Source organism: Cellulosimicrobium sp. 22598 (assembly GCF_052044445.1).
Lineage (GTDB): Bacteria > Actinomycetota > Actinomycetes > Actinomycetales > Cellulomonadaceae > Cellulosimicrobium > Cellulosimicrobium cellulans_G.
In genome coordinates this window covers 113,333-342,873 of record NZ_JBQEMZ010000002.1, presented here as the reverse complement: position 1 = coordinate 342,873, position 229,541 = coordinate 113,333, and the positions used below count along the sequence as shown (strand labels likewise).

Here is a 229,541-nt window from a genome sequence, read left to right as displayed (position 1 = left end):
AACCTCGCGGGGCTGACCTTCACGTTCCCCGAGGGCACCGTGCTCGAGGTCGACCAGACGTACACGATCACCGTGCTCGTGCAGTTCCGCGTCACGCTCGACGCCGGCGCGGTGGTCCACAACACCGCCGGCGTGACCGGTGACCGCCCGTGGGACGAGTGCGTGACCCGGCTGAACGAGGAGAACGGCGCGTGCGAGGCCGACTCCGACGTGACCACGATCCCGGGCGCGGCGATCGCGCAGTCGAAGCTCGTCAAGGCGACGGACGACGACCAGCTCGACGTCATGGTCGATCCGGCCTACGCCGACCCGGCCTACGCGTGCACGCCCGACGCGTCGGGCTTCTACGCGTACCCCTGCACGCCCGTCATCGTGCCCGGGCACGACGAGACCTGGCACATCCGCGTGAACAACGTCGGCAACCTGCCGCTCGACAAGGTCGTGGTCTACGACCGGCTGCCCACACCGGGCGACACCGGCTCCTACGCCACCAGCGAGCCGCGCGACTCCGCGTGGTCCCCGCTGCTCACCAAGGAGTCGCCGCCCTCGGTGGTCAACGCGCCGGCGGGCAGCACGACGACGTTCTACTACACGACCGTCGACGACTACTGCATGGACGACATCGACGACCCGCTGAACGAGCCGCTCTGCCCGACGGACGACCCGACGACCGGCTGGGTCGAGCTCACCGCGGACACGAGCGAGGACACGTACGCGCAGATCACGGCGATCAAGGCCGTGGTCGAGATGGACCCCGACAACCTCTTCCGACCCGGGCAGTTCCTCGCCGTCGAGGGGACGACGACCACGCCGCCCGAGGCCCCCGAGGCCGGGGACCGGTCGATCGCGTGGAACTCCGCCGGCGCGTCCGGCGTCGGGATCGCCCAGAACGGGACGGAGTTCAACATGCTGCCCACCGAGGGCACCAAGGTCGGCGTCGCGACGGCGTCGGGCCCGCTCGCGGTGAACAAGGTCGTCACGGGCGAGGGCGCCGAGAACGCGCCCGACTCGTTCGTGCTGAACGTGCAGTGCACGTCGGCGGTCGGGAGCTGGGTGGAGACGGTGCTCGATCCCATCCCCGTCACGGTCGTGCCGGGAACCCCGACCGTCGTGCCCAACCTGCCGTACGGGGCCGAGTGCACCATCACGGAGGACGGGACGAACGGGCAGACCGAGCTGATCGTGGACACGGTGACGATCGACAGCGAGGACCCCGAGAACCCGACGACGATCACGGCGACCAACCGGTACGACCTGTCGAGCATCGAGATCTCCAAGGAGGTCGTCACCGACGCGGTGGACCAGGAAGGGAACCCGGTGCCGTTCGGCCCGTTCGCGGTCGACGTCGCGTGCACGTTCCTCGGCGAGGACGTCTACGCCGAGGGCTACGACGCCGAGAACCCGATGACCGGCCTCCCGATCGAGGACGGCCAGACGATCGAGCTCACGGACCTGCCCGTCGGCTCGGTCTGCACCGTCACCGAGTCGGGCACGGGCAACGCGTCGTCGGTGACGATCACCGTCGACCAGGGCCTGCCGGGACACCCCGTGACGACCGACGGCCCGGCGACGGACGTCACGCTCACCCCCGACGTGCTCGGGCAGAGCACGAACGACGTCACGCTGACCAACACGTACGACGTCGGGGCGATCGGGCTGCAGAAGGTCGTCGAGGGCGCCGGCGGCCCCGCGTACGGGAGCGGACCGTTCACCGTCACCGTCGTCTGCACGTACGACGACGACGGTGACGGCCCGCTCGCGCCGCGCACCGTCTACGACAGCCAGGTCGTGCTCGGTGGCGCCGGCCCGCTCACCGCACAGATCGCGAACCTGCCGACGGGTGCCGTGTGCGCGATCGAGGAGATCGACGACGGTGGGGCCACCGGCTCCGTCGTCGTCCCCGACACGGTCACGGTCGGCAGCGGTGACGTCGCGAACGTCGTCATCACCAACACGTTCGACCTCGGGACCGTCCAGGTGGACAAGGAGCTCGACGGGCTCGGGGCGCTCTACGGGCCCGGGCCGTTCGAGGTCACGCTGGCCTGCACCTACGGGGTGGACTCGGAGGGCGATCCCGTCACCATCGTCGTCCCCGGCGGTGCCGCGCGGACCTTCGTGCCCGGCCAGCCGGCCGTGTACGAGGACCTGCCCGTCGGGTCCGAGTGCGTGCTCACCGAGACGGACGACTTCGGTGCCACCCACGTGACGATGAGCGTGGACGGCGGCGAGCCCGTGGACGGCACGTCCGTGGACGTCGTCGTGCCGCCTGCCGCCGAGGACGGGTCACCGACCACCACGACCGTCACGGTGACCAACGTGTTCGACACCGCCCCGCTCCTCGTGGAGAAGGTCGTGGACGGCGACGCCGCGGGCTTCGCGCCGTCGATGCCGGACATCCCGCCGCTGCCCGAGCTGCCCGACGAGCCGGTCACGCCCGAGGAGCTCGCCGCCCTCATCGCGCAGCTCGAGGACTTCTACGCGCAGTTCCCGCTCGAGGGCATCCCGTACCGGGCGTCCGTCTCCTGCACGTTCCAGGGCGCCGAGGTCCCGGTCCCGGGAGGCCCCGTGCGGCCGTTCGGGCCGGGCCTGCCGGGCGTCTACTTCGGTCTCCCCGTCGGTGCGGTGTGCACCGTCACCGAGACCGAGACCGGCGGGGCGACGGCGGTCACGGTCGAGCCGAACCCGGTCCAGGTCGAGGAGCGCGTGCTCCCCGGCCCCGCGCAGGTGGTCACCGTGACCAACACCTACGACGCCGGGTCGATCGAGGTCACCAAGGTCGTCGACGGCGACGGCGCCGAGGCGTTCGGTGCCGGGCCGTTCACCGTGAGCGCGGCCTGCACGTTCCTGGGTGAGGCCATCGAGGTGCCCGGCGGTGCCGAGCGCACGATCTCCGGGGGCGAGGTCGCCGTCTACGACGGCCTGCCCGTCGGCGCGGAGTGCGTCGTCACGGAGACGGCGAGCGGCGGCGCCGCCTCGACCACGATCTCCGCGACGGTCGAGGGCGGCGAGCCCGGGGCCGCCACCATCGGTCCGGACCCCGCCCAGGTGATGGTGACGAACACGTTCGACGTCGGCCAGGTCGTCGTCACCAAGGCCCTCGCCGGGCCGGGCGCGTCACAGCACCGGGGCGACGAGTTCGTCGTCTCGCTCGCGTGCACGTGGGACGTCGACGGCGTCGAGACGGACGTCGTGATCCCGGGCGGCGCCGAGCGCACGCTCTCGGCCGACGACGACTGGACCGCCGTCTACGCGCTGGTCCCCCAGGGGGCCGAGTGCACGCTCGCGGAGACCGACGCGGGCGACGCCGAGGCCGTGACGCTCGCCGTCGCGGGGACCGACGTGACGGTCGACCCCGACGACGCGACGCCGACGTCGGACGCGTTCACCGTCCCGACGGGCGACGCCGCCGAGGTCGACGCGACCGTGACCAACGCGTTCCGTGCCACCGGCGGGGGCAGCCTCCCGCCGACCGGCGCGAGCGTCGGCGCGGCCGCGGTGCTCGCGATCCTGCTCACGGGGACCGGCGCGCTGCTGGCCGACGCCCGGCGGCGCGGAACCCGGACCGTGGGCCGCGTCTGACACGCCCCCTGGTCAGGCCGCGCCAGCGGTTGCGGAACCTGACCAGGGGCGGGACCGTTACCGCATGATCCGCTTCCTGCTGAGCTTCGCGATCAACGTGGTCCTCGCCGCCGTGGGCCTCCTCGTCGCCTCGAGCCTGTTCGACGGCGTCACCGTGCACGCCTCGGGCTTCGTCGTCGCGGTGCTGATCTTCGCGGTGGCCCAGGCGATCCTCGCGCCGTTCGTGTTCAACGTGGCGCGCAAGTACGCGTCGGCGATCCTGGGCGGGATCGGCCTCGTGTCGACGTTCCTCGCCCTGTGGGTCGCGACGCTCGTCGGGGACGGCCTGGAGATCTCGGGCGCGTCCACGTGGATCGGCGTGACGGTCGTCGTCTGGCTGATCGGCGCGCTCGGCGGCTGGTTCCTCGGGTGGCTCGTCCTCACGCGCTGGTGGGACCGTCGCCAGGAGCAGAAGCGGATCCGCGAGGCGACGAGCAAGGGCTGACGACGACGGCGCCGCCCGAGGGCGGCGCCGTCGTCCGTGCCGTCAGTGCAGGAGCGCGGCGACGCCGTCCGTGCCGCCCTGCGCCCCCTCGTGCACGACGAGCCGGGCGAGCTCGCGCAGCGGGACGTTGCGGTCGTTGGACGCGCGCCGGAGGCGGGCGAACGCCTCGTCCGGGTGCACGCCGTACGCGAGCGTCACGATGCCCTTGGCCTGCTCGATCGCACCCCGTGTCTCCGCGGCGGCGGCGATGTCGTGCCGGGCGCGCTCCTGGGCCGCGTCCGTGACGGTCCGCGTCACGTCCACGAAGTAGCCGACGAGCTCGGTCACCTCGCCGGTCGCGCGGTCGCGCCGGCCCTGGCCGACCACGACGAGGAAGCGCTCGCCGCCGTGGGCGTCCATGATCCGGTGCACGCTCGAGAACGGCTCGCCGGTGAGCCGTGCCTCGTCGAGGACCTGCCGGACGCGCTCGCGGTCGTCGGGGTGCTTGTGGGCGAGCACGAGGGCCGTCGTCGGGACGACGTCGCCCGGCTCGAAGCCGTGGAGGCGGTACGTCTCGGGGGACCACCACCACACGCCCGTGCTCAGGTCCAGGCGGTACTGGCCGATCTGCTGGTGCGCTCCGCGCGCGAGGGCTTGCTCGATGGCATGGTCGTCCACGGACATGCTGGCCTCCGGGTCTCCGGTGGGTGAGGAGCCAGGTCCAGACTCGACCCTCCGAGCCTACCCCGGTTCTCCCGCCGTGCAGTGGCGGGCGTCGTGGCACCGTCAGGACTGGAGCGCGGAGAGGCCCTTCTGGATCTGGAGCAGCGCGATGACGAGGATCAGCGCCGCGTCGAGAGCGGCCGTGTGCCCGGCGATCCAGTGGCGCACGCGCTCGAGGGACGCCTGGGCGCGGGCGATAGACGAGCACCGCCGCCCAGAGCCCGGCCCGACGAGCAGCCGCAGGACGGGCACCCGCAGGGGCGGGTCGTGGCGCTCGTGGACCGGCAGCGCGTCGAGGACGCTGCCCCACGGCGCTACCTCGCGGCGGCCGAACCGGCGTCGGGGCCCGCGCCGTCGGCGCCCGACGCCCCGGCGCTCTCGGCGGCGATGGCGGCGTCGACGTCGGTGTAGACCCGCGGCCGCTCGGCACGCTCGACGGCGGCGCGCAGCTCGTCGCGGACCTGCCCGACGTTGCGCGCGAGGACGAGCGTCGCCCCGTGGCGGTCGAGGTCGGTCCGCAGCGTGGCGAGCATCTCGGCGGCGTCCACGTCGATGAACGGGACGGTCTCCGTGTCCAGGACGACGAGCCGCGGGGAGGTCGCGGCGGCGAGGTCGCGGACGTGGTTGCGGACGGCGTCGGCGTTGGCGAAGAACAGCCCCGACTCGGGCCGGACCACCAGCACGCCGGGGACGGACGTGCCGCCGTCCTTCTGGAGCACCGCGCGCCGGTCGGCGTCCACCCACACCCCGTGCGCCGAGCGCACGAGGACCGCGACGTGCGGGCGCGACGCGCGCGCGAGGAGCAGGAGCAGCGACAGCACGACGCCGATGACGAGGCCGGGCAGGGTGTCGAAGACGAGCACGCCGGCCGTGGCCGCGGCGGCGGCGTAGAAGTCGTCGCGTGCCGCGTTGCCGTACAGACGCCGCATGGTCGGGGTGCGCAGGCCGTAGAGCCGGCGCAGCGCGCGGACGTCGACGAGCTCGATCACCGCCGCGATGACGACCGCGGCGAGAGTCGCCTCCGGCAGCGACTCGAAGACGGGTGTGAGGAAGAGCAGGGTGAGGACGACGAGGACCGCGGCGGTGAGCCCCGAGACCTGGCTCTTGGCACCCGCCCCGCCGTTGACCGCCGTCTTGGACAGGCTGCCGTTGACGACCATCCCCGACGCGAGGCCCGACCCGAGGTTGGCCGCGCCCATGCCGATCAGCTCGCGGTTGGCGTCGATGTCGTAGCCCTCGCGCGCGGCGTACGTCTTCGCGGCGCCGAGCGCCTCGGCGAAGCCCACGAGCATGACCCCGGCGCACGGCCCGATCAGCGCGGTGTAGTCGGACCAGTCCATGTCCGGGAAACCGAGCGCGGGGAGCCCGGCGTCGATCGGGCCGACGATCTCCACGCCGTCGTCGTCGAGCGAGAACGTGAGGATCGCGACGATCCCGATGAGGACCGCGACGAGCGAGCCGGGGACACGGGGCGCCCATCGCTTGATCGCGAGGAGCGCGGCGAGCGTCCCCAGCCCCAGCACCACGGTCGGGCCGTTCGCGGTGCCGAGCTCGGTGAGGATCGTCCACGCCTTCTCGAAGAAGTTGCCCTCCCCCTTCTCGACCCCGAGCAGGGCCGGGACCTGGCCGATGATGATGATCAGCGCCATGCCGACGATGAACCCCTTGAGCACGGGCTCGGAGATGAACGACGCGACGAACCCGAGCCGGGCGATCCCCGCGACGAGGCACAGCAGGCCGGTGACGAGCGCGACCCCCGTCGTCAGCGCGGCGTAGAACGCGGCGTCGCCCGGCGCGAACACCGCCACGACCCCGGCCGAGAGCGCGGCCGTCGCGGACATGGGCCCGACGACGAGGTGCCGTGAGCTGCCGAACGCCGCGTAGAGGATCAGCGACGGCGCGGCCGCGTAGAGGCCGACCACGGGCGAGACGCCCGCGATCGTCGCGTAGGCGAGGGACTCCGGGACGAGGACCGCCCACACCGTGAGCCCGGCGACGAGGTCGCCCTGGAGCCACGCCTTCTGGTAGCCGCGCAGCGAGCCGAAGAGGAGCGGGGTCCGCGCCCGCGCCCGTCCCCCCGTCGGCACCGAGGGTGCCTGCGAACCCGTCATCGACCGTCCTCCGTCCGTCCGGCGTGCTCCGCGAACGATCATCCCGGGATCGGGACGAACCGCCACCGGGAGCCGGGGGCGTCCGCGCTCCGCGCGCGGAACCCGAGCCCCGGGGATACGTTCGACGCGTCCCGGGGCGCAGCGCCGCGCTCCCGTCGTCGGTACGAACGGAACGAGAGGTCTGACGTGGCAACGCTCACCGTGTGGAAGTTCGACACCCCCGAGGGCGCGCAGCGCGCCGAGGACGCGCTGCTCGCGCTCCAGAAGCAGGAGCTCATCCAGGTCCAGGACGCGGCGATCGTGTCCTGGGAGGAGGGCAAGAAGAAGCCGAAGACGCGGCAGGGCAACAGCACGACGGCGGTCGGGGCGCTCGGCGGCACGTTCTGGGGCCTGCTGTTCGGCCTCCTCTTCTTCGTCCCGCTGCTCGGGGCCGCGATCGGCGCGGCCTCCGGCGCGATCGCCGGCGCGCTGACCGACGTGGGTATCGACGACGACTTCATCGACTCGGTGCGCAGCAAGGTCACGCCGGGCACGTCGGCCCTGTTCGTGCTCACGTCGGGCGCCGTGATCGACCGCGTGCACGACGCGCTCCAGGCCGAGGGCGTGCACGGCGAGCTCATCCAGACGAACCTCTCCGCGGACGAGGAGGCCAAGCTCCGCGCCGCCTTCGACGAGAACGCCTGAGCGGTCCTCCCGGGTGAGGTGCCCGACGGCGGTGCGCGCCGCCGTCGGGCACCTCACCCGCCCGTACGCCTCGGCACCCGTGCCGTAGCCCGCGCAGTCCCCGCCGTCCCGACCCGGGACCGGACCACGAAGGAGGCCGCCCATGGGCGCGGCGATCGGTCAGTCCCTCCCCGTCGCGGTGGGCGTGCTCATCAGCCCGCTGCCGATCGTCGCGGTCGTGCTCATGCTCGTGAGCGGCCGGGCGAAGGCGAACGCGTTCGCGTTCCTCGTCGGGTGGTTCGTCGCGGTCGGCGCGGTGACGCTGCTCGTCGCGACGCTCGCCGGGGCCGCCGCGCCGGACGACGACGGCCCGCCGCTGCGGGCCGCGATCCTCAAGATCGTCCTGGGCGTCCTGCTGCTCCTCCTCGCGGTGAAGCAGTGGCGCGGACGTCCGCGCGCCGGGGTCGAGCCGCCGGCCCCTCGGTGGATGGCGGCGATCGACGCGTTCACGCCCGTGAAGGCCGCCGGCCTCGCGATCCTGCTGGGCGCGGTCAACCCCAAGAACCTGCTGCTCGTCGTCTCCGGCGGCGCAGCCATCGCGTCGGCCGCACCCGACGACACGAACGCGCAGGTCGTCGCCGCGGTCGTGTTCGCCCTCGTCGCGAGCGTCGGCGTCGCGACGCCGGTCTTCATCTACCTGTTCATGGGCTCCCGGGCCGCGTCGATGCTCGACGAGCTCAAGGCCTGGATGATCCACAACAACGCGGTCATCATGGCCGTCCTCCTGCTCGTCCTGGGCGCCAAGATGCTCGGCGACGGCATCGCGGCGCTCTGAGAGTCCCCGACCAGCACGCACCCGGTGCCTGGCGCCGGCTTCCCGAGGAGAGTGAGCATGGCCAAGCAGTTCCAGGGAAAGATCGAGCTCGACGTCCGCGACTCCGTGGCGGACTGGGACGCGTTCCTGCCGGACAAGGCGCCCGCGGGCGCCCCGAACGTGCTCGTGGTCCTGTACGACGACACGGGCATGGCGTCGTGGTCGCCGTACGGCGGCAGGATCAACATGCCGACCATGGACCGGCTCGCGCAGAACGGGCTGACGTACTCGCAGTGGCACACCACCGCGCTGTGCTCCCCGACCCGGTCGACGTTCCTCACCGGGCGCAACCACCACCTCAACGGCTTCGCGACGATCTCGGAGTCGTCGACGGGGTTCCCCGGGTACAACTCCCACATCCCCGACTCGAACGCGACGATGGCGACGGTCCTGCGCGACGCCGGGTGGGCGACCTTCTGGGTCGGGAAGAACCACAACGTGCCGATCGACGAGTGGACCGCCGGGGCCTCGAAGAAGCACTGGCCGCTCGCGCAGGGCTACGACCGCTTCTACGGCTTCATCGGCGGCGAGACCAACAACTGGTACCCGTCGCTCGCGGAGGACAACCACTACATCGACCAGCCCTACCTGCCCGAGGACGGCTACCACCTCTCGCGCGACCTGGCCGACCAGGCGCTGCGGATGATCCGGGACGTCAAGCAGACCGAGCCCGACAAGCCCTGGTACCTCTGGTTCTGCCCCGGTGCGAACCACGCGCCGCACCACGCGCCGCAGGAGTACATCGACCGGTACAAGGGGAAGTTCGACGACGGCTACGAGGCCTACCGCGAGTGGGTGCTCGCGCGCATGATCGAGCGCGGCATCCTCCCCGAGGGCACCGAGCTGCCCCCGCTCAACCCCATGCCCGACGGCACGTTCTCCGAGACGGACCGCGTGCGGCCCTGGGACGAGCTGAGCGACGACGAGAAGCACATGTTCAGCCGCATGGCGGAGGTGTTCGCGGGCTTCAGCGAGTACACCGACGCGCAGGTCGGGCGGATCGTCGACTACCTCGAGGAGTCGGGACAGCTCGAGAACACGCTCATCATCTACTGCGCCGACAACGGCGCGTCCGGCGAGGGCAGCCCGAACGGGTCCGTCAACGAGGGCAAGATCTTCGGCGGCTACCCGGACGACGAGGCGGAGAACCTGCGGCTCGTGGACAAGCTCGGCAGCCCGGACACGTACAACCACTACCCGACGGGCTGGGCGGCCGCGTTCTCGACCCCGTACAAGATGTTCAAGCGCTACACCTACCAGGGTGGCGTCGCCGACCCGCTCGTCATCCACTGGCCCGCCGGCATCGCGGCTCGCGGCGAGGTCCGCCACCAGTACCACCACTCGACCGACATCGTGCCGACGATCCTCGAGGCCTGTGGCGTCACGTTCCCGGACACGTACAACGGCGTGGAGCAGACCCCGCTGTCCGGGGTGTCCATGGTGCCGTCGTTCGACGCCGCGCCCGACGCCCCGACGAACAAGGAGACGCAGTACTACGAGATGTTCGGGCAGCGTGGCCTCTGGCACCGTGGGTGGAAGGCCGTCACCGTGCACGGACCGGTGAGCGGCAAGGGCCACTTCGACGAGGACGTGTGGGAGCTGTACCACACCGAGGTCGACCGGTCCGAGGCGCACGACCTGGCCGCCGAGCACCCCGAGAAGCTCGAGGAGCTCAAGGCGCTGTGGATGGAGGAGGCTCAGAAGAACGCCGTCCTCCCGCTCAACGACCTCCAGATCATCGGCAACCCGAAGGACTTCGAGACGTTCGTCGGCATGGAGTTCCACCAGCCCGCGCCGCCGTCGGGGCGGTTCGTGTACTACCCGGGGACGAGCGAGGTGCCCGAGCGCTCCGCGGCGAACACGCACGGGGTCTCGTACAAGATCGCCGCCGAGGTCGAGCTCACGCCGGAGAGCCAGGGCGTGATCTTCGCCCACGGCTCGCGGTTCGGCGGCCACGCGCTCGTCGTGAAGGACGGGCAGGTGCACTACGTCTACAACTTCCTCGGCATCCCGCCCGAGGACCGGATCTCCGCGCCGGTCCCGACGAGCGGCCGGCACATCATCGGCGTCGAGTTCACCAAGGAGGGCATGGGCAAGTACCGCGAGGGCGAGGGCCCGCTGAAGCTCTTCATCGACGACCAGCAGGTCGGCGAGCAGCGGATCCGCACCGTCCTCGGGCACTTCTCGCTCTGCGGCGAAGGGCTGACGATCGGCCGCGACAGCGCGGACCCGGTCTCGTCGTTGTACGGGTACGGGTTCGACTTCACGGGCGGCGAGATCGCCCAGGTCGTGTTCGACGTCGCGGACGACGCGTACCTCGACCTCGAGGCGCACCTGGCCGCGGCGATGGCGCGCGACTGACCGTCGCGATGACCCGACCCCTGCCGTCCTGGGCCGACGGCCCCGCCCGCGACGCGATCCTCGCGTTCGTCGAGGCGGTGGCCGTCGGCCCGGACGCGCTGCGCCCGGAGGAGCGGGTCGCCGTCTTCGACAACGACGGCACGCTCTGGACGGAGAAGCCCATGCCCACGCAGCTCCACTTCATCGTGGAGCAGTGGAAGGCGGCGGCGGAGGCCGACCCGACGCTCGCCGACCGCCAGCCGTACCGCGCGGCCGTCAGCGGGGACCTGGCGTGGCTCGGTGCGGCCGTGGACAAGCACTACGCAGGGGACGACACCGACCTGAAGGTCATGGTCGGCGCGATCCTCGCGTCCACGGCGCACGAGAGCGTGGAGGACTACCACGCGGCCGTCGCGTCGTTCTACGCCCGCGCGAAGCACCTCACGCTCGGTCGCCCCTACGCCGACGCCGTCTACCAGCCGATGGTGGAGCTGCTGCGCCATCTCGAGGCGCACGGCTTCGCGTGCTACGTCGTGTCCGGGGGAGACCGCGACTTCATGCGGCCCATGACGCTCGACTACTACGGCATCCCGCCGGAGCGCGTCGTGGGGTCGGCGCTCGGTCTCACGTACGACGCGGGCACGAACCAGGTGCGCTACGGCACCGCGTTCGACTACCTCGACGACGGCCCCCTCAAGCCGGTCCGCATCTGGTCGCGTGTCGGCCGCCGCCCCGTCCTGGCCGCCGGGAACTCGAACGGCGACGTGGACATGCTCCGGTTCGTCCAGGGCAACCCGCGCAGCCTCAGCCTCCTCGTGCACCACGACGACGACACCGGTCGGGGCGACGTGCCGTACGACGCCGGCGCCGAGCAGGCGCTGTCCGCCGCGGCCGACCACGGCTTCACGGTCGTGAGCGTCCGGGACGACTGGACCCGCGTCTTCCCGACCGAGGACGCGTGAGCGACGGCGCCCCGGCGCGCGACCGGGCGAGCCAGGGGCCGACCCTGCTGCCCACGCTGCGCGGGTACCGGCGCGCGTGGGCGCGCCGCGACGCCGTCGCGGGGCTGTCGGCGGGAGCCGTCGTCGTGCCGCAGGCCATGGCGTACGCGACGATCGCCGGCCTGCCCGTGGAGTTCGGCCTGTACACGTGCATGGTCCCGACGGTCGTGTACGCGCTGCTCGGCGGGTCGCGCGCCCTGAGCATGAGCACGACGTCGACCATCGCCACCCTGTCCGCGTCCACGCTGCTCGCGGCCGGGGTCGCGGCGGGCAGCGACGACCCGGCGCGCGCGGTCTGCACGCTCGCCCTGCTCGTGGGGGCGCTCCTCGTCCTCGCGCGCGTGCTGCGCCTCGGTTCCCTCGTCGAGAACATCTCGCGGGCCGTCCTCGTCGGGATCAAGGCCGGCGTCGGGGCGACGGTGGCCGTCGGCCAGCTCCCGAAGCTGCTGGGCGTGCCCGCCGACCCCGACGCGACGGGGTTCTTCGGGGTCCTGACGTCCGCGCTCTCCCAGGTCGGCGACGCCAACCTGCCGACCGTCCTGCTCGCCCTCGGCAGCATCGCGGTGCTCGTCGTGCTCGGGCGGGTCGCGCCGCGGGTCCCCGCGCCGCTCGTCGTCGTCGCGGCGGGGATCCTGCTCGTCGCGGTCGCCGGGATCGACCGGTCCGGGGTCGCCGTCATCGACCCCGTGCCGTCGGGCCTGCCGCTGCCCGTCCTGCCGGACCTGTCGCTCGTGGGCGCGATGCTCCCCGGGGCGGCGGCCATCGCCGTCATGGCGTTCCTCGAGACCGTGTCCGTGGGTCGCGGCGTCCGTCGCCCGGACGAGCCCCAGATCGACCCCGACACGGAGCTCCTCGCGAACGGCCTCGCCGCCGTGGCCGGCGCGTTCTTCCGCGCGATGCCGCCCGCGGGCGGGTTCTCCCAGACCGCGGTGAGCCTGCGCGCCGGGGCGCGCACGCAGGCGTCGGGCCTCGTGACGGCGGCGCTCGCGGTGCTGGTCGCGCTCTTCCTCGCGCCCGTCCTCGACGACCTGCCGCAGGCGACGCTCGGCGCGATGGTCGTGGTGGCGACGGTGAGCCTCATCCAGGTGGGCGAGTTCGTCGAGCTGTGGCGCATCAACCGGGTCGAGCTCGCGTGCGCGGTGGTGACGGCCGCGATCGGGCTCGTGGCTGGCCTGCTGCCCGCGGTGGGGGTCGGGGTCGTGATGACGCTGGTCCTGGTGCTCCGTGAGGCGGACCGGCCACGCGCCGTCGAGCTGGCGCGCTCGCCCGACGGCGGGTGGACGTACGCGGACCGGGCCGGGTCGTCGCGGGCGCCGGGCGCGCTGGTCCTGCACCTCGAGGGCGGCCTGTACACCGCGAACACGCGCGCCACGGTCGAGGCCGTCCTCGCCCGGGCGCGGTCCGAGGACCCGACCCCGCGCGTCGTGGCGCTGGAGATGGAGTCGCAGCGGCTCGTGACGTCGACCGTGCTCGACGGCCTCGCGGACCTGGACCGCCAGCTCGCGGGCATGGGCGCGGCGCTGTACCTGGTCCGGGTCCCGGCCGCGGCGCGCGAGGGGGCGGGCGCGTCGGGCTGGTTCCGGGGACTGGTGGACGACGGGCGCGTCGTCCCCAGCGTCGACGCCGCCCTGACCGACGCCGGGGTGCCGGTCCCCTGACCCGGGTCCCGCGAGCCGAGCGGACGATGTCGAGACCCTACTACCTTGCGACGCAAGGTATCTGGTAGCGTGCAACGCATGGTACCGACGCCCGACATGGTCCTCACCCAGCTCCGCAAGGGCGTGGTGGAGTACTGCGTCCTGGCCTGCCTGCGCGAGGCGCCGGCGTACGGTCTCGAGCTCGTCGAACGGCTCGGGGCGCGGGGAGTGCTGCTGACGAGCGACGGCACGCTCTACCCGCTCCTGTCACGCATGCGCCAGCAGGGCTGGGTCACGACCGAGCTGGCCGCCTCGCCGCTGGGGCCACCACGGCGGTACTACGTGCTCACACCAGAGGGAAGTGCCGCGCTCGGGGTCTTCGCCGACACCTGGGCCCGCTTCTCCGCCGACGTCGACGCCACCCTGGAGGCACGATGACCCACCCGTTCCCCCCGCTGGTCGAGGCCTATCTCGCCGATCTCGACCGTGCGCTCGAAGGCGCCGATCCGCGTGAACGGTCCGAGACGCTGGCCGCCGTGCGCGAGCACACCCGCGAGGCGCTCGCCCTCCGCGGGAGCGACGACGACGCCGTGCGCCACCTGCTCGAGGAGCTCGGACCGGTCGACTCCATCGCGGCCGCGGCCGGCACGCCTGCACCGGCCCCGGCGTCGGGCCCGCCGCTCGCCGACACGCTGCTGGTCGTCCTGAGCGTCGTGAGCCTGGTGCTGTTCATCGTGCCGCTGTTCGCCGTCGGCACCGTCGTGTGGGCGGGCACCCGGCTCCGCGCCGGCGCCGGCGACCGCTCGCGGCAGAAGACCGCGCTCGTGATCGGAGTCGTCGCGCTCGTCGCGTTCCTCGCGGTCCTCGTCTCCCACTACGTGGCGACGGCCTAGCACCCCGTGCGTGGGGGCGGCCGGGACCGCGCGGGACGGCCGTCCTCAGTCGATGCCCTCGGCGTGGCGCTCGTCGACCGTGCGCTCGGCCTCCAGGGCGGCCTCGCGGTTCTTGCGACGACGCCGCGCGGTGCCGCCCTCCCCGTCGCGGCCCTTCCCCTTGTGCGGGTGGTGGCCCTCGGCGTCGGGGTCGTGCAGCATGTGCGACTCGATGAGCTCGTGCCGCTGGAGGTAGGTGTTCGCGACCGCCTGGATCGTCGCGGCGATCGGCAGCGCGAGGAACGCGCCCAGCGCCCCGAACACCGCACCGAACGCGAGCACGACGACGAAGCTCACCGCCGGGTTCATCTCGAGCGCGCGGGCGGAGACCTTGGGGGAGAAGTAGAGGTTCTCGAGCTGCTGGTAGCCGATGATGAAGGCGAGCACGCCGAGCGCCTGCGGCAGGCCCTGGGACGTGAGCGCGACCGCGACGGGCAGGGCGCCGCCGATGTACGTGCCGATCGTGGGCACGAACTGCGAGACGACGCCCGTGAACACCGCGAGGGGGAGCGCGTACGGGGTCTGGAGGATCAGCAGGAACACGAACGTGAAGACGCTCGACAGCGCGGCGAGGACGATGCGCGAGTTGATGAAGTCGGAGACCTTGACCTGGGTGATCTCCCAGAGCCGCAGCACCTCCTCCTGGCGGTTGGGGGTGAGCCAGCGGCACACGGCCGCGCGGAACTTGGGCCCGGCCGCGAGCAGGTAGTAGGTGACGAGCATGATCGTCAGCGAGGCGAAGATCCCGCCGACGATCGTCGTGGTGACGACGAGCGCGCCGGAGGCGACGTCGTCGCCGAAGTCGTTGATGACCTGCTTGATGAGGTCGTCCGAGTCCGGGATGACCACGTCGAAGCGCTCCGCGACGAGGTCCTGGATGCTCGCGTACAGGTCCGGGAGCGACTGGACGAGCTGGACGAGCTGCTGGACGAACAGGTTCCCGAAGAGCGCGAGCACCACGAGGATCGTCAGGAGCGAGCCGATCAGGGCCACCGCGGCCGCCGCGCCGCGGCGCCAGCCGTGGCGGACCAGCCACACCACGATCGGCTCCAGGGCGAGCGCGACGAAGAACGCGATGAGGATGTTGACGCCCAGCGCCTTGAGCTGGCCCAGCGCGTACCACGCGAAGATCCCGACGAAGACGGCGACGACGGCCATCGCGAGCGCGCGCGGGACCCACCGCGGCGGGCGCCGGGAGTCGTGCTGGACGGGGCGCGTGCCGGCGTCGGGCACGCCCGACCACGGGTCCTCGGCGGGCGTCGGCGTCGTCATGTCCCGAACCTAGTGGCGGCGGTGGGGGCGGGCCCGGCGGGCGCGCCGTCGCTTCCGGATGCCGAACCTCCCGACCGGTGCCACGATCGACGCGCACGCTCGTCCGCTCGTCTCGCTCCGACCACGGTCGGCACCTCAGGAGGACTCGCATGGCACGCTCGTCGCAGGTGACGGCCTGGGTCGGTTGGGTCTGGTTCGCCGGGATCGTCCTCGTGACGATCGGTTTCTTCAACGCGATCAGCGGTCTGGTCGCCGTGTTCTCCCCGAACAGCCTCGTCGGCGTGACCGACGCCGGGATCGTCGTCCTCGACGTGTCCACGTGGGGCTGGATCCACCTCGTCATCGGGGTGCTGCTCGTCCTCACCGGCTTCGCCCTGCTCTCGGGCAAGGGCTGGGCGCGCATGGTCGCCATCGTCCTGGTGGTGCTCAACGCGATCGCCCAGTTCACGACGCTGCAGGTGACGCCGTGGTGGTCGCTGATCACGATCGTGCTCGACGTCTTCGTCCTGTGGGCGCTCGTCGTCCACGGCGACGAGGCCGAGCGCGCCGCGCGCTGAGCCGCCCCGCCCGGGGCCTCCGGGCCTCCCGCGTCCGCACCGTCGTCCTCGCCCACCGACAGACTCAGGAGTCCCGTCCATGGCAACGTTCACCTTCGGCCCCGTCGAGATCGTCGCGATCGCCTTCCCGTCGGACCGCATCCCCGCGGGGGTGCAGGCCTCCGTCCTCGAGGTGCTCGCGGAGGGCACCGTCACGCTCCTCGACCTCGCGGTCGTCCGGCGCTCCGAGGCCGGCGACGTCGAGGTCGTCGAGGTGACCGACCTCGGCGACGAGCTGGAGATCACCGACGTCGAGCTCACGGGCGCCGGCCTCGCCGGCGAGGAGGACCTCGACGCGGTCGCCGCCGGGCTCGCGCCGGGCACGTCGGCCCTCGTCCTCGTCGTCGAGCACACGTGGGCCCGCGGCGTGATCGCCGCGACCGGCGCGGCCGACGGCGTCGTGCTGCTCAGCGAGCGCATCCCGGCCGAGGTCGTCAACGAGGTCGCCGACCTCGCGCTCGTCGAGGACTGAGCCGCCCGCCCGGCGCCCGCTCCGTGGCGCCTCCGCCCACAGAACCAGGAGAACCACATGCCCATCCGTCGCTTCGGCCGCCCCGGGCTCATCGGGACCGCCGCTCGCACCGCCGTCATCGCCGGGACTGCCTCCGCGACCGCGGGCGCCGTCCAGCGCCACCAGGCGAACCGTGCCCAGCAGTCGTGGGAGGCCCAGCAGGCCGAGGCCGCGCAGGAGCAGGCACGCATCGAGGCCGCGGCCCAGCAGGCTGCGGCCCAGTACGCCCAGCCCGCGCCGGCCGCGCCCGCCGCGGCCCCGGCGCAGGACGACCTGCTCGGCCAGCTCGAGCGGCTCGGTCAGCTCCACGCCTCCGGCGTGCTGAGCGACGCCGAGTTCGCCGCGGCCAAGGCCAAGCTGCTCGGCTGACGAGGAGAATCGCCATGGCCACGTTCACCGTCTGGAAGTTCGACTCTCCCGAGGGCGCGGACACCGCGTCCCGGATCCTGCACGACTCGGCCTCCGAGCACGCGATCCGCATCATCGACACCGCGGTCGTCGCGTGGCCGGAGGGCGCAGCCAAGCCGACGACGCGTCACGGTCACCAGGACGAGTGGCGCGGCACCGGCTGGGGCGCGTTCTGGGGCCTGCTGCTCGGCTCGCTCTTCTTCGCGCCCGTGCTGGGCGCGGCGGCCGGCGCCGCGATCGGCGCGTCGACCAAGGCGATGGCCGCCGTGGGGATCGACAAGGACCAGCTCGACCGCATCCGGGAGGGCGTCACGCCTGGGTCGTCCGCGCTGTTCGTCGTCACCGAGGACGGCGACCTCGACCGCGTGGGCGAGCGGTTCCACGGGGTCCACGGCAAGCTCGTCGCCACGAACCTCACGGACGCCGAGCGGAGCACCCTCCTCGAGACGTTCGACTGACGGACCGGCCCCGCGCGTGCTCAGTCGTCGAGGCGCGCGGGGAGGCCGAACAGCGGAAACCACGAGGCCGTGTCGAGGAACGCGTTGATGGCCGTCACCCGCCCGTCCTCGGTCTCGATCACCTGCAGCGCCCACGGCTCGTGCCCGCCGTCCGCGGCCCGACGGTACTGGCCGAACCCGAACGTGCCGTTCACCGCGACCGGCACCATGCGGGACCCCTCGCACTCGTGGCCGGGCCCGGTCATCCAGGTCACGATGTCCGCCGTGCCCTTCATCCACAGCGGGTACGGCGGCATGGACAGCGTCGCGTCCTCGTGGAGGATCGCGACGAGCGCGTCCATGTCGTAGCGCTCGAACGCGTCGAGGTAGCGCTCCAGCAGCAGCCGCTCCTCGTCGCCGAGCCCGGCGTTCGACGCGACCGGCGCGGGCGCGGGCTCGGCGTCCTCGCCGAGGCCCGAGCTGTCCCAGTGGGCCCGTGCCGCCAGCGTCGCCCGCGCCCGCTGCAGCGCGCTGTTCACCGACGCGACCGACGTGTCGAGCAGCTCCGCGACCTCGCTCGCCTGCCACCGCAGCACCTCGCGCAGCAGGAGCACGGCGCGCTGCTTGGGCGGCAGGAACTGCAGCGCGGCCACGAACGCGAGCCGGATGGTCTCACGGCCCACCGCGACCTGCGCCGGGTCGCCGTCGTGCGGCAGCACGCGATCGTCGGGCACCGGCTCGACCCACGTCTCCTCGGGGAGCACCTGGCCCAGGTTCTCGGCCTCCGGCGCCTGCGGACCGCCGAGGCCCATGGGGCGCTCACGCCGCTTGCGCGCGCCCAGCGCGTCGAAGCACACGTTCGTCGCGATGCGGTAGAGCCAGGAGCGCAGCGACGAGCGGCCCTCGAACCGGTCGTAGGAGCGCCACGCGCGCAGGAACGTCTCCTGCACGGCGTCCTCCGCCTCGAACGAGGAGCCGAGCATGCGGTAGCAGTAGCCCGTGATCTCCCGGCGGTGGCCCGCGAGGACCGCGTCGAGGTCGTCGCGCTCGGGCAGGGGAGCGGGGCCGGTCGCGGTGGCTTCCGGGCGGACGCTCGTGGGGGTGGCGAGGTCGGTCATGGTGCTGCCTCTCAGGACTCGAGGTCTCGACGTTCGCGGGGGGTGCCTACGGTGGGTGCGCGCTGCCGCGACCGCCCGCGCGGGACCAGGGGAGTGGCCCACCTCACACACGCTACCTCTGCCCTCCGACACGGCACAGCCCGCGCCGACCCCGGGGTCGCTCCCCGGGGTCGCGTCGGGGTGGGGCGGAACCCCGGGCTCGACGACCGGGCTCAGTCGTCCAGGTCGAGCTCGAACCACACGGCCTTGCCCGGGACGCCGTCGATGGCGTCGACCCCCCAGCGCGATGCGCAGCGCTCGAGGAACTGCACGCCCCGTCCGCCCGTCTCGTCCGGGCGCGGGGACCGGAGCCGAGGGAGCGCCGGCGAGCCGTCCCGGACCGCGACGCGCAGGACACGGTGCCCGACCTCGAGCTCCGCCTCGACCGGGGCCGCGCCGTGCTGGACCGCGTTCGTCAGGATCTCGCTCGTGAGGAGCATCGCGATGCGGCGGACCGACGGGGAGACGTCACAGCTCTCGAGGACGTCGTCCACCCAGCGCCGGGCCGGTCCGATCGCCGACGACGCGTGCTCGACCTGCCGCGTCAGGACGGACGGCCGTCCCGGTCCGGGCGGTCGGGCGACGGCGTGCCGCACCCGCAGCGCGAGGACGGCGACGTCGTCGCGCTGGTCGGACACGAGCCGGCGCACGAGCGCGTCGGGCAGGGCGGACGTCGCGGTGGCCGTGAGCTCGGCGAGGACGGCCCGCACGGCGCCGAGGCGCTCGGCGTAGGACGCGCCGCGCCGCTCGACGAGACCGTCGGTGTACAGGAGGAGCGTGTCGCCGTGCGCGAGGTGCGCGCGGTGGTCGTGCCGCGTGGTGCCGGGGACGACGCCCAGCATGAGGTCCGGGGGCGCGTCGAGCGTCTCGACGGTGCCGTCGGCGCGCAGCACGAGCGGGGACGGGTGCCCGGCGTTCGACCACGTGAGGTCGAACCCGTGCGGGGTGCGGTCGAGCCGGACGACGGCGGCCGTGCCGCTCGAGTGCAGCGCGAGGCCGCGGTTGGCCCGGTCCAGGAGCCGCAGCAGGACCGCGGGGGGCTCGTCCTGGCACCACGCGAACGTGCGCAGCATGGAGCGCAGCTGGCCCATCTGCGCGGCCGCGCGCATGTCGTGGCCGGTGACGTCGCCGATCATGAGGACGCACGCGTCGTCGTCGAGCACCACCGCGTCGTACCAGTCGCCGCCGACCTGGTCGGTGCGGGTCGCGGACGCGTAGGTGGCGGCGAGCTCCGCGCTGCGGACCGACGGGAGCTCGGTGAGCATCGCCGCCTGGAGCGTCGTCGCGACGCGGTGCCGCTCCTCCAGGAGCCGGACGCGGTCGAGCGCGTGCGCGACGTACGACGCGACCGTCGTCTCCGTCTTCACCGCGTCCTCGTCGAAGTCCCGGACCGCGTCCCACGCCAGCGCGACGACGCCGAGCAGCCGCTCCCCGGCGAGGACCGGGAGGAAGGAGCGCGCCTCGACGTCGTCGGACGTGATGAGGGCCGCCGCCTCGGGCAGCCGCGCCGTGTAGTGGGCGTGGTCGCGGAAGAACAGCGGCTCGCGCGTGCGGGCGGCGATCGCGGCGCCGCGCTCGTCGTCGATCCGCATCCGGCGGAACGACACGGGGACGCCCGGCTCCAGGTGGTCGAGCGTCGTGTACTCGAGGCGCGTTCCGCTCGCGTCGAGCATCGCGAGGCCCGCGTAGCGGGCGCCGATCGCGGCGCCGACCGCGGAGAGCCGCTCGGCGACGTCGCGCACGGACGTCGCGGCGGCGAACGACTCGGAGAGCTCCAGCAGGAGGCGGGACCGCCGGTTGGCCGCGAGCGCGACCCGCTGCATGCGCTTCGCCCGCGCCCGGGCGAGCCGCAGCCGCAGCTCGGACGTGCACGCGGACGCGAGGTCGGCGAGGGTCGCGAGGTCCTCGTCGGACCACGGCCTCGGGCGTCCGTCGAACGCGCACAGCGACCCGACGGCGCGCCCGTGCGGGTCGAAGATCGGGAAGCCGGCGTAGGACACGACGCCGATGTCGTCGACCGCGCGGAGCGAGGCGAGGTGCGGGACGACCCGGGCGTCCTCGACCACGAGCGGTCGTGCGTCGCTCGTGACGAACTGGCAGAACGTGTGGCTCAGGGGTGTGCGGCGCTCCGACTGGTACGGCTCGGGCAGGCCGAGCGCGCCGGGCAGCACCGCCTCGTCGTCGAGGACGAGCGTGACCAGCGCCGACGGCACCCCGAGCTGCCGCCGCACGAGACGCGCGAACCGGTCGAACGACTCGTCCGCCACCGGCTCGGCGAGCCCCGCCTGCGCGAGCTCGTGGATCGCCTGGGCGTCGGTCATGGTGCCAGTATCACCAGGACGAGGCCGGTCAAACAGTGCAAGCGGTGCCAGCCGGGCACGCGGACGGGGTGAAATCGGGAAGAAGGGAACCTCGGGCGGGGACGCTGCGTGTACCGCTCGTGAGACCACGACACGACGGCGGGCGCGGCCCGCGAGGGGTGAGGACGTGACCGCGACGGGTGCGGCCGGACCGGTCGGGGGGACCGGCAGGCTCCAGCTGCTGCTCGACGTCGCAGGTGACGACGATCGGGACGACGATCGGGACGATCATCGGGACGGCGAGCTGGACGGCGCGCCGGCGGTCGAGGTCGACCTCGTCGCCCGGCGCACGCGCGACGAGGAGTTCTCGGCGTTCATGCGGGACGCCCGCGACCCCCTGCACCGCATGGCGTACCTGCTCTGCGGGGACCGGCACCGGGCGGAGGAGCTCACGCAGCACGCGCTGGAGCGCACGTACCGCGCGTGGTCGCGGGCCCGTGAGCGCGACCCGCTCGCCTACGCCCGCCGCGTGCTGGCCAACCTGCGCGTCGACACGTGGCGCCGCACGCGGCGCGAGGTGCTCGCCGGGCCGGACGAGCTCACGCGGGCGGAGGGCGTCGGCCGGCCCGGCCGCCCCGGTGCCGGGGAGCCGACGGGCTCCGTCGACGATCGCGACGCCGTCGTGCGCGCGCTCCTGACGCTCCCGGTCAAGCAGCGCCGCGTCGTCGTCATGCGGCACCTGCTCGACCTCAGCGAGAGCGAGGTCGCCGCCGAGCTCGGCATGCCCATCGGCACCGTGAAGTCCACGGCCTCCCGGGGCCTCGCCCGCCTGCGGGCGCTCCTCGGCGCACCCGACGGCACCGCTCCCGCCCCGACGACCACCACCCTGACCTCCCCGACCACCCCGACCTCCGGAAGGACACCCCGATGAGCCCCGTGACCGGACGCCCGGTGCCCACCCCGCCCGAGGACGACTTCCTCGCCCGGCTGCGCCGCACGGCCGACGACGCCGTCCCGCCCTCCGAGCTCGACCTCGACCTGGTTCTCCGGTCGAGCCGTCGCGGCGTGCAGCGGCGCCGGTCGCTCGCCGGCGTCGCGGGCGTCGTCGCGCTGGGGCTCGTCGGGACGGGCGTCGTGACGGCGGGCGGCCCGGACGGGCTCCGCGACCTCGCGCGCGAGGTCGTCACCGGGTCGCCCGGGTACGAGGTCGTCACGGCCGAGGCCACGGCTGTCGACCTCGCGCACGGCGTCGTCGCGGTCGAGGAGCCCGCGACGTACCTGCGCGAGGACGGCACGTACGTCCTCGACCTCGGCCTCGGGGCGTGGCGCGACGGCGAGCGGTTCCTCGTCGAGTACGCACCGGGCTCCGAGGCAGAGGGGGTCGCGCCGACCGTCCGCGTGGTGGCCGGCGACGACGCCGATCTCCGGGGCCTCCTGCGCGGTGAGGCAGCCGGAACCGTCCTGCGCTCCGGGTCGCTCGGGATGTCCGTCGTGGAGCATGTCGGCGGTCATGAGCGGCTCGTCGTCGGGCTCTCGCTCGCCCATGTCCGCGAGGGCGACCTGTGGGCCGTGCTCGCGGGCGAGGTGTCGGGGGCGTCGGGGGCGACGGTGTCGACCCTTGCGGTGCCGACCACGGCCCTCGACGGAGGGACCCTCTACGCGATGCTCCTGGGCACTCCGTCGGCGGAGGCCCCGGACGTCCGCGGCATGACGTCGTACGACGCCCGGACCTGGAGCAACGAGACGTGCGACGGTCCGATGGACGCTCACGAAGGCGGGTTCTCGACCTGTCGATCCGACTACGATCCCGTGACCGGGAGGGCCGGGGCGCTCCTGCGGACGTCGCCGCCCGCGGACCCGGCCGTGCTGAGCGTCCTGCGCTCGGTCCGGGACGAGCGCTCGGAGAACGCCGCCGACGTCTACGTGCTCCTGGAAGCGTGCCTCGACGTGCGAGGCGAACCTGTGCCCGGGCCTGGCCCCTTGGCGTCCTTCGACGTCCCGCCGGGTGTGGACGGTGACACGTGGCGGCAGTGCCTCATGGACACCGCGCTCGTCGACGACGAGTACTGGCGGGACTATCGCGCAGCTCACCGCCCGGAGTGAGGATCCCTCAGGTGCCGCCGCGGGACCTGAGATCGGTGAGCGCGTGCTCGGCGCCGTGCGCGTCGAGGTAGGTGCCGCCGCGGACCTCGGGGACGAGCGCGGCGTCGGGCCCCGCCGTGAAGCGGTGGACGAGCGGGTGGCCGGTGGGCACGTCGAGGTCCTGGACCTCCTCGGGCGTGAGGTCGTCCACGAGCACGGACAGCGCGCGCAGCGAGTTGCCGTGCCCGACGACGAGGACCGCCTCGCCCCGGGCGAGCGCCGCGCGCGTCTCCGCCCAGAAGGGACGCAGCCGTTCGACGACGTCCGCGAGCGACTCGGCGTCGGGGCGCAGGGCGGCGCGCGCGGCGTCGGGCAGGCGCAGCAGGGTGTCGTCGACGAGCGGGCGCGCGGGGTCGTCCGCCGCGAGCGGCGGTGGTCGGTGCAGGTAGGAGCGGCGGTAGCGCCAGTACGCGGCCTCGCCGTAGTCGCGCCGGACGACGTCGCGCGGCTTGTCCGTGAACGCGCCGTAGTGGCGCTCGACGAGGCGCCACTCGACCGCGAGCGGCGGCGGGCCGGGCAGCGCGTCGGCGACGATCGCGGCCGTCGTCGCGGCGCGCACGAGCGGAGACGTGACGACGCGGCGCGGCGCCAGGGCGGGCTCGCGCCCGACGGCGTCGGCGAGCAGGCGGGCCGCGCGCCCGGCCTCGGCGACCCCGACGTCCGAGAGCGGCACGTCGAGGAGGCCGGTGAAACGGTCGCCCGCGTTGAACGTGCTCTGCCCGTGGCGCACGAGGACGAGGGTGCCGACCGACCCACCGTCCGGCGGTCCGGGTGACGCCCCCGGCGCCGGGTCGGACGACGAGCCCATCGCGTCAGACCTCGAGCAGCCCGCGCTGGTGCGCGAGCGAGACGGCCTCGGCGCGACCGGACGCGCCGAGCTTGGCCAGGACGTTGGACACGTGGACGCTCACCGTCTTCGCCGAGATGAACAGGCGCTCGCCGATCTGCCGGTTGGTCAGGCCCTGCGCGACGAGCAGGAGGACCTCCTCCTCGCGCTCGGTGAGGACCGCCGTGGTGGACCGCCGGACGCCGGGCAGGTCGAGCCGGCCGCGGCGCCCGAGCGCGCGCACCGCCTCGGCGAGGGGGGCCGCGCCCATCGACTCGGCCTCCTCGAGAGCCTGCGCCGCCTCGATCTCGGCCGCGTTGCGGTCGCCCGCGCCGAGCAGCGCCTGGGCCCACCGGAAGCGCGAGCGTGCGACCTCGTACCGGTAGCCGTAGTCGAAGAGGCGCGTCGTCTCCTCCCACAGCGCCGGGTCGTCCTCGCCCGTGAGGCGCGAGTGCTCCGCCGCGGCGCGCGCGAGCCAGGCGCGTCCCTCGGGCCCGAGGCGACCGCCGCGCGGTCGGCCGCGCTCCGCCGTCGTGCGCGCCGCCTCCAGCAGCTCGTCGCCGCGCGCGACGAGCGCCGCGACCTGCCCGGCCCCGGCCGCGCCCTGGAGACGCGCCGCGTCCGCGGCGTCGGCGAGCGCGGCGAGCGCGAGCGCCGAGATCCAGATGCGGCCCAGGAAGTAGTCGCTCCACGTGCGGCCCAGGTGGTCCACGAGCTCGACGGCCAGCGCGACCGCCTCCTCGTCCCGCCCCGCCCACGTGAGCGCGTCGATCGAGCAGCCGCCGGAGATGAGCGCGATCTGCCCGTCCCGGAACCAGTCCCGCCGCAGGGCCGCGCCGCGGGCGAGCGCGTCGTCGTCGCCGCGCGCCACCGCCGCGTAGAGCTGGACGCACGAGAGCTGCGGGGCGGACCCCTCGGGCATCGTCTCGCCCGTGGTCTCGGTGGGCGTGAGGTCGCCGAGCACGTAGCGCACGAGGTCGCGGAACAGGCGCAGCTCGACGCCGTACGCGCTCCAGCCGAGCCCGGTCGCGCGTGCGCGGTCGAGGCCGTCGGCCGTCACCTGGAGCGCCTCGTCGATGCGGCCCGCGTAGTAGCGGTTGGCCGCGATGTTGTACCAGCAGCGCAGCTCGGTGAGGATGTCGCCCGCCTCGACGGCGCGCTCTCGGGCCTGGGCGAGCAGCACCGCGGCCCGGTCGTCGTCCGCGACCTCGAGGATCGCCATCGTCGTGAGCACGTCGGCCTCGACGTCGGGCGCGTCGAGCCGGTGCGCGACGTCCAGGGCCTGCGCCGCGACCTCCGCGGCGAGCTCGTCGAGGTCGGCGTTCATCGCGGCGCGCGCCCGCATCGCGAGCGTCCACGCGCGGTCGAGCGACGGCGGCTCTTCCGGGAGCACGGCGAGCGCGGCCTCGGTGTGGGCGAGGGTCTCCTCGACCTCCTCCGTCCCGAGCAGGTACCGCGACAGGACGTGCCGCAGCGACGCCTGGCGCATCGGGTCGCCCGCGGTGCCCTCGACGACCTTGCGCGCGAGCGCGACCGCGCGGTCCGGCTCGCCGGCACGGCTCGCCGCCCCGGCCGCGGCGAGCGCGACGGTGACGCGGTCCTCGCCGAGGAGGTCCGCGGCGTCGGGCACCGCCTGCCAGAGCGCGAGCACCTGCTCGAGGTGCCGCAGCTCCTCCGCGGGCGCGAGCACGCGCGCGGCCTTGCGCGCGGCGGCGCGCGACGCCGTGAGCGCGGCCGGGAGGTCGTGCGCGGCGAGCGCGTGGTGCGCGCGCAGCGCGGGCGACCCGAGCCCCGGGTCGTCGTCGAGCGCGGCGAGGTAGGCGCGGTGCACGCCGACGCGCTCGCCCGGCAGCAGGTCGGACGCGACGGCCTCGGCGAGCAGCGCGTGACGGAACACGACCGTGTCGCGTGCGCCGTCCCCCTCGACCGCGAGCACGTGGTGGGCGATCGCCTCGCGCAGCGCGGCGTCGAACGAGCGCCCGGTGGCCGCCTCGCCGTCCGCGGCGTCGCGCGCGAGGGCGGCGCGCAGGAGCGGCTCGCTCACCTGGCGCCCGGACACCGACGCGACGCGCACGAGGTGCTGCACGGCGGGGTCGAGCACCTCGAGGCGGGCGCGCAGGACGTCCGCGAGGGACCAGGGCAGCTCGTCGTCGAGGCCCGACTCGACGAGCTCCTCGGCGAAGTAGGCGTTGCCCTCGGAGCGCGTCCGGACGGACTCGAACGCGTCGGGCAGCAGGGGAGCGCCCGCGAGCGCGGTGGTGAACTCGCGCAGCTCGCCCTCGGTGAACGGGGAGAGCTGCACGTGCTCGACGCGCGGGTGGCGCAGGAGCTCCGCGAGGACGGGGCGCAGGGGGTGGCGACGGTGCAGGTCGTCCGCGCGGTAGCTCGCGACGACGAGGACGTGCTCCGCGCGCAGGCGCGCGACGACGAAGCGCAGGACGTCGCGGCTCGACGGGTCCGCCCAGTGCAGGTCCTCGACGACGAGCACGAGCGGCGCCTCGGCGGTCCCCGACGCGGCGAGCGCGGCCGCGACGCTCTCGAAGAGCTGGAGGCGCTCGCCCTGGCTCTGCTCGTCGTCCGCGGGCGTCCCGGCGTCGAGCAGGCGCGCGAGCGCGGGCCGCGCCGCGACGGTCTCGTCGACCGCGGGGTGCTGCGCGCGCAGCGTCGTCAGGGCTTCGGAGAAGGGCAGGTACGGAAGACCGACCTCGCCGAGGTCCACGCAGTGGCTCCAGACGACGGTCGCGCCGCTCCCGGCGGCGAGCTCCGCCGCACGCGTGAGGAGGCGCGTCTTGCCGACCCCGGCGTCGGCGCCCACGAGCACCACGCCGGGTTCGCCCCGGCGCGCGCGCTCGACCGCCGCGGAGAGCGCGTCGAGCTCGGCGGCGCGGGCCACGAAGGGCGCGCGCGAGGAGGGGCGTGGCACGGCTCCCATCCTCGCAGCGTGCACCGACACGTGACCAGCGCTTACCTCGCCGGAGCCCGCGCCGGACACGACGACGCCGCCGACGAGAGAGTCCTCGTCGACGGCGTCGGGCGGCGCGGTCACCGCGCCGCGTGGTCGTGGCGCTGACGGCGCCCGCGCCACCAGTGCAGCAGCGAGGGCTCGTCGTGCCGGAACTCCTCGCGGAGCCGCTGCGTGCGGTACGCGAGATCCGCCTCGAAGGTCGGATCGAACTGTGCGCTCATGGTCGTCCCCGTCTCTGCAGGCACCCTGCCTGTCCGACGCTCACGTTCGTCCTGAGCACCGGGCCGTCGCATCGGACGACCGCGCAGCGTTCGGGGGAGGGTGCCTTAGGCGGTCCCCGCCCCCGACCCTGAGGCGCCTGAGGTGGGCCGTCGCGCCTAAGGCGCCCGGCCCGCACGGGCCGCCCCGCGCGGGCGCCACCAGGAGATGCGTGCCCACGGCGGCGCGCGAGCATGGGACGAGCGGCCGGCGGAGAAGGAGGTGGCGCGGTGGCACGGATCGACCGGATCGCGGAGCCGTGGGGGACGCGGACGCCGTACGGGCCGGGCGACGAGTGGCCCGTCCGGGTCGACTCGCACCTCGCCGAGGGCGTCACCGAGGACGGCGTCGAGCGGTGGGTCCCGTCGGCGTCGATCCTGCACTCGAACGGGGACGGGCTCGACGTCGCGGTCGCGGACGGCCGGATCGTCGGGGTGCGGGGCCGGGCCGAGGACCGCGTGAACCACGGGCGGCTCGGTCCCAAGGACCTGTACGGCTGGCAGGCGAACGCCTCGCCGGACCGGCTCACCCGACCGCTCGTCCGTGAGGACGGGCGGCTCGTCCCGACCTCGTGGGACGACGCGATGCGCCGGGTGGTCGACAGGGCCCGGGACCTGCTCGACGAGCAGGGCGCGAGCGCCCTGGGCTTCTGCACCAGCGGCCAGCTCTTCCTCGAGGAGTACTACACGCTCGGCGTGGTCGCCCACGCCGGGATCGGGACCAACCACGTCGACGGGAACACCCGGCTGTGCACGGCGACGGCCGCCGCGGCGCTCAAGGAGTCGTTCGGGTGCGACGGGCAGCCCGGCTCGTACACCGACGTCGACCACGCGGACGTCGTCGCGCTCTTCGGCCACAACATGGCCGAGACGCAGTCCGTGCTGTGGACCCGGGTGCTGGACCGGCTCGCGGGGCCGAACCCGCCCGCCGTCGTGTGCGTCGACCCGCGCCCCACGCCGGTGGCGCGTGCCGCGACCGTGCACCTCGCGCCCCGGCCGGGGACGAACGTGGCGCTCATGAACGGGATCCTGCACGAGATCCTCGAGCGCGGCTGGGTCGACCACGACTACGTCGACCGGCACACCGTCGGGCTCGAGGAGCTGACCCGCGGGCTCGCCGACTACCCCGTCGACGCGGTGGCCCGGATCTGCGACGTCCGTGCGGACGACCTGCGCGAGGCCGCGCGGGTCCTCGGCACGGCGGAGCGGCTGCTGTCGACGGTGCTCCAGGGCTTCTACCAGTCCCACCAGGCGACGGCGGCGGCCGTGCAGGTCAACAACCTGCACCTGCTGCGGGGCATGCTCGGCCGGCCGGGCTGCGGCGTCCTGCAGATGAACGGCCAGCCGACGGCGGAGAACACGCGCGAGTGCGGCGCCGACGGGGACCTCGCGGGGTTCCGCAACTGGTCGAACCCGGCTCACGTGGAGGAGCTCGCGCGCGTCTGGAACGTCGACCCGATGCGGATCCCGCACTACTCGCCGCCGACCCACGCGATGCAGATGTTCCGGTACGCCGAGGAGGGCTCGCTCCGACTGCTGTGGGTGCAGGCGACCAACCCCGCGGTGTCGTTGCCGGAGCTCGCCCGGATCCGGTCGGTCCTCACCCAGGACCGGCTCTTCCTCGTGGTGCAGGACCTCTTCCTCACCGAGACGGCGCAGCTCGCCGACGTCGTGCTGCCCGCGGCGACGTGGGCCGAGAAGACGGGCACGTTCACCAACGCGGACCGCACGGTGCACCTGTCCGAGAAGGCGGTCGAGCCGCCCGGCGAGGCGCGGGCGGACCTCGACGTGTTCCTCGACTTCGCGGAGCGCATGGACCTCCGGGACGAGGACGGCGGCCCGCTCGTCACGTGGCACGACGCCGAGTCCGCGTTCGAGGCGTGGAAGGAGTGCAGCCGGGGCCGCCCGTGCGACTACTCCGGGCTCACGTACGACCTGCTGCGGGGTGCGGGCGGCATCCAGTGGCCGTGCGACGCCGAGCACCCGGACGGGACCGAGCGCCTGTACGCGGACGGGCGGTTCTTCGCCCACCCCGACGTGTGCGAGAGCTACGGGCGCGACCTCGTCACCGGGGCGCCGTTCGACCGCACCGACTACGCGGCGGCCAACCCCGAGGGGCGCGCGCTCCTGCGGGCGGCCGAGTACGTCCCGCCGCACGACCTGCCGACCGAGGAGCACCCGCTCCAGCTCGTCACGGGCCGCACGCTCTACCACTTCCACACGCGCACCAAGACGGGGCGCGCGCCGCAGCTCCAGGAGGCCGCGCCGGAGGTGTGGGTCGAGGTCTCCGAGCACGACGCCGTCGTGCACGGGCTGGTCGAGGGCGACGTCGCGGAGGTGCGCACCCGGAGCGGGAGCGTCCGGGCGCGGGTGCGCGTCAGCGGCATCCGGCCGGGCGTCGTCTTCGTCCCGTTCCACTACGGCTACTGGGACACCCCCGGCGGCCACGAGCCGGAGGAGCACGGGCGCGCCGCGAACGAGCTGACCCCCACGGACTGGGACCCGGTGTCCAAGCAGCCGATCTTCAAGACGGCGACGGCCGCGCTGCGCAAGGTCGCCGACGGCGGCGGCACGGCCTCGCCCGCCCCCACGACGACCGCCTCGGCGCCCCTCGCCCCCGGCGTGCCGCCGACGCGCGGGGCGCGCGGCGCGACCGCGGACGAGACGGTCCCCGCGACCGGAGACAGGGGCGCACCATGAAGATCGGCCTCGTCCTGCGCGAGCTCCACCGCTCCGAGGCCGACCTCGCCCACGAGCTGCTCCAGGCCAGGGAACGGCACCGCGCGGACCACGAGCTGCACCACGTGGCGCAGGACCTCGCGGAGTGGTCGTCGCGCCACGTGCGCGAGATCGCGGAGGTGGCCGGCCCGTACGGCGAGGAGCTCGACCCGGAGGCCGGGCGCGACACGGGGCTCGCCCGCGCGGTCCGCGACCGCGCGAGCGAGCTCCTGGGCCGGTCCTCGGCGCCGGGCCTGCTCCTGCTGCGCGACCTGCGGACCATCTACACGAAGGCCTCCGGCGTCACCGTCGACTGGGACATGCTCGGCCAGGCGGCGCAAGCCGTCCGGCACACCGACCTGCTCGACGTCGTGCAGCGGTGCTTCCCCGAGACCCGGCGCCAGGCGCGCTGGGCCGAGGCCAAGCTCAAGGAGTCCTCCACGCAGGTCCTCGTGAGCTGACCGTCGACGGCGCGCGCTCAGCCGGCGTCGAAGCGGTCGTCGGCGTCGCGCTCCGGGTCGTCGGCGGGCACCTCGCCCGGGATCGCCTCCGTGGCGGCCGCACCGGCGCGGTCGGTGCGCGCCCGGCCGGGGGCGTGCCCGTCCTCAGGAGGTGCCTCGGTCGAGCGCTCCTCCGCGCCGTGACGTGCGGTGCCCTCGTCGTTCTCGCTCATGTCTGCCCGTCCCTGGGTCGTCGGTCTCGTCCTCGACGCTAGGGCGGCTCCGCGGGGCTCGCAGTCGGTGACCGTGGCACCGGGCCCGAAAACGGGTGGACGGCGCCGGCCGACGGGGGCTATCACCAGGGCATGACGATCCTCGCGACCTCCCCGTTCGACGTCCGACCGCTGGAGCACGAGGACCGCGAGCCGGCCCTGGACGTGGTGTGGCGGGCGTTCGGGTGGGGGTACCGGCAGGACTCCGCCGACGACGTCTTCGCGGGCCGCTCCATCGAGGCCGACCGCACGCTCGTCGCCGTCGACGGCGCGGGCGGCGACGTCGTCGGGACCGCGAGCGCGTACTCGCTGCGGATGACGATGCCCGGCGGGGACCTGCTGCCCGTCGCCGGGGTGTGGATGGTGACCGTCGCGCCCACCCACCGCCGACGCGGCGTCATGACGGCGATGATGCGCCGTCAGCTCGCCGACCTCGCGGCCGGGGGCGAGGCCGTGGCCGCGCTCTGGGCGACGGAGGCCGGCGTCTACGGGCGGTACGGCTACGGGATCGCGTCGTGGCGCCAGCCGATCGAGGTCGACCTCGCACGTGCCGCGTTCACGCCGCGCGCGCGGGACCTCGCAGCACGGTCGTCGGCCCGTCTGCACCTGATGTCCCTGGACGACGCCCTGCCGCACCTGACCGCGATCCACGACGACCTCCTGGGCTCGCGGCCCGGGACCCTCGCGCGCGACGCGGACCGCTGGCAGTTCCTCCTCGGCGGCGGCGACGGCCGTCCGCCGGCCGAGATCGTCGTCGCCCTCGGTCCCGAGGGCCCGAGCGGGTACGCGGCGTACCGGGTCCGCGAGGGGAAGCCCGGGCTGGTGCCGGCGGGCGTGGTCGCCGTCCAGGAGGTGAGCGCCACGGACCCGGCCACGCACGCCCGGCTCTGGCGCTACCTGCTCGACCTCGACCTCATGAGCACGCTGACGTGCGAGTCGCGGCCCGTGCCGGACCCGCTGGCCCACCTGCTCGCCGACCACCGACGGATGCACGCGCGCCTCGACGAGGCGCTGTGGGTCCGCGTCGTCGACGTCGAGCGGGCGCTCGCCGCGCGGGCCTTCTCCGCCCCCGTCGACCTCGTCCTCGACGTGACCGACGACGTGGTCCCCGCCAACGCCGGGCGGTGGCACGTCGTCGTCGGCGCGGCGGGCGGCACGGCCACGGTGCGCCGGACCGACGCGCGCGCCGACCTGTCGCTGGACGTCGGCGACCTCGGCGCGGCCCACCTGGGCGCCACCCCGCTGCACGTCCTCGCGCTGGCGGGACGCGTCGTCGAGCACACGCCCGGCGCGGTCGCCGCCGCGTCGGCGGCCTGGTCCTGGTCGCCCACGGCGCACGCCGCGGAGATCTTCTGAGCCCTCGCCGTCGACCCGGCGTGACCGGGGTCACTCCTCCCGTTGCCAACGACCCGGCCCCGGCGCAGACTGGACGAAGGACCGGACCCGCTGTGGGGGTGACCTCGTGACCGACACCTACGACATGCTGCCGATGCTGGGCCGTGGCAAGCACCGCAACCCGAAGAAGGGCGCGTGCTTCATGGAGCTCGCGTCCTATCTCGCGGGGGAGCGGTGGAGCGACCATCCACGGTGCACGCACCCGCTGCTCGCGATGCTCGCGCGCGCCGTGAACGACCTCACGGTCGACCCGGAGCGCCCCAAGCTCGCGCCGCTCATCCCGTCCGTCATCGGGCTGACGAGCGACGACCCGCACTGGGACGTGCGCATCGCGCTGCGGGCAGCGGTGACGGCGCTGCCGATCGCCCCGGCGGACCGGCAGCAGACGCTCGCCGTCGCGATCATCGGGGCGGAGAAGATGCTCGACGTCCTCGACGACCGCCCCGCGGGCACGCTCAGCGCCGAGTCCGCGGACGCGCTCGCGAGCTGCCCGCGCACGGCGCGCTGGGCGCAGCGGTTCTGCGAGGGCGCGCGGCTGCGGCCGAACCGGTTCGTGCGCGACGCCGCGCCGAGCATCATCTCCGCGGCGGTGCAGGGCATCGCCGAGGCGTGCGTGCCGGACCCGGACGAGCGCCTGCGCGCGCTGCTCGCCGCGACGATCGACGACTGCCGGGCCTGGGACGACGCCGAGCCCGCACCGGCGCTCGACCCCGAGTCGTGGGCACCCGTCGTGCGGCCCTCCGCCGTCGGGACCCGGTGAGCCGCCGGTGAGCGTCACGGGGGACGGGCTCGACGAGAGCCTGGGCGCGCAGCTCTGGGCCGCCGTCGACCCGGCCGTCCCGCCCAGCGGCACCGGCTGCGCCGAGTGCGACGCGGCCGGCGGGTGGTGGGTCCACCTGCGCCGCTGCGCGACGTGCGGGCACGTGGGGTGCTGCGACACGTCGCCGGCCCAGCACGCGACGGCGCACTTCCAGCAGACCGGTCACCGCCTCATGCGCTCCTTCGAGCCGGGGGAGGACTGGTACTGGGACTACGAGACCGAGCAGGTCCTCGAGGGCCCGCACCTCGCCGCGCCGCTCTCGCGCCCGCCGGAGCAGGGCTCGCCCGCCCCGGCCGACCGCGTGCCCTCCGACTGGACGTCCCTCATCCACCGCTGACCACCGCACCCGTCGCCGAACCCGGGGTCGCTCCTCACCTGAGCCGTCAGGTGAGGAGCGACCCCGGGTTCGGCGTCTTCCGAGGGTCCCTGGGGCTGCCGCGTCATGTCCTGTGCTGTGAGGTGTTGTCTTTTTCTGGTGGAAGTTGTTTGATTCTGGGGAGACGTCGTGCGGTGCGCCAAGGAGGGCGACCGCCGGACACGGGAGCCCGGTACGCCGCCGCGTCGAAGCAGTCCCTGGATTCACTCGACGAGGAGGAAGCACGGATGCAGTCCATGACAGCGGTAGCGCCCCCACGGGGCAGACCCGCGAGGATCGTCGCGGCGGCGTTGGCCGCGGCGCTGACGGTCCCCCTGGCCGTGGCGACGGCGGTCGGTGCGACCGCGACGCCGGCGGCCACGACCACGGACGAGGCGGGCGCGCAGGACGTCGCGGCCCAGGACCTCGCCCTCGACAACGGCCTCAAGGGCGAGTACTTCCTGTCCGGCGGCCCCGGCTGGCCGCTCACCGACCTCAAGGCCACGATCCCCGACCAGCGGATCGAGTTCCCCAACCTGGTCCCGACGTTCGCCGAGCTCACGGGCCGCGGCGAGCGCACGTCCGCGCGCTGGACGGGCAAGATCACGCCCGACTACAGCGAGGCGTACACGTTCTCCGCGATCGGCGACAACGGCTTCCGGCTGTGGATCGACGACCGGCTCGTCATCGACCACTGGGTCGACGACTGGGACGTCGAGCAGACCTCCGCCCCGGTCCAGCTCCAGGCGGGCCAGGAGTACTCGTTCCGCATGGAGATGTTCCAGAACACCGGCGGTGCGCACCTCCGGTTGCGGTGGCAGAGCCCCTCGCAGGAACGTGAGATCGTGCCGACCGACGCGTTCACGTACCCCGACGACTTCGTCGTCTTCCCCGCGCAGGCCGCGCTCGAGAGCGACGGCACGAGCCTCAACGTGACGTTCCAGGGCGCCGCGGGCGGCGTCGACGAGAGCCTCGTCGACCACCTCAAGGTCCAGGTGGACCAGCTCGCGTGGCCCGTCGCGCAGGTCGCGGCGCAGGGCGACGTCCTCGGCATCACGCTCGCCGAGCCCGTCGACCGCGCGTCGACCGCCCGCCTGGTCTACGACGGCGAGGGCGACCTCACCGTCGGCGGCGAGAAGGTCGGCTCGCTCAACCTGCCGGTCACCAACGGGTCCGAGTTCCGGATCCAGACCCCGTGGGCCGACGACTTCGACCCCACCAACCCCCTGCCGGAGTACCCGCGCCCGCAGCTCACGCGCGACGCGTGGCAGAACCTCAACGGCGTCTGGCAGTTCGAGGCGGCGGAGTCCGACGACGCCGTGCCGAGCGGTCGCGACCTCGACGAGGAGATCGTCGTCCCGTACGCGGTCGAGTCCGCGCTGTCGGGCATCGAGCGCCGCGAGGACGACATGTTCTACCGCCGCACCTTCGAGGTGCCGCAGGACTGGGCCGTGGGGAGCGACAACCGGCTGCGCATCAACTTCGGCGCCGTCGACTACGTCGCCACCGTGTACGTCAACGGCCAGCAGGTCGGCACCCACCGCGGCGGCTACGAGGCGTTCTCCGTGGACGTCACCGACGCGCTCGTCGAGGGCGCCGAGCAGGAGCTCGTGGTGCGCGCCGTCGACACGACGGACGGCAGCAACCAGGCCGTCGGCAAGCAGACGCTCAACCCGGGCGGCATCTTCTACACCCCGACGTCGGGCATCTGGCAGACGGTGTGGATGGAGCCGGTCCCCGCGGCGGCGATCGACGCCGTCGTCACGACCCCCGACGTCGAGGCGGGCGTGCTCGCGGTGACCGCGCAGTCGTCCTCCGCGTCGGACGACGCCGAGGTGACCGCCGTCGTGCGGGACGCCGAGGGCACCGAGGTCGGCACCGTCACCGGCGCCGCGAACGAGCTGCTCACGGTCGAGATCCCGGACGCGCACCTGTGGTCGCCCGAGGACCCGTACCTCTACGACGTCGACGTCACGCTCACCGACGGAGGCTCCACCGACACGGTGGCCTCCTACGCGGGCATGCGCTCGATCGAGGTCTCCGAGGTGGACGGCGTCCAGCGCATCCTGCTCAACGGCGAGAAGACGTTCCTCATGTCGACGCTCGACCAGGGCTACTGGCCGGACGGCATCTACACGCCCGCGTCCGACGAGGCGTACGTGTTCGACATCCAGGCCCACAAGGACCTGGGCTTCAACACGCTGCGCAAGCACATCAAGGTCGAGCCCGCGCGGTTCTACTACCACGCCGACACGCTCGGCCTGATGATCTGGCAGGACATCCCGAGCGGCTGGTTCAACAACGGCGACACCAACCCGGCGTCCCGCGTCTTCTGGGAGCAGGAGATGAAGGACATCATCGACCAGCACCGCTCGGTGCCGTCGATCGTGGGCTGGGTGACGTTCAACGAGGGCTGGGGCGAGTGGAACCTCGCCGACACGGCGCGGATCGGCAACACGATCGACGAGTACGACCCGAGCCGCATCCTCAACACGCACTCGGGCTACAACTGCTGCGCGTCCAAGGGCGACTCCAAGACGGGCGACATCATCGACTGGCACATGTACACCGGCCCGGCGCTGCCGAAGCCGGACGCCACGCGCGCCGCGATCGACGGCGAGCACGGCGGCTTCTCGATGAGCGTCCCGGGCCACATGTGGCCGGGCGTGTCCGCCAACCCGTACGGCGGCGTCGCGAACAGCGAGGCGCTGACGGACGCGTACGTGCAGAACACGGAGAAGCTCGTGCGGCCGGCGCAGTGCTACCTGTCCGGCTCGGTGTACACGGAGATCTCCGACGTCGAGAACGAGCTCAACGGCTTCTACACGTACGACCGTCGCGTGCTCAAGATGGACGCGGCGCGCGTCAAGGACGTCAACGAGCGGGTCGTCGCGGCGGCGAAGCAGGGCTCCGCGCCCGTCGACCCGGGCACCCCGGGCCTGACCGGCACGGGCCGCTGGTCGTTCGACGAGGGCCAGGGCACGACGGCGGCCGACGGCGTGGGCGACCACGCGGCGTCGGGCACGGGCGAGTGGGTGGCCGGGCGCGACGGAACCGGGTCCGCCATCCACCTCGACGGCGTCGACGACCACTTCACGACCGAAGGGCCCGTCGTCGACACGACCGGCTCCTACACGGTCTCGGCATGGGTCCAGCTCGACAAGAAGCCGAGCAACTGGTCGACCATCGTGGGCCAGGACTCCACCGTGGGCGCGAGCGCGTTCTACCTCCAGTACGGCGGGGGCGGCCGGTGGGCCTTCTCCTACGAGGGCGAGCCGCGGGCCGAGTACGTCGTCGAGCCGGTGATCGGCGACTGGTACCACGTCGTGGGCGTCCGCGACGCGGCCGACCAGAAGCTCAAGCTCTACGTCAACGGCGAGCTCGTCGGCCAGTCCGACGTGTGCGGCGGCACCACGCCGTCCGGGCCGCTCACGATCGGTCGCGGGCAGTGGAGCGGCAACCCCGTCGACTACTGGCCGGGCACGATCGACGACGTGCGCGTCTTCGACCGGGCGCTGTCCGACGCCGAGGTCGCCCAGGTCTACGCCGGTGACGACGACGAGGAGCCGGAGCTCGACGTGACGGTCACCGCGCAGACGCGCTGCCTGGCGGGCAAGGCCTACGTGGCCGTGCGCGCGACGAACGGCGAGGACGTCCCCGTGGACGTCACGCTCGACACGCCGTTCGGGACCAAGGCGTTCAGCGCCGTGGCCCCGGGTGCGAACGCGTACCAGTCGTTCGCGGTGCGCGGCACGTCCGTCGAGGCGGGCGAGGCGACCGTCACGGCCTCGGCCACGGTCGACGGCGAGCAGGTCACCGCGGAGGTCGTCGCGCCGTACGACGCGACCACCTGCGGCTGACCGGCAGGCGCCGACAGACGCCAGGCCCGTCCCGTCCGGTTCTCCGGGCGGGGCGGGCCTGGCGTCGTGTCGTGCGGGGAGCCGCCGGTCAGGTGGTGACCGTCCCGGTGCGGGACGTCGTAGGTCGGGGTCCGTCAGGCGTTGCGACGGTTCCCCCGGGTCACCGCGCCGTAGATCCCGAGCGTGATCAGCGAGCCGAGGATCGCCAGGAGCCAGGTCCGGAAGTCGCCCAGGTCACCGAGCGACGTACCGAACAGGACGGAGCCGAGCCACCCACCGAGCAGCGCCCCGAGGATGCCCAGCAGGATCGTGACGATCAGCGAGCCCGTCTGCTTTCCCGGCAGCACCGCACGCGCGACGAGACCGGCGACGAGGCCGAGGACGATGTACGCGAGCCAACCCATGGATTTCTCCTTTTCGTCTGCTGTGCGAGGTTTTGCCCCCAGCCGCGCCAGCATCGCAGCGACCGTGTGGACTCGCACGCGGACGGAGGGGCCGACGCCGTCCGGCCCGCCGCGTCAGGCCGTGGTGGGCCCGGAGACGTTCACCAGCCACCCGACGCCGAACCGGTCGGTGAGCATGCCGAACTCGTCTCCCCACGGCGCGGTCTCCATCGCCATGACCTCCCGCGCGCCGTCGGAGAGCGCGGCGAACCACGCACGGAGGCGCTCGCGGTCGTCGGGGCCGCCGAACAGCGCGACCGACGCGTGGTCCGTGAGCGTCGTCCCCGGCGGCACGTCGGACGCCATGAGCGTCCCGACGCCCTCGATGGGGAGCTGGGAGTGCATGACCTTCGTGGCCTGCGCGGGGTCGTCGACGGGCCCGATCGAGTCGTAGGTGCTGATGTCCGGCGTGACGCCGAAGACGGTGCCGTAGAACTCGACGGCCTCGCGGGCGTCGCCGTCGAAGTTCAGGTAGGGGCTGAGCTGAGCGGCCATGATGACCTCCACGTCGTGGGTGCGGACCTGACTCCTGTAGGGACCGGTGGCGACGCCCGGACTGAGCGGACCGCAGCTCCGCCGGTCGGCTAGGGTGTGCGCGGCCCGACGGCGCGGCCACCGGACCGCGGGCCGCTCACCCGCGTGCGGCCCACGGACCGAGGAGCGCGACAGGGGGAGCGGGCGTGCAGCGCAACCTCGTCCACGTCTTCGACGTGACGGGCGCGGACCCGGCGCTGCTCGACGACGACCCGACCGTCCGCCGGTGCCTCGACGCGATCGTCCGCCACGCGGGGATGACGCCGCTCGGGGAGGCGTCCCACCGCTTCGAGCCGCAGGGCTCGAGCGTCGTGATCCTCCTCGCCGAGTCCCACCTCGCCGTGCACACGTGGCCCGAGCACGGCACCGCCTACGTGACGCTCACGACCTGCCGCGCCCCGGCGTCCGCCACGTTCACCGACGACGTGCGCGCCCTGCTCGCCGACGCGCTGGGCGCGGCCGACGTCGCCGTGCGGAGCCTCGTGTGAGCCGGACCCGACCGCGGCTCGCGATGCGGGTCGGCGAGGACCTCGTCGGCACGCCGCCCCAGCGCGCCACGCCGCGCGCCGTCGCCGTCCTGTCGACCGTGCACGGCGGCACCACCTTCACGTGGGAGGAGTGGCAGCTCCTCGGCCACGACGGCTCGGACGTCTGGGTCGAGTACGACCACGACACCCGCGACGTCACGCTGCTGCACCCGACCGAGGCGTGGCCGCCCGTGGTCGACCTCTCCGCGCTGCACACCGGGCGCACGCTCGCCCTGCGCCTCGACGGCCGGCAGCACTCGCTCGTCGTGCGCGAGCGCGGCACGGGTCGTGTCGAGCACGTCGAGGGGCAGTTCGCCGAGCCGTTCGTCGTGGGGCAGCAGGTCGAGTACGTCGACCTCTCGGCCCACGGGACGATCGTCTCGATCGAGCGCACGACCGGCCCGCTCGGTCCCGTGACCGCCGTCTACCGCGGCCGGCGCCTCGACGCCGCCGAGCAGCGCCGGCTCTTCGGCCGTCGCGTCGCGCCGCGCACGCTCCCCGGGGGACGGTTCGTGGCCCTCGCGGTCGCCGGCGTCGTGCTCGTCGGGCTCTTCGCGTCGTGCACGGCGCGGGCCGCGTCCGGCGACGGGGCGTGCACGCCCCGCACCGTCGAGACCGTCGCGCCCTCCGGCCAGGTGACCACCACCGAGCAGGGCGGCACGTGCGTGCGCCGCACCGTGTACGGCGGCGGTGGCGGGGGTCTCGGCAAGTGACCCGCCCGACCGTCGGACGCCCCTGCGGGCGGGACGCCGTGCCCGGCCGCCGACCGCCGTTCCAGCCCGACGCACCCGACCGCCCCACGACCTGACTCCGGGAGACACCGTGATCGCAACCGCCGCCGCCCCGCTGGCGTTCCTCTGGTCCTTCTTCTCGACCATCCTGTACTCGGCGCTCGGCATCGTCCTGCTGCTCGTCACGCTCGTGGTCGCCAACAAGGTGTTCCGGCTCAACCTGCACCGCGAGCTCGTCGACGAGCACAACGTCGCGTTCGGCGTGATGATCGCGGGCCTCGCCGTCGCGATCGGCCTCATCATCGCGGGGACGATCAGCTCCTGACCGTGCTCGACCAGGAACAGCTCCCGCCCGGCGCGCCCGCGGCCCCCGAGGACGGCGTCGCCCCCGCGGCAGGCCGCGCCGGGCGCGCGCGCCGCATGGACCGACCGACGGTGTTCGCCGCCGCGCTGCTCGTCGCCGTCGGCGGCCTCGTCTACGAGCTCATCCTCGGGACGGCGGCGTCGTACCTGTTCGGCGACTCCGTCGTCGCGTTCTCCGTCGCGACCGGGCTCACGCTGTTCGGCATGGGCCTCGGCTCGCTCCTCGCGCCCCGGCTGCAGCGCGCCGCGGGCCTGAGCTTCGTCCGCAACGAGCTCGTGCTCTCGCTCCTCGGCGGCACGTCGGTGCTCGCGCTGTTCTGGGCGTACGCGTCGACCGAGCTCGCGTGGGTCGTGTTCGTGATCCTGTCGCTCGCGATCGGCACGGCGATCGGCGTCGAGATCCCGCTGCTCGTCGCGGTGCTCAAGGAGCGGGGGAGCGAGGGGTCCGTCTCGCTCCTGTCGAAGGTGCTCGCGCTCGACTACTTCGGGGCGCTCGCGGCGTCGCTGCTGTTCCCGTTCCTCCTGCTGCCGTACCTCGGGCTCGTCCGCACCGCGTTCGCCGTCGCCGTGCTCAACGTCGCGGTCGCGGCCTTCATGCTCGCGCGCATGGGCCACCCGCCGCGCTGGACCGTCCTCGCCGGCGTGACGCTCGCCGTCCTCCTCGCCGGGTTCGCCGCGTCCACGTGGCTCGAGACGCGCATCAGCGCGGGCATGTACCAGGACCCCGTCGTGGCGCAGGAGCGCAGCGCGTACCAGCAGGTCGTCGTCACCGAGTACCGCGGCGACACGCGCCTCTACCTGGACAACCAGCTCCAGTTCTCCTCCGTCGACGAGGCCCGGTACCACGAGACCCTCGCGCACGCGGCGATGACGTCCGTGGCCGCGCCCGCGTCCGTCGCGATCCTCGGCGGCGGCGACGGACTCCTCGCACGTGAGGTGCTGCGGTACGACTCGGTGCAGGAGGTCACCCTCGTCGACCTCGACCCCGCGGTCACCGACCTCGCGCGCGAGAACCGGCTCCTCACCGACCTCAACGAGCACGCGCTCGACGACCCGCGCGTCACGGTCGTCAACGCCGACGCCTTCCGCTGGGTCGAGGACTCCCCGCAGGCGTTCGACGTCGTGCTCGTCGACCTCGTGGACCCGTCCACCGAACGCGTCGCCAAGCTGTACTCGCAGGAGTTCTACGGCATGGTCGCCGCGCACCTGCGCCACGGCGGCGCGTTCGCGACCCAGGCGACGTCCACCTACTTCACGCCGGACGCGTTCTGGCAGGTCGTGTCCACCGTCCGCGCCGCGGCGCCCGACCGGGCGGTCGTGCCGCTCACGATCAACGTCCCGTCGTTCGGCGAGTGGGGCTTCGCGCTCTCCCTCCCCGGGGGCCGGGTAGCAGGCGGGGAGCCCGACGACGTCCCCGGCCTCTTCGCGCGCACGCCGCTCCCCGAGGGCCTGCGGTTCCACGACGCGGCGTCGCTCGCCGCGACCACGCGCCTGCCCGCCGACAACCCGCCGCGCGACCTGCCGTCGTCGACCCTGCTGTCCCCGACCGTGCAGCGCACGTACCAGGAGGACATGCGCGCCTGGCGCTACTGAGCCGCGTGCGCCACTGCCTCCAGCGCGTCGAGCGCCGCGAAGGGGTCGTCCGGGCGGGCCGGGTCCGGGCTCGTCGCGACGAGCACGACGCTCGACACCCCGCCCGCGCCGAGCTCGGCGAGCCGGGCGCGGAAGGCGTCGGGCGGACCGACGACGGCGAGCGCGTCGACCCACGCGTCCGGCATCGCGGCGGCGAAGGCCTCGGGGGTGTCGCTCGCGGCGCGCAGGGCGCGGAAGTCGTCGGCGAACGGCAGCGGGTCGATCTGCGCCGACCAGTCCGCCTCGCCCAGGACGGCGAGGCTCGGCCGGACGATCGCGCGGGCGGTCGCGACGTCGTCGTGCACCGCGCCGAGCGAGAACGCGACGACGCGGTGCTCGGGCGGGGCCGCGTCGCCCGCGCTCGCCCGCCCGGCGTCGATCGCGGCGCGCGCGACGGCCAGGTACTCGGGCGTCACGGGCATGTCGAGGATCGTCCCGTCGGCGACGCGGCCGGAGACCTCGAGGGAGCGCGGGCCGCGCACCCCGGCGAGCACGGGCGGCGGCGAGGCGGGCGGGGCGTGCAGCGCGACGTCGTCGACCGTCACGTACCGGCCCGAGACCGTGACGCGCTCGCCGTGCAGGAGCGCGCGCACGGCCGACGTCGTCTCCTCGAGCATCGCGAGCGGGCTCGCGGGCCAGACGCCGATCTGCTGCATCCACGCGGGCATGCCGTGCCCGATCCCCAGGTGCAGGCGGCCCGGGTGCAGGGCGGCGAGCGTCGCGGCCTCCATCGCGGCGGTCGACGGCGCGCGCGTCGCGGCGGGGAGGATCCCGATGCCCACGGTGAGGCGCTGCGTCGTCGCCAGGACGGTCGCCGCCTGCGCGATCCCGCCGTGGAACGTGAGGTCCTCGACGACCCACACCTCGTCGAGACCCACCTCCTCGGCGCGGCGCGCGAACGGCACGATCTGGTCGGCGGGCAGCTCGCGCGGCAGGATCACGCCGAGCGCAGGAGTCGTCGTCGAGGTCGCCATGCCGCGACCGTACCCTGACAGCGCTCCCAGGGGCTGCGCCCGCCACCGGCGACCGCAAAGACCTGGCCGCCCCGGGTGCAGCCCGCCTACGGTCGAGGCATGACCGTGCTCGACGACGACGCCCTGGCCGCCCTCGACACCCACCTGCGGGCGGCGGCCGACGCCGACGCGTTCTCCGGCGTCGTGCGGATCGAGCGCGACGGCGACGTGCTCTTCGAGCGCGCGTACGGCGTCGCCTCCCGCCGCTGGGGCGTCCCGGTCCGCACGAGCACGCGGTTCGACGTCGCGTCCGTGACCAAGCTGTTCACCGCCGTCGCGGTGCTCCAGCAGGTCGGGGAAGGGCGGCTCGGGCTCGACGACCGCATCCACGACCACGTCGACCTCGCGGGCACGACGATCCCGCGCGAGGTGACGCTCCGGCACCTGCTCACGCACACCTCGGGCATCGCCGACGACGCCGACGAGGAGGCGGGCGAGTCGTACGAGGCGCTGTGGGTCGACCGGCCGAACTACTCCGTGACGCGCACGGCCGACTTCCTGCCCGGCTTCGTCCACAAGGAGCCGAACTTCCCGCCGGGGGAGGGGTGCCGGTACTGCAACGTCGGGTTCGTCCTCGCGGGGCTCGCGCTGGAGAAGGTCACCGGGACGACCTACCGCGAGTACGTCCGCGAGCACGTCCTCGCGCGCGCCGGCATGGACCGCTCCGGGTTCTTCCGCATGGACGAGGCCGAACCCGACGTCGCGGAGGGCTGGGAGCCCGTCCGCGAGGGTCCGGACGACGAGGGGCCCGTCACCGGCTGGCGGCAGAACATCTACTCCTACCCGCCCGTCGGCTCGCCCGACGGCGGCGCGCACGTCACCGCGCGCGACCTCGCCCGGTTCTGGGCGGCGGTCCGCGGCGGCGAGCTCCTGCCGCCCGACCTCACGCGCGCGTTCCTCACGCCGCAGGTCAAGCACGACGACGGCGACACGGACGAGACGGACGACAAGGACGCCGAGGGCGTCGAGCGCGCGGCGAGCGTGCACTACGGGTTCGGGCTCGAGTTCGAGCTGCTCGCCGACGGGTCCGTGCGCTCCGCGTACAAGGAGGGGATCAACACCGGGTCGAGCGCGATGCTGCGTCACTACCCGGACGCGGGCGGATCCGTCCCGGACGGTCTCCCGCCGGCCGGAGCGCCGGGCGTGACGGTCGTCGTCGTCTCCAACGGCGAGGCGGGCGCCGGGGACCCGGTCCGGAGGATCGACGCGCTGGTGCGCGGCTGACGCGGGCCGGGCAGGGTCCGTCCGGGCGGCTTCGCACGAGACCTCCACACGGTCTCGCCCGCATCGGCCCAGCGGGGTCCCGACGCTCGCCTAGGCTCGGGGACCATGCCCTCCGGACTCTCGACCGCCCTCTCGGCCGCCCTGCCCGCCGCGTCGACGGCGGAGCCCGCGCTCGACGGCGTCGCCGGCTGGGCCGTGAACCTCATGGAGACGCTGGGGCCCGTCGGCGCGGCGATCGCGATCGCGCTCGAGAACCTGTTCCCGCCCCTGCCGAGCGAGATCATCCTGCCGCTCGCCGGCTTCACCGCGAGCCAGGGCAGCTTCGGGCTCGTGGAGGCGATCGTGTGGACGACGGCCGGGTCGGTCGTCGGTGCGCTGGCGCTCTACCTCGTCGGGGCGCTCGTCGGGCGCGAGCGCACGCGCTGGGTCGCGGAGCGCCTGCCGCTCGTCAAGGTCACGGACGTCGACCGCACCGAGCAGTTCTTCCTCAAGCACGGCGGCGCGACCGTCTTCTTCGGTCGCTTCATCCCGATCTTCCGCAGCCTCATCTCGATCCCGGCCGGGGTCGAGCGCATGCCGCTGTGGAAGTTCCTCGGCCTGTCCGCGGCGGGCAGCCTCGTGTGGAACACGATCTTCGTCTACGCCGGGTACGCGCTCGGCGAGCAGTGGCACGTCGTGGAGGAGTACGCCGGCGTGCTCCAGAAGATCGTGATCGTGGTCGTCGCGGCCGCGGTCGTGTGGTTCGTCGTGACGCGCGTCTGGCGCTGGGTGAACGACGACGAGCGCCCCGCCCACGCGCGCGGCGCGCGGTCGTCGTCGCCCGCCCGGGACGAGGCCTGACCGCTCCCGACGCCTGACGGTCCGGACTCGGAGCGTTCCGACGCCGGGTGTCCCCGCGCTCGTATCGCGGCCGCGCCCCGTGGCCGCCCGCCCGCGCGGTCGGGACGGGCCTGGCGGATGATCGGAGCGTGCCCGACGAGACCCACCGACCGAGCGCGTCGCCGAGCCCGTCAGCGAGCCCGTCACCGAGCGCGTCGTCCGGCGCGTCGCGAGCCGCGCAGGCCGTCGGCGCCGACGGGGCGCTCGTCGCGACGGGGCGGCACTCCCCGCTCGCGGCCCAGCGGCACCGGGTCCGCGTGCGCCGGGTCGCCGCGACCGTCGTCGTGGTGCTCGCGGTGCTCTCGCTCGCGGGCCTCGTCGCGCGGCGGCTCTGGGAGCGGCTGACCGTCTTCCAGGACTTCCTGCCGGGCGTCGAGGCGAGCAGCCGCGCGTCGAGCATCCTGCTCGCCGCCGTCGTGCTGCTCCTCACGGCGCGAGGCCTGCGCAACGGCCACCGGCTCTCGTGGGTCGTCACGTGCGCGGTGCTGGGCCTGACGGCGGTCGCGCACCTGGTGCACCACCGGCACGCGCTGCCCGCGGTCGTCGTGCTGCTCGCCGTCGGGTGGCTGCTCACGCAGTGGCGCGCGTTCCCCGTCCTGCCCACGCGGCGCGCGGTGCGCCGGGCGGTGCTGCTCCTCGTCGCGATCGGCGTCGCGCTCGTCCTCGTCGTGGTCGCGGTCGCCGTGGTGCTCGCGGCGCGCGACGCGGGCGACGCCGAGCTCGAGAGCGCGGCCCGCGGGATCGCCGCCGTCGCGACGGTGCTGAACCTCGTGCTCGTGGTGCTCGTGCTCTGGTGGCTGCTCTCGCCGCGGTCGCCCAGGCCCGCGACGCCCGCGGAGCACCTCGCCGAGCGGGAGAAGGCGCGCGCCGTCGTGGCGGCGCACGGGGGCGGCACGCTCGACTACTTCGCCCTGCGCGACGACAAGGACTGGTTCTTCGTCGGCCACGGGGTCGTGGCCCACTCGGTGCGCAACGGCGTGTGCCTCGTCTCGCCCGACCCGGTCTGCCCGCCGGCCGAGCGCGAGCTCGTCTGGGCCGAGTTCCTCGACCACGTCGCGCGCAACGGCTGGAAGGTCGCGGTCGTCGCGGCGGGGGAGCCGTGGCTGCCCGTCTACGAGGCGTCGGGCCTGCTCCCGGCCTACCTCGGCGACGAGGCGACCGTCGACTGCCCGTCGTTCACGCTCGAGGGCAAGGCCCACAAGTCGCTGCGCCAGGCCGTGAACCGCGTCGCACGCGCCGGCTACACGACGACCTTCCACGACCCCACGACCCTCGACCCCGCGCTGCGCGACGAGATCGCCGCGATGAGCGACGAGTCGCGGCGCGGCGAGGACGAGCGGGGGTTCTCCATGACGCTCTCGCGCCTGTTCGACCCGCACGACACCGGGCTCATGCTCTCCGTCACCCGGTCCGCCGAGGGGCGCGTGGACGCGTTCTGCCAGTGGGTGCCCGCGAGCGACATCGACGGCTGGTCGCTCGACGTCATGCGGCGCCGCCTCGACGTCCCCGACCTGCCGAACGGCCTCGTCGACGCGACGATCGTCGCGACGATCGCGGAGCTCGTCGCGCGGGGTCAGCGCGGTCTGGGCCTCAACTTCGCCGTCCTGCGCGAGCTCATGGAGGGCGAGCGCGACTCGCGGCTCGACCAGCTCGTGCGGCCCGTCGTCAAGCGGTTCTCCGAGGGCACGCAGGTGGAGACGCTCGCGACGTTCAACGACAAGTTCGACCCCGGCTGGACGCGCCGCTACGTCGTCCTCGACTCGGCGGAGCAGGCCGCCGCGCAGGCGCTCGTCATGGCCGGCGCGGAGGGGGTCACGGAGATCCCCGTGATCGGCCGGTTCCTGCGTGGGGTGGGCACCGCGCCGGCGGAGCCCGCTCCGGGCGTCGCGCCGTCCCGACCCGACACCGCGGCCGAGGACGAGACCTCGTGATCCTGTCGCTCCTCGCCGCCGTCGCCGCCAGCGTCCTGTACGCGGTGAGCACCATCATGCAGGCGGTCGCGACGCGCCGGGCGCACGGCCTCGCGGTCGTGGCGCAGCCGCTCGTCATCGGCGGGCTCGTGGTCGACGGCGTCGCGTGGCTCCTCTCGCTCCTCGCCCTCGACCACCTGCCGCTGTTCGTCGTGCAGGCCGTCGTCGCGGCGTCGCTGGTCGTCGTCGTGCTGCTCGCGCGGCTCGTGCTCGGCGCGACGCTGCGCCGCACGGACCTCGTGGCGATGGGCGTCGTCGTGCTGGGCCTCGTCGTGCTCGCGCTCGCGGCGGGGGAGCAGCCCGCGACGCACCCGCCGGCGGGCTTCGTGACGTGGGTGAACGTCGCCGGGGCCGCCGTCGCGGTGGGCACGGCCGCCGCGTACCGGCGCGGGCACCCCGTGCTCCTCGCCGTGCTCGGCGGCCTCGGGTACTCGGTGGCGGCGGTGGCCGCGCGCGGGGCCCACGCGTCCGGCGACCTGCTCGACACGGTGTTCCAGCCGCTGGCGATCGCGATCGTCCTCGGCGGCGTCGCGGGCGCGCTCGCGTACCTGCGCGCGCTCGAGCGCGGCGCCGTCGGCACCGTCGCCGCGACGGTGTCCGTCCTCGAGGTGCTCGTGCCCGGGATCGTGGGGCTCGCGGTGCTGGGCGACGTCGTGCGGTCGGGCTGGGCCGTGCCCGCAGGGCTCGCGACGCTCGCCGCGGTGGGCGGCTGCGTCGTCCTCGCGATGAGCCCGGCGAACGCCGCGGCGGAGGAACCGGTCCCGACGCCCGCGGCCCCGGACACGACCTAGGGTGGGCCGAATCGACCCGCCGAGCCCGGGGTCGCTCCCCACGCGCACGGCTTCCTGAGGAGACGTCCCGGGTTCGGCACCGAGGGAGGAGAACGATGCGCACACCCCTGGACGTCCTCACGCTCGACGAGCTGCGCCGTCGGACGTCGGTGAAGTGGCGCGCGTTCGACCCCGACGTGCTGCCGCTGTTCGTCGCGGAGATGGACGTCGCGCCGTGCGAGGCCGTGGTCGACGCCGTCACCGCGGCCCTGCGCGCGGGCGACACCGGGTACGACGTCGGCACCGCCTACGGCGAGGCGTACGCGCGGTTCGCGGAGCGCCGGTGGGGCTGGTCGTTCGACGCGTCGACGTCGCGCACCCTGCCCGACGTCATGCTCGCGATCGTCGAGGTGCTGCGCGTGCTCACGGCACCGGGCGACGCGGTCGTCGTGAACCCACCCGTCTACCCGCCGTTCTACGGGTTCACCGCGAACGAGGGGCGGCGGGTGGTCGATGCGCCGCTGGGCACCGACGGGCGGCTCGACCTCGGCGCGCTCGAGCGCGCGTTCGCCGACGCGACGGGCGTCGCCGCGAACGGGCGCGGCCCCGGGAGCGGGCGTCGCGCCGTCTGGCTCGTGTGCAACCCGCAGAATCCCACCGGGACGATCCACACCCCCGCGGAGCTGGAGGCGGGGCTCGCGCTCGCCGCCCGGTACGGGGTGCGCGTCGTCGCGGACGAGATCCACGCGCCGCTCACCCGCCCGGGCCTCGACGGCCGCCCGGCGACGACCCACACCCCGCTCCTCGCCGTCCCGGGCTCCGAGCGGGCCGTCGCGATCGTCTCCGCGTCCAAGGCCTGGAACCTGCCGGGGATCAAGGCGGCGGCGGCCGTCGCCGGACCGGACGCCGCCGACGACCTGCGCCGGATCCCCGAGGAGGCGAGCCACGGCGTGCAGCACGTGTCGGTGCTCGCGCACGTGGCCGCGCTCGACCACGGGGAGGCGTGGCTCGACGACGTGCTCGCGGGCGTCGAGCGCAACGCGTGGCTCCTCGCCGACCTTCTCGCGGAGCACCTGCCCGGGGTCCGGTATCGGCCGGGCGAGGCGACCTACCTCGCGTGGCTCGACTGTCGGGGGGTCGACGGCGTCCCCTCCTCCGACGGCGTCCCGGCACCGGCGCGGGACCCGCGCGCCTGGTTCCTCGCCCGGGCGCGCGTCGCGCTGGAGGACGGGCGCCGGTTCGGCCCCGGGGGCGAGGGCCACGTGCGCCTCAACCTCGCGACCGGCGTCGACGTGCTCTCCGAGGCCGTGGAGCGCATGGGCGCCTCCCTCAGGCGATCCTGACCCCCGGCCGCCCCGGCCGCCCCGGCCGCCCCGGCGCCCCGGCGACCGACGACTTCGCGCCGCGCGCACGGTCATCACCTCGACCGACAGCCCGACCAGCACCCCGACCCCCGGAGGCATCATGCCGTTCGATCCCGTCCCCCTCGACCGCACGTTCACCGCGCCCGTCGGCGTCGACGTCAAGGGCGACACCTGGCCCTGCGTCGAGGTGCCGGAGGCGCGCGAGATCTTCGGGTCCCTGCGGTCGGTGCGGGTCGACGCGACCGTCGACGACGTCCCCCTGCGGAACGTCGGGCTGATGCCGACCGGCGCGGGCGGTCTGATGCTGTCGCTCAACGCGGCCGTGCGCAAGCGCCTCGGCAAGGACGTGGGCGACACCGTCACCGTGCGCCTCGAGCGACGTCTGAGCTGAGGTCCGCGGGCCCGCGACCCGTCCCGCGCGACGACGCCTGTCGCGTCGGGCGGGATGGGCAGCGCTCCCCATCGCGGCGGACGTGCGCGCCGCGTAGCGTCGGCGTGCGACTGTCGAGACGAGGCTGTCGACACGTGCGCGTGAGGGGACACGCGCAGGTGCGGGGAGGAGACGGCATGAGCGGCTTGTGGGGCGCCGACGTCCGGGCGCTGCGCGCGCTCGCGTCGACCCTGCGCGGGGGTGCGGACGCGCTGCGCGCCCACCGGGCGCAGGTGACGTCCGTCGTCGACGCCGCGACCCGCTGGGAGGGCCCCGACGCCGCGGAGTTCCGCGGCGACTGGGCCGCGAGCCTCGGACCCTCGCTCGCCGCCGCCGCGACCCTCCTCGACACCGCGGCCGACCAGCTCGCCGCCGACGCCGACCAGCAGGAGTCCGCGAGCAGCGACGGCGGCGGCACCCTGGGCGGCCCCGGCGGCGGCCCCACGTCGGGACCCGGCGGCCCCCGGCAGAGCGTCCCCACGCCCACCCCCGCCGAGTACGCCGCGATGGACGCGAGCGAGCGCGCGGACTGGCTCGCGAACGCGACCGACGCCCAGGTCGCCGCGCTCTACGCGCAGCTCGTGCGGCTCGGCGTCGACCCGGACTCGCCCGGCTTCTCGGACCTCGTCGTCGCGCACTGGACGCGCGTCGCCGCGGCCGAGGCGGGCTTCGACTTCGCCGACTGGGACCCGTCGGCCGGGGCGTCCGCGAACCGCGAGATCATCGAGGGCGTCTACACGTACTACGGCGAGCTCTACCTCGACCAGCCGTGGATGCAGTGGGCCGGCATGGCGGCGATGATCGGGCCGTCGTTCGCCGCCGGGTTCTTCGACCTCGACATGATGCGGCAGCTCGCGCAGGACGTCGCGACCGGTGCGCGGGCCCTCCCGCCCGGCGTGGACCGCGCGGCCCTCGAGGCGATCGCGACCATGACCGACGCCGAGCTCGGGTTCTACGAGAACCAGTTCCTGTCGATGCAACGCGAGATCTTCGTCGACCAGGCCGTCATGCACGAGGCGTACCTGAACGGCGGCATGGAGGAGATGGAGCGGCTGCTCGAGGCCGGCGTCATCGACGACGCCGCGTACCAGGCGTGGGCGGACATCGAGGCCGGACGGGCGGGTGACGCGCAGGCGCTCGCGGACGGCAACACCGCGCTGCTGTGGCGCGAGCAGAACCAGATCATCGCCGACGACTGGCAGACCATGCGCGGCCACCCCGTCACGGGCGAGGCGTTCACGTACCTCATGACGCTCGTCGGCGAGCCGTCGATCCCGGGCGCGGGCACGTACGCGCAGTACGACCCCTTCACGGTGAGCGTCGAGACGCCCGGCCCGGAGAACATCGGCATCCCGTTCACGGGCATCTCGTTCGACAACCCCGTGCAGGGGACCGTGACGGTGGAGACCCCGCTCCCGGGCGGCAACATCGCCGACCAGGCGACGCGCTGGGAGTACATCGCGAACGACACGCTGCCCGCCTACCAGCAGCTCGTCACCCAGCACCCGGACCAGGCGGCGCAGATCATCGGCACCGACGTCTCCGACCGGATCGACGACTACCGGCTCACGAACCCCGCACGCATCGGCCGCATCCTTGACAGACTGACCGAGTGGGACGTGGACGTGGACCAGTGAGCCGGCTCGGCCTGGCCGGGCGGCGGCGGACGGCGGCTCGGGCCGCGGTCGTCGTGCTCGCCGGCTCGCTCGTCCTGACGGCGTGCACCGTGACGTTCGGCGGTCCGGACGACGCGACCGCGAGCCCGGGCGGGACGAGCGCGGCGACCGGAGGGACGGCGTCGGGCGACGAGGCCGGGACGACGATCGAGGACATCGAGAGGGGCGAGCCCATGCGCTGGGACGTGAGCAGGCCGATCACCGCGGAGTCCGTGGGGCTGGGCGAGTCGCAGGCCGTCGTGCGGGTGCCCGACGGCGCGGCGCAGGTCGAGCTGACCCTCCCGGACGGGACGTGGTCCACGACGGCCGAGGAGCTGACGATCCAGCCCCGACGGGGGTACGTGAGCGCGATCAACGTGTTCCGCACCCTGTCCGGCGGCCAGGCGGTCCACGACCAGCTCGTCGCCGACGCCGAGGTCCTCGGCTTCCCCCGGTCGCAGGTGGACCGCTGGCTCGACGAGCTCCCGGCGTCGCTCGACGCGTCGCGCACGGGCGGGACGCGCGAGCGCACGGGCATCAACGGCTCGAACGGCGACGTCGTCACGTCCGTGCAGATCAGCCACGAGCCCGGGCCGGGCGGCGACGAGAGCATCCGGCTCTGGTACGCGATCAGCCCGGTCACCCCGGACTGACGGCTCGGCCGGCCTCCTCCGCGTGCCCGGCGTGAAGAACCGGGGGACGAACCGGGCCGGTTCGTCCCGAGCGCCCGGGACGTCCGGGGCGTGAGGTAGCGTCCCTCCCGTCCCGAACGGCACGGAGCAGGGGAGCAGCGAGTGAGCAGCGTCGCGCACGACCACGGCCGGACGATCACGCAGGGCCGGCCGCGCGTCCGGCACCGGGCCGTGCGCTGGGCGAGCGCCGCGGTGCTCGCGCCCGTCCTGGCCCTCCCGCTCGCCGCGTGCACGCCCGACCGGCCGGAGGCGCAGGACGCGGCGGACGCGCTCGCGCAGGCGATCCAGGCGGGCGACGTGAGCGGTCTGGAGTTCCGCAACGGCGCCGCGAAGGACGTCCAGGCCCACCTCGAGGCGGTGCTCGAGCCGCTCGCGCCGTACGAGCGCACGGTCGAGGTCTCGACGGTGGACGTCGTGGAGGAGGGCGACGACGCGGGCGACCGTGCGACGGCGACGCTCGCCTACCGCTGGGAGGTCGCCGGGGAGCAGGCCTGGGAGTACACGACGACGGCGGAGCTGACGTTCGCGGAGGCGGCCGACGGCGAGGACGGACCCGGGGCGTGGGACGTCGTGTGGGAGCCGGACGTGCTCGTCCCCGAGCTCGGCCAGGGCGACCGGCTCGCGGTGAAGCGCGTGCCCGCCGTGCGTGCGGGCATCCTCGGCGCGGACGACGTCCCGATCGTCCAGGACCGGCCGGTCTACCGGATCGGCGTCGACAAGACCCTCGTCGCCTCGGGAGCGTGGGACCGCGCCGCGCGCGAGCTCGCCGCGATCGTCGGGCTCGACCCCGAGGAGTACGCGCAGCGCGTCGCCGGGGCGGGGGAGAAGGCGTTCGTCGAGGCGATCACGGTCCGCACCGAGGACACGGCGGGGGTCGACGTCGACGCGGCGCGCGGGGTCGACGGCGTCCGCGTGCTCGACGACGAGCTCCCGCTCGCGCCGACGCGCGAGTTCGCGCGCCCCATCCTCGGGCGCGTGGGGGACGCGACGGCGGAGATCGTCGAGGAGTCCGAGGGGGCGATCGCCGCCGGCGACCAGGTCGGTCTCTCCGGCCTCCAGCGCCAGTACGACGAGCAGCTCCGGGGCGTCCCGGGCCTGTCGATCGAGGTCGTGCCGGGCGAGGGCGACGCCGACGGCGAGGTGACCGAGGTCTTCTCGGTGGACCCGGTGGACGGCGTCCCCCTCAGCACGACCCTCCGGCCGGACATGCAGGTCGCCGCCGAGGCGGTGCTGGCGGGGCAGGGGCCGAGCGCGATCGTCGCGATCCAGCCCTCCACCGGAGCCGTGCTGGCCGCGGCGAGCTCGACGGCGGGCGAGGGCCTCTCGACCGCGACGACCGGCCAGTACGCGCCCGGCTCGACCTTCAAGGTCGCGACGACGCTCGCGATGCTGCGCGCGGGGCTCACGCCCGACACGACCGTCGCGTGCCCGCCCACGATCTCCGTGGACGGCCGCGAGTTCCAGAACGTCCCGGGCTACCCGACGGCGGCGCTCGGCGACGTGCCGCTGCGCACCGCCTTCGCCAACTCGTGCAACACCGCGATGATCGGGCAGCGGGACACGGTGACGCAGCAGGCGCTGCACGACGCCGCCGCGTCGCTCGGGCTGGGCGTCGAGTCCGACCTGGGCGCCCCCGCGTTCTTCGGCGACGTCCCGACCGACTCGCAGGGCACCGAGCACGCCGCGTCGATGATCGGGCAGGGCAAGGTCCAGGCCTCCCCGCTGGCGATGGCGACCGTCGCGGCGAGCGTCGCCGCCGGGCACACGGTGGCGCCCGTGCTGGTCCACCCGGACGTGCAGACCGTCGCCGACGAGCAGCCCGCGAGCACCCTCACCGAGGAGGAGGCGGCGACGCTGCGGGACCTCATGCGCGCCGTCGTCACCGAGGGGTCGGCGTCGATCCTCCAGGACCTGCCGGGGGAGCCCGGCGCCAAGACCGGCACCGCGCAGTACGGCGACGGCAGCCAGTCCCACGCCTGGATGATCGCGACCCAGGGGGACCTCGCGGTGGCCGTGTTCGTCGAGACGGGCGACGGCGGCGCCGTCACCGCGGGCCCGCTGATGCACGCGTTCCTCGACGCGCCCAACGCCTGACCTCGCGAGTAGCGACGCCCGGCCCGGACCCTGGAAGAACGGTGCCGGGCGTCGCTCTCTCGGCGGGGGATCGCTATCTCGCGGAGGTGGGGAATAGGGTCCCCGGTCGGGTCGTTGTGCACCAGCGGGTATGATCGGTTGCCGCGGGCGTCCGTCTGCCCGCTTTCCAGCGAGAACCCACCGTTCCGGGAGAACCTTCGTGTTCGTCAGCGTGCCTGCCTGGCAGCTCACCCAGCGCCGCGACGTCGACCTCCGTCGAGTCGCCAGCGCGCTGTGTCGCTGACCCCCCCGTCGCCGCTGACGCCTCTCCGCCTCCGCACACCCGTCAGGACCCCGGGTCGCCTCGCGACCCGAGCCGCTGACGTGCGTGGCGCGCCCCGCACCGTCAGGACCTCACGCCGTCCGGCCTGATGCCCTGCCCGGGCCGTGCTGCTGCCGGCGCCCCGCGACGACGTCCCGAGCCCCTCTCCCGAGAGCGGGCGCTCGTGCGCCCGCGACACCCGAAAGGTCCCCTGTGTCCTCGACCCCCTCACCGGCCTCCTCGAAGGCCGGCTCGCAGCAGGTGAGCCAGGCCCCGGCCGCCGCACCCGCGACGAAGAAGCGCCGGTTCCCCTCGTTCAGCGTCCAGATCCTGCTGGGCCTCGCGGTCGGCGTCGGCCTCGGTGCCCTCGCCCTCGCCATGGGCCCGCAGGACGCGGCCGGCGAGGTTCCCAACGGCCTGACCACGACGCTCGACACCGTCGGCTCCTCGTTCGTCACGCTGCTCAAGGCCATCGTCCCGCCGCTCATCTTCACCGCGATCGTCGCGTCGATCGCGAACCTGCGCACCGTCACCAACGCGGCGCGCCTCGCCGGCCAGACGCTCCTGTGGTTCGCCATCACCGCGGCGATCTCCGTGGCCGTCGGCATCGGCCTGGGCCTGCTGTTCAACCCGGGCCAGAACGCCTCGGTGTCCGTCGACGACGCCTACGAGGCCGGGCGCACCGGCACGTGGCTCGACTTCCTCACCGGCCTCATCCCGGGCAACGTCCTGGGCCTCGGGGCGTCGACCCGCCTGACGACGGGGGACGACGGCGCGCTCACGGGTGCCGCCGAGACCTCGGTGAACTTCAACGTCCTGCAGATCCTCGTCGTCGCGCTGGTGATCGGCATCGCCGCGCTCAAGTCGGGCAAGAAGGCGGACCCGTTCCTCGCGTTCAACCGCTCCGCGCTCGCGATCGTGCAGAAGGTGCTGTGGTGGATCATCCGCCTCGCGCCGATCGGCACCGCCGGCCTCATCGGCTACGCCATCGCGGCCTACGGCTGGACGTCGCTCGCGTCGCTCGCGTGGTTCGCCGTCGCGATCTACGTCGGCCTCGCGGTCGTGCTGTTCGTCGTCTACCCGATCCTGCTGCGCACCAACGGCCTGAAGATCTCGAGCTACTTCCGGGGCGCATGGCCCGCGATCCAGCTCGCGTTCGTCTCGCGCTCCTCGATCGGCACGCTGCCCGTGACGCAGCGCGTCACCGAGCGCAACCTCGGCGTGCCGAGCGAGTACGCGTCGTTCGCGGTGCCGCTGGCCGCGACCACCAAGATGGACGGTTGCGCCTCGATCTACCCGGCCATCTCGGCGATCTTCGTCGCGCAGATCTTCGGCATCGACCTGTCGATCACCGACTACCTGCTCATCGCGTTCGTCTCCGTCGTCGGCTCCGCCGCGACCGCGGGCCTCACCGGCGCGATCGTCATGCTGACCCTCACGCTCTCGACCGTCGGTCTGCCGCTCGCGGGCGTCGGCCTGCTGCTGGCGATCGACCCGATCCTCGACATGGGCCGCACCGCGGTCAACGTCGCGGGCCAGGCGCTCGTCCCGACGATCGTCGCCAAGCGCGAGGGCATCCTCGACCTCGAGAAGTACGAGTCCGCCAGCGCGGAGGACCTCTTCGTGGACGAGGACGACGCGTCCGAGACGACCGCCACCGAGACGACCGCCACCGAGACCTCGGCGACGACCGAGACCGAGGAGGCCACGCCGTCGGCCACCAAGGAGCCGGCAGGCGCCTCCGCCTGACGCGCCCACGCGCCGTCGAACACGACATGGGTGCCGTTATCCACGGGATAACGGCACCCATGTCGTTCTCGGCGTCAGGGCTGGGGGCGACCCTCGCGCAGGACCGCGAGGCGAGAGCGGTACTCCTGCTCGTCGATCTCGCCGCGCGCGTAGCGCTCGCCGAGGATCGCGACGGGGTCCGGGCCGGTGGCGCGCCAGCCGTTCGGGCCGCCCGGGCCCCAGCCGCGGCGTGCGCGGCGGGCGACCAGGAAGATCACGGACGCGAACAGCAGGAACCACAGCAGCGGGAAGACGAACCACCACGGTCCGGGTCCCCAGCCGGCGTGCGCCACGGACGCGACGGCCTCCGTGGGGACCACGGCCCCAATGAGTGCGGTGAGCATGACGACCTCCGGTGTCGGTGCGCCCCGCCGGGCGGCGGGGGCGGCCGTGATCCGGCCGCACCTCCAGGCTTCCCGGTGCCCGACGCCGCGTCGTCCCCCGTGCGTGCCGACCTCGCTCGTCCCGTGGTGCCGGTCCGGGCGGCTCCTCGCCCCCGGCGGTCAGCCCACCCAGCCGGGCCGGACGAGCCCGGACTCGTAGGCCGCGACGACGAGCTGCGCGCGGTCGCGCGCCCCTACCTTGGCCATGACGCGCGACACGTGCGTCTTCACGGTCGACTCCGACAGGTAGAGCGTGCCCGCGATCTCGTCGTTCGAGAGCCCGCCCGCGACCTCGACGAGCACCTCGCGCTCGCGCGGCGTGAGCTCCTCGACACCGGGGACCGGCCCGACGGTCCGCGTCGCGTCCGCGACGCGGGAGAGCAGGCGTCGGGTCACCGTGGGCGAGAGCAGGGCGTCGCCGCGCGCCGCGACCCGCACCGCCCGGACGAGGTCGACGGGCTCGGTGTCCTTGACGAGGAACCCGCTCGCGCCGCCGCGGATCGCGTCCGTCACGTACTCGTCGAGCTCGAACGTGGTGACCACCACGACGTGCACGTGCGACGCCGCACGGTCGGCGACGATCCGCCGGGTCGCCTCGAGCCCGTCGAGGCCGGGCATCCGGATGTCCATGAGCACGACGTCGGGCAGGTGCTCCAGCGCGAGCCGGACGGCGTCGTCCCCGGTCGCGGCCTCGGCGACGACACGCATGTCGTCCTCGGAGTCGATGAGCGCACGGAAGCCACCGCGCACGAGCGCCTGGTCGTCGGCCAGCACGACGTCGATCATGGTGCCTCCTCGTGCCGCGGGGGTCCCTCGTCGGACCGCCCGGTGCTGCCCGACCGGGGCGTGGTGCCCGGCCAGGGAAAGACTGCCCGCACCCGGAAGCCGCGTCCAGCGGTACCTTCCTCCCGCTCCGACCCCAGCCCCGGTGTCGGACCGGGCACCGACCCCGCCGCGAGCGACCCGCCGACGCTCTCCACGCGCTCGCGCATGCCCCGCAGGCCGTAGCCCGGCTCGGCGTCGGAGGGTGCGCCCGCGCCGTCGTCGGTGACGGTCACCGTCACGCGGCGCGAGGTGCCGTCCCCGTCCGCCCGGGTGTCGCTCCGGTCGGACCCGGACCCGTCACTCGCATCGACGACGACGCGGACGTCGACGTGCGTCGCGCCGTGCGCGTGCCGCCGCACGTTGGTCAGGGCCTCCTGCACCACGCGGTAGACGACCCCGGCGAGCCGGTCGGGCAGCCCGGCGGTGGTGGGATCCACGGCGAGGGCGACCGCGAGCCCGCCTCCCTCCGCCCGCTGCACGAGCCGGGGGAGCGCGGCGAGGTCCCACGTCGGGGCGAGCGGGGCGTCGGCTGCGACCAGGTCGTGCGCCGCGGCCGCCTCCGCGCGCGGCTCCCCCCGGACGACGCCGAGCACCGCACGGACCTCGTCGAGGGCCTCCGTGCTGGTGGTGCGGATCGCCGTCAGCGCGCTGCGGGCCCGGTCGGGGTCGCGGTCCAGCAGGTGCAGCCCGACGCCCGCCTGCACGGTGATCGCGGAGAGCGAGTGCGCGAGCACGTCGTGGACCTCGCGCGCGATGCGCAGCCGCTCGTCCGCGACGGCCGTGCGCTCCCGCTCGACCCGCGCGACCTGCTCGGCCTGCCGTGCGGCGGCGATCCGGGCCGACCGGTCGCGGATCGAGCCCGCGACGAGCAGCACGACGACGGTCCACGCCGCCCCGCCGAGGAGCGTCGCCCGCGGCGGGGCGTCGGGGCGGAGGGCCGCCGCCGCGACGACGGCCCCTGCGAGCAGCACGGCCCCGCCCCACGCCACGCGCCGCGCGCGCTCCGCGGGGCCGCTGAGGAGCACCCCGACCAGCACGCCGACGGGCCCCGCGAGAACCGGACCCCACGCGTACCCGGCGACGAGGAAGACCCCGGCGGCCGCGACCGACACCGCGACCGCGGCGACCGGACGCGGCACGAGGAGCACGAGAGCGAGCGGGGAGACGAGGAGGAGGGCGACGGCGGCGAGGTCGAGCGGGCGCGCGCCCGGCTGCCCGTGCGTCGCACCCACCGACCCGGCGACCGAGAGCACCGCGAGCACCACGGCGAGGAACGCCCGGGGGCGGCGACGGTCGAGCGGGCCCATGCGTCGCACGCTACGCCGCGCTCGGCCGGACCGCGTCCGACCGGGGTGCCGGGCGCCGTCGTCCCGGGGTGCCGTGCGGGCGAACCTGCACCCCCGGCGATCCTGTCCGAGGTGTCACACCCGAAGCCCCGCCGGTGAGGGCGATCCTGCTTCGCGCTCTGAGCGCCGGTAGCCTGCGACCCATGGCAGCGCACGATCCGCACGCGGACCCCGGGCTCGTCGAGGACGAGGACCGCGCGGCCGACAGCGGCGGGCCAGCACCGGCGCGCCCGGCCCGGACCGCGGAGCGCGTCGTCCTCGGGCTCTACGTCCTGGTGCTCGTGTGGGTCGTGCTGCTCAAGATCCACACCGGCGACCTCGGCGACCTCGTCGGTCGCCGGTCGGTCAACCTGGTCCCGATGGGCGGCACGGCCAGCGGCGGCCTCGGCTCCCGAGAGCTGGCCGTCAACGTCCTCGTGTTCGTCCCGCTCGGCGTGCTCGTCCTCCTGGCGGCCCGGCAGCGGCGCTTCGCCAGGATGCTCCTCCTCGTCGTCGGGGTGTCCGTCGTCTTCGAGGTCGTCCAGTACGTCGCCGGCATCGGGGCCAGCGACGTCACCGACGTCCTCACCAACACGGCCGGCGGGCTCGTGGGCATGGGCCTCGCCTGGCTCGGCCTGCGCGTGCTCGGCGACCACGCCCGGCGCCGCGTCCTCGTCGCCCTCGTCGTCGTTCTGGTCGCGCTGGCGGCGGGGTTCTTCACCTGGCTCGGGGTGACGGGCGTCCGGTTCCGGCTGTAGCGCCGCCGTCCGTCTAGCCGGTCGGCTCGCGCACCGCGGCGAGCACGACGGGGTCGGCGCAGCCGCGCGCGAACCCGGCGATGCGCCGGTCGATGTCGCGCCCGAGCACCCACGAGCCGACGCGTTCGGCGAGCGGGGCGAGCCAGCGGGGGCGGCACCGGAAGGAGTAGCGCCAGGTGGCGCGCGTGCCGCCGGACGGGTCGGGCGCGAACCGCCACCCGCCCGCGAGGTTCTCGAAGAACCAGGACCCGCGGACCATGCGCATCCCGACGTTCGTCGGCGGGTTGTAGGAGACGTACTCGCTCACCATGGACAGCCCGCTGCGGTGCCGGGTGAAGGTGCGCCCGCCCTTCGCGGGCGCCGTGGCGCCGTCGAGGAAGTGCTGTCGCCGGACGAACGGGTCCCAGCGGAGGCGGACGTCACCGGTCGTCTGGGAGACGGCGAACGCCGTCGCGGGGTCGACGGGGACCACGAGGGAGGACTCGACCACGGGCATGGTCGGATGCTCCCACGGGCGCCGCCGTCACGCCCCGCGCTCGGGGGCCGCGCCGCGTCCGGGTCCGGACGCGCGGACGGCCCGCCCCGGTGAGGGACGGGCCGCCCGGACCGCGGCGCGGGGGTGTGCGAGGGTCAGGACGCGAACGCGTACCCGGCCTCCGTGCACTGCGCGCGGAAGGCGTCGAGAGACTCCTGGAGCGACGACGTGTCGATCGTGGCCTCCTGCACGGCGGCCTCGAACGGGGCCTTGATCCCGTTGAGGTTCTCCTGGAGGTCGGGGTCCGCGAAGTTCTGGACCGCGATGAGGCGCTCGCGCGTGGTGTAGATCGCGGCGGCGGCGGCCTCGTCCTCGGGCGTCTCGAGCAGCGGCGTCGTCTCGGTGACGAGGCGCTCGGCGGAGTACTCGCCGCCGTAGAACATGTTGCACGTCGTGGTCACGGACACGACGGCCGGCGTGACCTCGGGGGCCGCCTCGGTCGTGGTCGTGGTCTCGGGGGTCGCGGTGTCGTCGCTCGCCGGGTCGGTCGGCGAGGCGCAGGACGCCAGCAGGAGGGCACAGGAGAGCGCCGCGGTAGCGGCAAGAAACTTACGCATGCTAACGATTTCACACTCTCGCGCACGCGGGGCGCAAGAAGATTCGCGGGCCGCACGCTCAGGAACGGCGGAATCCTGCGGTTCCCGGGGCAACCTTGTGCCCAGCGTCACAACCGTCCGGGACCGAGGTCCCGGTCACGGGACGTCGAGGACGACCTTGCCGCGGACGTGCCCGTCGGCGACGAGCCGCAGCGCCGCCGCCGCCTCCGCGAGGGGGAACCGTGCCGAGACCTCCGCCCGGAGCCGCCCGTCCTCCGCGAGCGCGAGGACCTCGTCGAGCGCGCCCTTCGCGTCGACCTTGTCCACGACGCCCGCGGCGCGCGACGCGTCGGACCCGACGATCGTCACCGCGCTCGGCGGGTCGTCCGGGGTGGCGGGCGCCAGGTCCTCGCCCAGCAGCGCGACGGTCGCGGCGAGCGCGTCCGCGGTGCCGACGAGGTCGACGACGACGCTCACGGCGTCCAAGCCGTCCGGCAGCGCCCGCACCGCGTCGACGAGACCGGGCCCGTACGCGACCGGGGTCGCGCCGAGACCGCGCAGGTAGTCGTGGTTCGCGGGCGACGCCGTCCCGACGACGCGCGCGCCGAGCGCGGTCGCGATCTGCACCGCCGCCGATCCGACGCCCCCGCTCGCGCCGTGCACCAGGACCACGTCGCCCTCGCCGACGTCGGCCTGGACGAGCGCGGAGAACGCGGTCGCGGCCGCGACGGGCAGCACGGCCGCCTGCTCGACGGGGACGGACGCGGGCTTGCGGCGCACGTGGTCGGCGCGGACGAGCGAGAGCTCGCGCTGCGCGCCGGTCCCGTGCCAGACGACCTCGTCGCCGGGAGCGAGGTCGGGCACGTCGGGCCCCACGGCGTCGACCACGCCGGCGGCCTCGAACCCGAGCACGCCGGGCACGCGGCCCCCGAACGCGCCGGCGAGCCGCTTGAGGTCCGCGGGGTTGACCCCGACGACGCGGTTCGCGACGCGTACCTGGCCGGGCCCGGGCTCGCCGACGTGCTCGTCGTCGACCCGCAACGTCTCCGGCCCGCCGAAGGACTCGAAGACGACGACCGTGCTCATGCAGACCCCCTGTGGTCTCGCCGTCGGACGTCGGTCGCGCGCCGCGGGGGCGAGACCGCGCGGCGGGCCCGGGGGGAGCCCGGCGGTTCCACTCTTCCACCCGTCGACCGCCGCTGTCATGCGCCCACCACGGGCAGGACTCCCCGTCCGGGACGGTTTCACCCCCTCCGCGACGTTGAGGGGACGAGATGACGACACCACGAGACCGCCGAGCGCCCGCCCGGGACGACGCCGCGCGCGTGCGCCTGCTCGCCGTGCGGGCCGACGCCGCGGCACGGCTCCGCGCGCTGCGCGCCGAGGTCGCGGGGATCGTCGAGGCGTCGCGCGACTCGAACGCGGACGACGAGCACGACCCGGACGGCGCGACCATCGCGTTCGAGCGCGCCCAGGTGGACGCGCTCGCGCGCGACGCGGCGGCGCGGGTGGAGGAGGCCGACGCCGCCCTGGCCCGGCTCGACGCGGGCTCCTACGGCGTGTGCGAGGCGTGCGGGCAGCAGATCGCCGCCGGGCGCCTGGAGGCGCGCCCGACGGCGAGGACCTGCGTCGCGTGCGCGGCCCGCTGAACCCTGACCGCCTGAACCGGCCCGCGTGACCGGTCAGAGCTGGCCGTGGCCCTTCTTCGAGGGCACGCCCGCGATGAGGCCGCCGTCCACGACGAACTCCGACCCCGTGGAGTAGGACGACTCGTCGCTCGCGAGGAAGAGGATCAGCCGGGAGACCTCCTCGGGCGCGGCCGGCCTGCCGAGGGGGATGAGCAGGTCGTCGGGGTTGAGCGAGGCCGTCATGGGCGTCGAGATGAACCCGGGGTGCACCGAGTTGACGCGGACGCCGTACGGGCCGAGGTCGAGCGCGACCGACTTGGTGAGCCCGCGGACGCCGAACTTCGACGCGACGTAGCCGTGCAGCCCGGCGCTGCCGCGCATGCCCTCGACGGACGAGACGTTGATGATCGACCCTGCGCCGGCCTTCGCCATGACGGGCGAGACCGCACGGATCCCGAGGAACGTGCCCGTGAGGTTGACGTCGATGATCGTGCGCCACGCCGCGGTGTCGAACTCGGTGATCGGGCCGCCGTTCGCGATGCCCGCGTTGTTGACGAGCACGTCCACGCGACCGAACGCCGAGATCGTCGCGGTGACGGCCGCGGCCCAGTCGTCCTCGCTCGTGACGTCGAGGTGGACGTAGCGCGCGTCCGGGCCGAGCTCGGCGGCGAGCGTCTCGCCCTTCTCGTCGTCGAGGTCGGCGATCACGACCTTCGCGCCCTCGGCGACGAGGGCGCGGGCGTGCGTGACGCCCATGCCGCCGGTGCCGCCGGTGATGATCGCGACCTTGTCCTGGACCCTTCCGGGAGTGCTGCCCATGGTGGGGCTCCTTTCTGAGGGCGCGACGGTGTCGGCCCGCCTCGTGAGCGGGTCCGGCGTCGTCGCGCGGTGTGGTGTGCACCTGCCCGCCGGCGGCACGGTCGACCGGCGGAGGGGACGGCTCGTCAGGTCGACGGCGTGGTCCACCAGGCGGGCAGGGCGTCTCGGGCGACCCGGGGGAAGAACCCCGGGTCGCGGGGTGGAGGAGTGGCGAGCCAGACCTCGAGGGCGCCGACCGTGCCGAAGCCGACGTACGTGGCGAAGGCACGAGCCGTCGTCGCGACCTCCGCGTCGGTGCCGGCGCCCGTGGGCAGGAGCCCGGGATGGGCGCCGAGGTGCTCCACGAGCGTCTCGGTGACGTGGCCCGCGAGCAGCCGGAACAGCGGGGCGCTGAGCCCGCCCTCGAGCGCTCGCTCGTAGACGGGCCGGTGCGCCTCGACGTGCTCGACGAGCGCGTGGCTCCAGTGGTCGACGACGTCGCGCGACCGGGCGGGGACGTCGTCCGCCGTCTCGGCCACCCGGACGTCCTCGAAGAACCGGTCGCGGATCGTGTCGAGCTCGGCGGCCAGCACGCGGACGAGGAGGTCCGCGGGGCTCGGGGCGTGGTCGTAGAACGTCACGCGGTTGATGCCCGCGCGGGCGGCGACGGCCGAGACGGTGAGGTCGGCGACGTCCCGCTCCGCGGCGAGGTCGAGGATCGCGTCCCGCAGGAGGGCGGCGGTCCGCGCGCTGCGCTTGTCCACGGTCCACCACCTCCGATCGCGTCGTCCGTCGTCATCGACGATACGCCGAGGCAACGACTTAGGCAACAGGTGTCGCTTAGGCCCGTCCGGTCGGGAGGCGACCCGCAGGCGACGGTCGTACCGTCGGGAGAGCGGCCGCAGGTCCGCGGCCGCCACACCCGAGGGGGCGGACGGACATGGTCACCAACACGCGCCGTGCCGAGAGGCACCACGGAGAGCCCGACGTCGTCGAGCTCAACCCGGTCTTCGCCAGGCCCGGGGAGGCGACGACGCTGCCCAAGTTCCGCTTCCCGGACGACGAGTCGCTCCAGGAGACCGCGTACCAGATCGTGCACGACGAGGCCATGCTCGACGGCAACGCGCGGCTCAACCTCGCGACGTTCGTCGGGACGTGGATGGACGAGCGCGCCGCGCGGCTCTACCTCGAGGCCGCGGACAAGAACATGATCGACAAGGACGAGTACCCGCAGACCGCCGCGGTGGAGACGCGCTGCTGGACCATGCTCGCCGACCTGTGGCACGCGCCGGACCCGGAGCACACCATCGGCACCTCGACGATCGGCTCGTCCGAGGCGTGCATGCTCGGCGGCCTCGCCCTCAAGCGCCGCTGGCAGCACGCGCGCCGTGCCGCGGGCAAGCCGGTGGACCGGCCCAACCTCGTGCTGTCCAGCGCGGTCCAGGTCTGCTGGGAGAAGTTCTGCAACTACTTCGAGGTCGAGGCGCGCTACGTCCCGATCTCCGAGGAGCACAAGGTCCTCGACGGCCACGACCTCGAGAAGTACGTGGACGAGAACACCATCGGGGTCGTCGCGATCATGGGCGTGACCTACACGGGCATGTACGAGCCGGTCACGGAGATCGCGGCGGCTCTCGACCGGATCCAGGAGTCCAGCGGCCTCGACGTGCCGATCCACGTCGACGGTGCCTCGGGCGCGATGGTCGCCCCGTTCGTCCAGCCCGAGCTCGTGTGGGACTTCCGCGTCGCCCGGGTCGCGTCGATCAACACGTCGGGGCACAAGTACGGCCTCGTGTATCCCGGGCTCGGGTGGGTCGTCTGGCGCGACACCGAGTCCCTGCCCGAGGACCTCGTGTTCCGGGTGAGCTACCTCGGTGGGGACATGCCGACCTTCGCCCTCAACTTCTCGCGACCCGGTGCGCAGGTGCTGCTGCAGTACTACCTGTTCCTGCGCCTGGGACGCACCGGGTACGAGGCGGTGCAGCGGACGTCGCGCGACGTCGCCCTCTACCTCTCCGGGGAGATCGCGAAGATGCCCGCGTTCGAGCTGTGGAACGACGGCTCGGACATCCCCGTGTTCGCCTGGCGCCTCAGAGCGGGTCACACCGAGAACTGGAACCTGTACCACCTCTCGGAGCGGCTGCGGACCAAGGGCTGGCTCGTCCCCGCCTACCCCATGCCGGACGACCTCACCGACGTCACCGTCCAGCGCGTCGTCGTGCGCAACGGCTTCAGCCACGACCTCGCCTCGGCGTTCCTCGCGGACCTGCGCGAGGAGGTCGCCACTCTCGACGCCCTCACGAGCCCCATGCCGACCGAGGGCCAGCGCTCGGGCTTCCACCACTGAGGGGCCGGCGAGCAGGAGGGAACGGACCATGGCACAGGGGGCAGCACAGGATCCGCCCGGGGGCTCGGGACCGCACGTCCGGGCCGACGGCACGCACGCGCCGTCGGCCGCGCACGTCCGCCCGCACCCGTACGGGACGCCCGGCGCGCGGAAGCCGCCGGGTCACGCGGGGCCCGCGATCGGGGCGCCCGCCGCCACGGCGACCGCGTTCATGTCGGTCGTGCAGCTCGCGATGCTCACGGTGGTGGTGGTCGCGTCGCTGCGGTCGCTCCCCGCGATGGCGTCGTACGGGCTCGGCTCGGTGACGCTCTTCGTCGTCCCCGCCATCCTCTTCCTCGTGCCGACGGCGCTCGTCGCGGCCGAGCTCGCGACCGGCTGGAAGGGCGGCGTCTTCACCTGGGTGCGCGAGGCCTTCGGCGAGCGCGCGGGGTTCGTCGCGATCTGGCTGCAGTGGATCCAGAACGTCGTCTGGTACCCCACGCAGATCGCGTTCATCGCGGCGAGCCTGTCGTTCGTCGTCGGCGACCCCGACCTCACCCGGAACGGCCTCTACACGGCCGTCGTGATCCTCGTCCTGTACTGGGGATCGACGCTCATCACCCTCGCCGGCGGCAACCTCTTCGCGCAGGTCGGCTCCTGGAGCGGCATCTTCGGCACCATCCTGCCCGCCGTCCTGCTCATCGTCCTCGGCGCGGTCTGGCTCGGGACCGGTGAACGGTCCGAGACGACGCTCGAGCCGTCGGCGGTGGTGCCGCCGTGGACCGGCATCGCGTCGATCGTGCTCATCGTCTCGAACGTCCTCGCGTACGCCGGGATGGAGGTCAACGCCGTGCACGCGAACGACCTGCGCAAACCCGGGCGCGGCTTCCCGCGGTCGATCGCCATCGCGACCGTGCTCATCCTCGGCGTCTTCATCCTCCCGACCCTCGCGATCTCCGTAGCCGTCCCGAAGTCCGCGCTCGGCGTGACCGACGGCATCAACCTCGCCTTCAAGGCGTTCTTCGACCACTGGGGCATGAGCTGGGGCACCCCGGTGATCTCGCTCCTCATCGCGCTCGGCGCGTTCGCGTCCGTCGTCACCTGGATCGCCGGGCCGTCGCGCGGCCTCCTCGCGGCCGCACGGACCGGGCTCCTCCCGCCCGCGCTGCAGCGACGCAACAAGGCGGGCGTCCAGGTCGGGATCCTCGCCGTGCAGGGCGGCATCGTGACGCTGCTCGCGCTGCTCTTCGTGCTCGTCCCCAACGGCAACACGGCGTTCATCGCGCTCGTCGACATGTCGGCGGCGCTCTACCTGGTCATGTACATGCTCATGTTCGCGGCGGCGATCCGTCTGCGGCGCACGAAGCCGGACGTGGTCCGGACGTACCGGACCCCCGCGATGCGGCTCGTGGCGGGCGTCGGCCTCGTCGCGTGCGCCGCGGCGTTCGTCCTCGCGTTCGTGCGGCCCTCGGGCTTCAGCGGCCTCTCCGCGACCGCGTACCCGCTCGTCGTCGCCGGGGTGGTCGTGGTGCTCGGCGGACCGCCGCTCCTCTTCTACGCCCTGCGGCGCGACTCGTGGGACCGCCGGACCGCCGCCGAGCGAGAGACCGCCGACGACGTCCTGGTCAACCCGCCGGAGAGCCCTTCCACTGCCGGCGCGCCCACCCGAGGGCCGGCGGAGCCCACGTGACGGAGACCCCTGCCCGCCGACCGGGCGGGGGGGGGTACGCCCCGGTCGGGGGCGGGTCCGTCCCGCGCCGCCGTCCCTGACGGTCGGCGAGCCGCCGGTCAGAGGTCGGAGAGGAAGTCGCCGCCGATCCCCGCCTGGGTCTCCAGGAGGTCGCCGGTGTCGCCGAGGACCACCCAGTTCGGCCCGGCGAGCGCCGCCTGACCCTCCACGGGCGGCTCGACCGGCAGGAGGCCGAGGAACTCGCCCTCGTCGACGTCGTCCGCGAAGACGGCCAGGAGCGTGGTGTCGTCGCACTCGCCGAGCTCGACGTCGGGCGAACCGGAGTCCTCGGGCGTGAACGACAGGCACGTCAGCCCCGCGGTCGTCGCGGCCTCGTGGAGCGCGTCGAGCGAGTCGTACTCCACGTCCTTCTCGCCGGGGCCGGGGCCGGAGCACGCGGCGAGGAGCCCGGCGAGCACGACGAGGCCGGCGAGGGGTGCCCGGGCGGGCCGACGGGACGGGGGACCGGGTCGGGTGCGCATGTCTCGATGGTCCGCCGTCGTGCCCGGTCGCGCCACGGGAAGCCCGTGCCGGACCGTCCGGCGCGAGATCGACCCGTACGGCCGAGATCGGCCTTCGGGAGGTCGATCTCGGGCCGCGCGGGTCGATCTCGGGTCAGGGGCGGAAGCGCTCGTCGCGCTCGACGACGCGGCCTGCGCCGCGGCCGTCGGCCGCCGTCGGGTCCCACGTGTACGCCTCGGTGCCCGTGATGAGCACGTGCTCGGCGCGCGACGTCACGTCCAGCGGGTCGCCCGACCACACGACGACGTCGCCGTCGAGGCCCGGAGCGAGGGCGCCGACCCGGTCGTCGAGGCCCAGGAACGCCGCCGGGTTGACGGTGAGCGCGCGCAGCGCGGTGTCGCGGTCGAGGCCCTCCTTGACCGCGAGCGACGCCTGGTGCACGAGGAAGTTGATCGGCACGACGGGATGGTCGGTCGTGATCGCGACGCGCACGCCCGCGCGGGCCAGCGCGCCGAGGTTCGCGATGTCGCGGTTGCGCAGCTCGATCTTGGAGCGCGAGGTGAACAGCGGGCCGAAGATCACCGGCACGTCGCGCTCGGCGAGCACGTCGGCGACGGCGGCGCCGTCGGTCCCGTGGTTCACCACGAGCTTGTAGCCGAACTCGTCCGCGAGGCGCAGGGCCGTCGCGATGTCGTCGGCGCGGTGCGTGTGCTGGTCCCAGTACAGCTCGCCCGCGAGGACGCGCGCGAGGGTCTCCTTCGCGAGGTCGCGGTCGAACGGTTCGCCCTTCGCCGCGGCCGCGTCGCGCTTCGCGGCGTAGTTCTGCGCGTCGACGAACGCCGCGCGGATGACCTTCGCGACGCCGAGCCGCGTCGACGGCGTCTTCTTCTGGTCCCCGTACACGCGCTTGGGGTTCTCGCCGAGCGCCGACTTCACGGAGACCGCCTCGCGGATCACCTGCTCGTCGACGGTGCGGCCGCCCCACGTCTTGATCGCGACGGTCTGCCCGCCGATGGGGTTGCCCGAGCCCGGCTTCACGACGGCGCTCGTCACGCCGCCGACCAGCGCGTCGCGGAACCCCTCGTCCTCGACGTTGATCGCGTCGATCGCGCGCAGGGCGGCGCCGTTCGGGTCGGTCATCTCGTTGGTGTCGTTGCCGGCCCAGCCCTCGGCCTCCTCCATGACGCCCATGTGGGCGTGGGCCTCGACGAAGCCGGGCAGCACCCAGCGGCCCCGCGCGTCGAGGGTCGGGACGCCGTCGGGCACGACGACGTCCGCGCCGACCGCGGTGATGACGCCGTCCTCGATGAGCACGGTCCCGTCCTCGATCGGGTCCGAGGCGACGGGCACGACGTAGCCGTGCACGACGGCGACGGTGCGGCGCGCGGTGCGCGGGACGGGGCGGGAGGAGCCGGGGGCGGGGGTGGATGAGGTCGTCATGGTCCCATCATCGCCCCGGGCAAGCGTCGGGGGTGTGCGCGGGGGTGGGCGGGGCGCACTAGGCTCCTGAACGCACCACCGCACCGCGCGCGAAGGAGCTCGCATGCACGTCGTCGTCGGGCTGTTCCGGCTGTTCCTCGTCGTCCTCGCCCTCGTCGGCACGCGCGCCATCTGGCGCGACGGCGACATCGAGGGCCTCGTCTACTTCACGAACCAGACCGGCTTCCTCATCGCCGTCGTGTTCACGTGGGCGGGCGTCGCGTCGCTCCTGCGCCGCCGGCAGCCGCCGGGGTGGCTCAAGGGGGGCGTGACGCTCTTCGCCGCGATCACCGGGCTGGTCGCGAACCTCGTGCTCGCGCCCGAGGACCCCGAGGCCCCGGCCGTGTTCCTCGGGCTGACCGACGGCCAGATCGAGCACGAGCTCCTGCCGCTCGCCGTGTTCGTCGACTTCCTCCTGCTCGACGCCCACCGGCGCCTGCGCGGCCTCGACGCCGCGCGCTGGCTCCTGTACCCGCTCGCGTACTTCGCGTTCACGACGATCCGCGGGTTCGTGAGCCCCGGCAGCGAGTACCCGTACGGCTTCGTCGACCTCGACGCGCTCGGGTGGACCGGGCTGCTCGTCAACGTCGTGCTCTACGGGGCGGGCTTCCTCGTGCTCGGCCTCGTCATCGTCGGGATCGACCGGCTCCTGCCCACCGGTCCGGCGATCGGCCGGTACGCGGACCGCTCGCCCGCCCCGGCGTCCCCGGAGACGGCGGGGGCCGAGGGCAGCCCGGACGACGCGCCCGCGTCGCGCTAGGGTGGCCGTCGTGTCCTCCCCGGTCGTCGGTCCGCTGCGCGTCGCGCGCGCCGCGCTCGTGGCGACCCTCGTGCTCGCACTGACGGCGCTCGCCCACCGCGTCGCCGGGGGCACCCTCCCGGACCCGCTGGTCCTCGCGGCGCTCGCCGCGTTCACGCTCGCCGGCACGACGGCGGCCGCCCGGCTGCGCTTCACGCCCACCCGGCTCGTGGTGCTCCTGGGCGGCGCCCAGGTCGCGCTGCACCAGGCGCTCGTCGTGCTCGCGCCCGTCGGGTCGTGCGTCCCGGTCGGGGTCACGTCCGGACACGGCGGCCACGTCGCGCCGGTGCGCGACGTCGTCTGCGCGGCACCCGTCGGCGCGCCGGTCCCGGCCGCCGGCGGGGTGGGCCTCGTGCACCCGGAGCACCTCACGACGTCGGGCGCGGCAGGCCTGTGGATGGTCGTCGCGCACGCCGTGGCGACCGTCGTGCTGGCGCTCGTCCTCGCGCGCGGCGAGCGCGCCCTCGAGCGGTTCCTCGCGTGGGTGACGCCGCGCGGCGCCCTCCCCGCGCGCGTCCTCGTCGTGCCGCGCGCGCGTCCCGGCGTGCCGGGGGCGCGCACCGTGCGCGTCGCGTCCCTGTGGCGTGCGCGCCGTGCCCCGACGCGCGGGCCCCCGACGGCGGACGGCCCGTCGGGAGCACTGCTGCGCCCCCTCGCCGCGTCCTGACGCGGCACCCGACGAGGCCGACCCGGTGACGACCGGGCCACGGGGCACCACCGTGCGGCCACCGCCGCGCCTCGGACGGAAGAACCCTCATGACTCTCTCCCTGCGCCGACCCGTGTCGGCCCTCCTCGCCCTCCTCGCCGCCGCCGCGCTGGCCCTGGGCCTCACCGCCGGGCTCGCGACCCTCACCGCCGCCCCGGCGTCCGCGCACGACCGCATCCTCAGCTCGGACCCGGCCGACGGCGCCCAGCTCGCGACGCCCCCGACCGCGATCACGCTGACCTTCAACACCGAGCCGCTCCCCGTCGAGCCGCAGGTCGTGATCTCGGACTCCGCCGGGACGGTCGTGACGCAGGGCGCGCCGACGATCGAGGGCAGCACCGCCACGCTCGCGCTCGACCCGGCGGTCGCGCTCGGCGGCGACACGTACACCGTCGCGTGGCGCGTCGTCTCGTCCGACGGCCACCCCATCGAGGGAACGTTCGCGTTCGCCGTCGCGGCCCAGCCCGAGGCGCCGGTCGCCGAGGAGCCCACGGCGGACGAGGCCACGCCGGAGGAGCCCGCCTCCGGGGAGGCCACCACGGACGCGGCCGACGAGACGACGCCGGAGCCCGCGACGACCCAGGCGACGGACGCAGCGACGGACGCGGAGGACGGCGGCTCGTCGATCGTCCCCGTGCTCGTGGGGCTCGGCGCGCTCGTGGTCGCCGCCGCGGTCGTCGTCGTGATCGTCCTGCGCCGCCGCGGTGCCGCGACGGGCGACGACGCGCCGCACGACCCCGAGGACTGACCGTGCCGGCGCACGCCGTCCTCCCCGGCCCGGGGAGGACGGCGGACGCCCCTGCCGCGCGCACCCCTCCTGCCGCTAGGGTGCGTCCGTGACGTCGCCCGGAGCAGGGGTGCTCCGCGGCGTGCGGGTGCTGCTGCTCGCCGCCGCGGTCGTCGGGCTGTCCGTCGTCGCGCACGGCCTCGCCGGGGGGACCGACCCCGGAGCCGTCCCGCTCGGCGTGCTCGCCGTCCTGACCGCCGTCGCCGTGCGACCCCTCACGCGTCGTCAGGTCGGGCTGCCACGGCTGCTCGGCCTGCTCGGCGCGGGCCAGCTCGTGCTGCACGTCGTCTTCGACCGCTGCGCCGCGCTGTCCCCGGCCGAGGCGTCCGCGCACGCGCACGCCGCGTCACCCCTGACGATGCTCGGCGCGCACGCCGTCGCGACGCTCGCCGTCGCGCTCGTCCTGCGCTACGGCGACGCCGTGCTGTGGCGCCTGTGGACGTGGCTCGCCGGGCGCCGGGTCCCCGGCCGCCCGCGGGCCGTCGTCGTCCGCGCGGCACCTCCCGCCGTCGGCGCGCTGCCGACGGTCCGCGACCTCCTCGCGCGCGGTGCCGCGCCCGGGCGCGGTCCGCCCGCCGTCGCCTGACCTCTCCCGGACGCCTCCGCGGACCCTCCGCGGCGTCCCGCTCCCGCGCGCCCGCCCGGCCGGCTCCGCCCGGCCGCGCCGGGGCGTGCCCGTGACGTGCCGTCGCGCGCCGGAGCCCCCCGTCTTCCTCTCCCCGAAAGGCACCATCATGCGAAAGACCCTGCGCGCCGTCGGCGCCGCCGCCCTGACCACCGGGATCGTCGTCGTCGGTGCGGGCGCCGCGGCGGCCCACGTCACCGTCACGCCGGACACGACCGACGCGGGCGCGTACGCGCTGCTCACGTTCGGCGTCCCGCACGGCTGCGGCGACTCGCCGACCACGAAGGTCTCCATCCAGGTCCCCGAGCAGATCGTCACCGTGACGCCCACCGTCAACCCCGGCTGGGACGTCGAGAAGGTCATGGCGGCCCTCGACGAGCCGGTCGACGACGGGCACGGCGGCCAGTACACCGAGCGCGTCGCCGAGGTCGTGTACACGGCCAAGGCCCCGCTGCCCGACGGCTACCGCGACGCCCTCGTGCTCTCGCTCCAGCTCCCCGACGCCGCGGGGGACACGCTCGTCTTCCCGACCGTCCAGGAGTGCGCCGAGGGCGAGACCGCCTGGGTGCAGGTCGCGGCCGAGGGCGAGGACGGGCACGACCTCGAGGCGCCCGCGCCGCTGGTCGAGCTGACGGCGGCCGAGGACGAGGGCCACGACGCCCCGGCCGAGACCGTCGCCGACGGGTCGGCGGGTGACACCGCCGACGCGGACGCGTCGGGCGACGCCGCGTCGGCGGGCGCGTCCGACGGGCCGGCCCCGGCGCTCACGTGGACGGCGCTCGTGCTCGCCGCGGCGGGCCTGGTGCTCGGGGCGCTCGGGTTCGTGCGCTCGCGCCCGAGGGCCTGACCCGTGGGCCGCCCCTCGGTGCTGCGCCGGGTGGTGGCCGTCGTCGTCGGTGCCGCGGCCGCGGTCCTGCTCGCGATCCTCGCGAGCGGCCCGGCCGCGGCCCACGCCGTCCTCGTGGGCACCGACCCGCGGGACGGCACCGTCCTCGACGCACCGCCCGACGCGCTGACCATCACCTTCAACGAGCCCGTCCAGGTCGTGACCGGCGGGACGACGGTCCTCGCCGCGGACGGCTCGCCCGTCGACGTGGACGTCGCCGCGGTCGACGACGCGCTCGTCGTCACCCCGGCCACGACGCTCGACGACGGCACGTACGTCGTGAGCTGGCGCGTCGTGTCCCTCGACACGCACCCCGTCGCCGGGGCCTTCACGTTCTCCGTGGGGGCGCCGAGCGCGACGTCCGTCGAGGCCCGGGTCGCCGAGCCGACGGCGGCGCTCGTCGCCGTCCGCGCGCTCGACCAGGCCGCGGTCTACGCGGGGACGTTCCTCGTCGCGGGACTCGTGGGGTTCGAGCTCCTCGTGCTGCACGTGTCGCCCGGGGCCGCGCCGGTCCTGCGTCGGCGCCTGCAGCGCGTGCGGCGTGGAGCCCTGGCCGTCGCGGTCGTCGGGATCGTGCTCGCGGTCCCGCTCACCCCGGCCTGGCAGGCCGGCGGCGGGCTGGGGGCGCTCGTCGACCCGGCGACCTGGGCGGCGGGCGTCACGACCGACTCCACGCTCGCGGGCGCGCTCGGTCTCGCGGGGCTCGTCGTCACGACCCTGCTCGCACCCCGCGCGGCCAGGGAGACCCGGGCGGCGTGGCCCGCCGGGGTCGTGCTCGGCGGGGCGGCTCTCGCTCTGGGGTCGCTCGTGCTCGTGGGGCACACCCGCACGTTCGGTCCGCCCTGGCTGGTCGTCACGGCGGACGCGCTCCACGTCGTGGCCGGGGCCGTGTGGCTCGGCGGGGTCGTCGGCCTCGCGCTCGTCCTCGCGCCGTCCGCGCACGTCGACACGCGTCGTGCGGGCGTGACGGTCGCGCGGTTCTCGACGCTCGGTGCGTGGGTCGTCCTCGCGCTCGCCGTCACCGGCACCGTCCTCGGGTGGCGCATCCTCGGCACCCTCGACGCGCTCGTGTCGACGACGTACGGCCAGACCCTGCTCGTCAAGGTCGGCGTGGCGCTGTGCCTCGTCGGCATCGCGGCCTGGAACCGGTACCGGCTCGTCCCGGCGGTCGCGGGCGACGACGGTCCGGGCGGGCGAGGTGCCCGGCAGGTCGGTGGGACGGCCGGGGCGGCCGCGCGCCGTCGGCTCGGCCGGACGGTCGCGGCCGAGGCCCTGCTGCTCGTGCTCGTGCTCGTCGTGACGGGCGTGCTCGTCTCGCGCAGCCCGGTCGTCACCGCCGACCCGTCCGCCGAGGAGGCCGCGTCCCCGGCCGTCGAGGTGGTCGAGGAGCTCGGCGACGGGACGCTGCGCGCGCGGATCACTCCCGGCCGGGTCGGCGTCAACGCGCTCGAGATCGAGCTGCTCGACGCCGACGGGCAGCCCCTGGAGCCCGTCGCCGTGCCCGAGCTGTCGACGACGCTCGCCGACCCCGCGCTCGGCCCGTTCACCCGGCCCCTCACGCAGACCGGGACGGGCGCGTACGAGGCGACGCTCGACCTGCCGATGGCGGGCGACTGGACCGTGCACGTGAGCGTCCGGACGTCCAAGTACGAGAACCCGATCGTCGAGATCCCCGTGGAGGTGTCCTCATGACCGGTCCCCAGCGGTCGCTCCCCGGGCGGCGCGGGCTGCGCGTCGTCCTCGCCGCCGTCGCCGCGGGCACGCTCGCCGTGCTGACCGCCGGCCCGGCGGCTGCGCACGTGCTCATCGAGACCGTGGAACCCCACGGCGACGGCACGTCGACGCTCACCTTCACGTTCGACCACGGGTGCGACGGCGAGCCCACCGACGCGCTGCGCGTCACGCTCCCCGAGGGCGTCGAGGCGCTCGCCGCCGGCCAGCCGGACGGATGGACCTCGGAGATGACCGACGACGCGGTGGCCTGGTCCGGGGAGCCCGTGCCCGACGGCGAGCGCGCGGCCTACACGCTCGACGTCCGGGTCACGGGGGACGTCGGGCAGGCGTTCGTCTTCCCCGCCGTGCAGGAGTGCCCGTCGGGGGAGTCGTACGCGTGGACGGACACCGACCCGTCCGGCGCCCGGCCCGCGCCGACGTTCGTCGCGACCGCGGCGTCGCTCGCCCCGGCGCCCGTCGTCGCCGGGGCGTCCGCGACGCCGACGGCGCCCCTCGTCGCCGCCGTCGTGGCGGGAGCCCTCGGGATCGGGGTCGCGGGCGGCTGGTCGGCCCGGCGTCGGCTGCGGGCCACCTGAGAGGTCGCTGCGCGGGCGTCGGGACCGCACCCGTCGTACTGTGATCCAGATCACTGTTCGTGAACGTCCCGAACATGCGCCCAGCGCCTCTTGCACTGGTGGGGGACGTCGCCGCGACGGGTCACGCGGCGACACCTGGACCGGTGGCGGTCCGCGACGAGAGCTTCGCTGGGGGGAGCTCTCGCGGCGGATCGCCACCGGTTCCTCTGTCTGCGGGCCCCTGCGCGGCGGCGTCAGGCCGCGACCGCGAGGGCCAGCAGCGCGAACGCGGCGACGAGCAGGGCGATGCGGACGAGGTGGTACCGGTCCCAGCGGTGGGCCTGCTCGCGCCAGTCGGCGGGCGCGGTCTCGGGGGTCCACGTCTTGCCGCGGTTGTTGATGGGGACGAGCACGGCGACCGACAGGACGATGCTCAGGGCCAGGATTGCGGCGGCGGTCCAGGCCGCCCACGCCCCGTCGGGGAGCACGAGGGCGGTGGCCGCGGTGAGCAGGAGCGAGCCGAAGTACCAGAACGGCATGGCCCGCCCGAGCATCCGGCCGCCGTCGGCCCGAGCGAGCAGGCCCGCGTTCCCCGGCAGCCGGTCGACGATCGGGTTGACGACGAACGCGACCGACACCTCGACCCCCACCATCAGCCCCACGACCACCACCGCGACGATCGGCAACCACTGCATGTCAGGCTCCTTCGATCCAGGGAACGGGCGGAGAATCTAGCAACGCTAGAAAAACTAGCACGGACAATCTAGCGACGCTAGACTCGTCCTGTGAGCACACCGGCAGCAGCCCGCAAGGCACGGCTCCGCGAGGAGCGGGAAGCGCAGATCGTCGCGGCCGCGCGCGTGCTCGCCGAGGAGCAGGGATGGGAAGCCGTCACCACCCGTCGGCTCGCCGACGCGATCGGCTACAGCCAGCCCGTCCTCTACGGGCACTTCCCGGAGGGCCGGTCCCAGATCGTCACCGCGGTGGCGCTCGTCGGCTTCCAGGAGCTCGCCGTCGCGCTGTCCGCGGCCCGTCCGGCGCCCGGCGCGGACAGGAGCGGCGAGGACCGGGTCCGCGCGCTCGTGCTCGCCTACCTCGACTTCGCCGAGCGCCACCCGGCGACGTACGAGGCGATGTTCCACCTGCCGATCCGGGCCGCCTTCGCGTCCGAGGAGACGCCGCGCGCGATGCGCGAGGGGTTCGACGCGATCGTCGACACGCTCCTCGCGCTGGACCGCCCGCCGGCGGACCCGGGCACGGCTGCCGAGGTCGTGTGGGGGGCGATGCACGGCGTCGCGACGTTGGAGCGCGCGGGCAGGTTCTCCGTCGGGAACGACGACCGGCGCGTCGACGAGCTGGTCCGCCGGATCGTCGGCTGACCCCGCGTCACGACGTCCGTCCGTCCGGCACCCGACGGGGGGCGTCGGTCGCGGCCGCCACGGACGCGGTCCGCTGCGCCGGGTGGGTGTGCAGGTGCCAGAGGAGCTCCGCGCACTCCGCCGGGTCGAGGCTCGGGTCGCCGTGCTCGTCGGCGCCCGCGGTGACGAGCCGGGCGACCTGGATCCCGTCCGGTGCGAGCGCGTCCCGGAGCATGCCGAGATACGCGGACACGGCGGCGGCCGCGACGGCCGCCCCGGCCGCGAGCGGGCTGCCGGTGAGCGCGTCGTCGTCGGTGATGCCGAGGACGGATCCCCGGCCGAGAACGCGCTGCCCTCCGACCACGTACTCGACCGCGGTGACGAGGCCGACCACGGCCCGGTCGACCGCGTCCTGGATCTCCTCGGGTGACGTCTCGAGGACGTGCTGGCGCGCACCGGGCGCCGACGGTGGGTCGTAGACGAGGACCTCGATCGCCGACAGGTCCTGCGCGGTGCGGTCGAGCGCGAGGACCAGCGCGTCGGCGTCGTGCGCGTCCGCGGCGTAGACCCGCGCCCGCACTCCCTCACCGCGCAGCGCGCAGACGACCGGCCCGAGGCGGTCCAGGGACCGGGAGACGAACGCGACGTCGTGACCCGCGGCCCCGAAGCGCCGCGCGATCGCCGCACCGCGTGACGCGCTCGTCCCGACGATCGCCACGGTCGTCATCCTGTCTCCCTCGCCGTCGTCACCGTGCGCGGGGCCCTGGCCGTCGCGCGTACCGGACGGTAGACAGGTGGAGGGGAGTGCTGGGAGTCCCTGTCAGGACCCCTGACCGCCCGGTGAGACGGCGGCGGACCGCATCGCGGTCGACGCCGTCCTCAGGTGGTCGTCGAGGTGGGCGGTCGGCCGGCCCCCGTGAGGTCCGCGAGCCGGGCCATCCGCCGCGCCGAGGTCGACCCAGGCTCGGGGGAGTAGAGGGTGAGGGTGAGTCCTGGCTCGGATTCCATGGCGCAGGCCTCGTAGGCGATCGTGAGCTCCCCTACCACTGGGTGGCGGAACGTCTTGAGCCCGGTGCCGTGCCGGCGGACCTCGCCCGCGCGCCACCGGGTCTCGAACTCGGCGCTGTGGCAGAGCAGCTCCTCGACCGTCTCGTGCAGGTCGGCGCTGCGCGGGTCGCGCGCGGCCTCCGTGCGCAAGATCGCGACCGCGATGTCCGCGAACACGTCCCAGTCGGGGCAGAAGGCCCGGGCACGGTCGCTGAGGAACGTGAAGCGGGCCATGTTCGGCGTCCCGGGCATGTCGTGCAGGTCCTGGTGGAAGGCGTGCGCCAGGGCGTTCTCGGCGAGGATGTCCATCGCTCCGTTGCGGACGAACGCAGGTCCGGCGGTGAAGGCGTCGAGCACCCACTGGAGGCTGGGGTGCGGCTGCCACGACCGGGTGCTCGTGCGCCGGTCCGCCTCTCCGCCGCGGGCGACGATCTCCGCGAGGTTCGACAGGTGTGCGCGCTCGGCCTCGTCGAGCCGCAGCGCGCGGGCGATCGCGTCGAGCACCTGCGGAGAGACGCGGGAGATCGCGCCGCGCTCGATCCGCGTGTAGTACTCGACGCTCACGCCGGCGAGCGTCGCCACCTCGCTGCGGCGCAGGCCGCGGACCTTGCGCCCCGGGCGCGGGGTGATCCCCACCTCCTGCGGGCTGATCCTCTCGCGTCGCGCGACGAGGAAGTCGCGCACCAGCGCACGGGCATCCATGGCTCGAAAGTAGGCCATGGACCCCGGCTCGGCAGGCGGCGACGAGAAGCAGCGCCTCGGGGCCATTTGCATAGTTGGCTAACACAACAATGCTGAAGAGCATGCAACTTTCGTCTTGGTGTCGACAAAAGTAAATCTCGAAGGTACGGTCGGTTTTCGTCGGGTACCGGGCATCCCCGGTCCGTCGCAAGCGCAGCCTCAGTGTCGAGGGCTCGCCATGCCTGTACCGGCGTGAGCCACAACGGAGTGGAGGTGGAGACCCCGCGTCCCGCTCGACCGCTGCGGCTGTCTGGTTCCCCCGAACGCCTCAAGGAGGACGTTGTGCACAGAACTCCACTAGGCCACCGATGGTGGTCTCGTTACGCCGCCGCGGCGGCGTCGGCCGCCGTGCTGGTACCGCTGACCATCGGCGGCGCCTCGGCCCACCCCGGGCACGAGCAGGACAGCACCGCGGTCACCGCCGCCGCGGACGCCGAAGCGGCTCTCGACTGGGACAGCTACGAGAAGGTGCTGCTGAGCAAGAACACCGGTGAGCCGATCGACCTCGCCGTCCTGCCGGACTCGCGGGTCCTCCACACCTCGCGCGACGGCGTCGTGCGCCTCACCGACTCCGCGACGGGCCTGACCACCCAGATCGCGAAGCTCGACGTCTACGCGAACTCCGAGGACGGGCTCCAGGGCATCTCCCTGGACCCGAACTTCGAGGAGAACCACTACCTGTACCTGGTCTACGCGCCCCGCGTCATGGAGGGCACGTCGCCCTCCGGCGTGGAGTACCCGGAGACGACCCCGTCGGGCAGCGCGCCGAACTCGCTGCCGGCGGGCGAGGACGAGAGCTACTGGGACCGCTGGCTCGGGTACAACCAGCTCTCGCGGTTCACGTGGGACCCGGCGACCGACTCCATCGACCTCTCCACCGAGCGCGCGATCCTCAAGGTCGACGCGCAGCGCGGCCAGTGCTGCCACGTGGGCGCGGACATGGCGTGGGACGCCGACGGGAACCTGTTCCTGTCCACCGGTGACAACACGCCGGCGGGCACGCCCGGCGCCGACGGGTACGCGCCGAACAACAACGCCCCGGGCATGAACCCGGGCTTCGACGACCGTCGCGGCGCGGGCAACACCAACGACCTGCGCGGCAAGATCCTGCGGATCAACCCGATCGAGGACCTCGCCCCCGGCACCGAGGTGGGCCCGGGGAGCACGTACACGATCCCCGAGGGCAACCTCTTCGACGACCCGCAGTACGACGACGTCCAGGACCTCGTGCGCAACGAGACCTACGTCATGGGGCTGCGCAACCCGTTCCGGATCGACTACGACATCGAGTCCGGCGCGCTCGTGTGGGGCGACTACGGCCCCGACGCGGCGAACGCCAACCCGAACCGCGGCCCCATGGGCTACGTGGAGTGGCAGCTGACGACCGAGCCGATGAACGGTGGCTGGCCGTACTGCCACGGCCCGAACGCGAACTACAACGAGTGGGACTTCGCGACGCAGACGCCGGGCGAGTGGTTCGACTGCGAGGCCGGGGCGAAGAACAACTCCACGTGGAACACGGGCCTCGACGTCCTGCCGCCGGCGACGGCGCCGCAGGTCTACTACGGCGACCGCCCCGGCGACCAGCCTGAGCTGCTCGACCCGCTGGTCGAGCTCGGCGGCGGCGGTCAGGCGCCCATGGGCGGGCCGATCTTCCGCTCCGCCGACTACCCGGACGCGCCGGGCAAGTTCCCCGCGTACTGGGACGGCAAGCCGTTCATGGCGGAGTTCTCGCAGGACTACGTCGTCGCCTTCACGCTGGACGAGCTGTCGTCGGCCGGTCAGGTCACCGCGGTCGAGGACTTCCTGCCCAACGCGCACCTGGAGACGGTCAACCAGCCGATCTGGGACAACGTCATGGACATGGAGTTCGGCCCCGACGGCACGATGTACGTGCTGGAGTACGGCGACGGCTTCTTCCGCCAGAACCCCGACGCGGGCCTGTACCGGATCACCTACGGCTCCGACAACAAGACCCCGCGCCCCGCGATCTCCGCGTCCCCGACCTCGGGCGGGGACGCGCCGCTCGAGGTGACCTTCGACGCGTCCGGGACCTCGGACGCCGAGACCCCGAACGCGGGCCTGACCTTCGACTGGGACTTCAACTCCGACGGCGTGTACGACGCCCAGGGCGAGACGGTGACCCACACGTTCACCGAGCGCGGCCAGTTCAACGTGCAGCTGCGCGTCACCGACGAGGGCGGCAAGTTCGGTCTGGCGATCCAGCAGATCACGGTCGGGAACACCGCTCCGGAGATCACGCTGAGCCAGCCCGACGGCGCCATCTTCAACTGGGGCGACGCCGTCCCGTACACCGTCTCCGTGCACGACGCGGAGGACGGCGACACCCCGGTGTGCCGCAACATCCAGTACACCTTCGGGCTGGGCCACAACACGCACGCGCACCCCGAGGTGAGCGGTCGGGCCGCGGACACGGAGGCCGGCTGCGGCTTCACGATCCAGACCAGCCCGGACGCCGTCGAGCACGGTGAGGGCGAGAAGATCTTCGGCACCCTCGTCGTGACCTACAACGACCAGGCGCAGGGCACCGTCCCGTCGATCCGCGGCGAGGCCACCCACATCCTCAAGCCGCAGGCGCAGCAGGCCGAGTGGTACGACGCGGCCGAGGGCGTCGAGGTCGTCGAGGACCCGGCGGCGCACGCCGGGCGCTACGTCACCTCGTTCGACGCGGGCGACTCCTTCACCTACCAGCCGCTGGCGCTCGTCCACGCGCCGACGGGCGAGGCGATCGACGAGATCACCGTCCGCGGCAGCGGCGAGGGCACCGTCACGCTGAGCTGGCAGGCCGAGGGGTCGGAGTCCGCCGAGCCGCTGGCCGACTTCGCCTTCACGGGCGCGGGCTGGCAGGACGTCACGAAGACGCTGGGCAGCGTGCCCGAGGGGTCGGGCTCGATCGTCGTGACGACCACCGGCGGCGTCGACGTCGACCAGCTCTCGTTCGCCGTGGGCGACGGCACCACCGAGCCGGTCACCATCCCGGTGGAGAAGGTCTCGATGCAGCTGTTCTCGCTCAGCTCGTGGAGCCGCCAGATCGGCTGGGAGGGCGTCTACGACCGCCTGGGCGAGATCGGCTTCCAGAACGTCGAGCCCTTCGGGTCGAACTTCTCCGGCCTCACGGCCGAGCAGGCTCGTGCCCAGTTCGACGCGGCCGGTCTTCGTGTCCCGTCCTCGCACTACAACGTGAACGAGGGCACCTTCGACGCGACCCTCGCGTACGTCAAGACGCTGGGCCAGGAGTACGTGGGCTCGGGCGGCTTCCCGTCCCCCGGCATCGGCGGGGGCCTGGAGAACGTGCTGGCCACGGCCGACGCCATGGACCGTCTCGGCGAGCGTTCGGTCGCGAACGGCACCGGCAAGCTGTTCGGTCACAACCACGACCAGGAGTTCAACACCAAGTACGAGTACAACGGTGAGCTGACCTCCGCGTGGGAGATCCTCGTGGCGGAGACGAACCCCGAGTACGTCGCCTTCGAGCTGGACACGGCCTGGGCGGCGAACGCCGGCGTGGACGTGCCGGCGCTGATCGACGAGTACGCGGACCGCATCGAGCTCCTGCACATCAAGGACGCGACCAACCTCAACGCGGGTGGGCGTCCGACGTTCACCAACCTCGGTGAGGGCGACATGCCGCTGCAGGACATCCTGCGGGCCGGTCTCGATGCGGACGTGGCGTACTTCGTCATGGAGTACGACGGCTCGCCGGCGAACGACGTGTTCTCCGTCGAGGGCTTCGAGTACCTCACCGGCATCCCCGCCGGTGCGGACACCCCGGAGGTCGACGTGACGGTCGAGCCGCGCTGCATGGCCGGCAAGGTCTACGTCGCGGTCCGTGCGCTCAACGCGGACGACTCCGCGCTGGACGTCGCGATCGAGACGCCGTTCGGCAGCAAGACCTTCGAGGACGTGGCCCCGGGCAAGAACGCCTACCAGTCGTTCAACGCTCGTGCCACGGAGATCGAGGCCGGTGAGGTGACCGTCACGGTCACCGACCCGGACGGAGCGACGGACACGGTCACGGCCGCGTACGACGCGCGTTCGTGCAGCTGATCTGATCCCGAGCGCCGGGTGAGGCGGGCGTCCGACACCGTCTCACCCGGCGACACCGGGGCGCCACGTGGGGCGGCGGCCGATGCCGCCCCACCCTCTCCACGGTGGTGCGCCCCCCGGCGGCGCCGGCACGCCCCGCAGCGGGCGCACCACCTCCTCACGATCCCTCGCGGACGCGGCAGTGTCGCCGCGCCTCCTCGCGACCGAGGGTCGAGACGGCAGGATGACGGGGTCCTGGCAGTCCGACCGCTCCGGAGCGCGTCGGTCACGACGACGTGACCGACGGACCTGACCGACGTCACGTCGGTCCCCACCACTCACATCCAGGAGCACACCCATGACCGCACGTACTCTTCGACGCGCCCTGCTGGCCGGATCGGCGGCCCTCGCGGCAGCCTTCGTCGCCGCGCTCGGCCCTGCCTCTGCGTCGACCGTCCCGGACGACCCCCTCGAGGGTCTCCGGATCGTCATCTCCAACGACGACTCCATGCAGAACTCCCGGCCGAACGGCTCCGACGGGGAGGGGCTGTACGAGCTGCGCAAGGTCTTCTGCGACGCCGGTGCCGACGTCGTCGTGGTCGCGCCCTGGGGTTACCAGAGCGGGGCCGGGACCGCGGTGACGAACAGCGGCACGTTCCACATGCAGGAGGCGGACACGCTCCCCGAGCGCTACGCCGCAGACTGCGGCGACGCGCCGAGCCAGGGTGCCGTGTTCGGGGTGTGCCAGCCGATCGACGGGCGGTGCACGCCGGAGTCGCGCAGCGCCACCCCCGTCGACACGGTCAAGCTCGCCGTCCGCGGCGGCCTGCAGCACGTGCTCGGGTGGACGGAGCGCCCCGACCTGGTGCTGTCCGGCATCAACTCCGGGCCCAACCTCGGCTCGTCGGTGAACGACTCCGGGACGGCGGGGGCCGCCCTGTCCGCCCTGTCCGTCAACACCCCCGGCTTCGCGATCAGCGCGTCGGCGACCGGCGCGGACCACCAGGCGGTCTACGAGCGGACCGCGCGGTTCGCCGTCCGGTACGTGGAGGAGGTCGTCCGGCAGGACGCGCTGACCACCGAGTACGTCACGAACATCAACTTCCCGCGTCTCACGGCGGACCAGAGCCCGGCCGGCGTCGTCGTCGCCCCGGTGGGCACCGGCACGACTGCGCGCCACTCCTACAACCCGAGCGGCGAGCGGTCCTTCACCGTCGGCCTCAGCGGGTGCCAGGCCGGCGACACCACGTGCGTCGCGGAGACCCGTCCCGACGCCGACTACCTCATGAACCGGGCCGGCTACATCACCGTCACGCCGCTGACGCCCGACCGCACCCACCTCGCCGCGACGCCCGAGATCGGCTCGGTCATCAGCGAGCTGTCGACGGTGGCGGTACGGGCCAGCGCGACCGGCCGCTGCATCGCCGGGACCGCGTACGTCGCGGCGCTCGTCCGCAACGACGACACCGTGCCCCTCGACGTCACTCTCTCGACGCCGTTCGGGGAGAGGTCCGTGAGCGACGTCCAGCCCGGTGCCGCCGCGTACCAGTCGTTCAGCTCCCGGTCGCGCTCCGTCGAGGCCGGCACGAGCCGGCTCACGGCCTCCGGCGACGGTCGGAGCGTCGAGGTCGACGTCGACTACGCCGCCGTCGCCTGCTGACGACGCCGGGGGTGGAACGTCGTCCGACGCGTTCCACCCCCGGCACCCGGGACCGACCGCCGCGCTTCCTCGGGTGGCGCGGGTGTGCCGAAGCGGCGACAGTGGCCGCAAAACGTAGAGAGCAGGAGACACCCGTGAGCGACGGACGAGTGGTGGTCGTCACCGGGGCGGCACGGGGGATCGGCCGCGCTGCGGCGGTCGCGTTCGCGGGCGCCGGATACCGTGTCGCCGGAGCCGACATCGCGGCGCTGGCGAGCCCGGCGATGGACTACGCCCCCGCTGACCCCGAGGACCTGGCCGAGACCGGCCGCCTCGTCGAGGAAGCCGGGGTCGAGTGGCTCCCGGTGGTCTTCGACCAGCGTGACCGGGCGGCCGTCCGCGCCGGGTTCGCCCAGGTCGTCGAGCGGTTCGGGGGCGTCGACGTGGTCTTCGCCAACGCCGGCGTGCAGGGCTTCGCGTCGCTGCTGGACATGAGCGACGAGCTCTGGGACGACCAGATCGACATCAACCTCACCGGGACGGCGAACGTCGTGCGGGCCTCTGCGCCGCTGCTCATCGAGCGCGGCGGCGGGCGCATCATCATCACCTCGTCCACGCAGGGCCAGCACGGCACGCTCGGGGGCGCCGGCTACTCGGCGTCCAAGTGGGGGCTGATCGGGCTCATGAAGTCCGCGGCGCTCGACCTCGGTGAGCACGGCATCACCGTCAACGCGGTGATCCCGGGACTCGTCGACACCGCGCTGACCCGTCACGAGGACCGCTACGCGCAGATCATCCGCGCCGGCGGGCACGAGCCCACCGGAGACGTCGCCCAGGACGAGCAGACCGCCGCGGAGGCCCAGCGTGCCAAGCTCCCCCTGGGGGTGCCGTGGGTCGAGCCGGAGGACGTCGCACCGCTGGTCGTGTTCCTCGCCTCCGACGAGGCGAGGATGGTCAGCGGTACCAGCTTCGCCGTCACTGGCGGCGACAGCGCCAACATCACCGCATGACGTGACGCCCCGAGCGGTCACCCTGGGTGCCTGAAGGTCACACGGCGTCGCTGCGGGCGCCGAGCCAGGGCGCGAGGACGTCGGTGCGGCCGAGCCAGCGCAGGCCGCCGTCGGCGAGCTCGTCGGGCGTCGCCAGCACGTCGCGGAACGCGTCGAGGAGCCGGCGGCGACCGCCGTCGTCGTCCGCGTCGCCCGCGGCCGTCGCCCCGACGATCACGACGCGCGTGTGCGGCTCGACAGGCCGCCCCTCGGCCGTCGTGGCGTCGTCCCAGGTGCCGAGGGTGCCGATGCAGAGCTGGCCGCCCGCGCCGTCCCACGCGCACAGCGAGTCGGGGCGGTTCGCGACGTGGAACACCCCACGCGACCGGACCCGGCCGGTGCCGAGGTCCTCGATCCGGCGCAGCAGGCGCTCGGGATCGAACGGCCGGGCCGACCACAGCTCGATCGTCCAGCTCCGGTCGCTGGACGGCTCGTCGCGCCGGGGGAGCGGACCCCGCGCGCCGAGGGGGTGGGCGCGGCGCTCGCCGGCGGCGGGGTCGTGCGTGTACCGGGCGAGGTCGTCGGCCACGAGCGCGTGCAGCCCGTCGACCCGCCGGGTGCCGACGCCGCGGAGGCGGTCGACGAGCCCGGACCCGGTGGCCGCGGTCGCGACGTCACCGGTCGTCACCACGAGGTCGGCGTGCTCGAGCTGGGCGGCCAGCACCTCGCCGACCGCCCGCTGGTCGTCCTCCGTCAGCCCGACGCCGCGCTCGGAGACGAGGTCGTCGTCGAGCAGGTCGTGCTCGAGCGTGTCGACGTCGGCGACGGCGAGGACGGTAGCGAGACGGAGGCGCTCGAGCTCGCCGCCGGGGGTGGTCTGCGCGGCGAGCGCCCGCACGACCGGCAGCGACTCCGCAGCCACGGGCAGCGCGAGGACGACGTGGTCCCAGCGGCCGTCGTCGGCGAGCCGGCGCAGCGTCGGGACGGCGTCCTCCCGCACGGCGCACGACAGGCACGCGTGCTCGAGCGGCACGACCTCGTCCTCGATCACGCCGGTGGCGTCCACGACGACGCGCCGCAGCGCGTCCTCGGCGGCCCGGATGTCGTGCCGGAGCGCGACGACGCGCGGCGCCCCGACGACGAGCCCGAACACGGCGCTCTCCCGCAGCACGGGGTCGATCGTCGCGAGGACGCTGAGGGCGACGCGGGTGTCGTCGGGCGACGGGTCCGGCGAGGGGTGCGGCGAGAAGGGCATGAAGCGCTCCGATCCGTGGTCTGGGGCGCCCCGCGCGACCTCGTGGTCGACGCCGGGAACAACCCGCTCCTGAGAACTGTTCTCGACAGCGGGTCAGCATAGCGTCTTGACGGGAATGATTCTCACTATCTAGTGTCGTCCCCGTCGCCCCGACCGACCCCGAGAGGAACCGCCATGTCCGCCGTCTGCCAGGTGCTCGGCACCGCTCCCGGGTTCGGCCACGCGATCTCGCACTCCCACGTGCGGACCAAGCGTCGCTTCGACCCGAACATCCAGAAGAAGCGCTACTGGGTGCCGACGCTGGGTCGTCACGTGACCCTGCGCGTCAGCGCCCGGGGCATCAAGACCATCGACCGCCAGGGGATCGACGCCGTCGTGGCGCGGATCCTCGCCCGAGGGGAGAAGCTCTGATGGCTACCCGCACCGACCTCCGTCCCGTGATCAAGCTCCGGTCCACCGCGGGCACCGGGTTCACGTACGTGACCCGCAAGAACCGCCGCAACGACCCCGACCGCATGGTCCTGCGCAAGTTCGACCCCGTCGTCCGCCGCCACGTCGACTTCCGCGAGGAGCGCTGATGGCGAAGCGGTCCAAGGTCGCGCGCAACGACCGGCGCGTCGAGGTCGTCGCCCGCTTCGCCGAGCGTCGCGCGGAGCTCAAGCGCGTCGTCGCGTCGCCGACCTCCTCGCCCGAGGAGAAGGCGGCCGCGGTGCGCGAGCTCCAGCGCCAGCCCCGCGACGCGAGCGCCACGCGGGTGCGCAACCGCGACGTCGTCGACGGCCGCCCGCGCGGCTACCTGAGGAAGTTCGGGCTCTCCCGCGTGCGCCTGCGCGAACAGGCGCACCGTGGCGAGCTGCCCGGAGTCACGAAGTCGAGCTGGTGACGGCGGCCGCCCTGCGCGGCGGCTCCCGTCCCGTCACCGGCCCAGCAAGGAGAACCACCATGAAGAAGGACATCCACCCCGTCTACGGGCCCGTCGTCTACCGCGACAAGTCCGCCGACTTCGCGTTCCTCACGCGCTCGACCCTCGCGGGCGACCACCCGCAGGGCCCCGGCGTCCCGCGCGAGACCGTGACGTGGACGGACGGGAACACCTACCCGGTCGTCGACGTCGAGATCTCGAGCGCGAGCCACCCGTTCTACACGGGCACGCAGCGCGTCGTGGACACGGCCGGCCGCGTCGAGAAGTTCCGCCAGCGCTACGGCGCCCGCGGCGGCGCGCAGGGCGGGGGTGCGCGATGAAGGTCCGCGCCTCGCTCCGCTCGCTCAAGGACAAGCCCGGGGCGAAGGTCGTGCGCCGGCACGGCAAGACCTTCGTCATCAACAAGGCCAACCCGCGCTGGAAGGCCCGTCAGGGCTGACCCGCGCACCACCACCACCGGAGAGGAGCGGCCGCCCGGGTGTCCGGGCGGCCGACCACGCATGCACCACACCGCACCCGACCCGACCGACGCCGCTGCCGATCCCGCCCGGGTGACGGCCCCTCCCGGCGCCCGTGCCCGACGCCGCCCGCTCGCCCTCGCGCTCGGCCTCGCCCTCCCGCTCACGCTCGTCGCGGCGTGCGCGCAGGGGGCGGGCTCCGAGGGCGAGCAGGGCGACGCGGCCGAGCCCGCGCCGTCGGCCACCTCCGACGTGAGCGAGGCGGCCGCGCTCACGCCGCGCCTCGCGATCACGTACGACGGCGGCGTCCAGGTCCTCGACGCGACGACGCTCGAGGTCGTCGACGACCTCGAGCTCGCCGGCTTCAACCGCCTCAACCCCGCGGGCGACGGGCGCCACCTGCTCGTCTCGACGTCCGGCGGGTTCCAGGTGCTCGACGCCGGCACCTGGGCCGAGCCGCACGGCGACCACGACCACTTCTACACCGCGGACCCCGTCCTCACGGACGTGACGTACGCGGCCGAGAAGCCGGGCCACGTCGTCGTCCACGAGGGTCGGACCGCGCTGTTCGACGACGGCACGGGCGAGATCACCGTGCTCGACTCCGCCGCGGTGGCCGACCCGCACGGCATCGACGACGCGCGCACCCTGACGACCCCCGCAGCGCACCACGGCGTGGCGGTCGAGCTGTCCGACGGCTCGCTCGTCGTCTCCGAGGGCACCGAGGACGCGCGCACGGGGGTCCGCCTGCTCGACGCCGCGGGCGAGGAGGTCGCGGCGAGCGACCAGTGCCCCGGGGTGCACGGCGAGGCCGTCGCCGCGGGCGAGGCCGTCGTCATCGGCTGCGAGGACGGCGCGGTCGTCGTCGCGGGCGGCGCGATCAGCAAGGTCGCGGCCCCGGACGCCTACGGGCGCATCGGCAACCAGGCGGGCAGCGAGGAGTCGCCGGTCGTCCTCGGCGACTACAAGTCCGACCCCGACGCCGAGCTGGAGCGGCCGACCCGCGTCTCGCTCATCGACACGCGCGACGCGAGCCTGCGCCTCGTCGACCTGCCCGCGAGCTACACCTTCCGCTCGCTCGGGCGCGGCGACGCGGGCGAGGCGCTCGTGCTCGGCACGGACGGGTCGCTGCACGTCATCGACCCGGAGGCGGGCACGGTCGTGCGCTCCATCCCGGTCGTCGACGCGTGGGAGGAGCCCGAGGAGTGGCAGGAGCCGCGGCCCACGCTGCTCGTCCAGGACGGCATCGCGTACGTCACCGACCCGGCCGGACGCGCGATCCACGCGGTCGACTACGTCGGCGGCGAGGTGTGGAAGAGCACCGCGCTCGACGTCGTCCCGAACGAGCTCGCCGGCGCCACGGGGAAGCCGGCGGCGACCGGTGCGCACGACGACCACGAGCACGCCCACGACGAGGGCGAGCACGCCCACGACGAGCACGCCGAGGACGGTCACGAGGGTCACGACCACGACCACGAGGAGGGCTGAGCGCCGACACGCGACGCCCGGAGGCCGCGAGAAGTCGCGCGAAACTCCGCGTGTTCCCTAGTGTTGTCCCCGGTGCACGGCCTCGCGGCTGGCACACTGAGACCGTGACGACGGGTGGTGACCACCGCGCGTCGTGAACCGAAGAAGGGATTCGCATGTCGCTCAACAAGTCCGAGCTCGTCTCGGCCATCGCCAGCAAGGCCGACCTGTCGAAGGCGGACGCCGAGAAGGCCCTCAACGCCTTCCAGGAGGTGCTCATCGAGTCGCTGGGCAAGGGCGAGGCCGTCAAGGTCACGGGCCTCCTGTCCGTCGAGCGCGTCGAGCGTGCCGCCCGCACGGGCCGCAACCCCCGTACGGGCGAGGAGATCTCGATCCCGGCCGGCTTCGGCGTGAAGATCAGCGCCGGCAGCCTGCTCAAGAAGGCCGTCGCCAAGTGACGTCTCGCTGACCGGCCGCTGCCGGTCCGGTCAGCAGCACGAAGGCCCGGAACCCCGTGAGGGGCTCCGGGCCTTCGTCGTCCCCGTTCCCCGCCCCAGCGCCGAACACGACATGAGGGTCGTCATGCGCCCGATAACGACCCTCAGGTCGTTCTCGACGCGGGGTGGAGGCGTGTTCGGCGCGAGGGGTGGGGGTCGAGGGCCCGGGGGGTGGGGGCCGGGGGGGGGTCAGGCGTGGACGACGTTCGCGAGGATGCCGTGCTGGGTCAGGCGCGTGCCGATCGCCTGGTCGACCTCGGAGAACGCCTTGTTCGAGCGGGCCACGCCGATGGCACCGGCCATGGCGCCGTGCCCCGTCGGGCGGTCGATGCGGGCGACGAGCTGGTCGCCGTGGAGCATGAAGTCGACCGTGAAGACGAGGTGCTGCGCCTTGCCGGCGAACGCGCCGAGCCAGAACGTCTTCTGCTTGCTCCCGCGCTCGGCGGCCCACTGGCCCGTCGGGCGCGTGGTGACGGTGAAGCCCTGCTCCTGGAGCGCGGCGTGCAGGTGCTGCTTGGCGACCTCGGGGTCGCCGGACAGGAAGTAGTCGACCGTGGCCATGCTGGCTCCTCGTGGCGTTCGTGGCTGGCTGTGACGGGGTGTGACCGCTGTGTCGCCGCCACTCGGGCGGACGGCCCTCGGGATGCTACCGCCCGCCCGCGTCCGCCCGGCGAACATCTTGAGAATCGTTCTCATGAACCGCTAGGCTGGGCGTACCACCCACCGGAAGGACTCCCCATGGCCGTGCCCAAGCGCAAGCTCTCCCGCTCGAACACCCGGGCTCGTCGCTCGCAGTGGAAGGCGCAGGTGCCGGAGCTCGTCACGGTCGTCGTCGACGGGCGCGAGGTCACCCTCCCGCGCCGCCTCGTTGCGGGCGTGCGTCGAGGCTACGTGACGCTCCCGGAGTGATCCCGGTGCCCGACGGCGCGTGCCGCTCCGCGCCGTCGGCCCGCCGTGGCAGCATCCTCGGGTGAGCGAGCCGAGCCCCGACCTGACGTCCGGCCCCGTCCCCGGGCGCGGGGAACGGCGCGAGCAGACCGGGTGGTCGCGCGCCGACCTGCACGGGCACGGCCACGCGCACGGGCCGGCGGCCCCGGCGACGCGGCGCGTGCGTCTCACGCTCGCGGCGTTCCTCGTCCCCGCCCTGCTCGCCACGCTGGCCGGGCTGGTCGCGCTGTGGCCCGCGTCGGCGGACGTCCCGGACCGCATCCCCGTCGCGGCCGAGGGCAGCTCGGTCCTGCGCGCCACGGTCACCGGGCCGATCGACGCGGAGACCGGCGAGGTGCCCGCCAGCCTCGACGCCGGTTCCCGCGCGGGCGGCGAGGACGTCGGTGGCGACGCCATCACCGTCAGCGCGCCGCCCGAGTACGTCGCCTACGGGTTCGACGAGGGTGACCGGCTTCGCGTCCTCTACATCGCCGAGGCCGTCGGGGCGGGCGCGAGCCCGTACGTCTTCATGGACTTCGAGCGCGGGCTCCCCATCGGGATCCTCGCGGTCGCGTACGCCGTCGTGGTGCTCGCGGTCGCGCGCTGGCGGGGCCTCGCGGCGCTCGCCGGGCTCGCGGGCGCGTTCGTCGTCATCACCTGGTTCACCCTGCCCGCGCTGCTCACGGGGCAGGACGCGCTGGGCGTCGCGCTCGTGACGTCGTCGCTCGTCATGTTCGTCGTCCTCTACGTCGCGCACGGGTTCACCGCGCGCACGTCGACGGCGCTGCTGGGCACGCTCGCCGGGCTCGCGCTCACGGCCGTGCTGGGGTGGTGGGGCTCGGGCGCGGCCAACATCACGGGGCTCACCTCGGAGGAGTCCCTGTGGATACCCCAGTACGCGCCCGCCCTGGACATCCAGGGCGTGGTGCTGTGCGGCATCGTCCTGGCGGGCATGGGCGTGCTCAACGACGTGACCATCACCCAGGCGTCGGCGGTCTGGGAGCTGCGGGCGGTCGCGCCGCTCGCGACCCGGCGCGAGCTGTTCGCGCGCGCCATGCGCATCGGGCGCGACCACATCGCCTCGACCGTCTACACGATCGCCTTCGCCTACGTCGGCGCGGCCCTGCCGCTGCTCATGGCGGTCTACCTCTCCGACCAGAGCCTCGCGACGAGCCTCACCTCGGGCGAGATCGCGGAGGAGGTCGTGCGCACGCTCGTCGGCTCGATCGGCCTCGTCCTCGCCATCCCGATCACCACGGCCATCGCGGCGCTCACCGTGCCGGGCACGGCGTCCGTGGGGTCCGTCCCCGTGGGTAGGGTCGAGGTCCCCGCGGCCTGACGACGGCCCGGCGGGACGACGGGAGGACGACGGTGACGGGGACGACGAGCGGCCGAGACGGCCGGGACGGCCGGAGCGCAGCGGTGCTGGGGCCGGGAGGGGTCGGTGGGCTGGTCGGCGCGCTGCTCGCGCGGTCCGGGGCCGACGTGACGTTCCTCGCGGGGGAGGCCACGGCGGCGGCGCTGACCGAGCACGGGGTGCACGTGCGCAGCCGGCAGATCGGCGAGCTCCACGTCCCCGCGCGGGCGGTCACGCGGCTCGACCGGCCGGTCGACGTCGTGCTTGTCGCGGTCAAGCAGACCGCGCTCGACGACGCGCTCGACCGGGTGCCGCCCGAGGCGCTCGGCGACGGCGTCGTCGTCCCGTTCCTCAACGGGCTCGACCACCTCGACGTGCTGCGCGCACGCTACGGGACCGAGCGCGTGCTGCCCGCGACGATCAGCGTCGAGTCGGCGCGCGTCGCCCCGGGGGAGATCGAGCACACGAGCGCGTTCGTCGACGTGGGGCTCGCGCCCGGCGCCGTCGAGCCGGAGCGCGTCGAGGCCGTGCGGGAGCTCCTCGACCGGGCCGGGATCGAGACGAGGGTCCACGCGGACGAGACCGCGCTGATGTGGGCCAAGCTCTCGTTCCTCGCCCCGTTCGCCCTGCTCACGACGACGTACCGTGCCCCGATCGGGGACGTGCGGACCGCGCACGGTGCCGAGCTCGAGGCGCTCGTGCGCGAGGTCGCGGCCGTCGCCGCGGCGAGCGGGGCGCCGTCGGACCCCGAGCGGACGCTCGCCCGCTACGAGCGCTTCGCGCCGGAGGCCAAGTCCTCGATGCTGCGGGACGCCGAGGCCGGTCTCCCGCTCGAGGTGGACGCCATCGGCGGCGCGATCGTCCGGGCCGCCGACCGTGCGGGCGTGGACGCGCCGCTCACGCGCGCGCTCGTCGCCGGCCTCGGCGGCTGACGGCGGCGTCCGCCGGGAGCCTTCACCGGACCGCCACGCGACCCCCTGTGGACGCGTCCCCAGGCGCCTCACAGGTTCGCCAGGATGTCCGTCATGAGAGAGCCGTGGGTCGACGTCGCGCTGGCGCGGCTGCCCGAGACGCGTTCCTGCCCCGCGTGCGCCGCGACGCTGCGGTCGTCCCGCTGCGACCGGTGCCTGCTCGACCTCACCGGCCCGCTCGCGTTCGAGGTCGCCGCGGCGTCGAGCGAGGCGGCCGACGCGCTCTCGCGTCGCCAGGTCGCCCTCGACGCCCTGCGCGCGGCCCAGCCCGAGGCCGCCGCGTGGGCGGCCCGCACGGCCGCCGCGCCGTCCGGAGCCCGCGCGGTCCCCGCCGGCCCGCCCGGCGCGATGCGCCCGCTCGACCCGACCGGCCGCGGACAGGCGGGCCCGCGCCCGCCCGCCGTCGCGCCGGTGGCCGGGACCGTGGCCGGCACCGTGCCCGCGCCCGGGCCACGCCGTCCGGCGCCGGTCCATCCCTCGCTGCCCCGGTCGTCCGGGTCGCCGGCCGGGTCGGTCCCGCCCGCACCCGCGGGGTCGCGCGCCGTCGTCGTGCCGGGCGCGGCGCCGTCGCGCTCGGTGGGTCTCCAGCCCGTCCTCGCCGGGGCGGGGGCGGGACTCCTCGCCGTCGCGACGGTCGTCTTCGTGTTCTTCACCTTCGCGGACGACCTCGCGCTGCGCGCCCTCGTGACCGGGGTCGTCACGGTGCTCACGGTCGGGGCCGCGGTGCTCCTGCGGTCGCGCGGCCTGCGCTCGTCCGCCGAGTCCGTCGCGGCGCTCGCCGTCGTGCTCGCGGTCGTGGACGTCGAGCTCGCGCTGAGCGCGTGGGGCCTCGACCGCGTCGGCACCGCGGCGGCGCGCGCGTCGCTGCTCGCCGCGGTCGTGGCCGGCCTCGGCGTGGTCGGGGACCGGGCGCGCGTCCGGGCGTGGGTGACGAGCGCCGTGGTGCTCGGGCCGCTCGTGCCGCTCGTCGCGGCGCCGGCCGCGCAGGCGCCGTGGGGCTGGGCGGCCGCCCTCCTCGCGACGGCGTGCCTCACGGCGCTCGCGGCACCCGTCGCGGCGCGCTCCGGCGCGCGGGTCGGCCGCGCCCTCCGGGGCGAGCAGGCGCTGCTCGGCGTCGTGCGCACGGTCGCCGTGCCGCTCGCCGTGGTCGTCGGGCTCGCCGTCGCCGCCCCGCCGGGCCTCCCGACCGGCTCCGGGGCTGCCTTCGTCGCGCTCGGCGCCGCGCTCGCGGCCGTGCTCCTGCGCGTCACGACCCGCGAGCGGCGCTGGTACGCGGTCGGCGGCGCGACGGCCGTCCTCGCGGGCGCGCTGCTCGGGACCGGGGGTGACGTCGCATGGCTCGGCCTCGTCCCCGCCCTCGCGGCCGGCACGTGGCTCCTCGTCCTCGCGCTCACCTCGCCGCGTGCGGTGTCCGGCGTGCTCGGCTCCCCGGCCCCGGCGGTCGGACGGTCGGACGCCCTCCTCGGCGGCGCGGTCGTCGCGCTCGTCGGGGCCGGGCCCGCGCTGGCCGTCGCGGGGGTGCGCGCGGCGGAGGTCCTCGTGACCGGCACCGCCGGGACCGCCGCGACGCTCGACGACGCGCCGCTCGGCGTCGGGGTCCTGTCCGCCGGGCTGTGGGGGGAGGGCGTCCGCGGCGGCACCGTCGGCGCGGCGCTGCTCGACGGGACGCTTCTCGGCCTGCTGTCCGCGTTGGTCGTCCTCCTCGTCGCCGCGCGGCTCCCGCTGCGCACGCCCGTCCCCGTGCCGTTCCCGCGCCTCGCCGGGGCGCGACGGCTCGGTGCCGCCCCGGTCGTGCGGACCGGGCGCGCGCTCGGACCGTGGGTGCTCCTCGCGCTCGTCGTCGCCCTCGTGCTGGACCCGCGGCTCGCAGGCGTCACCTCCCTGGTCCTGCTGGCGCTGCTCGCCGCGCTGCTCGTCGTCGCGACCGCCCGGCCCGTCACGACCGCTCCGCCCGACGGGCACCGGGCGGGCCTGGCGGCCGGGGCCGGCGACCCGGGGGTCGGCGCCGGTGGCGCCGCGCCGGGCGCGATCGTCCGCGCCGTCCGACGAGGGCTCGGTCGTGCCCTGCGCCCGGTCGCCGGGGCGCTCCCCGCCCGCCGAACCGTCCTGCGGCACGGTGCCGTGCCGGTCGGACGGGCCGAGGCGCGCGTCTGGTACGCGGCCGCCGTCGCGGGCGCGATCGCCGCCGTCCTGCTCCTCGTCGCCGGCTCGTGGGTCGCACGCCCGACCGCGACGGCCGGGGCGGTCGTCGTCGGCGGGCTCCTGCTCGCGGCGCGGGCCGCCGCGCCGCGCGCTCTGCACGCCCCGCTCGTCGGCACCGCCTACGGCTACGCGCTGCTCGTGCTCGGCGTGACGCTCGCGTGGAGCGGCGCCGGGACCGTCGCGGTCCTGTGCGCGGTCTCCGGGGTCGCCTCGCTCGCCGCGCTCGCGGTGACGCTCGTCCCGCGCGCCGACCGGGACTCGTGGTGGGCCGTGCTCGGCGTGACCGCGGTGCCGTTCGGCCTCGGCGTCCTCACGGTCGTCGACGAGCGCAGCTGGTGGTCCGTCGCCGCGTGCGCCGCGATGCTCGCGCTCGAGGTCGTGCTCGTCGGCTCGCGGCGGCCCGGGTCGGTCACCGCGCTGCGCGTCCTCGCCGCGGCGCTCGTCCTGCCGACGGCGGCCGTCGCCGTCGTCAGCGCGGGCGCCCTGCTCCTGCCGGGCAGCGGGTCGCCCGTCGTGCTGCCGGTCGTCGCGCTGCTCGTGGCGACGGCGGTCGCCGCGGCCCGCCCGGTCACGGCCCGGATCCACCTGGCCGCCGGTCGCGTCGCCGTCGAGGCGAGCGCCGCGCTCACGGGGGCGATCGCCGTCGGGCTCGCGTTCGGGCGCCCTGCCGCCGGGCCCACGGTCGCGGTCGCGGTGCTGCTCCTGCTCGCCGTGGGCGCCGGCCTCGCCGCGCGCGACCGGGACCGGCGCGGCGAGTGGTGGCTCGCCGCCGCGCTCGGGACCGCCGCGCTGTGGACGGCGCTCGCCGCGGCGGAGGTCGGGCTCGTCGAGGCGTACACCGCGCCGCCCGCCCTCGCCGCCCTCGTCGTGGGGGCGCTGCTCGCACGCCGCGGGCGCCGGTGGTGGGAGCTCGCGAGCGCGGGGCTGGTGCTGCTCGTCGTGCCGTCCGTGCTCGCCCTGGGCGCGGCGCCGGGCGCGGGTGACGTCCGGGCGCCGCTCCTCGTCGTGGCCGGGGCCGGGTGCGTCCTCGCCGCGGTGCTGCTGGGCCGCGGGACCGGCGAGGGCGGCTGGCGACGCGCCGCGGCCCTGCGGCTCGCGGGCGCGGGAGTGCTCGCGGCGACCGGCGGGACCGTCGAGTCGCTCCACGTCGCGCACGCGCCGGGCGGCGGCGCGGTGTTCCTGCTCGGGTTCGCCTGGGCGCTCGCCGCGGGCGGGGTCGCGCTCGGCGCGGGCCTCGTGGGCGCCCGGGTGGTGGCGGGTGGCCGGGGTGCCGACGTCGCGCGGCGCTGGGCCGTGGCGCCCGCCGCCACCCTCGCCGTGGTCGGGACCGTCGCGAACGTCCGGCCGGTGTGGGGCGTCATCGCGACGGTCTGGCTCGTCGAGGTGGCCCTGCTCGCGCTCCTCGTGGTCGGGGTGCGACGCGCGGTGCGCGGTCGGCTCGACCTCCCGCCCGCCTGGTTCACGTGGTCGCTCGCGCTCGTCGCCGCGATCGGCGCGTGGTCGCCGCGCGAGCTGCGCGTCGAGGTCTTCTCGCTCCCGCTCGGCGCCGGCCTGCTCGTCGCCGGGTACCTCGCGCTCGCGGCCGGCACGACGGCGGTGCCCGGCACCTCGGGCGGCACGGCGGGCGACGACCCCGGTCGTCCGGGCGGCCCGGCCCGCCAGGCCGGGGCGCGGGCGAGCGCGACGCCGTCGCTCGCCGGGTGGCCCGTCGGGTTCGCCGGGTCGTGGCGGACCCTCGCCCCGGGCCTGCTCGCGCTCCTCGGGCCGTCGGTCCTCGCCACGTACACCGACGCGCGCACCTGGCGGGCCGTGCTCGTCGTCGTGCTCGCGCTGGCCGCGGTGCTCGTCGGGACGCGCAAGCACCTCGCGGCGCCGTTCCTGCTGGGAGTCGCGGTGCTGCCGGTCGAGATCCTCGTCGTGTTCGTGTCCCAGCTCGGCACGCGCATCTCCGCCGGACCCTGGATGCTGACGCTCGCCGCGGCCGGCGGCCTGCTGCTCATCATCGCGACGTACTACGAGCGCCGGATCGCCGCGTACGACGGCGCCGCGGCGTACGTGCGCGACCTCCGCTGACGCAAATCCCTACCGACTGGCCCGTTTTCGCGCCGCGTGGCCCATAATGATCGGGGCCCGCCGCGTGCCGGCGGGCGAATCGGCAACGGAGGAGCAGGGCGAGGCCGCGACGGCACAAGCAGTGTCCGGTCGGCGCGGTCGTGCCCCGGGGGGGCCACAGTCCCTGGAGAACGGCATCGTGATCAGGATCGGCATCGTGGAGGACGACCCCGCGAGCAGCGCGCTGCTCGTGGAGTACCTGCGACGGTACGAGCGCGAGCACGACGAGCAGTTCGCGGTCGCCATGTTCACCGACGGCGAGCAGGTCGTCGCCGGGTACCGGCCCGACTTCGACATCCTGCTCCTCGACGTCGAGATGCCGAACCTGGACGGGTTCAGCGCCGCGCAGCGCATCCGGCAGGTCGACGCCGACGTCGTGCTGATCTTCATCACGAACATGACGCAGCACGCGATCAAGGGCTACGAGGTCGACGCGCTGAGCTACATGCTCAAGCCGCTGCGGTACTTCGCGTTCTCGCAGGAGCTCAAGCGGTCGGTCGCGCGGCTCCGGCGCCGGTCGGCGGACTACCTGCTGCTCGCGGTCGACGGCGGTCTCGCCCGCGTGTCGACCGACGACATCGTCTTCCTCGAGAGCGCGAAGCACCGGACGACCGTGCACACGGTGGACGGACGGTACTCCGTCGTCGGGCCGCTCAAGGCGCTCGAGGCGCAGCTCGAGGGCAAGGACTTCTTCCGCAGCAACAGCGGCTACCTCGTCAACCTGCGGCACGTGCTGGCCATCCAGGGCAGCAGCGTGCTGCTGGTGGGCGGGCACGACCTGCTCATCAGCCGGGCCCGCAAGAAGGCGTTCCTCGCGGCGCTCACCGACTACCTCGGGGCGCGGCGCGCATGACCCAGGCACCCTCGATCCTGGAGACCCTGCCGGACATCCCGCGCGCGCTGACCGGGCTGGCCGAGTGGCTCGCGTGCCTCGTCTACGTGCTCCTGCGGCGACCGCGGCTCCCGCGCCCGCGCCTCGTCCTCCTCGCCGCCGCGGCGCTCGGCGCGCAGGTCGGCGTGCAGGCCCTCGCCGACCTGCTCCCGCGGCAGCTCTGGACCGTGGGCATGGCGGCCGCGGTCGCGTGCATGTACGGGTTCATCGTCGCGGCGGCGCGCGTCTCGGCACGGGACGCCGGGTACTTCGCGGCCCGCGCGCTCGTGCTCGCCGAGCTCGTGGCGGCCCTGCACTGGCAGGTCCACTGCTTCTTCTTCCTCCCCGAGGGGCGGCCCGGCACGGCGTGGCAGGTCGCGTTCTTCGTCCTCGTCTACGCGGTCGGGTACGGGGTCGCGTACGTCGTCGAGTCCCGGCACTTCCGCCCCGACCAGGAGCTCGACGTCACGGTCGGCGAGCTCGCGTCGGCCGTCGCGATCGCGCTCGTCACGTTCTTCATGAGCAACATCAGCTTCCTCAACGCCAACACCCCGTTCAGCGGGCGCCTCGGCCTGGAGATCTTCTACATCCGCACGCTCGTCGACCTGTGCGGGTTCGTGGCGCTGTACGCGCAGCAGGGCCAGCGGCTCCAGCACCAGGCGCGGTCGGAGGTGCGGGCGATCGACGAGATGCTCCGCCGCCAGCACGAGCAGTACCTGCAGTCCAAGCGGAACATGAAGATCGTCCACCGCAAGTACCACGACCTCAAGCACCAGATCGGCGTGATCCGCGCCGAGGTCGACCCGCGACGCCGGGCGTCCTACCTGGACGACCTGGAGGCCAGCATCTCGGGTCACGCCCGGCAGGCGGACACCGGGAACGGGGTGCTCGACGTCATCCTCACGACGAAGAGCCAGGAGTGCGCCGAGCGCGACATCGACCTCACGTGCGTGGTCGACGGCGCGCTGCTCGACTTCATGTCCGCCATGGACGTCGCCGCGGTGTTCGGCAACGCGCTGGACAACGCGATCGACGGCGTCATGGCGGTGCCCGAGCCGGAGCGGCGGATCATCAAGGTCGCCGTCTACGCGCGCGACCGGTTCGTGCTGCTCACGGTGGAGAACTACTTCTCCGGCGAGCTCCACACGGAGGGCGGCGACATCGTCACGCGGCGCGCCGACCGGACCCGGCACGGGTACGGCCTCAAGTCCATCCGGTACACCGCGGAGAAGTACGGCGGCTCCATGACGGTCAACACCGAGGACCGCTGGTTCCTGCTGCGCGTGCTGCTCCCGCTGCCGCAGGACCGGCCGCCCACCGCCGCCGCCCGGCGGTCGGCCACGTCGGGGGCCACCACCGCGTAGGCCTTCCGGGCCCGACCCGACGGGACCTCCGGCCCCCGCGCCGTGACCCCGTCGTGACCTCGCCGACCGATCGTGCACGCAAAGCGACGGTTCGTGCACCGCGCCGCCCGGGCCGCCCGGGCCGTCCATAGCGTGGCGGCGCGGCTCAGGACCACGACGTCCGGGCCTCGACGGGTTCGCAGAGCTCGCTCAGCCACGCACGTGCCCCGGTGGGGCGGCGGGGACGGCGCGGTGGCCGACGAGCGCGGAGACGACAAGGGAAGGTCGATGAGGACAACGACAACGGCGGGAAAGCTCGACGGCAGGGCGGCGCGCGTCCGGGGAGCGGCGGCGCTCGCGGGCCTGGCCCTCGTGGCCACCGCGGGGTGCACGGCCGGCACCCCGGACGAGGAGAAGGCGTCGGACGCGTTCACCACGCGGGAGGTCACCGACGGGACCACGGCCTTCGTGGTCGTCGACAACCCGGGTGACGGCCCCACGCTCTCCTACGGCGCGGACAGCGCCGTCGAGCTGCTGACCGAGGAGGTCGACGGTCAGGAGTACGCGTTCAAGGACATGAACGCGAACGGGACGCTCGACACCTGGGAGGACTGGCGCGAGAGCGCGCAGGACCGCGCCGCGGCGCTGTCCGAGGAGCTGACGATCGAGCAGATCGCCGGCCTCATGCTGTTCAGCTCGCACGAGCGGTCGCCCGCCGACGGGCTGACCGACGCGCAGAAGGAGTACCTGACGGACTCCCACCTGCGCAACGTGCTCAACGCCGGCCCGAACGACGTCGAGGCCAACGTCACCTGGTCCAACCAGATGCAGGCCTTCGCCGAGTCGCTCGCGACCGCGGACGAGCCCTACGTGCCGGTGAACTTCAGCTCCGACCCGCGCTCGACCGCCGGCGCCTCGGACTACAACGCCTCGGGCGACATCTCCCGGTGGCCGTCGAACCTCGGCCTCGCGGCGACGTTCGACGCGGAGCAGACGCGGAAGTTCGCGGAGGCGGCGTCCGCCGAGTACCGCGCGCTGGGCATCGCCACGGCGCTCAGCCCGCAGATCGACCTCGCGACCGAGCCGCGATGGCTGCGCGTGGACGGCACGTTCGGCGAGGACGTCGCCCTCAGCACCGAGATGGCCCAGGCCTACGTGAGCGGCTTCCAGGGCACCCCGGGCCAGGAGGGCTGGGGGACCGAGTCGGTCAACGCGATGATCAAGCACTGGGCCGGCGACGGGCCGGGCGAGGGCGGTCGCGAGTCCCACACGACCGCGGGCAAGTACGGCGTGTACCCGGGCGGCAACTTCGACCAGCACACCGAGCCGTTCGTCGGGGCGCTCGACGCGGCGGCGGTCATGTCCGCCTACTCGATCGCGCTGGACGGCGAGGGGCAGCCGCTGTTCGGCGAGCGCGTCGGCTCGGCCTACGACTCGAAGCGCCTGAGCATCCTGCGCGACGACAACGGCTACGACGGCGTCGTCGTCACGGACTGGGGCGTCACCGCCGGCGGCACCACGGACCCCGACGCGATGATCGGGACGTCGTGGGGCGTCGAGGACCTCACGGTCGAGGAGCGCCACTACGCGATCCTCAAGAACGGCGTGGACATGTTCGGCGGCAACAACGCCGTCGAGCCCGTCCTGGCGGCCCACGAGCTGTGGCAGCAGGACTTCGAGGCGGGGACGAACGACGTCGACGCCGACACCCGCTTCCGCCAGTCCGGCACGCGCATCCTCACCATGCTGTTCCAGCCGGGACTCTACGAGAACCCGTACCTCGACCTCGACGCCTCCACGGCGACGGTCGGCAGCGAGGACAAGGTCGACGCCGGCTACGAGGCGCAGCTCGACTCCGTCGTCATGCTGAAGAACGACGGGACCGTCGCGGCCTCGGACGCCGAGGCGTGGAAGGACAAGACGGTCTACATCCCGCGGTCCTACGACACCGGCTTCGCCGGCGTGTTCGGCCCGGGCGAGTACACCGAGGGCACGGGCATCACGCAGGAGACCGCCGAGGAGTACTTCGGGAAGGTCGTCACCGACGAGGCCGTGACGGACGCCGACGGCAAGGTCACGAGCTACACCGCGCCGGACCTGTCCGACGTCGACCTCGTGCTCGTGGGCATGAAGAGCCCCAACAACGGCAACCCGTTCTCGCAGGCCGGCCACGACAGCGAGACCGGCGAGTGGTACCCGCTCTCCCTGCAGTACCGCCCGTACACCGCCGACGGCGCGAACGTGCGCCAGACGTCGATCTCCGGCGACCTGCTCCCGGACGGGACGCAGGAGAACCGGTCCTACTACGGCAAGACCTCGCGGATCGCGAACGAGTCGGACCTCGACGCGTTCGACCGGGCGCTCGCGGCCGTCGAGGCGTCGGGCAAGGACATCCCGGTGATCACCGTCCTCAAGGCGACGAACCCGACCGTCCCGGCCGAGTTCGAGTCGCGGTCCGACGCGATCCTCGTCGGCTTCGGGGTGAGCGACCAGGCGCTCATCGAGTCGGCCCTCGGCCTGCACGAGACGCAGGGCCGGCTGCCGATCGGCTTCCCGGCCTCCATGGACGCGGTCGAGAAGCAGCTCGAGGACGTCGGGGAGGACGCCGAGCCCTACACCGACGCGGCGGGCAACGCGTACGCATTCGGCTTCGGCCTGAACTTCAGCGGGCCGATCACGGACTGACGGACCGCACGGGCGGGCGGGCGCACGAGCGGCCGCCCGTCCGGGGCGGACGGCGCCCGCCCGGCGCCGTCCGACCCCGACCAGGCCGCGGGGTGGGCCCGCGGCACGAACGAACCAAGGAGCAGGAAGTGAAGCGGAACAAGGCGCTGACCACGGGGATCGGGCTGCTCGTCGCCGTCACGGGGGCCTTCGGGCTGACGGCGTGCGGCAGCGGTGACGACTCACCCGGCGGGTCCTCGTCGGAGAGCCAGTCGGCCGACGTCGACGTGGCGACCGACCTCGAGAACGCGCGCACGGCGGTCGCCGACGCGCTCGCGGAGGACGACAGCTGGGCGCAGATCATGCTCGCCAGCGACGTCAAGGAGCCGACCGTGAAGTACGGCCTCCTCGTGGTGCCCTTCGTCCCCTCGGACGCCGCCTCGCGCGTCCAGGGCACGGTCGACATCAAGGACGGGAAGTACACGATCGAGGCCGACTCCGCCGCGACCGGCGAGACGTGGCAGATCGACCAGGACGGCACCATCACCCCGGCCGGGGAGTAGCCACCCGTGCCTCGCCCGTCCGGCGGGCTCGTCCGGTCCGCCGGGCGGCACGTCGGACGGACGAGGCACCACCCCGCGCACGGGTCGCGCACGACGACGACCGTCCGTGCCGCAGAAACGACCGATCGTGCAGCCGCGGCGGGCGGCGCCGTACCCCGCTCCTAGCCTGAGGAACGGGCCCGCACTCGAGGAGGAATGCAGTGAACGCCAGGGCGAAGAACGCCGACGGTGGCAGGACGCCGATGTCGAACAAGAAGTTCCTGTGGATCTGGGTACCCGTGCTCGCGACGGTGACCGTGCTCGTCGTCGTCGCGAACGTCGCGCTCAACGTCGCGGGCGGCTGGGTCGCGTCCCAGCTCGGGTCCGGCACCTACACGTTCACCAACTCCGAGGAGTCCTCGGGCTGGGACACCGAGTACTACACGGCCGAGCACGACAGCCAGGAGTCCGTCGACGAGGCCGCCAAGGCGCTCGTCGAGGAGATCGCCGCGGGCGGCATCGTCCTCGCGAAGAACGAGGCCGGCGCGCTGCCACTCGCCGCGGACGCCCGCGTGACGATGCTGGGCCGCGCGTCCGCCGACCCGGTGTTCGGCGGCTCGGGCTCCGGATCGGTCGACACGAACTCCGCGGTGACCGTCCGCGGCGGTCTCGAGAACGCGGGCCTCACGGTCAACGACCAGGTCTACGCCACGATCGAGGCGTTCGCGGCCGAGAACCCGCGCGGCCACATCGAGATGGACAACCCCGACGCGTCGAGCTACACGATCGGCGAGCTGCCCGTCGGCGAGTACGAGGCGCAGTCCGGGACGTTCGCCGAGTTCGGCGACGCCGCGGTCGTCACGATCGGCCGCCCCGGCGGCGAGGGCGGCGACCTCACGCGCGACATGACGGGCTGGGACGACAACGCCGAGCCGGGGCAGCACCAGCTCGAGCTGAACAAGGACGAGAAGGACCTGATCGCGCTCGCGAAGGCGAGCTTCGACACGGTCGTCGTGGTCGTCAACGCGTCGACGACCCTCGAGCTCGGCGAGCTGCAGGCCGACCCCGAGGTCGACGCGATCCTGCTCGCGGGCTCGCCCGGCGCCACCGGCTTCAACGCCCTGGGGACGATCCTCACGGGCGAGGTCAACCCGTCGGGCCGCACGACCGACGTCTGGGCCGCGGACTTCACCGCCGACCCGACGTTCGCGAACTTCGGCAGCTTCTTCTACTCGAACATCGAGGCCTCCTACCCGGTCTCCGCGGTCGAGAAGGCGACGTCCAACGCGACCGTCACGAGCAACGCCCCGTTCGTCGACTACACCGAGGGCATCTACGTCGGGTACCGCTACTACGAGACCGCGGCGGCCGAGGGCTTCGTCGACTACGACGACGCGGTGGTCTACCCGTTCGGCTACGGCCTGAGCTACACGGACTTCACCTGGGCGGTCACGGGCACGGAGGCGGGCGATGTCGACGGGACCGTCGCGGTCACGGTCGAGGTCACGAACACCGGTGCCGTCGCGGGCCGCGACGTGGTCGAGCTCTACTACACCGCCCCGTACACGCCGGGCGGGATCGAGAAGTCCGAGGTCGTCCTGGGCGACTTCGCCAAGACGGGCGTCATCGAGCCGGGCGCGAGCGAGACCGTGACCCTGGAGATCGCGGTCGAGGACATGGCGTCCTACGACCACCTGGGCGCGAAGGCGTACGTCCTGGAGGCGGGCGACTACACGCTCAGCCTGCGCACCGACTCCCACACCGTCGCGGCGGGCACCGCGCCGATCACGTACCCGGTCGCGTCCGACGTCGTGTACGCGGGCGAGGAGCACCGCGCGTCGGACCTCGCCGAGGTGACCAACCGGTTCGACGACGTCTCGGCGCGCTTCAGCGCCGACGGCGCGGACGGCACGGTCGTCCCGATGTCCCGCGCGGACTTCGCGGGCACGTTCCCGCAGGCCCCGACGGCGGAGCAGTCGGTCGCCGACGAGGCCACGCAGGACGGCTTCGCCGCCTGGGACTACGACGCCGAGGCCGCCGCGTTCGACGGCGAGACGCCGACGACGGGCGAGCGCTCCGACCTGACGCTCGTCGACCTGCGCGGGCTGCCCAAGGACGACCCGCAGTGGGACGAGCTGCTCGACTCGCTGACGGTCGGCGACATGACGGACATGCTGCTGAACGGTGCGTACCAGACGGCCGCGATCGCCTCGATCGCCAAGCCGCAGACGGTCGAGCCCGACGGACCGGCGGGCTTCTCGTCCTTCATCAACTCGTCGATCAACGGCGTCGCCTACCCGTCCGAGGTCCTCATCGCGCAGACGTGGGACGTCGACCTCGGCACCGCCATGGGCACGATGATCGGCGAGGAGGCGCTCCAGAAGGGCCTCAACGGTTGGTACGCGCCGGCGGTGAACCTGCACCGCTCGCCCTTCGGCGGCCGCAACTTCGAGTACTACTCGGAGGACCCGCTCCTCTCGGGCCGGATGGCCGCCGCCGTGTCGAACGGCGCGGCGAGCAAGGGCGTCTACACGATGCTCAAGCACTTCGCGCTCAACGAGCAGGAGACGAACCGCGTCGACAACGGCCCCGCGACCTGGGCGACCGAGCAGACGATCCGCGAGATCTACCTCAAGCCGTTCGAGCTCGCGATCAAGGACGTCTCCCTGGACGTCCGCTACATCGCGGACGACGAGGGCACGATCGAGGAGACGACGGTCGGGGCGCTCGGCATCATGAGCTCGTTCAACCGCATCGGCGCGACGTGGACGGGCGGCTCGAAGCCGCTCATGACGGACGTGCTGCGCGGGGAGTGGGGCTTCGAGGGCTTCGCGATCACGGACTTCAACCTGTACCCGTACATGAACCCCAACGAGGGCCTCGACGGGGGCACGGACCTGACGCTCACCTTCCAGCCGTCGAAGTCGTTCGGCGACACGACGTCCGCGAAGGCCGTCACGGACATCCGGAACGCGACCCACAACATCCTGTTCACGGTGGCCAACTCGAACGCCATGAACGGGCTCGCCCCCGGCGCGACGGTCACCTACACGCCGCCCACCTGGGTCTACGTCCAGATCGGCGTGTCGGTCCTGCTCGGGCTGCTCGTCCTGGTCGGCGCCTTCCTCGTGGTCCGGCGCGTCCGCCGGCACCGGTCGGCGGCCGAGAAGGTCGCCGCACCCGCCTCCGAGCCGGCGGTCCCCGCCGCCCGGTAGCCGGTGACCACCGGGTCCCCGGGCGGGCGACCGCCCGGGGACCCGGCACCCGGCGCCGTCGGGCCGGTGGCGCCCACCACCGCCGGCCCGACGCCGGGACCCCGGACCGCCGTCCGGCACCGGGCCCCGCCCCGCACGTCCCGAGCTGCGCCGTCGCCGACGCACCGCCGACGGCAGCCCCGCCCTGCCCGCAGACCGCTCCGACAGACCCCGCACGACCCACGACCACGCAAGGAGAGCACCGTGCAGCTCCACGGCGAGACCACCGCCGCGGCCGGCGAGACGGCCTCGGCACCGGGCACGACGACCGCGACGACCGGCGTCGTCCCGACCGCGAGCCTGACGCTCCTGGAGAAGGCCGCGCTCCTGACGGGGAAGACCGTGTGGGAGACGCACGACGTCCCGCGGCTCGGCATCCGCTCGCTGTGGCTGGCCGACGGCCCGCACGGCGTGCGCAAGCAGCTCGGCGCGGCCGACCACCTCGGCATCGCGGCCTCGCAGGAGGCCACGTGCTTCCCGACGGCCGCCGCCGTGGCGAACACGTGGGACGTCGAGCTGGCCGAGCGCGTGGGCGCCGCGCTCGGCGCCGAGGCCGCGGCGCAGGACGTGGACGTGCTGCTCGGCCCGGGCCTCAACATCAAGCGGTCGCCGCTCGGCGGGCGCAGCTTCGAGTACTTCTCCGAGGACCCGCTGCTCGCGGGCCGGATGGCCGCCGGGTACGTGCGCGGCATCCAGTCCCAGGGCGTCGCCGCGTGCCCCAAGCACTTCGCGGCGAACTCCCAGGAGCTGCGCCGCATGGTCTCGGACTCCGTGGTCGACGAGCGGACGCTGCGGGAGGTGTACCTCACGGCGTTCGGGATCGTCGTCGCGGAGGCCCGGCCCCGGACGATCATGTCCTCCTACAACCTCGTCAACGGCGTGTACGCCCACGAGGACCCGTTCCTCCTCACCCAGGTGCTGCGCCGCGAGTGGGGCTTCGACGGCGCCGTCGTCTCCGACTGGGGCGGGTCCAACGACGTCGTCGCGGCCGCGGCGGCGGGCGGGACGCTCGAGATGCCGGCGGCCGGGCTCGGCTCGGCGCGCCAGCTCGTGGACGCGGTCCGGTCCGGACGCCTCGACGAGGCCGACCTCGACGCGCGCGCCGACGAGGTGCTGCGCCTCGTGGCGGAGGCCCGCGAGCCGGGCACCGCCCCCGCCGTCGACGCCGACGCGCACCACGCGCTCGCCCGCGAGGTCGCGGCGCGCTCGGCGGTGCTGCTCAAGAACGACGACGCGATCCTGCCGCTCGCCGCCGGGACGCGCGTGGCGGTCGTCGGCGACTTCGCGCGCACCCCGCGCTACCAGGGCTCCGGCTCGTCCGCGGTGAACCCGACGCGTCTCGACAGCGTGCTCGACGTGATCGGGGACTCCGGCCTCGACCTGACGGCCTTCGCCCCCGGCTTCCGCCGCGACGGCACGCCCGACCCCGCGCTGCGCGACGAGGCCGTCGAGGCCGCGCGCGGCGCCGACGTCGTGCTCCTCTTCCTCGGTCTGGACGAGATCGCCGAGTCGGAGGGGCTGGACCGCTCGACGATCGCGCTGCACCGGTCGCAGGTCGAGGTGCTCCAGGCCGTGGCCGCGGCCAACCCCGCCACGGTCGTGGTGCTCGCGGGCGGCGGCGCGATCTCGACCCCGTGGCTCGGCTCCGCCCGGGCGCTCGTGCACGGCTACCTCTCCGGCCAGGCCGGTGCCGGCGGGATCCTCGACGTGCTCACGGGCGTCGTCAACCCGTCCGGGCGGCTCGCCGAGACGCTGCCCGTGCGTCTGGCGGACACCCCGACCGCCGGCGCGTTCCCCGCGACCGGGCGCACCGCCGTCTACCGCGAGGGCCTGTACGTCGGCTACCGGTACTACACGAGCGCCGACGTCCCCGTGGCGTTCCCGTTCGGGTTCGGGCTCTCCTACACGACGTTCGCGCACTCGGGCCTCGTGGTCGACAGCGGCCCTGTGACGGGTGCTGCGACGGGTGCTGCGACGGTCACCGCGACCGCGACCGTGACCGTGACGAACACCGGGACGGTCGCCGGGGCCGACGTCGTGCAGGTCTACGTGCGCCGCGAGACGCCGGGCGTCCACCGCCCGGTGCGCACGCTCGCCGGGTTCGCGCGGGTCGAGCTCGCGCCCGGCGAGTCGCGCACGGTCACCGTGCCCCTCGGAGAGGCGGCGTTCCGGCACTGGGACGTCGCGACGGGCGCGTGGCAGGTCGAGCAGGGCGCGTGGTCGGTGCTGGTCGGCTCCCACGTGGACGACCTGCCGCTCGGGGCGACGGTCGAGCTCGCCGGCACCGTGCCGCCCCGCACCGAGGACGACCTGCCGGAGCCGTACCGCACCGGGCGCGTCCACGACGTGTCGGACGCTCAGTTCGCGGCGCTCCTGGGTCGCCCCGTCCCGACGGCGGCCTGGTCCGGTCCCCTCGGCGTCAACGACCCGCTGTCGCGCCTCGCGGACGCGCGCTCGCCGCTCGCCCGCCTCGCGTTCCGGATCCTGTCCTGGCGGCGCGACGCCGCGGACCGCAAGGGGACGCCGGACCTCAACATCCTGTTCCTGCTCAACATGCCGTTCCGGGCCATCGGGAAGATGACCGGCGGCCTGGTCGACGCCGCGATGGTCGAGGGCATCCTCCGCATCGTCAACGGCCACCTCTTCCGCGGCACCGGCGCCGTCCTGCGCGGGTTCGTCCGCAACCGCCGTGCCGACCGTCGCACCGCGCGCACCCTCCGCGGCGACGCCTGACCTGCTCGAAGGGAAGACCCATGTTCACCCGCCTCCGCGACGCCTGGCGCCGGTTCTCCGAGAAGCGCCCCGGGACCGCCCAGTTCGTCGTGTTCTTCGTGCTGAGCAACGGCATCACCGTGCTCCAGCTCGCGCTCATGCCCCTCATCAAGTGGGTCTTCGGCATGACCGCCCTGGTGGACGTGGCGTTCCAGGTCTGGCCGATCGGGACGAACCCGGACGGGTCGACGTACTACGTCTTCGACTACGCCGCCGGCCCGCTCCCGGGCGGTGGCGGTGGGCTGGCATACTTCCTCGCCGTGCAGATCACCTTGCTGGTGGCGCAGGTGATCAACTTCTTCGCTCAGCGCAACATCACGTTCAAGTCCAACTCGTCGGTCGCGAAGGCCGCGCTCTGGTACACCATCGCGTACGTCGTCATCTCCGTCGCCGCCGCCGCCGCGCAGGGCCTGTACAAGACGCCGATCTACGAGCTGTTCATCGACACGTGGGGCCTGGGCGCCGCGGGCGAGACCCTCGCGGACTTCACGACGATGATCATCAACGCGGCGATCTCGTTCTGGGTGTTCTTCCCGATCTTCAAGGTCATCTTCAAGCAGGTGCCCGAGGTGCCGGCCACGCCGGAGGCGGAGCACGCCGGAGAGGTGCGTGCGTCGTGACCCCGCTCCTGACCGTCGTGGTCCCGGCGTACAACGCCGAGCCCTACCTGGCACGCGCGCTCGACTCGCTCGTCGGGTTCGGGCCCGAGGTGGAGGTCCTCGTCGTCGACGACGGCTCGACCGACGGCACGGCCGCGCTGGCGCAGGGCTACGCCGACCGGCACCCGGGCGAGGTGCACGTGCTCCGCAAGGCCAACGGCGGGCACGGGTCGGCGATCAACACCGGACTCGACCACGCGCGCGGGGAGTACCTCAAGGTCGTGGACGCCGACGACTGGGTGGACCGCGCCGCGCTCGCCCAGGTGCTCGCGACGCTGCGCGGGTTCGTGCGCCGGTTCGTGGACGCCGGGACCCCCGGCGGGGAGCCCGTCGACCTGCTGGTGAGCAACTTCGTGTACGAGAAGGTCGGCAAGCGCGTGAAGACGGCCGTCCGGTACCGCGGCGCCCTGCCGCGCGGGCGCGTGCTCACGTGGTCGCAGACCCGCCGCTTCGCCAAGCGCCAGTACATGATGATGCACGCGCTGATGTACCGGACCCAGGTGCTGCGCGACGCGGGCCTCCGGCTGCCCGAGCACACGTTCTACGTGGACAACCTGTACGCGCTCGTCCCGCTCGCGCACGTGCGCACGCTGTACTACCTCGACGTCGACCTCTACCGGTACTTCATCGGCCGCGAGGACCAGTCCGTGCACGAGGCGGTCATGCTCCAGCGCCTCGACCAGCAGCTCCGCGTCAACTGGCTCATGCTCGAGCACGTCTCCCGGACGCCCGTGGCCGACCGGCGCCTGCGCCGCTACCTGCTGCACTACGTGGAGATCATCTGCGCGGTGTCGTCGATCCTGCTGGTCCGCGCCGGGACGCCCGCGTGCCTCGTGGAGAAGGAACGGCTCTGGTCGCGCCTGCGCGCCCAGGACCCCGAGCTCTACCACCAGGTGCGCTGGTCGGGCCTCGGGCAGATCGCCAACCTCCCCGGCCCGGCGGGCCGGCGCGTGACCGTCCTGGCCTACCGGGTCGCGCAGCGCGCCATCGGCTTCAGCTGACGTCCCGCGGCCCGACGCCCGGAGCGGCGTCGCCGTGGACGCGCAGCCGTCCGCGTCAGCGGGCGCCGCGACGCTGCTGCTCGATGAGGGGGCGCAGGCGGTAGGGGATGAGCTCGCCCATCGACAGCGAGGTCTCCGTGCGCTCGACGCCGTCGATCGCGAGGATCGCCGCGTCGATGCGGAACAGGTGGTCGGTGTCGCGGCACGCGACGGTGACGCGCAGGTCGGCCGTCCCGCTGCGCCCGAACGCCTGCACGACCTCGGGGATGCGCGCGACGTCGTCGACGATCCGGGCGAGCTCCTTCTGCCGCACCTGGACCTCGACGAACGCCGTGAGCGGGTGCCCGAGCACGTGCGGGTCGATCCGCCGGTCGAGCGCGAGGAACGCGCCCTCGGCCTCGAGCCGTGCGAGGCGTGCGGCGACGGTGTTGCGGGAGATCCGCAGGCGGTCGGCGAGCGCGACGATCGTCGCCCGCGGGTCGTCGGCGAGGGCGAGCAGGAGGTCGAGGTCGACAGCGTCGGCGCTGTGCATGCTGCTCACCCTAGCCGAGTGACGGCGGTCACACTGCGCAGCGTGTCGGAGGTCGGTGGAGCCATGTGCGTGGCAGGGGTTACGTTCGCCCTACCTCGGTCCTCGACGGTGAGGACCGGCTCCCCGAGGTGAGGTGGCGACGATGCCCAGCGAACCTGCGGTGCGGACCGGACCGACGGCGGCGACCCCGCCGAAGGCGCAGAACGGTCACCGGGCGGCAACCCCGCGCGACGCACGAGCAGACCGGAAGACCATGGCCCACGACGTGCGCCCGGACACGCCCGCCGCCCGGCGCGCGGGTGCTCCGGGCAGGCCGCCCCGCGCCGGTGACGCCCCCCGGGACGTCGGGGACACGCCGTCGGGCACGACCCCGACCCTGCGCGTGCTGACCGAGGACGGCACGCGGCTCCCGGACCCCGAGCTCGACCGGTGGCTCGCCGACCTCGACCCCGCGGCGCCCGACGAGGCCGCGCGTGAGGCCGCCCGGACGACGCTCCTGCGGCTCTACGAGGACATGGTCGTCGCGCGGCGCATCGACGCCGAGGCGACGGCCCTCCAGCGGCAGGGCGAGCTCGCGCTCTGGCCCCCGCTCCTCGGGCAGGAGGCGGCCCAGGTCGGCTCGGCGCGCGCGCTGCGCGACGACGACTTCGTCTTCTCCTCCTACCGCGAGCACGCGGTCGCGCGCGTGCGCGGCGCCGAGCTCGTCGACCTGGTGCGCGTGTGGCGCGGCGTCGCGGTCTCCGGCTGGGACCCGTACGCGATCGGGATGGCGTCGCCGCAGGTCATCATCGGTGCGCAGACGCTCCACGCGACGGGCTGGGCGATGGGCGTCCAGAACGACGTCGACGCGGGCCGGGTCGACGCGGCCGCCGGGCTCCCGGTGGGGGTCGCGTACCTCGGCGACGGCGCGATGAGCCAGGGCGACGTCAACGAGGCGTTCGTCTTCGCGTCCACGTACCGCTCGCCGGTCCTCTTCTTCTGCCAGAACAACCAGTGGGCGATCTCCGAGCCGGTCGCGCTCCAGTCGCGCGTCCCGCTCGCCGACCGCGCCCGCGGGTTCGGCATGCCGGGCGTGCGCGTGGACGGCAACGACGTGCTCGCCGTGCTCGCCGTGTCGCGCGCCGCGCTCGACCAGGCCCGCCACGACGGCGGCCCGACGCTGATCGAGGCCGTCACCTACCGCATGGGCCCGCACACCACGGCCGACGACCCGAAGCGGTACCGCGACGCCGCGGAGGTCGAGGAGTGGACCGGGCGCGACCCGATCGCGCGGTTCGAGGCGTACCTGCGCTCCGTCGGCGTGCTCGACGACACGGGGGCGGCCCGGGTGCAGGGCGTCGCCGACGCCGCGGCGGCCGAGCTGCGTGCCGGGTGCGTCGCGCTCACCGACCCGGCGCCGCTGTCGCTCTTCGACCACGTCTACGCCGAGCCGCACCACGCGCTGGAGCGCGAGCGCGCCGAGTACGCGCACTACCTGGCGTCGTTCGGGGACGGGGACGACGGCGCGGGTGGGCCGGGCGCCGCGGGCGACCGGGCGGCGTCGGGCACCGGGACCGTGACGGGGGTGGCGCGATGAGCACCCTCACCGTGGCGAAGGCGCTCGGCGCGGGGCTGCGCCGCGCGATGACGGACGACGACCGCGTGGTCGTCATGGGCGAGGACGTCGGCCGCCTGGGCGGCGTCTACCGCGTGACCGACGGGCTCCAGGCGGAGTTCGGGCCGCGGCGCGTGCTCGACACGCCGCTCGCGGAGTCCGGGATCATCGGGACGGCCGTCGGGCTCGCGTACCGCGGCTACCGGCCGGTGTGCGAGATCCAGTTCGACGGCTTCGTGTTCGTCGCGTTCGACCAGATCCTGTCCCAGCTCGCGAAGATGCACGCCCGCACCGGCGGGAAGGTGCGCCTGCCGATCACGATCCGCATCCCCGTGGGCGGCGGCATCGGCGCGGCCGAGCACCACTCGGAGTCGCCCGAGGCGCTGTTCGCGCACACGGCAGGGTTGCGCGTGGTGTCGGTCGCGAACCCCCAGGACGCGTACACCGTGCTCCGCCAGGCCGTCGCGTGCGACGACCCGGTGATCTTCTTCGAGCCCAAGCGCCGGTACCACCTCAAGGGCGAGGTCGATCTCGATCCCGTCGACCCGCTGCCGATGGACCGGGCGCGCGTCGTGCGCGACGGCCACGACGTCACGCTCGTCACGTGGGGCGGGCTCGTGGGGACCGCGCTCGACGCCGCCGTCGCCGCGTCGGACGACGGCGTGTCCGTCGAGGTGATCGACCTGCGCTCGCTCTCGCCGATCGACCACGACACGGTCGCGGCGTCCGTCCGCAAGACGGGTCGCGTCGTCGTGACGCACGAGGCGCCGCGGCAGGCCGGGCTCGGCGCGGAGATCGCCGCGACCGTGACCGACCGCTGCTTCGAGTACCTCGAGGCCGCGCCCGTCCGCGTCACGGGCCACGGCATGCCGTACCCGCCCGCCAAGCTCGAGGGCCACTACCTGCCCGACCTCGACCGCATCCTCGACGGCGTCGACCGCGTCCTGGGGCGGGTCGAGCCGTTCGTGCCGTCGTCCGTGCCCGACGCCGGTTCGGTCGGGGCTCCCCGGTCGCCCGGCGCGACCCGCACCGTCGAGGCGGTGGCCCGATGATGACGATGCGCGAGTTCCGCCTCCCCGACCTCGGGGAGGGCCTCACCGAGTCCGACATCGTGAGCTGGCACGTCCACGCGGGCGACCACGTCGAGCTCAACCAGGTCATCGCCGAGGTCGAGACGGCCAAGGCCCTCGTCGACCTCCCGTCCCCGTACACGGGCGTCGTCGCGTCCCTGCACGCGGAGGAGGGCCAGACCGTCACCGTCGGCGCCCCCTTGGTGACCTTCGAGATCGACGACGGCACCCCTGCCGCCCCGACCGGGGACAGTGCCCCGCCCGCGACGCCCCAGGCTGCCGAACCCGGGGTCGCTCCTCACACGGCTGTCCCCGTGAGGAGAGACCCCGGGCTCGGCGAGCAGGGGGACGACGACGGGCCAGAGCCGAACCTCGTCGGGTACGGGGCCGCGCCGGAGCGTGCGGGCAGGCCCACGCGCCGCCGTCGGGCTCCCGTGTCTGCTGCTGGGCGCGCCGGGGGCCGGCCCGAGCCGGCCGAACCCGGGGTCGCTCCCCAGGCGGTCCCGATCGTGAGGACGGATCCCGGGCTCGACGCCGACGCGACGCCCGGCCGGGTCGGCGAGCGGCCCCGGTCGACGCCGCCGGTGCGGGCGCTCGCGAAGAAGCTCGGCGTGCGCATCGACCGCGTGGACGGCACCGGTCCGGACGGGCTCATCACCCGCGAGGACGTCCTCGCCGCGGTGAGCTGCCACCGCGACGTCGCGCGCCCGCCGCGCGACGTCCACGGCACGCTCACCGCCTCGGCAGCCTCGGCAGCCTCGGCAGCCTCGGCCGCCTCGGCCGCCTCGGCCGCCTCGGCCGGCTCGGCCGGCTCGGCCGGCTCGGCCGCGTCGGCCGACGCTCCGTCGGCGACCGCGGACGAGAAGGGAGACGTGGCCCCTGGAGGGCTCGGGCGAGGGGCCACGTCTCCCGTCTCGGCGGCCGCCGGCGTCGACGCGCGGGCCGGGCTCGAGCCCGAGGTCGTGCCCGTGCGCGGGGTGCGCAAGCACACCGCGGCGGCGATGGTGGCGAGCGCGTTCACGGCGCCGCACGCGACGGTGTTCCTCACGGTCGACGTGACGCGCAGCGTCGAGCTCCTGGAACGCCTGCGCACCCATCGCCTCGCGCGCGGCGAGCGGATCACCGTCCTGGCGCTCGCGGCCCGCGCGCTGTGCCTCGCACTGCCGCGCCATCCCGCGCTCAACAGCGCGTGGCACGACCTCGCGGACGGCACCGCGGAGATCGTGCGGCACCGCCGCGTGCACCTGGGCATCGCGGTCGCGACCGACCGGGGGCTCGTCGTGCCGCACGTGCCCGACGCGCAGGACCTCGACCTGCCCGACCTCGCCGCCGCGCTCACCGACCTCACGGTCACGGCGCGCGACGGCCGCACGACGCCCGAGCGCCTGACCGGCGGGACGATCTCGATCACCAACGTCGGCGTGTTCGGCGTCGACGCGGGCACGCCCATCCTCGTCCCCGGGGAGGCGGCGATCCTCGGCCTGGGCGCGGTGCGCCGTCGGCCCTGGGAGCACGACGACGAGGTCGCGCTGCGCGACGTCGTCACGCTGAGCCTGTCGTTCGACCACCGCGTGGTCGACGGCGAGCAGGGCGCGCGCTTCCTCGCCGACCTCGGCGCCCTGCTCGAGGACCCGGCCCTCGCCCTCCTGGCGAGCGGTCCGCCCCCCACGGGGGGCGCCCCGTCCGGTCGAACCCTGGATCCCTCCCCAGGATCGGCCGCGCGTGGGGAGCGATCCCGGGTTCGGCAGGGAGGGGTGACCGGATGACCGTCCTGACGAGCGCCGTCGAGCCCGGGTCGGACGCGGCCCGGGCGAACGACGCCGCGCAGCGGGCGCTCGCCGGCGAGCTGCGGGAGCGCACGGCGGCCGTCGCGCGCGGGGGGCCGGCGTCGGCGCGTGACCGGCACGTGTCGCGCGGCAAGCTGCTGCCGCGCGACCGCGTCGACCGCCTGCTCGACGAGGGCAGCCCGTTCCTCGAGATCGCGCCGCTCGCCGGGTACGGCGTGGACGACGGCGCGTGGCCGGCCGCGGGCGTCGTCGCGGGTATCGGGGTCGTCAGCGGGCGGCAGGTCATGGTCGTGTGCAACGACGCGACCGTGAAGGGCGGCACGTACCACCCGCTCACGGTGAAGAAGCACCTGCGCGCGCAGGAGATCGCGCTCGAGAACCGCCTGCCGTGCGTCTACCTCGTCGACTCGGGCGGCGCGTTCCTGCCCCGGCAGGCCGAGGTGTTCCCGGACCGCGACCACTTCGGCCGGATCTTCTACCACCAGGCGCGCCTCTCGGCGGCGGGGATCCCGCAGATCTCCGCGGTGCTCGGGTCGTGCACGGCCGGCGGCGCCTACGTGCCCGCGATGAGCGACGAGACGGTCATCGTGCGCGGGCAGGGCACGATCTTCCTCGGCGGCCCGCCGCTCGTGAAGGCGGCGATCGGGGAGGTCGTGACCGCGGAGGAGCTCGGGGGCGGCGAGCTCCACGCGCGTCGCAGCGGCGTCGTCGACCACCTCGCCGACGACGACGAGGACGCGCTCGACACCGTGCGCCGCATCGTCGCGACGCTCCCGCCCGACCCCGCACCCGCGTGGGACGTCGCGGCGAGCGTGCCACCCGCCGTCGGGCACGACGACGCCCGCGCCCCCGGCCAGGGAACGACGAGCGAAGGCTTGTACAGTGCGGTCCCGACCGATGTACAAGCTCCGTACGACCCGCGCGAGATCGTCGCGCGGCTCGTCGACGGCAGCCGGTTCGACGAGTTCAAGCGCGAGTACGGCGACATGCTCGTCACCGGGTTCGCGCGGATCCACGGGCACCCCGTGGGCGTCCTCGCGAACCAGGGCGTGCTGTTCGGGGCGTCGGCGCTCAAGGGAGCGCACTTCGTCGAGCTGTGCGACCAGCGCGGGATCCCCCTGCTGTTCCTGCAGAACATCTCCGGGTTCATGGTCGGCACCGACGCCGAGGCGGGAGGGATCGCGAAGGACGGCGCCAAGATGGTCACCGCCGTCGCGACGACGCGCGTCCCCAAGCTCACCGTGATCGTCGGCGGGTCCTTCGGGGCGGGCAACTACTCGATGTGCGGGCGCGCGTACTCCCCGCGCTTCCTGTGGTCCTGGCCCGCGAGCCGCATCTCCGTCATGGGCGGTCCGCAGGCCGCGTCCGTGCTGGCGACCGTCAAGCGCGACCAGCTCGCCGCGCGCGGCGAGACGTGGGACCCCGACGAGGAGGCCGCGTTCTCCGCCGGGATCCGCGCCGACTACGACGAGCACGGCAGCCCCTACTACGCGACCGCGCGCCTCTGGGACGACGGCGTGATCGACCCCGCCGACACGCGCCGCGTGCTCGGCCTCGCCCTCGGCGTGTGCGCGCGCACGCCCCTCGCCGAGACCTGGACCGGTGACCGGTTCGGCCTCTTCCGGATGTGAGCCGATGACCTCCGACACCCCCCACGAGGCGCCCGCCCGGACGGCGGACCGACCGTCCGAGCGCCCGGCGGACCAGCGCACGGACCAGCCCGGCGGCGGTCCCGGGTTCCGCACGGTCCTCGTCGCGAACCGCGGCGAGATCGCGTGCCGCGTGATCGGCACGCTGCGTCGCCTCGGCGTGCGGTCCGTCGCCGTCTTCTCCGACGCCGACGCCGACGCCCGCCACGTGCGCGAGGCGGACGTCGCCGTCCGGATCGGCCCGGCCTCCGCCGCGCGCAGCTACCTCGACGTCGAGGCGGTCGTCGCCGCGGCCGTCGCGACCGGGGCCGAGGCGATCCACCCCGGCTACGGCTTCCTGTCCGAGAACCCGGCGCTGGCCCGAGCGTGCGAGCGCGCCGGGATCGCGTTCGTCGGGCCGGGCGTGGACGCCCTGGAGGCGATGGCGGACAAGCTCGCCGCCAAGCGCCTCGTCGGCGCCCGGGGCGTGCCGGTCGTGCCCGGGGCGGGCGAGCCGGGGATGTCCGACGACGACCTGCTGGCCGCCGCGGGCGACGTCGGGTTCCCGCTGCTCGTCAAGCCGTCCGCCGGGGGCGGCGGCAAGGGGATGGTCGTCGTGCGGACGGCCGAGGACCTGCCGACCGCGCTCGCGTCCGCGCGCCGGGTCGCCGCGTCGTCGTTCGGCGACGACACGCTGCTGCTCGAACGGCTCGTCGAGGCACCGCGCCACATCGAGGTGCAGGTGCTCGCCGACACGCACGGGACCGTCGTCCACCTCGGCGAGCGCGAGTGCTCGCTCCAGCGCCGCCACCAGAAGGTGGTCGAGGAGGCGCCGTCGCCGCTCCTCACCGCGGAGCAGCGCGCCCGCATGGGCGAGGCCGCGTGCGAGGTCGCGCGGTCCGTCGGGTACGTCGGCGCCGGGACGGTCGAGTTCCTCGTCCCCGCCGCGCGCCCCGACGAGTTCTTCTTCATCGAGATGAACACGCGCCTCCAGGTGGAGCACCCCGTGACCGAGATGGTCACCGGCCTCGACCTCGTCGCGCTCCAGCTGCGCGTCGCGGCAGGCGCGCCGCTCGGCGTGGCGCAGGACGACGTCGTGCTCCGCGGCCACGCCGTCGAGGCGCGCCTCTACGCCGAGTCGCCCGAGCGCGGGTTCCTCCCGGCCACCGGGTCGGTGCTGGTCTACGACGACGGCGGCGTCCCGTCCGGGCCCGGTGCGTCGCCGCTGCGCCTGGACTCCGGCATCGCCACCGGGACGGTGGTCGGCGGCCACTACGACCCGATGCTCGCCAAGGCGGTCGCGTGGGGACAGACGCGCGACGAGGCCGTCGACCGGCTCGACGGGCTGCTCGCGCGGACGGTCGTGCTGGGGGTCGAGACGAACACGGCGTTCCTGCGGTCTCTGCTGGCGGACGGTGACGTGCGGGCGGGACGGCTCGACACTGGGCTGATCGACCGGCTCGTGTCTTCCGGTTCGTCGTCGGGGTCTGTGGTCGGGTCCGGCGAGGGGTCGGGGGGTGTGCGCGCCGTCTACCATCCGCACCCTCGTTCCTCGGGCGCTCCCGCCAGGCCCGACCACGACGGCGCGCACACCCCCCGACCCCTCACCTCTGCGGTCGGCTCGCCCGCCGAGCACGACAGCATGCACGCCTGCCGTCCCCTCGCCTCGGAGGTTGGTTCGCCCGCCGAGCACGACGGCGTGCACGCCTGCCGTCCCCTCGCCTCGGAGGTTGGTTCGCCCGCCGAGCACGACGGCGTGCACGCCCGCCGTCCCCTCGCCTCGGAGGTTGGTTCGCCCACCGAGCACGACGGCGCGCACACCCCCCGGGTCCTCACCCCGGAGGTCGGCTCGTTGTCCGACGACGCCGCGTGGATCGATCTCGTGGCCGCGGCGCTGTTCGCGACGACCACGCGCCGCTCCGGGTTCGGCGGGGCGGCGGGGACGGGCGACGACGATCCGTGGCGGGTCAGGGACGGGTGGCGGCTCAACGCGGCCGCCGCGCCGTGGCGGGTCGTGCTGGTCGATGCCGCCGGGAGTGTGCACGAGGTGCGGGTCTCCGGGTCGGCGCGGGACGCCGTCGTGCAGTGTCCGCCGGCGCGCGACACCGACGGCGGGTGGGGACCCGGCGCCGCGCGGCCGCGTGAGGTGCGGGCGTCGATCGAGCGTGACGCCGGGGCCGACGGCGCGTGGTGGCTCACCGTGGACGGCGTCCGGGAGCGCGTGCGGCTGGCGCTCGACGTGCCGTCCGCCGACGGCGAGCCCGCGACGGTGTGGGTGTGGCGCGACGGGCGGACCGTCGCCCTGGCCGCCCCGGACCGGGAGCAGCGCGCCGCGCGGGCGCGGGACGAGCGCCGTCGGGCCCGCGGCGACGCGCCCGGCGCGACAGACCCCGAGGTGCGGGCCGCCATGCCCGGCACGGTGGTGACGGCCGCCGCCGACGGCGAGCCGGTCGCCGCCGGGGCCGTCCTCGTGACGGTCGAGGCCATGAAGATGGAGCACCCGCTCCTCGCCCCGCACGACGGCGTCGCCGACGTGCGCGTGCGCCCCGGCGACCTCGTGCGCCGGGACCAGGTGGTCGCTGTCGTCCACCCCCACGACTCCGGCGCGGCAGACCCCGCCGCCCCGGTCCCGCAACCCGACACCCAGGGAGCATCATGATCGAGGCCGACGTCCTGCTCGACGACGAGCAGCGGAAGCTCAGCCAGGTGGTGCGCGACTTCGCGGACAGCGTCGTCGCGCCCGCCGCGTACCGGTACGACACCGAGCGCCGACTGCCGATGGAGATCATCGCGCAGATGGGGGAGCTGGGGCTGTTCGGGCTCCCGTTCCCGCGCGAGATCGGCGGTCAGGGCCAGGACTACGTGTCGCTGTGCCTCGCCGTCGAGGCGCTGGCGCGCGTCGACCAGTCCATCGCGGTGACGCTCGAGGCGGGCGTCGGGCTGGGGATCGTTCCGATCTTCCGGCACGGGTCGCGCGAGCAGCAGGAGCGCTGGCTGCCGGATCTCCTCGCCGGGCGGGCGCTCGCGGCGTTCGGGCTCACGGAGGCCGACGCCGGGTCCGACGCGGGCGGCACGCGCACGACCGCACGGCTCGACGGCGACGAGTGGGTGATCGACGGCTCCAAGCAGTTCATCACCAACTCGGGGACGCCGATCACGAGCCTCGTGACGATCACGGCCGTCACGGGCGAGCACGTCAGCCAGGACGGCGAGGTGCGCAAGGAGCTGTCGAGCATCATCGTCCCCGCGGGCACGCCCGGGCTCGAGGTCGGGCCGTCGTACGACAAGGTCGGGTGGCACACGTCGGACACGCACCCCCTCACGCTCACCGACGTCCGCGTGCCCGCCCGAAACCTGCTCGGCGAGCGCGGCCGCGGGTACGCGAACTTCCTCCGCGCGCTCGACGAGGGGCGCATCGCGTTCGCCGCGCTGGCGACCGGCGCCGCGCAGGGCTGCCTCGAGGAGGCGCTGCGGTACGCGAAGGAGCGGGTCGTGTTCGGGCGGTCGATCGGCGAGAACCAGCACGTCGCGTTCACGCTCGCCCGCATGCAGGCGCGCGTCCACACCGCGCGGCTCGCGTGGCTCGACGCCGCGCAGAAGCTCGTTCGCGGCAAGCCGTTCAAGGCGGAGGCGTCGGTCGCCAAGCTCGTCGGCGGCGAGGCGGCGATGGCGAACGCGCGCGACGCGTCGCAGATCTTCGGCGGCTACGGCTTCCTCAACGAGAACCCGGTCGCCCGGCACTACCGCGACGCCAAGGTCCTGGAGGTCGGCGAGGGCACCACCGAGGTGCAGCTGATGGTCATCGCGAGGAGCCTGGGACTGGACGGCTAGGCCACGACCGACGCCGAACACGACATGAAGGACGTTATCTGCCTCTTTCCGTCCTTCATGTCGTGCTCGACGGCGGGTGAGGTCGTTCTCGGCGGACGTCGCCGAGGCCGAGGTGAGGAGGGAGGAGCAGCATGCGCGAGGTGGTCCAGCGGGGCCTGTACTACGACGAGCTGGAGACGGGCGTGGTGTACCGCCACCGGCCCGGCCGCACGCTCACGGAGGCGGACGACGTCGTCTTCTCCACGCTCACGATGAACCACCAGGCGCTGCACCTCGACGCCGCGTGGGCCGCGACGCAGCCGTTCGGGCAGCGCCTCGTCAACTCGATGATGACGCTGTCCACGCTGGTCGGGCTGTCGGTCGGGCAGGTCACGCAGGGCACGATCGTCGCGAACCTCGGCTTCCGCGAGGTCGAGTTCCCGAAGCCGCTGTTCCACGGCGACACGCTGTACGCGGAGACGGAGGTCGTCGAGAAGCGGCTGTCGGCGTCGCGCCCGGGCCAGGGCGTCGTCACGCTGGAGCACCGCGGACTCAACCAGGACCGCGTCCTCGTCGCACGCGCCGTCCGCACCGCGCTCTTCTGGACCCGAGCCGCCCACGAGGCGGCGTCCGCCGCACCCGGGGCCGGGCACCCCGGTGCTGCCGAACCCGGGATCGCTCCCCAGCCCGGCGCCCGCGTGGGGAGGGATCCAGGGCTCGGCGGCGAGAGCGGGTCTCACGACCCCGTCCTGGAGCGCGGCGACGAGGAGAGCGCGTGGTGAGCGACGGCGTCGGCGTGCCCCCCACCGTGACCGACGACGCGGGGTCGCTCAGGTTCCGGCTCGGGCCGGCGCTGTTGTTCTGCCCCGGCGACCGGCCGGACCGGTTCGGCAAGGCCGCCGAGCGTGCCGACGCCGTCATCCTCGACCTCGAGGACGCCGTCGCCGCGCCCGCGAAGGACGCCGCGCGGCGGGCGGTCGTCGAGGCGTCCGCGACGCTGGACCCGGCGCGGACGGTCGTGCGGGTCAACGCCGTCGGGACGCGCGAGCACGCGCTCGACGTCGCGGCGCTCGCGGACACGCGGCTGCGCACGGTCATGGTCGCCAAGGCCGGGCCGGAGCTGCTGGGCTCGCTCGGTGCGCTCGCGGCCACCCTCCCGGGTGTGCGGGTCCTCGCGCTGTGCGAGACGGCGGCGGGCGTGCTCGCGGCGCACGAGCTCGCCCGGCGACCCGAGGTCGTCGCGCTCATGTGGGGTGCGGAGGACCTCGTCGCGTCGCTCGGCGGGACGTCGAGCAGGCGTCCGGACGGGAAGTACCGCGACGTCGCGCGGCACGCGCGGTCCGCGGTGCTCCTCGCCGCCGGTGCCGCGGGCAAGGCCGCGGTCGACGCCGTGCACGTCGACGTCGGCGACCTCGACGGGCTGCGGGCCGAGGCCGAGGACGCCGCCGCGTCCGGGTTCGCCGCTACCGCGTGCATCCACCCGAGCCACGTCCCCGTGATCCGCGCCGCCTACGCCCCGACGCCGCAGGAGGTGGCCGCGGCGCGGGCGCTGCTCGACGCGGCGGCCGCGAACCCCGGCGGCCCGGACGCCGTCTTCACGCACGACGGCCGGATGGTCGACGGCCCCGTGCTGCGCCACGCGGAGGCCGTGCTGCGCCGGGCGGCCACCTGAGCGGTGCTCCCATGGGGACCGGTCCCCATGCCGGGGCGGTGCGGTGCGTCGGCGGCGCCGCATAGCCTCTCCCCGTGACCGACGTGAACGCCCCGGACCCGCAGGAGCAGCACTGGACCGAGGGCTTCCCGCACCTCGCCGACCGGGCCGCGACGCTGCTCGGCGTCGACGTCGCGACGGTCGCGCGCCACCACAAGGTCGTCCCGGGCGGGTTCCACGTGTGGACCCCGGGTCGCGGGGGCGCGCAGGCGATCGTCGGGTTCGACGGCTCGGCGTACGTGCGGGAGTCGTGCTTCACGCAGGCCCAGATGGTGGAGGCGTTCCACGCCGGTCACCGCAACGACGCGAACGCCGCGACCCTCCCGGTGAACCACGCGGCGTCGGCGGTGGCCTCGATGGTCGGGATCCTGCGCGGAGGGCCGGCGCAGCCCGCGACGCCCGTCGGCCCGAGCGAGGCCGAGCTCGCGGAGCTCGTCGGCGGCGCGTTCGAGCAGACGACGCCGGACGAGATCGCCGCACGGCTGCGCGCCCGCGGCAAGGGCGCGTTCGTCGTCGTGGGCGTGGACCGCGCGCACGGGCCGGGCCACTGGTACGTCGCGTACTTCGACGGCGAGCAGGTGCTCGCGCTCGACCCGATCGCCAACGGCCGCACCGCGTGGCCGCCGCCCGCGGCGGACGCGGTGCGCTGGTGGGCGGACGGGACGCCGACGACGGCGCCCGCGCGGGTCGTGCTCGACGTCCGGTCGGCCACGGGCCGCCGCGTGTGGACGCAGACGACGCCGTTCCTCGCCCCGACGGCGCAGTCGTTCCTGGACTGGGTCGCGACCCTGCCCGCGGAGAAGGTCGTGAAGGGCTACCAGGTCTGGCACGGCTTCTGGTGGGTCGTCCTCTCGGCGTCGGGCGACGACCTGCGCGTCGCCGTCACGGACCTCACGAAGGACGGGATCTCGACGCTCACCTGGGACGTCGACCCGATGCTCGACACCTACCGGCAGCAGCGGGAGATGGTCGCGTTCTGCAAGGTCGGCTCGAAGAGCACGCGCTTCACGGAGACCGTGCTCGTCTACAACGACGTGTACGACGCCCCGGAGATGTTCGTCGAGCGCACCCGGCCGGTGGGCGACGGGGCGTCGGGGTGGGTCGTGAAGTCGATCGCCGCGCAGCCTCGGGGCGGCCTCGTTCCCGTGCCGGCGCACGAGCTGTACCGCCGGGCGCCGCACCTCGTGCGCTACCTCTCGCTCCCGGAGGGCTTCCGGGCGGTGTGGGCGAAGAACCGGACGAACCAGATCTGGAACCCGGACGGCGAGCTCGTCTGGGACGCCGACGCGCGCGACGCGGCGAACGCGGCCGCAGCGGCGCAGCAGGGGACGGCGACGGGCGCACCCGCTCCGGCGACGGGCACGGGGACCGGCGACGCCCGGGCAGCCGACGCTGCGGCCGCCTCCTCGTCGGCGGGTGACGCGTCGGCGAGCGCGACCGGCCAGGGGGCGTCGACGTCGGGCACGACCCGCCCGCGAGGGAGCGTCGCCTACGAGGCGGCGCGCGACGCGCTCGACGACCGCGCCGTGAGCCGCGAGCGGGTGCTGGCCGCCGCGCACGGGCTGCGCGACGCGTTCGTCCGCAACGAGCACATGATCGGCCTCCTGCCGGCCGACGCGGAGCAGGTGCTCGTCGACACGTACCGGAGGGCCGACGCGGGCGGGGCGGACGCGGTGTCGCGCGAGGCGGCGACGTCCTGGGTGCGCGAGGCGTACTTCCGCCGGCTGCCGCTCGCCGGGGAGGCCGCCGAGCGGGTCGACCGGCTCGCCGAGGACGACCCCGACGGAGCGGCGCACGTGCTGCGCGGGTGGATGCGCTACAACGGCTACGGGTTCGCGCAGGACGCCGCGGCGGCCGTCGCGGACCACGAGGAGGCGGCGCGCCGCGGCAACGCCGACGCGCTGTTCGAGCTGTCCGTGCTCACCGCGACCGGCCAGGGCACGCCCGTGGACGAGGCGCGCTCGCGCGCGTTCCTCGAGCAGGCCGCGGACGCGGGCCACCCGCGGGCGCTCTACAACCTCGCGGCGGAGCACGCGACGGGTCGGGGCCGTCCGCGGGACTCCGCGCGCGCCCTGGAGCTCTACCTCGCGGCGGGCGACCGCGGCAACGGCCGCGCGGCGTTCACGGCGGGCGTCATGATGCTCACGGGGGACGGGTCCCTGCCCGACCCGGCCCGCGCCGGCCGGGCGTTCGCGCTCGCCGAGGACCTCGGGTTCGACGTGCGCGACGCCGCCGCGCAGTTCCCGCCGCAGCTCGCCGAGCAGGTCGTCGGGGCGCTCGCCGCGGACTGACCGGACAAAAGACGCTCACAGCCCGTTCCACTTGCGGGCCCGGGCATCGTATGGTCACTCGCGTGAACGTCTACGTCGTCCTGTCCCGCAGCCGCACGGTCCTGTCGCGGACGATCGCGCTGGCGACCCGCGACGAGTTCACGCACTCCTCCCTGGCGCTCGACCCGGGGCTCGAGCTCATGTTCAGCTTCGGGCGCCGCCGGGCCGGGAACCCGTTCGTCGGGTGCTTCCGGCGCGAGCGGTTCGACGACGGCCTGTACCGCGGCATGGACGTCGTGCCCGGCGTCGTGCTCGCGGTCCCCGTGACGCCGGAGCAGCACGAGGCGATCCGGGTGCGGATCACCGAGTTCCTGCTGGACTCGCACGCGTTCTCCTACAACGTGCGCGGCCTCGTCGGCGCCCGCTTCGGTCGCGGCCACGAGGCGGAGGACCGGTTCTTCTGCTCCGAGTTCGTCTACCACGTGCTGCACGGCGCGGGAGTGTGCGACCTCGGCGTCGAGCGGTGGCAGGTGCGACCGCAGACGCTCCTCGACCTGCCGGGCCGCGTCGTCTTCCGAGGCGACCTCAAGGACTACGTCGCGGCGCACGGCGCGCTCGAGACCCTGCCGTCGCTCACGTTCGGCCACGTCCGCGAGCGCGTGCTCGGCTGATCCCGGCACGGCGGCACGGCGGCACGGCGGCACGGCGGCACGGCGGCACCGCGGCACGGCGGTACCGCGGGTCCGGCGCGACGCCGCGCGGGTCGAGACGCGCGTCAGCCGACCCGCAGCGCCGCCACGATGTCCTCGACCCGCTGCTTCGCGTCCCCGAAGAGCATGCCCGTGTTCTCGCGGAAGAACAGCGGGTTCTGCACCCCGGCGTAGCCGGCCGCCATCGAGCGCTTGAAGACGACGACCTGCCCGGCCTCCCACACGTGCAGGACCGGCATGCCCGCGATGGGGGAGCCGGGGTCGTCGAGCGCGGCCGGGTTCACCGTGTCGTTCGCGCCGATGACGAGCACGACGTCCGTGTCCGCCAGGTCGTCGTTGATCTCGTCCATCTCCAGCACGATGTCGTACGGGACGCGCGCCTCGGCGAGCAGGACGTTCATGTGCCCGGGCAGGCGACCCGCGACCGGGTGCACCCCGAAGCGGACCTCGGCACCGCCGTCGCGCAGGAGCTCGACGAGCTCCGCGACGGGGTACTGCGCCTTGGCGACCGCCATGCCGTAGCCCGGCGTGATGACGACGCTTCGGGCGTCGCGCAGGAGGGCCGCGACCTCGTCGGCGCTCACCTCGCGGTGCTCGCCCTGCGGGCCCTCGCCGCCCCCGGCGGGCGCGGCGCCCTCCTCGGCTCCGAACCCGCCGAGGATGACGGACACGAACGACCGGTTCATGGCCCGGCACATGATGTAGCTGAGGATCGCACCGGAGGACCCGACGAGCGCTCCGGTGACGATGAGCAGGTCGTTGCCGAGCATGAAGCCCGCCGCGGCGGCGGCCCAGCCGGAGTACGAGTTGAGCATCGACACGACGACGGGCATGTCGCCCCCGCCGATCGACGCGACGAGGTGCCAGCCGAGCGCGAGCGACACGACCGTGAGCAGGAGCAGGGGCCAGATCGACGGCGCGACGACGAACCACACCACGAGCCCCAGGCTCACGACGAGCGCCGCGAGGTTGAGCAGGTTCCGGCCGGGGAGCTGGAGCGGGGCCGATCGCGTGCGCCCGGACAGCTTGAGGAACGCGACGACGGAGCCGGTGAACGTCACCGCGCCCACGAGCACGCCGAGGGAGACCTCGACGAGGTGCGCGACGTCGTCGGACCCGGCGGCCTGCGCGGTGAGGTAGGAGTTGAAGCCGACCAGCACGGCCGCGGCGCCGACGAAGCTGTGCAGGATCGCGATGAGCTCCGGCATCTGCGTCATCTCGACGCGGCGCGCGCGCCACGTCCCGACCGCCGCGCCCACGAGGAGCACGAGCGCGATGAGCAGCGCGGTGACGAGCACGGGCCGGGCGCTCGTGCCGAGCGCGAGCACGATCGTCGCGGCCAGCGCGAGGACCATGCCGACCATTCCGAGCACGTTGCCGCGGCGTGCGGACTCCTGCTTCGACAGCCCCGCGAGGCTGAGGACGAACAGGACGGCGGCGAGGACGTAGACCGCCTGGGCGACGGACGTCGCGGTCATCGGGCCACCTCCTGCGCACGCGCCGGGGCGTCCTTGCGGAACATGCGGATCATGCGGTTCGCCACGAGGAAGCCACCGAAGATGTTGATGCTCGCGACGGTCGCGGCGAGCAGCGCGAGCGTCGTGACGACCCAGTCGTCGGAGCCGATCTGCAGGAGCGCGCCGACGAGGATGATGCCGGAGATCGCGTTGGTCTGGGCCATGAGCGGCGTGTGCAGCGAGTGCGTGACGTTCGAGATCACGTAGTACCCGACGATCACCGCGAGCGTGAACACCGTGACGTGCCCGACGAGCGACGGCGGCGCGAACGACAGCGCGAGCGTCACGAGCACCGCGGCGAGCGCGGCGCCCACGGTCCGACGACGGCGGCTCAGGCTCGCGGCCGACGCCGCCTCCGCGGCGGCCCGCTCGCGTGCCGCGGCCTCCAGCGCGGGGTCGGGTGGTGGCGCGGTCGACCCCGGGGCCGGGGCCGCGCTCACCGCGACGGGCGGCGGCGGCCACAGCACCTCGCCGTCGCGCGCGACGGTCATGCCGCGCTGCACCGGGTCGTCGAGGTCGAGCGCGAGCTCGCCGTCCTTGCCGGGCGTGACCAGCTCCAGCAGGTGCACGACGTTCGTCCCGAGGAGCTGCGACGTGTGCTGGGGCAGGCGCCCGGCGAGGTCGGTCCAGCCGACGACCACGACGCCGTTCCCCGTCACGACGCGTTCGCCCGGCACCGTGAGCGCGCAGTTCCCGCCGCCCGAGGCCGCGAGGTCGACGACGACGCTCCCGGGGCGCATCCCGGCGACCGCCTCGGCCGTGAGGGTCCGCGGGGCACGGCCGCGCACGAGCGCCGTCGTGATGACGACGTCGGCCTCGGCGGCCTCGCGCGCGTACACCGCGAGGGCCGCGGCCTCCTGCTCGGGCGTGAGCGGCTTCGCGTAGCCGTCGGCGGACATGCCCTGCTGCGCCGCGGGCTCGCGCACGGCCGTGCCGCCCATGGACTCGATCTGCTCGGCCGCCTCGGACCGCACGTCGAACGCGCGCACCTGCGCGCCCAGGCTCGCCGCCGCGCCGACCGCGGCGAGGCCCGCGACCCCGCCGCCGATGACGAAGACCTTGGCGGGCGGCGTCTTGCCCGCGGCCGTGACCTGCCCGGCGAACATGCCGCCGTACTCGCTCGCCGCCTCGACGACCGCGCGGTACCCCGCGACGTTGGACAGCGTGCTCAGCACGTCGAGGGCCTGCGCGCGCGAGATGCGGGGCACGGCGTCGAGCGCGAGCGCGGTGACGCCGCGGGTGGCGAGGCGCTGCACGAGGTAGGGGTCGTTCGCGGGGCCGAGCATCGCGACGAGCGTCGCGCCCGGGCGCAGGAGCGCGACCTGGGCGTCCGTCGGCGCGTTCACCGCCGTGACGACGTCGGCGCCCCACGCGGCCGCGGCGTCGACGACCGTGGCGCCCGACGCCTCGTACGCGGCGTCGGAGAACGTGGCCCCCGCGCCGGCGTCGTGCTCGACGACCACCTCGTACCCGAGCGCCCGCAGGCGCTCGACCGTGCGCGGGGTCGCGGCGACCAGCCGCTCCCCGTCCCTCACCTCGCGGGGGACACCGATCCTCACGTGCGGGCTCCTCACCTCGTCGAGCATCGTGGGCGCCCGCGCGACCGGGGACGACGGCGGGTGCGCCGCGAGCCTATCGGGGGCCGCCGTCGTCGTCCCGGGCCGAACGACCTGTCCTGCGGAGTCGGTCTGTTGCCCGGTTCGCCGCCTTTAGGCGTCGTGCTATGTTTTCGCCGCGCGTGAGTCCGACACTCCGCGACATTTCTGCACGATCAATAATCCAGGGGGAACGATGACCAAGAAGCTGCGCCGCGTCGCAGTGGCTGCCATGCTGACGCTGGGCCTGACGACCGGACTCTCGCTCGTCGCCGCAGCGCCCGCCTCAGCGGCGACCTGTGGCACCACCATCTCGACCTACACCGACTGGCTAGGGTTCTGGCGGACCAAGGTGACGTACAAGAACTGCTCGGGCTTCACGGTGAACCGCAAGGTGCAGCTCGACTTTGCCCCGGACACGTCGTGCGTGACGATCCAGAACGGCCAGACCAAGACCTGGACGTTCCGGGGAACTCCGGGCCTGCGACTGAAGAGCTGCTCGCTCTAGGACCGGTCTCCCGCAACGGGCGCGACCGACCGTCTGCGTTGGGCGCGTGGGCGTGACTACGCTCGGCGGGGCCATCTGTCACGCAGATGGCCCTGCCTTTCGTCGTGGGCGCTCCTCGAGATCTCGCCGCACCGTGTGCTCGAAGTCTTGTCGTCGTTGTGCTCGATGAACGACGTGCGGCATCGGACGAGTTTCTCTGGATGATTTTCCGAGCGACGTTCAGAGATCGCCTTGCTTCTGCAGGTAGCGCATGGCGACCCAGCCGATCGGGATGCGAGCCCAGTACGTCGCGACGCGGAAGAGGAGCGTGGCGGATGTGGCGAGCGCGACCGGGACCCCGGCCGCCGTCAGGCCGGCGGTGAGGGCGAGCTCGATCGTCCCGAGGCCGCCCGGCGTCGGGACGGCTGCTCCGGCGGCGTTGCCCACCAGGTAGATCACGGCCACGTCTACCAGGTCGAGCTCCTGCCCGAAGGCGGCGAGCGCCGCGTCGAACGCGAGCACGTAGCCGAGCGTCATGACGATGTTGCCGGCGAACCCGATCGCGAGGCGGCCGGGTTGGCCCAGCATCTCCGACAGGCGGGGCCACACCTGCTGGATCGTCGGCCGGACCTTGGCGAGCGCCCAGGTGCGCACGGCCGGGACGAGCAGCGTCGCGAGGACCGCCAGTGCGACGCCGCCGATCGCGAGGAGAACCGTGGTCGAGGGGAGCTGGACGAGGCCGCCCTCGCCGGTGAAGATCGACAGGACCACGAGGATGAGGATCGTCACGACGAACTGCGACACCTGGACGAGCGCGACCGTGGCGACGGCCATGGGGGTCGAGATGCCGCGCCGGGTGAGGAGGCGCAGGTTGAGCGCCGCCGGGCCGATGCCAGCGGGCGCGGCGAGCGCGACGTAGGAGCCGGCAGCCTGGGTCAGGTTGACGCGCCAGAACGGCAGCCGCTTCGGCGAGAACGCCGTGAGCGTGAGCGCGGCGCCGACCCACGTAAGGATGCCGAGGACGAACGAGAGCACCGCCAGCCACGGGTTCGCCTCGGTTACCGCCTCGGCGATCTGCTCGAAGTTGAACGACGTGACGAGGGCCGTCACGGCGGCGATCACGAGCGCGATGGTGAGCACCGTCCGGGCGCCGAACCGCGTGATGCGCTGCGGCTCGACGTCCGCCTCCGGGAGCCGCTCCACCAGCGCGGCGCGCAGCTCCTTGAGCAGCTCCTTGTTCTGCCGGATCTCCTCGCGCGTGCTCGGGGGGAGCGCGACCGACTGGAGCAGCGGGCCGATCGCGGCGATGTCGTCGTCGGGCAGGACGCTCGCGGCGGACTCGACGGCGCGGCTCGCGCCGACGCGCAGCGCGAGGAGCGCGACCATCTGGGCGAGGTCCATGCGTCGTGCGAGCTCGGACGACGCGATGTCGCCCTGCTCCCACCCGGTGAGCCAGACCTGCGGGGCGCCCGTCGCGGGCTCGCGCGAGACGAGCATGACATCGGAGGTCAGCGCGCGGTGCGCGATGCCCGCGGCGTGCGCGAGCCGGAGCTGGCGCCACGCCTCGTTGAGCACCGAGCCGGTGAGATCCTCGAGGGGCAGGTCGCGCAGCGAGACGGCACCGGTCGCGTGCTCCTGGACCAGGACCATGGAGTCGTCCGACTCGGCGACGCCGAGCAGCCGCGGGGTGCGGACGCCCGCCGCCCGCGCGGCGTAGGACAGGAGTGCCGCGCGCTCGGCGGCGGCGCGCAGCGAGATGGCCGCACGGCCCTCGCTGCCGCGCAGCCGCAGCGACCGCCAGAACCGGGCGAGGAAGCCGACCACCTGCCGGTCGCCGTCGAGCACCACCACGTCACGACGCACGCTGTCCTCGGCGAGCATCGCGTAGACGCGGTTGTCGCCCGCGCGCGTCAGCGCGATCGCTGCCGGGTCGGAGGGCGCGTCCTGCGGCTCGGGCGCGGCGTCCGTGCCCTCCGGGACGGCGCCCTCGTTGGCGTGCGACGCCCCGAGGTGCTGCGCCGCGAGCGCGGCGTCCGCGGTGAGGACGGTCCCGGCGTCGCCGGCCGCACCCGGCGCGCGCAGGACGCCGACATGCACCTCGGCGGTAATGCGGCCCTCGGCATCGACCTCGGTGATGGGGTCGTCCGCGGCCTCGGCGAGCTCCTCGTCGTCCGTGACGTCGCGCACGCGCACGAGGGCCGTCGGGGAGAAGCCCGCGCGCCGGACGCCCGCCACGAGGTCGGGCCCGTACGCGCGTTCGCTGCGCACGCCCGAGACGTACCGCACGGCGAGTCCCGCGATGCGGCCCAGCAGGAGCGTGATGATGATGCCCGGCAGCGACACCTGCCCGGTGATGAGCACGACACCGATCGCGACGAACAGCAGGTTCCACGACCACTTGACGGTGCGTCGTCGCGTCCGGGTCCCTGCGGCCGTCAGCAGGCCACCGATCGCGGCGACGTAGAGGTAGTCCGGGATCGTGAGCTGCCACGACCCGTCAATGAACGCGGAGAGCCCGCGGATCAGCTCGTCGGAGCCCCACGTGCGCAGCGCGAGCACGACGAGCACGCCGAGGAGCAGGCCGAGCGCGGCGGCGACGATGGACTCGACGACCTGCCGTCCGAGGCGGCGCAGTCCGAGCTCGACCAGCACCGCGAGGGGGACGAAGAGCGTGATGAGCCCCTCCAGGACGGTGACCGGGAGAAAAAGGACCCGAGCGAGCACGTCGGAGAAGTTCTGCACGTCCTCCGCGACGCCCTCGGTGGTCCCGTGGGCGTACACCGACATGAGCATGACGACCGCCACACCCACCGCGCACAGCACGAGGTTGACGAGGTCGATCGGGTGCCGGACGCGCTGCTCGGCCGTGTCGACGACGCGGACCGTCCCCGCGTCGTCGTGCCCCCGACGCGCGAGCAGGGCCTCGAGCGCGCCCGTCTGGGGGCGGGGCTCCGCCTGCGCGGCCCGTGCCAGCGAGCCGACCTCGACGACCGCGCCGACGTGGGGAGCGGCGCGCTCTCTCGGCTCGGGGGCGGGGGAGGCCATGCGAGCGAGTCTAGGTCGGGGCCCCTGAGGAGGCGCGGTATTTGGCCGATTCCTCCGGGTGATTCGCCCGGTTCGCCCGCATGCTGGACGGCTCGCGGCCCCCGCTCGGCGGGCGGGTGTGAGCAAGGCCTCCCTAGCATGGGCGGAGGACCGGACCCGGGAGGTCGGCATGGCACGTGGCACGACGACGGAGCACGGCACCGCGGACGGGGCCGACCGTCCGGACCGCCCTGCGACGCCCGACGCGAACGGGCAGGAGCGCAACCCCTTCCGCAAGGTGTGGTGGCTGCCCGTGGTGCGGGGGAGCCTCCTCGTCGTCCTCGGCCTCCTCCTCATGATCGAGCCGCTGGAGCAGCTCGGGACGCTGCGCGTGGTGCTCGGCGCGTTCCTCGTGGCGGACGGCGTGCTCGTCGCCGTGCAGGGGTTCGTGCACCGCCGGCAGGTCGGGTCGGCGTGGTGGCTCGCGCAGGCGGGCGTCAACGTCGTGTTCGGCGTCGTCGTGGCGCTCTGGCCCGACCTCACCGCCACCGCGCTCTACTACGTGCTCGCGGTCTGGGTGCTCGTGCTGGGCATCACCACGATCGCCGGGGCCGCCGCGCTCGTCCGCAACCGCGACCTGGGCTGGGCCTGGATGCTCGCGGTCGGGATCGTCTCGGTGCTGTTCGGGGTCCTGCTCGTCACGCGGCCGCTCGACGCCTTCGACGTGCTGCGGCTCGTCACCGTCGTGTTCGCGCTGTACGCGTTCGTGACCGGCGCGATCCACGTGGTGTCGGGCTTCGCCGTGCGCGCCGTCGCGCGCGAGCTCGCGGACCTGCGCGCGCAGGCCGTCGCGGCGGGCGTCGTCGTGACGGGCGGGTCCGTGCTCGGCGCGCCCGCCGCTCACCCGGGCGTCGCCCCGCCGTCGGCCACGGGCGGGCCGACGCCGCGCGACCCGAGCGCGGCCCCGTCGCCGTCGCCCTCGCCGGCCCCGTCGCCCTCGCCGAGGCCGGAGTCGTCGCCCGGGCCGTCGCGCGGGTCGGAGCCGGACGAGCCCGGGGGAGCGGGACGGCTGCCCTAGCATGTGACCGCTGTCCGTCGAGAACGAGGAGCACCGGTGGTCACTGCGTACGACATCCTGTTCGGCCTGACCCCGCAGGACGCGGTGGACGGGTCACCGGTCGGGACGACGGACCTGCTGCCGCCGCCCGTCGCGCCCTGGGGCGAGGCCGCCTGGGGGTGGATCGGCGACGCGGGGCCGGGGATCGAGCCGCGGACGTGGCCGCGGAGCCCGAGCACCGGGCTGCCGATGCGGCACGCCGTCACGATGCGGCTGCCGGCCGAGTACCAGCGTCGGGGCCCCGGGCTCCCGGGCGTGGCGTACTTCCTCGGCGAGGGGCAGTTCGCCACCGCGCACGACGCGAGCGACCCGGACGACCCGTTCGTCGTGGACCTGCGCGCGGCCCGGCAGCACCCGCAGGCGCTCGTGCTCAGCGACATCATCGGCCAGAGCTTCGCCTTGGTCTGGCTGACCGAGGAGGAGCTCGCGGCCGGCCCGACGGCCGCCCCGCCCGACACCCGTCGTCCCGGTGAGCACGTCGCGACGGACGAGGGGCAGAACGCGTGGGACCCGCCGCTCGGCACGCGCCGCGGCGAGGACATGACGGTCACCCGGTGGGCCTACCTCGTCCCGAGGGTCGACGACCCGAACGCGGGTCGCGCCCCGGGCCGGGAGGAGGACGGCTGGGTCTCGCCCTGGGACGAGGACTGGACCGGGCCGCCGGAGGAGGAGCGCTCCTGGGCGGACGACCACCTCGGCGGGACGTCCGAGGCGATGGTCGACTCGCTGGAGGGCGACTTCACGCCGCACTACCTGGAGCTGTCCACGCCGACCTGGGGCGTCGACTACGGCAACCGCGAGACCCACCTGGTCGACCTGGAGACCGGCGCGTTCGGGATCGCCTGACCACGGCGTCCCAGGAGTCGCGAAGCGGCGCCGCGGCCGTCACGCGAGGCCCAGGGACTGCTTCCACTCCAGGGGGAGGAGCGCGTACCCGACGAACGCGACGACGTCGAGCAGAGTGTGGGCGATCACGAGCGGCATGACGCGGTGCCTGCCCCAGCGCGACGTGTAGAACCACGAGAAGACGACGCCCATGACGACGTTCCCGACGAACGGGCCGAACCCCTGGTACAGGTGGTACGACCCGCGCAGGAGCGAGCTCCACACGACGAACTTCACGCGGCCCCAGCCGAGGTCGCGCGTGCGCTCGAACAGGTAGCCGACGGCGATGACCTCCTCGAGCAGGCCGTTCTGCAGCGCGGCGAGGATCAGCACGGGCACCGTCCACCACGCGGCGTTGAGCGCCGACGCCTGCACCTCGACCGTGATGCCGAGGAGGCGCCCGAGCGCGTAGAAGCCCAGCCCGGGGATGCCGATGGCCGCGGCGAGCGCGAACCCCCACCCGACGTCGCGCAGGGGCCGCGCGCCGTCGAGCCCGATCGCCCGGACGGCCGAGCGGCCGCGCGCGCTGAGCAGGTACAGCGCGAGCGCGACGGGCAGCACCGCGAAGAAGATCCCGACGAGCTGGTACGTGAGGTCGAGGTACGGCCGGGCCGACCGGCTCACGTTGAGGCTCGCGGACTGCTCGCCGAGCGGGGTCCCGGCGGTGAGCCGCGCGACGATGTTGATGATCGCGTAGACCGCCGACTTGCCGAGGCTCAGCCCGAGGACGATCCAGATCTCCGCGCCGATGCGTCGTCGTGTCGCCCGGTCCGGGCGGTCGTGCGCCTCGGCGCTGACGGTTTCGGCCGCGCGGGGCGCCGCCGTCGGGCCGGGCGCGGGCAGCGGCTCGGGCGCGGTCGCGGGGGTGGACGCGGTCAGGTCGGGCACCGTCCGGTTATAGCACCGGTCCCCGGGAGCGGGCTCGACGCCGCCTGGACGCGCGCTGTCCGCCGAGCACGGGTCTGCTCCGCGTCGACCACGAGGTCCCTGTCGTTCTCGGCCCCAGAACGACAGCGACCTCGTGCTCGGCGGGTCAGGGTTGATCGCTCGGTGGGTCAGGGGTTGCGCGGGCGGCCCGGGCGGCGGGGCGGGCGGACGTCGCGGGGGAGGCGGCCGGCGTCGTCGAGCGCGCGACGCAGGAGCATCTCGATCTGCGCGTTGACGCTGCGCAGGTCGTCGCCGGCCCAGCGCGCGAGCGCGTCGTGGACGGCGGGGTCGAGGCGCAGGAGGACCGACTTGCGCTGGGGCCGCTGCGCTCGGCCCGTGCCCGACGCCGGCTGCTCGGCCTGCGGGGGTGCGTCGCCCTCCCGCGGGGCCGGCTCCCCCCCGGAGGGCACAACGCGGCCCGACGACGGCTGGTCGCCGTCGTCGGGCGCGTGGCGCTTCTCGGGCGGCGTGGGCCCGGCGGGCGTCACTGGTACAGGGACCCCGTGTTGACGACGGGCGTCACGCGGCTGTCCCCGCAGAGCACCACGAGGAGGTTGGAGACCATCGTCGCGCGGCGCTCGTCGTCGAGCGTCACGATGTCCTCGGCCTCGAGGCGCGAGAGCGCGTCCTCGACCATGGACACCGCGCCCTCCACGATGCGCGACCGTGCCGCGATGATCGCGCCTGCCTGCTGGCGCTGGAGCATCGCCTGCGCGATCTCCGGGGCGTAGGCGAGGTTGGAGATGCGGGCCTCGATGACCTCGACGCCCGCCACGACGACGCGCGCCGCGACCTCGGTGGCGATCTCCGCGGAGACGACCTCGGTGGCCCCGCGCAGCGACTGCTCGCCGGCCTCGGCGTCGTCGTAGGGGTGCGACATCGCGACGTGGCGCAGCGCCGACTCGGCCTGGACGCGCACGAAGTCGGTGTAGTCCTCGACGGCGAAGCTCGCCTTGGCGGTGTCCGCGACCTGCCAGACGACGATCGCGGCGATGTTGATCGGGTTGCCGTCGGCGTCGTTGACCTTGAGCTCGCTCGTCTCGAAGTTGCGCACGCGGACCGACACGCGCTTGCGCGTCGAGAACGGCACGGTGGCGACGAGCCCGGTGCGGCGGATGGTCCCGAGGTACCGGCCGAAGAACTGGACGACGAGCGTCTGCCCGGGGTTGATGACCTTGACCATCGTGAGCAGGAAGACGCCGAGCAGGATCGCGACCACGCCGAGCACGGCACCGACGGGGGTGGCCGTCGCGAACAGCGGGATCGACCCGCCGAGCAGCACGAGGACGAGCAGGATCACGAGACCGCCCCCGCCCGCGCCGAGCGACCACGCGGGCTGCTCGGTGACGTCGACGCGCGTGCCGTCGTGGCCGACGGGACGGCCGGTCGGCTCGCCGCCGACGGACTCCTGCGGGGGTGCTGCGCTCTCGGTCACGGTGCCCGTCCTCTCCTGCGGCCGACGGCCGCGCGTGTCGTGGATAGCAAAGTGATATCACATTATGCCGCCCCCGAGCACGTTCGCACCGGCCCTAGCGCGCCGAGCACGACCCCGCCCGCTGTCCAGCACGACATGAAGGCTGTTATCGGCCGGATAACGACCCTCATGTCGTGTTCGGCGGGTGGGGGGGTTGCGTGAGCGGTGGTCGGGGTGGCAGAGTGCAAACAGGTTTGTAGTGCAAAGTAGTTTTCCGATCTCTCGAGAGGCCACCATGACGACGGACCACGGCGACGGCCCCCGCGGCGGGGCTGGCGAGCCGGACGAGCCGGCGCTCGACGTCGCCGAGACGCTCCGCCTCATCAGCGAGCAGCAGGACCGCGCGCGCCGCGCGACCGAGCCGGACTCGCGGCTGCTGTTCCTCGCGTGGGGCGTCGCCTGGCTCGTCGGGTACCTGTGCCTGTGGGCGAGCGCGGTCCGCGTCGTCGACGGGACCGCGACCGTGCGCCTCACGACCCGCGCGGGACAGGTCGTGGGCGCGCAGCCCGAGCCGTGGGCGTTCTGGGTCTTCTTCAGCCTCATCGCGGCCGCCGTCGCGTTCACGATCGTCCACAGCGTCACGCGCACCGCGGGGACGCGTGGCGTCAGCGCCCGCACCGGGGCCATGTACGGCTGGTCGTGGATGCTCGGCTTCGTCTGCTTCGGGTTCGTGCTCGGCGGGCTCGCCCGTGCGGGTGCGTCGGAGGAGGTCATGTCGCTCGCGAGCAACGCGTTCGCGTGCGTCGTCGTGGGCCTGCTGTACCTCGGTGGGGCGGCGGCGTTCGGCGACCGCGGGCTGTTCGTGCTCGGCGTGTGGATCCTGCTCACGGCCGCCGTCGCGACGTTCGCCGGGCTGCCGCTCACCTACCTCGTCATGGCGCTCGCGGGCGGGGGCGGGTTCCTCGTCATGGCCGAGATCGAGCACGTCCTGCGTGCCCGACGGCGGCGCCTCGCGACCCGTCCCGCACCCGCCCGGGCGTCGGCGGAGGGCGCGGCCGATGTCTGACGCCGGGCTCGACCCCGTCATCCACGCCCCGGCACGGCTGCGCGTCGTCGCGACGCTCGCGGCCCTGCCGACCGGCGACGAGCTGTCCTTCCCCAAGCTCCAGAAGCTCCTCGACATGACCGCCGGGAACCTCTCCACCCACCTGCGCAAGCTCGAGGACGCCGGCTACGTGTCCGTCACCAAGACCCACGAGGGCCGCACCCCGGCCACCTACCTCGCTCTCACCGCCCGCGGCCGTAGCGCCTTCGAGGACTACACGACCGCCCTGACCACCCTCCTGAAGGGAGCCGCAGGATGAGCACCGACGACGCCCCGCGCACTCGGGCCGCCCGGCCCGACCCCGCGCCGTCGACCACCGACCCCGCCCGACCGGTCGTCGCCGTCGACCACGTGACGCGACGCTTCGGCACGGTCGTCGCGCTCGACGACGTGTCCCTGACCGTCGGGGCAGGCGAGCTCGTCGGCCTGCTCGGCCCCAACGGCGCCGGCAAGTCGACGCTGCTGTCTCTGGTCAGCGGTCAGCGCAAGCCCGACGCCGGGACGGTCCGCCTGCTCGGCGGCGACCCGCGCGACGCGCGCAGCCGCGTCGGCCTGGGCCTCACCCCGCAGGAGACCGGCCTGCCCGCGACGCTCAAGGTGCGCGAGGTCGTCGACTTCGTCGCGGGCCACTACCCGGACCCCGTCCCGACGGCGGAGCTGCTGGAGCAGTTCGGGCTCACCGAGCTCGCTGGCCGCCAGACGGGCGCGATGTCCGGCGGGCAGAAGCGCCGCCTCGCCGTCGCGCTCTCGCTCGTGGGTCGCCCCCGCGTCGTCCTCCTCGACGAGCCGACGACGGGCCTCGACGTGAGCGCCCGGCAGGCGCTGTGGGACGCGATCCGCGCGTACCACGCGGCGGGGGGCACCGTGCTGCTGACCAGCCACTACCTGGAGGAGGTGCAGGCGCTCGCGCAGCGCGTCGTCGTCATCGACCAGGGCGTGGTCAAGGCCGACGACTCGCTCGACGCGATCCTGCGGCGCGTGTCGCTGCGGCGGGTCGTCGTCGGGTCGACCGCCGACCTCGCCGACCGGCCCGGCGTCGTGCGGTCCGACCGCCTCGGCGACGGACGCCAGGAGCTCTACACGCCCGACGCCGACGCCCTCGTCCGCGAGCTCGTCACCTCGGGCGTCGACTTCCATGACCTCGAGATCCGGGGCGCGAGCCTCGAGGAGGCGTTCGAGCAGATGGTCGCGCGCGACGCGGCCCCGACCACGGAGGCACGGGCACGATGACCACCTCGACCATCCCCGGCGGCGCCACCGCCCTCCCCGGGCCGCTGCGCCTCACCTGGCTGCACCTCAAGTACCAGTTCCTCGAGACGGTGCGCGTGCCGGTCGCCGTGCTGGGCAACCTGCTGTTCCCGGCGCTCGCGATGTTCTTCTTCGTCGTGCCGCAGAAGGAGGTCGCGCAGAACCCGGTGGCCGCGACGACGGCCGTCGCGTCGCTCGGCCTGTTCGCGATCTGCTCGGCGAGCCTGTTCACCTACGGGCTCGGCGTCGCGGAGGACCGGCAGCTCCCGTTCGACCCGTTCGTGCGCTCGCTGCCCGCGGGCCCGTCGCCGCGCATGGCGGCGCGCGTGCTCAACGGCGGGATCTTCTCGCTGTTCGGGCTCGTGCCGCTCATCCTCATCGGCTGGCTGTTCACCGACGCGAGCGTCACGTGGAGCCAGCTCCTCGCGGGGGTGGGGACGGTGCTGCTCGTGTCCGTGCCGTTCGTGCTGCTCGGCATGGCGATCGGCTACTCGCTGTCCGCGAAGGCGGCACTGCCGGTCGTGCAGGTCATCCTCTTCCCGCTCGCGTTCGCCGGCGGCCTGTTCCTCCCGCCGTTCCTCTTCCCGGACTGGCTCGACGCGATCTCCATGGCCACGCCGACCCGCGCGGGCCGTGACCTGCTCGTCCAGGCGCTCACGGGCGAGCCGGCGTACGCGGGCGCGTGGCTCGTGCTCCTCGGCTGGACGGTGCTGTTCGCCGCCCTCGCGGTCGGCGCCTACCGCCGCGACGAGGGCCGCCGCTTCCGCTGACCGGCCCCCGGTGCCGAACACGACGTTGCTGTCGTTATCCGCGGGATAGCGACAGCAACGTCGTGCTCGACAGCGACGAACGTCGTGGTCGGCGACGGCGCAGGCCGGGTCAGGCGGCGCGGCGCAGGCGCAGCGAGTTCCCGACGACGAGCACCGAGCTCGCGGCCATCGCCGCGCCCGCGATCATCGGGTTGAGCAGGCCCGCCGCCGCGAGCGGGATCGCCGCCACGTTGTAGGCGAACGCCCAGAACAGGTTCTGCTGGATCACGCGCAGCGTCCGGCGCGAGAGCCGGATCGCCGTCGCGGCGCTGCGCAGGTCGCCGCGCACCAGCGTGAGGTCGCTCGCCTCGATCGCGACGTCCGTCCCCGTGCCCATCGCGAGCCCGAGGTCCGCCGTCGCGAGCGCGGCGGCGTCGTTCACGCCGTCCCCGACCATCGCGACGACGCGCCCCTCGCGCCGGAGCCGCGCGACGACGTCGACCTTCTGGTCGGGGAGCACGCGCGCGACGACGTCCGACTCCGCGATCCCGACGGCGCGCGCCGCCTCGCGGGCCGCGCCCTCGCCGTCGCCCGTCAGCAGGTAGGGCCGCAGGCCGAGGTCGCGCAGCTCGCGCACCGCCTCGGCCGACGTCGGCTTCACGGGGTCGCGCAGCACGAGCACCGCGCGCGCCCGGCCGTCCCACGCGACGACGACGGCGCTCGCCCCCGACGCCTCGGCGGCCGCGAACGCGTCGTCGAGCGCCGGGTCGGGCGACACGCCCGCGCGCGCGAGCCACGACGGCTGCCCGACGAGCACGCGCCGCGCGGCGAGCCCGCCGCCGTCGCCCAGGGAGAGCCCGGAGTGCGCGGTGCGGACGACGGCCTCGACCCCGCCGCCCGGGGCGCTCCGGAAGTCGAACGCCTGCAGCGAGCCGATCACGACGCCGTCGACCCCCACCGGGACGTCCCCGCCGGTCGAGGACGACGCGGCCGTCCGGCGCGCGGCGTCGGCGACCGCCCGGGCGATCGGGTGCTCGCTCAGGGCCTCGACCGCGCCCGCGTGCCGCAGGGCGTCGCGCGCGTCGTCGACGGCCTGGCGCGACCGGTCGGCGTCGCCTCGCGCCGGAGCGCGGCCCTCCGCGGGCAGGACGTCGAGCGGCACGCGGCCGGACGGCGTCACGACCGCCTCCAGCGCCATCGCGCCCTGGGTGACGGTCCCCGTCTTGTCGAGCACGACGGTGTCCACGCGCCGCGTCGACTCGAGGATCTCCGGCCCCTTGATGAGCACGCCGAGCTGCGCGCCCCGGCCGGTGCCGACGAGCAGGGCCGTCGGCGTCGCCAGGCCCAGCGCGCACGGGCACGCGATGATGAGCACCGCGACGGCGGCCGTGAACGCGAACTGCGTCCCGGCCCCGGCGAGCAGCCAGCCGGCGAGCGTCGCCACGGCGAGCACGAGCACGACCGGCACGAACACCGCGGAGATGCGGTCGGCGAGCCGCTGCACCGGCGCCTTGCCCGTCTGCGCCTGCGTGACGAGCCGTCCGATCTGGGCGAGCGTCGTCTCCTCGCCCACGCGCGTCGCCCGGACCAGCAGCGCACCCGCCGCGTTGACCGTCGCGCCCGTCACGTCGTCGCCCGGGCCGACGTCCACCGGCACCGGCTCGCCCGTGAGCAGCGACGTGTCGACCGCGCTCGACCCCTCCAGCACCACGCCGTCGGTCGCGACCTTCTCGCCGGGCCGCACGACGAACACGTCACCCACCGCGAGGTCCGCGACCGGGACGCGCTCGGTGACCCGTGCGCCGTCGGCACCCGTGCGCGGGGAACCGTCCGGCCCGAGGACCACCCGCTCGGCGTCCTTCGCGCCCAGCTCCAGCAGCGACCGCAGGGCGTCACCCGCGCGGCGCTTCGAGCGGTGCTCCGCGTACCGGCCGGCGAGCAGGAACGTCGTGACGACCGCCGCGACCTCGAAGTACAGCTCCGGCGCGCCCGTCATGTCGCGGGACGGGATCAGCGTCGGCTGCATCCGCATCCCCGGCTCGCCCGCGCCGCCCAGCAGCAGCGCCCACAGCGACCACAGCGTCGCCGCGACCACCCCGAGCGACACGAGCGTGTCCATCGTCGACGCGCCGTGCCGCGCCGCGCGGAACGCCGCCGTGTGGAACGGCCACGCGCCCCACGTGACGACCGGCAGCGCGAGCGCCGCGACGACCCACTGCCACCCCGTGAACTGCAGCGCCGGGATCATCGAGACCGCGACCACCGGGACCGTCAGCACCGCCGCGACGCGCAGACGCTGCAGCAGCACGGCGCCCCGGTCGGGTCCGGCGGCGGCGCGGCCGGAGGTGCTCGGGCCACGGTCCGGAGCCCTCGTCCCTCGGGTGCCTCCCGGCTCTCGGTCGCGATCCGCCTGCGTTCGCACGCTCGCTCCGGAGAGTCGCTCGGTCGGACCCGCCACGCCGTTCGCATCGTCCCGCCGCTCGGTCGCCTCCACGGCGGACTCCCCGCGGTCGGCCGAGGTCGAGCCCTGGCCCGCCGACGGAGAGCCGTGGCCCGTTGAGGTAGAGCCCTGGTGTGCCGGAGGAGAACCGTGGTGCCGCGAGGCGGAACCCTCGTCCACGGGGGTGAGATCACGACGGGTGGTGACGCGGGCGGTGTAACCGGCCTTCTCGACGGCGGCGACGAGGTCGGCGTCCGTGACGTCGGCGGCGAGGACGACGTGCGCGCTCTCGAGCGGGAGGTTGACCGTGGCGGTGACGCCGTCGACGCGGTTGAGCCGCTTCTCGACGCGCGCGACGCAGGACGCGCACGTCATGCCCCCGATCGCCAGGTCGACCTCGGCGAAGGGTCGACCGTCGACGGCGTCGCCCGGCGGGGTGGCGGTCGTCGGGGTGGGCGTGGGCTGGGCGGTCATGCGGGTGACTCCTCGACGGGTGCTCGGGTGGAGGTCACCGACGGCGGTCCGGGGTGGCGGACGTCGCGGCGTGCGCCGTACGGGTGCGGCGCCGGGGGCCCGTCGCGGTGGCGACGGTCGGCCCGTGGGGTGGTGCCCGACGGCGGAGGCGACCTCGCGCGGGCGAGGCGAGCGTCGTCGTCGGGCACCGGGGCGGTGCGACGTGTCCGCGGGAGGCGGCAGGTGCCGCGCAGGGTGCCGACCGGTCGCGAGCGGGTCAGGCGCGGGGCGGGACCTGGAGGTCGTAGGTCTTGGTCACCGGGGCCGCGGCGTCCGTGGACGTGCTCGGGGCGGTGCCGCAGCCGCACGCGCACGCGTGCGCCTCCTGCTTCTCCGCCGCCTGCTCGGCGTACTGGGCGGCCAGCGCGTCCTCCTGCACCTCGAGCGAGGCGACCTCGTAGCCCGCCTCGTCCACGGCCTCGCGGAGCGCTGCCTCGTCGAGCGGGTCGTCGGAGAAGACCGTGACCTCGGACGCGCCGCCGACGCGCAGCTCGACGCTCACGTTCTCGACGCCGGCGACGGCCTCGAGGTCCTTGGTGACGTGCGCGACGCAGTTGCCGCAGGTCATGCCGGTGACGCCCAGGGTGGTGACGGTGCTCATGGTGCTCCTCGGTGGTGGGGTGGGTCAGCTGCGGACGAGGCGGGCGATGGCGTCGGCGGCCTCCTTGACCTTGGCCGCGCCCTCCTGCTCGGACTGGCGGGCCGCGTCGACGACGCAGTGGCCGAGGTGGTCCTCGACGAGGCCGATGCTCACGGCCTGCAGCGCCTTCGTGACGGCGGAGACCTGCGTGAGGATGTCGATGCAGTAGACGTCCTCGTCGATCATGCGCGCGATGCCGCGCACCTGGCCCTCGATGCGGCGCATGCGCTTGAGGTACGCCTCCTTGTCGGACGCGTAGCCGTGCGGACCGGTGTGGGCCGCGTGCTCGTGCTCGACGGCGGGGGCCTCGGTGGTGTCGGTCATGCTCTCCTCCTCGTCCAGGGCGCGGTGCCGCGACTGCGGCGGGTCGATCGTCGTCCTATACCCCACCAGGGTAACTGATGGATACCCCCCAAGGGTACGCGCGCTCCGCCGTCCCGACGAGCACGGCCTGACACGTGTCATGCCCGCGGGGTGACGGGCACACGTCCTGCGGTGAACGGGCGCACTGTCGACCCGCCGGCGCCACCGAGAGGCTGGAGGCACCCACGACGAGAGGCGCACCATGACCGACATCATCACCGGGCTCCAGGAGCTCACCCAGGGTCTTCCGCCCCTGCTGCGCTGGGTCGGGGTCCTCCTCGCCGGCGCGATCCCCTACGTCGAGGCGGAGGGCGCCGCGATCCTCGGCGTCGTCTCCGGGGTGAACCCCGTCGTCGCGATCCTCGCTGCCGTGGTGGGCAACGCGATCGCCCTCGCGCTCGTCGTCTGGCTGATCGGTGCCGCACGCTCCGGCGTCACGCGCGGACGTGCCGCGGAGCAGTCGCCCAAGCGGCAGCGGATGCGGCAGGTGTTCGACCGGTACGGCGTGCCGGGCGTCAGCCTCCTCGGACCCCTGCTCCTGCCGAGCCACGTCACCGCGGCCGCCATGGTCGGGTTCGGCGCACCGCGCGCCCGCGTCTTCACGTGGGGCGTCGTCGCGGTGACTGCGTGGGCCGTCGTGCTGGGTGCGCTCGTGCACCTCGGCGTCAGCGCGGCGGTCGCCTGACACGGGCCCCGGCCCGTGCTTTCGGCCCTGTGCTCCCGGCCCGGCCCGGCCCAGGCCCGACGGCGCGCCCAGCGGACGGTCGGGAGCAGCGGGTCACGCTGCTGTCACGGCCTCATCACGATTGCGGCGCTCGTCGGGCGAGGCCCTGGGCGCGCCCCTACCCTCCCAAGCATGGGCAGGGGAGCAGGAGCAGGACGGGCGGCCCGCGCGGTGTCGATCGCGCTCGCGCTCGCGGGCGCGAGCGTCGTCGCGGCACCGCCGGCGAGCGCGTGCGCGTGCGGCGGCCTCGTCGACGGGCCCGCGTACGACACGTCGGTCTCGCAGGAGACGGCTGTGCTCCAGTGGGACGGGACGACCGAGACGATGCTGCTGGAGCTCGACACGCTGTCGAACGCCCCGGAGGTCGGGCTGCTGCTGCCGACCCCCGCGCCGGCCGAGGTCGCGCTCGCCGACCCGCAGGTCTTCCGCGAGCTCGACGACCTCACCCAGCCGCGCGCCGTCGTCTCCGACTACCGCTGGTGGCCCGAGCTGGGGTTCGGCGCGGCAGGGGCCGACGGGGCCGGCGCTCCGGCGGGTGTCGCGGTGCTCGACGAGGTGCGGCTCGGCCCGCTCGACGTCACGACGCTCGCGGCGACCGACCCGGGCGCGCTCGGGTCGTGGCTCACGGAGCGCGGGTTCCAGCTCCCCGAGTCGATCCAGACCGCGCTCACGCCGTACGTGAGCGAGGGCTGGTCGTTCGTCGCGGCCCGGCTCGCGCCCGAGGAGGCGGCCGCGTTCGACGGGACGCTGCAGCCCCTGCGCGTCACGTTCCCGAGCGCCTCGCTCGTCTACCCGATGCGCATGTCCGTCGTCGCCGACGACACCCAGAGCACGCGCACCTACGTGCTGGCCGACCACCGGGTCGACCGCACCGACGCGACCGCCGTCGCGCACGAGCCCACGCTGCGGTTCGCGGGCCGTGTCGACCCGGCGTCGGTGGGCTCCGACGAGCTCGCCGCGCTCCTCGCCGCCGGCGGCTTCGTCACGTCGCACGAGCAGGTCTTCGACGACCCGGGGGCGGAGATCGTCTCGGACTTCACCTTCGAGCCGGCCGCGGCCGACGTCGCGTACGCGACGACGTACGCCGTCGTGGCCGACAAGCGGATCGGCCCGTTCTTCGCGGGACCCGTCCTCGCGTTCTCGGCGGTGCTGGCGCTGGCCGCCCTCGTGGTCTGGTCGGGCCGACGTCGACGCGCACCCGCGCCGGTCCTCGCGCCGCGCCCCGCGCGGGCCTGACCGGGGGCGCGAGCGGGCGAAACGCGCGCTTCGCCGCGACACGCGGGATTTCTGGGTGTTCCATGGAGGCGAAGCGGGAGGCGACACAGGCCCCAGGCCGCCGGTGAGCCGGCCCGTCACCTAGCACGGGGAGTGACCATGACGACGCAGGACCCGATCCTCACCGCATTCTCCAGCACCGCGAAGCAGGTCTGGTACTGGCCAGTGCTCCGCGGCGTGCTCGCCATCATCCTCGGTATCGTCGCCCTGGCGTGGCCGGACAAGACCGCCGCCGTGATCATCTGGGTCATCGGCATCTTCGCGGTCGTCGACGGGATCGTCGAGATCATCGAGGGCATCCGGCGCCGCGGCACCGGCAGCGGCACCGCCTTCCTCGTGACCATGGGCGTCCTCAGCCTGGCCGTCGGCATCGTGCTGCTCGTCTGGCCGGGCAAGACCGCGATCGTCCTCACGTGGATCATCGGCTTCTGGGCCGTCGTCTACGGCCTGTTCCAGACGGTCGCGAGCCTCGACCTGCGCAAGGTCCCCGGCAGCGGCTGGGGCTGGGGAGTCTTCGCCGGCCTGCTGGGTCTCGTCTTCGGTCTGCTGGTCCTGTTCAACGTCAACGCCGGGCTGGTCTCCATCGTCTGGATCCTCGCGATCTTCGCGATCCTCTGGGGCGTCATGCTCATCGCGTTCGGGTTCCAGATCCGCTCGCTCGGCAGGCGAGCGGGGCAGGCCGCGACGTACTGACGCCGCGGCCCCGCGCGGCCGAGCACGCGATCCCGCGCCGTCGAACACGACGTCGGTGTCGTTATCCGCCGGATAACGACACCGACGTCGTGTTCGGCGCCTTGTGGGGGTCAGGCGGGGCGGGCCTCCGCGGCGGCGCGGGCTGCGGCGGGGAGGGCGTCGAGGATGCGGGTCACCGCGGCGTCGTCGTGGGCGGCGGAGACGAACCACGCCTCGAACACCGACGGCGGCAGGCTGACCCCGGCGTCGAGCATCGCGTGGAAGAACGCGCGGTACCGGAACGTCTCCTGCGCCTGGGCCTGCGCGTAGTCGCGCACGCCCGCGGTCGCGGCGAGGTCGCCGAAGAACACGGAGAACAGGGACCCCGCGCGCTGCACGCGGTGCGGCACGCCCGCCGCGTCGAGCGCCGAGCCCACGGCCGACGACAGCACGCCCGCGACCTCGTCCACGCGCGCGTACACGGCGTCGTCGGCGAGGCGCAGCGTCGCGAGGCCGGCCGCGACGGCGACCGGGTTCCCGGACAGGGTGCCCGCCTGGTAGACGGGCCCGAGCGGCGCGAGCTGGTCCATGACGGTCGCCGGACCCCCGACCGCGGCGACGGGCATCCCGCCGCCCACGACCTTGCCGAAGGTGAACAGGTCGGGCGTGTAGCCGTCCGCGCCCTGGCCGCGCAGCACCGCGTTCTCGAGGCCCCACCAGCCGCTCGGCCCGACGCGGAAGCCCGTGAGCACCTCGTCGAGGATCAGCAGCGCGCCGTGCGCCGCCGTGATGCGGCGCAGGCCCTCGTTGAAGCCCTCCGCGGGCGGGACGACGCCCATGTTCGCGGGCGACGCCTCGGTGATGACGGCCGCGATCTCGGAGCCGCGCTCCGCGAACGCCGCCTCGACGGCCGCGAGGTCGTTGTACGGGAGCACGAGCGTCTCGGCCGCCGTCGCCTCGGTGACCCCGGCCGAGCCGGGCAGGGCGAGCGTCGCGACGCCGGACCCCGCCTCGGCGAGCAGCGCGTCCACGTGCCCGTGGTAGCAGCCGGCGAACTTCACGACGACGTCGCGCCCGGTCACGCCGCGCGCGAGGCGGATCGCGGTCATGGTCGCCTCCGTGCCGGTCGACACGAGGCGCACGCGCTCCGCGGCGGGCACCCGGCGGCGGATCTCCTCCGCGAGCTCGACCTCGCCGAGCGTCGGCGCGCCGAACGACAGCCCGCGCCCCGCCGCCTCCTGGACCGCGGCGACGACGTCGGGCTGCGCGTGCCCCAGCAGCGCGGGGCCCCACGAGCACACGAGGTCGACGTACTCGCGCCCCGCGACGTCGGTGACGTACGGGCCGCGCGCCGACGCGAGGAACCGCGGGTCGCCGCCCACGGACCCGTAGGCGCGGACCGGCGAGCTCACGCCGCCCGGGAGCACGCCCTGCGCGCGCACGAACGCGGCGTGGTTGTCCGCCCCGCCCGCGCCCGGCGCGCCGAACAGCGCCGCGTTCTCCGCCTGGACCGCCTCGGCGGTCCCGAAGCCTCCGGTGTCCGTCATGCCCGCGTCCTTCCCTCGTTCTCGTCCAGCCAGCCCGCGAGCTCCGTCGCCCAGTAGGTGAGGATCACGTCCGCGCCGGCGCGCTTGATGCCGAGCACGGACTCCGTGATCGCGCCGCGCCGGTCGATCCACCCGTTCGCGGCGGCGGCCTCGATCATCGCGTACTCGCCCGACACCTGGTACGCCGCGACGGGCACCGGCGACATCTCCGCGACCGCCGCGAGCACGTCGAGGTACGACCCGGCCGGCTTCACCATCACCATGTCCGCGCCCTCCGCGAGGTCGAGGTCCGCCTCCCGCAGCCCCTCGCGCGCGTTGGCCGCGTCCATCTGGTACGTGCGGCGGTCGCCCTGGAGCGCCGAGTCCACGGCCTCGCGGAACGGCCCGTAGAACGCGCTCGCGTACTTCGCGGAGTACGCGAGGATCCCGACGTCGTCGAACCCTGCGGCGTCCAGCGCCTCCCGGATCACGCCGACCTGGCCGTCCATCATCCCCGACGGCGCGACGACGTCCGCGCCCGCGCGCGCCTGCGCGACGGCCATCGACGCGTAGCGGTCGAGCGTCGCGTCGTTGTCGACGACGACGGACCCGTCGCGCCCGGTCGTCAGCACGCCGCAGTGCCCGTGGTCGGTGAACTCGTCCAGGCACGTGTCGGCCATGACGACCGGCCCGCCGCCGGCGTGCTCGCGCGCCGCCTCGACCGCGACCCGGATGCCGCGCTGCAGGATCCCGTCCTCGGCGTCGGCCTGCGTGCCGGTCGCGTCGCGCTCGGCCGGGATGCCGAAGAGCATGACGCCGCCGACCCCGGCGCGCGCGGCGTCGCGCACGGCGTCCGCGAGCGTCGCCTCGGTGTGCTGCACGACGCCCGGCATCGACGAGATCGGCCGCGGCGCGCCCAGGCCCTCCTTGACGAACAGCGGCAGCACGAGGTCCGACGCGTGCACGCGCGTCTCGGTCACGAGACGCCGTACGCGCGGGCTCGTGCGCAGGCGGCGCGGCCGGTGGTGCCCGACGGGGAGCTGGTGGGTCACGAGGGGTCTCCTTCGGAGGTCGGGTCGACGCCGGTCGTGCCGGCGGCCGGGGGAGCGGCCGGGTCGTCGGGCAGGGCGGCCGTGCGGGTGGCGGAGCCGGTGGCGGCGAGCGCGTCCCCGAGCGCGTCGGCCAGCGCGGCGTCGGTCGGGCGCTCCGCGACGGCGTCGAGCCGCAGCCCGACGGCGCGCGCCGCCCGGGCGGTCGGATCGCCGATCGCGACGCCCACGACGTCGTCGCGCGGGCCGAGCTGACGTGCCACCTCGCGCGCGACGCTCCCCGAGGTGAGCACGACGGCGTCCACCTCGCCGGCGTGCCACGCCGCGACGACGTCCGGCGCGAGCGCGTGCGTGACGGTGCGGTAGACGGTGACGACGTGCGGGACGTACCCGAGGTCGTGCAGGCCGTCGTGCATCGTCGGTGCGGCGAGGTCCCCTTGCGGCAGCAGGACCACACCTCTACCTCGCGAGGTAGAGCCCTGGTTCGGTGAGGTAGAGGCGTGGTCGGTCGCGGCGAGGGTCGTGAAGGCGGCGACCAGGCCGCGGGCAGAGTTCTCGATCGGCTCGAGGTCGACCTGGACGCCGACGGCCTCCAGGGCGCGGCGGGTCGCAGGCCCGACGGCGGCCCAGCGGGCTCGGCGGGCGGCGTCACCCAGGTGGACGCCCTGGCGGGCGGCGCTCGCGACGAGCTCGTCGATCGCGTTGACGCTCGTCACGACGACCCAGGCGAAGTCGCCGTGCGCGAGGCGGGCGACGGCGCCGTCCACCGGGGCGGTGTCCTCGACCCGGGCGCGCTCGATCGCGGGGCTGACGAGGACGCGCGCGCCGGCGTCGCGGAGCGTCGCGGCGAGCCCCGCGGCGCGTTCGGGCGCGCGGGGGACGAGGACCGTGCGGCCGGCGAGCGTCGAGCCCGCGGCACGCGGGACCGACGCCAGGGTGGCGGCCTCGGCGTCGCCGTGCGGGCTCGGTCGCCCGGGCGGGGGCGGCACGACGGGTGCGGGGCCGCGCGACGGGTCGCGCAGGGGGCCCGGGCTCATTCCGCCTCGCCGCGGTAGCCGCCGTCGCGGAGCTGCTCGCGCGCGGTCTCGACGGCGCGGTCGGGCGACGGGACGGCGTCGGCGTCCGTGGCCTGTCGCGTCGTCGCCGGGGCCGTCCCGGTCACGGTCCCGGACTCGGACCCAGCCCCGGCTCCGGGCCCGGAGCCGGTCTCGCGGAGCGGGGCGAGGCGGGCGGCGCCGTCGGCGAGGAGCGCGTCGGCGACGCGGGCGCCGAGGGCGCGCGCGGCGTCGTCCCGCGCGTCCTGCGACGAGGCACCGACCGGGACCGTCGTGCGACCGGAGTGCGTGAGCTGCTCGACGCCGTCGACCCGGGCGACGACGGCCGTCAGGACGACCTCGCCGTCCTCGACCAGGGCGTGCGCGCCGACGGGCGCGGCGCAGCCGGCCTCCAGGCGCGCGAGCAGCGACCGCTCGGCGAGCACGGCGAGGCGCGTCGGCTCGTGGTCGAGGTCGTGCAGGGCGCGCGCGAGCACGGGGTCGTCGAGCGACGCCGTGCGCACCTCCACCGCGAGGGCGCCCTGCCCGGCGGCGGGCGCCATGATCGCGGTGTCGACGACCTCGGACACCGCGTCGAGCCGGCCGAGCCGTGCGAGCCCCGCGTAGGCGAGCACGACGGCGTCGAGGTCGGCGTCGGGGCCGAGAGCCCGGGCGAGGCGCGTGTCGACGTTCCCACGGATGTCGACGACGTCGAGGTCCGGCCGGACGGAGCGGAGCTGCGCGGCGCGGCGCGGCGACCCCGTACCGACGCGCGCGCCGCGCGGGAGCGTCGTGATGGTGAGACCGCCGCGGGCGCACAGGACGTCGCGCGGGTTCTCGCGCTCCGGCGTCACGACGGTCAGCCCGGGGGCGGGCTCGGTCGGGAGGTCCTTGAGGGAGTGGACAGCGACGTCGCACCGTCCGTCGAGCAGCGCCTCGCGCAGCGCGGTGACGAACACGCCGGTGCCGCCCATCTGGGCGAGCGACCCGGTGAGGACGTCGCCGTCGGTGCGGACGCGGACGAGCTCGACGTCCCGGCCGGTCAGCTCCTCGAGGCGGCGGGCGACGTGACCGGACTGGGTCGTCGCGAGGGCGCTGCCGCGCGTGCCCACGCGGAGGGGAGGGGTACCTGCAGGGCTCACGGTCCCAGTCTCTCCCCACTTCGGCATTCCACGGAAATGCGCACGTCACGCTGCCGGGAATACGCGCGGGAGTGACGTGGTCCTGACGCGCGGTCAGGAACTTCCGGACACGATGTCAGGACAATTCGCGAGCGTATTTGACGCCGCATTTCTCGGGATTCCGGTAAGGATTGCCTCAGTCGAGGACGGCGAGGCCCCGGGCGCATTCCTGGGCGTGCGCGACGATCGCCGCGAGCCCCGTGCCGGCGATCCAGCCACCCGTCACGCCGAGCCCGGGGACGGCGTCGACCCGCTCGACGAACGCCGCGACCTCGCGGCGGTACGCGGGGGTGGGCGGGGGCAGCGCGCCGTTCCAGCGCGTCACGACGTGCCCGAGCACGCGGCCGTGCAGGTCCACGCCGAACAGCCGTGACGCGTCGGCGACGACGCGGTCGAGGTCGGGCTCCGTCGTCGCGCCGATGCGTCCGTAGCTGAGGCGCACCACGTGGTGGCCCGGTCCGACGGCGGCGCGCACGCGCTCGCGCAGCCACGGCCACTTCGCCGTCGAGTGCGTCAGGGCCTTCGCCTCGACGTCCGACGGCGGCGCGGCCCGCCCGGCGTCGCGGTGCGGCGGGGCGACGAGCAGCCCGGTCCCGCGCGGCGCGTCGTCGAGCTCGGGGGCGCGGAGCAGGAGCGTGACGAGGCGGACGTCCGCGCCGGGCTCCGGGTCGGGCAGCAGGTCCGCCGCGGTGCCGACGAGCGGGCCGAGCGCGTCCACGAGCGCCGGGGTCGTCACGACGAGGCGCGGTGCGGCGAGCTCGACGGGCCCGTCCGGCGTCTGCGCGCGGACGACCCAGGAGCCGGAGGGCGCGTCGCCGGCGGAACGCCCGCGGTCCGGGTCCCTCCGGGCGATCTCCGTGACCTCGTGGCGCAGCCGCACGTCGGCGTCCGCCGCGAGCTCCTCGACGAGCCGGTGCATGCCGCCGTCGATCCCGCGGACGGCCGAGCCGGCCGGGGCGAGCGCGCGCAGCGACGCGACGGCCCGCGCGAGCGAACCCTCGCGCTCGAACGCCTCGCGGAGGCCCGGCGCGACCGCGGCGACGTCCAGCCGGTCGAGCGGGGCCGAGTGCACCCCGGCCGCGACGGGCGCGACGAGCCGCTCCGTGACGCGCGTCCCCATGCGCGAGCGCGCGAACGTCTCGAGCGTGCGCAGGTCGGTGAGGCGGCGGGGCAGGACGCGGTCGAGGCTGGCGCGCAGCGCCCCGCCGACGCCGACCGCGCGGCGCACGTCGCCGGACCACGGGTGGGCGGGGATCCCGAGGACGCCGGCATGCGGCAGGGGGTAGGCGCGGCCCGCGGCGTAGCCCCAGGCGCCGTCCCCCGACGGCTCGACGACGTCGAGGCCGAGCGCGGCGACCAGGTCGCCGACGGCCGTGCCGCGGGCCGCGAAGGACTCGGCCCCCAGGTCGACGCGGACGCCGTCGAGCCCGGGCAGGTCGCCGCCGCGGACGGGCCCGCCGGGGACGTCCGCGGCCTCCAGCACGACGACGCGCAACCCCTGCTCGCGCAGGGACAGGGCGGCGGTGAGCCCCGCGACCCCCGCGCCGACGACGATCGCGTCCACCCCCTCGGGGACGGTCCCGGGGGAGGTGCGGGACGTCGTCGGCTCGGTGCTCACCGTCGGGTCGCCTCCTCGTGCGCGTCGTCCTGTCCCGTCCAGTCTGCGCCGAGCGCGTGGACCAGGCCGACGACACGCGTGAGGACGTCCGGGTCGGTGTCCGGCGGGACGCCGTGCCCGAGGTTCACCACGTGCCCGGGCGCGGTGCGCCCGCGCCGCACGACGTCGCGCACGTGCGCCTCGAGCACGTCCCACGGCGCGGCGAGGAGCGCGGGATCGATGTTGCCCTGGACCGGGACGGGGTCGTGGCCCTCGCCGAGGAGCCGGGCGGCGTCGTCGAGCGGCGTGCGGTAGTCGACGCCCACGGCGACGTCGCGCACCCCGGCCGCGGTGACGGCGTCGCGCATCGTGGGGAGCAGGTGCTCCGTGCCGGTGCCGAAGTGCACGACCGGCACGCCGAGGTCGGCGACGTGCGTCAGCGCGCGCGTGCTCGCCGGGGCGGCGCCCGCCGCGTAGTCGGCGCGCGAGAGCGAGCCTGCCCACGAGTCGAAGAGCTGGGCGGCGCTCGCGCCCGCCCGCACCTGGGCGCGCAGGAACGTGCCGGTGAGGTCGGCGGCCCAGTCGACGAGGCGCTGCCACGTCTCCGGGTCGCCGCGCAGCAGGGCGCGCGCGGCGAGGTGGTCGCGCGACGGCCGACCCTCGACGAGGTAGGCGGCGAGCGTGAACGGCGCGCCCGCGAACCCGATGAGCGGCGTCGTGCCGAGCGCGTCGACGGTCAGCGCGACGGCCTCGCGGACCGGGGCGAGCGACTCCTCGGTGAGCTCGGTCTCCACGAGGCGCGCGACGTCGTCGGGCGTCCGGTACGCCTGGCCCATGACCGGCCCGACGCCCGGCACGATGTCGACCTCGACGCCCGCGAGACGCAGCGGCACGACGATGTCGGAGAAGAAGATCCCCGCGTCGACGCCGTGGCGGCGCACCGGCTGGAGCGTGATCTCCGACGCGAGGTCGGGGCGCAGGCACGAGTCGAGCATGCTCACGCCCTCGCGGGCGGCGCGGTACTCGGGCAGCGAGCGGCCGGCTTGCCGCATGAACCACACCGGTGTGATTTCCGGGCGATTTCCCGTCGTGCCCGCGCGCAGGGCCTGCACGAGCGGCGAACGGTCCGTGCGGCCGTCGGTCAGGGGATGGCCCGGGGAAAGGGCGACAGGAATCACAGCTACCGATTCTGCCTCCCTCCCGGTGGAATGATTAAATCGGAGGCACTGTGGCTCTTCTCTCCCTCACGGCCAGCCACCACGAGCTCGACCTCGACGCCCTGGAGCGACTCTCCACCGGGGCGCACTCGATCGGCGGCTCCGCGGTCGCGGCGTGCGACGTGATCACCGGTGCCGTCGTCCTCGCGACGTGCAACCGGTTCGAGCTGTACCTCGACGTGGACGCGCCCCTCGACGGGACGGGCGTGCAGCACGCGACCGAGCACGTCGCGCGCATGGTCGCCGACGCGTCGGGCGTCGAGCCGGCCGAGGCGCTCGCCTCGTTCCGCACGCGCGCCGGGACCGAGGTCGCCGAGCACCTGTTCGCCGTCGCGTCGGGGCTGGACTCGATGGTCGTGGGCGAGCGCGAGATCGCGGGCCAGGTGAAGCGCGCCCTGGAGACCGCGCACGCCGACGGCGTGACCTCCTCGACCCTCGAGCTCCTGTTCCAGACGGCGTCGCGCACGTCCAAGAGGGTCAGCACGCAGACGACGCTCGGCGGCGCGGGCCGCTCCGTCGTCGCGCTGGGCCTCGACCTCGCGGGGGCCGAGCTGCCGCCGTGGCACCAGGTGCGGGCCGTCCTCATCGGGACGGGGTCGTACGCGGGCGCGAGCCTCGCGGCGCTGCGGGCGCTCGGGTGCGACGACGTGCGCGTCTACTCGCAGTCCGGCCGTGCCGAGGAGTTCGCCGCCGCGCGCGGCGTGGAGGCGGTCACCGACCTCGTCGCCGCGCTCGAGGACGCGGATCTCGTCGTGTCGTGCAGCGGCGCGCGCGGGCGGGCGCCGGCCGACGGCGTCGCGCGTCCGGGAGGGGGCGGCGACCGCCGCGAGCAGGCCATCGAGCACGTGCTCGACGCCGCCGCCGTGGTCCGGGCGCGCGAGCGCGCGGCGGTCCGCGCGGGGGACGAGCCCGCGGCCCGTCCGACCGTGGTGCTCGACCTCGCGCTGCACCGCGACGTCGACCCGCGCGTCGCGGACGTCGAGGGCGTGCTGCTCTACGACCTCGCGACGCTCGCGGCGCACTCGCCGTCGATCGCGTCGGAGCTCGTCGTCCAGGCGCGCGCGATCGTGGACGACGCGACCCGCGCGTTCGAGGAGACGCGGCTCGGCCGCGCGGCGGACACCGCGGTCGTCGCGCTGCTCGCCGACGCGGAGCGGCGCATCGCGCTCGAGGTGGCCGACGTCGTCGCGCTGCGCGAGGCGGACGGCGACCCGGTCGAGCCGGACGAGGCCGACGAGCTCGCGCGCGACGTGCGACGTCGCGTCCACGCCGACCTGCACCGCGCGATCGTCGAGGCCCGCGCCGAGGCCGTCGCGGCCGCGCAGGCGGAGGAGCGCGCCGTCGTCGCGGACGCCCAGGCCCTCGCCGACGAGGCGGCAGCGCCGGCACGGCCGACGAGCCCGGGATCTCTCCCCGCACCCGCCGCGCGCTGAGGAATCACCCCGGGTTCGGCCGCTGCGGGCCTCCATGATCGGCCGAGCGGTGTGCCCGGGCACGTAATTGACAGCGCAGTCATCGCCGGGAGAGAGTGACCGGCGGACGCCCGTCGTCGACCAGGAGCACCGTCGCCCCGCCACGAGCGGCCCGGGCGGCACCTGGCCGGCGGACCCGGGGCGCCCCGGGCGACGCAGCCCGGTCGCACGTCGAAGAGGACATGGCATGAGACGACCACGACTCGCCCTGCTCGCCGCCGGGCTCGCGCTCGCCGTCGCGCCGGGCACGCTGCTGCCCGCCGCCGCGGGCGCCGCCCCCGCCGGCGACGGCGCCGTCACCGCCGCCGCGGGCGACGACCTCACGCTCGAGGTCAACCCGTTCGTCGGCACCGAGAGCGAGGGCAACGCCTACCCGGGCGCGACCGTGCCGTTCGGCATGGTCCAGCTCAGCCCGGACAACACGAACTCCTACGCCTCGACGTCGTACAGCACGAACGCGGGGCGCGTGTGGGGCTTCAGCCACCGGCACGTGAACAGCGCGGGCTGCCCCGCGGCGGGCGAGCTGCTCGTCACGCCGGACACGAGCGCGACCCCGCGCACGTCGCGCTCCTTCATCGCGATCAAGGACCAGAAGAACACCGAGCACGCCTCCGCCGGGTTCTACGAGGTGACGCTCGCGAACGACGTGCACGCCGAGCTCAGCGCGACCACGCGCGTCGGCGCGCACCGCTACACGTTCCCCGCCTCGACGACGTCGCACCTGTCGTTCAACGTGGGCCAGACGCTGCGCGACGCCGGCGCGAGCTCGGTGACGTGGGTCGACGACCGCACGCTCGAGGGCTGGGTCGACAACGGCGGCTTCTGCGGCGGCACGCCGGACAAGCAGCGGTACTTCTTCAGCGCGACGTTCGACCGCCCGGTCGCGTCGAGCGGCACGTGGGGCGCCGACGCGCGGTACGTCGCGGGGTCCACGACGAGCGAGGTCGCGGGCGGCAACAACGGCGCCGTCGCGGTGTTCGACACCACGACCGACCGCGACGTCGAGGTGAGCGTGGGCGTGTCGTTCGTGAGCGTCGACGGCGCGCGCGCCAACCGCGAGGCCGAGGCCACGGTCGAGGGCGGCCAGGTCGCGTTCGACACCGTGCGCGAGGAGGCGCGCGACGCGTGGAACGCCGAGCTGGGCCGTGCCGCGATCGACGCGTCGCCCGACCAGCGCCGGATCTTCTACACCCAGCTCTACAAGACGCTGCTCTCGCCGACGATCGGCAGCGACGTCGACGGCCGGTACCGCGGCATGGACCTCGAGGTCCACCAGGCCGACGGCTGGGACTACTACCAGAACTTCTCGCTCTGGGACACGTACCGCACCCAGGCGACGCTGCACGCGCTCCTGCTGCCGGAGCGCGCGCAGGACATCGTGCGCTCGATGTACCAGCACCGCGTCGAGGGCGGCTGGCTGCCGCGCTGGTCGCTCGGCGCGCTGGAGACCAACATCATGGCGGGCGACCCCGTCACGCCGTGGCTCGCGGAGAACTTCGCGCTCGGCACGGTCCCCGACGACATCGCCGACGAGCTGTGGGGCTACCTCGTGGAGAACGCCACGACGACCCCGCCGGACGACGTCGCGTCCGTCGGGCGGCGCAGCACCGAGTTCTACGCCGAGCACGGCCACGTGCCGTTCTACCCCGAGAACGAGGGCGGCCTCGGCGGCCAGTTCGAGGAGTACCGCCACGGCGGCTCGGCGACGCTCGAGCTCGCGCTCGCCGACGCGAGCCTCGGCGCCGCGGCCGAGCGCACGGGCCGCGAGGGCGGCCAGGCGTTCCTCGACAAGGGTCGCAACTGGCGCAACCTCTGGAACCCGGACGTCCAGCTCTCCGGCGGCTTCCAGGGCATGGTCAACGCGAAGCGCCCGACGGGCGAGTTCGTCACGCTGCCCGAGCTGACGGACGTCACGCGCTCCGGCTTCCACGAGGGCGTGCCGTGGCAGTACCAGTGGATGGTGCCGCAGGACGTCACGGGCCTCCAGGAGGTCATGGGCGGCGAGGACGGGTTCGTCGAGCGCCTCGACTACTACTTCGACCAGCCGGCGCTCGCCGCGAACCCCGGCGTCTCGCCGAGCACGTGGGCCAAGGGCGGCAGCTCGTACTACACGACGATCCGCTACAACCCGGGCAACGAGCCGACGATCATGAACGCGTGGCTCTACGGCTACGTGGGCCAGCCGTGGAAGACGAACGACGTGCTCGCCGCGAACCTCAACCGCTTCCCGGACACCCCGGGCGGCGGCGTCGGGAACGACGACCTCGGCACGCTCGCGGCCTGGTACGTCATGGCGTCCCTGGGGTTCGAGCCCGTCATGCCCGGCTCCGGGATCCTCGCGCTCAACGCGCCCAAGGTGCAGGCCGCGACGCTCACGACCGACGCCGGCGCGACGGTGCAGATCGACGCTGCGGGCGCCAACGAGAAGCTCCCGAGCTACGTCGCGGGCCTCGAGGTCGACGGCGTCGCGCACACCGCCGCGTGGCTCGACGTCGCGGCGCTGCAGGACGGCGGCACGCTCGACTTCGAGCTGTCCGACACGAGCGCGGGCCTCACGTGGGGCACCGCGGCCGCCGACCGGATCCCGTCGGTCTCCGCGGCGGCCCCGCCCGCGCCGGTCGAGGTCGAGGCGAGCGCGCGCTGCCTCGGCGGCCGGGCGTTCGTCGCGGTCCGTGCGACCAGCACGGCCGACGAGCCCGTCGACGTGACGCTCTCGACGCCGTTCGGCGAGCGGACGGTCCGGCACGTGCAGCCGGGCAAGAACGCCTACCAGTCGTTCACGACGCGCACCACGTCCGTCGCGGCGGGCACGGCCACCGTGACCGTCGTCGCCGCGGACGGGACCACGTCCCAGGTCGACGTGGCGTACGAGGCGCTCGACTGCGGCTGACCCGCGGTCCGGTCGCGACAGGGGAGCGCTCGCGCTCCCGCACGAGGGCCGTCGTCGGGCACCCCGCCCGGCGGCGGCCCTCGCCGCGCCGCTAGGCTTCGGCGGGTGAGCACCACCACGCGCCTGGGCGTCCTCGACATCGGCTCGAACACCGTGCACCTCGCCGTCGTGGACGCCGCGTACGCGGCACGCCCCGTGCAGGCGGCGGGTGCGCGCACGGTCGTGCGCATCATGCGCTACCTCCGGCCGGACGGGTCGCTGTCGCCCGAGGGAGTCGCCGCGATGCTCACCGCGGTCGACGACGCGATGGCGCTCGCGCGCGAGTCCGCCGTCGACGAGATGCTGCCGATGGCGACGTCGGCGCTGCGCGACGCGACCAACGGTCCCGAGGTGCTCGCCGCGATCGGCGAGCGCGTCGGCCAGCCGGTGCGCGTGCTCTCGGGCGAGGACGAGTCGCGCCTGACGTTCCTCGCGGCGCGCCGCTGGCACGGCTGGGCCGCGGGCCGCCTGCTCGTCCTCGACATCGGGGGCGGGTCGCTCGAGATCGCGTCGGGCGTCGACGAGGAGCCCGACCTCGCCGTCTCCCTCCCGCTCGGCGCCGGGCGCATGACGATGGGCTTCCTGCCCGACGACCCGCCCGCGCCCGAGCACGTCGAGGCGCTGCGCGAGCACGTGCGCGCGACGCTCGCCCCCGCCGTCGCGCAGTTCGCCCGGCTCCCGCGGCCCGACCACGTCGTCGCGACGTCCAAGACGTTCCGCTCGCTCGCGCGGCTCGCAGGCATGCAGACCGAGGCCGTCGGCCCCGACGACCGGTGGCGCATGCGACGCTCGCAGCTCGCCGACTGGGTGCCGCGGCTCGCGCGCATCACGGCCGAGGGCCGCACCGCGTTGCCCGGCATCACGCCCGAGCGCACGTTCCAGATCGTCGCGGGCGGGGTGGTCGCGGTCGAGACGATGCGCGCGCTCGGCGTCGACGAGGTCGAGATCTGCCCCTGGGCGCTGCGCGAGGGCGCGATCCTGCGCCGTCTCGACCACAGCTGACCTCGCCCGCGCGGAGCCTCGGGGTCCTCCTCGGCCGGGTCCGGCCCGGGCCCCGTCAGCCGGCGGCGGCAGACCTCGGCTCGGTGAGGCTGAACCAGTTGCCGGAGTCGTCGACGAAGACGGCCTCCACGCCGTAGGGGCGGTGCGCGGGCGGCTGGCGGAACGTCACGCCCTTCGCGACGAGGTCGCGGTAGGTGGCCTCGCAGTCGTCGGTCTGGAGGACACCCGCCCCCATCGACCCCTTGGCGACCAGCGACCGGAGCTGTGCCGCGGACTCGGGGTCCCGGCCCATGGCGCAGTCGGCCAGGATGATCGTGCGCGTCGGGTCGCCCTGCGGCCCGACCGTGAGCCAGCGGAAGCCCGCGCCACCGCCCTCGAACTCCGCGCCCATCGAGAAGTCGTCGCGCAGCTCGAAGCCGAGCACGGTCGTGTAGAACTCCTTGGCGGAGTCCTGGTCGAGCACGAACACGGTGGTGTGGGACAGCGTGAGCACGGGTTCTCCTCTCGGGGCGCCGACTGCCGGCGCGGGGCCGACGGCCTCGCCGGCCGTCGTCCTCGACGCTACGACGCGCCGCCCTGGTCCTGCTTCTCCGATCGTGCGGAGCCCGACGCCGGCCGGGGCACCGGCTGCGGCCGGCCCCACGCGAGCGCGAAGCACCCGGGGACGGGCGGACCGCCGGCGCGGGCGTGCTCGTCCCGGTAGGCCGTCGGGGTGACGCCGACGATCGCGCGGAAGCGCGCGGAGAACGTCCCGAGGCTCGTGAAGCCCACGGCGTGGCAGACCTCGGTCACGGTGAGGTTCGCGGTGCGCAGCAGGGTCTTCGCGCGCTCGACGCGGCGTGTGGCGAGGTAGGCCATCGGGCTCGTGCCGAACGCGGCGGCGAACGCGCGCGCGAAGTGGAACGACGAGTAGCCCGCGACCGCGGCGACGCCGGCGAGGGTGAGCGGCTCCGTGAAGTGCGCGTCCATGTGGTCGCGCGCCCGCCGCAGGTGGACGGCGACCTCAGGCCCGGCGCTCACGCCGTCCACCGCGGCTCGTCCACGCCCCACGGCCGTGCGGGCGCGGGGTAGTCGTCGACCGGCACGCCCGCGAGGTGGTCGAGCGCGGGGCGCGTCGTCGTCGCCGCTCTGTCCCGGCCGTCCCGGCCGTCCAGGCGCGCGGGGTGCACGACGACGCAGCGCGGGCCGGGAGTGCGCGGAGCGTCGTGCGCGGGGTCGCGGCCCGGGGCGGCGAGCAGGGCGCGCGCCGTCCGGGCGAGCGCGCCGTCGACCGCGCGCCCGCGGCCGTCGCTCGCGCGGTCGGCGAGCGCGTCGACGACGGCGGCCGCGACGAGGTAGCCCGTCGCGTGGTCGAGCGCCTGGGCGGGCAGGGCGCCCGGCGCGGCGTCCTCGGGCGCGCACGCGGTGCCGTCCCGCGACCCCTCCGCGAGCGCGATCCCGCTCACCGCCTGGACGATCGAGTCGAAGCCCCGTCGCCCGGCCCACGGGCCGTCGTCGCCCCATGCGGTGACGCGCGCGTGCACGGCACCGGGCGGGAGCCGCAGGCCGAACGACTCGACCGCGCCCGGGCGGTACCCGGTCACGAGCACGTCGGCCTCGTCGAGCAGGCGCTGGGCGCGGGCGAGGCCGTCGCGTGTCGCGAGGTCGAGCAGCGCCGACCGCTTGCCCTGCCCCGTGTCGAGGTGCTGGACCTCGATCTCGGGCAGACCCGGTGGGTCCAGGCGCAGCACGTCCGCGCCGAGCAGGGCGAGCGTGCGCGTCGCGACCGGGCCCGCGATGACGCGCGTGAGGTCGAGCACCCGGACCCCGGCGAGCGGGCGCGGCCCGGACCCGAGCGGGCGCGCGGGCGCGGCGTCCTCGCGCACGGCCGTGCGCACCGGTGGCCCCGACGCCGTCGCCCGGCCCGGCGGGGTGGCGCGCCACGCGTCCTCGCTGCGGACGCGCACGGCGATCGCGCCGGTCTCCGCGGCGCGGTCCTCGACGTCCTGGGCCGAGCGGTCCGCGAGGGCGCTCACGACGGCGTCGCGCGCCGCCGCCCCGTCGGCCGTCGCGGGCAGGTCGAGGAGGGCGAGCAGACGCGCGCGGTGGTGTGCGTAGTTCGCGTGCGTGCGGACCCAGCCGTCCGCGGTCCGGAAGAAGCCCGAGAGCGGCGCGAAGCCGTCCACCGGGGCGCCGTCGACGCGGAGCAGCCGGTCGCTCGCGAACGCCGCGGCGACGCGCTCCGGGTCAGGGGGCGGGCCGACGTCGAACCCGCCCGCGCGCGCCGCGGCGTCGCGCACGGCGACGACCGACGCGACCGCGAGGTCCAGGACCGGCAGCGTCGCGGCGAGGAACGGCGCGGCACCCACCCCGCGACACTACGCCGACGGGAGGCCCGGGTGCCCGGACCCGCGACCGATCAGTGGCCGACCGTGACCGTGCCGGGGAACCGGGCCGCCGAGCGGTCGGTCGCGGAACCGTCGCCCGCCGCGTTGATCTCGGAGATCATCATGACGAGCTCGAGGTCGGAGTCCGCGGCGCGGGCGAGGCTGGTCGCGAGCTGGTACGGGTCGGTGATCGGCTTCATGTCGTAGTCCGTGACGATCATGCGCGTCTGCATGCCCAGGCTGTCGTTCTCGACCGCCGTGCGCACGCTGTCCGCGAGGCGGTTCATCTGCGACTCCGTGAGCGTCATCGTCACCTGCTGGCCGGACGACACCTCGCTCGACGGGGAGAAGCCCGAGAACTCCTTCGTGTTGAAGTACTGCGACGACATGTCGTCGGCCGTGACGTCGAACGAGTACGTCCGCGCGGACACGTCCTCGGTCCCCGACGCGTCGAAGGCCTGCGACATGCGGAAGTCGCCGCGGTCGCCGTACGTCGCGGTGAGGAGCTGCTCCGTGCTGCCGTCGGGGTTGGTCGTCGCGACGAGCGAGCCCGTGTTCTTGCCGATCTCCCACTCGGCCCCGCCGACGGGGGTGTCGAAGCCGACGGTCGACGTCGAGTCGAACTCGACCCGCTCGATCTTCGTGGTGCCGGAGATCCCGGTCGACGCGTCGGCGGGGATCTCGCCGGTGACGAGGTACCTGTCGTACGCGGCCTGGCCCTCCGGGGTGGACAGGTCGAACTCGGCGCTGCGCAGCGACGCGCCGTCGAGCGACGTCGTGTTGCCGAGCATGACCTTCACGGCGTCGAAGTCGAGACCGAGGCCCGCGTGGTTCGCGATCGCCTCGGTGGGGCCCGCGGTGACGCGCACCGTGTCGTCGCCCGTGCGCTCGATGAGGCTCGTCACGCCGCTCGCGTCCTTGACGGACGACTCGACGGCGATGTGGCGGAACGCCGCGTTGAGCTCGGTCTCCGCGTAGCTGCCGCCGTCCATCGTGACCGACGAGCCGACCGGCATGCTGCGGGGGTCGAACGGGTTGATGCTCCCGGGGTCGGTGACGCCCGCGCCGTCGGGCACCTTCACCGTGTACGCGGACGTGACGCCGGTCGTGTACCCGCCGCTGACGCCCGTGCCGCCCTTGTCGACGCCGCCCTCGACGCCGATCGAGACGTCGGACTTGGACGTGTACGTGGTGAAGCCGTCCTCCGACTTCTCGCCGACCGTGTACTCCGCACCGCCGTTGACGCCGAACGAGATCTTCGACCCGTTCGTCGTCTTCATCCAGTCGGAGAGCGAGCCGCTGCCCGAGTACGTGGTCTCGCCGCTCTCCGGGTCGTGGGTCACGCCGAACCCGACCTTCGCGTCGGTGCCCTCCGTCGCCGGGTTGCCCAGGCTCCCGTTGTCCGTGCCGGACTCGTGGTCGCCCTTCACCGTGACCTTGGGGCCGCCGGGGCTCTCGTCGCCCGACGCGTCGCCTCCGCCGCCACCGGGCCCACCGCCGGAGCCCGGCCCGCCCCCGGAGCCGGGCCCGCCGCCCGGCCCGCCACCAGGGCCGCCGCTGCCGCCCGTGCCGTCGGAGCTGGCGCTCTCCTGCTGGTCGGCGTTCTTGCGGACCTTGTCCGCCGCGTCCCGGAGCGTCGCGGTCGCGGCGGCCAGCGCCGGGCCCAGCTCGGCGGACCAACGGCCGCGGAGCTCGTCGCCGTCCGGGCCGGCCCAGCGGGCGCCGCTCACGGTCGAGTCGAGCGTGCTCCGCGTCGTGGTCAGCGCCTCGGACGCCGTCGTGAGGCTCTGCGCGAGCGCGCGCAGCTCGCCGATGTCGGCACCGTAGAACCCCATGGTCGTCCCTCTGTCGCTGCGGATCGTGCCTCCGGAGCGTACGCGGGCGCGCTCCGCCGCGTCTCGTCCCGCTCATGGGGCGAGGTCCCCATCGGGCGCGCGTCGCGGCACGCGAGCACGGCGCGCGGTCAGGCGGAGAGGACCCCCGCGAGCCGGTCGAGGACGATCCGACCCGCCGGCGGGACGCGGTGCGCGTCGGCCGGGGTCAGCCACGCGAGCTCGGCGATCTCGGCGTTCGGTGCCGGCTCGGGCGACCCGGGAGCCGGCTCGGCGTACATGCAGTGCATGCGCACGACCCGCCCGCCGAGGCCGTGCCCGGGCGCCTCGGCGACGAAGCCGGGGCGGACCGACGTCGGGTCGAGGCGCACCCCCAGCTCCTCGTGGATCTCGCGCACCAGCGCCTCGGCGTCCGACTCGCCGGGCTCGACCTTGCCGCCCGGCATGAAGAAGCGGTCCTTGCCGGTCGTGCGGACGGCGAGCAGGCGCCCGTCGCGGACGTTCACCCAGCCGACGGTGCGCAGCGGCGGCAGCGCGGCGGGCTCGGGGGAGGGCGGGTCGGTGCGGGGGAGGTCGTGCGACGTCACGCCCCCACTGTGCCATCTCCGGCGCGCCGCCTCCGCGGCGCCGTCCGACCCGGACGGCTCGGCGCTGACGGCTTGACGACGACCGGCACCCCCGACGGCGCGTGGCGCACCCAGCAGCCACGCGCCGTCGGGCCTGCCCCTCGCGCGGCCCCAGTTCCGGCGAGAGGCGATGGTGCCGGGCCGGGCCCGGCACAGACGATCGTCACACCAACCGGCGAACCGTGCGCGCTGCGCACCCCCGCTAGCCCCCCAGAAGACGCCGAACACGACATTGCTGCCGTTATCCGGGCGATAACGGCAGCAATGTCGTGTTCGAGGGCGAGCAGGGTCGTGCTCGACGGCGTCGGGTTACCAGGACGCGTTGCGGGCGAGCTCGAGCGCGACGTCCTGCCACCACTGTCCGGCGGGCGGCCCGCCGTTGCACGACCCGTCACTCTCGCCGGGCAGCTTGACCCAGAGCAGGGCGTCCAGGTGCGTGCCGTCGTCGACCGCGCGTGGCGGGTCGCCCAGCGCGCGACCGCGGGGGTTGCACCACTCACCATTGCTCCCGTTGCCGTTGCGGGACGTGTCGACGACGAACGACACGTCGCCGCCGAGCAGCGCCGCGACCTGCTCGCCGTACGCGCGCGACTCGGCCGTCGTGCGGTAGTTCGACGTGTTGAGCGCGAACCCGACGGCGTCGTCGAGGCCCACCTGCTGGAGGCGGGCCGCGGCGGTCGCCGGGCTCAGCCACGCGGAGTGGCCCGCGTCCACGTAGACGCGCGCGCCGGCGTCGGTGAGGATGCGCGCCGCGTCGCGCAGCATGCCGACGCGGTCGCCCTGGCCGGAGCAGTCGCCGAGCTGGGCGAGCGCGTCGGGCTCCAGGACGACCCACGGCTCGCCGACGATGCCGGACGCGACCGTCTGGACCCAGCTCCGGTACGCCGCCTCGGCGGTGCCGCCGCCCGAGTGCGAGCCGCAGTCGCGACCGGGGATCGCGTAGATCGTCAGGAGCGGCGTCGCTCCCTCGGCCGCGGCGGCGCTCGTGAACGCGGCGACCTTCGCGCGCGACACCTGCGCGTCCGCGTCGGTGACCCACGTCGACTGGGGCGTGAGCGCGATCTTCGCGAGCAGGTCCCGGTCCGTGCCCGACGCCGCCTGCCAGGCCTCCCACGCCTGGTTCGTCTCGTCCACGTGGAACGTCACGTCGTCCGGCGTCTCGGGGGGATCGGTGGGGTCCGGCGGGTCGGTGGGGTCGGGTGGGACGTCGCCGCCGCACGCGACGCCGTCGAGCGTGAAGCTCGCGGGCACGGCCGGGGCGGACGTGGCCGTGCCCACGAGGCCGAACGAGGCGCTGCCGCCCGTGGCGAGCGACGCGTTCCATCCCACGTCGCCCACGGTGACCCGGCCGTCGTCGCGCCCGAGCGTGCCGTTCCAGAGCTGGCTGATGCTCTCGCCCGCCGGCAGGTCCCAGGCCAGCTCCCAGCCTGAGCGCGGGGCGCCGAGGTTCGTGACGGTGACGTCGGCCTGGAAGCCGCCGGACCACGCGCTCGTGATGCGGTAGTCGACCGTGCAGGCCGCGGAGGGCGCGGCCGCGCGGGTCGTCGCGAGCGCCGCACCGGCGGTCGCCGTGGCGCCCAGCGTCGCGAGGGTCGCGACGGCGGCGACGAGCGTCGCCGCACGGGGTCGTCGGGTGGGGGAGGTCGGTCTCATGCTCGGGGCTCCGTCGCCTCGGGGTCAGGACTCCGCCACGGTAGGGACTGTCGGGGAGCGCAGGGAGGGTGCGAAACGTTTCGCGCTGCGGCGCGTCGTGCTCCATAGGTTCGCCGCGAGGGTATGGTCGTCGCCATGGCATCCAGACCGCTCCAGGAACCCGCGTTCCTCGTCCTGTCCGCGCTCGCGGCCGGTCCGCTGCACGGGTACGGCATCGCGCAGGACGTCGAGTCCAGCTCCGACGGCCGCGTGACGCTGCGCGCCGGGACGCTCTACGGCGCGATCGACCGGCTCGTCGCCGCCGGGCTCGTCGAGGTCGACCGCGAGGAGGTCGTCGACTCGCGCCTGCGCCGCTACTACCGGCTCACCACGGAGGGCGGGACGCGCCTCGCCGCCGAGGCCGAGCGTGCCGAGGCCCAGGCGCGCCGCGCGCTCGAACGCCTCGGCGCCCGCCGTCGCGCGTCCGCGGTGGCGCGCGACGGCGTCGCGGCGCGCCCCGCCCGCGGCGTCGCGGGAGGTCTCGCCGACGGCGGGGCGGTGCCGGCATGAGCGGGGACCGCGGGGTCCGCCCCGGTGCGGCGGGCGACGGAGCGACGGCCGCTCCTGCCGCGGCGAGCCCGACGGCGGAGCCCAGCCCGACGGTGCTCGTCGCCCCCGTGCTCGTGCGGGACTACCGCCGACTCCTGCGGCTCTTCCCGTACACGTACCGACGGGCGCACGAGGCCGAGATGCTCGGGCACCTGCTCGACGGCGCGCGGCCGGGGCAGTCGCGCCCGACCCGGGCCGAGCGGTGGGACCTGCTGCGCGCCGCCGCCCGCGAGTGGGCGCTCGCGCCGCTGGGCTCGACGCCGCGGCAGCGGCGGGCGGCGACCGGGCTGCTGTTCGTGCTGCTCCCGGCGGTGCTCGTGGTCATGGCCGCGCGCGTCCTCGCGTTCGCTGCGGCGATCGTCCGGGCGATGCTCGGCCCGGACGGCGGCGCGCCGCTCGCGGCGACCGTCCCGACGGCGCCGATGTGGGCCCTGTGGATCGCGGCGGTCGCCCTCACGCTCGTCGGGGCGCGACGCGTCGGCCTCGTGGTCGAGGTGCTCGCCGCCGGGGCGGGCGTGGCCGCGCTCGTCGGGTCGGTCGCTGCGGGCAGCGCCTATGCCGCGTACCTCGACGCACCGTGGGTCGTCGGGCTCGTCGCGTACGCGGGGGTGCTCGCCGCGGGACGGACGTGCCGGGTCGGCGCCGAGCCGGTCGCGCTCCGGGCGGCGACGGTCTGGGCCATGGCGCTGGTCCTCGGCGCCTTCGTCGCGGCGACCTCCGCCGACGCGGCGCACCTCGGGATGCCGTGGTGGTCGGGTGGCGCCCTGGTCTCGTGGACGCTTCAGGCGCTCGCCGTACCGGTCGTCCTGCTCCTCGGCGTCGCCCTCCTGTGGCGCCGGACGCGCCAGGCGGTCCCGGTGCTCGGCGGTCTCGCGGTCGCCGTGCTGCTGAGTCGCTCGACCTTCTTCTGGTCCGGCACGGTGAGCATCCAGACGGCGGACCTCGGGAACGTCGTCGGCCTCCTGGCGTTCGCCGCCGCGGCGACGCTCGTGCTGCGCTGGGTCGTCAACCGTCTCGACGAGCTCTCCGAGGCGCGCGCCGCGCACGGGGCTCTGCTCGCCGCGACGGGAGGCACGCCGCACCCGGACGCGCCGCACCCGGGCGAGCCGACCGCCGTCTGACACCTGCGCCGCCGAGAACGACGCTGCGCGCTCGCGAGAACGACATGAGGGCCGTTATCCACCGGATAACGACCCTCATGTCGTGTTCGGCGCGGGGCTGGTCAGTCCAGGTAGGCCGTCACCAAGCCGGCCGCCAGGCCCGTGTAGGTGGCCGGGGTGAGGTTCGCGAGGCGCTGGGCTACGTCGTCCGGAAGGCCGAGGCCGGCGACGAACTCGCGCAGGCGCGCGGCGTCGACGCGCTGGCCGCGCGTGAGGTCCTTGAGGCGCTCGTACGGGTTCTCCATGCCGGGGACGCCCGCGACCGACGCCGCGCGCATCGCCGACTGGATGGGCTCGCCGAGCACCTCCCAGTTCTCGTCGAGGTCCGCCGCCATGAGGTCGGCGTTCGCGGCGAGGGCCTTGAGGCCGCGGCGCACGTTGTCGATCGCGAGGAGCGAGTGGCCGAACGCGGGGCCGACGTTGCGCTGCGTCGTCGAGTCCGTGAGGTCGCGCTGGAGCCGTGAGGTGACGAGCGTCGCGCCGAGCGTGTCGAGCAGCGCGGACGAGATCTCGAGGTTCGCCTCGGCGTTCTCGAACCGGATCGGGTTGACCTTGTGCGGCATGGTCGACGACCCGGTGGCGCCGGGGACGGGGATCTGCGTGAAGAACCCGAGCGAGATGTACGTCCACACGTCGGTCGCGAGGTTGTGGAGGATGCGGTTGAAGCGCGCGACGTCCGCGTACAGCTCGGCCTGCCAGTCGTGCGACTCGATCTGCGTCGTCAGCGGGTTCCACGTGAGCCCCAGGCCCTCGACGAAGTGCTTCGAGACCGACGGCCAGTCCACGCCCGGCACGGCGACGGTGTGCGCGCCGTACGTGCCCGTCGCCCCGTTGAGCTTGCCCAGGTACTCGGCCGCGCCGATCCGGCGGAGCTGGCGGCGCAGCCGGTGCGCGAGGACGGCGAGCTCCTTGCCGAGCGTCGTCGGCGTCGCGGGCTGGCCGTGCGTGCGCGAGAGCATCGGCACGTCCGCGTGCTCGCGCGCCATGTCCGCGAGCTGGTCGGCCAGGGCGGTCGCGGCGGGCAGCCACACCTGCTCGACGGCGCCGCGCACCATGAGCGCGTAGGACAGGTTGTTGACGTCCTCGCTCGTGCACGCGAAGTGCACGAGCTCGCCGACGCCGGGGAGCACGGTGTCCGGGCCCAGGGCGTCGGGCGCCGCGGCGAGGCGGCGCTTGACGAAGTACTCGACCGCCTTGACGTCGTGCACCGTCTCGCGCTCGATCGCGGCGAGCTCGGCGATCTCCTCGCCGCCGAACGTCGCGGGGATCTGACGCAGGTACGCGACCTCCGCGTCGGAGAGCTGGGGGGCGCCCGGCACGACCGGGCGGACCGCGTTCTCGTCGACCGCCTGGACGCCGTTGCACAGCGTGATGAGCCACTCGACCTCGACGTGGACGCGCTCGCGGTTGAGCGCGGCCTCGCTGAGGTGGTCGACGAGCGGTGCGACGGCCGCGCGGTAGCGCCCGTCGAGCGGGCCGAGCGCGATCGGCGGGGTCACCTCGGCGAGCGACACGCGGGCAGGGGCGTCTGCGGCAGGGTTCTCGGGCACGCCCCTGATTCTCCCACGCGTGCCCGACGGCGGCCCGCGCCTCCCGCAGTCCGGGCACGCGGTCCTGGGCCGGCGCGCGATCCGTGGGCGCCGCGCGGTGCGTGGCCGTCCCCAGGACCGTCTTCCGAGCGGCCCGTCCACAGCGGCGGACGGGGCCGCGGCGTCCGGGGCGAGGCCCTGCGTACGGTCGCCGCCATGTCCTCCTCGTCGCCCCCGCCGCCCCCGTCGTGCGACGCTGCGCCGTTCGGCGTCTCGCTCGCCCGGGCCCGGGTCCTCACCGCCCAGGACGACGTCGCGCGGGCCGGTGCCGCGCTCGTCGCGCCGGACCTGCCGTGGGCGGGCCACGCGCGCGCGTCGTACGACGACGCCGCCGCCGAGCGGCGCGCCGGTCTGCTCCGGCTCGGCATGCTGCTCGACAGCTGCCTCCTGCGCCTCGACGCGCTCACCGTCCTCGCCGAGGCCGAGGTGGCGAGGATCCGGGCCGAGCTCGCCGCGGCGGGGGTGCCGTGAGCGGCCCTCGCCCGGCACCCGTGGTCGTGGTGCGCGGCGGCACGGAGCCGACCGCGGTCGAGACGGCGGCGGTCGTCGCGCAGGCGGTGGCGCTCGGCGCGCGGGCGGACCTCGTCGCCGGGACCGTGGCCGCGCTCCGAGCCGCGCGGGACTCCGTGGACGTGACGACCGCGAGCCCCACGTCGTTCGCGGGTCGCCTCGCGGCACCGGCGCCGTTCCCGGCCACGTCGGGCTGGGACGTCCACGCCACGCCGTGCTGGTCGGCGGAGGTGCGTGCGGCGCGCGCGGCCGCGCTCGAGGCGTTCGACCTCGCGATCGGCCTCGCGCAGGAGCAGGAGCGGGGCCTGCGCGACCTCGCGTCGCGCCTGCAGCATGCGGTGCGCGTCTACGACGACGCGGACGCCGCGGCGACGGCACTGTGGCAGGACCTCGCGCTCCTCGCCGTCGGGGGCTTCAGCCCGGTCGGTGCCGCCACCGCCGGGCTGATCGGCATCCTCTCCCTGGGGACCGTCGGGGTCCTGCACTCGTTCCTGGAGGGTCGTCCGTCCGCGCTGAGGGTCGTCACCTCGGGAGAGTCGCTGCACCCTGCCACGATCCGTGCGCTGAGCCGGGCGATCGGCCTGCTCGACGCCGACCGCCCGTGGTACCGGATGCCGACCGTCGGCAACGGCGCGTCGGTGCTGCGCGGCCTCGCGCAGCCGCTGCGGGACCGCTTCCTGCCCGACCCCGACGTCCGGCTCGTCGACGCGCCACGCGACCTGCCGACGCCCACCGACGTGCGGTCCGCGCTCGGCGCCGTGGACGCGCTCGCGACGGACTCGACGCTCAGCGTCCAGCGGATCGTCAAGGACGACGGCACCCCCACGTGGGTGGTCGCGATCCCCGGTACGCAGCCCGGCAATCTCCGGTCGGTCTTCACCATGACGTCCAACTACGACCTCATGGACGACGACCCGGCGGTGCGGGCGCAGGCCGACAGCACCCGCGCCGTGCTGGAGGCGATGCGTCAGGCCGGGATCGGGCCGGACGACGACGTCGTGCTCGTGGGGCACAGCCAGGGCGGCATGATCGCCGCGACCGTCGCGGCGGCGACGGTCGGGACGTACTCCGTGCGGCACGTCGTGACGGCGGGCTCGCCCGTCGCCGGCCACGCCCTCCCGCCGGGGGTCAAGGGCACGCACCTCGAGACCCAGGGCGAGGGGATCTCCGACCTCGACGGCGCGGAGAACCGGGCGACGCCCGACAGGGTCACGGTGACGGGGACCCTGCCGGCTCCGGGCGGCGGGCCGTCGCTCGAGTGGCCGCACAGCGTGCACTTCCACCAGGAGGTCCTGGACGCCGCCGTCGAGGTGGGCGACCGCGGCCTCGAGGAGCACCTGGACGACGTCGAGCGGCTGCTCGACGGCCAGGCGGAGGAGCCGCTCGTCTACGAGGCGCGCCTGGTGCCCGACCCGGACACCACGTTCTGCATCGGGGACCTGGCGGTCCCGCGGTCGCTCACGCCCCCGTGGGCCCCGGGCACGCCGTTCCCGGGCGCGCCGGGGGTGCTGGCGCCGGGGGCGCCGTCGCCCGCGGTGCCGGGGACCCCGCTCACGGGGAGTCCGGGGGCCGGTGAGCTCACCGCGCCGGGCCCGGACGGCGGGGGAGGCGACGACGACGCGCGGTAGCGGCGCCCGTCCCGCGGACCGAGGCGGCCGGGGTCAGCGGTCCTGGGCCCGGGGCACGACGGCCGAGACGGCGAAGTTGATGAGCCCGATGATCAGGGCCGCGAGCAGGGCCCACCAGAACCCGCCGATGATGCGGATGCCCCAGTCCGTCTGCTCCGTGATCCACGCGGTGAGCATGAGCATGAGCGCGTTGACGACGAGCGAGAACAGCCCCAGCGTGAGGATGTAGAGCGGGATGGACAGGATCTGCACGATCGGCTTGATGATCGCGTTCACGAGCGAGTAGAGCAGGGCCACCACGAGGATGATGACGACCTGCCCGCCGGCGGTGTCGGACCCGACGATCTGGAAGTGCTCGTCGATGAACAGGCTCGTGAGCCAGATCGCGAGGCCGGTGACGAGGACGCGGACGACGAAGCTCATACCGGGCATCCTGCCATCCGGGCGGCGCCCGGGCACGGCGCCGGGCCGCGCCCGGGCGGGACCGCGCCGGGCAGGTGGCATGATCGAGGACCGTGGCCCACGAACCCCGCGTCCCCCTGCGTCCCGCCGTCGCCGCGCTGCCGGCCTACGTCCCCGGGGCCCGTGTCGCCCCGGGCGCGGCGGCGTTCAAGCTCTCCTCCAACGAGAACCCGTACCCGCCGCTGCCGTCGGTCGTCGCCGCGATCGCCGACGCGGCCGCGGACGTGAACCGCTACCCGGACATGTACGCGACCGAGCTCACCGAGGCGCTCGCGGCCGACCTGGGCGTCGGCGCGGACGAGGTCGTGGTGGGCAACGGCTCGGTCGCGGTGCTCGCGCACGTGCTGCAGACGGTCGTCGAGCCGGGCGACGAGGTCGTGTACCCGTGGCGCTCGTTCGAGGCCTACCCGATCGCGGTCGCGGTCGCGGGCGGCACGTCGGTCCAGGTGCCGCTGCGGACCGGGGCGGACGTCGGCCGGCTCGACCTGCCCGCGATGGCCGCGGCGATCACGGAGCGGACGCGCGTCGTGATGGTGTGCACGCCCAACAACCCGACCGGTCCGGTCGTGCACCGCGAGGAGCTCGACGCGTTCCTCGCGGCGGTGCCGTCGGACGTGCTGGTCGTGCTCGACGAGGCGTACCTGGAGTTCGTGCGCGACCCCGAGGCCCCGGACGGCCTCGCGGTGTACGCGCAGCACCCGAACGTCGTGCTGCTGCGCACGTTCTCCAAGGCGTACGGCCTGGCGGGACTGCGCGTGGGCTACGCCGTCGCGCGCCCGCGGCTCGCGGCGGGGATCCGCGCCGTGTCGACGCCGTTCGGCGTCTCCCACGTCGCGCAGCGCGCGGCCATCGCGTCGCTCGCGGCGCGCGACGAGCTGCTGCAGCGGGTCGAGCACCTCGTCGCCGACCGCGCGCGCCTCGTCGAGGGCCTGCGCGACCAGGGCTGGGTGCTGCCGGAGTCGCAGGCGAACTTCGTGTGGTTCGACCTGGGCGAGCGCACCGCGCAGCGCGCCGAGGAGGCGCGCGCCGCCGGGGCGATCGTGCGCCCGTTCGCGGGCGAGGGGCTGCGCGTGAGCGTCGGCGAGCCGGAGGCGACGGACCTGTTCCTGCGCGTGAGCGCCACCTGGCTCTGAGGCCGTCCGTCCCGGACCCGTGCCGAGCGGTCCCGGTTGCCGGGCGCCGACGGCGCGAGAACACTCGCGAGCATGGACTCCATCGATACCGACCAGCTCGTCGACGAGTACGGCTGGGCATTCGGCACCGCCGCGCTGGTCCTCTACGTCGCGCTGGCGGTGATCTTCCTCGTCGCCTACGTCCGGATCATCCAGAAGGCCGGCTACTCGGGCTGGTGGATCCTCGTGGGCCTGGTGCCGATCCTCAACGTCGTCATGTTCCTCGTCTTCGCGTTCTCGCGCTGGCCGGTGCTGCGCGAGCGCGACGCGCTGCGCGCGGGCGGCGCGTACCCGAGGTAGGGCGGTCCCCCGTCGGCGCGGGGGCCGTCCGGTGGGGATTGGAGGATCCCTACAGCCTGTCCCGGCGGATCTTGGGCGACACGTCGGCAGCCGAACCTACGGTGTCGTAGCCTACGCTTGCGTAGGCTACGGAGACGTAGGTTCCGACGGCGCCCCGACCGGGCGCCTCCTGCCCCCGAGCGGGCCGGCCGCACGGCCGGGCCGCACCGAAGGAGAGTCGCGTGACCGAGAACGACGCGAGAACCGCCGCGCGGGACGGCGCGAGCACGCCCCCCGACCTCCCCGACGTCGCGGGCGGTCCCGACGACGCCCCCCTGCTCCAGCTCGTGACGCCGGCCGGATCTCGCGTCACGACCCCCGAGACGGACGGCTACCGCGAGCGCGTCGCCCACCTCGACGCCGCGGCCCTGCGCGGCCTCTACCGCGACATGGTGCTCACGCGCCGCTTCGACGACGAGGCGACGTCGCTCCAGCGCCAGGGTGAGCTCGGCCTGTTCGCGCAGGCGAAGGGCCAGGAGGCGGCGCAGATCGGCTCCGGCCGTGCGCTCGCCCCGCAGGACTACGTGTTCCCGTCCTACCGCGAGCACGGCGTCTCGCACGTGCGCGGCATCGACCCGACGGCGCGCCTGCGCCTGTTCCGCGGGGTCGACCACGGCGGGTGGGACCCCACGGAGCACAACGTGCACCTGTACACGCTCGTCATCGGGTCGCACACGCTCCACGCGACCGGGTACGCGATGGGCGTCCAGCGCGACGGCCTCGTCGGGTCGGGGGACCCGGAGCGCGACACGGCCGTCGTCACGTACTTCGGCGACGGCGCGACGTCGCAGGGCGACGTCAACGAGGCGCTGGTGTTCGCCGCGGTGAACAACGCGCCCGTCGTCTTCTTCTGCCAGAACAACCAGTGGGCGATCTCCGAGCCGACGACCAAGCAGTCGCGCGTGCCCCTGTACCGCCGCGGTGGCGGGTTCGGCGTGCCCAGCGTGCGGGTCGACGGCAACGACGTGCTCGCGTGCTACGCCGTGACGGCTGAGGCGCTCGAACGGGCGCGCACGGGCGGCGGTCCGACGTTCGTCGAGGCGTTCACCTACCGCATGGGCGCGCACACGACGTCGGACGACCCGACCAAGTACCGCTCGCGGGCCCAGGAGGAGTACTGGCGCCGTCGCGACCCGATCGACCGGCTCGAGAACCTGCTCCGCGCCGAGGACGCGTGGGACGACGCGTTCGCCGCCGACGTCGCGGCCGAGGCCGACGCGCTCGGCGAGCGGCTGCGCGACGAGGTGCGCGCGCTCGCCGCGCCCGACCCGTCGACCATGTTCGACCACGTGTACGCGACGCCGAACGCCGTGGTCGAGCGCGAGAAGGCGTGGTTCGCCGACTACCAGCAGTCCTTCGAGGAGCCGGCCGCGGAGGTGGCCCGATGAGTGAGAACAAGACCCTGACCCTCGCCCGCGCGATCAACGAGGGCCTGCGCCGGTCGCTCGAGACCGACCCGAAGGTCCTGCTCATGGGCGAGGACATCGGCGCGCTCGGCGGCGTGTTCCGCGTGACCGACGGGCTCCAGAAGGACTTCGGCGAGGACCGCGTCGTCGACACGCCGCTCGCGGAGTCCGGCATCCTCGGCACGGCGATCGGCCTCGCGCTGCGCGGCTACCGGCCGGTGTGCGAGATCCAGTTCGACGGGTTCATCTTCCCCGCGTACGACCAGATCACCACGCAGCTCGCGAAGATGGGCTACCGCTCGGGCGGGAAGCTCCAGGTGCCCGTCGTGATCCGCGTGCCGTACGGCGGCGGGATCGGCGCCGTCGAGCACCACAGCGAGAGCCCCGAGGCGCTGTTCGCGCACACCGCCGGGTTGCGCGTGGTGTCGCCGTCCACGCCGCAGGACGCGTACACGATGATCCAGGAGGCCATCGCCTCGCCCGACCCCGTGCTGTTCTTCGAGCCCAAGGGCCGTTACTGGGAGAAGGGCCCCGTCGAGGTCTCCGGCCGCGGCGAGGGCGCGACCGTGCTGGACCGTGCGCGCGTCGTCCGCCCCGGCACCGACCTGACCCTCGTCGCGTACGGCCCGACCGTCGCGACCGCGCTCCGCGCCGCCGCGGCGGCCGAGCAGGAGGGACGCAGCGTCGAGGTCGTGGACCTGCGCAGCATCTCCCCGCTCGACACCGTGACCGTGGTGGAGTCCGTGCGCCGGACCGGGCGCTGCGTCGTCGTGCACGAGGCCCCGGCCTACCTGGGCTCGGGCGCCGAGGTCGCGGCCCGCGTGACGGAGGAGTGCTTCTACTCGCTCGAGGCGCCGGTGCTGCGCGTCGGCGGCTTCCACACCCCGTACCCCGTCGCCAAGATCGAGCACGACTACCTGCCGAGCCTCGACCGCGTGCTCGACGCCGTCGACCGCGCCTTCGCGTTCTGACGCGACCGTCGCGACCTCGACAGCGCCGACCGGGACCACCAGGAGGACCACGCAGTGCCCACCTTCGAGAAGTTCAACCTCCCCGACGCGGGCGAGGGCCTCACCGAGGCCGAGATCGTGCAGTGGCACGTCGCCGTCGGTGACGCCGTGACGGTCAACCAGACGATCGTCGAGATCGAGACGGCCAAGTCGCTCGTCGAGCTCCCGTCGCCGTACACGGGGGTCGTCACGGAGATCCTCGCGCCCGAGGGGACGACGGTCGAGGTCGGCGTGCCGATCATCGTCGTGGACACCGACCCGTCCGGCACCGCGCCGGCGCCCGCCGCGCCGGCCGGCGTCGTGCCCGACGGCGCGGACGCGGCTCCCGCTCCTGCCTCGCCCGCCCCGGGTGCCGGGTCGGAGGGCGGGGCGACCGCCGCGGCCTCCGGCTCCGGCTCGGTGCTCGTGGGATACGGGACGGTCGAGCCGGGTACGGCCCGTCGCCGCCGCCGCGCTCCGGACGCGGCCCCGGCCGCCGCTCCGGACGCGGCCCCGGCCGCCGTCGTCCCGGCTCCTGCCCCGGCACCCGCGGCCGTGCCCGCGGCGAGCGCGCCGACGCCCGCCGCCGTCGGGCACGTGCACCTGCCGGTGCTGGCGAAGCCGCCCGTGCGCAAGCTCGCCAAGGACCTCGGGGTCGACCTCGCCAGCGTCGCCGGCACCGGCCCGGGCGGGATCGTCACGCGCGAGGACGTGCAGGCGTACCACGAGCAGGCGAAGGCCAAGCCGCTGGCGACGTACGCCGACGACGACCAGCCCTGGCTCGCGTCCGGCGCCGTCACCCCGGACGGCCGCCAGACGCGCGTGCCCGTGAAGTCGGTGCGCAAGCGCACGGCCGAGGCGATGGTGACGAGCGCGTTCACCGCCCCGCACGTCACGGTGTTCCACACGGTCGACGTCACCAAGACCATGCGCCTCGTGCACACCCTGCGCGAGGACCGGGAGTTCGCCGACGTGCGCGTCACCCCGCTGCTCGTCACCGCGAAGGCGCTGCTCCTCGCCGTGCGCCGCCACCCCGAGATCAACGCGAGCTGGGACGACGCCGCGCAGGAGATCGTCTACAAGCACTACGTGAACCTGGGGATCGCCGCCGCGACGCCGCGCGGGCTCGTCGTGCCGAACATCAAGGACGCGCACCGGCTCGACCTGCACGGCCTGGCGGGCGAGATCGCGGACCTCACCGCGACCGCGCGGGCGGGCCGCACGTCGCCCGCCGACATGTCCGACGGCACCATCACGATCACGAACGTCGGCGTGTTCGGCATCGACACCGGGACGCCGATCCTCAACCCGGGCGAGGCCGCGATCCTCGCCTTCGGCGCGATCCGCGAGCAGCCGTGGGTCCACAAGGGCAAGATCAAGAAGCGCTGGGTCACGCAGCTCGCGCTGAGCTTCGACCACCGCCTCGTCGACGGCGAGCTCGGCGCGCGCGTGCTGGCCGACGTCGCGAAGGTGCTCGAGGACCCGGCGCGCGGCCTCGTCTGGGGCTGAGCCCGCGCGGTGCTCCGCTTGCGGGCACCCGGGGAACGGCGAGCATGGGCCTCGGAGGGGCCGGTGAACCTCACCGGTGTCGTTCGAGGGAGGTCGCGTGCGCAGCGCTCAGGGCAGGGCGGTCCGGCCGACGGCGGGAGCCGGGCCGGGACGCGGGCGCCGGGCTCGGGCGGCGATCCCCACGGGTGCGTTCGTCGGTCTCGCGGCGCTCGGCCTCACCGCGTGCGCCGGACCGGGGGCCGCGGACGCCCGGGCCGTCGTCGAGGAGCTCGCCGCCGCGGTCGCCGGGGGTGACGGCGCCGCCGCGTGCGACCTCCTCCTGCCCGACGCCGCGGACGCGCTCGCCGCGGACGAGGGCGAGCCGTGCGCGGACGTGGTCGCCGCGCCCGACGGTCCGCTCGCCGCGCTCGCCGCCGCGGGGGACGACCTCGTCGTCGAGGACGTCCACGTGGCCGGCCGCCAGGCGCAGGTCGTCACCGCGACCGACACCCTCTTCCTCGCCGTGTCGGGCGACGGCTGGATCGTGACCGCCGCCGGCTGCACCCCGCGCGAGGACCGCCCCTACGACTGCGAGGTCGAGGCATGAGGGTCCCGCGGCTGATGTTCTGGGCCACGCTCGTGCTCGTCGGCGCGGGCCTCGCCGTCACGTTCGTGCTCGCGGCGGTGCACCGATGAGCGCCGGTCCCCGCAAGGGCGGCGTCCTCGGCGGGCTGCGCGCCAGCTCGCTGAGCCTCTTCTTCGCCGCCGCGTTCCTCGCGTCGCTCGTCGCCCAGGCGGTGAGCGGGGTCGCGGTCTTCAACACGGACCAGCGCGCGGCGGGGCTGGACCCCGTGACGTTCGGCCAGTACGTGGCGTCGTCGGCGTTTTGGGTCGACGTCACCGAGAACTGGCAGTCCGAGTACCTCCAGTTCCTGCTCTTCATCACCGCGACCGTGTGGTTCGTGCAGCGCGGCTCGCCCGAGTCGAAGAAGCTCGAGGAGGCCGGCCGCGAGTCCGACGAGGACCAGAAGGTGGGCGAGCACGCGACGCCCGACTCCCCGGCCTGGGCGCGGGCCGGGGGCTGGCGGCTCGCGGTCTACTCGCGCTCGCTCTCGCTCGTCATGGGCGCGATCTTCCTCGGCTCCTGGGCGGCGCAGTCGGCGGCGGGCGCCGTCGCGTTCAGCGAGGAGCAGCTGCGCGAGCTGGAGGACCCGGTGCCCTGGACCGAGTACCTCTCGATGCCCGACTTCTGGAGCCGGACGTTCCAGAACTGGCAGTCCGAGATGCTGGCGGTCCTGAGCATGGTCGTGCTCGCGATCTACCTGCGGGAGCGCGGGTCGCCCGAGTCGAAGCCCGTCGGCTCGTCGCACGAGGCGACGGGCGTCGAGGGCTGACCCCGCGCGGCCGCACGCCGCACCACCTCGCCGACCGCTCACAGCGGCCCCGCGCTCGGTGTGCGGAAGACCTCACACGGGCTTAACGACGGCCGCGCGCGGGGGAAACACGGCGTTCCTAGCGTCCTCGGTACTGACCGGGACCTGCTGAAGGAGCCGCCATGTCCGCGCCCACGAGCCCCACCACCCACGAGGGTGAGCAGTCCGCAGAGCACCCCTCCGGCACCGCGACCACCACGACCGCCGCGGCCTCCGCGCCCGGGGCCACGACCGCCGTCGGGCCGACCACCGCCTCGACGGCCGGCCGCACGGCGACCGCCCCGACCCACCGCTCCGGACGCTGGATCGACCGCTGGGACCCGGAGGACCCGACGTTCTGGCGCGACGGCGGACGGAAGGTCGCGACGCGCAACCTGTGGATCTCGGTGTTCGCCGAGTTCCTCGGGTTCGCGGTGTGGGCCCTGTGGTCGATCGTCGTGCCGCAGCTCCCCGCCGCCGGGTTCACGTTCACCGTCGACCAGCAGTTCTGGCTCATCGCCGTGCCGAGCCTCGTCGGCGCGACGTTGCGCATCCCGTACACGTTCGCGGTGCCGCTGTTCGGCGGCCGCAACTGGACCGTGGTCTCGGCGCTCCTGCTCCTGCTCCCGACGGCGGCGCTCGCCGTCGCGGTGCAGGACCCGGGGACGCCGTTCGGGGTCATGCTCGCGGTCGCGGCGCTCGCGGGCTTCGGCGGCGGGAACTTCGCGTCGTCGATGGCGAACATCTCGTTCTTCTACCCCGAGCGGGAGAAGGGCAAGGCGCTGGGGCTCAACGCCGCGGGCGGCAACCTGGGGACGGCGGTCGTGCAGCTCGCGGTGCCGCTCGTCATCGTCGCCGGAGCGGGCGTCGCGCTCGAGCGCGCGGGGCTCATGATGATCCCCTTCATCCTGCTCGCGGCGTTCCTCGCGTGGCGGTTCATGGACAACCTGTCCACCGCGAAGGCCGACCCGAAGTCGTTCGCCGCCGCGACGCGGAACAAGCACACGTGGATCATCTCGTTCCTCTACATCGGCACGTTCGGGTCGTTCATCGGGTACGCCGGGGCGTTCCCCCTGCTGCTCACGGGCCAGTTCCCCGAGGTGACGCTGTCGATCGCGTTCCTCGGCGCGCTCGTCGGCTCGGTCACGCGGCCCCTCGGCGGCGTCATCGCGGACCGGGTGGGCGGCACGCGCGTCACCATCGCGTCGTACGGCGTCATGGCGCTCGGGGCGTTCGGCGCGATCCAGGCGCTGCGGTCGCACAGCTTCGGCCTGTTCTTCGCCTCCTTCCTCGTCCTGTTCGTCGCGACGGGCATCGGCAACGGCTCGACCTACCGCATGATCCCCGCCGTCTTCCAGGCGAGCGCCGTCCCGGGCGGCGCGCTCGACGGGCCGACGGCGGTCGACGCCGCCGCTCTCGACGAGGCCCGGGCCCGCGCGCGCAAGGCCGCGGCGGGGTGCATCGGCATCGCGGGGGCGATCGGGGCGTTCGGCGGGTTCCTCATCCCGCGCGGGTTCGCGGCGTCGACGAGCCTCGCCGGCTCGCTCGTCCCGGCCCTGTGGGCGTTCATCGGGATGTACGCCGTCATGGCGGTCGTCGCCTGGGCGGTGTACCTGCGCAAGGGGTCGGCGCTCGCGTCGGCCGGGATCTGAGCGTGGACACGCACTGCCCCTACTGCGCGCTCCAGTGCGGCATGTCCCTGACGCCCGGCGCAGGACCGCTCCCGGTCACCGTCGCCCCGCGCGACTTCCCCACCAACCGGGGTGGGCTGTGCCAGAAGGGCTGGACGAGCGCGACGGTCCTCCGCGCGGCGGACCGGATCACGACCCCGCTGCTGCGCGGGAGCGACGACGCGCTGCACCCGGCGTCGTGGGACGAGGCGCTGGACGTCGTGGTGGCCGGGATCGCCCGGGTGCAGGCCGAGCACGGGCGGGACGCCGTCGCCGTGTTCGGCGGCGGCGGGCTGACGAACGAGAAGGCGTACGCGCTCGGCAAGTTCGCGCGGACGGTCCTGCGCACCGCGAACATCGACTACAACGGGCGCTTCTGCATGGCGTCGGCGGCAGCCGGGGCGAACCGGGCGTTCGGCGTCGACCGCGGGCTGCCGTTCCCGCTCGCCGACCTCGGCGGGGCCGACGCCGTGCTCCTGCTCGGCTCCAACCTCGCCGAGACCATGCCGCCGTCGGTCCAGCACCTCGCGAGCGTGCGCTCGCGCGGCGGGCTCGTCGTCGTGGACCCGCGCCGCAGCGCCACCGCGGCGCTCACGGGAGAGCCGGCGGACGTCGTCGGGCAGCGTGCCGTTCCCGACGACGGTCGGTCGCCGGGGCGGCTGGTCCCGCCTCCGGGCGCGGGGCCGGTGGGCGACCAGGGCGTGCACCTCCAGCCCGTGCCCGGGACCGACCTCGTCGTGCTGCTCGCGCTGCTGCACGTCGTGGTCACGGAGGGGCTCGCGGACGCGGAGTACCTCGCCGCGCGCACGTCGGGGTTCGACGACGTCCGGCGATCCGTCATGGCGTGGTGGCCCGAGCGTGCGGAGACGGTGTGCGGGGTACCGGCGGACCGGCTGCGGCACGTGGCCCGGCTGCTCGCCGCGGCGTCGCCCGTCCACGGCGGCGCCGGCGCGTACGTGCTGACGGGGCGGGGTGTCGAGCAGTCGTCGCAGGGCACCGCGACGGTGACCGCCGCGATCAACCTCGCGCTCGCGCTCGGCCTGCCGGGACGCGTCGGCTCCGGGTACGGCGCGATCACCGGCCAGGGGAACGGGCAGGGCGGGCGCGAGCACGGCCAGAAGGCCGACCAGCTCCCGGGCTACCGCAGGATCGACGACCCGGCGGCCCGTGCCCACGTCGCGGCCGTGTGGGGCGTGGACCCGGAGACGATCCCGGGCCCGGGGATGCCCGCCGTCAGGCTCCTGCGCGCGCTCGGCGCCCGGCCCGGGCCGACCGGTGCGCGGACCACCTACGCCGAGGACGGGCGCCCGCGCGCGCTGCTCGTGCACGGGTCGAACGTCGTGGTCAGCGCGCCGGACGCGGACCAGGTCGCCGCGAACCTGCGTGCCCTCGACCTGCTCGTGGTGTGCGACCTCGTGCCGTCGGAGACGGCGCTGCTCGCGGACGTCGTGCTGCCGGTGACGCAGTGGGCCGAGGAGGAGGGCACCATGACGTCGCTCGAGGGGCGGGTCATCCGGCGCCGTCGCGCGGTCGACCCGCCCGGGGAGGCGCGCTCGGAGCTGTGGATCCTCGCGGAGCTCGCGCGCCGACTGGGCTCGTCCGTCTCCTTCCCGACGGACCCCGCCGTCGTCTTCGACGAGCTCGCGCGCGCGTCCGCGGGCGGGGTGGCCGACTACGCGGGGTTGAGCCACGCGCGTCTCGACGCGGACGAGGACGACGGCGGCCCGGGGCTGCACTGGCCGGTGCCCACCGCGGACCACCCGGGGACCCCGCGGCTGTTCCTCGACCGGTTCGCGACCCCGGACGGGCGCGCGCGGATGGTCGTGGTCGACCACGTCGGACCGAGCGACGACGTGCGCGCCGACGCCCCGCTCTACCTCGTCACGGGTCGCGTGCTGCAGCACTACCAGTCGGGCGCGCAGACGCGCCGCGTGCCGGAGCTCGACCGGCTCGTGCCGGAGCCGTTCGTCGAGCTCCACCCGGTCCTGGGCGTGCGGCTCGGGGTCGACGACGGCGACCGCGCCCGCCTCACGACGCGCCGCGGAGCGATCGAGGCGGTCGCGCGGTGGTCCGACCGGATCCGCCCGGACACCGTCTTCATGCCCTTCCACTGGAGCGGGGAGGGAAGCGTCAACCGGGTCACCACCGACGCGACCGACCCGGTCTCGGGCATGCCCGAGTTCAAGGTGTGCGCCGTGGACGTGCGGCGCGCGTCCACGGCGCAGGAGGTGGTCGCATGACGCGCGTCGTCGTGATCGGCAACGGCATGGTCGGGTCGCGGTTCGCGAGCGACCTCGTGGCGCGCTGCGGGGCGCCCGCGGGGGCGTCGGCCGTGGAGGTCACGGTTCTCGGCGCGGAGGAGTACGCGCCGTACAACCGCGTGCTGCTCAGCGAGGTCGTGGCGGGCAAGGTCGACGTCGCGGCGATCGGCCTGCCGGGGGCGGACGACGCCCGCGTCACGGTGCGCCGCGGCACCGAGGCCATCGCGATCGACCGATCCGCGCGCCGCGTCGTCACGGGCGACGGCGCGCACCCGTACGACGTCGTCGTGCTCGCGACGGGTGCGGCCGCGCGGGTCCCCGACCTGCCGGGCCTGACGGACCTCCCGGGCGGCCTGCCTCGTGGCGCGCACGCGCTGCGCACGCTCGACGACGCGCGCGAGATCGTCGCGGCGTCGGTCAACGCGCGGCACGCCGTGGTCGTCGGGGCGGGCGTGCTCGGGCTCGAGGTCGCGTGCGGGCTCGCACGTCGTGGCGTCGCGGTGAGCCTCGTGCACGGGGGTGCGAGCGTCATGGACCGCCAGCTCGACCGCACCGCGGGCGGCGTCGTCGCGCGCAGCCTCGCGGGTCTCGGCGTGCGGACCTGGACGCGCGCGCGCACCGAGCGCGTCCTCGTGGAGTCGGGTTCCGTGCGCGGCGTGACGCTCCGCGTGCCCGACGGCGGGGCTCCCGCCGGCCCGTCGGCCCGCCCGGCGGGGGGCGCGGGGGACGACGCGACGCGGCTCGTCGGCATCGAGGCCGACCTGCTCGTGCTCGCGTGCGGCACCGTGCCCGAGGCCGGGCTCGCGCGTGCGGCGGGCCTCGCGGTCGACCGGGGCGTCGTCGTCGGGCCGGACCTGGCGAGCCCCGACGACCCGCGCGTGTTCGCGATCGGCGACTGCGCGCAGCCGCCCGAGGGCGGCACCGGGCTGATCGCGCAGGGCTGGGACCAGTCGCGCCGGCTCGCCGACCACCTCGCGGAGCGGTGCGCGAGCTCGACCGACCGGGGCGGCGCGGTGAACCCGGACGCCGCGCAGGGGGCGGCGTCGGGGCGCCCACGGGTCCGCCTGGGGGTCGACGCCGACCGGCCGAGCATGGCGCTGCGCCTCGCCATGAACGTCGTCGCGCGCCCGCTCGGGGAGCCGCCCGGGCCGTCGGCACCGGGCCTGTCCGGGGTCGCCGCCCACCCTGCCGGTCCCGGGTCCACGGGTCGTCCGCGCCCTCCTGGTCCCGGGAACCCCGGTGTGGACGAGCGCCCGAGGGCCGGGACCGACGTCGTGCGCGTCAAGGCGGCGGGGCTGGAGATCGTGACGATGGGCGTGTGCGGCGAGCGGCGGGCGCCCGACCCCGCGCACCGCTCCGTGACGCTGAGCGACCCCGCGTCGGGGCGGCACGTCGAGGTCGTCGTCGCGGACGGCCTGCTCGTCGGCGCGACGTGCGTCGGCGCGCCCGAGGTGGGCGCCGACCTCACCGCGACGTACACCCGCCGGGTCCCGGTCCCCGCGGACCCGGCTCACCTGCTGCTGCGCCCTGTCGCGCAGGCCCCCGCGCCGGCGTCGTCCCCGACCCACATGCCCGACCGCACGACCGTCTGCACGTGCAACGGCGTGACCAAGGGCGACGTCGTCGGGTGCTGGCACGACGGCGCCCGCAGCGTCGACGACGTCGCGCGTGCCACGCGCGCGACGACGGGCTGCGGAGGCTGCAGGGACGTCGTGTGCGGTCTGGTCGACTGGCTCGCGAAGGCGGACCCGGACCAGCCGAAGGACGAGGCAGCACCGACGCCCGTCGGCCTCGGCATGTGAGATCGGCGGGCCTCGTCGAGATCGGCAGTCACGACCGCCGATCTCGGCACGACCTGCCGATCTCGCCCCGCTCCGCCGACCTCACACGGCGGTGCGGCGCCGGGTGAGAACACCGTTACGGACGGGCAACGGACGGGGCACGGCCGCGAAACCGCCTGTCCGTAGCGTCGTCAGCACCGTCCCGGGAGCCCTCGTCGGACCCGCGGGCGGGTGACCGATCTGCCCCGACGCCCCAGGAGCCCGACGTGACCGGACCTCAGACCGATCCCGCCCCCGCGCACAGCGCTCCCGCTGCCCCCCGGCACCTCGTCGTCGTCGGCGGCGGCATGGTCGCCCAGCGGCTCGTCGAGGCGCTGCGTGCCCGCGACACCGACGGCGCGTGGCGCGTCTCGCTCTTCGCCGAGGAGCCGCGCAAGCCGTACGACCGCGTCGCCCTGACGAGCTACTTCTCGGCCCGCGACGCCGAGGAGCTCACGCTCGGCGACCCGGCCCTGTGGGACGACCCGCTCGTCACGCTGTACCGCGACTGCGCGGTGACGTCGATCGACCGCGACGCGCAGACCGTCACCGACCGCCTCGGACGGGTGCACGCCTACGACGAGCTCGTCCTCGCGACGGGGTCGAGCGCCGCGATGCCCCCCATCCCGGGCAACGACCTCCCGGGCGTGTTCGTCTACCGCACGATCGACGACGTCGCGGCCCTGCGCGGGTGGGTCGAGGAGAAGCGTCGGCACGCGACGACCGAGGGCGGCTGGGAGCGCCCCGTCCGCGGCGCGGTGATCGGCGGCGGCCTCCTGGGCCTCGAGGCGGCGGGCGCGCTCAAGGCGCTCGGCGCGCAAGCCACGGTCATCCAGTTCGGCACGCACCTGATGGACGCGCAGATCGACCTGGGCGGCGGCGAGGCGCTCAAGCGGCTCATCAACGGCATGGGCATCGCGGTCCGCTGCAGCACCGGGACCCAGGAGATGAAGGTCTCCCGGAAGACCGGCCACGTGGGCCGGCTCGACTTCGCCGACGGCGGCCGGCTCGACGTGGACGTCGTCGTCGTCGCGACGGGCGTGCGACCGCGCGACGAGCTCGCGCGCTCGGCAGGGCTCGCGATCGGGGAGCGGGGCGGCGCCGTCGTCGACCTGGCGTGCCGCACCGAGGACGAGCACGTGTGGGCCGTGGGCGAGGTCGCGTGCATCGAGGGTCGGTGCATCGGCCTGGTCGCGCCGGGCTACGCCATGGCGGAGGTCGTCGCGGACCGCCTGCTCGGCGGCGAGGCGACGTTCCCGGGCGCGGACACGGCGACCAAGCTCAAGCTCCAGGGTGTCGACGTCGCGAGCTTCGGCGACGCGTTCGGCCGCGCCGAGGGCGCGATGGAGCTCGTCTGGGCCGACCCGGTCGCGGGCGTCTACAAGAAGCTGGTCCTGTCCGACGACGCGCGCACGCTCCTGGGCGGCGTGTTCGTCGGCGACGCGGCGCCGTACGCGTCGCTGCGGCCGATGCTGGGGACGGAGCTGCCCGGCGACCCGGGGCTGTTCCTGCTCCCCGAGGGGTCCGGGGGCGGGGCGCCGAGCCTCGAGCTGCCCGACGACGCCACGGTCTGCTCGTGCAACAACGTCAGCGCGGGCACGATCCGCGGCGCGGTCACCGAGCACGGGTGCACCGACCTCGCGGGCGTCAAGGCGTGCACGCGCGCGGGGACGAGCTGCGGGTCGTGCCTGCCGCTCGTCAAGAAAATCACCACGACCGAGCTCGCCCGGGCCGGCGTCGAGGTCTCGAACGCGCTGTGCGAGCACTTCGACCTCTCCCGTGCGCAGCTCTTCGACGCCGTGCGCGTCGCGGACCTGCACACGTTCAGCGAGATCGTCGGGCGGTTCGGTCGTGTGCCGGAACCTGTGACGGACACCCACGGCGCCGTGCTCGTCCGCGACGCCGGGCGCGGCTGCGACATCTGCAAGCCCACGATCGCGTCGATCCTCGCGTCGCTCGGCAACGGGCACATCCTCGACGGCGAGCAGGCGACGCTCCAGGACACCAACGACCACGTCATGGCGAACATGCAGAAGGACGGCACGTACTCCGTCGTCCCGCGCATCCCCGGCGGCGAGATCACGCCCGACGGGCTGCTCGTCATCGGCCAGGTCGCCAAGGACTTCGGGCTCTACACGAAGATCACGGGCGGACAGCGCATCGACATGTTCGGCGCGCGCATCGAGCAGCTCCCGCACATCTGGCGCCGGCTCGTGGAGCACGGGTTCGAGTCGGGGCACGCGTACGGCAAGTCGCTACGCACCGTGAAGTCGTGCGTCGGGTCCACGTGGTGCCGGTTCGGCGTGCAGGACTCGGTGGGCATGGCCGTCGAGCTCGAGCTGCGCTACCGCGGGCTGCGCTCGCCCCACAAGCTCAAGCTCGGCGTCTCCGGGTGCGCGCGCGAGTGCGCCGAGGCGCGCGGCAAGGACGTCGGCGTCATCGCGACGGACAAGGGCTGGAACGTCTACGTCGGCGGCAACGGCGGGTTCACGCCCCGGCACGCGCAGCTCCTCGCCGAGGACCTGGACGACGAGGCGCTCGTCCGGACCATCGACCGCTTCCTCATGTACTACGTCCGCACGGCCGACCGCCTTCAGCGCACGGCCGCGTGGGTCGAGGACTACGAGGGCGGCCTCGACGCGATCCGCGAGGTGATCGTGGAGGACTCGCTCGGCCTCGGCGCCGACCTCGACGCCGCGATGGCCCGCCACGTCGGCGACTACGAGGACGAGTGGCGCGCGGTCCTCGAGGACCCGGAGAAGCTGCGTCGCTTCGGCTCGTTCGTCAACGCGCCCGCCGAGCCCGACCCCGACCTCGCGTACGTCACCGAGCGCGGCCAGATCCGGCCCGCGACGGCGGACGAGCGCGCCGCCCTGGAGGAGGCCCGTGCCGCGGGTCTCGCCACCGTCCCCGCCGGCCCCGTGGTGATCGCCGGCACGACCCTGGAGGTCCGTCGATGAGCGTCGTGTCCGCAGAGCAGGCCGTGCCCCCCGGGGAGACGGCCACGTCGGCGACCGCGGAGTGGGAGCGGGTGTGCCTGCTGCGCGACCTCCTCGTCGAGCGCGGCGTCGCCGCCCTCGTGGGCGGGGTGCAGGTCGCCCTGTTCCGCCTCCCCGACGACACGGTGCGCGTCGTGCAGCAGCGTGACCCGTACTCGGGGGCGAACGTCATGTCGCGCGGGATCGTCGGGACGCGCGGCGGCGTCCCGACCGTCGCCGGGCCCATGTACAAGCAGGTCTTCGACCTCGCGACCGGGCGCTGCCTCGAGGCCGCCGGGTACGTCCCGGTCCAGGGCCTCGCCCCGGACCTGGCGACGTGGCCCGCCGAGGTGCGCGACGGCGTCGTGCACGTGGGGACGCGCCCCCTCGCCGCCGCGGACCCCACGGCCGACGACGCCTCGGACGGTGCGCCGTGACGACGCTCCTGGGCCTCGACCTCGCCGGGCGCACGGTCCTCGTCGCGGGCGGCGGGCCCGTCGCCGCCCGCCGTGCGCGGGCCATGGCCGACGACGGCGCCCACGTCCGCGTCGTCGCGCCGCAGGTCTGCGAGGACCTGCGCGACCTCGTCGCGGCCTCGCTGAGTGCGGGGTATCTGTCGTCGATCCGTCCTCGGGACGACAGACACCCCGCACCCGGCGGAGGGGGCGTCACCTGGGCGCCGCGCGAGGTGCGCGAGTCCGACGTCGAGGACGCGTGGCTCGTGCTCGCGGCGACGGACGACTCGGGGACCAACCGCGACGTCGCCGCGTGGGCGGCCGCGCGCCGCACCTGGTGCGTCAACGCCGGGGCCGCGCACGAGGGCACCGCGCGCACGCCTGCGACGACCCACAGCGGCGACGTGCTCGTCGGGGTCGTCACGGACGTCCCCGCGGCGCACCTGTCGCCGGACCGCCGCGCTGGGGCGCGACGAGCGGCTGACGGCGCGGCCGAGCGGCGCGGCGCGGACCCGCGGCGGGCCCGCGCGGTGCGCGACGCGATCGCCGAGCACCTGCGCTCCGGCGGCGCCGACCAGCGGCGCCACCGGCCGGCCGACGGCGGGCTCGGGCGCGTGACGCTCGTCGGTGGCGGGCCGGGCGCCGTCGACCTGCTCACCCTCCGGGGGCGCCGGGCGCTCGCGGAGGCGGACGTCGTCGTCGCGGACCGGCTCGGGCCGGTCGACGTGCTCGACGAGCTCGCGCCCGGTGTCGAGGTGATCGACGTCGGCAAGACGCCCGGCAACCACCCGGTGCCGCAGCACGAGATCAACGCGATCCTCGTGGAGCAGGCGCAGCGCGGACGGCGCGTCGTGCGGCTCAAGGGCGGCGACCCGTTCGTCTACGGGCGCGGCGGCGAGGAGGTGATCGCGTGCCGCGAGGCGGGCGTGCCGGTCGACGTCGTGCCGGGCGTGTCGAGCGCGCTGAGCGTCCCCGCGCTGGCGGGCATCCCGCTCACGCACCGGGGGACGGTGGCCGCGTTCCACGTGATCAGCGGGCACGACGGGCTCGACGCCGCCGCGCTGGCCGGGGTGCGCGACCGCACGGCTACGCTGGTGGTCCTCATGGGTGTCTCGCAGCTCGCACGCATCACGGCCCAGGCCCTCGGCGCCGGGGCCGACCCCGCGCTGCCCGTCGCGATCGTGGAGAGCGGCTCGACGCCGCACCAGCGCGTCACGCGGGCCCCGCTCGGCGAGATCGTGGCGCACGCCGCCCAGGCAGGTGTCCGCCCCCCGGCGATCATCGTCATGGGAGACGTCGCCGCCGAGGGACGGCTCGACCCGGCGACGGTCGCGTGACCGGCAGCACTGAGATCGACCCGCCCGTCGCGACGTCGACCCACGGAGGGTCGATCTCGGACGCTCGGGTCGATCTCGCGTCCGACCCTGGCGTCGACCGCCCCGCCCTCGGCCAGGTCATGGCCGGCTGCACCGTGCTCGTCACGGCCGACCGCCGCAAGAGCGAGCTCGCCGCCGCCCTCCAGCGCCGGGGTGCCGAGGTCCGCCACGCGCCCGCGCTGAGCATGATCCCGCACGCCGACGACGAGCAGCTCCTCGCAGGGACGCGCGACCTCGTCGAGCACCCGCCGGACGTCGTCGTCGTGACGACCGGCATCGGCTTCCGCTCGTGGGTCGAGGCCGCCGACGCGCACGGCCTCGCCGACCGCCTGCTCGAGGTGCTCGCCGACGCGCGGATCGTCGCGCGCGGGCCCAAGGCGCGCGGCGCGATCCAGGCCGCCGGGCTCACGGCCGACTGGGTCGCCGAGTCCGAGACCTCGGCGGAGATCGCCGACGTGCTGCTCGGCGAGGGCGTCGCCGGGCTGCGCATCGCCGTCCAGCACCACGGCGCCGGGGCCGACGGCCTCGACGTCGTGTTCGCCGAGGCGGGCGCCGAGGTCGCGAGCCTCGTCGTCTACCGCTGGGGGCCGCCGCCCGACCCCGAGGCGCTGCGCGCGTCCGTCGAGGCCGCGGCCGTCGGGGAGATCGACGCCGTCGTGTTCACCTCCGCGCCCGGGGCCGAGGCGTGGCTGAGCGCGGCCGAGGAGCACGGCGTGGGCCGCCTCGTCGTGTCGCGGTTCCGGGACGGGTCCATGGTCGCGGCGGCCGTCGGGCCGATCACCGCGAAGCCGCTCGAGCACCGCGGGGTCACTCCGCTCCAGCCCGAGCGCGGGCGGTTGGGTGCGCTCGTGCGCACGCTCGTCGCGCACTACGAGCAGGCCGAGACCGTCGCGCTCGCGACCGTCGCCGGCGCGCTCCAGATCCGCTCGCGCGTCGCCGTGCTCGACGGCGAGGTGCTCCCCCTCTCGCCCAGCAGCCTCGAGGTGCTGCGCCTCCTCGCCGCGCGCCGCGGCGAGGTCGTCACGCGCGACGACGTGCTCGACGTCCTGCCCGGCGACTCGCGCGACCCCCACGCGGCCGAGGTCGCCGTCGCGCGCCTGCGCGAGGCGACCGGCCGGCGCGACCTCGTCAAGACCGTCGTCAAGCGCGGATATCGATTGGAGCTCGCATGAGCGCGGAGAGCCCGGCCTTCTTCGGAGGCGCTGTCCCGTCGGAAGCGTCGCCCGGCTCGGGGGCGTCGTCCGACACCGGGCCGGAGGTCGCCGACGGCGGGACGCTCGGCGCCGCGCCCGTGCTGATCGGCTGCTCGCACGGCACGAGCGACCTCACCGGCCGCGACGTGATCCGTGCGCTCCTCGACGACGTGCGCGCCGCGCGCCCCGACCTCGACGTCCGCGAGGCGTTCGTCGACGTGCAGCAGCCCGAGGTCGCGGACGTCGTGACGTCGGTCGTCGCCCCGTCCGCGGCGACGGACGACCCGGGACGCTCCGCGACGAGCACCGCCGACGGCTCCGTGGTCGACGGCGCACGGCCGGGCGACGCGGTCGTCGTGCCGCTGCTGCTCTCCGGCGGGTTCCACGTGAGCGTCGACGTCGCGGCGGCGGTCGAGGACCGCGGCCCCGGGAGCGGTCGGGCCGCGGCAGGCACGCCGCTCGGCCCCGACCCGCGCCTCGCGGACCTCCTCGCCGAGCGGCTGGCGGAGGCCGGGCTGCGCCCGGGCGACGCCGTCGTGATCGCCGCCGCGGGGTCCAGCCGGCCCGGCGCCGCGCGCGACGTCGAGGAGCTCGCCGCACGGCTCCGCGAGCGCGTCCCCCACTCCGTCACGGTGGGCTACGGCGCCATGGCCGCACCGTCCGTGCCCGACGCCGTCGCCGCCGCCCGCGCCGACCTCGCCCCGGGCGCGCGCGTCGTCGTCGCGGCCTACCTGCTCGCGCCGGGCTTCTTCTACGACCGCGTCCTCGAGGCGGGCGGCGACGTCGTCACCGCCCCGCTGGCCCCCGACCCCCGGCTCACCGAGATCGTCCTCGACCGCTACACCACCGCCGCGGCGACCCTCGCCGCGCCGAGATAGCACCCGGGCCCCGCCCACCAAGACCCCCGGTCCGGCGAGGTAGAGCCCTGGTCGGTCGAGTGAGAACCAGGGCTCTACCTCGCCGGACCACCGTTCTCCCTCGATCCGACCGGGGTCCTACCTCGTGAGGGTCGGGCGGGTGCGGGGGGCGAGGAGGGCGACGCCGGCGGCGAGAAGCACCGTGACGCCGAAGCAGACGACGTACGACGCGAGGCCGAGCGTCGGGTGCAGGGCCCACAGGAGCGACCCGGTGACGGCGAGCGCGGTGGCGGCCGCGACGGCGTCGGAGACCTGGAGCGCGGAGGAGTTGGCGCCCTGCTCCGCCACGGGCGAGAGCTCGAGCGTCAGCACCGACAGGGTCGGGTGGGTCATGCCCATGCCGAGACCGGCGAGGGTCCACGCGACCATGCCGACGACGGGCGGCACGGCGGTCCACGCGAGCAGCGCCGCGCCGCCGATGCCGAGCGCGACGAGCGTCCCGCCGAGGCGCACGTAGCCGGCGTGCTGGAGTCCCCACGTCGCGCGGCCGCGCAGCCAGGACCCGGTCGACCAGCCGACGGCGCCGAACGTGAGCACCGCACCGGCGAGCGACGGCGCGAGCCCGCGCTCGTGGGAGAGCAGGAGCGGGAGCAGCACCTCGGCGCCGGTGAACGCGGCGGCGACGAGCCCGCGGATCGCGATGACGCTCGGCAGGCCGCGCGCGGCGCGGGTCGTGCCCGGGGGCAGGAGCCGCGGGACGGCGAGCGCGACGGCCGCGAGCGACGCGACGAGGAGAGCGGCGAGCCCGAGCCCGCGGAGCTGGCCCGCGTAGTTGAGCGCCCCGATCCCGACGGCGGCCACGACGGCCCAGGCGAGCGACGCCTGGCGCGCGGTCCGGTCGAGAGGTGACTCGGCGTCGTCGGTCCCGTCCGGAGGGACGTCCTCCGACGGGGCGGAGACGTCGTCGGACGCCGGGGACGCGGCGTCGTCGGGGGCCGAGCCGCGGGCGGCGCGCATCCCCGGGCGCATGAGGATCAGCGCCGGGACGGCGAGCACCGGGACCGCGAGGAAGACCCAGCGCCAGCCGACGTGCTCGACGACGAGCCCCGCGATGGCCGGGCCGACGATCGACGGGACGACCCACGCGGCGGCGAACGCGGCGAAGACCTTCGGCCGCCGGTCGGTGGGGAACACGCGTGCCACGAGCACGTAGAGCGCGACGATGTACAGGCCCGTCCCGACGCCCTGGAGCACGCGGCCCGCGACGAGGACGAGCATGTCCTGCGCGAGTCCCGCCACCAGCAGGCCCGCGAGGAAGAGCCCGATGCCGGTCCACAGGGGCGTCGTCGGGCCGGCACGGTCGCTCCAGCGGCCCGACGCGACCATCCCGACGACGCTCGACGCGAGCGACGCGGCGAACGCGAGCGTGTAGAGGGTGAGGCCGTCGAGCTCGACGGCGACGGTCGGCATGGCGGTCGCGACGGCGAGCGCCTCGAACGCGCCGAGGAACACGAACGCGACCATGCCGAACAGGACGGTGCGCTGGGTCCCGGGGGCGAGCGCCGCGCCGGCCGCGGGTACGGCGGGGGCGTCGGGGGTGCCGTACGTCGGCGCGTCGGCGTCGGTGCGGGGCTCCGCCGTCATACGAGAACGACCTTTCCGGTGGTGGCGCGCGCTTCGAGCTCGCGGTGAGCGCGCGCTGCCTCCGCGAGGGGTACCTGGTGCGTGACGACGTGCCACGTCCCGTCCGCCGCGAGCGCGAGCGCGCGCTCCTGCAGGTCGAACAGGTCTCCCCAGGGTCGGGCCTGGGGTCCCACGGCCCACCGTACGTCCCGCGCGACCGCTCCCGCACCGGGATTCGGGACGTTCCCGGCGCCGTGGTCGACGTCACCGGCGCGGTTCGGTGCGCCCGAGGACCACCCGAAGAGCACGAGACGCGCGTCGGGGGCGAGGAGCGTCGCGGCCTCCGTGCCTGCGTCCCCGCCCACGCCGTCGAGCAGGACGGTCGCCCCGTCGGGGGAGTGCTGCCCGACGGCGGCCCGCGCCTCGTCGAGCCAGCCCTCGGCCCGGTAGTCGATCACGACGAGCCGCTCGGCGTCCGGCTTTCGACCGAGCCCGCGGACGAGCGCGACCTTCTCCGGGCCGCCGGCGAGCGCGACGACCCGTGCGCCGATCGCGAGCGCGCTCTGCACGAGGAGCGTGCCGAGCCCGCCGGCCGCGGCGGTGACGAGCACGGTGTCGGTCGCGCCGAGCTCGGCGAGGTCGAGGATGCCGACGGCGGTGCGGCCGGTCCCGATCATCGCGATCGCGTCGGGCGCCGTGACGTGGTCGGGGATGCGGTGCAGCAGCTCGACGGGGACGGCGGCGAGCCGCGCGTACCCGCCGCCGTCGGGCGTGGCGCCGAGGTGGGCCGCGACGCGGCGCCCGCGCCACGCCGCGTCGACCCCGGGCCCGACGGCCTCCACGACCCCGGCGACCTCGCGTCCCGGGATCGTGGGCAGGGTGGGCAGCGGGAGCGGGCCGCCCGCCGCCTCGCCCCGACGCAGGGTGGTGTCGAGCAGGTGGACGCCGTGCGCCCGGACGGCGACGAGGACCTCGCCGGGTCCGGGGACGGGGTCGGGGACCTGGTCGAGGACGAGGTTCTCGGGCGGTCCGAACGCGTGCAGGCGGATGGCGTCCACGGGTGTGCTCCCTTAGTGGCGACGGGCCGCGCCGGAGCGGCGGCACGCGACCCGGTCCGGGCGCGCCCTGCTAGTCTCGAACCTCAACAAATGTTGAGGTCAAGCAGTCCGCCGCGAGCCGCGCGGCGGCCGTCCGGCGAGGAGCCCGCGTGCCCGACGACGTCCCGTCCCCGAGCGACGAGCTCACCGTCGGCCAGCTCGCCGCGCGCAGCGGCGTCGCCGTGTCCGCGCTGCACTTCTACGAGCGCGAGGGGCTCATCACGAGCCGCCGGACCCCCGGCAACCAGCGGCGCTTCGCGCGCGAGACGCTGCGCCGGGTCGCGTTCGTGCGCGCGTCCCAGCGCGTCGGCATCCCGCTCGCGCGCATCCGCGCCGCGCTCGCGACGCTGCCCGGCGACCGCACGCCGACGGCCAAGGACTGGCACCGCCTCTCGGCGGGATGGCACGCCGACCTCGACGCGCGCATCGAGCAGCTCACGCGGCTGCGCGACCACCTCACGGACTGCATCGGCTGCGGGTGCCTGTCGCTGCGCAAGTGTGTCCTCGTCAACCCGCACGACGCGCTCGCCGACGAGGGCCCCGGCCCGCGGACCCTGCTCGTGGACGGGATCGAGGACTGAGGCCTCAGGCCGGCGCGAGCAGGGACCCGAAGCTCGTGCGGCGGCGCAGCGCGAACCCGAGCCGCTCGTACACGGCGATCGCGCCGGTGTTCTCGGCCGCGGCGTGCAGGAACGCGCGGTCGCCCCGCTCCTGCACGTGGAACGCGACGTCGCGGACGAGGCGGGACGCGAGGCCGCGTCCCCGGTGCGCGGCGTCGGTCGTCACGGCGCTGATCTCCGTCCAGCCTGCGGGGTGCAGGCGCTCGCCCGCCATCGCGACGAGCCGGCCGGCGTCGTCCCGGAACCCGACGTAGCGCCCGAGCAGGTAGGTGCGCGCCTCGAACGGCCCCGGCCGGCTGCGCTCGACGAGCGCGAGCATGTCCGGCACGTCGGCCGCACCGAGCACGACCGCCTCCGGGTCGGGACGGGTGACCAGGCGCTCGGTCTCGACGAGCTGGACCCCCTCCACGCGGGCCTCGAGCGTCCAGCCCGTCGGCAGGTCGACGCCCTGGGGCGGCGCCGAGAAGCGTCCGCCCGGCCCGACGAGCGTGGCGATCGCGTCCCACACCCCGGGCTCGTCCCACGAGCGCACGCCCGTGATGGGCGAGACGTCGGCCGGGTAGCGCCGCGCGAGGTCGTCGCCCTCGGCGAGGTGCGCGTGGGCGCCGGTGAGGGCGCTCCACGACGGGTTGTCCAGGGCGGCGTCGTCGACGCCGGTGGCGCCGGTCTGCGTGCTCGTCGCGGTCATCGTGCTCCTCCTCGCCCGGTCGCCCGGGTGCGTGCCGTCGTCACGGTCGTCCGACCGTGCGTCTCCTCGGGGGCGAACGCTCGCGGGCGCGCGCCTCTTCCAGGTGCGCTCAGCCCTCCCACCGGTCCCGGTGGACGACCTCCGCGAGGGGCCGACGGCGCGGCTCGGACCAGCGCCCGCGAGCCGGGTAGCCGAGCGGGACCAGGCCCATCGTCAGGGCGTCGTCGGGCAGGCCGAGCAGCGCGGCGACGTCGGTCTCGCGGACCGTGTGGAAGGTCGTGAGCGTCGTCCCCAGCCCGTAGGCCCGGGCGGCGAGCACGAGGTTCTGCACCGCGCCGTAGATCGAGGCGCCGAGCCGGGGGTCCGTCGAGCCCGCCGCGTTCCGCAGCACCGGTACGACCCACACCGGTGCCTCCTCCAGGTGCAGGGCCAGGTGCTCGACGGCGCGGAAGCCCGCGTCGCTCACGCCCGCGTCGTCGGTCGCGGCTCCGAGGACGGCGTCGCGCCGGTCTCCGTACGCGGCACGCCATCCCTCGCGGTACCACTCGGCGACCTGCGCCTTGGTCGCCGGGTCCCGCACGACGACCCACGCCCACTGCTGGCGGTTGCCCCCGCTGGGGCCGCGGACCGCGGCGTCGAGGATCGCGTCGAGCACGTCGTCCGGCACCGGGTCCGGCGCGAGGTAGCGGCGCGACGGCGTCGAGTGGAGCGCTCGAAGGACGGTCAGATCCTCAGGTGTGGTCACGGTCGCCGAGGGTACGGGCCACCGTCCGGCGCGCTCGCGGGTCCCGGCCGCCGTCTCGCAGGGTGGTCACGCCTGCGGCACGTCCTGGTCCACGGGCGTCGGACGGGGGAGCGGGTGGTCACGGAACGGCTGCCCACCCGCGGGGGCCGGGGCCGCTCACCAGTTCTTGGTGCCGCTCCCGCTGCCGTCTCCCGGGTCGCTGCCGGTCCCGGGCTGGTCGCCGTAGAGGTCGCGGTACTCCTGCTCGAGCCGCTCCTGCTCCTCGCGCGCCTCCGAGCCCTGCTGCTGGAGCTCCTCCTGGCGCTGCCGCTCCTCGCGCTCGGCCTGGCTCTGCTGGCCGTCGCCCTCCGAGCCCTCGCCGCCCGAGGCATCCGACTGCTCGTCGCCCTCGGAGCCCTCGCCCTCCTGCGTGTCCCCGCCGCCCTCGTTCTCCGGCTGCGAGTCCTGCGCCTGCTGCTGCTTGTCCTGGAGGCGCTGCTGCGCGGCCTCGTTCTGCTCCTCCTGCTCGGGCGTCTGCTCGGACTCCCCGCAGTCGGGCCAGCCGCGGATCTGCTCGGCCGTCGCGTACTCCTGCTCGGCGTACTCGTACCAGTCCTGGACGTCCTGGCGCAGCTCCTCCGGGTCGGGCTCCTCGCTCCCGTCGCCGTACGGGTCGAGGACCTCCTCGTCGTACGGCAGCCCCGCGTCGCGGGCGGCGATCGCCTCCTCGACGAGCGCGAGCTCGGCCGCCTTGCCCTCCGCGTACGCCATGTCGCCGTCGCCCTGGATCTCGTACGCGAGCGACAGGTTCGTCTGGATCATGCAGCGTTCCTCGGGGCTCTCGTGCTCCGCGAGGTCGTACGCGCGGTCGAGGGACGTGATCGCGTCGTACAGCGCCCACGAGTCCTCGGACCGGGCGAGCGCCGTCCCGTGGTTGTAGTGCGCCTTCCACGGCTCGACGATGTTGAGGACCCGCTGGATCCCGTAGTAGTCCGCCGCGGTCGTCGCCTCCCCGGCCTCGTAGCGGTCCTTGGCCGTCGCGGCGATCGGCGCGAGGAGGGCCAGCTTGATCCCGAGGACGACGAGCGCGAGCACGACGGGCAGCGTCCCGACGAGCCACCAGGTGCGCCGGCGCAGCCGCGCGGCGCGCAGGGCCGCGACACCCGTCGGGCGCGGCTTCCGCCGCCCCGTCGGGGGCGTCGGGGGAGAGGGCCAGGTCATCGACGCACCTCCACCCGGTCCGCCGTGGGGGTGCCCGACGGCGACCGGTCGCCGTCGCCGTGCGCGCCCGGTTCCCCAGCGCCCGGGCCGGGCGCGGGTCCGCCGGTCGCCGACGCCCGGGCCGTCGTCGGGCGCACGAGCGAGCGGCTGGCCGAGCGCGACCAGAACCACGCCTCGAGGCCGAGCAGCGCGACGAGCGCGAGCGCGAACGGCCAGACGACGGGGCGGTACGCCGTGACGTCGCGCCGGCCGTCGGCCGCGACCTGCTGCGGGTCGACGCCCGCGACGAGCGACGCCGTCTCCGACGGCTCCTGCCGGTGCACGTACGGGACGCCGAGCTGGTCCGCGAGCGTGGTGAGCGACTCGTCGTCGAGCACGGACAGCGCCTCCACGGGCTCGCCGTCCTCGCTCGGCTGCGACCAGTCGATGATGTACTCCGCCTCCTCGGGCTCGACGTCGGGGTCGTACTCCTTCATCCGGCCGCCCTCGGCGGTGCCGTAGCCGAGCACGGCGCCGCCGTCGACGAGCGGCGCCAGGTCGGCGAACGACCGCGGCTCGCCCTCCGCCGTCTGCTCGCCGTCGCTGAGGAAGAAGACGAGGCGCACGTTCGCCGGGTGCTGCTCGGCGGACCCCTGGAGCGCGGAGCGCAGCTCGTCGAGGGGCCGGTCGGTGAGGGAGCCCTGCGAGTACCGCGTGATCTCGCGGTGGAACGTGTCGGCCCACGACGTGATCGCGCGCGCGTCGGTCGTCAGGGGGAGCTGGCGCGAGGCCTGCGAGTCGAACGAGATGATCGAGTACCGGGCGCCGGGGATCGCCTCGGTGAGGCTCCTGATGTCGTGCCGCACGCCGTCGAGCCGCTCCTGGCCGCCCTCGGGCCCGTAGTCCTCGGCCGCCATGGACCCGGTGCGGTCGACGACGAAGAACATGTCGACGTTCGCGACCGACGTGTCGCGGTCCGTCGACGCGACCGACGGCGCGAGCCCGATGATCCCGAGCAGGACCACCGCTCCGGCGCGGCGCAGCCAGGCCGCGCGCGGCGCGCCCGGGCGCGGGGCGCCGTCGGGCCCGGGGCGCCCCGCCACGACCGCCTGCCACACCGCGAGGCCGAGCAGGGGCAGGACGAGCAGCGCGAGCGCCCACACGGGCACGAGCGGCTGGAGGGTCAGCCCGGCGAGGTTCATCGGTCCGTCACTCCTTCACCCGCCACGCGACCACGAGCAGCAGCGCGACGCCGAGGACCGCGACGAGGAACCAGCCCGCGGGCCGGTCCGTGACGATCACCTCGGGCGACGCGTCGAGCTCGACCGCCTGCTGCGCGACGACGTCGTCCACCATGCCCTGCACCGCGGCCGGGTCGTCGGCGAGGAAGTAGAGCCCGCCGCCGTCCTCGACCGTGCTGCGGTACTCGCTCTCCTCCGGGGTGCCCTCGTAGCGCTGCGACCCGCCGAAGATCCCGTGCAGCGTGATGTCGCGCGACGCGACGAGGTCGGCGGCCTGGGGGAGCGTGTAGATCGGCTCGCCCGAGACGTAGTTGTCGGTCGCGAGGATGATCGAGCGCGAGCGCTCCGTGTCCTCCGCGTCGAACTGGAGGGCACAGCTCGCGAGCCCGTCGCCGATGAGGCTCGCACCGGAGAGGTTCGCCGTCGTCCCGGCGGTGAACTGCGCGTACTCGAGGATCTCCGCGTCGTCCGACCCGCCGGTGTAGTCGAACGTCGACGGGTCCTTGTCGAGCGCCTCGATGCCGCCCTGGAGCTCCTCCTGCACGAGCGTGTAGTCGTCCGTGAGGGGGAAGACCGTGCGCGACGACGAGTTGAAGATCGACAGCGCGATCCGCTCGCCCTCGAAGTTGTCCACGAGCTCCTGGAACACCTTGAGCACGGCGCCGTCGTACTCGATCATCGAGCCCGACACGTCCAGGCACAGCACGATGTCGCGCGTGCCGAGGCGGTCGACGACGACGTCCGTCTCGACCGGGCGTGCCGCGACGGCGCCCGCCCCGACGACGGCGACGAGCAGCCCCGCCGCCGTGAGCCCCTGCAGCACGCGGTAGCGCCGCACCCACGCGGCGAACGCCGGCACGCGCGCGAGGTAGTCGGAGTTCGCGACCCAGAGCACGTCGGCGTCGGCGTCACGTCTCCGGCGGTGCCGGGCGAGCCACCAGGCGACCACGCCGGCGGCGAGCACGGCGACGACGAGCACGCCCCACAGCCACGGCCACAGGATGGACGCGCCCTGGGGACCGGGCACGACGGCGGCGCTCGTCGCGAGCGCGTGCCTCACCATCCGCGCACCACCGATCGGGCACGGTCGATCGAGTCCTCCGCGTCGGTCGCGCGCGCGGCGGGGTCGTTGTCGTGGTCCGCGAACGACGGCCGGTAGTACCGCGCGATGACCTGCGTGAGGCGTCCCGCCTCGCCGATCTGCTGGATCTCCGAGAGCGTCATGGACGACGCGTCCTGTCCCAGCCGACCGGTCGCGAAGCCGCGCATCTCGGCCGAGAGCGCGAGGTGCAGCGCGCGCTCGTCGAGCTCGCCGGCGCGGTAGCGCTCGGCGACGAGGTCGAGGCGTCGCTCGTACTCGGCGCGGAGGGCCGCGTACGGGTCGTAGGGGCCGGTGGGGAGGAGGGGCGCGGCGGGCGGCACGGCCTTCTCCGCCGCGCTCGCGCGCGTCAGCCAGATCACGAGGAACACGACGGCGGCCGCCGCGAGGATCAGCACGATCCCCAGGACGGTCCACCACCCCGAGTAGCCCACGGGGTCGACGAGCTCATCGACGGGCACGCTTCTGCCTCCCCAGGAGCTCGACGAACCGCTGCACGACGTCGTCCGACCCCTCCACGAGCACGCCCTCGACCTGGAGCGCGCGCAGCCGCTCCGCGACCTCGGCCCGCCGCGCGGCGAGAGCCTGGGCCGCGGACGCGGCGAGCGCGGCCCGGCCGCGCAGGAACGCCGGCAGGCGCAGCGTCCCGTCCACGTCCGCGACCTCGCCCGTGGCGTGCGGCCCCGCACCCGCGCCGACGGGGGACAGGTCCGCGATCTGGACGACCATGACCTCGTGGCGCACGCGCAACGACCGCAGGAGCTGCTCGTGCTCGGCTCCCGGGCGCGCCTCGTCGGTCACGACCACGACCAGCGAGCGGCGCCGGAACGCGGACCGGGCGCGGTCGAGCGGGCGCGCGAGGTCGCTCGCGGGCGCGTCGGGCCGCCACAGGTCCTCCACCGTGCGCAGCAGCACCTCGAGGTCCTGCGTGCTCGCGCGGGGCGGGAGCTGGACGAGCCGCCGGGCGTCGCCCGCGACGAGCGCGACACGGTCGCCCCGGTCGCGCGCGAGGTACGCGACGAGCGCGCAGCAGAAGCTCGCGATCTCCGCCTTGGTCTCGCCGCTCGGGGCGGTCGCGCCCATCGTGCGGCCGGTGTCGACCACGAGCACGAGGTTGAGGTTCGACTCGCGCACGAACCGGCGGATGATCGGGAGCCCCGCGCGCGCCGACGACTTCCAGTCGATGTCGCCGACGTCCTCGCCGGGCGCGTACAGGTGCAGGTCGTCGAAGTCCTGGCCGTGCCCCTTGAAGACCGACCGGTGCCGTCCCTCGAGCAGGCCGGACGCCCGGCGCGCGACCGGGAGGTCGAGCCGGGCCCGGACCTGGGCGAGACGGGAGACGTCGGGCACGTGGTGCTCTCTCGAGACGGTGAGGGGGACGCTCAGGGCGTGGGGACGGCGTCGAACACCGCGTCCACGAGCTGCTCCGGCGGCACGTTGTTGGCGAGCGCGTCGAACGTGCGCACCAGGCGGTGCCGCAGCACCGAGTAGCGCACGGCCTTGATGTCGTCCGGGATGACGTACGCGCGGCCCGCCAGGATCGCGAGCGCCTGGCCCACGCGCATGAGCGCGATGCCGCCGCGCGGCGACGCGCCCACGCGCACGTGACGGTCGAGCCCGGGGATCGGGCGCGGGCCGGACAGCCGCGTCGTGTTGATGAGGTCGACGACGTACCGCTTGATCGAGTCGTCCACGTACACGTCGTCCACGAGGCCGCGCAGGAAGCGGACGTCGTCGAGCGAGATCGGCTGCGCGGTGAGGGGCTGCGTCATCTGCCCGGTCGCGATGCGCTGGAGGATCTCGAGCTCCTGCGGCGGCGTCGGGTAGGTGAGCACCTCCTTCATGAGGAAGCGGTCCATCTGGGCCTCGGGCAGCACGTAGGTGCCCTCCTCCTCGATGGGGTTCTGCGTCGCGAGGACCATGAACGGGTCGGGCAGCGAGAAGTTCTCGCCGCCGATGGACGTCTGCTTCTCCTGCATCGCCTCGAGCATCGCCGACTGCGTCTTGGCCGAGGAGCGGTTGATCTCGTCGAGCAGCACGACGTTGGCGTGCACCGGGCCGAGCTGGGTCGTGAACTCGCCGGTCGCGTAGTTGAAGATCTGCGTGCCGACGATGTCGTTCGGCATGAGGTCCGGCGTGCACTGGATGCGGTGGAACGAGCCGTCGACCGCGGCCGCGAGCGTCTGCGCCGCCGTCGTCTTGGCGAGCCCCGGCACCGACTCGAGCAGGATGTGGCCGCCCGCGAGGAGGGAGCTGACCAGCGCCGTGCGCAGGGCGTCCTGGCCCACGACGCGCTGGTCGAAGACCTGGCCGACGCGCTTGAGCAGGTGGCTCGCGCGGTCGAGGTCCTGCGTCGAGATGCTGCCGTGCCCTGCGGCCATCGATCGTCCTCCGGGTCGTGCGTGGTCGTGCGGGTGTGGTCCCGTGCGCGGCCGGAGGGGTGTGGACGGTGCGTCGCGAACCCCCGGCGAACCCGGCCCAGTATGCCAGCGCGGCCCGCGTCGGACCGGGCGTCGTCCACAGGTCCGGGTGGGGAGAGGTCCCCACCGGGGAGGGCTCGGACCTTCCCCACCGGGGGGCGTCCGCGCGCTCGTCGGGAATGTCGGGCGAGCGTCGCGGGGTTGGCCCGGCATGAGCCACGACGCCGTCGGGACGACCGACGCCACCGCCACCGCCCTGTCCACCCCCACCGGCACCGCCCTCGACCGCCTCGGCGAGCCCGCGCTCCTCGCGCTCGTCGCCGCCCGCCGCCAGGGCGTGCTCGCCACGGTCAAGAAGGACGGGCGCCCCCAGCTCTCCAACGTCCTCTACGCGTGGGACCCCGACGCGGGCGTCGCGCGCGTCTCCGTCACCGCCGACCGTGCCAAGACCCGCAACGCCGCGCGCGACCCGCGCGTCTCGCTCCAGGTGAGCGCCGAGGACTTCTGGAGCTACGCCGTCGTCGAGGGGGACGCGGAGCTGAGCGCCGTCGCGCTCGACCCGCACGACGCCGCCGCCGACGAGCTCGTCGAGACGTTCCGCGCCGCCTCCGGGAGCGAGCACCCCGACTGGGAGGAGTTCCGGCGCGCGATGGTCGCCGACCGCCGTCAGGTGCTGCGCCTGCGCGCGACGCGGGTCTACGGGATGGCGCGGCTGCCGCGACCGTGAGGCGGCCGTGAGAGCGGTCGTCCACAGGCGATGACCGGAGGGGTCTGCGCGCTCGATACCCTGGTCCGGTGACCACGACTGCCCTGCGCCGCGCGCCGTCGGACGCCCGACCCGCGAACCCGTGGTGGCTCGTCCTCGCCGGACCGTTCGCCGTCGTCGTCGCCGTCGTCGCGGTGCTCGCCGCCGGCGCGTTCTCGGCCGCGTTCACCGTCCCCGCCGGCTTCCCCGACCCGGGCGCGCTCGCGCGCCTCGGCACCCCGGTCGTCACGGTCCTCACCGAGCTCGCCGTCGCGCTGACGCTCGGCTCGCTCGTCCTCGCGGCGTGCGTGCTGCCCGCCGGGACGCCCGTGCGCAAGGCGCTCGGGGTCGCGGGCGCGTCGGCCGCGACGTGGGCGGTGCTGTCGGTCGCGCAGGTCGTGCTGCGCTACTCCTCGATCTCGAGCACGCCGATCACGGGCCCGACGTTCGGCGACCAGCTCGGCCTCTTCGTCTCGCAGGTCAGCCTGGGCCGCAACTACCTCGCGATCATCGTCGTCGCGGCGCTGACGTCCGCCGCGGCGCTCGCCGTGCGCGGTGCCACGGGAGCCATGTGGACGGCCGCGCTCGCGCTCGTCGCGATCGCGATGCAGGCCAACACGGGCCACGCGGCCGGCGCCGTGAGCCACGAGCTCGCGGTCTCGTCGATGTTCCTCCACCTGGCCGGAGCGGCGCTCTGGGTCGGTGGCCTGGGGACGCTCGCCGTCGTGCGCGTGCGCGGCGGGCTGGGACGTGCGGACTTCGCGGCGTCCGTCGCGCGGTACTCCGCGATCGCGCTGTGGTGCTACGTCGCCGTCGCCGTCTCGGGCATCGCGAACGCGAGCATCCGGGTCGACACGCTCGCGGGCCTCACCACCGACTACGGCATCCTCCTGCTCACCAAGCTCGCGCTGCTGCTGGTCCTCGGCGCCGTGGGCTTCGCGCACCGCGAGCTCGTCGTGCGGCGGCTCTCCGGCCCGACGGCGGTCGCGCGGCCGAGCGGCGACCGCGCGTCGTCGAAGGGCTCGTCGACGGCCGCTGCCAAGGGCTCGTCGAAGGGCTCGTCGGGCAAGGCAGCGAAGGGGGCGACGTCGTCCGGGGGTGCGAAGGGCGCCGCGGCGGAGGGCACGCGGTGGCTGTTCTGGCGCCTCGTCGCGGTCGAGCTCGCGATCATGGGCGCGGTGTCCGGCGTCGCCGTCGCGCTCGGGTCGACCGCGCCGCCGGTGCCGCAGGAGGAGCCGCTCGACACCTCCGCCGCGTACCAGGTGACCGGGCACGCGCTGCCGCCGGAGCCGACGCTCGCGCGCTGGTTCACCGAGTGGCGCTGGGACCTGCTGCCCGCGTTCGCGTGCGTCGCGGCGCTCGTCGTCTACCTGCGGTGGGTGCGCCGCCTCGCGAAGCGCGGCGACTCCTGGTCGGTGGGCCGCACGGTCTCGTGGTGCGTCGGCATCCTCGTCCTCTTCTGGGTGACGTCGGGCGGGCCGGCCATGTACGGGCACGTGCTGTTCAGCGCGCACATGGTCCAGCACATGATCCTCGCGATGGTCGTGCCGATCTTCCTCGTGCTCGCGGCGCCCGTGACGCTGCTCCTGCGGGCGGTGCCGCCGCGCAAGGACGGGTCGCGCGGCCCGCGCGAGTGGGTGCTCGCCATCGTGACGTCGCGCGTGGGCCAGTTCTTCGCGAACCCGATCGTCGCCGCCGTGAACTTCGCCGGCTCGATGATCGTCTTCTACTACACGCCCGCGTTCGAGTACGCCCTGACGACGTACGCCGGGCACCTCGCGATGCTCGCGCACTTCACGCTCGCGGGGTACCTGTTCGCCAACGCGCTCGTCGGGATCGACCCCGGTCCGCACCGCCCGCCCTACCCGCAGCGCCTGCTCCTGCTCTTCGCGACCATGGCGTTCCACGCGTTCTTCGGCGTCGCGCTGACGTCGGGCGAGGTGCTGCTCGTGCCCGAGTGGTTCGGTCTGCTCGGCCGCGAGTGGGGCCCGAGCGCGATCGCCGACCAGCAGCGCGGCGGCGGCGTGGCCTGGGGCATCGGCGAGCTCCCGACGCTCATCCTCGCCATCGTGGTCGCGGTCATGTGGACGCGCTCCGACGAGCGCGAGGCCAAGCGTCGGGACCGCCAGGCCGACCGCGACGGCGACGCCGAGCTCCAGGAGTACAACGCGATGCTCGCGGAGATGTCGAAGCGCGACGACTGACCCCCACCCCCCACTCCGCCGAACACGACGTTGCTGGCGTTCTCGGGCCGATCACGACAGCAACCTCGCGTTCGACGGCGCGGAGCCTCGTGCTCGATCGAGGTGGCGACGCAGCGAGGTCGTCATGCGACCCGGTCGGCTCGTCCCGGGCTGCGTCAGGTCCCGACCCGTGAAGCGGAGGACCTCCACCCCGCCGTGCGTCACGAGCGCGTTCTGACGCGAGCGGTCGCGGAGGAGCGCGTCGGGCGAGCCGTGGACGTCCGTGCCGTCCATCTCGCCGATCAGCCACCGCCCTCGGGGCAGCCGCCACCCGAGATCTCCACGCCCGACGAACGCGCCGTCGTCGACCACCTCGACCTGGAGGTCGTCGGGTGCCAGCCCGACGTCCGCGCACTCGAGGCGAGCGAACGTCTCGAGCGGTGACTCGGACCGTGCGTCCGCCTCGGCCCACCAGGCGTGCGTCCGCGCGACACCCCGCCGCCCACGGGCCAGGTCGTGGGCGCGAGCCAGGCCTTCGGCGTCGAGGAGCCCGAGATGGCCGACGCTGTCCATCGCCGCGACGGCGCGCCGCCGACCCATCTCGGGGACTGCCTGGGCCAGCGCCCAGTCAGGGCTCGCGACGTAGCGGCCGTCGACCTGGACGACGGTCATCCCGTCGTCGAATTGGCGCAGCCGGATCCCGTCGCGCGGCAGCGCTCCCCGTGCCCCGGGGAGCGTCGCCTGCGGCACGACGCCCGTGCTGATCCCCTGGACACCGAGCAGGACGAGCGCGCACGGTCCGACGGCGATCGCCTCGGGTCCGTACGCGAGGAGCGCGAGCCAGGCGGCGCGGCGCCGACGGTGGTCGTGCACCCGGGGGTCCGACGGCGCGAACAGCCCCGGCGTCGCCTCGAACACCCCTCGCGTGGGTCGGCGCCAGCGGCCCTGGTCGACGAGTCGCGAGCGGCGGTTCGCGTTCACACCGTGCGCGTCGCACTGCGAGGCGGAGACGAGCCCGGCCTGACGCTCGGCGAGGACGAGGAGCTCGGTCGGGACCGTGGTCAGTGTGCGCACCTCCGGATCTGACCAGAGACGCGCCCGGCCGCGCACCGGCGGGATGCGCAGGCTGTGGACAGCGATCACGGAACGGGCCCTGTGGACGGCCCCGTTCCGCGTACCCCGGGACGACAGCCCGAGCTCTCGGCGCGCGCGGGCGCCCCGACCACGACCTTGCGCGGTGTCGAGGACGAGGTTGCTGTCGTTCTGGGCCCCAGAACGACAGCAACCTCGTGTTCGGCAAGGTCGGGGTGGGGGCGAGGGAGGGTCGCTGCCGTGATAGGACGTACGGGTGAGTAACGACGCCGCCATGCCCGGTACCTCCGACTCGTCCGCGAATCCGTTCCACGACCTCGACCAGTACCTCGCGATCCCGCGGGTCGGGGGGCTGGCGCTGTCGCCCGACGGGGCGCGCCTGGTCACGACCGTCCAGACCCTCGACCCGCAGCGCACGGGGTACCGGACAGCGCTGTGGGAGGTGGACCCCGCGGGCCACGCCCCGGCGCGTCGGCTCACGCGCAGCACCCAGGGCGAGTCGAGCGCGACGTTCACGGGGGCGGGCGACGTCCTGTTCACGTCCGCCCGCCCCGACCCGGACGGCGGTTCCGACGACGACCCGAAGGCCGCGCTGTGGCTGCTCCCGGCGACGGGCGGCGAGGCGCGCGTCGTCGCGACGGCGCCCGCGGGCGTGAGCGGCCCGCTCGCCGCGGCGGACGCACCGGTGGTCTCGGTCGCGGCGAAGGTGCTGCCGAGCGCGCGCGACCTCGCGCACGACGCCGAGCTCCGCGCCGCGCGCAAGGACGCCAAGGTCGCGGCGATCCTCCACAGCGCGTACCCCGTGCGCCAGTGGGACCACGACCGCGGCCCGGACGAGGCGCACCGGTTCGTCGGCGACCTCACGACCCTCGTCGACGAGCCCGCCCACCCGCTCCCGGCACCGGCCGACGACGCCGGGTCCGACGGCACCGACGCGCCCCACGACCCCCGGCTCCTCGACCTGCGCGACGTGGCCCGCGGCGTCGGGCAGGCGTCCGCGCCGGGCCGCGCGCTGCACGACCACTCCGCGGACCTCTCCGCCGACGGCACGACCCTCGTCACGACGTGGCAGGTCGCCGGCCCGGGGCCGCAGGTGCGCAACACGCTCGTCGCGATCGACACCGCGACGGGCGCGCGCCGCACGCTCGTCGACGAGCCGAGCGCGGAGGCGCACTGGCCGCGCATCTCGCCGGACGGCGCGTGGGTCGCGTTCGTGCGCGAGACGATCTCGACGCCGCACCAGGCGCCGGAGGAGAGCCTCGCCGTCGTGCCGCTGCACGCGCCCGACGGGCCTGCCGGCGCGGGCGTCGACCACGACGACTCCGCGACGACGCGCGCCGAGAACCACGCGACCCCGCGCACGCTCGTGCCGCACTGGGACCGCTGGCCGACATCGCTGCGCTGGCTCCCCGACGGCTCGGGCCTGCTCGTCACGGCCGACGACGACGGCCGCGGGCCGGTCTTCCTCGTCGCCTTCTCCCCGGACGGCGCGGCGGAGAACGGCACCGCCGAGCGCGTGACGAGCGACGACGCCGTCTTCACGGACGTGCAGGTCGCGCCCGACGGGCGCACGGCGTACGCGCTGCGGACGAGCTACCTCGAGCCGTCGCACCCGGTGCGCATCGACGTCGGGGCGTTCCTCGACTCCGGTGCGGCGGGCGGCCGCACCCCGGTGCCCGCGACGCCGTTGCGCGGGCCGGTCGCGACGCCCGACCTCCCGGGCACGCTCGTCGACGTCGAGACCGCCGCGGCCGACGACGTGCGCGTGCGCGGCTGGCTCGCGCTGCCGCACGGTGCGTCCGCGGAGAACCCGGCCCCGCTGCTGCTGTGGATCCACGGCGGCCCGCTCGGTTCGTGGAACGCGTGGAGCTGGCGCTGGAACCCGTGGCTGATGGTCGCGCGCGGGTACGCGGTGCTGCTGCCGGACCCGGCGCTCTCGACCGGGTACGGGCAGGACTTCGTGCAGCGCGGGTGGGGCGCGTGGGGCAAGGCCCCGTACACGGACCTGCTCGCGATCACGGACGCCGTGGAGGCGCGCCCGGAGGTCGACGCGTCGCGGACGGCCGCGATGGGTGGCTCGTTCGGCGGGTACATGGCGAACTGGGTCGCGGGCCACACGGACCGCTTCCGCGCGATCGTCACGCACGCGAGCCTGTGGGCGCTCGACCAGTTCGGCCCCACGACCGACCACGCGTACTACTGGGCGCGCGAGATGACGCCGGAGATGGCGCTGGAGAACAGCCCGCACCGGTTCGTCCAGGACATCGTCACGCCGATGCTCGTCATCCACGGCGACAAGGACTACCGGGTGCCGATCGGCGAGGGCCTGCGGCTCTGGTACGAGCTGCTCGACTCGTCCGGCCTGCCCGCCGGGCCCGACGGCGAGACCGTGCACCGGTTCCTGTTCTACCCGGACGAGAACCACTGGATCCTCCAGCCGCAGCACGCGAAGGTCTGGTACCAGGTCGTGCTCGCGTTCCTCGCGGAGCACGTGCTCGGCGCCACCCCGGGCGAGGACGACGCGGCGCTGCCGACGACGCTCGGCTGAGCACGAGGTAGCCCGCACGCGACCACGAGGCTGCTGTCGTGATCGGCTCGATGACGACAGCGACCTCGTGCTCGACGCCGGTGATCCGCGGGGCGGTCACGGGAGGGTGCGGAGGCGGGCCGCGCGGAGCGTGAGGTAGTCGCGCTCCGCGGGGCTCGGCGTCGCCGCCGCGGCGGCGACGTACTGCCCGACGGCGGCCCGCGTCTCGCCCGCCCGCTCCAGCAGGTGCGCGCGCACCGCCGGCAGGCGGTGGCTCGTCGCGAGCGCGCCGTCGAGGCCGTCGAGGAGGGCGAGGCCCGCGCGCGGGCCGTCGACCATCGCGACCGCGACCGCGCGGTTGAGCGTGACGTGCGGGCTCGGGTCGAGGCGCTCCAGCACCGAGTACAGCGCCAGGACCCGTTCCCAGTCGGTCGCGTCCGTGCTCGGTGCCTGCGCGTGCAGCGCCGCGACCGCGGCCTGCACCTGGTACGACCCGACGAGACCGTGGCAGAGCGTCGCGGTGACGATCCGGACGCCCTCGACGATCTCCGCGTGGTCCCAGCGCGTGCGGTCCTGGTCGGCGAGCGGCACGAGCTCCCCGCGCGGACCGGTCCGGGCGTCGCGACGGGCGTCCGTGAGGAGCATGAGCGCGAGCAGCCCGCCGACCTCCGGGTCGTCCGGCAGCAGCGCGTGCACCGTCCGGGCCAGCCGGATCGCCTCGCCCGACAGGTCCGCGCGCCGCAGCAGCGGCCCCGAGGTCGCCGTGTGCCCCTCGGTGAACACGACGTAGAGGACGCGCAGCACGGCGGCGAGCCGCGCGTCCCACTCGCCCGGGCCCGGCGTCGCGAACGGGCGGTCGAGCGCGGCGAGGCGCCGCCTCGCGCGCGTGAGGCGCTGCGTCATGGTCGCCTCGGGGACGCCGAACGCGCGGGCGATCTCCGCCGTCGTGAGCCCGCCCACGGTCCGCAGCGTCAGCGCGACGGCGCTCGCGGGCGGCAGGTCGGGGTGGCAGCAGAGGAAGAAGAGGGTGAGCGAGTCGTCGACGTCGATCGCCCGCCCCGCCGCGCCCGGCCCGCCGCCGGGCGCGGCGGACCCGGTGGCGGACGAGGCCTCGCCCCCGAGACCTGCGGGGGCGAGGCCCGCCGAGTCCGGGTCGCGCCGCGCGGTCGTCTCCTCCCGGCGGCGCCGCGCGACGTCGGCCCGGACGGTGTCCACGAGCCGCCGCTCCGCGACGCGCACGAGCCAGGCCCGCGGGTCGTCGGGGAGCCCGTCCGCCGGCCAGCGGGTCGCGGCCGCGAGCAACGCCTCCTGGAGCGCGTCCTCGGCGTCGGCGAGGTCGCCGCAGCGCCGCACCAGGAGGCCGAGGACGCGCGGGCGGAGGTCCCGCAGCAGGTCCTCCACCGGCTCGGGGGCCGTGGCGGTCACGTGGCGGTCACTGCTCGGACGCGGGCGCGCTCATGACCTGGCGGACCTCGATGTACTCGCCGATCGGGGCGCCTCCCGGGCCGGGCGCGGCCGACGCCTGCGCTGCGATCTCGACCGCGCGGTCCTGGCTGTCGACGTCGACGATCCAGTAGCCCGCGAGGAACTCCTTCGACTCGGGGAACGGGCCGTCGGTGACGACCGGGGCCGTGCGGCCGTCGGACGTGACGACGAGCGCCTGGTCCGGACCGGCCAGCCCCTGGGCGTCGACGAGCTCACCCGACGCGGCGAGCTGCTCGCCGAGCGCGCGCTGGAACGCGATGTGCGCCTCGACGTCCTCCGGCGCCCACTCGTGGATCGGGAGGTCGCAGTGCGCCGCCTGCGTGTACGTCTTCACCAGCATGTACCTCATGGTCCGTTCCTTCCGTCGGTCGGCGCCCCGTCGGCGCCGTCACGAGGAGGTCGGAGCCGACGGCCCGCTCCCGACACGTCTCGGTCGTGGGTCTGTGTGAACTGGATCACACCACAGTCGCCCTGGTCGTGACGAGCGTCGGCGAGCCTGCCGAGTGCGACGTACCGCGCGGTCGAGCACGACGTCGCTGTCGCGAGGGGCCGTATTCCGACAGCAACGTCGTGCTCGGCGGGTCACGCGTGGGCGCGGAGCTGGGCCAGGCCGCGGCGCGCGTGGCTCTTGACCGTGCCGAGCGGGAGGCCGGTCTCGGCCGCGACCTGGGCGTGCGTGCAGCCCTGCGCGTACACGAGGCGCACCACGCGCCGCCGCTCCGGGGACAAGCGGCGCAGCGAGCCCTCCAGGTCGACGCGAGCGACGACGTCGTCGGCCGGGTCGCGGACGACCGTCACGGGCCGGCCGCGCGAGGCCGCCTCGCGGCGTCGTACCTCGCGTGCGCGATCCGTCAGGAGGTCTGCGGCGACGTGGCGCGCGATACCGAGCAGCCAGACAGGAAGGTCGCCCCGCGCCGGGTCGAACCGGTCGCGCGAGCGCCACGCGGCGAGGAAGACGAGCTGGGTGGCGTCGTCGGTGTCGGCCGGGTCGCCCAGGCGCCGGGCGACGGCCGCGCGGACGAGCGGGGCCCAGCGCGCGTACGCGGCGCGGAGGTCGAACGGGCGGTCGCCGTCGAGGGCGCCGGGCGCGCGCTCGCCCCACCTCGCGCCCTGCTCGGCGCGGGGGACACGTGCCACGGTCCCGACCATCGCGTCACCGGTCCTCGTCGTCCTCCTCCCAGTGTCCGACGCCGCGGCGCGGGACGCGAGGTCGCGCGGCGCGGCGAGGCCGGGAACGGCGGCGGCGGTGGCGGGCGGCCGCGGTCAGGCGGGCGTCAGCGGTGCACCGGGCGGCGCTGGTGGACGTGCCGGTCGTGCACGGCCTTGCCGAGCTCGTAGATCGAGCCGACGAGGATCGCGGTGATGACGAGCGCACCGAAGATCAGGAACCACTGCGACATGCCGTTCCCGATCCCCGTGACGCCGATCGTCCCGCCGGATCCGGCAGCGAGCGACGCGAACATGGCGACCTCCTCCCGAGGGGGCGGACGTGCCCTCTCGTCCGGGGTTCGCCCGCGGACCCTCGGACGGATGCGCTCGCGCGGTCCGGACCCGGCGGTCGCGCGTCAGGCGACGGTGGACGGGAGCGGGGCGAAGGCCGCGCGCCAGCGGCGCACGAGGCGGCGGTCGGCCGCACCCCGGGCCGCGGCCCACGCGCAGTGCTGGGTCGTCTCGCGGTGCTCCAGCAGGGCGTCGCGGTCGTGCTCGAGGGCCCAGAGCAGGGCCGTGCGCACCTCGGTGCGCGAGGGGGCGGAGGGCAGGGTGTCGTGCATGGTCCGTCTCGTCGTCGGTCGGTCTTCGGGCGGCCGGATGACCGCTTTCACCCGACAAGACGGCACAAGTCGCCGTCCGTGACGCGAGTTCGGTGACTTTTTTCCGGAGAACGTGTGATGCCGGTCGCACGGGTGGGTCCCTCCCGTGCGACCGGCTCACGACCAGCCGCTGCGCTGGGTGGGGCGTCGGTCAGGAGACCGCGGCGACCAGCGCGGCCGCGAGGTCGCGCGGGCGCGAGAACATGGGCCAGTGCCCGGTCGGCAGGTCGACGTAGGTGAGGTCCGTGAGCTCGCCCAGCTCGGTGTGCAGGGGCGGGCCGGGGTGGGCGAGCTCGGCGAGCACGGCCGAGGGGATCGAGGAGCAGATCGCGGTCGTCGGGACGTGCAGGCGCTCCGGGTTCGTCACGTGCACCGGGCCGCGCGCGACCGGGCCGGGCGTCGGCACCGCGCGCTCGCGGAACCGCGCGAGCGCGGCGTCGTCCAGGCCGTCGAGGCTCGACCCGTCCTCGGCCAGCACCTCCCAGCCCGGCAACGGGACCTCGGCCGCGTCCGCCGGGAGGTCGGGCGAGAGGGCCGCACCGTCGACCAGGGGACCGGTGTCGACGTACACGATCCGCTCGATCCGGGCCGGGTCGCGGTCGGCGACCTGCTGCACGACGGGCCCGCCGCCGCTGTGGCCGACGAGCACGACCCGGCCGTCGAGCCCGGCGACGAGCCGCGCGACGGCGTCCACGTGGTCGTCGCGCGTGACGCGGGCCCGGTCCGGTGCGGTCGCACCGGGCTCCAGCCCGGGGAGGGTCACGGCGTGCGGCACGAGGCCCGCGGCTTCGAGGTGGGGGACGACGTCGTCCCACGCCCACGCGCCCAGCCAGAAGCCGGGGACGAGGACGACGTGGACGGGCGGTTCGGGCGTGTCGTGGTGGCTCATGCACCCACCTTCGCAGCGCATCGGTGACACCTGTCTGTCACCATCGTCCGGTGAACAGGACGGAACGTCTCTACGCGATCGCGGAGGAGCTCCGGCGGGCAGGGCGGACCGGGACGACGGGTCCGCGCCTCGCGGCCGCGCTCGAGGTGAGCGAGCGGACGATCAAGCGCGACGTGGCCGCGCTGCAGCAGGCCGGTCTGACGATCTGGGCCCAGGCCGGTCCCGGTGGTGGCTACGTGCTCGACCCGAGCGCGTCGCTGCCGCCGGTCAACTTCACGCCCGGCCAGGCGGTCGCGGTCGCGGTCGCGCTCGCGACGCTCCCGCCCGGCAGCCCGTTCGCGGTCGACGCGCTCGCGGCGCGCGGGAAGGTCTGGGACGCGCTCGCGGCCGGCGACCGCGAGCGGGCCGAGGCGCTGGCCGCGCGGGTTTGGGTCCGCCACGACGTCCCGGACGCGTCGCCGGACGCCCCCGCCGCAGCGGGTGGGGACGTCGTCGGGCGTGCCCGCTCGCACCTCGGGGTGCTGCGCGCGGTCGAGCAGGCGCTGGCCGGGTCGCGCGTGCTCGCGATCCGCTACCGGGACGGCCGCGGCGCGACCTCGGCGCGCCGGGTCGAGCCCGTGCTGCTCGCGCACACCGACGGTCGCTGGTACCTCGTCGCGTGGTGCCGGTCGCGCGAGGCGATCCGCTGGTTCCGGCTGTCGCGCGTCGAGCGCGCGGACCTCACCGCCCAGACGTACGCGCCCCGCCCGGTCGAGGACGTCGGCGAGCCGCCCGCCGGCGCGGCGGCGGTCTACGACCCTGCCTGACCCCGACCGCGGACGCCGCTCGGCGGTCGGCCGTCAGTCCCCGCGCAGGACGCAGAACTCGTTGCCCTCCACGTCGGCCAGGACGACGAACGTCTCCTGCTCGCCCTGGCCGACGTCGACGCGGCGCGCGCCGAGCCCTTCCAGCCGTGCGACGTCGGCCGCCTGGGTGGACGACGAGAAGTCGAGGTGCACGCGGTTCTTCACCGCCTTGCCCTCGGGGACCCGCTGGAAGACGAGGCTCGGCGGCCCGAGGACCGTCTCGCCGTCGCGCGGGTAGAGCACGGCCTCGCCGTGCGGTCCGGTCTCGCGCCCCGTCCAGCCGAGCGCGGCCTGCCAGAAGTCCGCCACGACGGCGGGGTCGGCGCAGTCGACCACGGCGCCGCTGAAGGTGAGTGTCATGCCGCCAGTGTGACGTGCGCCACCCACAGGGCCGTCGCGTCGACCCGACGGGTGCGGCGTCAGGCCGCGTCGGGGTCCGGCTCGACGAGCCGGCCGACGAGCGCGGGCAGCCAGTCCGCGGCCTGCGCGCGCCGTACGGCGTCCTCGCCGTCGGGGCTGAGGAACGCGTCCCTCGCCGCGGAGGTGTAGGCGCTGATGAGGACGCGGGTGGCGGCCGGGGCGTCGATCGCGAAGCGCATCCCGACGCTCGTGAGCACGCGCGTGAGGATGTCCGCGAGCTCCGTGCGGAACGACTCCTCCTGGTCCGCGAACCGGGCGGCGACCTGCGGGTCGCGCAGCGCGAGCAGCTCGAGCTCCGCGCTCATGAGGCACCACCGGCGCTCGTCGCGCGGGTCGGCCATGACGGCCGCGACGATCGTGGCGATCGCCTCGGGGGCGATGACGCCGTCGCGCACCGGGTCGTCCGGCAGGTGCTCGACGGCGGCCTCCAGGCTCCGCATCCGCATCCGGATCTCGCGCTCGGTGAGGGCGAGGAACAGCGACTCCTTGGTGTCGAAGTTCGAGTAGAACGCGCCGCGCGTGAAGCCCGCCGCCTCGCACACGGCCTCGATCGACGTGCCGTTGATGCCGTGCTCGGCGAACAGCCCGTAGGCGGCGTCGAGCAGGCGCTCACGGGTGCGCTCGCGGCGGGGGGAGAGGGGGGTCTCGCTCTCCGCGCCGCGTTCGACTCGGGTCGGGTCGAGGTCGGTGGTCACGCCGGACATGCTCCCACTGTCGGACGGGCCGTCCGCACCGGGCGGCCTTGCGATACATGAGTGTATCCGATACGGTCGCGTATCGGATACAGCGGCGTATCCTGAAATCCGTCTGACTCTCCTCAGGAGGCCGCTCGTGTCCTCAGCGCTGTACTCGCTCGGCCGCTGGGCGGTCGGGGCGCGCCGGCTCGTCCTCGCCTCGTGGCTCGGGATGCTCGTCCTCGCGGGCGCGCTCGCCGGCCTCGTCGGCCAGGGGCTCGACGACGAGGTGACCATCCCCGGCACCGAGTCCCAGGCCGCGCTCGACCGCCTGGCGGCGACGTTCCCGCAGGTCAGCGGCGCCTCCGCGCAGGTCGTCGTCGTCGCCCCCGACGGCTCGACCATCGAGGACGACGCGGTCCGCGGCCCCGTCGCGGACGCGGTGGCCGCGCTCGGCGACGTGGACGGCGTCGCCGCCGTGACGTCGCCCTACGACGACACCATGACCGCGTCGATCAGCGACGACGGCGTCGCGACGCTCATGACGGTCCAGCTCGACGAGAGCCAGAGCGAGGTCACCGACACCACGAAGGATGCGCTCGGTGACGTCGTCGACGACCTCGCCGCGGCCCTGCCCGACGGCGCGCAGGCCGCGCTCGGCGGCCAGCTCTTCAGCACCGAGTTCCCGACCCTCACCGTCACCGAGGCGCTCGGCCTCCTCGTCGCGCTCGTCGTGCTCGTCCTCACGTTCGGCTCGTTCGTCGCGGCCGGGCTGCCGCTCCTCAACGCCGTCGTCGGGGTCGGCGTGAGCATGGGGTTGCTGTTCGCCGCGACCGCCGTCGCGCAGATCAACTCCACGACCCCGATGCTCGCCGTCATGCTCGGCCTCGCCGTCGGCATCGACTACGCGCTCTTCATCGTGTCCCGGCACCGCGACGAGCTCGCCGGCGGGCTGAGCGTCGAGGAGGCCGCCGCCCGCTCCGTCGCGACCGCCGGCTCCGCGGTCATCTTCGCCGGCCTCACCGTGATGATCGCGCTCGTCGGCCTCGGCGTCGCCGGCATCCCGTTCCTCACCGTCATGGGCGTCGCCGCCGCAGTCGGCGTCGGCCTCGCCGTCCTCGTGTCGATCACGCTCCTCCCCGCGATGCTGGGCTTCGCCGGCGAGCGGCTCCGCCCGAAGGCTCCGCGCCGTCGTGGGCGTGGGCGACGGCGTGCGGGTGCGGCGTCGTCGGACCTCGACGAGACGACGAGGCGACGGACCGGACGAGCGGCGGGGGCGGGCTCGGATGCGACAGGGCGTCAAGCCGCGCTCGTGAACCCCCGCCCGGAAGACCAGGGTGACGGCGCGGCAGCCCCGAGCACCGAGGGCGCCCCCGCCGCGGACCCGACCCGGGACGTCTCCGACCCGACCACGACCGCGCACCGCAACCGGTTCTTCGCCGGGTGGGTGCGGACCGTCACGCGGGTCCCGCTGCTGACGATCGGTCTCGTCGTGGCGGCGATCGTGCTGCTGACGCTGCCGGCGCGGGACCTGCAGCTCGCGCTGCCCGACGCGGGGACGCTGCCCGAGGACAACCAGGCGCGCGTCACGTACGACCTGGTGTCCGAGCACTTCGGGCCCGGCTTCAACGGGCCGCTCATCGTCACCGGGACGATCGTCACGTCGACGGACCCGGTGGGGCTCATGGACGACCTGGGCGACGAGATCGCGGGCCTGCCGGGCGTCGCGGACGTGCCGCTCTCCACGCCCAACCTCACCGCGGACACGGGCATCGTCCAGGTCGTGCCGACGGGCGCGCCGGACTCGGAGGAGACCAAGGACCTCGTCACGGAGATCCGCGCGCAGCACGACCACTTCCTCGACGAGTACGGCGTGGACCTCGCGGTCACGGGCTTCACGGCGGTGGGGATCGACGTGTCCGCCAAGCTCGGGGCGGCGCTGCTGCCGTTCGCGTTCGTCGTCGTGGGCCTGTCGCTCGTGCTGCTGACCATGGTGTTCCGGTCGATCGCGGTGCCGATCAAGGCGACGCTCGGCTACCTGTTCTCGGTCGGCGCGGCGTTCGGCGTCGTGACGCTCGTGTTCGAGCACGGGTTCCTCGCCGACGCGCTGCACGTGACACGGCTCGGGCCCGTCATCTCGTTCATGCCGATCGTCCTCATGGGCGTGCTGTTCGGCCTCGCGATGGACTACGAGGTGTTCCTCGTCGCGCGCATCCGGGAGGACTACGTCCACTCCGGGAAGGCGCGGCGCTCGATCTTCACGGGGTTCCAGGCGTCGGCGAAGGTCGTCACCGCGGCCGCCGTCATCATGTTCGCCGTGTTCGTCGCGTTCGTGCCCGAGGGCGACATGAGCCTCAAGCCCATCGCGCTCGGGCTCGCGGTCGGCGTCCTCGTCGACGCGTTCGTCGTGCGCATGACGCTCGTGCCGGCCGTGCTCGCGATGCTCGGCGACAAGGCGTGGTGGATGCCGCGCTGGCTCGACCGCGTGCTCCCCTCGTTCGACGTCGAGGGCGAGGGGCTGTCCAAGGAGCTCGCGCTCGTGGACTGGCCGGAGCCCGGCAGCACGGACGCCGTCGTCGCGCACGACCTCGTGGTCGCCGGGGCGCACGGCCCCCTCGCGGAGCCGGTCACGGTCCGCGTGCCCGACGGCGGGTCGCTCGTCGTGCACGGGACGTCGCCCGCGGCGGTGTCCGGCGTCGTGCTGGCGCTCGCCGGGCGGCTCAGGCCGGCCGCCGGGGCCCTCAAGGTGACGGGCCTCGTCCTGCCCGAGCGCGCGCTGAGCGTGCGGCGCCGCGTCGCGCTCGTCGACCTCGCGGCCGACGTCGCGGCCCTGCCCGGCGACGCTCCCGCGCCCGCCGCGCACCGCGTGCCCGCGGCGTCGAGCGTCGCCGCGCTCCTGCGCGAGGGCCCGCGGCTGCTCGCCGTCGTGGGGACCGACGCCGTCACGTCGCCCGCGGAGCGGGCGGCGCTGGCCGACGTGCTCGGGCAGGCCACCGCGAGCGGCACGGCGGTCGTCCTGGGTGCCGTCGGACCCGCGCCCACGGACCTCGCCCCGCCCGGGACGCAGGTGCTCGACCTGCACGCCCCCGACCCCGCCCCCACGGTGCCCGCCCCCACCGACCCGGCGTCCGTCGTCGGCCCGCGCACCGAGGAGGTGCCCGCATGAGCGTCTTCCCGCCCGACACGGCGCAGACCGGACCGACCACCCCGGGCGCGCCCGCGCCTGCCCGCGCCCGGACCCGGGTCGACGCGCGACGCGTGTGGACCGTGGCCGCGACCGTCGCGCTCCCGCTCGCCGTGCTCGGCCTGCTCCTGTGGGCGCTGTGGAACCCGCAGGAGCGCCTCGACACCGTGCAGGCGGCGGTCGTCAACCTCGACGAGCCCGTGGAGGTCGACGGCCAGACCGTCCCCCTCGGGCGCCAGCTCACGGCGGGGCTGGTGAGCGGCGGCGCGGCGTCGACGGACACCGGTCCGGTCGCCGTCCAGCCCGACGCCGGCACGACGAACTACGACTGGGTCATCACCGACGCCGCCGACGCCGCGTCCGGGCTGGCCGACGGCACGTACTCCGCCGTCGTGACCATCCCGGAGGACTTCTCCGCCGCGGCCACGTCGTTCGGCGGCGACGCGTCCGACGCGACGCAGGCCACGCTGACGGTCGAGACGGCACCCGGCGGGCGCGTCGTGGACGAGGCGCTCGCGCGCATCGTCACGACCACCGCGACCTCGGTGCTCGGCACGACGCTGACCGAGAACTACGTCGACGGCGTGCTCGTCGGCTTCACGACCCTGAACGAGCAGCTCGGCGAGGCCGCGGACGGCGCCGACCAGCTCGCGGACGGCGCGTCCCAGGCGGACGACGGCGCGACGCGGCTCGCGTCCGGCGCGGGCGAGCTCGCGACCGGCGCCGGGGAGCTCGCGTCCGGGGTCGGCGAGCTCGGCTCGGGCGCCGACCGGCTCGCGTCCGGCGCCGGTGACCTGGCGAGCGGGGCGCAGGGCGTCGCGACGGGATCGCGCCAGGTCGCGGACGGCGTCGCGCAGTCGTCCACCGGCGCGGGCTCGCTCGCCACCGGCGCGCAGGGGCTGGCCGACGGCGTCGCGGCGGTCTCGACCGGCGTGTCCGACCTCGCGACCGGGCTCGGCACGCTCGACGCCTCGATCTCTGCCGTTCCCCTTCCCGACGGCGGGTCGACGTCGCTCCCGTCGCTCGGGACCAGCCTCGCGACGGGGTCACGGGACGTCGCCGGCGGCCTCGCGCAGGTCGTCGCCGGGATCGAGCAGCAGAAGGTCCAGGCGGGGTGCGCGGCGGCCCCGACGTCGCCCGCGTGCGTGGCGCTCGACCAGCAGCTCGCCGCGCTGCGACCGCTCGCGGTGGGCGCGGCGGAGGTCGCGGCGGGGAACGCCGCCCTCGCCGGGGTGCCGTCGGGCGCGGACGGGCCCACCGGGCTGTACGCGCTCGCGGCCGGGGTCGACCAGGCCGCGCAGGGCGCGGACCGGCTCGCGACCGGGGCGGCGCAGGCCGCCACCGGCGCGACGGGCGTGGCCGGGGGCGCGCGCGACCTCTCGACGGGGCTCGGGCAGCTCGCCGGCGGTGCGGACCAGGTGGCCGACGGCGCCGCCCGGCTCGCCGGAGGCGCGGGCGCGCTGTCGTCGGGGGCGGACGGCCTCGCGACCGGCGTCGGGGCGCTCGGGACGGGAGCCGACCAGCTCGCCACGGGGACGCAGGAGCTCGCGACGGGCGCGGGCGACCTCGCGGGCGGCGTCGCGCAGCTCGCGGACGGGACGAGCGAGCTCGCCCAGGGCCTCGGCGACGCGACGGAGCAGATCCCCTCGTACACGGACGCCGAGCGCGAGAACCTCTCCGCGGTCGTCGCGGACCCGGTGGCCGCTCCGGGCGTCGAGGACCTCGGCACCGGGTCGACCGGCCCGCTGTTCGCCGTCCTCGCCCTGTGGCTCGGCGCGCTCGCGATCTTCGTCGCGTTCCCGCCCGTGCCCGCGAAGCTGCTCGGGTCGACCCGGACCGCGGGGCGGCTCGCGCTCGCCGCGCTCGCGCTGCCGGCGGGGATCGCCGCCGCGACGGGCCTCGTGGTCGGCGGCGTCCTCGCCGCGGTCGAGGGAGCGAGCGCGGGCGGCTGGGTCGGCCTGCTCGCGGTCGGCGCGCTCGCGTCGGTGGTCTTCGTCGCGCTCAACCAGGCGCTCGCCGCCCTGCTCGGGAACGTGGGGCGGGCGATCAGCCTGCTCGTCGCGGTCCTGCTCGTCGCGACCGGCATCGTCGCGACCGTCCCTGCCGCGCTCACCGGGCTGCGCGACCTGCTGCCCGTGGGCTCGGCGCTCCGCCTGCTCACGTCGATCGTCGACCCGGGCGCGGCCGGGGGAGCGGGTGACGCCGTCGCGCTGGTGCTCTGGGGCCTCGCGTCCGTCGCGGTGACGACGCTCGTCGTCGCCCGCCGCCGGTCGGTCCGCGTCGAGCAGCTGCTCCGGGCCTGAGCCGGGTCTGGTGCCGAGCGCCGTGGGCGCGAGAGGATGCCTCGCATGACGCACGGGGGCACGGCAGCAGGACGACGGCGGACCGAGCGCGCGGGGCGCCTCGCGAGGGCGCTGGGGGTCGTCGCAGCGGTCGTCGGTACGGCTCTGCTCGTCGCGTGGGCGAACCGGTGGTACGTCGCGGAGATGTTCGCGCGCTCCGCGGGCGCGCCGGACGGCGCAGACTGGTGGTACGTCTACGACCGCCTGCGCCAGGCGCACGTGACCCTCGTCGCGGCGGTCGTCGCGCTCGGCGTCGCCGGGCTCCTGTGGGCCGTCGGCCGCCGGGCGAGGAGCCCGCGGCCGGGACCGGCCGTCGAGGCGCCGGGAGCCTGATCCCGCCGCGTCGCCGTCTGCGTCGGCGTGGCGCGGTGCGGGTGTGGGCGGCGGCCGTCAGACTCGCTCGGCAGGACGCGGACGGCGGGAGCCGTCCGTCGGGCGAGGGGACGGTGCACCGATGGACCAGCAGAAGGCACGGGAGATCAAGTCGCAGCTCGCGGACTACGCGCGCGAGCTCGCGGAGCGGTCGGGGCTGCCGGGCCGGTCGGACACGGAGATCGAGGCGCGCGACGTGCCCGACGCTGCGGACGTCGTGCGCGCGCCCACCCTCGCGATCGGCCTCGCCCCGCACGACGACGGCGGGTACGCCATCGCGGTCCGGTACCGGCTGGGCGTGCCCACCGCGCGCAGCATCGCGCGCAAGGTCGCCTCGGAGGCGGGGGACACGGTCGACGTGCGACGCACGGGGCGGATCCGGCCCCTCGCCGCGGCGCCGGGTTCGGGGCGTGCGGGCGCCGACGGACCGGGCCTGCGCCCGCCGGTCGTCACGGCGTACGCGACCGGCGAGACCGGCCGGGTCCGGCCGCTGCGTCCCGGGGTCTCGATCGCCCACGTGGACGTCACCGCGGGGACGCTCGGCGCGTTCGTGCGGGTCGCCGAGCCGCCCGTGGCGGGCGCGGACGCCGCGTCGGTCTACGCGCTCTCGAACTGGCACGTGCTCGCGGGGTCGCCGTCCGCCCGGGTCGGGGACGTCGTCGTGCAGCCCGGCCCCGCCGACGGCGGCAGCGCGCCGGACGACCGCGTCGGGACCCTCGCCGCGCTCGTCCCGCTGGAGGCGGGCGTCACGCAGACCGTCGACGCCGCCGTCGCGCTCCTCGACGACCCGACCGTGGACCCGGAGTACCCCGTCGGCCGGATCATGGAGACCGCGGTCGCGCTCGGCGGTGAGGCGGTCGGGAAGCCCGGCCGGACCACCGGCGTCACGACAGGGCGCGTCACGGCGATCGAGCTCGACGACGTCGTGGTGGGCTACGGCGACGGCCTCGGCGCGCTGCGGTTCGACGACCAGATCGAGGTCGAGTCGACGGGCGACGGGCCGTTCTCGCGCGGCGGCGACTCCGGGTCGCTCGTGTACCGCGAGGACGGGGTCGCGCTGGGGCTGTTGTTCGCGGGGTCGGAGACGGGCGGCGCGAACGGCACGGGGCTCACGTACTGCAACCCGATCGGGACCGTCCTCGAGCGGCTGGGCGCGACGCTGCTCGCGTGACGCCGCCCGGCACGGACTCCCGGCCCTGCCGCGAACGCCCCGACGGGCGCACAATGAGGTCGGGAGGTGGTTCGCCGTGGCGACCCTCGAACGAGCCCGCGAGGCCAAGGCCGCGCTCCGCGACGAGCTCGCGGGCCTCGACGGAGTGACCGGCGTCGGGATCGCCCGTGCCGACGCGTCGGGCGCGCCCGGGCGCGGCCCGCGGGCGCAGGACGTCGTCGACGACTGGCTGCTGCGCGTGAACGTGACCTCGGACGACGTCGACGTCCCCGAGACCGTCGACGGCGTGGAGGTCGAGGTCCGCGTCGTCGGGGACGTCACGGCGTCGCGCGTCTGAACCCCGCGACGCCCGCGCGAGAGGGCCGGGGAGGTCGCCACCCACGCCGCGGCCCGGCACCGCACCCCGTGGGCGGCACCGGGCCGGGTCGCCGGGTCACCGGTCGACGTGCTCACCGGGTCGACGTGCTCACCGGGTCACGACGCGCGGGCGTAGCGGGCGGGGTCGGCGTCGAAGAGGGGACCGCACGACGAGCAGCACAGCCAGTAGCGGACGCCCTCGTGGTCACGGACGAGCCCGGCCGCCTCGGCGTGCGCCTTGACGGTCGTGCTGCCGGGCATGACGGGGCACTCGGCGAGGTCGTCGTCCGGCACGGAGCCGACCGAGGGTGCGGCGTGCGCGTGGCAGGCGCCGGCCGGCTCGGGGCGGGCGTCGTCGTGCGGCGGGGCGTCGTCGTGGTGGTGGCACATGCGGGTCCTCCTGAGGGTCGGGACGGTCAGACGCCGGCGAGCTGCACGGCCGGCGTGGTCGGGGTGGTGGCCGTCGGGTCCGGGCTCGTGGCCCGGCTCCGGAACGACCGCAGGCGCAGGCTGTTGCCCACGACGAAGACGCTGGAGAACGCCATCGCGGCGCCCGCGAGCATGGGGTTGAGCAGGCCGAGCGCGGCCAGCGGGATCGCGGCGACGTTGTAGGCGAACGCCCAGAAGAGGTTCACCTTGATCGTGCCGAGGGTCCGGCGTGACAGGCGGATCGCGTCGGCCGCGGAGCGCAGGTCGCCCCGCACGAGGGTGATGTCGGCGGCCTCGATCGCGACGTCCGTCCCGGTCCCCATGGCGAGGCCCAGGTCCGCCTGGGCCAGAGCGGCGGCGTCGTTCACGCCGTCGCCGACCATCGCGACGACCTTGCCCTCGCCCTGGAGGCGGCTGACGACGTCGACCTTGTCGCGCGGCATGACCTCCGCGATCACCTCGTCGATGCCCACCTCGGCCGCGATCCGGCGTGCGACGGTCGCATTGTCCCCGGTGAGGAGCACGGGGGTGAGGCCGAGTGCGCGGAGCAGGCGGATCGCCTCGGCGCTCGTGGGCTTGACCGCGTCGGCCACCACGAGGACGCCGCGGGCGCGCCCGTCCCAGCCGACGACGACGGCGGTGCCGCCCTGCTCCTCGGCGCGGGCCTTGGCGTCGGCGAGCTCGCGCGGGAGGTGCTGCGCCCACTCGGCGAGGAGCGACTCGCGGCCGACGAGCACGGCGTGCCCGTCCACGACGCCCTGCACGCCCTTGCCCTCGACGTTGGTGAACTCCGCGGGCACGGGGAGCGGGCCCACCTCCTGGGCGGCGCCCCGGGCGATCGCCCGGGCGACCGGGTGTTCCGAGGCGTCCTCGAGCGCCCCGGCGAGGCGCAGGAGCTCGGCGCGGTCGACACCGGTGCCCGTGACGACGTCGGTCAGCGTCATGACGCCCGTCGTCACGGTCCCTGTCTTGTCGAGCACGACGGTGTCCACGGTCCGGGTGGACTCCAGCACCTCGGGTCCCTTGATGAGGACGCCCATCTGGGCTCCGCGGCCCGTCCCGACGAGCAGCGCCGTCGGGGTGGCGAGACCGAGCGCGCACGGGCACGCGATGATGAGCACCGCGACGGCGGCGGTGAACGCGGCCGAGGCCGGCGCGCCGGCGCCGAGCCACGCGCCGAGGGCGCCGACGGCGATCGCGATGGCGACGGGGACGAAGACGGCCGAGACGCGGTCGGCCAGCCGCTGGACCTGGGCCTTGCCGGACTGCGCGTCCTCGACGAGGCGGGCCATCTGCGCGAGCTGGGTGTCGCCGCCGACGCGCGTCGCGCGCACGACGAGCCGCCCGCCCGCGTTGACGGTCGCACCGGTGACGGCGTCGCCCTCGCCCACCTCGACGGGCACGGACTCGCCCGTGAGCATCGAGGCGTCGACGGCGGACGTGCCGGCCACGACCGTGCCGTCCGTCGCGATCTTCTCGCCGGGGCGCACGACGAACTCGTCGCCCACGGCGAGCTCCGAGATCGGGACGCGGGTCTCGGCGCCGTCGCGCAGCACCGCCACGTCCTTGGCGCCGAGCTCGAGCAGGGCGCGCAGCGCGGCGCCCGCCTGCCGCTTGGACCGCTTCTCGAAGTAGCGGCCCGCGAGGATGAAGGTCGTGACGCCGGCCGCGACCTCCAGGTAGATGTTCCCGGCGCCGTCGGTGGGCGCCACGGACAGCGTGAACGGGTGGGTCATGCCCGGCTCGCCCGCCGTGCCGAGGAACAGCGCGTAGAGGGACCAGAGGAACGCGGCGCTGGTCCCCACGGAGATGAGGGTGTCCATCGTCGCCGCACCGTGGCGCAGGTTGGTCCACGCGGCGCGGTGGAACGGCCAGGCCGCCCACACCACGACGGGCGCGGCGAGCACGAGGCTGGCCCACTGCCAGTACGTGAACTGGAGCGCGGGGACCATCGCCATCGCGATGACCGGGACCGAGAGCACGACGGCCCCGACGAGGCGCTGCCGCAGCGCGGTGAGCTCGGGGTCGGCGTCGTCCGCCTCGCCCGGCGTCGGGACCTCGGGGTCCTCGACGCGCGGGAGCTGGGCGGTGTACCCCGTCTTCTCGACCTCGGCGATGAGCGTGGCCGCGTCGACGCCCTCCGGGACGGTGACCTTCGCCTTCTCCGTCGCGTAGTTCACGGTCGCGGTGACGCCCTCGAGCCGGTTGAGCTTCTTCTCGATCCGCATGGCGCACGAGGCGCAGGTCATCCCGCCGATCTCGAGCTCGACGAACGTCCCCGGCGGCGGGGCGGCCGATGTCGTCATGAGGTTCTCCTTCCGGCCGGGCGGCGTGCCGCCCGGTGCAGGGTCGTCAGTGGTCGTGCGGGGTCGTGTCGTGGTCGGCCGCGGGGGCGTCGCCCGTCGCGTCCGCGGCGGGAGCGGCCTCGACCGTGAAGGCGGCGGTGCGTACCTGACCCTCGACCTGGAAGTCGAGGTAGAGGAGGTACCGGCCCGCGGTGGGCGCCTCGACGCCGAACGTCACGGTCGGGCCCGACACCTCGCCCGGCACTGCCTCGGCGCCCTCGGGGTGGGCGTGCAGGTAGGCGAGGTCGCCGTCACGGAGCGCGACGAGGTGACCGAAGGCACCGAGGTACGGCTCGAGCGTCGTGACCGGCTCGCCGTCCCGCGTGACCTGGAGCGTCAGCCGCGAGACGGTCCCGGCCTCGAGGTTCCCCTCGAGCGCGACGTCGTACCCGTCGACCGACGCGGTGGTCGTCGGGGCGTCCGCCCGGACGGGCACGACGTCGCCCGCGACCTCGACGGTGCGGCTCAGGGTGAGCGGGTCGCCGCCGGTGGGGACGGCGTCGGCGTACACGCGGTAGGTGCCCGCGGCGTCCCACGTCCAGGGCACCGACCAGCGGCCTGCCTCGTCCAGCTCGGGGTGGGCGTGGCGGTAGTGCGCCCCGTCGGAGCGCACGACGACGAGGTGCAGGCGCTGCTCGTGCGCGACGGCGAAGTCGGTCACCGGAGCGCCCGCGGGGTCGGTCAGGGTGAAGGCGAGCTCGCCGGGCGTGCCCGGCGTCCGCGGCGCCTCGATCTCGCCGAGCGTGTAGCCGCCCTGCTCCAGGGACAGTCCGCCGACCATGTCCGCTCCTCTCGTGGTCTCCTGCGGGGGGTCCTCGCTCGTGGCGACGTGCTGCTCCGGCGCGTGCGCGGCGGGCGGCTCCGGCAGCGCGCCCTCGGGGACGACGGCGCCCGCGACCGCGGCCGAGGCCACGAACACGACCCCGAGCCCGGCGACGTAGAGCCCGATCCGGGCGGGGGCTCTCATCGCACCCGCTCCGCGCTGTAGCCGGCCTCGTCGACGGCGGCGAGGACCGCGACGTCGTCGAGGGGCTGGTCGGCCGTGACGACGAGCCGACCGGTGGTCGCGCTGACGTCGATCGCGGTGACGCCGGGCACCTGCCCGACCTCCTCGCGCACCGACATCTCGCAGTGGCCGCACGTCATGCCGGTCACCTGGTACTCGATCTCGACGATGCTCACGACGTTCCTCCTCGGTGCTGATACCCCCATGGGGTATGACTAGGATGGCGAATATACCCAGAGGGGGTATCGAGGTCAAGGAGGAGAGATGCGCGACGTGGACAGGCCGGCGGACGTGGTGGTGGTCGGTGGCGGAGCCGCCGGCCACGCCGCCGTGACGACGCTGCGCGGCGAGGGGTTCGACGGTCGCGTCGTCCTCGTGCACGGCGAGGAGGAGGCGCCCTACCTGCGCACCCTCGTCGACAAGGCGATCCTCCAGGGCCTGCTCACCGCGGAGCAGGCCGCCCTGCCGGTGCCGCCCGACGTCGAGCTCGTGCGGGCGCGCGCGACCGGGCTGGACCCCGCGCGGCGGGCCGTCGTCCTCGCGGACGGGCGCGAGCTCACCGCCGCCGCCGTGGTCCTCGCGACCGGCGCGGTCCCTCGACCCGGCCCGGCCGTGGACCGCCTGCCGGCGCTCGCGGGCGCCGACGCCGGGGAGCCCCGCGTGGTGCACCTGCACACCGCGCGGGACGCCGTGCGGCTGCGTGCCCTGCTCGGCCCCGATCCCGCGCGGCGCACGGTCACCGTGCTCGGCGCCGGGTTCGTCGGGTCCGAGACCGCCGCCTGGCTCGCCGAGGTCGGCGCGACCGTCCACCTCGTCGCCCGCTCCCGGCTCCCCCTCGCCGAGGCGCTCGGGGCCGCGGTCGCGCGCGCCGTCGCCATGCTCCACGAGGAGCACCTCGACGCCCACCTCGGCTGCCGGGTCGAGGCGGTGACGGAGCATCCGGGCGGCGTCACCGTGCGCCTCGCGGGCGGGACGACCCTGGAGTCCGACCTCGCCGTCGTCGCACACGGCACCGCGCCCGCCGCGCCCGGCACCGGCACCGGCACCGGCACCGGCGGCGTCGATGTCGACGACCGCCTCGCTGTTCGTGGCGCGCCCGGCCTGCTCGCCGCCGGGGCGGTCGCCGGCCACCGGGACCGGCGCGGACGACGGTTCCGGACCGACCACTGGGACGCCGCCGCCGCGCAAGGCACCCACGCGGCGCGCGCCGTCCTGCGCCGTCTCGTCGGCGGCCCGGACCCCGGCCCGTACGTGCCCGACGCCGGGTTCACTCTCGTGCTGCACGGCACCCAGGTCGCCGGGTTCGGCGTCGCCGTGCCCGGCGCGACCCCGGAGCACCGCACGCTCGACGGCGGCGGGCTGCTCACCGAGCTCCGCGTCGGGGGCGACCTCGTCGCGGCGGTCGGTCTCGGTGCGACGCGTGAGCTCCACGCGCTGCGCTCCGAGCTGCGCCGGCCCTGAGGTGGTGGCTCCGGGGTGTCTGCCTCGGGCGTGCTCGGGCGCGAGAATGGTCGCGTGACCACCGAGCGACTTCCCCGTGTCCGCGCGTCCGAGCTCGTCGGGCGCGGCTGGCTCAACACCGGCGGCCGCGACCTGACCCTCGCCGACCTGCGCGGCAAGATCGTGCTGGTCGACTTCTGGACCTTCTGCTGCGTCAACTGCCTGCACGTCCTCGACGAGCTGCGCGAGCTCGAGGAGCGGCACCGCGACGTGCTGGTCGTCGTCGGCGTGCACTCGCCGAAGTTCGAGCACGAGGCGGACCCGGCGGCGCTCGCGGCCGCGGTCGAGCGGTACGAGGTCCACCATCCCGTGCTCGACGACCCGGAGCTCGTCACCTGGTCCGCGTACGCGGCGCGCGCCTGGCCGACGCTCGTGGTCGTCGACCCCGAGGGCTACGTCGTCGCGCAGATGGCGGGGGAGGGGCACGCGTCCGCGATCGCCGCCCTCGTCGAGGAGCTCGTCGCGGAGCACGACGCGAAGGGCACGCTGCACCGCGGCGACGGCCCGTACGTGGCGCCTGCGCCGTCGTCCGGCACGCTGCGCTTCCCCGCGAAGGCGATCGAGCTGCCCGGCGGCAACCTCCTCGTCGCGGACGCGGGGCACCACGCGCTCGCCGAGCTCCTGCCCGACGGCGAGACCCTCGTCCGGCGCATCGGGTCCGGCGAGCGCGGGCTCGCCGACGGCGGCCCGGACGACGCACGATTCGCCGAGCCCAACGGGCTGTGCCTGGTCCCGGTCGAGCTCCGACCGTGGCTCGGGTACGACGTCGTCGTCGCGGACACGGCCAACCACGTCCTGCGCGGGGTGCGCCTCGCGGACGGCCACGTGACCACCGTCGCAGGAACGGGCGAGCAGTTCATGGTCGGCGGGGTCGAGAACGTCGTGCTGCGGGAGGGACGGGGCGCCGACGTCACGGGCCACGGTCCTGCCGCGGCGGGCGGTCAGTACGCGCCGCTCGACGTGCGACTCTCGTCACCCTGGGACGTGGCCTGGTCGCAGGACCTCGCGGCGTTCGTCGTGGCGATGGCCGGGAACCACACGCTGTGGGCGTTCGACGGCGAGCAGGGGTCGATGACGCACCTCGCCGGGACCATGAACGAGGGCCTGGAGGACGGGCCCGGCGCGTCGGCCTGGTTCGCGCAGCCGTCCGGGCTGGCCGTCGACCAGGACGGGGCCGTCTGGGTGGCCGACGCCGAGACGTCGGCGCTGCGCCGCGTGACCGCGGTCCCCGGCGAGGGTGTGGAGGTGCGGACCGCCGTCGGGCAGGGGCTGTTCGACTTCGGCCACCGCGACGGCCCGGCCGAGCAGGCGCTGATGCAGCACCCGCTCGGGGTCGCGACGCTGCCGGACGGGAGCGTCGTCGTCGCCGACACCTACGACGGCGCGCTGCGCCGGTTCGCGCCCGCGGCCGGTGACGGCGGGAGCGTCGGGGACGACGCGGACGGGACGCGGCTCGCGGGCGAGGTCACGACCCTGGCGACGGGCCTCGCGGAGCCGAGCGGCGTCGTCGTGCAGGTGGGCGAGGGGCCGGACGGCGAGCCGCAGGTCCACCTGCTCGTCGTGGAGTCCGCGGCGCACCGCCTGACGCGCGTCGCGCTCCCGGCGTCGCTCGCGGGCGAGGTGCTCGACGGCGGCGCGCACCGCACCCAGCGGCCCGTCACCGACATCGGGGCAGGGCCGTTGTGGCTCGACGTGCCGTTCGTCCCGGCGCCGGGGCAGAAGCTCGACGACCGGTTCGGCCCGTCGACGGAGCTGCACGTGAGCGCGACGCCGCCCGACCTGCTGCTGTCCGGGGAGGGTGTCGGCGTCGAGCTCGGCCGCGACCTGGTCATCAACCCCGCGGTCGGCGAGGGCGTGCTGCACGTGACGGCCCGGGCGGCGTCGTGCGACGTCGTCCCGCTCGGCCCCGACGGCGAGCCCGACCCGGACGTGTTCCCCGCGTGCCACCTCGCGCAGCAGGACTGGGGCGTCCCCGTCCGGGTCGTCGACCGCGGCGAGCCGGGCGACGTCCCGTCCCTCACGCTCCCGCTGCGGGGCTGAGCGACGCCGTCGAACCCGGGAATGCTCCCCAGCGAGACCTGCTCGTGAGGAACGACCCCGGGTTCGGCGGCGGATGTCAGGCCCAGGTGAGGAGCTCCTCGCCGCGGGCGGCCCAGGCGCCCACCTCCGCGAGGGAGGTCACGTCGTCCGGGGCGGCCTCGAGCGCGACGACCGGGCACACGGCGGACCGGCCGCCGGCACGGACGGCCTTCGGGTCCCACGAGACGAGGACGGTGCCGCGCTCGACGTGGTCGCCCTGCGCGACGTGCGTGGTGAAGCCCTCGCCGCCGAGCTGGACGGTGTTGATGCCGAGGTGGACGAGGACCGCACGGCCGTCGTCGTGCTGGACGACGAACGCGTGCGGGTGCAGCTTGACGACCGTGCCCGTGATGGGCGCGACGGCCTCGCCGCCCTGCGCGTCGTCGGGCTCGACGGCGAGCCCCGGGCCGACGAGCCCGGCGGAGAAGACGGGGTCGTCGACGTCGCCGACGTCCACGACCGTGCCCGTGACGGGGACGAGCACCGTGAGCGGCGCCGCCATCAGCGCAGGTCCTCGATGTCGGAGGCGATGTTGTCGGCGTCGGGCCCGACGATGACCTGGATCGCCGCGCCCGAGCGCACGACGGCGATCGCCCCGGCGGCGGTCAGCGTGGCGTCGTCGACGAGCGCCGGGTCCTCGACCTCGACGCGCAGGCGCGTGATGCACGCCTCCAGGTCGAGGACGTTCGCGTCGCCGCCGAGGCCTCGGAGGATCTGCTCTGCCTTGCTCACGGGTGCTCCTCGTGGTCGTGTTCCGGCCGGGGCCGGGTCAGGTGTCCCGGCCGGCAGCCGTGCCGGTCGGGGTGCGCGGGGCGCGCGGGGTCGGGGCGCCGTCGCCGGGGTGGTGCGACGGCGGTGGTGCTGCGGTGGTGCCGGTCCTCACATGAGGTCGGCGAGGTCGGACGCGATCGTGTCGACCTGCGGGCCGACGACGACCTGCACGACGCGGCCGTTGACCATGACGCCGAACGCCCCGGCGCGCCGCAGGAGCGCGGCGTCGACGAGCGCGGGGTCCTTGACGAGCGATCTGAGCCGGGTGGTGCACGGGTCGATCTCGTCGATGTTGGCCACCCCGCCGAGGCCGGCGAGGATCGTCGCGGCGCGCTCCGCGTCGGACTGTGTCATCGGTCGTTCCCTTCGGTCGCCCGGGCCGGCACTGGCACGGGGTCGAGGTGGTCGGTGGTCGTCGTGCCGGGGGTGCTCGTCGGGTCGGTCGCGCCGCTGCGCGGCACGAGCGTCGGTCGCGCCTCGCGCAGCGGGACGAACACGCTGTACCGGTCGCCGCGGTAGCTCG

At 74.8% G+C, this 229,541-nt stretch carries 201 protein-coding genes and 1 pseudogene (2 of these 202 running past the window's edge); 124 read left to right on the top strand and 78 right to left on the bottom strand.

The features are described 5' to 3' along the window. Both ACTJIY_RS04005 and ACTJIY_RS04000 read left to right on the top strand, forming a co-directional pair. Positions 1-3,579: the 3' end of a DUF5979 domain-containing protein gene (locus tag ACTJIY_RS04005; protein WP_440673262.1), read on the top strand. 4,371 nt of this gene lie to the left of the window's left edge; only the last 3,579 of its 7,950 coding nucleotides appear in the window; its start codon lies beyond the left edge, outside the window; the stop codon is at positions 3,577-3,579. Positions 3,580-3,643: 64 nt separating this feature from the next. Then, on the top strand, positions 3,644-4,063 hold the full coding sequence (locus tag ACTJIY_RS04000; protein ID WP_353707103.1) for a phage holin family protein: 420 nt from the start codon (positions 3,644-3,646) through the stop codon (positions 4,061-4,063). A gap of 42 nt (positions 4,064-4,105) precedes the next feature. Here ACTJIY_RS04000 and ACTJIY_RS03995 read toward each other — a convergent pair whose 3' ends face one another. Next, a complete protein-coding gene (locus ACTJIY_RS03995) occupies positions 4,106-4,720 on the bottom strand; it encodes a PAS and ANTAR domain-containing protein (RefSeq protein WP_353707104.1) in 615 nt (204 codons plus the stop codon). A 359-nt stretch (positions 4,721-5,079) separates the two neighbouring features. Then, entirely contained in the window at positions 5,080-6,876 is a 1,797-nt protein-coding gene (locus ACTJIY_RS03990) for a SulP family inorganic anion transporter (RefSeq protein ID WP_440673263.1), read from the bottom strand. Positions 6,877-7,062: 186 nt separating this feature from the next. Between ACTJIY_RS03990 and ACTJIY_RS03985 the strand changes: the two genes are divergently transcribed. The 7 genes from ACTJIY_RS03985 to ACTJIY_RS03955 all read left to right on the top strand — a co-directional run bounded on the left by ACTJIY_RS03985 (position 7,063) and on the right by ACTJIY_RS03955 (position 14,284). Then, the gene (locus ACTJIY_RS03985) at positions 7,063-7,560 is read left to right on the top strand and encodes a DUF1269 domain-containing protein (protein ID WP_115941642.1); all 498 of its coding nucleotides are present in this window, start codon (positions 7,063-7,065) and stop codon (positions 7,558-7,560) included. 142 nt (positions 7,561-7,702) lie between these two features. After that, on the top strand, positions 7,703-8,374 hold the full coding sequence (locus tag ACTJIY_RS03980; protein WP_440673264.1) for a GAP family protein: 672 nt from the start codon (positions 7,703-7,705) through the stop codon (positions 8,372-8,374). Between the two features lie 57 nt (positions 8,375-8,431). Then, positions 8,432-10,774, top strand: a complete 2,343-nt coding sequence (locus ACTJIY_RS03975; RefSeq protein WP_440673265.1) for an arylsulfatase — start codon at positions 8,432-8,434, stop codon at positions 10,772-10,774. 8 nt (positions 10,775-10,782) lie between these two features. Next, entirely contained in the window at positions 10,783-11,715 is a 933-nt protein-coding gene (locus ACTJIY_RS03970) for an HAD family hydrolase (RefSeq protein WP_440673266.1), read from the top strand. Further along, the gene (locus ACTJIY_RS03965) at positions 11,712-13,412 is read left to right on the top strand and encodes a SulP family inorganic anion transporter (protein WP_440673267.1); all 1,701 of its coding nucleotides are present in this window, start codon (positions 11,712-11,714) and stop codon (positions 13,410-13,412) included. Before ACTJIY_RS03970 ends, ACTJIY_RS03965 begins: the two co-directional genes overlap by 4 nt. Before the next feature lie 78 nt (positions 13,413-13,490). Next, on the top strand, positions 13,491-13,829 hold the full coding sequence (locus ACTJIY_RS03960) for a PadR family transcriptional regulator (RefSeq protein WP_440673268.1): 339 nt from the start codon (positions 13,491-13,493) through the stop codon (positions 13,827-13,829). Continuing rightward, positions 13,826-14,284 carry an HAAS signaling domain-containing protein gene (locus ACTJIY_RS03955; RefSeq protein ID WP_440673269.1) on the top strand — a complete coding sequence of 153 codons (459 nt, stop codon included), beginning with the start codon at positions 13,826-13,828 and terminating at the stop codon, positions 14,282-14,284. Before ACTJIY_RS03960 ends, ACTJIY_RS03955 begins: the two co-directional genes overlap by 4 nt. 45 nt (positions 14,285-14,329) lie before the next feature. Here the strand turns inward: ACTJIY_RS03955 and ACTJIY_RS03950 are convergent, their stop codons facing one another. Then, positions 14,330-15,595 carry an AI-2E family transporter gene (locus ACTJIY_RS03950; RefSeq protein ID WP_439159159.1) on the bottom strand — a complete coding sequence of 422 codons (1,266 nt, stop codon included), beginning with the start codon at positions 15,593-15,595 and terminating at the stop codon, positions 14,330-14,332. 149 nt (positions 15,596-15,744) lie between these two features. Here ACTJIY_RS03950 and ACTJIY_RS03945 point away from each other — a divergent pair, with 149 nt between their 5' ends. From ACTJIY_RS03945 to ACTJIY_RS03930, 4 genes are all read left to right on the top strand, one after another. After that, a complete protein-coding gene (locus tag ACTJIY_RS03945) occupies positions 15,745-16,152 on the top strand; it encodes a DUF7144 family membrane protein (protein WP_115941644.1) in 408 nt (135 codons plus the stop codon). A gap of 79 nt (positions 16,153-16,231) precedes the next feature. Beyond that, positions 16,232-16,663 (top strand): DUF6325 family protein, encoded by a 432-nt coding sequence (locus ACTJIY_RS03940; RefSeq protein ID WP_439159158.1) that lies wholly within the window; start codon positions 16,232-16,234, stop codon positions 16,661-16,663. Between the two features lie 57 nt (positions 16,664-16,720). Then, the gene (locus ACTJIY_RS03935) at positions 16,721-17,071 is read left to right on the top strand and encodes an SHOCT domain-containing protein (RefSeq protein WP_115941646.1); all 351 of its coding nucleotides are present in this window, start codon (positions 16,721-16,723) and stop codon (positions 17,069-17,071) included. 14 nt (positions 17,072-17,085) lie between these two features. Then, positions 17,086-17,568: a DUF1269 domain-containing protein gene (locus ACTJIY_RS03930; protein ID WP_439159157.1), complete on the top strand. Its 483-nt coding sequence runs from the start codon at positions 17,086-17,088 to the stop codon at positions 17,566-17,568. Positions 17,569-17,588: 20 nt separating this feature from the next. Here the strand turns inward: ACTJIY_RS03930 and ACTJIY_RS03925 are convergent, their stop codons facing one another. Further along, positions 17,589-18,665 carry a sigma-70 family RNA polymerase sigma factor gene (locus ACTJIY_RS03925; RefSeq protein ID WP_253051854.1) on the bottom strand — a complete coding sequence of 359 codons (1,077 nt, stop codon included), beginning with the start codon at positions 18,663-18,665 and terminating at the stop codon, positions 17,589-17,591. 212 nt (positions 18,666-18,877) lie between these two features. Next, a complete protein-coding gene (locus ACTJIY_RS03920; RefSeq protein WP_440673270.1) occupies positions 18,878-21,025 on the bottom strand; it encodes a SpoIIE family protein phosphatase in 2,148 nt (715 codons plus the stop codon). A gap of 166 nt (positions 21,026-21,191) precedes the next feature. Here ACTJIY_RS03920 and ACTJIY_RS03915 point away from each other — a divergent pair, with 166 nt between their 5' ends. Together ACTJIY_RS03915 and ACTJIY_RS03910 are read left to right on the top strand one after the other, a co-directional pair. Then, positions 21,192-21,935, top strand: coding sequence for a SigE family RNA polymerase sigma factor (locus ACTJIY_RS03915; protein ID WP_440673271.1), 744 nt, complete (start codon positions 21,192-21,194; stop codon positions 21,933-21,935). Beyond that, entirely contained in the window at positions 21,932-23,107 is a 1,176-nt protein-coding gene (locus tag ACTJIY_RS03910; protein WP_440673272.1) for a hypothetical protein, read from the top strand. The genes ACTJIY_RS03915 and ACTJIY_RS03910 overlap by 4 nt, the downstream gene beginning before the upstream one ends. A gap of 7 nt (positions 23,108-23,114) precedes the next feature. On the opposite strand, the gene ACTJIY_RS03905 is transcribed toward ACTJIY_RS03910, so the two are convergent. The 3 genes from ACTJIY_RS03905 to ACTJIY_RS03895 form a co-directional block, all read right to left on the bottom strand. Then, entirely contained in the window at positions 23,115-23,876 is a 762-nt protein-coding gene (locus ACTJIY_RS03905; RefSeq protein WP_440673273.1) for a 2,3-bisphosphoglycerate-dependent phosphoglycerate mutase, read from the bottom strand. Positions 23,877-23,958: 82 nt separating this feature from the next. Then, on the bottom strand, positions 23,959-26,895 hold the full coding sequence (locus ACTJIY_RS03900; protein WP_440673274.1) for a helix-turn-helix transcriptional regulator: 2,937 nt from the start codon (positions 26,893-26,895) through the stop codon (positions 23,959-23,961). Positions 26,896-27,014: 119 nt separating this feature from the next. Beyond that, entirely contained in the window at positions 27,015-27,158 is a 144-nt protein-coding gene (locus tag ACTJIY_RS03895; RefSeq protein WP_253051864.1) for a hypothetical protein, read from the bottom strand. 267 nt (positions 27,159-27,425) lie between these two features. Here ACTJIY_RS03895 and ACTJIY_RS03890 point away from each other — a divergent pair, with 267 nt between their 5' ends. Further along, complete coding sequence (locus ACTJIY_RS03890) at positions 27,426-29,894, top strand: molybdopterin oxidoreductase family protein (protein ID WP_440673275.1); 2,469 nt, start codon at positions 27,426-27,428, stop codon at positions 29,892-29,894. Continuing rightward, entirely contained in the window at positions 29,891-30,373 is a 483-nt protein-coding gene (locus ACTJIY_RS03885; RefSeq protein ID WP_440673276.1) for a hypothetical protein, read from the top strand. The genes ACTJIY_RS03890 and ACTJIY_RS03885 overlap by 4 nt, the downstream gene beginning before the upstream one ends. 17 nt (positions 30,374-30,390) lie before the next feature. Here the strand turns inward: ACTJIY_RS03885 and ACTJIY_RS03880 are convergent, their stop codons facing one another. After that, positions 30,391-30,585 carry a hypothetical protein gene (locus ACTJIY_RS03880; RefSeq protein ID WP_253051870.1) on the bottom strand — a complete coding sequence of 65 codons (195 nt, stop codon included), beginning with the start codon at positions 30,583-30,585 and terminating at the stop codon, positions 30,391-30,393. Between the two features lie 132 nt (positions 30,586-30,717). On the opposite strand from ACTJIY_RS03880, the gene ACTJIY_RS03875 reads away from it, so the two are divergent. The 4 genes from ACTJIY_RS03875 (at position 30,718) to ACTJIY_RS03860 (ending at position 37,054) form a co-directional block, all read left to right on the top strand. Next, positions 30,718-31,980 (top strand): GNAT family N-acetyltransferase, encoded by a 1,263-nt coding sequence (locus tag ACTJIY_RS03875; RefSeq protein WP_440673277.1) that lies wholly within the window; start codon positions 30,718-30,720, stop codon positions 31,978-31,980. Between the two features lie 106 nt (positions 31,981-32,086). Further along, positions 32,087-32,779: a hypothetical protein gene (locus tag ACTJIY_RS03870; RefSeq protein ID WP_253051874.1), complete on the top strand. Its 693-nt coding sequence runs from the start codon at positions 32,087-32,089 to the stop codon at positions 32,777-32,779. A gap of 7 nt (positions 32,780-32,786) precedes the next feature. Then, positions 32,787-33,176: a UBP-type zinc finger domain-containing protein gene (locus ACTJIY_RS03865; protein WP_253051876.1), complete on the top strand. Its 390-nt coding sequence runs from the start codon at positions 32,787-32,789 to the stop codon at positions 33,174-33,176. A gap of 266 nt (positions 33,177-33,442) precedes the next feature. After that, a complete protein-coding gene (locus ACTJIY_RS03860) occupies positions 33,443-37,054 on the top strand; it encodes a LamG-like jellyroll fold domain-containing protein (protein WP_440673278.1) in 3,612 nt (1,203 codons plus the stop codon). Between the two features lie 134 nt (positions 37,055-37,188). Here ACTJIY_RS03860 and ACTJIY_RS03855 read toward each other — a convergent pair whose 3' ends face one another. Next, positions 37,189-37,458: a GlsB/YeaQ/YmgE family stress response membrane protein gene (locus ACTJIY_RS03855; protein WP_253051880.1), complete on the bottom strand. Its 270-nt coding sequence runs from the start codon at positions 37,456-37,458 to the stop codon at positions 37,189-37,191. A gap of 114 nt (positions 37,459-37,572) precedes the next feature. Further along, positions 37,573-37,992 carry a VOC family protein gene (locus ACTJIY_RS03850; protein ID WP_353707125.1) on the bottom strand — a complete coding sequence of 140 codons (420 nt, stop codon included), beginning with the start codon at positions 37,990-37,992 and terminating at the stop codon, positions 37,573-37,575. Between the two features lie 185 nt (positions 37,993-38,177). On the opposite strand from ACTJIY_RS03850, the gene ACTJIY_RS03845 reads away from it, so the two are divergent. The 4 genes from ACTJIY_RS03845 (at position 38,178) to ACTJIY_RS03830 (ending at position 41,245) form a co-directional block, all read left to right on the top strand. Beyond that, positions 38,178-38,519 (top strand): S-adenosylmethionine decarboxylase family protein, encoded by a 342-nt coding sequence (locus ACTJIY_RS03845; protein ID WP_253051884.1) that lies wholly within the window; start codon positions 38,178-38,180, stop codon positions 38,517-38,519. Beyond that, positions 38,516-39,271: a DUF4178 domain-containing protein gene (locus tag ACTJIY_RS03840; RefSeq protein WP_253051886.1), complete on the top strand. Its 756-nt coding sequence runs from the start codon at positions 38,516-38,518 to the stop codon at positions 39,269-39,271. The genes ACTJIY_RS03845 and ACTJIY_RS03840 overlap by 4 nt, the downstream gene beginning before the upstream one ends. A 109-nt stretch (positions 39,272-39,380) precedes the next feature. Beyond that, a complete protein-coding gene (locus tag ACTJIY_RS03835) occupies positions 39,381-39,614 on the top strand; it encodes a DUF350 domain-containing protein (RefSeq protein WP_047231757.1) in 234 nt (77 codons plus the stop codon). A 2-nt stretch (positions 39,615-39,616) separates the two neighbouring features. Beyond that, a complete protein-coding gene (locus tag ACTJIY_RS03830; RefSeq protein WP_440673279.1) occupies positions 39,617-41,245 on the top strand; it encodes a polyamine aminopropyltransferase in 1,629 nt (542 codons plus the stop codon). On the opposite strand, the gene ACTJIY_RS03825 is transcribed toward ACTJIY_RS03830, so the two are convergent. After that, positions 41,239-42,258, bottom strand: coding sequence for an LLM class flavin-dependent oxidoreductase (locus ACTJIY_RS03825; protein WP_440673280.1), 1,020 nt, complete (start codon positions 42,256-42,258; stop codon positions 41,239-41,241). The genes ACTJIY_RS03830 and ACTJIY_RS03825 overlap by 7 nt on opposite strands. Positions 42,259-42,357: 99 nt before the next feature. Here ACTJIY_RS03825 and ACTJIY_RS03820 point away from each other — a divergent pair, with 99 nt between their 5' ends. The 11 genes from ACTJIY_RS03820 (at position 42,358) to ACTJIY_RS03770 (ending at position 55,425) form a co-directional block, all read left to right on the top strand. Next, entirely contained in the window at positions 42,358-43,521 is a 1,164-nt protein-coding gene (locus ACTJIY_RS03820; RefSeq protein ID WP_440673281.1) for a serine hydrolase domain-containing protein, read from the top strand. Between the two features lie 105 nt (positions 43,522-43,626). After that, on the top strand, positions 43,627-44,361 hold the full coding sequence (locus tag ACTJIY_RS03815) for a DedA family protein (RefSeq protein ID WP_440673282.1): 735 nt from the start codon (positions 43,627-43,629) through the stop codon (positions 44,359-44,361). Positions 44,362-44,489: 128 nt separating this feature from the next. Then, on the top strand, positions 44,490-46,331 hold the full coding sequence (locus ACTJIY_RS03810; protein WP_440673283.1) for a bifunctional lysylphosphatidylglycerol flippase/synthetase MprF: 1,842 nt from the start codon (positions 44,490-44,492) through the stop codon (positions 46,329-46,331). Next, entirely contained in the window at positions 46,328-47,161 is an 834-nt protein-coding gene (locus ACTJIY_RS03805) for a hypothetical protein (RefSeq protein WP_440673284.1), read from the top strand. The genes ACTJIY_RS03810 and ACTJIY_RS03805 overlap by 4 nt, the downstream gene beginning before the upstream one ends. A gap of 95 nt (positions 47,162-47,256) precedes the next feature. Beyond that, positions 47,257-48,483, top strand: coding sequence for a MalY/PatB family protein (locus tag ACTJIY_RS03800; protein ID WP_440673285.1), 1,227 nt, complete (start codon positions 47,257-47,259; stop codon positions 48,481-48,483). A 121-nt stretch (positions 48,484-48,604) separates the two neighbouring features. After that, positions 48,605-48,895 carry a DUF1905 domain-containing protein gene (locus ACTJIY_RS03795; protein ID WP_253051902.1) on the top strand — a complete coding sequence of 97 codons (291 nt, stop codon included), beginning with the start codon at positions 48,605-48,607 and terminating at the stop codon, positions 48,893-48,895. A gap of 176 nt (positions 48,896-49,071) precedes the next feature. Next, complete coding sequence (locus ACTJIY_RS03790) at positions 49,072-50,571, top strand: WXG100 family type VII secretion target (RefSeq protein WP_440673286.1); 1,500 nt, start codon at positions 49,072-49,074, stop codon at positions 50,569-50,571. Continuing rightward, on the top strand, positions 50,568-51,242 hold the full coding sequence (locus ACTJIY_RS03785) for a hypothetical protein (protein ID WP_440673287.1): 675 nt from the start codon (positions 50,568-50,570) through the stop codon (positions 51,240-51,242). Before ACTJIY_RS03790 ends, ACTJIY_RS03785 begins: the two co-directional genes overlap by 4 nt. A 141-nt stretch (positions 51,243-51,383) precedes the next feature. After that, positions 51,384-53,375, top strand: coding sequence for a penicillin-binding transpeptidase domain-containing protein (locus ACTJIY_RS03780; protein WP_440673288.1), 1,992 nt, complete (start codon positions 51,384-51,386; stop codon positions 53,373-53,375). Positions 53,376-53,505: 130 nt separating this feature from the next. Continuing rightward, on the top strand, positions 53,506-53,658 hold the full coding sequence (locus ACTJIY_RS03775) for a putative leader peptide (protein WP_353707135.1): 153 nt from the start codon (positions 53,506-53,508) through the stop codon (positions 53,656-53,658). Between the two features lie 279 nt (positions 53,659-53,937). Then, entirely contained in the window at positions 53,938-55,425 is a 1,488-nt protein-coding gene (locus ACTJIY_RS03770) for a dicarboxylate/amino acid:cation symporter (protein WP_440673401.1), read from the top strand. 74 nt (positions 55,426-55,499) lie between these two features. Here ACTJIY_RS03770 and ACTJIY_RS03765 read toward each other — a convergent pair whose 3' ends face one another. From ACTJIY_RS03765 to ACTJIY_RS03755, 3 genes are all read right to left on the bottom strand, one after another. Further along, entirely contained in the window at positions 55,500-55,784 is a 285-nt protein-coding gene (locus ACTJIY_RS03765) for an SHOCT domain-containing protein (protein WP_440673289.1), read from the bottom strand. A gap of 183 nt (positions 55,785-55,967) precedes the next feature. Beyond that, positions 55,968-56,633 (bottom strand): response regulator, encoded by a 666-nt coding sequence (locus ACTJIY_RS03760; RefSeq protein WP_253051912.1) that lies wholly within the window; start codon positions 56,631-56,633, stop codon positions 55,968-55,970. Then, entirely contained in the window at positions 56,630-57,979 is a 1,350-nt protein-coding gene (locus ACTJIY_RS03755; protein WP_440673290.1) for a sensor histidine kinase, read from the bottom strand. Before ACTJIY_RS03755 ends, ACTJIY_RS03760 begins: the two co-directional genes overlap by 4 nt. A 182-nt stretch (positions 57,980-58,161) precedes the next feature. Between ACTJIY_RS03755 and ACTJIY_RS03750 the strand changes: the two genes are divergently transcribed. After that, complete coding sequence (locus ACTJIY_RS03750; RefSeq protein WP_440673291.1) at positions 58,162-58,755, top strand: VanZ family protein; 594 nt, start codon at positions 58,162-58,164, stop codon at positions 58,753-58,755. Positions 58,756-58,768: 13 nt separating this feature from the next. Here the strand turns inward: ACTJIY_RS03750 and ACTJIY_RS03745 are convergent, their stop codons facing one another. The 3 genes from ACTJIY_RS03745 to ACTJIY_RS03735 form a co-directional block, all read right to left on the bottom strand. Further along, entirely contained in the window at positions 58,769-59,251 is a 483-nt protein-coding gene (locus tag ACTJIY_RS03745) for an SRPBCC family protein (RefSeq protein WP_440673292.1), read from the bottom strand. Between the two features lie 134 nt (positions 59,252-59,385). Next, a complete protein-coding gene (locus ACTJIY_RS03740; protein ID WP_439158011.1) occupies positions 59,386-59,847 on the bottom strand; it encodes a hypothetical protein in 462 nt (153 codons plus the stop codon). Positions 59,848-59,982: 135 nt separating this feature from the next. Beyond that, entirely contained in the window at positions 59,983-60,912 is a 930-nt protein-coding gene (locus tag ACTJIY_RS03735; protein ID WP_440673293.1) for an NADP-dependent oxidoreductase, read from the bottom strand. Positions 60,913-61,100: 188 nt separating this feature from the next. Between ACTJIY_RS03735 and ACTJIY_RS03730 the strand changes: the two genes are divergently transcribed. Continuing rightward, entirely contained in the window at positions 61,101-61,475 is a 375-nt protein-coding gene (locus ACTJIY_RS03730) for a TraR/DksA family transcriptional regulator (protein WP_440673294.1), read from the top strand. Between the two features lie 33 nt (positions 61,476-61,508). Here ACTJIY_RS03730 and ACTJIY_RS03725 read toward each other — a convergent pair whose 3' ends face one another. Continuing rightward, complete coding sequence (locus ACTJIY_RS03725; protein ID WP_440673295.1) at positions 61,509-62,273, bottom strand: glucose 1-dehydrogenase; 765 nt, start codon at positions 62,271-62,273, stop codon at positions 61,509-61,511. Between the two features lie 125 nt (positions 62,274-62,398). Next, on the bottom strand, positions 62,399-63,016 hold the full coding sequence (locus ACTJIY_RS03720; protein WP_440673296.1) for a TetR/AcrR family transcriptional regulator: 618 nt from the start codon (positions 63,014-63,016) through the stop codon (positions 62,399-62,401). 176 nt (positions 63,017-63,192) lie between these two features. On the opposite strand from ACTJIY_RS03720, the gene ACTJIY_RS03715 reads away from it, so the two are divergent. Next, positions 63,193-64,599, top strand: coding sequence for a glutamate decarboxylase (locus tag ACTJIY_RS03715; RefSeq protein ID WP_440673297.1), 1,407 nt, complete (start codon positions 63,193-63,195; stop codon positions 64,597-64,599). A gap of 28 nt (positions 64,600-64,627) precedes the next feature. Further along, positions 64,628-66,268 (top strand): APC family permease, encoded by a 1,641-nt coding sequence (locus ACTJIY_RS03710; protein WP_440673298.1) that lies wholly within the window; start codon positions 64,628-64,630, stop codon positions 66,266-66,268. 98 nt (positions 66,269-66,366) lie between these two features. Here the strand turns inward: ACTJIY_RS03710 and ACTJIY_RS03705 are convergent, their stop codons facing one another. Both ACTJIY_RS03705 and ACTJIY_RS03700 read right to left on the bottom strand, forming a co-directional pair. After that, positions 66,367-66,789 carry a hypothetical protein gene (locus tag ACTJIY_RS03705; RefSeq protein ID WP_253051930.1) on the bottom strand — a complete coding sequence of 141 codons (423 nt, stop codon included), beginning with the start codon at positions 66,787-66,789 and terminating at the stop codon, positions 66,367-66,369. A 133-nt stretch (positions 66,790-66,922) separates the two neighbouring features. Further along, positions 66,923-68,209, bottom strand: coding sequence for an amidohydrolase family protein (locus tag ACTJIY_RS03700; protein ID WP_440673299.1), 1,287 nt, complete (start codon positions 68,207-68,209; stop codon positions 66,923-66,925). A gap of 103 nt (positions 68,210-68,312) precedes the next feature. Here ACTJIY_RS03700 and ACTJIY_RS03695 point away from each other — a divergent pair, with 103 nt between their 5' ends. The 7 genes from ACTJIY_RS03695 to ACTJIY_RS03665 all read left to right on the top strand — a co-directional run bounded on the left by ACTJIY_RS03695 (position 68,313) and on the right by ACTJIY_RS03665 (position 74,361). Further along, positions 68,313-69,008, top strand: a complete 696-nt coding sequence (locus ACTJIY_RS03695; protein ID WP_439158018.1) for a Pr6Pr family membrane protein — start codon at positions 68,313-68,315, stop codon at positions 69,006-69,008. A 10-nt stretch (positions 69,009-69,018) separates the two neighbouring features. Next, positions 69,019-69,714: a hypothetical protein gene (locus ACTJIY_RS03690; RefSeq protein WP_440673300.1), complete on the top strand. Its 696-nt coding sequence runs from the start codon at positions 69,019-69,021 to the stop codon at positions 69,712-69,714. A gap of 89 nt (positions 69,715-69,803) precedes the next feature. Continuing rightward, positions 69,804-70,502, top strand: a complete 699-nt coding sequence (locus ACTJIY_RS03685; protein WP_440673301.1) for a copper resistance CopC family protein — start codon at positions 69,804-69,806, stop codon at positions 70,500-70,502. An 88-nt stretch (positions 70,503-70,590) separates the two neighbouring features. After that, complete coding sequence (locus ACTJIY_RS03680) at positions 70,591-71,127, top strand: hypothetical protein (RefSeq protein ID WP_439158021.1); 537 nt, start codon at positions 70,591-70,593, stop codon at positions 71,125-71,127. Positions 71,128-71,275: 148 nt separating this feature from the next. Further along, the gene (locus tag ACTJIY_RS03675) at positions 71,276-72,013 is read left to right on the top strand and encodes a YcnI family copper-binding membrane protein (RefSeq protein WP_440673302.1); all 738 of its coding nucleotides are present in this window, start codon (positions 71,276-71,278) and stop codon (positions 72,011-72,013) included. Between the two features lie 3 nt (positions 72,014-72,016). Then, on the top strand, positions 72,017-73,744 hold the full coding sequence (locus ACTJIY_RS03670) for a copper resistance CopC/CopD family protein (protein ID WP_440673303.1): 1,728 nt from the start codon (positions 72,017-72,019) through the stop codon (positions 73,742-73,744). Then, positions 73,741-74,361, top strand: coding sequence for a DUF1775 domain-containing protein (locus tag ACTJIY_RS03665; protein WP_440673304.1), 621 nt, complete (start codon positions 73,741-73,743; stop codon positions 74,359-74,361). The genes ACTJIY_RS03670 and ACTJIY_RS03665 overlap by 4 nt, the downstream gene beginning before the upstream one ends. A gap of 233 nt (positions 74,362-74,594) precedes the next feature. On the opposite strand, the gene ACTJIY_RS03660 is transcribed toward ACTJIY_RS03665, so the two are convergent. Next, positions 74,595-75,035 carry a DUF1772 domain-containing protein gene (locus ACTJIY_RS03660; protein WP_253051948.1) on the bottom strand — a complete coding sequence of 147 codons (441 nt, stop codon included), beginning with the start codon at positions 75,033-75,035 and terminating at the stop codon, positions 74,595-74,597. A gap of 90 nt (positions 75,036-75,125) precedes the next feature. Between ACTJIY_RS03660 and ACTJIY_RS03655 the strand changes: the two genes are divergently transcribed. Further along, positions 75,126-75,719, top strand: a complete 594-nt coding sequence (locus ACTJIY_RS03655) for a TetR/AcrR family transcriptional regulator (protein ID WP_440673305.1) — start codon at positions 75,126-75,128, stop codon at positions 75,717-75,719. 7 nt (positions 75,720-75,726) lie between these two features. Here ACTJIY_RS03655 and ACTJIY_RS03650 read toward each other — a convergent pair whose 3' ends face one another. Together ACTJIY_RS03650 and ACTJIY_RS03645 are read right to left on the bottom strand one after the other, a co-directional pair. Beyond that, complete coding sequence (locus ACTJIY_RS03650) at positions 75,727-76,425, bottom strand: SDR family NAD(P)-dependent oxidoreductase (protein ID WP_440673306.1); 699 nt, start codon at positions 76,423-76,425, stop codon at positions 75,727-75,729. 152 nt (positions 76,426-76,577) lie between these two features. Continuing rightward, positions 76,578-77,447, bottom strand: coding sequence for a helix-turn-helix transcriptional regulator (locus ACTJIY_RS03645; RefSeq protein WP_440673307.1), 870 nt, complete (start codon positions 77,445-77,447; stop codon positions 76,578-76,580). A 387-nt stretch (positions 77,448-77,834) separates the two neighbouring features. Here ACTJIY_RS03645 and ACTJIY_RS03640 point away from each other — a divergent pair, with 387 nt between their 5' ends. The 3 genes from ACTJIY_RS03640 to ACTJIY_RS03630 all read left to right on the top strand — a co-directional run bounded on the left by ACTJIY_RS03640 (position 77,835) and on the right by ACTJIY_RS03630 (position 84,182). After that, positions 77,835-81,554, top strand: coding sequence for a PQQ-dependent sugar dehydrogenase (locus ACTJIY_RS03640; RefSeq protein ID WP_440673308.1), 3,720 nt, complete (start codon positions 77,835-77,837; stop codon positions 81,552-81,554). A 337-nt stretch (positions 81,555-81,891) separates the two neighbouring features. Further along, positions 81,892-83,193: a 5'/3'-nucleotidase SurE gene (gene surE, locus ACTJIY_RS03635; protein WP_439158028.1), complete on the top strand. Its 1,302-nt coding sequence runs from the start codon at positions 81,892-81,894 to the stop codon at positions 83,191-83,193. A 134-nt stretch (positions 83,194-83,327) separates the two neighbouring features. After that, entirely contained in the window at positions 83,328-84,182 is an 855-nt protein-coding gene (locus tag ACTJIY_RS03630) for an SDR family NAD(P)-dependent oxidoreductase (protein ID WP_253051960.1), read from the top strand. Positions 84,183-84,219: 37 nt separating this feature from the next. Here ACTJIY_RS03630 and ACTJIY_RS03625 read toward each other — a convergent pair whose 3' ends face one another. After that, on the bottom strand, positions 84,220-85,416 hold the full coding sequence (locus ACTJIY_RS03625; RefSeq protein WP_440673309.1) for a GTP-binding protein: 1,197 nt from the start codon (positions 85,414-85,416) through the stop codon (positions 84,220-84,222). A 174-nt stretch (positions 85,417-85,590) separates the two neighbouring features. Between ACTJIY_RS03625 and rpmB the strand changes: the two genes are divergently transcribed. From rpmB to ACTJIY_RS03590, 7 genes are all read left to right on the top strand, one after another. Next, positions 85,591-85,827 (top strand): 50S ribosomal protein L28, encoded by a 237-nt coding sequence (gene rpmB, locus ACTJIY_RS03620; protein WP_440673310.1) that lies wholly within the window; start codon positions 85,591-85,593, stop codon positions 85,825-85,827. After that, positions 85,827-85,994 (top strand): 50S ribosomal protein L33, encoded by a 168-nt coding sequence (gene rpmG, locus ACTJIY_RS03615; protein ID WP_021483268.1) that lies wholly within the window; start codon positions 85,827-85,829, stop codon positions 85,992-85,994. The genes rpmB and rpmG overlap by 1 nt, the downstream gene beginning before the upstream one ends. After that, positions 85,994-86,299: a 30S ribosomal protein S14 gene (rpsN, locus tag ACTJIY_RS03610; protein WP_253051966.1), complete on the top strand. Its 306-nt coding sequence runs from the start codon at positions 85,994-85,996 to the stop codon at positions 86,297-86,299. The genes rpmG and rpsN overlap by 1 nt, the downstream gene beginning before the upstream one ends. A 59-nt stretch (positions 86,300-86,358) precedes the next feature. Next, positions 86,359-86,658 carry a type B 50S ribosomal protein L31 gene (locus ACTJIY_RS03605; RefSeq protein ID WP_353707151.1) on the top strand — a complete coding sequence of 100 codons (300 nt, stop codon included), beginning with the start codon at positions 86,359-86,361 and terminating at the stop codon, positions 86,656-86,658. Then, the gene (ykgO, locus tag ACTJIY_RS03600) at positions 86,655-86,777 is read left to right on the top strand and encodes a type B 50S ribosomal protein L36 (protein ID WP_047231790.1); all 123 of its coding nucleotides are present in this window, start codon (positions 86,655-86,657) and stop codon (positions 86,775-86,777) included. The genes ACTJIY_RS03605 and ykgO overlap by 4 nt, the downstream gene beginning before the upstream one ends. A 61-nt stretch (positions 86,778-86,838) precedes the next feature. After that, positions 86,839-88,284 (top strand): zinc metallochaperone AztD, encoded by a 1,446-nt coding sequence (gene aztD, locus ACTJIY_RS03595; RefSeq protein WP_440673311.1) that lies wholly within the window; start codon positions 86,839-86,841, stop codon positions 88,282-88,284. Between the two features lie 155 nt (positions 88,285-88,439). Beyond that, positions 88,440-88,721 (top strand): HU family DNA-binding protein, encoded by a 282-nt coding sequence (locus tag ACTJIY_RS03590; RefSeq protein ID WP_087470693.1) that lies wholly within the window; start codon positions 88,440-88,442, stop codon positions 88,719-88,721. Between the two features lie 228 nt (positions 88,722-88,949). On the opposite strand, the gene ACTJIY_RS03585 is transcribed toward ACTJIY_RS03590, so the two are convergent. Continuing rightward, positions 88,950-89,321, bottom strand: coding sequence for a hypothetical protein (locus ACTJIY_RS03585; protein ID WP_253051988.1), 372 nt, complete (start codon positions 89,319-89,321; stop codon positions 88,950-88,952). Between the two features lie 177 nt (positions 89,322-89,498). Here ACTJIY_RS03585 and rpmF point away from each other — a divergent pair, with 177 nt between their 5' ends. From rpmF to ACTJIY_RS03525, 12 genes are all read left to right on the top strand, one after another. Beyond that, positions 89,499-89,669 carry a 50S ribosomal protein L32 gene (gene rpmF, locus ACTJIY_RS03580; RefSeq protein ID WP_154797174.1) on the top strand — a complete coding sequence of 57 codons (171 nt, stop codon included), beginning with the start codon at positions 89,499-89,501 and terminating at the stop codon, positions 89,667-89,669. A gap of 61 nt (positions 89,670-89,730) precedes the next feature. After that, the gene (locus tag ACTJIY_RS03575; protein ID WP_440673312.1) at positions 89,731-91,026 is read left to right on the top strand and encodes a YibE/F family protein; all 1,296 of its coding nucleotides are present in this window, start codon (positions 89,731-89,733) and stop codon (positions 91,024-91,026) included. Positions 91,027-91,058: 32 nt separating this feature from the next. After that, the gene (locus tag ACTJIY_RS03570) at positions 91,059-91,976 is read left to right on the top strand and encodes a ketopantoate reductase family protein (RefSeq protein ID WP_440673313.1); all 918 of its coding nucleotides are present in this window, start codon (positions 91,059-91,061) and stop codon (positions 91,974-91,976) included. A 93-nt stretch (positions 91,977-92,069) separates the two neighbouring features. After that, on the top strand, positions 92,070-96,290 hold the full coding sequence (locus tag ACTJIY_RS03565; RefSeq protein WP_440673314.1) for an SCO7613 C-terminal domain-containing membrane protein: 4,221 nt from the start codon (positions 92,070-92,072) through the stop codon (positions 96,288-96,290). 178 nt (positions 96,291-96,468) lie between these two features. Further along, positions 96,469-97,182, top strand: coding sequence for a LytR/AlgR family response regulator transcription factor (locus ACTJIY_RS03560; RefSeq protein WP_440673315.1), 714 nt, complete (start codon positions 96,469-96,471; stop codon positions 97,180-97,182). Continuing rightward, positions 97,179-98,564 carry an ATP-binding protein gene (locus ACTJIY_RS03555; protein ID WP_253051998.1) on the top strand — a complete coding sequence of 462 codons (1,386 nt, stop codon included), beginning with the start codon at positions 97,179-97,181 and terminating at the stop codon, positions 98,562-98,564. The genes ACTJIY_RS03560 and ACTJIY_RS03555 overlap by 4 nt, the downstream gene beginning before the upstream one ends. 267 nt (positions 98,565-98,831) lie before the next feature. Beyond that, positions 98,832-101,228: a glycoside hydrolase family 3 protein gene (locus ACTJIY_RS03550; protein WP_353707164.1), complete on the top strand. Its 2,397-nt coding sequence runs from the start codon at positions 98,832-98,834 to the stop codon at positions 101,226-101,228. Between the two features lie 128 nt (positions 101,229-101,356). Further along, positions 101,357-101,770, top strand: a complete 414-nt coding sequence (locus tag ACTJIY_RS03545) for a hypothetical protein (protein WP_440673316.1) — start codon at positions 101,357-101,359, stop codon at positions 101,768-101,770. Between the two features lie 200 nt (positions 101,771-101,970). Beyond that, positions 101,971-104,964 carry a glycoside hydrolase family 3 C-terminal domain-containing protein gene (locus ACTJIY_RS03540; RefSeq protein ID WP_440673317.1) on the top strand — a complete coding sequence of 998 codons (2,994 nt, stop codon included), beginning with the start codon at positions 101,971-101,973 and terminating at the stop codon, positions 104,962-104,964. A gap of 243 nt (positions 104,965-105,207) precedes the next feature. After that, the gene (locus ACTJIY_RS03535; protein WP_253052009.1) at positions 105,208-107,736 is read left to right on the top strand and encodes a glycoside hydrolase family 3 C-terminal domain-containing protein; all 2,529 of its coding nucleotides are present in this window, start codon (positions 105,208-105,210) and stop codon (positions 107,734-107,736) included. 20 nt (positions 107,737-107,756) lie between these two features. Continuing rightward, a complete protein-coding gene (locus ACTJIY_RS03530; RefSeq protein WP_253052011.1) occupies positions 107,757-108,395 on the top strand; it encodes a hypothetical protein in 639 nt (212 codons plus the stop codon). Next, entirely contained in the window at positions 108,392-109,435 is a 1,044-nt protein-coding gene (locus tag ACTJIY_RS03525; RefSeq protein WP_253052013.1) for a glycosyltransferase family 2 protein, read from the top strand. The genes ACTJIY_RS03530 and ACTJIY_RS03525 overlap by 4 nt, the downstream gene beginning before the upstream one ends. 55 nt (positions 109,436-109,490) lie before the next feature. On the opposite strand, the gene ACTJIY_RS03520 is transcribed toward ACTJIY_RS03525, so the two are convergent. Next, positions 109,491-109,967: an Lrp/AsnC family transcriptional regulator gene (locus tag ACTJIY_RS03520; RefSeq protein ID WP_253052015.1), complete on the bottom strand. Its 477-nt coding sequence runs from the start codon at positions 109,965-109,967 to the stop codon at positions 109,491-109,493. Positions 109,968-110,220: 253 nt separating this feature from the next. Here ACTJIY_RS03520 and ACTJIY_RS03515 point away from each other — a divergent pair, with 253 nt between their 5' ends. The 10 genes and pseudogenes from ACTJIY_RS03515 (at position 110,221) to ACTJIY_RS03470 (ending at position 124,508) form a co-directional block, all read left to right on the top strand. Then, on the top strand, positions 110,221-111,543 hold the full coding sequence (locus tag ACTJIY_RS03515) for a thiamine pyrophosphate-dependent dehydrogenase E1 component subunit alpha (RefSeq protein WP_440673318.1): 1,323 nt from the start codon (positions 110,221-110,223) through the stop codon (positions 111,541-111,543). Then, a complete protein-coding gene (locus ACTJIY_RS03510; RefSeq protein ID WP_440673319.1) occupies positions 111,540-112,613 on the top strand; it encodes an alpha-ketoacid dehydrogenase subunit beta in 1,074 nt (357 codons plus the stop codon). The genes ACTJIY_RS03515 and ACTJIY_RS03510 overlap by 4 nt, the downstream gene beginning before the upstream one ends. Beyond that, complete coding sequence (locus ACTJIY_RS03505) at positions 112,613-114,397, top strand: dihydrolipoamide acetyltransferase family protein (RefSeq protein ID WP_440673402.1); 1,785 nt, start codon at positions 112,613-112,615, stop codon at positions 114,395-114,397. The genes ACTJIY_RS03510 and ACTJIY_RS03505 overlap by 1 nt, the downstream gene beginning before the upstream one ends. Continuing rightward, complete coding sequence (locus tag ACTJIY_RS03500) at positions 114,394-116,049, top strand: carboxyl transferase domain-containing protein (RefSeq protein ID WP_440673320.1); 1,656 nt, start codon at positions 114,394-114,396, stop codon at positions 116,047-116,049. Before ACTJIY_RS03505 ends, ACTJIY_RS03500 begins: the two co-directional genes overlap by 4 nt. Before the next feature lie 4 nt (positions 116,050-116,053). After that, positions 116,054-118,705: an ATP-binding protein gene (locus ACTJIY_RS03495; RefSeq protein ID WP_440673321.1), complete on the top strand. Its 2,652-nt coding sequence runs from the start codon at positions 116,054-116,056 to the stop codon at positions 118,703-118,705. Further along, positions 118,702-119,877 carry an acyl-CoA dehydrogenase family protein gene (locus ACTJIY_RS03490; RefSeq protein ID WP_440673322.1) on the top strand — a complete coding sequence of 392 codons (1,176 nt, stop codon included), beginning with the start codon at positions 118,702-118,704 and terminating at the stop codon, positions 119,875-119,877. Before ACTJIY_RS03495 ends, ACTJIY_RS03490 begins: the two co-directional genes overlap by 4 nt. Before the next feature lie 131 nt (positions 119,878-120,008). Further along, positions 120,009-120,500: pseudogene (locus tag ACTJIY_RS03485) on the top strand (MaoC family dehydratase); the annotation flags it as partial. 134 nt (positions 120,501-120,634) lie between these two features. Continuing rightward, on the top strand, positions 120,635-121,528 hold the full coding sequence (locus ACTJIY_RS03480; RefSeq protein ID WP_440673323.1) for an HpcH/HpaI aldolase/citrate lyase family protein: 894 nt from the start codon (positions 120,635-120,637) through the stop codon (positions 121,526-121,528). Between the two features lie 74 nt (positions 121,529-121,602). Continuing rightward, positions 121,603-123,858 carry a tetratricopeptide repeat protein gene (locus ACTJIY_RS03475; RefSeq protein ID WP_440673324.1) on the top strand — a complete coding sequence of 752 codons (2,256 nt, stop codon included), beginning with the start codon at positions 121,603-121,605 and terminating at the stop codon, positions 123,856-123,858. Positions 123,859-123,920: 62 nt separating this feature from the next. Then, on the top strand, positions 123,921-124,508 hold the full coding sequence (locus ACTJIY_RS03470; protein WP_353707176.1) for a hypothetical protein: 588 nt from the start codon (positions 123,921-123,923) through the stop codon (positions 124,506-124,508). 104 nt (positions 124,509-124,612) lie between these two features. Here the strand turns inward: ACTJIY_RS03470 and pntB are convergent, their stop codons facing one another. Both pntB and ACTJIY_RS03460 read right to left on the bottom strand, forming a co-directional pair. Continuing rightward, positions 124,613-126,025, bottom strand: coding sequence for a Re/Si-specific NAD(P)(+) transhydrogenase subunit beta (gene pntB, locus ACTJIY_RS03465; protein WP_440673325.1), 1,413 nt, complete (start codon positions 126,023-126,025; stop codon positions 124,613-124,615). Then, the gene (locus tag ACTJIY_RS03460; protein ID WP_440673326.1) at positions 126,022-127,623 is read right to left on the bottom strand and encodes a Re/Si-specific NAD(P)(+) transhydrogenase subunit alpha; all 1,602 of its coding nucleotides are present in this window, start codon (positions 127,621-127,623) and stop codon (positions 126,022-126,024) included. The genes pntB and ACTJIY_RS03460 overlap by 4 nt, the downstream gene beginning before the upstream one ends. Positions 127,624-127,855: 232 nt before the next feature. On the opposite strand from ACTJIY_RS03460, the gene ACTJIY_RS03455 reads away from it, so the two are divergent. After that, positions 127,856-128,167: a hypothetical protein gene (locus ACTJIY_RS03455; protein WP_440673327.1), complete on the top strand. Its 312-nt coding sequence runs from the start codon at positions 127,856-127,858 to the stop codon at positions 128,165-128,167. Positions 128,168-128,386: 219 nt separating this feature from the next. Here ACTJIY_RS03455 and ACTJIY_RS03450 read toward each other — a convergent pair whose 3' ends face one another. Beyond that, positions 128,387-131,191: a flippase-like domain-containing protein gene (locus tag ACTJIY_RS03450; protein WP_440673328.1), complete on the bottom strand. Its 2,805-nt coding sequence runs from the start codon at positions 131,189-131,191 to the stop codon at positions 128,387-128,389. Positions 131,192-131,360: 169 nt separating this feature from the next. Here ACTJIY_RS03450 and ACTJIY_RS03445 point away from each other — a divergent pair, with 169 nt between their 5' ends. Further along, entirely contained in the window at positions 131,361-132,248 is an 888-nt protein-coding gene (locus tag ACTJIY_RS03445) for an HdeD family acid-resistance protein (RefSeq protein WP_353707180.1), read from the top strand. 36 nt (positions 132,249-132,284) lie between these two features. Then, positions 132,285-133,133, top strand: a complete 849-nt coding sequence (locus ACTJIY_RS03440) for a hypothetical protein (protein WP_353707181.1) — start codon at positions 132,285-132,287, stop codon at positions 133,131-133,133. Between the two features lie 39 nt (positions 133,134-133,172). Here the strand turns inward: ACTJIY_RS03440 and ACTJIY_RS03435 are convergent, their stop codons facing one another. From ACTJIY_RS03435 to ACTJIY_RS03425, 3 genes are all read right to left on the bottom strand, one after another. Further along, positions 133,173-133,922 (bottom strand): CPBP family intramembrane glutamic endopeptidase, encoded by a 750-nt coding sequence (locus tag ACTJIY_RS03435; protein WP_353709554.1) that lies wholly within the window; start codon positions 133,920-133,922, stop codon positions 133,173-133,175. 305 nt (positions 133,923-134,227) lie between these two features. After that, entirely contained in the window at positions 134,228-134,587 is a 360-nt protein-coding gene (locus ACTJIY_RS03430; RefSeq protein WP_353707182.1) for a hypothetical protein, read from the bottom strand. Beyond that, positions 134,584-135,534 carry an SPFH domain-containing protein gene (locus ACTJIY_RS03425; protein WP_353707183.1) on the bottom strand — a complete coding sequence of 317 codons (951 nt, stop codon included), beginning with the start codon at positions 135,532-135,534 and terminating at the stop codon, positions 134,584-134,586. The genes ACTJIY_RS03430 and ACTJIY_RS03425 overlap by 4 nt, the downstream gene beginning before the upstream one ends. A 274-nt stretch (positions 135,535-135,808) precedes the next feature. On the opposite strand from ACTJIY_RS03425, the gene ACTJIY_RS03420 reads away from it, so the two are divergent. The 4 genes from ACTJIY_RS03420 to ACTJIY_RS03405 are packed head-to-tail and all read left to right on the top strand — an operon-like array spanning position 135,809 to position 138,636. Beyond that, a complete protein-coding gene (locus ACTJIY_RS03420; RefSeq protein ID WP_440673329.1) occupies positions 135,809-136,579 on the top strand; it encodes a hypothetical protein in 771 nt (256 codons plus the stop codon). After that, positions 136,572-136,877 carry a transcriptional regulator gene (locus ACTJIY_RS03415; RefSeq protein ID WP_440673330.1) on the top strand — a complete coding sequence of 102 codons (306 nt, stop codon included), beginning with the start codon at positions 136,572-136,574 and terminating at the stop codon, positions 136,875-136,877. The genes ACTJIY_RS03420 and ACTJIY_RS03415 overlap by 8 nt, the downstream gene beginning before the upstream one ends. Beyond that, on the top strand, positions 136,874-137,848 hold the full coding sequence (locus ACTJIY_RS03410) for an ABC transporter ATP-binding protein (protein WP_440673331.1): 975 nt from the start codon (positions 136,874-136,876) through the stop codon (positions 137,846-137,848). The genes ACTJIY_RS03415 and ACTJIY_RS03410 overlap by 4 nt, the downstream gene beginning before the upstream one ends. Next, positions 137,845-138,636, top strand: a complete 792-nt coding sequence (locus tag ACTJIY_RS03405; protein ID WP_440673332.1) for an ABC transporter permease — start codon at positions 137,845-137,847, stop codon at positions 138,634-138,636. The genes ACTJIY_RS03410 and ACTJIY_RS03405 overlap by 4 nt, the downstream gene beginning before the upstream one ends. A 109-nt stretch (positions 138,637-138,745) precedes the next feature. Here the strand turns inward: ACTJIY_RS03405 and ACTJIY_RS03400 are convergent, their stop codons facing one another. The 3 genes from ACTJIY_RS03400 to ACTJIY_RS03390 all read right to left on the bottom strand — a co-directional run bounded on the left by ACTJIY_RS03400 (position 138,746) and on the right by ACTJIY_RS03390 (position 142,532). Beyond that, positions 138,746-141,529, bottom strand: a complete 2,784-nt coding sequence (locus ACTJIY_RS03400) for a heavy metal translocating P-type ATPase (RefSeq protein WP_440673333.1) — start codon at positions 141,527-141,529, stop codon at positions 138,746-138,748. A 256-nt stretch (positions 141,530-141,785) separates the two neighbouring features. Then, a complete protein-coding gene (locus ACTJIY_RS03395; protein ID WP_440673334.1) occupies positions 141,786-142,169 on the bottom strand; it encodes a heavy-metal-associated domain-containing protein in 384 nt (127 codons plus the stop codon). Positions 142,170-142,193: 24 nt separating this feature from the next. Next, positions 142,194-142,532 (bottom strand): metal-sensitive transcriptional regulator, encoded by a 339-nt coding sequence (locus tag ACTJIY_RS03390; RefSeq protein ID WP_141389926.1) that lies wholly within the window; start codon positions 142,530-142,532, stop codon positions 142,194-142,196. A gap of 241 nt (positions 142,533-142,773) precedes the next feature. Here ACTJIY_RS03390 and ACTJIY_RS03385 point away from each other — a divergent pair, with 241 nt between their 5' ends. The 3 genes from ACTJIY_RS03385 to ACTJIY_RS03375 all read left to right on the top strand — a co-directional run bounded on the left by ACTJIY_RS03385 (position 142,774) and on the right by ACTJIY_RS03375 (position 145,263). Next, the gene (locus ACTJIY_RS03385; RefSeq protein WP_253052058.1) at positions 142,774-143,256 is read left to right on the top strand and encodes a hypothetical protein; all 483 of its coding nucleotides are present in this window, start codon (positions 142,774-142,776) and stop codon (positions 143,254-143,256) included. A 171-nt stretch (positions 143,257-143,427) separates the two neighbouring features. Beyond that, positions 143,428-144,531, top strand: a complete 1,104-nt coding sequence (locus ACTJIY_RS03380; protein WP_353707188.1) for a DUF2330 domain-containing protein — start codon at positions 143,428-143,430, stop codon at positions 144,529-144,531. A 138-nt stretch (positions 144,532-144,669) separates the two neighbouring features. Continuing rightward, on the top strand, positions 144,670-145,263 hold the full coding sequence (locus ACTJIY_RS03375) for an HdeD family acid-resistance protein (RefSeq protein WP_353707189.1): 594 nt from the start codon (positions 144,670-144,672) through the stop codon (positions 145,261-145,263). Positions 145,264-145,373: 110 nt separating this feature from the next. Here ACTJIY_RS03375 and hemL read toward each other — a convergent pair whose 3' ends face one another. From hemL to hemE, 6 genes are all read right to left on the bottom strand, one after another. Beyond that, a complete protein-coding gene (hemL, locus tag ACTJIY_RS03370) occupies positions 145,374-146,789 on the bottom strand; it encodes a glutamate-1-semialdehyde 2,1-aminomutase (RefSeq protein ID WP_440673335.1) in 1,416 nt (471 codons plus the stop codon). Next, entirely contained in the window at positions 146,786-147,820 is a 1,035-nt protein-coding gene (gene hemB / locus ACTJIY_RS03365) for a porphobilinogen synthase (RefSeq protein ID WP_440673336.1), read from the bottom strand. Before hemB ends, hemL begins: the two co-directional genes overlap by 4 nt. Beyond that, the gene (locus ACTJIY_RS03360; protein ID WP_440673337.1) at positions 147,817-148,854 is read right to left on the bottom strand and encodes a uroporphyrinogen-III synthase; all 1,038 of its coding nucleotides are present in this window, start codon (positions 148,852-148,854) and stop codon (positions 147,817-147,819) included. The genes hemB and ACTJIY_RS03360 overlap by 4 nt, the downstream gene beginning before the upstream one ends. Further along, entirely contained in the window at positions 148,851-150,020 is a 1,170-nt protein-coding gene (hemC, locus tag ACTJIY_RS03355; RefSeq protein WP_440673338.1) for a hydroxymethylbilane synthase, read from the bottom strand. The genes ACTJIY_RS03360 and hemC overlap by 4 nt, the downstream gene beginning before the upstream one ends. Positions 150,021-150,168: 148 nt before the next feature. After that, positions 150,169-151,650, bottom strand: a complete 1,482-nt coding sequence (locus ACTJIY_RS03350; RefSeq protein WP_440673339.1) for a protoporphyrinogen/coproporphyrinogen oxidase — start codon at positions 151,648-151,650, stop codon at positions 150,169-150,171. Next, entirely contained in the window at positions 151,647-152,807 is a 1,161-nt protein-coding gene (gene hemE, locus ACTJIY_RS03345) for a uroporphyrinogen decarboxylase (protein ID WP_353707195.1), read from the bottom strand. Before hemE ends, ACTJIY_RS03350 begins: the two co-directional genes overlap by 4 nt. Positions 152,808-152,857: 50 nt before the next feature. Here hemE and ACTJIY_RS03340 point away from each other — a divergent pair, with 50 nt between their 5' ends. The 3 genes from ACTJIY_RS03340 (at position 152,858) to ACTJIY_RS03330 (ending at position 158,249) form a co-directional block, all read left to right on the top strand. Further along, positions 152,858-154,279 carry a glutamyl-tRNA reductase gene (locus tag ACTJIY_RS03340; RefSeq protein ID WP_253052075.1) on the top strand — a complete coding sequence of 474 codons (1,422 nt, stop codon included), beginning with the start codon at positions 152,858-152,860 and terminating at the stop codon, positions 154,277-154,279. A gap of 226 nt (positions 154,280-154,505) precedes the next feature. Next, positions 154,506-157,208 carry a GH92 family glycosyl hydrolase gene (locus ACTJIY_RS03335; RefSeq protein ID WP_440673340.1) on the top strand — a complete coding sequence of 901 codons (2,703 nt, stop codon included), beginning with the start codon at positions 154,506-154,508 and terminating at the stop codon, positions 157,206-157,208. Between the two features lie 105 nt (positions 157,209-157,313). After that, entirely contained in the window at positions 157,314-158,249 is a 936-nt protein-coding gene (locus ACTJIY_RS03330) for a Ppx/GppA phosphatase family protein (protein ID WP_253052079.1), read from the top strand. A 55-nt stretch (positions 158,250-158,304) separates the two neighbouring features. Here ACTJIY_RS03330 and ACTJIY_RS03325 read toward each other — a convergent pair whose 3' ends face one another. The 6 genes from ACTJIY_RS03325 to ACTJIY_RS03300 form a co-directional block, all read right to left on the bottom strand. Continuing rightward, a complete protein-coding gene (locus ACTJIY_RS03325; protein WP_253052081.1) occupies positions 158,305-158,742 on the bottom strand; it encodes a VOC family protein in 438 nt (145 codons plus the stop codon). A gap of 68 nt (positions 158,743-158,810) precedes the next feature. Beyond that, positions 158,811-159,269, bottom strand: coding sequence for a helix-turn-helix transcriptional regulator (locus tag ACTJIY_RS03320; RefSeq protein WP_440673341.1), 459 nt, complete (start codon positions 159,267-159,269; stop codon positions 158,811-158,813). Continuing rightward, the gene (locus tag ACTJIY_RS03315; RefSeq protein ID WP_440673342.1) at positions 159,266-160,597 is read right to left on the bottom strand and encodes a CoA transferase; all 1,332 of its coding nucleotides are present in this window, start codon (positions 160,595-160,597) and stop codon (positions 159,266-159,268) included. Before ACTJIY_RS03315 ends, ACTJIY_RS03320 begins: the two co-directional genes overlap by 4 nt. 50 nt (positions 160,598-160,647) lie before the next feature. Further along, positions 160,648-162,450, bottom strand: coding sequence for a hypothetical protein (locus tag ACTJIY_RS03310; RefSeq protein ID WP_439158298.1), 1,803 nt, complete (start codon positions 162,448-162,450; stop codon positions 160,648-160,650). 128 nt (positions 162,451-162,578) lie between these two features. Then, on the bottom strand, positions 162,579-163,034 hold the full coding sequence (locus tag ACTJIY_RS03305; RefSeq protein ID WP_253052089.1) for an NUDIX hydrolase: 456 nt from the start codon (positions 163,032-163,034) through the stop codon (positions 162,579-162,581). A gap of 348 nt (positions 163,035-163,382) precedes the next feature. Continuing rightward, the gene (locus ACTJIY_RS03300; protein ID WP_440673343.1) at positions 163,383-164,726 is read right to left on the bottom strand and encodes a glycoside hydrolase family 6 protein; all 1,344 of its coding nucleotides are present in this window, start codon (positions 164,724-164,726) and stop codon (positions 163,383-163,385) included. Positions 164,727-164,861: 135 nt separating this feature from the next. Between ACTJIY_RS03300 and ACTJIY_RS03295 the strand changes: the two genes are divergently transcribed. Both ACTJIY_RS03295 and ACTJIY_RS03290 read left to right on the top strand, forming a co-directional pair. Continuing rightward, positions 164,862-165,275, top strand: a complete 414-nt coding sequence (locus ACTJIY_RS03295) for a PadR family transcriptional regulator (protein ID WP_440673344.1) — start codon at positions 164,862-164,864, stop codon at positions 165,273-165,275. Further along, positions 165,272-166,435, top strand: a complete 1,164-nt coding sequence (locus tag ACTJIY_RS03290; RefSeq protein WP_440673345.1) for a hypothetical protein — start codon at positions 165,272-165,274, stop codon at positions 166,433-166,435. Before ACTJIY_RS03295 ends, ACTJIY_RS03290 begins: the two co-directional genes overlap by 4 nt. A 101-nt stretch (positions 166,436-166,536) precedes the next feature. On the opposite strand, the gene purB is transcribed toward ACTJIY_RS03290, so the two are convergent. Further along, complete coding sequence (purB, locus tag ACTJIY_RS03285) at positions 166,537-168,024, bottom strand: adenylosuccinate lyase (RefSeq protein ID WP_440673346.1); 1,488 nt, start codon at positions 168,022-168,024, stop codon at positions 166,537-166,539. Between the two features lie 195 nt (positions 168,025-168,219). On the opposite strand from purB, the gene ACTJIY_RS03280 reads away from it, so the two are divergent. Next, positions 168,220-168,534, top strand: a complete 315-nt coding sequence (locus ACTJIY_RS03280) for a hypothetical protein (protein ID WP_439158302.1) — start codon at positions 168,220-168,222, stop codon at positions 168,532-168,534. Beyond that, positions 168,531-170,201, top strand: a complete 1,671-nt coding sequence (locus ACTJIY_RS03275) for a PGAP1-like alpha/beta domain-containing protein (RefSeq protein WP_440673347.1) — start codon at positions 168,531-168,533, stop codon at positions 170,199-170,201. Before ACTJIY_RS03280 ends, ACTJIY_RS03275 begins: the two co-directional genes overlap by 4 nt. 33 nt (positions 170,202-170,234) lie before the next feature. Here the strand turns inward: ACTJIY_RS03275 and ACTJIY_RS03270 are convergent, their stop codons facing one another. Further along, complete coding sequence (locus ACTJIY_RS03270) at positions 170,235-170,624, bottom strand: phage holin family protein (protein ID WP_253052101.1); 390 nt, start codon at positions 170,622-170,624, stop codon at positions 170,235-170,237. A 92-nt stretch (positions 170,625-170,716) separates the two neighbouring features. On the opposite strand from ACTJIY_RS03270, the gene hisC reads away from it, so the two are divergent. The 15 genes from hisC to ACTJIY_RS03195 all read left to right on the top strand — a co-directional run bounded on the left by hisC (position 170,717) and on the right by ACTJIY_RS03195 (position 190,100). Beyond that, positions 170,717-171,796, top strand: coding sequence for a histidinol-phosphate transaminase (gene hisC / locus ACTJIY_RS03265; RefSeq protein ID WP_253052103.1), 1,080 nt, complete (start codon positions 170,717-170,719; stop codon positions 171,794-171,796). 72 nt (positions 171,797-171,868) lie between these two features. After that, complete coding sequence (locus tag ACTJIY_RS03260) at positions 171,869-172,135, top strand: DUF805 domain-containing protein (protein WP_353707207.1); 267 nt, start codon at positions 171,869-171,871, stop codon at positions 172,133-172,135. A 221-nt stretch (positions 172,136-172,356) separates the two neighbouring features. After that, on the top strand, positions 172,357-173,562 hold the full coding sequence (gene pdhA / locus ACTJIY_RS03255; protein WP_374614819.1) for a pyruvate dehydrogenase (acetyl-transferring) E1 component subunit alpha: 1,206 nt from the start codon (positions 172,357-172,359) through the stop codon (positions 173,560-173,562). Continuing rightward, complete coding sequence (locus tag ACTJIY_RS03250) at positions 173,559-174,551, top strand: alpha-ketoacid dehydrogenase subunit beta (protein ID WP_353707208.1); 993 nt, start codon at positions 173,559-173,561, stop codon at positions 174,549-174,551. Before pdhA ends, ACTJIY_RS03250 begins: the two co-directional genes overlap by 4 nt. 54 nt (positions 174,552-174,605) lie before the next feature. After that, positions 174,606-176,078 carry a dihydrolipoamide acetyltransferase family protein gene (locus ACTJIY_RS03245; RefSeq protein ID WP_440673348.1) on the top strand — a complete coding sequence of 491 codons (1,473 nt, stop codon included), beginning with the start codon at positions 174,606-174,608 and terminating at the stop codon, positions 176,076-176,078. A gap of 97 nt (positions 176,079-176,175) precedes the next feature. Continuing rightward, positions 176,176-176,664: a hypothetical protein gene (locus ACTJIY_RS03240; protein WP_440673349.1), complete on the top strand. Its 489-nt coding sequence runs from the start codon at positions 176,176-176,178 to the stop codon at positions 176,662-176,664. Between the two features lie 85 nt (positions 176,665-176,749). Beyond that, entirely contained in the window at positions 176,750-177,451 is a 702-nt protein-coding gene (locus tag ACTJIY_RS03235) for a DUF6766 family protein (protein ID WP_353707211.1), read from the top strand. A 161-nt stretch (positions 177,452-177,612) separates the two neighbouring features. Next, positions 177,613-179,121: an MFS transporter gene (locus tag ACTJIY_RS03230; RefSeq protein WP_440673350.1), complete on the top strand. Its 1,509-nt coding sequence runs from the start codon at positions 177,613-177,615 to the stop codon at positions 179,119-179,121. A 41-nt stretch (positions 179,122-179,162) separates the two neighbouring features. Beyond that, positions 179,163-181,379 carry a molybdopterin oxidoreductase family protein gene (locus tag ACTJIY_RS03225; protein WP_440673403.1) on the top strand — a complete coding sequence of 739 codons (2,217 nt, stop codon included), beginning with the start codon at positions 179,163-179,165 and terminating at the stop codon, positions 181,377-181,379. After that, the gene (locus ACTJIY_RS03220; RefSeq protein ID WP_440673351.1) at positions 181,376-183,202 is read left to right on the top strand and encodes an FAD-dependent oxidoreductase; all 1,827 of its coding nucleotides are present in this window, start codon (positions 181,376-181,378) and stop codon (positions 183,200-183,202) included. The genes ACTJIY_RS03225 and ACTJIY_RS03220 overlap by 4 nt, the downstream gene beginning before the upstream one ends. A gap of 245 nt (positions 183,203-183,447) precedes the next feature. Then, on the top strand, positions 183,448-186,180 hold the full coding sequence (nirB, locus tag ACTJIY_RS03215; protein ID WP_440673352.1) for a nitrite reductase large subunit NirB: 2,733 nt from the start codon (positions 183,448-183,450) through the stop codon (positions 186,178-186,180). Then, complete coding sequence (gene nirD / locus ACTJIY_RS03210) at positions 186,177-186,635, top strand: nitrite reductase small subunit NirD (protein ID WP_440673353.1); 459 nt, start codon at positions 186,177-186,179, stop codon at positions 186,633-186,635. The genes nirB and nirD overlap by 4 nt, the downstream gene beginning before the upstream one ends. Then, on the top strand, positions 186,632-187,990 hold the full coding sequence (gene cobA, locus ACTJIY_RS03205; RefSeq protein WP_440673354.1) for a uroporphyrinogen-III C-methyltransferase: 1,359 nt from the start codon (positions 186,632-186,634) through the stop codon (positions 187,988-187,990). Before nirD ends, cobA begins: the two co-directional genes overlap by 4 nt. A 119-nt stretch (positions 187,991-188,109) precedes the next feature. Continuing rightward, complete coding sequence (locus tag ACTJIY_RS03200; RefSeq protein ID WP_353709557.1) at positions 188,110-189,201, top strand: uroporphyrinogen-III synthase; 1,092 nt, start codon at positions 188,110-188,112, stop codon at positions 189,199-189,201. Beyond that, on the top strand, positions 189,198-190,100 hold the full coding sequence (locus tag ACTJIY_RS03195) for a sirohydrochlorin chelatase (RefSeq protein WP_440673355.1): 903 nt from the start codon (positions 189,198-189,200) through the stop codon (positions 190,098-190,100). Before ACTJIY_RS03200 ends, ACTJIY_RS03195 begins: the two co-directional genes overlap by 4 nt. Before the next feature lie 117 nt (positions 190,101-190,217). On the opposite strand, the gene ACTJIY_RS03190 is transcribed toward ACTJIY_RS03195, so the two are convergent. Together ACTJIY_RS03190 and ACTJIY_RS03185 are read right to left on the bottom strand one after the other, a co-directional pair. Next, positions 190,218-191,723 (bottom strand): MFS transporter, encoded by a 1,506-nt coding sequence (locus ACTJIY_RS03190; protein WP_353707218.1) that lies wholly within the window; start codon positions 191,721-191,723, stop codon positions 190,218-190,220. Continuing rightward, positions 191,720-192,760 carry an alcohol dehydrogenase catalytic domain-containing protein gene (locus ACTJIY_RS03185; RefSeq protein WP_440673356.1) on the bottom strand — a complete coding sequence of 347 codons (1,041 nt, stop codon included), beginning with the start codon at positions 192,758-192,760 and terminating at the stop codon, positions 191,720-191,722. The genes ACTJIY_RS03190 and ACTJIY_RS03185 overlap by 4 nt, the downstream gene beginning before the upstream one ends. Before the next feature lie 149 nt (positions 192,761-192,909). On the opposite strand from ACTJIY_RS03185, the gene soxR reads away from it, so the two are divergent. Then, a complete protein-coding gene (soxR, locus tag ACTJIY_RS03180; RefSeq protein WP_253052128.1) occupies positions 192,910-193,380 on the top strand; it encodes a redox-sensitive transcriptional activator SoxR in 471 nt (156 codons plus the stop codon). 4 nt (positions 193,381-193,384) lie between these two features. Here soxR and ACTJIY_RS03175 read toward each other — a convergent pair whose 3' ends face one another. From ACTJIY_RS03175 to ACTJIY_RS03140, 8 genes are all read right to left on the bottom strand, one after another. Next, on the bottom strand, positions 193,385-194,107 hold the full coding sequence (locus tag ACTJIY_RS03175; protein ID WP_440673357.1) for a GNAT family N-acetyltransferase: 723 nt from the start codon (positions 194,105-194,107) through the stop codon (positions 193,385-193,387). A 109-nt stretch (positions 194,108-194,216) separates the two neighbouring features. Further along, the gene (locus ACTJIY_RS03170; RefSeq protein ID WP_440673358.1) at positions 194,217-194,852 is read right to left on the bottom strand and encodes a nitroreductase family protein; all 636 of its coding nucleotides are present in this window, start codon (positions 194,850-194,852) and stop codon (positions 194,217-194,219) included. Between the two features lie 156 nt (positions 194,853-195,008). Beyond that, positions 195,009-196,052, bottom strand: coding sequence for a hypothetical protein (locus ACTJIY_RS03165; RefSeq protein ID WP_440673359.1), 1,044 nt, complete (start codon positions 196,050-196,052; stop codon positions 195,009-195,011). After that, a complete protein-coding gene (locus ACTJIY_RS03160; protein ID WP_440673360.1) occupies positions 196,049-197,233 on the bottom strand; it encodes a vWA domain-containing protein in 1,185 nt (394 codons plus the stop codon). Before ACTJIY_RS03160 ends, ACTJIY_RS03165 begins: the two co-directional genes overlap by 4 nt. A 7-nt stretch (positions 197,234-197,240) precedes the next feature. Further along, positions 197,241-198,335, bottom strand: a complete 1,095-nt coding sequence (locus ACTJIY_RS03155) for a vWA domain-containing protein (RefSeq protein WP_440673361.1) — start codon at positions 198,333-198,335, stop codon at positions 197,241-197,243. Further along, a complete protein-coding gene (locus ACTJIY_RS03150; RefSeq protein WP_440673362.1) occupies positions 198,329-198,832 on the bottom strand; it encodes a hypothetical protein in 504 nt (167 codons plus the stop codon). Before ACTJIY_RS03150 ends, ACTJIY_RS03155 begins: the two co-directional genes overlap by 7 nt. Further along, positions 198,819-199,721 carry a DUF58 domain-containing protein gene (locus tag ACTJIY_RS03145; RefSeq protein WP_253052142.1) on the bottom strand — a complete coding sequence of 301 codons (903 nt, stop codon included), beginning with the start codon at positions 199,719-199,721 and terminating at the stop codon, positions 198,819-198,821. The genes ACTJIY_RS03150 and ACTJIY_RS03145 overlap by 14 nt, the downstream gene beginning before the upstream one ends. Positions 199,722-199,753: 32 nt before the next feature. Continuing rightward, the gene (locus ACTJIY_RS03140) at positions 199,754-200,752 is read right to left on the bottom strand and encodes an AAA family ATPase (RefSeq protein WP_253052144.1); all 999 of its coding nucleotides are present in this window, start codon (positions 200,750-200,752) and stop codon (positions 199,754-199,756) included. A 250-nt stretch (positions 200,753-201,002) separates the two neighbouring features. On the opposite strand from ACTJIY_RS03140, the gene ACTJIY_RS03135 reads away from it, so the two are divergent. Both ACTJIY_RS03135 and ACTJIY_RS03130 read left to right on the top strand, forming a co-directional pair. Continuing rightward, positions 201,003-201,518: a PPOX class F420-dependent oxidoreductase gene (locus tag ACTJIY_RS03135; RefSeq protein ID WP_440673363.1), complete on the top strand. Its 516-nt coding sequence runs from the start codon at positions 201,003-201,005 to the stop codon at positions 201,516-201,518. A 68-nt stretch (positions 201,519-201,586) separates the two neighbouring features. Then, positions 201,587-203,740: a cytochrome c oxidase assembly protein gene (locus ACTJIY_RS03130; protein WP_253052148.1), complete on the top strand. Its 2,154-nt coding sequence runs from the start codon at positions 201,587-201,589 to the stop codon at positions 203,738-203,740. 51 nt (positions 203,741-203,791) lie between these two features. Here ACTJIY_RS03130 and ACTJIY_RS03125 read toward each other — a convergent pair whose 3' ends face one another. Next, positions 203,792-204,793 (bottom strand): type IV toxin-antitoxin system AbiEi family antitoxin domain-containing protein, encoded by a 1,002-nt coding sequence (locus ACTJIY_RS03125; protein ID WP_253052150.1) that lies wholly within the window; start codon positions 204,791-204,793, stop codon positions 203,792-203,794. A gap of 292 nt (positions 204,794-205,085) precedes the next feature. On the opposite strand from ACTJIY_RS03125, the gene ACTJIY_RS03120 reads away from it, so the two are divergent. Next, entirely contained in the window at positions 205,086-207,359 is a 2,274-nt protein-coding gene (locus tag ACTJIY_RS03120; protein ID WP_440673404.1) for a prolyl oligopeptidase family serine peptidase, read from the top strand. A gap of 96 nt (positions 207,360-207,455) precedes the next feature. Here ACTJIY_RS03120 and ACTJIY_RS03115 read toward each other — a convergent pair whose 3' ends face one another. The 6 genes from ACTJIY_RS03115 to ACTJIY_RS03090 all read right to left on the bottom strand — a co-directional run bounded on the left by ACTJIY_RS03115 (position 207,456) and on the right by ACTJIY_RS03090 (position 211,523). Further along, entirely contained in the window at positions 207,456-208,763 is a 1,308-nt protein-coding gene (locus tag ACTJIY_RS03115) for an RNA polymerase sigma factor (RefSeq protein WP_440673364.1), read from the bottom strand. A 7-nt stretch (positions 208,764-208,770) separates the two neighbouring features. Next, a complete protein-coding gene (locus ACTJIY_RS03110; RefSeq protein ID WP_253052154.1) occupies positions 208,771-209,172 on the bottom strand; it encodes a YciI family protein in 402 nt (133 codons plus the stop codon). Positions 209,173-209,405: 233 nt separating this feature from the next. After that, positions 209,406-209,960 (bottom strand): RNA polymerase sigma factor, encoded by a 555-nt coding sequence (locus tag ACTJIY_RS03105; protein ID WP_440673365.1) that lies wholly within the window; start codon positions 209,958-209,960, stop codon positions 209,406-209,408. Between the two features lie 137 nt (positions 209,961-210,097). Further along, positions 210,098-210,286 (bottom strand): hypothetical protein, encoded by a 189-nt coding sequence (locus tag ACTJIY_RS03100; protein WP_253052158.1) that lies wholly within the window; start codon positions 210,284-210,286, stop codon positions 210,098-210,100. Positions 210,287-210,388: 102 nt separating this feature from the next. Then, on the bottom strand, positions 210,389-210,595 hold the full coding sequence (locus ACTJIY_RS03095; RefSeq protein WP_047231861.1) for a hypothetical protein: 207 nt from the start codon (positions 210,593-210,595) through the stop codon (positions 210,389-210,391). A gap of 190 nt (positions 210,596-210,785) precedes the next feature. Continuing rightward, positions 210,786-211,523: an alpha/beta fold hydrolase gene (locus ACTJIY_RS03090; RefSeq protein ID WP_440673366.1), complete on the bottom strand. Its 738-nt coding sequence runs from the start codon at positions 211,521-211,523 to the stop codon at positions 210,786-210,788. 50 nt (positions 211,524-211,573) lie between these two features. Here ACTJIY_RS03090 and ACTJIY_RS03085 point away from each other — a divergent pair, with 50 nt between their 5' ends. Further along, positions 211,574-212,329 (top strand): helix-turn-helix transcriptional regulator, encoded by a 756-nt coding sequence (locus ACTJIY_RS03085; protein WP_440673367.1) that lies wholly within the window; start codon positions 211,574-211,576, stop codon positions 212,327-212,329. Positions 212,330-212,362: 33 nt separating this feature from the next. Here ACTJIY_RS03085 and ACTJIY_RS03080 read toward each other — a convergent pair whose 3' ends face one another. Continuing rightward, positions 212,363-212,728 carry a VOC family protein gene (locus ACTJIY_RS03080; RefSeq protein ID WP_353707231.1) on the bottom strand — a complete coding sequence of 122 codons (366 nt, stop codon included), beginning with the start codon at positions 212,726-212,728 and terminating at the stop codon, positions 212,363-212,365. Positions 212,729-212,787: 59 nt separating this feature from the next. Continuing rightward, positions 212,788-213,492, bottom strand: coding sequence for a TetR/AcrR family transcriptional regulator (locus tag ACTJIY_RS03075; RefSeq protein WP_440673368.1), 705 nt, complete (start codon positions 213,490-213,492; stop codon positions 212,788-212,790). A 127-nt stretch (positions 213,493-213,619) separates the two neighbouring features. Between ACTJIY_RS03075 and ACTJIY_RS03070 the strand changes: the two genes are divergently transcribed. The 5 genes from ACTJIY_RS03070 (at position 213,620) to ACTJIY_RS03050 (ending at position 220,868) form a co-directional block, all read left to right on the top strand. After that, positions 213,620-216,628: an MMPL family transporter gene (locus ACTJIY_RS03070; protein ID WP_440673369.1), complete on the top strand. Its 3,009-nt coding sequence runs from the start codon at positions 213,620-213,622 to the stop codon at positions 216,626-216,628. Further along, positions 216,625-218,949, top strand: coding sequence for a hypothetical protein (locus tag ACTJIY_RS03065; protein WP_440673370.1), 2,325 nt, complete (start codon positions 216,625-216,627; stop codon positions 218,947-218,949). The genes ACTJIY_RS03070 and ACTJIY_RS03065 overlap by 4 nt, the downstream gene beginning before the upstream one ends. Positions 218,950-218,994: 45 nt before the next feature. Then, positions 218,995-219,321, top strand: coding sequence for a hypothetical protein (locus tag ACTJIY_RS03060; RefSeq protein WP_253052180.1), 327 nt, complete (start codon positions 218,995-218,997; stop codon positions 219,319-219,321). Between the two features lie 121 nt (positions 219,322-219,442). Further along, positions 219,443-220,531, top strand: a complete 1,089-nt coding sequence (locus tag ACTJIY_RS03055) for a hypothetical protein (protein ID WP_440673371.1) — start codon at positions 219,443-219,445, stop codon at positions 220,529-220,531. Between the two features lie 76 nt (positions 220,532-220,607). After that, complete coding sequence (locus ACTJIY_RS03050) at positions 220,608-220,868, top strand: hypothetical protein (protein WP_253052184.1); 261 nt, start codon at positions 220,608-220,610, stop codon at positions 220,866-220,868. Between the two features lie 137 nt (positions 220,869-221,005). On the opposite strand, the gene ACTJIY_RS03045 is transcribed toward ACTJIY_RS03050, so the two are convergent. The 4 genes from ACTJIY_RS03045 to ACTJIY_RS03030 are packed head-to-tail and all read right to left on the bottom strand — an operon-like array spanning position 221,006 to position 224,838. Beyond that, the gene (locus ACTJIY_RS03045; protein ID WP_440673372.1) at positions 221,006-221,278 is read right to left on the bottom strand and encodes a hypothetical protein; all 273 of its coding nucleotides are present in this window, start codon (positions 221,276-221,278) and stop codon (positions 221,006-221,008) included. 26 nt (positions 221,279-221,304) lie between these two features. After that, a complete protein-coding gene (locus tag ACTJIY_RS03040; protein ID WP_440673373.1) occupies positions 221,305-223,623 on the bottom strand; it encodes a heavy metal translocating P-type ATPase in 2,319 nt (772 codons plus the stop codon). Between the two features lie 46 nt (positions 223,624-223,669). Beyond that, positions 223,670-224,629 (bottom strand): heavy-metal-associated domain-containing protein, encoded by a 960-nt coding sequence (locus ACTJIY_RS03035; protein ID WP_440673374.1) that lies wholly within the window; start codon positions 224,627-224,629, stop codon positions 223,670-223,672. Then, positions 224,626-224,838: a heavy-metal-associated domain-containing protein gene (locus tag ACTJIY_RS03030; RefSeq protein ID WP_253052511.1), complete on the bottom strand. Its 213-nt coding sequence runs from the start codon at positions 224,836-224,838 to the stop codon at positions 224,626-224,628. Before ACTJIY_RS03030 ends, ACTJIY_RS03035 begins: the two co-directional genes overlap by 4 nt. Before the next feature lie 94 nt (positions 224,839-224,932). Here ACTJIY_RS03030 and ACTJIY_RS03025 point away from each other — a divergent pair, with 94 nt between their 5' ends. Together ACTJIY_RS03025 and ACTJIY_RS03020 are read left to right on the top strand one after the other, a co-directional pair. Next, positions 224,933-226,129: an FAD-dependent oxidoreductase gene (locus ACTJIY_RS03025; protein ID WP_440673375.1), complete on the top strand. Its 1,197-nt coding sequence runs from the start codon at positions 224,933-224,935 to the stop codon at positions 226,127-226,129. 54 nt (positions 226,130-226,183) lie between these two features. Next, on the top strand, positions 226,184-228,208 hold the full coding sequence (locus ACTJIY_RS03020; protein ID WP_440673376.1) for an NHL domain-containing thioredoxin family protein: 2,025 nt from the start codon (positions 226,184-226,186) through the stop codon (positions 228,206-228,208). 76 nt (positions 228,209-228,284) lie between these two features. Here ACTJIY_RS03020 and ACTJIY_RS03015 read toward each other — a convergent pair whose 3' ends face one another. The 4 genes from ACTJIY_RS03015 to ACTJIY_RS03000 form a co-directional block, all read right to left on the bottom strand. Next, a complete protein-coding gene (locus tag ACTJIY_RS03015) occupies positions 228,285-228,749 on the bottom strand; it encodes a PTS sugar transporter subunit IIA (protein ID WP_440673377.1) in 465 nt (154 codons plus the stop codon). Continuing rightward, positions 228,749-228,979 (bottom strand): PTS transporter subunit EIIB, encoded by a 231-nt coding sequence (locus tag ACTJIY_RS03010; protein WP_087470800.1) that lies wholly within the window; start codon positions 228,977-228,979, stop codon positions 228,749-228,751. The genes ACTJIY_RS03015 and ACTJIY_RS03010 overlap by 1 nt, the downstream gene beginning before the upstream one ends. Positions 228,980-229,126: 147 nt before the next feature. Further along, entirely contained in the window at positions 229,127-229,372 is a 246-nt protein-coding gene (locus tag ACTJIY_RS03005) for a PTS transporter subunit EIIB (protein ID WP_024839826.1), read from the bottom strand. Beyond that, positions 229,369-229,541: the end of a GntR family transcriptional regulator gene (locus tag ACTJIY_RS03000; RefSeq protein ID WP_439158530.1), read on the bottom strand. The gene runs 667 nt beyond the window's last position; the window shows 173 of its 840 coding nt (coding positions 668-840); the start codon falls outside the window, past its right edge — the gene reads right to left on this strand; it ends in the stop codon at positions 229,369-229,371. Before ACTJIY_RS03000 ends, ACTJIY_RS03005 begins: the two co-directional genes overlap by 4 nt.

Coding starts and splice junctions, on each gene's coding strand:
- ACTJIY_RS04000 (WP_353707103.1), top strand. CDS start 3,644: ATGATCCGCTTCCTGCTGAGCTTCGCGATCAACGTGGTCCTCGCCGCC.
- ACTJIY_RS03990 (WP_440673263.1), bottom strand. CDS start 6,876: ATGACGGGTTCGCAGGCACCCTCGGTGCCGACGGGGGGACGGGCGCGG.
- ACTJIY_RS03980 (WP_440673264.1), top strand. CDS start 7,703: ATGGGCGCGGCGATCGGTCAGTCCCTCCCCGTCGCGGTGGGCGTGCTC.
- ACTJIY_RS03975 (WP_440673265.1), top strand. CDS start 8,432: ATGGCCAAGCAGTTCCAGGGAAAGATCGAGCTCGACGTCCGCGACTCC.
- ACTJIY_RS03970 (WP_440673266.1), top strand. CDS start 10,783: ATGACCCGACCCCTGCCGTCCTGGGCCGACGGCCCCGCCCGCGACGCG.
- ACTJIY_RS03960 (WP_440673268.1), top strand. CDS start 13,491: ATGGTACCGACGCCCGACATGGTCCTCACCCAGCTCCGCAAGGGCGTG.
- ACTJIY_RS03955 (WP_440673269.1), top strand. CDS start 13,826: ATGACCCACCCGTTCCCCCCGCTGGTCGAGGCCTATCTCGCCGATCTC.
- ACTJIY_RS03950 (WP_439159159.1), bottom strand. CDS start 15,595: ATGACGACGCCGACGCCCGCCGAGGACCCGTGGTCGGGCGTGCCCGAC.
- ACTJIY_RS03945 (WP_115941644.1), top strand. CDS start 15,745: ATGGCACGCTCGTCGCAGGTGACGGCCTGGGTCGGTTGGGTCTGGTTC.
- ACTJIY_RS03940 (WP_439159158.1), top strand. CDS start 16,232: ATGGCAACGTTCACCTTCGGCCCCGTCGAGATCGTCGCGATCGCCTTC.
- ACTJIY_RS03935 (WP_115941646.1), top strand. CDS start 16,721: ATGCCCATCCGTCGCTTCGGCCGCCCCGGGCTCATCGGGACCGCCGCT.
- ACTJIY_RS03930 (WP_439159157.1), top strand. CDS start 17,086: ATGGCCACGTTCACCGTCTGGAAGTTCGACTCTCCCGAGGGCGCGGAC.
- ACTJIY_RS03925 (WP_253051854.1), bottom strand. CDS start 18,665: ATGACCGACCTCGCCACCCCCACGAGCGTCCGCCCGGAAGCCACCGCG.
- ACTJIY_RS03920 (WP_440673270.1), bottom strand. CDS start 21,025: ATGACCGACGCCCAGGCGATCCACGAGCTCGCGCAGGCGGGGCTCGCC.
- ACTJIY_RS03910 (WP_440673272.1), top strand. CDS start 21,932: ATGAGCCCCGTGACCGGACGCCCGGTGCCCACCCCGCCCGAGGACGAC.
- ACTJIY_RS03895 (WP_253051864.1), bottom strand. CDS start 27,158: ATGAGCGCACAGTTCGATCCGACCTTCGAGGCGGATCTCGCGTACCGC.
- ACTJIY_RS03885 (WP_440673276.1), top strand. CDS start 29,891: ATGAAGATCGGCCTCGTCCTGCGCGAGCTCCACCGCTCCGAGGCCGAC.
- ACTJIY_RS03880 (WP_253051870.1), bottom strand. CDS start 30,585: ATGAGCGAGAACGACGAGGGCACCGCACGTCACGGCGCGGAGGAGCGC.
- ACTJIY_RS03875 (WP_440673277.1), top strand. CDS start 30,718: ATGACGATCCTCGCGACCTCCCCGTTCGACGTCCGACCGCTGGAGCAC.
- ACTJIY_RS03860 (WP_440673278.1), top strand. CDS start 33,443: ATGCAGTCCATGACAGCGGTAGCGCCCCCACGGGGCAGACCCGCGAGG.
- ACTJIY_RS03855 (WP_253051880.1), bottom strand. CDS start 37,458: ATGGGTTGGCTCGCGTACATCGTCCTCGGCCTCGTCGCCGGTCTCGTC.
- ACTJIY_RS03850 (WP_353707125.1), bottom strand. CDS start 37,992: ATGGCCGCTCAGCTCAGCCCCTACCTGAACTTCGACGGCGACGCCCGC.
- ACTJIY_RS03825 (WP_440673280.1), bottom strand. CDS start 42,258: ATGGCGACCTCGACGACGACTCCTGCGCTCGGCGTGATCCTGCCGCGC.
- ACTJIY_RS03820 (WP_440673281.1), top strand. CDS start 42,358: ATGACCGTGCTCGACGACGACGCCCTGGCCGCCCTCGACACCCACCTG.
- ACTJIY_RS03815 (WP_440673282.1), top strand. CDS start 43,627: ATGCCCTCCGGACTCTCGACCGCCCTCTCGGCCGCCCTGCCCGCCGCG.
- ACTJIY_RS03800 (WP_440673285.1), top strand. CDS start 47,257: ATGCGCACACCCCTGGACGTCCTCACGCTCGACGAGCTGCGCCGTCGG.
- ACTJIY_RS03795 (WP_253051902.1), top strand. CDS start 48,605: ATGCCGTTCGATCCCGTCCCCCTCGACCGCACGTTCACCGCGCCCGTC.
- ACTJIY_RS03790 (WP_440673286.1), top strand. CDS start 49,072: ATGAGCGGCTTGTGGGGCGCCGACGTCCGGGCGCTGCGCGCGCTCGCG.
- ACTJIY_RS03775 (WP_353707135.1), top strand. CDS start 53,506: ATGATCGGTTGCCGCGGGCGTCCGTCTGCCCGCTTTCCAGCGAGAACC.
- ACTJIY_RS03760 (WP_253051912.1), bottom strand. CDS start 56,633: ATGATCGACGTCGTGCTGGCCGACGACCAGGCGCTCGTGCGCGGTGGC.
- ACTJIY_RS03755 (WP_440673290.1), bottom strand. CDS start 57,979: ATGGGCCCGCTCGACCGTCGCCGCCCCCGGGCGTTCCTCGCCGTGGTG.
- ACTJIY_RS03750 (WP_440673291.1), top strand. CDS start 58,162: ATGGCAGCGCACGATCCGCACGCGGACCCCGGGCTCGTCGAGGACGAG.
- ACTJIY_RS03745 (WP_440673292.1), bottom strand. CDS start 59,251: ATGCCCGTGGTCGAGTCCTCCCTCGTGGTCCCCGTCGACCCCGCGACG.
- ACTJIY_RS03740 (WP_439158011.1), bottom strand. CDS start 59,847: ATGCGTAAGTTTCTTGCCGCTACCGCGGCGCTCTCCTGTGCCCTCCTG.
- ACTJIY_RS03735 (WP_440673293.1), bottom strand. CDS start 60,912: ATGAGCACGGTCGTCGTCTTCGAGTCCTTCGGCGGGCCGGAGACGTTG.
- ACTJIY_RS03730 (WP_440673294.1), top strand. CDS start 61,101: ATGACGACACCACGAGACCGCCGAGCGCCCGCCCGGGACGACGCCGCG.
- ACTJIY_RS03725 (WP_440673295.1), bottom strand. CDS start 62,273: ATGGGCAGCACTCCCGGAAGGGTCCAGGACAAGGTCGCGATCATCACC.
- ACTJIY_RS03715 (WP_440673297.1), top strand. CDS start 63,193: ATGGTCACCAACACGCGCCGTGCCGAGAGGCACCACGGAGAGCCCGAC.
- ACTJIY_RS03710 (WP_440673298.1), top strand. CDS start 64,628: ATGGCACAGGGGGCAGCACAGGATCCGCCCGGGGGCTCGGGACCGCAC.
- ACTJIY_RS03705 (WP_253051930.1), bottom strand. CDS start 66,789: ATGCGCACCCGACCCGGTCCCCCGTCCCGTCGGCCCGCCCGGGCACCC.
- ACTJIY_RS03700 (WP_440673299.1), bottom strand. CDS start 68,209: ATGACGACCTCATCCACCCCCGCCCCCGGCTCCTCCCGCCCCGTCCCG.
- ACTJIY_RS03695 (WP_439158018.1), top strand. CDS start 68,313: ATGCACGTCGTCGTCGGGCTGTTCCGGCTGTTCCTCGTCGTCCTCGCC.
- ACTJIY_RS03685 (WP_440673301.1), top strand. CDS start 69,804: ATGACTCTCTCCCTGCGCCGACCCGTGTCGGCCCTCCTCGCCCTCCTC.
- ACTJIY_RS03675 (WP_440673302.1), top strand. CDS start 71,276: ATGCGAAAGACCCTGCGCGCCGTCGGCGCCGCCGCCCTGACCACCGGG.
- ACTJIY_RS03665 (WP_440673304.1), top strand. CDS start 73,741: ATGACCGGTCCCCAGCGGTCGCTCCCCGGGCGGCGCGGGCTGCGCGTC.
- ACTJIY_RS03660 (WP_253051948.1), bottom strand. CDS start 75,035: ATGCAGTGGTTGCCGATCGTCGCGGTGGTGGTCGTGGGGCTGATGGTG.
- ACTJIY_RS03650 (WP_440673306.1), bottom strand. CDS start 76,425: ATGACGACCGTGGCGATCGTCGGGACGAGCGCGTCACGCGGTGCGGCG.
- ACTJIY_RS03645 (WP_440673307.1), bottom strand. CDS start 77,447: ATGGATGCCCGTGCGCTGGTGCGCGACTTCCTCGTCGCGCGACGCGAG.
- surE (WP_439158028.1), top strand. CDS start 81,892: ATGACCGCACGTACTCTTCGACGCGCCCTGCTGGCCGGATCGGCGGCC.
- ACTJIY_RS03625 (WP_440673309.1), bottom strand. CDS start 85,416: ATGCCCTTCTCGCCGCACCCCTCGCCGGACCCGTCGCCCGACGACACC.
- rpmB (WP_440673310.1), top strand. CDS start 85,591: ATGTCCGCCGTCTGCCAGGTGCTCGGCACCGCTCCCGGGTTCGGCCAC.
- rpmG (WP_021483268.1), top strand. CDS start 85,827: ATGGCTACCCGCACCGACCTCCGTCCCGTGATCAAGCTCCGGTCCACC.
- rpsN (WP_253051966.1), top strand. CDS start 85,994: ATGGCGAAGCGGTCCAAGGTCGCGCGCAACGACCGGCGCGTCGAGGTC.
- ACTJIY_RS03605 (WP_353707151.1), top strand. CDS start 86,359: ATGAAGAAGGACATCCACCCCGTCTACGGGCCCGTCGTCTACCGCGAC.
- ykgO (WP_047231790.1), top strand. CDS start 86,655: ATGAAGGTCCGCGCCTCGCTCCGCTCGCTCAAGGACAAGCCCGGGGCG.
- aztD (WP_440673311.1), top strand. CDS start 86,839: ATGCACCACACCGCACCCGACCCGACCGACGCCGCTGCCGATCCCGCC.
- ACTJIY_RS03590 (WP_087470693.1), top strand. CDS start 88,440: ATGTCGCTCAACAAGTCCGAGCTCGTCTCGGCCATCGCCAGCAAGGCC.
- ACTJIY_RS03585 (WP_253051988.1), bottom strand. CDS start 89,321: ATGGCCACGGTCGACTACTTCCTGTCCGGCGACCCCGAGGTCGCCAAG.
- rpmF (WP_154797174.1), top strand. CDS start 89,499: ATGGCCGTGCCCAAGCGCAAGCTCTCCCGCTCGAACACCCGGGCTCGT.
- ACTJIY_RS03565 (WP_440673314.1), top strand. CDS start 92,070: ATGAGAGAGCCGTGGGTCGACGTCGCGCTGGCGCGGCTGCCCGAGACG.
- ACTJIY_RS03555 (WP_253051998.1), top strand. CDS start 97,179: ATGACCCAGGCACCCTCGATCCTGGAGACCCTGCCGGACATCCCGCGC.
- ACTJIY_RS03550 (WP_353707164.1), top strand. CDS start 98,832: ATGAGGACAACGACAACGGCGGGAAAGCTCGACGGCAGGGCGGCGCGC.
- ACTJIY_RS03530 (WP_253052011.1), top strand. CDS start 107,757: ATGTTCACCCGCCTCCGCGACGCCTGGCGCCGGTTCTCCGAGAAGCGC.
- ACTJIY_RS03520 (WP_253052015.1), bottom strand. CDS start 109,967: ATGCACAGCGCCGACGCTGTCGACCTCGACCTCCTGCTCGCCCTCGCC.
- ACTJIY_RS03515 (WP_440673318.1), top strand. CDS start 110,221: ATGGCCCACGACGTGCGCCCGGACACGCCCGCCGCCCGGCGCGCGGGT.
- ACTJIY_RS03510 (WP_440673319.1), top strand. CDS start 111,540: ATGAGCACCCTCACCGTGGCGAAGGCGCTCGGCGCGGGGCTGCGCCGC.
- ACTJIY_RS03505 (WP_440673402.1), top strand. CDS start 112,613: ATGACGATGCGCGAGTTCCGCCTCCCCGACCTCGGGGAGGGCCTCACC.
- ACTJIY_RS03500 (WP_440673320.1), top strand. CDS start 114,394: ATGACCGTCCTGACGAGCGCCGTCGAGCCCGGGTCGGACGCGGCCCGG.
- ACTJIY_RS03495 (WP_440673321.1), top strand. CDS start 116,054: ATGACCTCCGACACCCCCCACGAGGCGCCCGCCCGGACGGCGGACCGA.
- ACTJIY_RS03490 (WP_440673322.1), top strand. CDS start 118,702: ATGATCGAGGCCGACGTCCTGCTCGACGACGAGCAGCGGAAGCTCAGC.
- pntB (WP_440673325.1), bottom strand. CDS start 126,025: ATGACCGCGACGTCCGTCGCCCAGGCGGTCTACGTCCTCGCCGCCGTC.
- ACTJIY_RS03455 (WP_440673327.1), top strand. CDS start 127,856: ATGACCAAGAAGCTGCGCCGCGTCGCAGTGGCTGCCATGCTGACGCTG.
- ACTJIY_RS03450 (WP_440673328.1), bottom strand. CDS start 131,191: ATGGCCTCCCCCGCCCCCGAGCCGAGAGAGCGCGCCGCTCCCCACGTC.
- ACTJIY_RS03445 (WP_353707180.1), top strand. CDS start 131,361: ATGGCACGTGGCACGACGACGGAGCACGGCACCGCGGACGGGGCCGAC.
- ACTJIY_RS03420 (WP_440673329.1), top strand. CDS start 135,809: ATGACGACGGACCACGGCGACGGCCCCCGCGGCGGGGCTGGCGAGCCG.
- ACTJIY_RS03415 (WP_440673330.1), top strand. CDS start 136,572: ATGTCTGACGCCGGGCTCGACCCCGTCATCCACGCCCCGGCACGGCTG.
- ACTJIY_RS03410 (WP_440673331.1), top strand. CDS start 136,874: ATGAGCACCGACGACGCCCCGCGCACTCGGGCCGCCCGGCCCGACCCC.
- ACTJIY_RS03405 (WP_440673332.1), top strand. CDS start 137,845: ATGACCACCTCGACCATCCCCGGCGGCGCCACCGCCCTCCCCGGGCCG.
- ACTJIY_RS03400 (WP_440673333.1), bottom strand. CDS start 141,529: ATGACCGCCCAGCCCACGCCCACCCCGACGACCGCCACCCCGCCGGGC.
- ACTJIY_RS03395 (WP_440673334.1), bottom strand. CDS start 142,169: ATGAGCACCGTCACCACCCTGGGCGTCACCGGCATGACCTGCGGCAAC.
- ACTJIY_RS03390 (WP_141389926.1), bottom strand. CDS start 142,532: ATGACCGACACCACCGAGGCCCCCGCCGTCGAGCACGAGCACGCGGCC.
- ACTJIY_RS03385 (WP_253052058.1), top strand. CDS start 142,774: ATGACCGACATCATCACCGGGCTCCAGGAGCTCACCCAGGGTCTTCCG.
- ACTJIY_RS03380 (WP_353707188.1), top strand. CDS start 143,428: ATGGGCAGGGGAGCAGGAGCAGGACGGGCGGCCCGCGCGGTGTCGATC.
- ACTJIY_RS03375 (WP_353707189.1), top strand. CDS start 144,670: ATGACGACGCAGGACCCGATCCTCACCGCATTCTCCAGCACCGCGAAG.
- hemL (WP_440673335.1), bottom strand. CDS start 146,789: ATGACGGACACCGGAGGCTTCGGGACCGCCGAGGCGGTCCAGGCGGAG.
- ACTJIY_RS03360 (WP_440673337.1), bottom strand. CDS start 148,854: ATGAGCCCGGGCCCCCTGCGCGACCCGTCGCGCGGCCCCGCACCCGTC.
- hemC (WP_440673338.1), bottom strand. CDS start 150,020: ATGCCGAAGTGGGGAGAGACTGGGACCGTGAGCCCTGCAGGTACCCCT.
- ACTJIY_RS03335 (WP_440673340.1), top strand. CDS start 154,506: ATGAGACGACCACGACTCGCCCTGCTCGCCGCCGGGCTCGCGCTCGCC.
- ACTJIY_RS03310 (WP_439158298.1), bottom strand. CDS start 162,450: ATGGGGTTCTACGGTGCCGACATCGGCGAGCTGCGCGCGCTCGCGCAG.
- ACTJIY_RS03300 (WP_440673343.1), bottom strand. CDS start 164,726: ATGAGACCGACCTCCCCCACCCGACGACCCCGTGCGGCGACGCTCGTC.
- ACTJIY_RS03295 (WP_440673344.1), top strand. CDS start 164,862: ATGGCATCCAGACCGCTCCAGGAACCCGCGTTCCTCGTCCTGTCCGCG.
- ACTJIY_RS03290 (WP_440673345.1), top strand. CDS start 165,272: ATGAGCGGGGACCGCGGGGTCCGCCCCGGTGCGGCGGGCGACGGAGCG.
- ACTJIY_RS03280 (WP_439158302.1), top strand. CDS start 168,220: ATGTCCTCCTCGTCGCCCCCGCCGCCCCCGTCGTGCGACGCTGCGCCG.
- ACTJIY_RS03270 (WP_253052101.1), bottom strand. CDS start 170,624: ATGAGCTTCGTCGTCCGCGTCCTCGTCACCGGCCTCGCGATCTGGCTC.
- ACTJIY_RS03260 (WP_353707207.1), top strand. CDS start 171,869: ATGGACTCCATCGATACCGACCAGCTCGTCGACGAGTACGGCTGGGCA.
- ACTJIY_RS03250 (WP_353707208.1), top strand. CDS start 173,559: ATGAGTGAGAACAAGACCCTGACCCTCGCCCGCGCGATCAACGAGGGC.
- ACTJIY_RS03235 (WP_353707211.1), top strand. CDS start 176,750: ATGAGCGCCGGTCCCCGCAAGGGCGGCGTCCTCGGCGGGCTGCGCGCC.
- ACTJIY_RS03230 (WP_440673350.1), top strand. CDS start 177,613: ATGTCCGCGCCCACGAGCCCCACCACCCACGAGGGTGAGCAGTCCGCA.
- ACTJIY_RS03225 (WP_440673403.1), top strand. CDS start 179,163: ATGTCCCTGACGCCCGGCGCAGGACCGCTCCCGGTCACCGTCGCCCCG.
- ACTJIY_RS03220 (WP_440673351.1), top strand. CDS start 181,376: ATGACGCGCGTCGTCGTGATCGGCAACGGCATGGTCGGGTCGCGGTTC.
- nirD (WP_440673353.1), top strand. CDS start 186,177: ATGAGCGTCGTGTCCGCAGAGCAGGCCGTGCCCCCCGGGGAGACGGCC.
- ACTJIY_RS03200 (WP_353709557.1), top strand. CDS start 188,110: ATGGCCGGCTGCACCGTGCTCGTCACGGCCGACCGCCGCAAGAGCGAG.
- ACTJIY_RS03195 (WP_440673355.1), top strand. CDS start 189,198: ATGAGCGCGGAGAGCCCGGCCTTCTTCGGAGGCGCTGTCCCGTCGGAA.
- ACTJIY_RS03190 (WP_353707218.1), bottom strand. CDS start 191,723: ATGACGGCGGAGCCCCGCACCGACGCCGACGCGCCGACGTACGGCACC.
- ACTJIY_RS03175 (WP_440673357.1), bottom strand. CDS start 194,107: ATGACCGCGACGAGCACGCAGACCGGCGCCACCGGCGTCGACGACGCC.
- ACTJIY_RS03165 (WP_440673359.1), bottom strand. CDS start 196,052: ATGACCTGGCCCTCTCCCCCGACGCCCCCGACGGGGCGGCGGAAGCCG.
- ACTJIY_RS03160 (WP_440673360.1), bottom strand. CDS start 197,233: ATGAACCTCGCCGGGCTGACCCTCCAGCCGCTCGTGCCCGTGTGGGCG.
- ACTJIY_RS03155 (WP_440673361.1), bottom strand. CDS start 198,335: ATGGTGAGGCACGCGCTCGCGACGAGCGCCGCCGTCGTGCCCGGTCCC.
- ACTJIY_RS03140 (WP_253052144.1), bottom strand. CDS start 200,752: ATGGCCGCAGGGCACGGCAGCATCTCGACGCAGGACCTCGACCGCGCG.
- ACTJIY_RS03135 (WP_440673363.1), top strand. CDS start 201,003: ATGAGCCACGACGCCGTCGGGACGACCGACGCCACCGCCACCGCCCTG.
- ACTJIY_RS03120 (WP_440673404.1), top strand. CDS start 205,086: ATGCCCGGTACCTCCGACTCGTCCGCGAATCCGTTCCACGACCTCGAC.
- ACTJIY_RS03110 (WP_253052154.1), bottom strand. CDS start 209,172: ATGAGGTACATGCTGGTGAAGACGTACACGCAGGCGGCGCACTGCGAC.
- ACTJIY_RS03100 (WP_253052158.1), bottom strand. CDS start 210,286: ATGTTCGCGTCGCTCGCTGCCGGATCCGGCGGGACGATCGGCGTCACG.
- ACTJIY_RS03095 (WP_047231861.1), bottom strand. CDS start 210,595: ATGCACGACACCCTGCCCTCCGCCCCCTCGCGCACCGAGGTGCGCACG.
- ACTJIY_RS03090 (WP_440673366.1), bottom strand. CDS start 211,523: ATGAGCCACCACGACACGCCCGAACCGCCCGTCCACGTCGTCCTCGTC.
- ACTJIY_RS03080 (WP_353707231.1), bottom strand. CDS start 212,728: ATGACACTCACCTTCAGCGGCGCCGTGGTCGACTGCGCCGACCCCGCC.
- ACTJIY_RS03075 (WP_440673368.1), bottom strand. CDS start 213,492: ATGTCCGGCGTGACCACCGACCTCGACCCGACCCGAGTCGAACGCGGC.
- ACTJIY_RS03065 (WP_440673370.1), top strand. CDS start 216,625: ATGAGCGTCTTCCCGCCCGACACGGCGCAGACCGGACCGACCACCCCG.
- ACTJIY_RS03060 (WP_253052180.1), top strand. CDS start 218,995: ATGACGCACGGGGGCACGGCAGCAGGACGACGGCGGACCGAGCGCGCG.
- ACTJIY_RS03055 (WP_440673371.1), top strand. CDS start 219,443: ATGGACCAGCAGAAGGCACGGGAGATCAAGTCGCAGCTCGCGGACTAC.
- ACTJIY_RS03045 (WP_440673372.1), bottom strand. CDS start 221,278: ATGTGCCACCACCACGACGACGCCCCGCCGCACGACGACGCCCGCCCC.
- ACTJIY_RS03040 (WP_440673373.1), bottom strand. CDS start 223,623: ATGACGACATCGGCCGCCCCGCCGCCGGGGACGTTCGTCGAGCTCGAG.
- ACTJIY_RS03035 (WP_440673374.1), bottom strand. CDS start 224,629: ATGAGAGCCCCCGCCCGGATCGGGCTCTACGTCGCCGGGCTCGGGGTC.
- ACTJIY_RS03025 (WP_440673375.1), top strand. CDS start 224,933: ATGCGCGACGTGGACAGGCCGGCGGACGTGGTGGTGGTCGGTGGCGGA.
- ACTJIY_RS03015 (WP_440673377.1), bottom strand. CDS start 228,749: ATGGCGGCGCCGCTCACGGTGCTCGTCCCCGTCACGGGCACGGTCGTG.
- ACTJIY_RS03005 (WP_024839826.1), bottom strand. CDS start 229,372: ATGACACAGTCCGACGCGGAGCGCGCCGCGACGATCCTCGCCGGCCTC.